Consider the following 230,686-nt stretch of genomic DNA (forward strand, 5'->3'; position numbering starts at 1 on the left):
CGCCAACAAACGACCCAGGAGAAAGGCCCCCCTTTTTCCAGGCGCCGATCTCCAAATCGGCCCAGCGTCTGCTCCATCATGTCCTCCCGCTCTCAAGGACATCGAATCAGACCAAAACCACATGGCAACCACGATGTGTGAATGCTGTAGCCTTGTGGGAGAGGGAGGGGCCCATTGCGCAACAATGGGAGGGTGAGGGGGAGTAGCGGGGCGGTCGTTGCGTTGGGGGTCGCGCCGCGACCCGCTCTGCGGCGAAGGGCCGCAGAGCCCCCTCATCCGGCGCTTCGCGCCACCCGTTTTGTCGCGTGCCGGGTCAATCATGCCCCCGGCATGATTGAGAAATGCTCCGGGGGAGCATTTCGACCCGTCACGCGCCAAAACGCCCACAAGGGGAGAAGGATTTTCCTCCATCCCCCTCCCGATGTCGAAGGGGTAGTGATAAGGACCCGGCCATGCTTGAAATGCGCCCCGACTGCGAACGCTGCGGCGCCGACCTGCCGGCCGATGCCGGCGGCGCGTTCATCTGTTCGTTCGAATGCACCTTCTGCGCCGAATGCGCCGAGGGGTTCGACGATCGCTGCCCCAATTGCGGCGGCGAGCTGACCGACCGCCCGACGCGCGTCGGCAGCGCGCTGCAACGCCACCCCGCTGCGACGGGGCGCAAGTTCGCCAGCTGATGGATACCCCGCGCATCCTGATCATCGCCGGCTCGGATTCGGGCGGCGGCGCCGGCATTCAGGCCGACATCAAAACCGTGACGATGCTCGGCGGCCACGCCATGACCGCGATCACGGCGATCACCGCGCAAAACACGCTCGGCGTGCAGGCGGTAATGCCGGTGCCGGCCGACATGGTCATCGCGCAGATCGATTCGGTGGTGAGCGACATCGGCGTCGACGCGGTCAAGATCGGCATGATCGGCTCGGCGGAAACGGCGCATGCCGTGGCGGAGCGGCTGGAGGGGCTGTCGGTGCCGATCGTGTTCGATCCGGTGATGGTCGCGACGAGTGGCGATGCGCTGGCCGACGCGGCGACGATCGACGCGTTCACGCGGTTGATGAAGCTGGCGACCGTCACAACGCCGAACCCCGACGAACTGGCGGTACTTTCGGGTAGCAGCGACGATTCGGATCTCGGCATATTTGACGCAGCTGGTGAGCTTGCTGAGCGATATCACACGGCGATTCTCGCTACCGGCACGCTAATCGCCGGCGGGACTACATACCAACTGACCCCCGAAGGGCATTCGCCCCAGACATCGACCGATTGCTTTCTTTACGATCGCCTGTTCTGTTTCGACGCGAAAGCCGGATTCTCGCAGTGGGAATGGCCAGGGCGGATCATCGAGACTCGGCATTCGCACGGCACCGGCTGTACGCTCGCTTCGGCGATCGCCACCTATCTCGCACGCGGTGCGTCGCTTGACGCGGCGGTGGTCGGCGCGCGCCAGTTCGTGCGGATGGCGCTCAAGGACGCACCCGGGCTTGGCGGCGGACACGGCCCGATGGGGCACCAGAAGGTCCGGCTCGATCTCGGCCCCGGCGCGCGCTTCAACCAGGTGACGATCGGCATGACCGATTATGCCGCGTCGCGCGATTTCTACGCGCTGCTCGGGCTCAAGCAGATCGTCGGCACCGATGACGCGCATTATGCCCGCTTCGAGGCAGCGGGCGGTGCGACGCTGTCGATCGAACAGGATGCACGGCCGACCCTGTTCTTCGAGTGCGAGGATCTCGACGCGGAGGTCGCGCGGTTGCAGGAAGCGGGCGTGACCTTCACGCAACTTCCGACCGAACAGGAATGGCTGTGGCGCGAGGCACGGCTGAACGATCCCGCCGGCAATGCCATCTGCCTCTACCAGGCCGACGAAAATCGCCGCTTCCCGCCCTGGCGGCTGGCATGACCGGGCCGTCGCTGCGCCACGAAAAGCTCTGCCTCGCCCCCGTCGCCGGGGTCGATGAGGCGGGGCGCGGGCCGCTGGCCGGGCCGGTCGTTGCGGCGGCGGTGATCCTGCCGGCGCGCGGCGTGCCGCGCGGCATCAACGATTCGAAGAAGCTCTCGGCCGCCGAACGGCTGCGCCTGCACGATCGGCTGCGCGACTGTGCGATTATCGGCATCGGCATCGTCGAGGCCGACGAGATCGACCGGCTCAACATCTATTGGGCGACGATGAAGGCGATGGAGCTGGCGGTCGAGGCGCTGGGCTGTGCCCCGGGCCATGTGCTGGTCGACGGCAACCGCCTGCCGCGCTGGGGCCATGCCGCCACTGCGATCGTCAAGGGCGATACGATCAGCCTGTCGATCGCCGCCGCGTCGATCGTCGCCAAGCACACCCGCGACACGATCATGATCGCCCACGCCGAATCACATCCGCATTATGGCTGGCACTCCAACAAGGGCTATGGCGCGCCCGATCATCTGCGTGCGTTGCGCGAATATGGCCCGTGCCCGCTGCACCGCCGATCCTTCGCGCCGGTCGCGCAAGCTTCTCTGCCGTTCTGAGTCTTTTGCGCCACACACCATGTTTGGTGCCTGTGGATAAGTCGGGACTCAACATCTGGGCAGCGTCCTAAAATGTTCCGCTTTGTTAACGATTTCTTAGGGATTCCCGTTAACTAAGTTCTTCTTGACCGGAGTCCGCACATTCTCCTTGGATGCGCATAACGAACGCGGGGACGGGACTGATGGGGCTTATTGAAACGATTTCGCGCGCCGACGCGCCGGTGGCCGAAGCGCCACGGGCGACGTTGCCGCTCGACACGATCATCATGCAGGATTGCATCACCGCGATGCGTTCGCTGCCGGCCAAGTCGGTCGACATGATCTTCGCCGACCCGCCCTACAACCTCCAGCTCGGCGGCGATCTCAGCCGGCCCGACGGCAGCCATGTCGATGCCGTGACCGACGACTGGGACAAGTTCGACAGCCTCGCCATCTACGACGCCTTCACCCGCGCCTGGCTGACCGAGGCGCGCCGCATCCTCAAGGACAATGGCGCGATCTGGGTGATCGGCAGCTATCACAACATCTTCAAGGTCGGCTCGGCGATCCAGGATCTCGGCTACTGGATCCTCAACGACATCGTCTGGCGCAAGGCCAACCCGATGCCCAATTTCAAGGGCACGCGCTTCACCAATGCGCATGAGACGTTGATCTGGGCGTCGATGGGTGAAAAGGCGCGCTACACCTTCAACTATCGCAGCATGAAGACGCTGAACGACGAGCTGCAGATGCGCTCCGACTGGGAATTCCCGATCTGCGGCGGGCAGGAGCGGCTCAAGAAGGACGGCGTGAAGGTCCACCCGACGCAGAAGCCCGAGGCGCTGATCTACCGTATCCTGCTCGCCTGCACCAAGCCGGGCGACGTGGTGCTCGACCCGTTCTTCGGCACCGGCACGACCGGCGCGGTGGCCAAGCGGCTCGGCCGGCGCTGGATCGGCATCGAGCGCGAGCAGGGTTATGTGTCGGCGGCGCGCGAGCGCATCGACGCCGCGCTGCCGCTCGACGAATCCGCGCTGACCACGATGCAGTCGCCCAAGGCCGCGCCGCGCGTCGCCTTCGGCACGATCGTCGAGAACGGCATGTTGGCGGCGGGCGCGGTGCTGACCGACGCCAAGCGCCGCTTTCGCATCACGGTGCGCGCCGACGGTTCGGTGCTCAGCGAATGCGGCCAGACCGGCTCGATCCACAAGCTCGGCTCGGTGCTGCAGAACGCGCCGGCGTGCAACGGCTGGACCTTCTGGCACCATGAGACGCCCGACGGCCTCAAGCCGATCGACACGCTGCGCCAGACCTATCTGCTCGCGACGCAGCCATAAACATTCTACCTTTCCCGACGGAGGCCAGGATCGAGTGACGCATCGATCCTTGATCGAGCGGTTCGCTTCGTTACAGCGGCCGCTCCAACTGGGCCCCGGCCTTCGCCGGGGAAGGGCATAAGGAGTAGCGCCATTGTCCCTCCACCTCCGCCCGATCCAGTTCGTCGACACCCCTGTCGGGCGCGATGGCGCGGTCGCGCGGCTGGCCGGCGGGATGCTGTGGTTCGCCGCCTATGAGGTGATCGAGGGCGATGCGCGCCGCACCGTCGCGATCGCCGATTTCGAACAGGCGCTTGGCGGCAACGCCCGCGCCGCCGCGCTCCACGCCGTGATCACCGCGCCGCGCCCGGCGCTGACGCTCGGCGAGCGCACGCTGCGCTTCGACCAGCCACAGGTCGCCGGCATCCTCAACGTCACCCCCGACAGTTTCTCCGACGGCGGCAAGCTGGAGAACGAGCCCGCCGCCGCGGCCGCGGCCGGCGTGGCGATGGCGGCGGCGGGTGCCGCGCTGATCGATGTCGGCGGTGAATCGACCCGCCCCAATGCGCCTTTGGTGTGGGAAGGCGACGAGGCCAAGCGCGTCGTGCCGGTGATCGAGCGCCTCGCCGCCGCCGGGACCCTGGTCTCGATCGACACGCGCAAGGCGATGGTGATGGAAGCCGCGCTCGGCGCCGGCGCGCGGATCGTCAACGACGTGTCGGCGCTGCTGTGGGACGAGCGCGCGACGGGCGTCGTCGCGCAGGCCGGCTGCCCGGTGATCCTGATGCACTCGCCCGACCCGAAAAAGGGCCCGCATGGCGGGGGTGGTTACGGCCATGTGCTGACCGAGGTGTTCGATTGGCTGGAGGCGCGCATTGCTGCGGCCGTCGCGGCGGGGATCGAGCGGTCGCGGATCATGGTCGATCCCGGCATCGGCTTCGGCAAGTCGCTCGCCGACAATCTCGCGCTGATCAACGGCCTCGCGCTGTTCCATGGTCTCGGCTGCCCGATCATGCTCGGCGCCAGCCGCAAGCGCATGATCGGCGCGCTGTCCAACGAGGCCCCCGCCGCCGCCCGCCTCGGCGGCTCGCTCGCGCTGGCGATGAAGGGCGTCGAGGCCGGCGTGCAACTGCTCCGCGTCCACGACGTGGCCGAGACGGTGCAGGCGATCCATGTCTGGCGCGGCCTGCGCGACCAGGCGCTGGTCGGGCGGTAGCGGGGAGGCGCATGATGATGCGGAAGATACTCACCGGATTTCTGGCGCTGTTCGGATTTGCGGACGGCTCTTCCGCGCAGAAGGTTCAGCTGGTCGATCCGAACACGATTCTGGCGTCGATCTCGACGATTTCGGACGATGCCGCGCCCGTTGTCGAGGCGGGCAAGATCGGGCCGACGGATCTGGTTTTCCATGAAGACGATTGGCGACAGATCGAGTTCTTCCCGGCCAGCCGTCGATCCGAAATCGAAGCGAAGCTGACGGAACTGGTTGCTTTCGAGAAGCAGCACCGCAGCGGCGCCTATTGGGACAAGATTTACGTGCGGAAGCTGCACGCGCAGCCGGTCTTGCCCGGCGCTGGCGCCGTCGGGACGATCGCCGCCGCACTGGGCGTTCAGCCGCACGCGGCACCGGTTTTGTTCTATGAGGAGCATGCGGTTGTCGGCCGCGTCGCGAACGGTTTTTCGCTGCCGCTCGGCCGTAGCGTCGCGCTTTATGGCTTCCATGATTCCACCGGCATCCCTGTGCTTGGTGCGAGCGTACAGGCGGGGTCGGACGACATGGCCCTGTCGCGGGCGTTCGCGAAGCTCAACGCCAGCCACCACCTGATCATGGTCGATTGGCGAGGTCATATGCTGCTGACGGGCGTCGCGCCCGACGGCAATTTCGAGGTCTGGCAGCCATGAGTGGCCGGTTCGGCTGACACCCACGTTCAGGTGCTCGCGGATATGCGGCTACCGGCGAGGCGCCGGCCGCCGCCCGGCTCGGGGGCTCGCTCGCGCTGGCGATGAAGGGTGTCGAGGCGTGTGCAACGGCGCCGCGCCGATGATGTGGCGGAGACGGTGCAAGCGATCCATGTCTGGCGAGGGTTGCGCGACCAGGCGCTCGTGAGGCGATAATCGCCGCGCGACTAGAAAAGTCGGCCAGTTACAGTGTGTAACCGCCGTCGCTGACCAGCACCGTCCCGGTGATCAGCGCCGCTGCCTCCGACAGCAGGAAGGCGATTTGCCCGGCGATTTCCTCGGGCTTGGCGTAGCGGCCGAGCGGGGTCGCCATGGCGGCGAGTTCGGCAAAGGCGGCGTTACGGCCGATCGCCGCGGCGCGCTCGGCGAACATCGGCACCGCGTCCCACACCGGCGTCTCGACGCCGGCCGGGGCGATGGCGTTGACGCGGATCCGGTCCGCCGCGCCTTCCTTCGCCGCGACCTTGACGAGGTGGATCAGCGCCGCCTTCGACGCGCCATAGGCGGCGACGCCCGGTTCGGGCTTGATCCCCGCCGCCGACGACGTCGCGACGATGCTGCCGCCGCGGCCGGCCATGGCGCGCAACGCCGCGCGCATCGTCAGGAAGGCGCCGTCGAGATTGACCGAGAGGATGCGGCGCCACTCGGCAAAGGCGAGCTCCGCGACCGGGCTGGCGCCCGCGACACCGGCATTGATCACGGCATGGTCGAGCCTCGCCAAACGCGGTGCGAGGTCGTCCCACAGCGCCTCGGCGGTGACGTCGCCGGCAATCCGCTCGACCGTGCAGATAAAGGCCAGCGTTTCGAGCGCGGTCGCATCGCGGTCGACCAGCACCAGCCGCCCCGCGCCTTGCGCGTCGAGATGCCGCGCGACCGCCAGGCCGATGCCCGACGCCGCGCCGGTGATCAGGATCGTCTTGCCGGTAAAGTCGCTCATCGCCGCCTGTTAGCGGCCGATGGGCGCAGCGTCACGCTGGCGCGCCGGACCCCTGACAAAATTCGGACGGCTCAGGCCGCGGCGTTGTCGATGCCGAGTTCGCCGAGCTTGCGGTAGAGCGTCGAGCGGCCGATGCCGAGGCGGCGCGCGACTTCGGTCATGCGGCCGCGATAATGGCCGATGGCGAGGCGGATGACGTCGGCCTCGATCTCGTCGAGCGCGCGCAGATTGCCGTCGGCGTGGAACAGCGTGACGCCGCCCGAGGTCGCCATCGGCGTCGGGCCAGGCACGCTGTGGCGCGCGGCGCCGAGCGCGGCGATCTGCGGGAAGTCGGCACTGGTCAGTGCGGCGCCGTCGCACAGCACGGCAGCGCGGAACAGCGCGTTCTGCAGCTGGCGGACATTGCCGGGCCAGTCATATTTGCCGAGCAGCGCCAGCGCGTCGTCGGTGATACCGAGCGGCCGCAGCCCGGGCTGCTGCGCGATCCGGGCGAGCAGATGGCGGGCGAGCGCGGGGATGTCGCCGGCGCGCTCGCGCAAGGGCGGGATCGTCACCTGGACGACGTTGAGGCGGTAATAGAGATCCTCGCGGAAGCGCCCGCCCTCGACCTCGTCGATCAGCCTTTTGTTGGTCGCGGCGATGACGCGGACATCGACCTCGCGGACATGGCGCGCGCCGACCGGCTGAATCTCGCCCGATTGCAGCACGCGCAGCAGTTTGACCTGCGTCTCGAGCGGCATTTCGCCGACCTCGTCGAGGAACAGGGTGCCGCCATCGGCTTCGGCGAAGCGGCCGATCTTGCGCTCGAATGCGCCGGTGAAGGCGCCCTTTTCGTGCCCGAACAGCTCGCTCTCGACGAGATTGGCGGGGATCGCGCCGCAATTGACCGCGATCATCGGCTTCTTGTTGCGCGGGGAAGCGGCATGGATCGCCTCGGCGACGACTTCCTTGCCGACGCCGCTCTCGCCCTCGAGCAGCACGGGGACACGCGCGCGCGCCGCCTTGGCGGCAATCGCCAGCGCCGAGCGGAAATCGGGCGCCGAGCCGACGATCTCGTCGAAGGCGAGCAAGGCGGGGATCTTCTCGGTCAGCGGGCGCAGCTCGCCTGCGGCCTTGCCGGCGACAGCCGCGTCGAGCGCGCCGAGCAGACGTTCGGCGGCGAGCGGCTTGACGAGAAAGTCGGTCGCGCCGGCACGCATCGCGGCGACGGCCTGGGCGACCGAGCCGTTGGCGGTGAGCATCAGCAGCGGCAGCGCCGGGCGGCGCGCGCGAATCTCGTTGATCAGCGGGGTGGCGTCGGCCTCGGGTGCCCAATGGTCGAGCAGGATCGCGTCGAGCTGCATCCCGTCCTGCGTGCCGAGCATGGCGATCGCCATCTCGCCATCGGCGGCGAACACCGATCGCCAGCCGCGCCGTGCGGCGATCGCGGCGACGAGTCGGCGCTGCGCCGGCTCCTCGTCGATCAGCATCAATAGGCGCTGTCCGTTGCGCGTCATGGCGGCGTTTCCCGTCGTCAGATTCAGGTCCAGCGAGTAACCATAGCCATTAGGTGTAAAAGCGGCCTTAAGCGCCCCAACACGGGACGGACGGGACGGGACTTGAAGGAACCGGCCCGACCGGGCTAAGGCCATGGCGGAGCAGGGGCGTATCAAGGGGTTTCACGATGGCCGGCAACGGTGACATGAAAGCACACGAATCGACCTATCATGGCGTGATAGGGTTGCTGAAATATGGCGCGGTCGCCAGTTTCGTGATCGCCTTCGCGGTGATCTGGCTGATATCGCATAAGTAGCGCTGGCATGAAGATCGCCGTCCTCAAGGAACAAGCCGAGGGCGAGCGTCGCGTCGCCGCCACGCCGGAAACGGTCAAGAAGTTCATCGCGCTCGGCGCGACCATGGCTGTCGAGCGCGGCGCCGGGGCAGGCGCGTCCTGCGCCGATGCGGATTATGAAGCCGCCGGTGCCACGCTCGGCACGCGGGCCGAAACGTTGAACGGTGCGGACATCATGCTCGGCGTGCAGGGTCCCGATCCGGCGACCCTGACAGGCATGGTGGCGGGCGCCTGGCTGGTCGCCGGGCTCAATCCGTTCGGCGAGCGCGCGCGCGTCGATGCCTATGCCAAGGCCGGGCTCGAGGCGCTGGCGATGGAATTCATGCCGCGCATCACGCGCGCCCAGTCGATGGACATATTGTCGTCGCAGTCGAACCTCGCCGGCTACAAGGCGGTGCTCGACGCGGCGGCCGAATATGGCCGCGCCTTCCCGATGATGATGACCGCTGCCGGCACCGTCTCGGCGGCGCGGGTGTTCGTGATGGGCGTCGGCGTGGCCGGCCTCCAGGCGATCGCCACCGCGCGACGGCTCGGCGCGCAGGTCTCGGCGACCGATGTGCGCTCGGCCACCAAGGAACAGATCCAATCATTGGGCGCCAAGCCGATCTTCGTCGAGAATGTCGCGGGCATCGAGGGCGAGGGCTCGGGCGGTTATGCCGGCGAGATGAGCCCGGAATATCAGAAGGCACAGGCCGAACTGGTGTCGGGGCATATCGCCAAGCAGGACATCGTTATCACCACCGCGCTGATCCCGGGGCGCCCGGCGCCGCGGCTGATCTCGGCGGCGCAGGTCGCCAGCATGAAACCGGGCAGCGTGATCGTCGATCTCGCGGTCGAGCAGGGCGGCAATGTCGAGGGCGCGGTCGCCGGCGAGGTCGTCACCGTCTCGGGCGTGAAGATCGTCGGCCATCGCAATGTCGCGGGCCGGCTCGCGGCCGATGCGTCGGCGCTGTTCTCGCGCAACCTGTATAATTTCCTGTCGACCTTCTGGGACAAGGAAAGCGGCAAGCCGGTGCTAGACGAAGAGATCGGGGATGCGGTGCGGCTGACCAGGGATGGGGCCGTCGTGAATGCGAGGCTGCTGGGCTGATGCGGCGCCTGGCGCTGCTGCCGCTGCTCCTGGCACTGCTTGGTGCGGCGCCCCCGCTCCGCACGGCGAGCTGGGTTGTGGTTGGCGAGCAGGCGGCACAGACCGAGGGGCGGGTGAAAAGCACTGCGTCGGTCGTCTTCGCGCACCTCGTGCCGAAGACCAGCTATCGCCTATCGGACGATGTCGTCGGCAGCGATGGCGTCGTCGTGGCGCCAAAAGGCAGCTTATTGATCCTGACCGATGGCGATGATCATGCGGCCTGCGTAACGGGCGGCGCCTATCGTGGCAGAAGCGCCTGCTTTATTGATTCGGATGGCGACCATAGCTTCGATCGCTATTTCTACGTTCACACCCAAAGCGCCTATTTCTTTCAGTCATTGGGCGACGAAGGCGCGGTCGCGACGATAGGCGCACCAGCGCGGTATGAGGAAGCCACTTCGGATCAGCCGACACTCGAGGTGCGGTTGCAGGAGATGTCTACCGGCGGTCTGGTCATGCCCGCCCGGTTCGCCCTGTGCTTCGATGGCAGTCCGAGCAAGAATTTTCTCGGGCGCGACACGACACCGACCTTTTGTTCGACACAGGAGATCAGCCTGCGCGCATCGGTGCTCCCGGTTCATGTAGATCTGCATGGCGGCAGCATCACCTTTCTGCGCAAGAGCGGCGGCGCCTATATCGTGCAGGTCGTTTCACCGCCGGCCCGCTCGGTCTTTTAGGTCGGTTTCGGCCTTAACTAGGAAGCAAGCATGGACTTCATCTCGATCCTGTCGATCTTCGTCATGGCCTGCTTCGTGGGCTATTACGTCGTTTGGTCGGTCACGCCGGCGCTGCACACGCCGCTCATGGCGGTGACCAATGCGATCTCGTCGGTGATCATCGTCGGCGCGCTGATCGCTTCGGCGGCGATCGGGCTCGGCGGGACGGGGGCGACCTCGAAATGGCTCGGGCTGCTCGCGGTGGTGCTGGCCAGCGTCAATATCTTCGGCGGCTTCGCGGTGACCGCGCGGATGTTGGCGATGTACAAGAAGAAAGATCGGCCCGCCGCGGCCAAGCATTGATTTCGTCACCCCGGACATGTCCGGGGTCCACGCATCCACTTGCGCTTGTGGCGCGGTGGACCCCGGAACAAGTCCGGGGTGACGGTTGGGGATAAGGTATGGAACATTCGATTGCGGTGAATCCCTGGGCGTCGCTCGCCTATCTTATCGCGGGCGTGTGCTTCATCCTCGCGTTGCGCGGGCTTTCGAGCCCGACATCGAGCCAGCGCGGCAATCGTTTCGGCATGATCGGGATGACCATCGCGGTCGTGACGACGCTGATTACGCATGTCCCGCGCCTCGACCCGTCGACGATCGATACGCTGACGGTGATCGAGATCGTCGTCGCGATCGGCATCGGCGCGGCGATCGGCCTCGTTACCGCGCGGCGCATCGCGATGACCGACATGCCGCAGCTCGTCGCCGCCTTCCACTCGCTGGTCGGCCTCGCGGCGGTGCTGGTGGCGTGCGCCGCGTTCCTCAATCCGGCTGCGTTCGGCATCGTCGACGAAGCGGGTCAGATCCTTACCGTCAGCCGGATCGAGATGGGGCTCGGCGTCGCGATCGGCGCGATCACCTTCTCGGGGTCGGTCATCGCCTTCCTCAAATTGAACGGCAATATGGGCGGCAAGCCGATCATGCTGCCGGGCCGCCACGTGATCAATCTCGCGGTGCTTGCCGGGATTCTCGGCCTGATCGGCTATTTCACCCAGGACCAGGCGCCATGGATCTTCTGGACCGTGACGTTGCTCAGCTTCGCGATCGGCTTCCTGCTGATCATCCCGATCGGCGGGGCGGACATGCCGGTCGTGGTGTCGATGCTCAACAGCTATTCGGGCTGGGCGGCGGCGGCGATGGGCTTCACGCTGCACAACACCGCGATGATCATCACCGGCGCGCTGGTCGGGTCGTCGGGTGCGATCCTGAGCTACATCATGTGCCGCGCGATGAACCGCAGCTTCATCTCGGTGATCGCCGGCGGTTTTGGCGGCGACAGTGCCGGCGGCGCGGCGGCGGCGGCGAGCGACCGGCCGTGGAAGCGCGGCTCGGCCGAGGATGCCGCCTTCCTGATGAGCCAGGCCGAGCAGGTCATCATCGTCCCCGGCTACGGCATGGCGGTCGCCCAGGCGCAGCATGTGCTGCGCGAAATGGCCGACAAGCTCAAGGAACAGGGCGTGAAGGTGAAATACGCCATCCACCCCGTCGCGGGCCGCATGCCGGGGCACATGAACGTGCTGCTCGCCGAAGCCAATGTGCCTTATGACGAGGTGTTCGAGCTCGAGGACATCAACAGCGAATTCGCGCAGACCGATGTCGCCTTCGTCATCGGGGCCAACGACGTGACCAATCCGGCGGCCAAGACCGACAAGTCCTCGCCGATCTACGGCATGCCGATTCTTGACGTCGAAAAGGCCAAGACGGTGCTGTTCGTCAAGCGCAGCATGGGCGGCGTCGGCTATGCCGGCGTCGATAACGACGTGTTCTATATGGACAATACCATGATGCTGCTTGCCGACGCCAAGAAAATGGTGGAAGAGATCGTCAAGTCGCTGGGGTAGCGACGTAAAATGGGGGGCGGCCATGCTAACGTTCGGATCGATCATCAATGGCGCCTTTCGCCATTTTCGCGAGCGGCCGCTGGCGGTGCTCGGCTGGAGCGCCGTCTACACCGTCATCATGTTTGCCTATACGCTGGTCATGATGCCGACCATGGCACGGCAGATGGCCGGCATGCAGAACGGTGCCCCCCCCCCGGGGCTTGGTATGTTGGGCATGCTGCTGCCGTTCTATCTCATCATCCTGGTGATCACGCTGGTACTGATCGCCGCGTCGTTGCGCACCATCCTGCGCCCCGGCGAAGATAGCGTGCTCGGACTGCGCCTCGGCATGGATGAGTTGAGGCTTCTCGGATTGTTCGTCATCCTGGGCATCGGCTTTTTCATCGTTGCGGTGGTTGGCGCCCTGATCGTCGCGGCGATCGGTGGAGTGTTCGCGATGGCGCTCGGCGGTTCGCGCGGCGGCGTCGGATTGGCGGTGGTTCCCCTGCTCATCTTGGCATTTTACTGCGCGCTGGTCTTCCTGATGGTGCGTCTGTCACTGGTCTCCGCGCTGACCATTTCGCGCCGCAAGATCATCATCGGGGAATCCTGGCGGCTGACCAAGGGCCATTTCTGGCGCCTGTTTGGCGCTTATTTCGTGCTCGGCGTGATGCTGTTCATTCTTTATATGGTGGTCCTGACCTTCACCATGGGTCCGGTGTTGGCGCAGGCTTTCTCGCACGGATTCTCGCAGCAGGCGATACAGGCGTTCAGCCAGCTGCAGATGCAGAGTCAGCTCGGCGGGTTGAGCTTGCTGACGATCCTGTCGGCAATCGGCAACGGGCTGCTGGTGGGACTCAGCTATGCGATCTGGGGTGGCGCCGCCGCGACCGCGGCGCAGGATCTGATCGGCACCACCGATGTCGATCTGGTCGAAACCTTCGCCTGATCGCACCCCGCCCTTGCCCCCGGGGCCGCGATTTGGCATCGGCCGTGGCGGAGGGCGCTTAGCTCAGCTGGTAGAGCGGCTCGTTTACACCGAGTAGGCCGGCGGTTCGAACCCGTCAGCGCCCACCATAACCGGCCCGCGCGCCTTGCGCGGCGCCGGGGGTGACGCGGCCCCGGCCGATCGGATAGGAGCGCGCGATGCGCCTCAGCTTCATCAAATGCCACGGGTCGGGCAACGATTTCCCGCTGATCGATGCGCGTGGCCTCGCGGTCGATGCGGGGGACTGGCCGGGGATCGCCCGCGCGCTGGCCGATCGGCGCGGGCCGGTCGGCGGCGATGGCCTGTTGCTGCTGACCGACGGCGACGCGGACTGCGCCTTCGGCATGCGGATGTTCAACAGCGACGGCAGCGAGGCGGAAACCTGCCTCAACGGCCTGCGCTGCGTCGCGCGGCTCGGTTTCGAACGGCTCGGCATCGACGCGGCGATGGTGCGCCTCAGGACGACGCGCGCGGCGGTGACCCGCGACCCGGCGATCGCCCAAGGCGTGGTGACGATCCGCGAAACCGCCGGCCCGGCCGATCTCGATGCCGCGGCATGGATATCCGGCCTCGACGGCACGCAGCTGATCGATCGGCCGCTTGCCGGGCTGCCGACGTCGCGCCGCTTCACCGCTGTCGCCATGCCCAATCCGCACCTCGTGGCGTTCGTCGATCGGATCGACGAGGCCGAACTGGTCGCGATCGGCAAAGTCTGCGAAGCCGCACCGGCATGGTTGCCGGGGCGGGCCAATGTCTCGTTCGTCGAGCGGCGCGGCCCGACCATGCTGTTCGTGCGAACCTTCGAGCGCGGTGTCGGGCTGACCGACAGCTGCGGCAGCGCGATGGCCGCCTCGGCCTATGCCGCGTGCCTAGCGGGACATGTGCCATTCGAGGCGACGCTTACCATCCTCAACAAGGGCGGTCTGGTGCGTGCCGAGGCCGGGCGCGACGGCATGGTCAGCCTGTCGGGCAATGCGACTTTCGAATGGGAGGGCTCGGCCGAGATCGACGCGGCGCGGGGAATCGCCGGCGCGCTGGAGATTGCCAGCCATCACAATGACGAGATTGCCGCCTGGTCCCATCTCGCAGACGCGGCAAGCCAGGGTATCGCGTAGTTCCGCCGAATCGCGGATTGCGACATGGCCGGGGCCGAATCGTCCCATATCGAGGCGCCGGGACACAGCGCGGGCGGCAGGGCGCGGCGCAACCGCCGAATCGTGCTGGTCGCCGCGCCGTTTCACGCGCGCGCTGCATGTCGCCCCGTCCGGATGCGGACACGGCCAATTTGCCGAATTGTGCGCTATCACCCTATCAACAAACCTAATTTGTACCGGCGGATGGCCGGTGGTGGCGCGGGGAGAGCGTCGCAAAACGTCCGCCATGGCGCCGCCTGGGAGCGGAGGGGCCGGCACCGACGGTCGACCGAGAGCGACGGCACCAGGCCATCGGCGATGGCGGCAACCGGTCGGCGTTCGCGAAACGGCTGTTGTCGCGCTGCGGCAAACGCCGGAAATTGCTCAATCTGTTGCGCATCGGCAACAGCCCCGGGAATTTGTGCGCTTGCGCGGAAACCAAGCAGCGGGTAGGGAGTTTGCGCTGTCCGAGTGACAACGACGAAAGGGGAATTTTATGCGGAAGCTTGCGGTTGCTATGGCGCTTGCCTCCACCGCTCTCGCCACACCAGCCCTCGCCCGCGACAACGCGTGGTATGTGGGTGCCGAAGGTGGCGCGATGATTGTGGAAGACATCCACTTCGATATCGGCGCATTGAAAGATGCCGGTGTCGTCGATCACCACTACGGCTACGACGTCGACGGGACGATCGGTTACGATTTCGGCATGTTCCGCCTGGAAGCTGAAGTCGGTTACAAGAGCGCGACGGTCGACGCCTATCGCTCGACCACGACCACGCCGATCAAGCTGTCCAGCGGCGCGAACAACAACCAGGGTCCTGGCACGTTCAGCTATGCTGGCGGTCGCACCACGGCGCTGAGCTTCATGGTCAACGGCCTCGTCGATTTCGGCGATGACAACGGCATCCAGGGTTTCGTCGGCGGTGGTGTCGGTGTCGCCCGGGTGAAGGAGAGCAGGTACGCGCTGAACGCCTTCGGCCCGTTCCTCGACGATTCGGACTCGGTGTTCGCCTATCAGGGCATGGCCGGTGTTCGCGCGCCGCTCAGCGCGCATCTCGATGCAACGCTGAAGTATCGCTTCTTCACCGCACGCAACGTCAAGACGGTGGACGTGTCGGGTCGGACCATCAACGGTCAGTTCCGCACGCACAGCATCCTCGGTGGCCTGACCTACAACTTCGGCGAACCGCCGGCACCGCCGCCGCCGCCGCCGCCGCCGCCGCCGCCTCCCCCGCCGCCCCCGCCTCCGCCGCCGCCGACGCCGGTGGTGCAGTGCACGCCGGGACCGTTCATCGTGTTCTTCGAGTGGGACAAGTCGGACGTCACGCCAGAGGCAGCGTCGATCCTCGACAACGCCGTCGCGCAGTACGCCAATTGCGGCAATGCGCAGGTCATGATCGCCGGCTTCACCGATCGTTCGGGTACGCCGAAGTACAATGTCGGCCTGTCGCAGCGTCGCGCTGACGCCGTGAAGGGCTACCTTGGTGCTCACTCGATCCCCGAGACCGTGATGACCACCCAGGCATTCGGCGAGGACCCCGCTCACCTGCGCGTCCAGACCGCCGATGGCGTTCGCGAAGTGCAGAACCGTCGTGTCGAACTGATGTACGGCCCGGGTTCGGGCAACTAAGTTCGATCCTTCGGGACGAAAAGATCAGGGGGGCCGGTTCGCCGGTCCCCCTTTTCCTTGCCTGCTGCAGACGTGCGAATCGGTCCGCCGAAGGGCTGACAAGCGGCGGCGTGTTCGGTAGAGCGCGGCATCTCCGGCGCGGCACCTCGCTCCGCGCCGCCATCTTCGAGGGTGAAACACCGTTATGCGCATCACGATGATCGGCTCGGGCTATGTCGGCCTGGTATCAGGCGCATGCTTCTCCGATTTCGGCCATGACGTGATCTGCGTCGACAAGGACGAAGGCAAGATCGCCGCACTCGAAGCGGGGCGCATGCCGATCTACGAGCCCGGTCTCGATACGCTGGTCGCGACCAACGTCGCGGCCGGTCGCCTGAAATTCACCACCGACCTGAAGGCCGCGGTTGCCGGGGCCGATGCGGTGTTCATCGCCGTCGGTACGCCGTCGCGGCGCGGCGATGGCCATGCCGATCTGAGCTATGTCTTTGCCGCAACGCGCGAGATCGCCGAGGCGATCGATGGGCCGGTGGTGGTCGTGACAAAGTCCACGGTTCCCGTCGGCACCGGCGACAAGGTCGAGGAGATCCTGAGCGAGCTGGCCGGGGACTTCCCGATCGCGGTCGTCTCCAATCCCGAATTCCTGCGCGAGGGCGCGGCGATCGGCGACTTCAAGCGCCCCGACCGGATCGTCATCGGCACCGAAGATGCGCGCGCCCAGCAGGTGATGCGCGACATCTACCGCCCGCTCTATCTCAACGAGAGTCCGATCCTGTTCACCGGGCGGCGCACGTCGGAACTGATCAAATACGCCGCCAACGCCTTCCTCGCGACCAAGATCACCTTCATCAACGAGATCGCTGATCTGTGTGAGGCGGTCGGCGCGAATGTGCAGGACGTGTCACGCGGCATCGGCCTCGACAACCGTATCGGATCCAAATTCCTCCATGCCGGCCCCGGCTATGGCGGGTCGTGCTTCCCCAAGGACACGCTCGCGCTGCTCAAGACCGCCGAGGATTATGAGACGCCGGTGCGCATCGTCGAGGCGGTGGTTCAGGTCAACGACAACCGCAAGCGCGCCATGGGGCGCAAGGTGATCAAGGCGCTGGGCGGCGATGGTGCCAATGGCGCGAAGGGCAAGACCGTCGCTGTGCTCGGCCTGACCTTCAAGCCCAATACCGACGACATGCGCGACGCGCCGAGCCTCGCGATCATCCAGAGCCTGCTCGACGCCGGCGTCAAGGTGCGCGCGCATGATCCGGAAGGCATGGAGATCGCCCGCGGCATGATGCCCGAGGTGAGCTATTGCCGCGACGCCTATGATGCGGCGGAGGGTGCCGATGCAGTGGCGATCGTCACCGAATGGGATATCTATCGCGCGCTCGACCTCAAGCGGCTGGCGGGCGTGATGACCGGCAACGCGATGATCGATCTGCGCAACGTCTATCCCCCGGCCGACGCGGCGCGCGCCGGCTTCGCCTATTCGTCGATCGGGCGGTGAGGTGAAGCCACCGATGTCCCGGTGGTTTAAGATTATTTGTTCGCGCAGAGGCGCAGAGGAGAAAGTCTCACCTGGCCGGCCTTGCCTTCGCCTAACGAGATTGAGTTCACGCGAAGGCGCGAAGGCGCCGGGATCGGAAGAAGGCGGCCGTGACCGCCAAGCGCTGGCACAGACCTCTTTCTCCGCGCCTCTGCGCCTCTGCGCGAACTATTCTTCTTCCTCAGGCTGAAGCGAGCGCGGCCTCGAGCCAGGCCGGGCGCAGGGCGTCGCCGAGATTCTCGACGCGGCGTAGCTCAACCATGAGGCCGAGATCGGGGTAGCTGATGCGCGTGCGATCGCCAGCGTCACCCAGTGGTGCCACCACCAGCCGCCGGTTGACCTTGGCGCGGTGGTGCATCCGGGCGGTATTCTCCTGCCCGACATAACAACCCTTGGTGAAGCTGACGCCGCCCAGTTCGTCGGCATTGGCTTCGAGCCACAGCGTCTCGCCATCGCCCAGTTCGGCGCGGCCCTCGGTGACGCCGAGCGCGAGGCGATGTTCGCGCCAGCCCGTTGCCGCCTCGCCGGCGTCACCCAGCCAGCGCCGGCCCAGCGCCGGCAATCGCGGATCGGGCAGACCTTCACTGCCATCGGGTGCCCAATGCACGCCACCCGGCACGGCCTCGATCGTGATCGGCCGGCGCAGGCGGTACATCGCCAGGCGTCGCGCCAGCGCCTCGGCTGCTTCGGTCGCGCAGTCGATCAGCAAGGCGTCGCCATCGGGCCAGACGATGAAATCGAACAGCGCCTTGCCCTGCGGGCTGAGCAGCCCGGCCCAGACGGGCAGGGCCCCCCGCATGTCGCTGGTCACCAGCCCCTGGAGGAAGCCGCGCGGATCGTCGCCGGCGATGCGGAGCAGTGTGCGGTCGGAAAGCCATGTACCCATTGCCCCTAGGTAGTGGCGCGCAGCCGCAACGGCAATTAAGGCGGGGCACATGACCGAACGCCTCGTGATCCGCCGCCCCGATGATTGGCACGTCCACCTCCGCGATGGGGCGATGCTGGAGCATGTCGCGGCCTATACCGCGCGCCAGTTCGCGCGCGCGATCGTCATGCCCAACCTCGCGCCGCCGGTGACGACCAGCGCGGCGGCGGCGGCCTATCGCGGCCGGATCATCGCCGCGCTGCCGCCCGGCACCGATTTCACCCCGCTGATGACGCTCTATCTCACCGACGACATCGATCCCGACGAGATCGTGCGCGGCGCGGGCGAGGGCGTGGTGACGGCGTGCAAGCTCTACCCGGCGCACGCCACGACCAATGCCGCGCATGGCGTCACCGACATCGCGCGCATCGCGGCGGCGCTCGAGGCGATGCAGCGGATCGGCATGCCGCTACTGATCCATGGCGAGGTGACCGATCGCGACGTCGACATCTTCGATCGCGAGGCGGTGTTCATCGAACGCGTGCTGGCGCCGCTGACGCGCGATTTTCCGGCGCTGAAAGTGGTGTTCGAACATATCACCACCGCCGAGGCGGCAGCGTTCGTCGCCGAGGGCGGGCCGAACATCGCCGCGACGATTACCCCGCAGCATCTCCAGATCAACCGCAATGCGATGTTCGACGGCGGGCTGCGGCCGCATGCCTATTGTCTGCCCGTCGCCAAGCGCGAGGTGCACCGCCGGGCGGTACGCGCCGCCGCGACCTCGGGATCGCCGCGTTTCTTTCTCGGCACCGACAGCGCGCCGCATAGTGCCGCGCGCAAGGAAGCGGCGTGCGGTTGCGCCGGCATCTTCAATGCGCCGTTCGCGCTGGAGAGCTATGCCGCGGTGTTCGCAGAGGATGGCGTGCTCGACCGGCTCGAAGGCTTTGCGTCCGAGCATGGCCCGCGCTTCTACGGACTGCCGCTCAATGAAGGCACGGTGACGCTCGAGCGGGTGCCGGTCGCGGTGCCCGACCATATTCCCGCGGGCGACGACACGCTGGTGCCGTTCCATGCCGGCGAGCAGCTGGCGTGGCGCATCGCGGGGTAGCGACGGCTCAGTCCTTGTCGGTGAAGCGCTTGACCTTGACGGGCAGGTCCTTGCCCTTGGTGCGGCGCGACGGGATCTGCACCGGGTGCTTCTTCTTCCACGCGGCGAAGGTCATCGGGCCGTCGGGCGTGTCGATCATCAGGTCGTCGGTCGAATCGGACATGGGTCTGGGCTCCTCGGCCGGCCATCATTAAAGCGCGGGCGCCGCAGGCGAAGCCTGCGTCGTCGGTCGCGGCGATGCCGCGCCGGCCGGGCTTGCGCGAATCAGGCGGTCGTGGCCGCCTGCGCGCGGCGCCCTAGAACGGTAGCACCTTGCCCTTGTGGCTGAACTTCATATAGCCGAGATTGACCCCCTGGCGCCAACCCACGCCGAGCCGGATCGGGATCAGCACGATATTGCCGCGCCGCAAATAGGTCGCCGCAAAGCCACCGACGACGTAGAGTCGGCCTTCGCCGGACGGGAAGCGCCGGAACAGCTCCTCGCTGTCGTAGAGATTATAGACCAGCACGAACACCTTGCTGGCGTCGCCGCCCAGGTCGAAGCCGACCGAGGGGCCGGTCCAGTGCACCGGCATCGGGCCTTCGACCTTGTGATACATCGTGCCCGATCCATAGCGCAGCCCCAGCACGATCGCGCCGCCCGCCTCGCGCCCGGCGATATAGGCGTTGGGCTCGCCCTGGTCCTTCAGCGTGCGTTCGAGAATGCCGGCAAGGCCCGCCGCGCCCTTGCCGAACGTGCCTTCGGCGGCGGAGAGAATTTCCTCCCGCTTGAAGGTCGTCGCCGTCGCGGCCTCGCGATTGGCCTCGCTGCGGGCGGTGGGGGCATCGCCCGGTGCGCCGGGCGCGACCTGATCGGCGGGCGGCTGGGACGATAGCGGCTGGCCGGGGTCGGGCTGCGGCGCACTGCTCTGCTCGGGCTGCGCGGGATAGGACGGTGCCGGGGTGGCCGGCGCCGTCTGCGGGCGATTGATGTCGTTGTCGATCGCCTGGTTGGGATCGATCGTGCGGACCTGCGCCACGCCCGGGCCGGCAAGACCGAGCGCCAGTGCGGCGGCCAATAACGTCAATGCCTTGCGCATGATAACCTTCCCCGCCTGCGTCGATAGGCCATCCTAGCGCCGTGCCGGCTTGCCCCGCAATGAACGGCGCGACGAGGCGAGTCGATTGCGCGGCGAAACCATCGCAACAGCGCGGTTGATCGCCGCGACCGCCCCGGCTATAGCCGCACCTCGCTGCAGCCGGAGACGTGGGTGAGTGGCTGAAACCAGCGGTTTGCTAAACCGCCGTAGGGGGATTACTCCTACCGAGGGTTCGAATCCCTCCGTCTCCGCCAGCGGCCGCTTTCGCCGCCCGCCTTTCACGCAGCCGCCAGCCGATAACTGATCGGGCGACGCATGCGCTCGCTCAGCGCGATCCCGGCCTGACATAGGCGTGATAGACCTTGTCGAGCGCGCGGCTGACGATCGCGCGCTCCTCGTCGTCGAGCATGGCAAGGCCGGCTTTCTCGGTCACCGAAAGATGCTCGAACAACCGGTCAAGTTCGATTTTGCCGGCGTCGGTAATGTCGAGATGATTGCGGCGGCGGTCGGTGGTCGAGCGGGTGCGCGTCACCCAGCCGCGTCGTTCGAGATCGTCAACCAGCGGCACGACGGCCGACTTGTCGAGCCCGACTTCCTCGCTCAGCACCGCCTGCGACACGCCGGGGTTGCTGGCGATGATCTCCAGCGCGCTGAACATGCCGGCGCGCATTCCCCAGTCACGCGTCTTGGCGCTGAAATCGCGCGACAGCTGATTCTGCACGCGGCGCAGCCGAAAGCCGAGAAAGCTGCCCAGCCGGCCAAGGGAGATGCCGGTGACGTCGTCGGAAGTTGTGTCGTCCAAGGCCAATCCGTTTGATGTCCGTTCGCAGGTAGGGGCTACAAGAGAAGCGCCGGATCGGCAATTCGTGCGGCCAACAAAATAGTTGATGACACACATCATTATATCTGCAAACTGATTATGCCCATGCAACGGCGTGGGCGGGAGGATCGCTTGGACGACGAACCGCAGGAAGATCGGCGACCCTCAGCGATACGCCGCCTGTTGCTGGCGACGGGATCGGCCGCGCTGCTGCTCGCCATGGCGGCGGACGCGCTGGCGGTGCTCGGGCGCCATGCCGGCTTTGCGGTCAACGGGGCGATTGAAATCTTCCAGGTCTGCGCTGTCGTCGCGCTGTCATCCGCCATCCTCATCGCGACGCTCGATCGCCGCCATGCCGCTGTCGACCTGTTGCTCCTGCGGGCCGCGCCCCACGCCCGGGTCTGGCTCGATCGGCTCGCGGCCGTCGCGAGCGCGATGGCGTTCGGGCTGGTGGCGCTCGGTTCGATCTGGGTCGCGCTCGACCTGTGGTCGACCCATGAGATGACCGAGCAGCTCGGCATCCCGCTGCGTGGTTTCCGGCTTTACTGGATCGCGTGCTGCGTCGTGGTGACGTTGTTCTTCCTGCGCGCGGCGCTCCGCAGGAAGCGCGCATGAGTCCGGCCGAAATCACCGGCATCATCGGTTTCGTGCTGCTGCTGGCGATGCTGCTCGGCGGCATCCCGATCGGCGCGGCGCTGGCGCTGGTCGGCATTGGCGGGCTGGCGATCGTGCTGTCGCCCGAGGCGGCGCTGATCAAATCGGGCGTGATCGCCTTCGACACGCTGTCGCGCTACGAACTCGGCGTGTTGCCGCTGTTCATGCTGATGGCGCAATTGTGCTTCGCCGCCGGCGCGAGCAGCGATTTCTTCGACATGGCGGCGCGTTTCGTCGGTCATCGCCGCGGCGGGCTGGCGATGGCGTCGATCGGCGGCTGTGCCGGCTTCGGGGCGATCAGCGGTTCGAGCCTCGCCACGGTCGCGACGGTCAGTGCCGTGGCGCTGCCCGAGATGCGCCGCCAGGGCTATCATTCCGGTTTCGCGGCGGGCGCGCTCGCCGCCGGCGGCACGCTCGGCTCGCTCACCCCGCCGAGCGGCGCGCTGATCGTCTATGGGATCATCGCCGAGCAATCGATCGGCAAGCTGTTCGGCGCGGCGATCGTGCCCGTCGTCACCCAGGCGCTGCTCTACATCTTCGTCATCTGGGCGATGTGCCGCTGGCGGCCCGAGCTCGGCCCGGCCGGCCCGCGCGTCGGCTGGGGCGAGCGCGTCCGCTCGCTGCGCCATGTCGCCGATCTCGCCTTGCTCATCCTGTTCGTGATCGGCGGGCTGGTGGTCGGCTGGTTCACCCCGACCGAGGCCGCCTCGGTCGGTTGCGTCGGCGCCTTCGCGATCCTGGCCTGGCGGCGGCGGATGACGCGCGCGCGCGTTGCCGGGGCGTTGCTCGAAACGCTCAAGACCACGGGCATGATCTATACGATCGTGATCGGCGCGCTGCTGTTCAGCACCTTCGTCAGCGTCACCGGGATTACCGAGCATCTCAGCGCGCTGGTCCGTGCGGCCGGCGCGGCGCCGGTGCTGGCGGTGGTGATCATGGCGGTCGTGCTGCTCGTGCTGGGCTCGTTTCTCGACGGGCTTGCGCTGATGCTGCTGATGACGCCGATCCTGCTGCCGATCGTCGGCACGCTCGGGCTGAGCCCGGTATGGTTCGGCATCTTCCTGGTCCGAACGATGGAGATCGGTTTCGTGCATCCCCCGCTCGGCTTCAACGTCTATGTCATCCATGCCGGCGCGCGCGACATTCCGGTCGGGCGGATCTTTCGCGGCATCGTGCCGTTCCTCGTCGCCGATTTCTTCCACCTCGCGGTGTTGATCGCCTTTCCGGCGCTCGCGCTGTGGCTGCCGCAATTGCAGGGGCATTGAGATGCGGCTGCTGACCCTGCTCGCCGCGCTCATGCTGCTGTTCGCCGGCGGTTGCGCGCCGGACGCGAAGCCCGGCACGGTGACCTTCACCTATGCCAGCCCTTATCCCGCAACGCATCCGTTCAGCCGCGCCGACATCAGCTGGATGGCGTGGCTCAAACAGCATTCGAACGGGCGCATCCTGATCAAGCCCTATTGGGGCGGTGCGCTGCTCTCGTCGAACGAGAACATGCTCGAGATCCGCCACCGTGTCGCCGATATCGGCATGGTCACGCCGATGTATGCGCGCAGCTCGCATCTCCAGCGCATCCAGCCGAGCTTCTACAGCGGCATCGGCACGATCCGCGACCAGATCGACATCTACAAATGCATGGCGGCGCGCTTTCCGGAAATGGATGCCGACACCCACGGCCTGCACATCCTCGCGGTGCAGGGCGGCAATTTCCCCGGCATCCTGACGCGCAACCGGCCGATCCGCTCGCTTGCCGACATCAAGGGGCTGCGTCTGCGCGCGCAGGAGGATACCGCGGCGGTGCTGCGCCAGCTCGGCGCCGATCCGGTCAACATGTCGATGGCCGAGGTTTACCCGGCAATGGCCAAGGGGGTGATCGACGGTGTCGTCGCGCCGCTCGATGCGCTCAGGGCGGTGCATCTCGCCGATGTCGGCAAATATTATTCGACGCTCAAGATCGCACGCGGCGGCTATCCCGGTCGCGCCATGTCGTCGGCACTGTGGAATTCGCTCAGTCCCGCCGACCGCGCGCTGTTCGACCAGGCGGAGCTGGTGTGGGAACAGGCGATGGTCGAGCAACTCGCCGCCGCGCTCATCGCCGGCAACGATTATTCGCGCAAGGAAGGCATCGTCTTCGTGCCGATGCCGCCGGCCGAACAGGCGCGCTTCGACGCGCTGTACCGCGCCAACACGATGAAGCTGGCGCGCTCGCTCAATGATTACGGCATCGATGGGGTCAAGCTTGCCGATCATGCCGTCGCGCTGATCGCCGCGCGCAATGCCGGCCAACCCCTTTCCTGCGGAGCGACAAAATGAGCCAGGCCCTCGCCGGCGTGAAGATCGCCGATTTCAGCTGGGTCGGGGCGGGGCCGCGCGCGACCAAGGACCTGGCCGATCACGGCGCGACCGTGGTCAAGGTCGAAAGCATCAAGCGGCTAGATCTCGGCCGGGTCAGCCCGCCGTTCAAGGGCGGCAAGCGCGACGTCGACGGCTCGGCCTTTTTTGGCATCACCAACACCGGCAAGCTCGGTGTGACGATCAACCTGTCCGATCCGCGCGGGCAGGCGGTCGCGCGCAAGCTGGTCGCCTGGGCGGACGTGGTGGTCGAGAATTTCGGCAAGGGTTTCATGGAGCGCATCGGGCTGGGATATGCCGATTGCCGCGCGATCCGTCCCGACATCATCATGCTGTCGGTCAGCGTCGCCGGGCGCAGCGGGGCGATGTCGGATCTGCGCGGCTACGGCAATTCCGCCGCCGCACTGTCGGGGCTCGCGTCGCTGTCGGGCTGGGAGGACCGGCCACCGCATATGCCGCCCTTCGCCTATGGTGACGTCGTCGCGCCGATGTTCGCGACGCTTGCCGTGCTCGCCGCGCTCGAACAGCGCCGCGTCACCGGCGAGGGACAGCATCTCGACGTCTCGCAGGTCGAACCGCTGGTGCATGTGCTCGGCGACGTGCTCGCGCGCGGCCAGTTGACGGGCGACTTCACGCGCCTCGCCAATGGCAGCGTGTCGATGGCGCCGCACGGCGTCTACCCGGCGCGCGGTATTGACCAGTGGATCGCGATCGCCGCGCCCGATGATGACGCGTGGCGCGCGCTCGCCGCGCTCGCCGGGCTCGATGCGGAACAATATCCGACGCTTGAACGCCGCATGGTGGCAGCCGGCGAAATCGATGCCGCGCTCGGTGCCTGGACGTCGGGGCAGGACAAGCATGTGCTGGCCGACCTGCTCGCCGCGACGGGGGTCGCTGCCGAGGCGGTCAATGATGGCCGCGACGTGTTTACCGATGCCGAGCTGATCACCAGCGGCCATTTCGTCGCGATCGACCACGAAGTGCTGGGCCACTGCGACATGCCGGCGCCACCGGCGCACTTCTCGCGCTCCGAGATCGTGGTCGGGCCGCCGCCGCGGCTCGGCGAGCATAATCGCACGGTGTTCGTCGAGATGCTCGGCATCGACGCCGCCGAGATCGAAGACCTTGTCGCAACGGGAGCGCTGGCATGACGATGCTCGGCCATATCAAGGTGATCGACCTGACGCGGGATCTCGGCGCCTATGCCGGGGTGTTGCTCGCCGAACTCGGCGCCGATGTCGCCCAGGTCGAGCAGGGCGGCCCGGTCGATCCGGCGGAACTGGTCATGGCGCGGCGCGGCAAGCGTGACGCGGGCTGCGCGATCGACGATCCGGCGCTGCTCGATCTGATCGACCAGGCCGATATCGTGCTGCGCGGTCCCGAACCATTGCCCGCCGCGCTGGCGCCCGCTGCGCTGGCGGCGCGCAATCCGCGTCTGATCGACGTGGCGATCCTGCCCTTCGAGGCCGACGGTCCCAATGCGGCGCGGCCCGCCACCGACCTGACGCTGATGGCGCGGTCCGGGCTGTTGGCGATCTGCGGCGATCCTGATCGCCCGCCGCTCAACATGCCCGGGCGCCAGGCCTGGGCGCTCGCCGGCATCCAGGGCGCGGTCGCCGCGCTGGTCGCGCTCAACGCGCGCGCGGCGGACGGGATGGGGCAGCAGGTCGTCGTCTCGGCCTATCGCTCGGCGGTGCTCGCCAACTATCGTGAGCCGCTGACCTGGGGCTGGACCGGCCGCGTCGGCGTCCGCACCGGCAATCTGCTGGTGCGCGGCAAGTCGGGCGTGCAGCAGGTGTGGCGCTGCGCTGACGGCTTCGTCACCTGGGCGCTGGTCGACAACCAGCCGATGATGCGCTCGACCGTCGCGCGCATGGCCGAGGACGGCATGGCCGGCGCGCTCGCCGAGGTCGACTGGGATGCGATCCTCGTCGCCGACGTCGCGCGCGAGCAACTGGTCACATGGGAAGCGATCGTCGCGGCCTGGCTGATCACCAAGACCCGCGCCGAATTGACTGTGCTGTCCAACCGGCATGGCATGGGCCTGTCGGCGATCGATGCGCCGGCCGATGTGCTGGCCAGCGCGCATCTCGCCGATCGCGGCCTGTGGCGCGACACCGAGATCGATGGCCGGACGGTGCGTGTCCCGGGTGCCTTGTTTGCAAGGAGCGTGGCATGAGCGCGCTGGCCGGCATCCGCGTTATCGACTTCTCGAAATTCCTCCCCGGCCCCTATTGCACCTGGATGCTCGGCGACCTCGGCGCCAATATCGTGCGGATTGAGCATCCGCGCGAACTGGCCAAACAGGCCGCGGTGTTCGGCTGGGACAAGCTGAGCGACGACGAACGCGCGCGTATCCGCGCCGGCGATATTTTCGCGCGCAACAAGCGCAGCCTGATGCTCGATCCCGGCGCCGATGAATCACGCGCCGCGATCGAGGCGCTGATCGCCGGCGCCGATATCCTGGTCGAGGATTACCGCCCGGGCGTGCTCGAGGCGATGGGTTATGGCTATGCCGCGATGGCCGCGCTCAACCCACGGCTGATCTATTGTTCGGTCACGCTGTGCGGGCAGACCGGCCCGCATCGCGACAAGCCGGGCCATGATCCGATCGCGCTGGCGATTTCCGGCGCGCTGTCGCGGATCGGCGACGACCCCGCCCGGCCGCACTCGGCCGGCGTGCCGGTCGCCGACCTGCTGACCGGATCGAACGCCGTGATCGGCATCCTTGCCGCACTGCATGCCCGCGCCGCGACAAGCACCGGGCAGCGTGTCGACATCGCCATGTCGGACAGTGCGATGGCGTTGATCGCGCCGGTCATCTCGCGCAACCCCGATCTGTCGCGCGCGCCGCCGCGCGGCAAGCTGCGCGCCGATTGCGGCATCTACGAAACCGCCGATGGCCGCTTCCTCGCCACGACCGACATGGAGCCGCGTTTCTGGCAGCGCTTTTGCGAGGCGATGGATGTGCCCGAGTTCGCGCCGTTGCAGAACGACGCCGGGGCGCGCGCCACCATCGTCGCCACGCTGGAGGCCGCCTTCCGGCGTGAGCCGCTGGCGCACTGGCTGGCGATGCTCGGCGCGGCCGACACGCAATTCGCCGCGATCAACTCGGTCGCCGAGGCGCTCGACGATCCGCACAATGTCGCGCGCGGCATGGTGCTGACGGTCGACAGCCCCGGCGGTCCCGTTCGCCACATCGGATCGCCGATCAAGCTGTCCGCCACGCCGACCGTCGCACCGCGCGCGGCACGCGTCGCCGGCAGTGATAACCACACCATCCTATCGGAGCTTGGACAGAAATCATGACGGGGGAACAGACCGCAGCCGCGCTGCCACGGCCGCTCGAGGGATTGCGGGTGGTCGACCTGACGCGCGCGCTGGCGGGGCCTTATGCCACGCTGCTGCTCGCCGGGCTCGGCGCCGAGGTGATCAAGGTCGAGGACCCGCGCGGCGGCGATCTCGCGCGCGACAACAGCCCCTATGTCGGGCGCGACGGCGTGGTGATCGAGCGCCAGCATGACGACGACATCTCGATTTCGCACCTGACGCGCGCGCGCGGCAAGCGCGGCGTGTCGCTCAACCTCAAGAGCCCGGGCGCGAAGCAGGTGTTCGCCGATCTCGTCGCGCGCGCCGATATCGTCGTGGAGAATTTCACCGCCGGCACCGCCGACCGGCTCGGCGTCGGTTATGACGCGGCACGCGCGGCCAACCCGGCGGTCATCTATTGCTCGCTGTCGGGTTTCGGCGCCGATTTCCCCGAGGGCGGCAAGGCGATGGACATCGTCATCCAGGCGCTGTCGGGCGCGATGTATACCAGCGGCGAGCATGACCATCCGCCGGTCAGGATCGGCGTGCCGATGGCCGACATGCTCGCGCCGGTTTTCGCGGTGATCGGCATCCTGTCGGCGCTCGAACAGCGCCATCGCACGGGTGTCGGCCAGCATGTCGACATCTCGATGCTCGGCGCGCTGACCTCGTTCGTCGCGATCGAGAACTGGGCGGCGATGCGCGCGGTCGACATGCCGGCGCGCACCGGCCTGACGGTGCAGCGCCTGTCGCCGTTCGGCGTGTTCGAATGCGCCGATGGTTATGTCGCGCTCGTCGCGGTGCACCAGAAGCTCGCTTTGGGGCTGTTCGCGGCGATGGGCGCGCCCGAGCTGATCGACGATCCGCGCTTTGCCACGCGCGACACGCGCGTCGCCAATGCCGTGGCGCTCGAGGCGCGGATCAACGCCTGGTCGCGCACGCTGCCGGTGGCGCAAGTCGTCGCGGCGCTGGAAGAGCGCGGCGTACCGGTCGCGCCGGTGCGCCACCCCGAAGAAGCGCTGGTCGATCCGCGCGTCGTCGCGCGCGAGGAAACCAACGTCGTCGCGCACCCGTCCTATCCGTCGGTCGAGGAACTGCGCACCGCGGGGATCCCGATCAGCTTTTCGGCGTCGCGCTCGGGCTTCGATCCCGTCATCCCGGTCACGATCGGCGAGCATAATGAGGACGTCTATCGCGGCCTGCTCGGTTACGACGAAGCGCAGATCGCAGCGCTGACGCGCGACGGCGTGATCGCGTGACGCCGACCGAGGCGCTCGCCGCGCTCGAAACCGCGGCGCAGGACGCGAGCGGCATTGCGGCGGCCGCGCGCGTCAGGGGCAAGCGCGTCGTGTGGACGCTCGGGGCCGACCTGCCACAGGAAATGGTCCGCGCCTTCGGTTATCAGGCGATCAGGCTGGTGCCCGGCGCTTCCGAGGACCATCCCGAAATCGATGCGCTGATCAGCCGTGAGAGCCTCGGCTCGCGCGGCCGGCGCCTGCTCGGCGCGATCGCCGCCTTGCCGGCGGAAGACGCCTTGCTGATCTCGCATACCGATAACGAACAGCCCCAGCTCTTCGCGACGCTGCGTGAACTGGGCCGCTGCGGCGCGATGGCCTTGCCGCCGGTCGCCTTTGTCGACCTGTTGACGACCGACCGGCCGGCGACCGCACGTTACAATGCGCTACGCATTCGTCAGACGCTCGCCTGGCTCGCCACGCTCGGCGGTGACGAACCGCGGCTGGCTGAAGCGATCGCCGAGGGTGTCGCGCTGCGCGCGGCGCTTGCGCGTGTGATGGCGTTGCGGCCTGCCCGGCTGATCGGCGGCGCCGCGGCACACCGCATCGCCGCCGCGACGGCGATGCTCGATCCCCAGGACGCCGTAAGGCTGCTCGATAACGTAAGCGCGGGCGCTGCGACGTTCGCATCCATCCCCGGAGAGCGGGTGGTGCTGGGCGGCAGCTTGCCCGAGCGGCCCGACTCGATCGCGGCGCTCGAAGCGCGCGGCCCGCTGGTGGTGGGCGAGGACCATGGCTGGGGCGAGGATCGCGCCGCCCGCCGGCTCGACGCGTCGATCGACCCGGTCGACGCGCTGGCGCGGTCGACACTCGCACCCTGGTCGGGGCCCTTTGCCGACATCACCGCGCGCGCCACGCGGCTGGTCGCCCGCGCGCGGGAGCGCGAGGCGCATATCGTCTATGTCATCGGCGAGGGTGACGAGAGCACGCCATGGCAGGCACAGGCGCTGCGCGCCGCCGCTGCGGCGGCGGGTGTGGCGGTCGAGCTGGTCGATCCGGGTCATACGCTCGACGTGCTGCCGCCGAAGGAGGACGCAGCCCCGCGCCCGCCGGCGCCGCGTCGCAGCCGCAAGTCGCTGGCGGCGGTTGCCGATTTCGGCGCCTATCAGCGCGACTGGTTCGCCGGCGTCCGCGCCGCCGTCGCCGAGGGCGCGCCGTTCATGATGGTCAATGCCAATACGCCGCAGGAGTGCCTGCGCGCGATGGGCATCCCGTTCGTGGTCAACCAATGGTGGGCGTCGATCGTCGCCGCCAAGCAGCAGGGCGAGCGTTATGCCGGGCTGCTCGAGGCGCATGGCCTGCCCAGCACGACCGAGGCGTATAGCGCGCAGGGCGTCGCGGCGGTGTTCGATGACGACGACGCGCTGGCGCCATGGGGTGGCGTGCCCCGGCCCGACGCGGTCTCCGCCGTGCTGTCGAGTGATGCCACCCCGGCGCTGTTCCAGGCCTGGGCATCGGCGGCCGGTGCGACGCTGCACACCTTCGAGCGCAGCATCGAGAGCCGCTGGGAAATCCCGATCGACTGGTGGGACGGCCTCGCCGCGCGCTGGGACGAGGTGATCGAGCCCGAACGGCTCGACCTGATGGAAGCCGAGCTGCGTCATTCGATCGCCGAGCTGGAGGCGCAGACCGGGCGCCGCTTCGACGCCGCCGCGTTCGAGGAGATCATGAATCTCGTCAACGAGCAGGAAGACTATTACCGCCGCACGCGCGACCTGATCGCGGTTACCGTGCCGGTCCCGGTTGGGGTGGTCGACACCATGCCCGCGACGATGGTGCCACAATGGCATCGCGGCACGCCTTGGGCGCGCGACGCAGCAAAGGCGTTCCACGACGAGGTCGTGGCGCGCGTGGCGGCGGGCGGGGCGGCCTGTCCGGGCGAGCGCTTGCGCCTGATGTTCGTCGGTCGCGGCCTGTGGAGCGACATGAGCTTCTACCAGCGCTGGGAGGAAAGCCACGGCGCGGTGTTCGTCTGGTCGATGTATCTGGCGCTCGCCGCCGACGGCTATATCCGCCACCATGATCGCGGGCGGGATCCGATGCGCGCGCTAGCCGCGCGCTTCGTCACGATGGGCGACGAGCTGCGCATGCCGACCTGGGCCGGCGCCTGGTACGTCAAGGAAGCGCGGCTGCATCAGGTCGATGGCGTGATGGCCCTGTCCGACGCCGACCCGCTGGTATTGCGCGCGCTGCGCGAGGCGGGCTTTGCCGTGCTCGAACTCGGCATCGACAATTATGTCGCCGATCCGTCCGCCGGCGAAGAACTGGAACGCCGTGCCGCTGCGTTTCTCGACGGGCCGGTTGTCCAGGCGGCCGCACGTCGCGGCGCCGCAAGCTCAGTCGGACATCAGGCCTGAGAGCCACTTCACCTCGGCCCGCGATACGTCCAGCGCCGGAATGTGACTGAGCGTCCGCCACGGCGTGCTCGTATCGTCGAATTCGACGAGCTCATATTGGCGACCGCAGCTTTGCCAACTCGTGCAGGGTGCCATGTTGGGCGCCTGATCCCATGATAGGCTCGCCAGCCGCCGCAACTCAGCCAGCGCCGCTTCCCTGGTGGCGAACTCGGCGACATGTTCGGCATGCAGCTCATCGTAGATAACGAACATGGCGTTGGTTATCGCAGAAGTGTCGCTGGCCTTCCACCAAAGGCTCCCGAAAAAAGAGCGGCGCCGACCCTCCCCGTTGGGAATTGCCGACGCCGCCCTATGCCCCGCTCAGAACTTCTTGCGCAGCGTGATCGCGAATTCGCGGCCGACCGGATTGGCGGCGGTCGCGTCATAGCCGCCGCTGCCGTTCACCGTCGGGGCGAAATCGACATAGGGTGGGTCCTTGTCGAGCAGGTTGAGCACGTCGATGCTCAGCGAGAGCCCGCCGTCGATCAGGTTGGTCGGCTCCGGGTTGCCGATGTTGAAGGTCACGCCGGCATCGACCGTGGTGTAGGCGCCGACCTTCTGGACGGCACCGGCCGGCAGCGTGTTGTTGTCATAGCCGTTGACGTAATTGACGGTCAGGCGGCCGTTGATGACGCGCGACGGATCCCAATAGATGCTCGCCCGGCCCTTGAAGCGCAGCGGATTGAAGATCGTGTTGAGCCGGTTGGTCGGTGTCGCACCGCTGCTGAGCGCGGTCTTGTAGCTGAGGATGTAGGTCGCGTTGGCGTTGATCGCGACATGGCCGAGCGTGCCGGTGTCGAAACCATAGGCCGCGACGAAATCGAGGCCGCTGGTGATCGAGCGGTCGAGATTCTGCGTGCGGCCATCGACGAACAGCGTGACCGGATTGGGTATCACGCCGCGCGCGACGGTGATGCCGGCCGCCTGAAGCTGCGCGACACGCGCCGCGGCATCCGCGCCGCGCAGGATCACGCCGGTGCCGGCGAGCTGCGATTCCTTGCTGAGGATCGCGAGGTCGGCGAGGTAGGTGTTGACCTGCCCCTTATAGTCGACGTGCCAGTAGGTGACGCTGAAGCGCGCGCCGGGCAGCGGGTCCCAGTCGGCACCGAACGAATAGGTCTTGGCCGTTTCCGGCTTCAGCGCGAGGTTGCCGCCCGACAGCGCGACGCCCTGGACGATCGCGCCGCCCTGCGTCGGATCGGAATAGGACTGGACGAAGAAGTTCGAGCTGTTGCCATAGATTTGCGAGAAGAGCGGCGCGCGGAACGACGTGCCATAGCTGCCGCGCAGCACGAGATGCTGCACCGGCGACCAGTTCACCCCGATCTTGGGATTGGTCGTCTTTCCGACGTCGCTATATTTATCGTAGCGGACCGCCGCGCTGAGCTCGAGCCGTTGCAGCCCGGCGGTGGCATTGGCCGCGCCGAACACCGGTACGAGCAGCTCGGCATAGGCCGAATCCACCGCGCGATTGAAGATGCGAAAGGTTGTCGGCGTGGTCGGGCCACCGCGCGCCGAGCCGAGATCGACTCGCTCGTAGAAATGCTCGTAACCCGCGGCGAGCTTCACGCCGCCACCGGGCAGGTGGAACAGCGTGCCGTTGATCGTGGTCTGGACATCGGTCATCCGCGTCAGCGTCGGCGCGAGGAAGATCTGGTCATTGATCGCCGCCAGCGTCGCCGCGCTGGTGCGGTGCAGGCCATAGGGGTCGAATGCGGTCGCCGGGTTGCTGCTGGCAAGGGCTGCGTTCAGGGCAGGGGTATTGATCCCGGTAAAGGTGTTGGATTCGTCGCGACCGCGGCCGTAGCTGATCTGCGTGCCGATCTGCCAGTCGCCCAGTTTGGCGCGCAGGCCGCCGGTCACTTCCCATGTCCGCGTGAAGCCATAGGAAACGCCATTGGGCAGGTCGTCGAACCGAACGCCGACGGTTTCGGTGCCGACGGTACCGGTCGGCCGGACGAAGAACGCGTTGGTGGTCGGCACGGTGACGGTGGTGCCGCTGTAACCGTTGAGGTGGTTGAAGCTGCGCTTCGACCAATAGCCGTCGCCGACGAAATCGAGCCAGTCGGCGATGTGGAGCGTCGCGGTGCCGTTGATGCTGTCATATTTGGTCTGCGGGATCAGGTCCTGGCCGTTGAACCCTTCGCACTTGTTAGCCGGGCCGGCGACGAGCGAACCGATATTGGCAGCGGTAACGCCGCCCGCCGGGATCGGATAGGTCACGCCGCCGACGGTGATCGTGCCCGGGTCGCACAAGGTCGTGCGATAGTCGTGGCCGCCGGACGATGTCTGGTTGGAGCGGAAAAAGGCGCGATCGTCGCCGTTGAGGTTGCTGCGATAGACATGTTCATAGGCCAGCATCACCTGGCCCCAATCGCCCTTCTTGCCCGCGACGACGCCGAACTGCTCCTCGTAGAAATCCTTAGCGATGCCGGCGCGCGCCAGCATCTCGACGCCATTGAGATTGCGGCGCGGGATAAGATTGACCACGCCGGCGACGGCGTCGGAACCATAGACCGCCGAGGCACCGTCGGCGATGACCTCTACGCGCTCCAGGCCGAGCGACGGGATGACCGACGGATCGACCGAGCGGCTGTTGTCGACCGCGCGGTGCCCGTCGATCAGCGTCAGCGTCGCATAGGGCCCGATGCCGCGAATGTTGATCGCGTTGCCGAAGGTGATGTTGTTGCTGCCGCCCGACTGGCCGCGCGAATTTTCCGAGGTGCCGAGATCGAAGACCTGCGGGATTTCCTTGATCAACCGATCGGTGGTGACCGCGCCGGATGCCTCGATCGCCGACCGGTCGATCGCGATGACGCTCGAGCCGACGGGTGCCGCGCCGCGGATGCGGCTGCCCGTGACGACGACATCGCCGCTCGCCGGCGCATCGACCGTGGTCGGTCCGGCAACCGCGGTGTCGGTCGTCGGGGCGGGCTTGTCCTGCGCCATCGCCGCCGATGCGAAGATCAATGCCGTCAGCCCGACGCCGCAGCGCATTGCCGTCCTTGCCGTCAAATAAGTCATTCTAGCCTCCCCTTGGTTGCTTCCGCTTGTGATCAGCGGAACGCCGGTTTCGTGTTGAACGGAATGTCGATGCGCGACGCCGCCGCGCCGCCCTGCGCGATGGTGAATAACGGCGGCGGATCCTGCCTGATCTGCGCCAGGTTGCGCTGGCGCGGGTCGGCGCCGGTCAGCGTGACGCGCAGCCGGTGCCCCGCCGCGAAGCTGTAGGCGCGCGGAGACATCGCCATGGTGAAATCGGCGGGCTTGCCCGGGATCATCGGTGCGACGTCGGCGGCGAGCCCCGAATGATAGGGCAGGCCGAGCCGCCCATAGGGCGGTTTGGCAAGCTTGCGATGCGACGCCGCGAGCCGCGCGAACGACACCATATGCGCCGTGCCGTCCGGCGCGACGTCCTCGAGATAGACGAAGAGGTTGGCGTCGGCGCGGTCGAGCGCGGCGTTGATGCGTGCGACGGGATAACCCGTCATGCCAGCCTCGCGTGCCAGCGGCGCACTGCTATAGGTCAGCCCCTTGCCGTCGAGTACCGGCGGCCAGAAGGCGAAATATTCTCCGGTGCCGACATTATAATCGACCTTGAAAGTGGCGCTCTTCGTCGCGGGCAGGGCGGTCGACAGGCTGCCATTGTCGTACGCGGCCGGCGCGTCGTTCGGCGTCGCCGAGAGGTAGAAAGGGGTCCGCGCCACGCCGACCCCGGGCAATGTCGCCGAGCGCACCATCGTGCCGGTGCCGCCTTGTGCCTCGTGATACCAGGCAAAACGCGGCTCGCGCTCGATCCCGTTGTTTACGCCTTTCAGATAATGATCGAAGAAGCGCCGCTCCTCGCCGGTGATGCTGAACGCAGTCGGCGGGACGCAGTGGCTGCCCGCACCGATGATCAGCTTGGTGTCGAGATTGCCCGCCGCCATGATCATCTGCTCGGTCGGCTCGTCTTCCCAATTGCCCCACAGATACCAGGCGAGCTGCTTGCTGCGCAGCGCCTTGAGGTGGGTGTACGGCCCGACCTCGGCCCAGAAGCGATTGTGCGTCAGCGGCGAGACGCTGTCGCGATACGGCATCGTCGCCCACAGCTTGGCCATCGGGGTATTGCCGGCATGCTGCGCCACCGCCGCCTTGAGCAGGGCGCCGCCGCCGTCGCCATCGACCGGCACGCTGGCAAGGTCGACTTCGGGCGGCTCGTCGGGCCGGGTGTTGAACTGCGCGGTGATGCCGCCCTGGCGAACGAAGCTATATTTGTCGATGTCGGTCGCGCCCGCGAACACCGCGCGCAGCGCCGGCGGCAGCGTGCCGGCAACCAGCATCGCCGAGCCGCCGAGATAGGAACAGCCGACGATCCCGACCTTGCCCGTCGACCATGGCTTGGCCGCGAGCCACTGCACCAGGTCGTAGCCGTCATGCGCCTCGTTCTGGCTGAGGAAACCATGCCGCGCGCCGAACGACGCACCCTTGCCGCGCACATCGGCGGTGGCGACGACATAGCCGGCATGGACGAGATCGCGCAGCCCGAAAACGGGCTGATCGATCATGTCGACGAGATGGCCGTCCTTGTCGACATAGCGCGCGCGATAGGGGGTGAAGGCAAAGACGATCGGGAAACGGCCGTCACGCGCCACGCCGTTTTTGGCGGGCCGATAGACATTGACGGCAAGCCGGGTGCCGTCGCGCACCGCGACGTAACTGGAGCTGCGCACGGTGTCGGGATCGGAAACCTCGGGGCCGGCGATCGCGGCGCTCGCGACGACGCTGATGCCGGCGAGAGCACCGGCGATCCGCGCAGCCCGATGTAATCGCCCAGACGCCATTCGGCCTTCCTCTCCGCTTCCGCGCCGCCTTGGAAAAGGGCGGCTGTCGGGCACCGAAAGGATAAGAACATTATTAGTAGATGATTGCAACGATTATATTAGGCAACATTCCTCGTCGAGGAGGTGGTGCCGGGCGATGACACGCACCAACCCGCCGCACCTTGTCAGGAGCGGCGGGTTGGTGCGCAGGTCGGTTCGTCAGGGTGCCAAGCGCAGCTGGCGGATCACTTGGTTAGCAGCAGCGGATCACGCCGGCAGGTAAAGGAGCCGGCATCGTCGGCATTGCCCGAACCGTCATAAACGGCGCTCTGCGGAAAGGCGCACAGCGCGCGGGTGAAGCGCGGGCGATCCGCGACGATGCGCGTCGCGACGATACGCTCCGGCGCGCGCTGATGCTCGACCCAGTCGATCAGCGCCCACAAAATGTCGTGCGACGGGTCGGAGGGCGCGGCGGCCTGCCCCGAGCCGCCGAAAGTGTCGGCGCCGGGGCCGCCGCGGCAATGATACATGCCGGGCACCATGAACAGGCGCACGGCCTCGGCGAGCTTCTTCTCCCCGCCATTGGCGGTGGCGAGGCGGCGATAATAGTCGATCGTCGGCCCGGCGATGACCGACGGGTCCTGCCAGCCCTGATAGATGATGGCCTTGCCGCCGCGCCGGATGAACGGCGCGACCGCCACCGAATCGGCGCGCAATTGCGGCATGGCGCGATTGACCAGCATCAGGTCGCGGCTGCGCTGAAAGCTGTCTTCGTCCCACTCCGCGTCATGAAACACGGCATCGCCCCACATTGCACGCAGCAGCGGCGAGGGCGGGCCGGGCCGCGTCCGCACTCCGGCGAGCAGCCCCTTGTCCATCGCGCGGCCCCTTTCGTCGGGCATCGCGCCGACGATGCGTTGCAGCATCGCAAGCTTGGGCGCCGACAGGCAATCGCTCGCCCGGCCCGGCGGGCACAGCAACGTCGCGGTCTTGAAGCCGCAGCGGCGCGGATTTTCGATCACGCCGTCCTTCACGCCGTCCAGGCCGTCGCAGTCGGCGACCGTCGCGCGCTCGTACAGCGCCCAGTCGGCATCGCTCAACGCACCCAGCGGATCGTGCTTCTGCAACAGCGAGAGCCACATCATCCGCACCGAGATGAGCGGCATGTTGGGCCCCGGCGCGCCGGCGACCACGCCGTCATAATCGCCCGGATAGACCTGCATTTCCTTGAGCGCCTGACGCCCGCCGCCCGAGCAGCCGAGGAAATAGCTCCGCGCGCTGGGCTTGCCGTAATAGCGCGTTATGAGCCGCTTGGCCGCCAGCGCGGTGAGGTGCACCGCGCGATGTTCGTAATCGGTCCGCGCCTTGGCCTGCATCATCCAGTGCGCCTGGCTTGCCTTGTGCCCGCTGTCGGTGGTCACCGTGGCGAAGCCTTCGCCGATGCGGCGGCTCATATCGCTATAGTTGAACACGCCGGCATCGCCGCCGACCCCCGCGCCGAGCAGACGCCCGTTCCAGCTGTCGCCGGCGGGCAGCCACAGCTCGAAACCGATACTGCCCTCGATCATGCCCTCGACGCGGCAGATCGGCGCGGTGATCGGCAGCGGCTTGTAGAAACTGTCGGTCTTCGGCGCCCAGCCCGACGCGGCGGCCACCGGCGTGGCGGCGGTCACCACCACCGATCCGGCATGGCGGCCGGCCAGCGCGGCGCAGTCCTGCGCCGCCGCCGGGCTCGCCCAGGCAGCAAAAGCTGCCGAGGCGAGCAGGGCGAGCGACGATCGCCGCATCAGAACTTCACGCCCGCGGTCACCGAGATGATGCGCGGCACGGGATTGGCCGACTGCGGATCGTAACCGCGCGTCGTGTCGACGAAGGGCGGCTGGACGTTGAACAGGTTGCGCGTGTCGAGCGAGATCGTGAAGTGCGGGTTGATGTCATAGCCGACGAACAGGTCGACCGTGTTGTACGCCGCGACATGCTGCACCGGCGTCACGGTGTTGTTGCTGTAGCCCGACAGATGGTTGAGCGTGGCGCGCGTGCGCAGGCCGCCCCAAGCCACGCCGAGATCGGCCTGCATGCGGAATTTCTGCGTGAAGCCGATCGTGTTGAGCACATTGGTCAGCGCCGCGCCCGGCACGGCGCGGAACTTGTACTCGGTGAACAGGCTGCCGTTGATGCCGCCGTCGAGCCGGACGTTGCCGAACTGGTGGTTGTAGTTCAGCCCGAAATCGATCCCGCCGACCAGCGAGCTACCGAGATTCTGCCGCCGTCCGTCGGCGATGAACTGCACCACCGCGGTGTTGATCGTGTTGTTGATCGGCAACCCCGAAGTGACCAGCGCGGTGACCTGCGCCGCCGTCGGGCTGAGATTGACGAACGAGGCGTAGAGCGGGTTGGTCAGCAAGCCCGCCGTGCCGCGCAGCGCCTGAATCTGGTTGGTATAGTTGATGTGAAAATAGGTCGCCGTCGCGACGAGCCCGGGGATGAAGGCCGGCTTGATCTCGCCGCCGACCGACCAGGTCTTGGCGGTTTCGGGCTTCAACCCGGGGTTGCCGCCGGCAATGCCGATGCCGGTCAGGTTGCCGCTCGGCCCCGGCAGCGTGTCGTAATAGAGCCCGGCGCCGCCGGCGATGGTCGAGACCTCGGTAAAGGTCGGCGCGCGGAACGACGTGCCATAGCTGCCGCGCAGCGTGAAGCCGTCGATCGGGCGCCAGGTCAGGCCGATCTTGGGGTTGGTCGTGCTGCCGAAATCGCTGTAGCGCTCATAGCGGCCGGCGACCGACAGCGACAATTCCTCCAGCCCCGGCTGCGCATTGCCCGCGCCGAAGAACGGTACGTACAATTCGGCGAACACCGCCTTGACGGAGCGGCTGCCGCCATCGGCGACATGGACCTGCGTCGTGGAATTGCCGGTGGTGAGATCGGTGAAGGTATATTCCTTGCGATATTCGCCGCCGACCGCGACCTTGACGTTGCCGCCCGGCAGTTCGAACAGCGAACCGTTGAGCTGGAGGTTGACGACGTCGAGCCGGGTGGCGCCGGCGATGACGAAATAATTGTCGTTGATCTTCGCCAGCGTCGCGGGATTGTTGGCGCCGCCGAACACGTTGAGCGCGGTCGCCGCATTGGTGTCGGCCAGCGCGGCGTTGAGCGCCGCGGTGTTCACGCCCTTGCGACGATCCGCCACGTCATCCGACTCGCCATGCGCGTAATAGAGCGTCGCGTTCCAGTCGGAGAACAGCCGCGCGTCGATGCCCCCCATCAGGTTCCACGAATTGGAACGATAGGGGTTGCGATCGGGGCCCAGCTCGGGGAGCAGGGTATAGGTCACCGTCTCCGAGGTCGCGCCGGGCACCGGCGAGACGAAGAACGGGTTGGTGCTGCGCACCGTCGCGGTGAAGGTGTCCGACGTGCCGAGGATGATGCCGCTGCGGTGCGAATAGAAGCCATCGGCGAACAGGCGGATCCCGTCGCCGATATGCTGCGACAGCGCACCGACCACGCTGATCCGCTGCTGCTCGGGGATGACCGAATCCTGCCCGTTATAGAAGCATTTGTTCGACGTGCCGGCGACGAGCGTGCCGACATTGGCCGCGGTCACCCCGCCGGCCGGGATGGCATAGCTGTTGCCGCCCGCGGTGATCGTGCCGGGGTTGCAGTTGGTCGTGCGCAGGTCGCGGCCGCCGCGATAGCGATTGTCGTCCTGGTACCAGGGCAGGTCGTAACCGCGCAGCGCCGAGTTGCGGGTATATTCGGCGGAAAGCATCGCCGATCCGCCATCCCATTTGTGCCCGACAATGCCCGACACCTGCTGCTCGTCATAACCGCCATTGGTGGTGAAGCCCGAGCGGGCGCGGAACTCGGCGCCGTTGAAATCCTTGCGCAGGATGAAGTTGACGACGCCGGCAATGGCGTCCGAGCCGTAGATCGCCGAGGCGCCGTCGGCGACGACTTCGACCCGGCCGAGCGCGATCGACGGCAGCACCGAGGGGTCGGTATATTGGCCCTGCGTGCCCTGTGGCGGCATGCGCTTGCCGTCATAGAGCAGCAGCGTGGCGTTGGTGCTGATGCCGCGCAGGTTGATGCCCGCACCGCGCGTGGCGTTCGCCGCGCCGTTCTGTGCCGATCCGCCATTGCGGTTGGCGCCCAGCGAGACAACCTGCGGCACGCGGCGCAGCAGATCGGCGGTCGAGGTGACGGGCTCCTCGGCGATCTTCGCCTGGTCGACCGCGATGATGTTGGAGCCGACCGCGCGCACGCCGCGGATGCGGCTGCCGGTGACGATCACCTCGTTGGGCGCCGCGTCGCTCGACGCGGCTGCCGGATCTGTAGCGGGCTGGTCGGCCGGCTTGGTCGTCTGCGCCCAGGCCGGTGTGGCCAGCGCAATGGCGAGCGCACCGAGCGCCGCCCTGGAGGCGAGCGTGGCGATGCGACGGTCGGGCGATGTGGCGAATATGGTGGTCATGGTCTTCCCCTCTCCTTGATTGGTGCCGCGCGTGCCTCTGCCGGGCCGTAGCGCGTATGCGATTGCGTCAGGGCGCCTCGGCGCGTGCGGCAGTGACGGTTGGTTTCCAGCGCGGCGCGAGCGACAGCAGCACGATCGCGCCGGTCAGAATGGCGGCACCGACGAGCTCGGCCGGCGTCGGCGCCTTGAGGCCCCACAGCCAGGCGAGGATCAGCGCGGCGGCGACCCCGGCGAGCAGGCTCGATGCGCGCTCGAGCGGCACGCAATAGGCATTCTCACGGGCGTCGAGCAGGATGATCACCGAGAAGATCGACACGACCGTCAGCGTCAGCGCGATGACGCCGAGCCACACGATCGCGGGATCGCTCCAGATGCCGATAAAGCCGAACGACAGCTCGCCGGCCTGGCTCCCAAAGCCGGCGGCCGAGATGATCGCGAGGATCGCCACCGAGGCCGGCAGCGCGAAGATCTTTTCCTCGACGAAATAACGCCGTACCGACAGCGGATCGCCATTCTTGGCGACGCGCGTCATGATCGTCAGCCGCAGGAAATATCCCAAAGTGTAGAGTATCACCGTCAGCAGCGCGAGCGGCGGCAGATCGAGGCCGCCGCGCGCACTGAGCGTGACGAGCAGCGCGACCGCGACCATCGCCAGCGCGGCCCAGCTCCACCAGCGCACGCGCCGGCCGAACATCAGGTCGACGAGCGGCGCGATGATCAGGATGTCGCCGCGCATCAGCAGCTGGATGAACGGGATGCTGACGCCCTTGAAGGTGAAGGACAGCGGCACGGTGAAGACGATCAGCGCCGTGCCGATCCCCGACAGCAGGGTATAACGCGTCGGCACCGGCACGCGCAGGTCGAGGATCTTTACCCCATGCGCATCGCGGTGCCAGCCGGACCACCAGATGAACAGATAGGTCAGCAGCGTATTGATGATCAGCGTCGCCGGGAGCGTCTCGAGGCCCGTCAGCGGCCGTCCCAGCGCGCCGTGCGGCAGGCTCGTCACCAGCTTGGTGATGATGACATTGGGCAGGTAGAACAGGAAATAGAGGAAGACATAGGCTTCCAGCGGCAAGGCGCGCCGGGCACTCATGCCGCAGCCGCCAGCTCGACCATGCCGTCAGCGACGCGGTAGCGCGCGTTGAGGCCTGCCTCCTCGGTGATCGCCGCCATATAGTCGACCACCGCGGCATGCTGCTCGCTGCCGCGCGCCACGAAACGGGGCACCGCGTCGCGGTCGATAAAAAGCGGCAGGAAACCCGCCCGGACCAGCTTCCCGCCGGCCACTTCCAGCCGCGCGACCATCGACAGGCGCGCGGTCTTGGGGAAATTGTAGAGGCTCTCGAAATCGGGTTCCCATTCCTCGGCGAGAACGCGGATCTCGTTGAAGCTTTTCGACGCGGCGTGCGCCGCGTCCATGCGCAGGTCGGTGGCGAAATTGCACAACGAGTAGAAGACCGGCTTGCCGTCGATCAGCTCGCAGCCTTTCAGGATATGCGCATGGCCGCCGAGAATTGCGTCGGCGCCGGCGGCGATCGTCGCCCGTGCCACGTCGCGCTGATAATCGGCGATCGTGGCGCGGACGAAGTGGATGCCCCAGTGATGCGACACGATCACCACGTCGTTCTCCGCCTTGGCGGCGCGGATGTCGGCCTCCATCGCCGCGAGATCCTCGCGATGCGGATAACTGTGGATTCGCGCCGGCGTGCCGGGCTGGTCGTGCTCGATCTGCTCGTAAAAGGTGAAGGCGCGCATCGGCGCGCAGCCCGGACGGCGCTCGTCGGCCCAATAGCTGTGCGGCAGAATGCTCGAATAAGCGAGAAAGGCGACGGTCGTCCCGTCGGCCATGGTGAAGCGCACCGGCCGCCGCGCCTCGGCGATGTTGGCGCCGGCACCGACCACCTTCATCCCCGCCGCCTCGAGATTGGCGCGCGTTTCGAAAAACGCCTCATTGCCCCAGTCGAGCACATGGTTGCCGGCCATCGAGATCAGGTCGAACCCGGCGCGACCGAGCGCGGCGGCGCCGTCCGGGCGGGCGAGCACGGCGTGGCGTGCCTGGGGCAGGCGCGTGCCGCGTTCGGCGAAACTCGTTTCGAGCTGGCCGAACACGATATCGGCGGCGCGCAGCGTGTCGGCGGTCGCGACGAAGCTTTCGTCATAATGCTCGCGATCCATCGCGAGATCGCCCGTCGCGAGGATCACCCCGGTCATGCCGCGGTCTCGAACGCCACGGGTACGCTGAGCGCGCCGATTTCGGGGAAACGCGTCGGCGTCGGCTCGGCGGTCAGCGCAAAGCCCTGCGTCGCCGCAAGCAGTTCTTCGACCGCGACGATCAGCTCGATCCGGCCCAGCGCCGCGCCAACGCACATGTGCGGCCCGCGCCCGAAGGCGAGCGAATCTTTCATGTTCGGCCGGTCGATGCGGAAGCTGTCGGGGTCTTCGAATACATCGGCGTCGCGGTTCGCCGAGGCATAGACCAGCGCGATCGGCTCGCCCGCCGGGATTGTGCGCCCGCGAATCGTCACGTCGCGCACCGCGGTCCGCGCAAAGCCGCGATAGGGCGTGTAGAGCCGCAGGAATTCATCGACCGCGGCGGGGACCAGCGACGGATCGTCGCGCAGCGTGCGCTGCAGCTCGCGGTCGCGTGCCAGATGCACCGCGATCGAGCCGATCATCACGGTCGGCGCGATCAGCCCGACGACCAGTACCTGGCGGATCGTGCCGATGATCATTTCCTCGGGCAGCGGCTCGCCATCGACCCGCACCGCGAGCAGCGCGCTCGTCGCGTCCTCGTCGACCGGCAGCGGATTCTCGCGCCGGTCGCGCACCACATCGCGCGCCATCGCATAAAGCAGCAGGCTGGTTTCCTTGGTCGATTCGACGTCGTTCGACTGCACCGCGATGTTGTAGCGCCGCCCGACCTCGGTCAGCGCCGTGATCGCGTCCGCCGGCAGGTTCATCCAATGGGCGAAGACCGCGATCGGCATGTGCGCGGAATAATCCGCACAGATGTCGCCCCCACCGGCCGCCACCATCCTGGTCAGCAGATCGCGGCAGATCTGGCGGATGACGGGTTCGAGGCGATCGATGCGCTTCGGCGACAACAGCGGCGCCAGCGCGCGGCGATAGGGCGTGTGCTCAGGCGGGTCGAGATGCAGCGGCGGGCGCCGTCCGGTAAAGGCGACCTTGGGAATGACATTCTGTTGCGAGGTGATGAAGGTTTCCCAGTCGGCGGCAGCGGCCGCGACATCGTCATGCTTCATCAACGCCCAGAAACCGCCCCAGGCATCGCTGTGCGCGACCGGGCAGGTCGATCGCAAGCGGCCATATTCGGCGTTCGCGCTGTCGAAGGTTTCGGGCGCGAGGGGGTTAAAGTCATGCAACATAGCAATCTTGCTAGCGCGAAATGAAAGCGCTTGCAAGACGCTTTCCTTTGACGGGTGCTTTGCGCATAGTGGTCGGATGAACGGGGTGGCCAAGGCACCGACGCTGGATGACGTCGCGACGCTCGCCGGGGTGTCGCCGGCAACCGTGTCGCGTTTCCTCAACAGTCCGGAGGTCGTCGCCGCCAAGACCGCCGACCGCATCCGCGCGGCGATCGTCGAAACCGGCTATCTGCCCAATCTTACCGCCGGCACGCTGGCGGGCAATCGCTCGCGGCTGATCGCGGCGCTCGTCCCCGAAATCGCCCAGTCGATCTTCAATGACACGGTCGAGGCGATGATCGAGGAACTCTCGGCCGCCGGCAACAGCGTGATGCTCGCGCTTACCGGCGCCGACAACACCAGGTTGATTTCGCAAATCAATGCCGCCCTGTCGCGCCGGGTCGACGCGATCATCCTGACCGGCGTGGTGACCGACGAGGCGACGCGCGCCCGCCTCCGCGCCCATCCGGTGACGGTGATCGAGACCTGGGGCCTGCCCGAGGATCCGATCGACGTGGCGATCGGCTTCTCGCATCGCGCGGCCGGCGAGGAAATGGCGCATTTCCTGCGTGCGCGGGGCTATCGCCGGCCGCATCTCGTCGTGCCGCGCTCGCCGCGGTCTGAGCGGCGCGCGAGCAGCTTCGCGACGCGCTGGATGCAGGAGGGCGGCCCCGAGCCGACGCGGATGGAGGTCAATGTGCCGAGCCATTTCGGCCAGGGCCGGCTGAGCTATCGCGCGCTGGCCGACCTGCCGCACTTGCCCGACGTGGTGGTGTGCGGATCGGACTGGATCGCGCAGGGGTTCATCGTCGAGGCACAGGCAGCGGGGATGCGCGTGCCCGATCAGATCGCCGTCACCGGCTTCGGCAATTTGCGCATGGCGGGCGACATGCGCCCGACCATCACCTCGGTCGATGTCGATGGCGCGCGCGTCGCGCGCGAAATGATCCGCGTGCTGCGCACGCTGTCCGCCGGCGAGACGCTCTCGGAGCGGCGCATCGACGTCGGTTTCCGCATCATCGCGCGCGAGAGCGCGTGAAAATGAAAGGGCTTGCATAAAGCCGCGCCGGCACTTTAGTATTGTTTCATAACAATATGGAGAGCGGTGATGGCGAAGTGGGCGGCAGCGGTCGGTATCGCGGCATTGTGTGTGGCGGGGATCGCCGCTGCGCAGGTCAAGCCGGACCTCGACGCGCAGATGCGCGCTGACGGCGCCGCGCAGCGTATCGCCTTTGCCAAGATGCCCGACACGCCGGGATCGGGCCCCTATCCCGCGATCAAGACGCTCGATGCCGACTTCCCCGGCCATGTCGTCTACCGCCCCGCCAACCTCGCTGCGCTCGGCGCGCGCAAATTGCCCGTGCTCCTGTGGGGCAATGGCGGCTGTTCCGACGACGGCGCCAGCGCCCGGCTGTTCCTGTCTGAGATCGCCTCGCACGGTTATCTTGCCGTCGCGCCCGGCGCGCTGCTGTCGGGGCCGGGCGCCACACCCGCGCCGCCGCCGCCACCCGGCGCGCCGGCCCTGGCGGTGCGGACGACCAGCGACGATATCCGGCGCGGCCTGGATCAGGCGATGGCGGCGAATGCACGAAAGGGCGGCGCTTTGCGCGGCCGGCTCGACCTGTCGCGCGTCGCGGTCGCCGGGCACAGCTGTGGCGGGCTGCAGGCGCTGCAACTCGCCGGCGACCCGCGCATCAAGGCGGTGATGGTGATGCACAGCGGCGTGTTCGCCGATGGCAGCAACCCGATCGCTGGCCTGAAAGTCGACAAGGCCTTGCTCAAAACGCTGCACACCCCGGTGCTCTACGTCCTTGGCGGGCCGCTCGACATTGCCTATCCCAACGGCACTGATGACGTCGCGCGCATCGACCATGTCCCGGTGTTCCTCGCCGACCACCCCGTGCGCCATGGCGGCACCTTCGCCCAGCCCAATGGCGGCGACGAGGCACAGGTCGTGACCGCCTGGCTCGACTGGCAATTGCTGCACAAGCCCGGCGCGGCGCCATGGTTCACCGGCCCGCAGTGTCGCCTCTGCACCGACAGCGAGTGGACGATCACCCGCAAGAAGATCGACTGACACCGCTTCTCGCGGTCGGCGCCGATAAACCCCTCCCGATCAGGGCTGTCGCATTCACAAATTGGAGCGATGTATTCTCCCTCTCCCCTTGTGGGAGAGGGAAGGGGCCCATCGCGAAGCGATGGGAAGGGTGAGGGGGACTGACGCGGACATCGCGTTCGCGACTCCCCCTCATCCGGCGCTTCGCGCCACCCGTTTTGTCGCGTGCCGGGTCAATCATGCCCCCGGCATGATTGAGAAATGCTCCGGGGGAGCATTTCGACCCGTCACGCGCCAAAACGCCCACAAGGGGAGAAGGATTTCGTTGGCATCTCGCGTAATATGTGAATGGGATAGCCCTGAAGGGGAGGGACTGGAGTGTGCCTTGCCGGCGGCGATTGGACATGATTCAACCCAAACCTCGCCCACGATATGCTCGCAGGCATGACAGCACGCACCACCAGCGAAATCGGCGTTCGGGCCGGGAAGACGCGGCTCGCAGCCATACCGCGCCGCGCGGTTGAGCGGGCCACGCTCGACGACGGCACCATGTTGGAGATCGACCCGCTTCACCGCTGCCGGGTGCCAGTGAAGCCACTGAACAGTTCAGGCTATTCGCATAATGCGCAAGTAATCACCGAGTTTTCATATCCCGCATCGACGCGGCGGTCCCGGACCGCGCGCAGTACGCGATGTTGGAATGTGGTCGCTCATAATCGCTGTTACTGCCCCGGTCAGCGCGCCAACCACCCCGAAAACGCTACCCCATCGCCTCGCAAAATACCCCTTATACTTGCCCCGCTGCGCCCCAGCGACTTGCGCAATAGTTGCGCCCGGCACGCACAGCAGGCGCGAACAGGCGTTGATTCAACCTGCCCGCCACCATGCTAGAAACCGCGCCAGAATCTCCCGCTCCCGCTCTTTCCCATCGTCCGATCCACCACCCGCCAGTCGCGCGCCGCGCTGCGTCTTCAGCGACACGCCCCGCCGCGCACGCACGGTCGCAGCATCGGCGGCGGGGTGTAGGCGACGAAGCCGGCCGGCCGCCCCGGCCAGCGACCGCTGTCGAGTTTCGCCACGAGATGGCCGATCGACGCCAGCACGGTCGGCGTGTCGAAGGTGCAATGCCCGGCGCCCGCGACCCACAGGCCGGCGGTGCGGTCCGGCGCGCGTGTTGCCGCGGCATCGAGATAGGCCTGTTGGAGCGAGGCGGAGGTCAGCCCGTCGCCGATATTCTGCACCGCCAGCAGCGGCGCGAGTGGCCGAGCGTTGGGCGTGTAGTGCGCCGTCATGTAGCGCACAGCCCCAGGTGCGGCGGCGATGCGTTGACCGGCATTGAGCGTCGCGAGATCGGCGTCGAGATCGATCCCGGCGTCACGGTATAGGGCGCGCACCATCGCGGTCCGCCCGGACAATGCGAGTTGCCGGCGATAATCGACGCCACTGTTCCACGAGAAGACGCCGCCGCCGCGCCGCTCCTGGTCGACGCGCGGCAGGAACACCCCCATGACGAAGGTCTTCGCCATCTCGGCCTGCTGCGCGGCATCGTCGGTCTCGGCCGGCGCGGGCGTGCCCGGCGTCGTCCAGCCCGGCAGCCCGGCGAGCACCGCCGCCAGCGCGACGCGCGCGCGGCCGGCGGGTGAGCGCTGCGCCTCGGCCAGCGCGTCGGCGACGCGCCGCGCATTAATCCGGTCGTCGTCGACGCCCGTCAGGCGAATTTCCGACGACGGCGCGAGCAGGGTGCGGAAGGCATAGGCGCCGTCGAGCGCCATGTTCATCATGCCGACCGCGCCGCCGATCGACGCGCACATCGCCAGCCCGCCATCGACCCGGCGCGGCGCCCGCTCGACCAGCGCGGCGGTGACCAGCCCACCCATCGACATGCCCCAGGCGATCACGCGCTTCGGCTTGCCGTAGCGCGCGGCAAAGGCATCGATCGTCGCGAGCTGATCGGGCACGGCGGATTCGAGCGCCCAGCCGGCATCGGCATAGCTCGAGCCGGCAAGCGCATAGCCCGCCGCGAGCAAGGCGTCGCGCTGCCGAGCCGGCGCATCCTCCGCCGCCGGCAGGGTTGGGGCATAGCCGTGGCTCCACAGCAGCAACGTCCCGTTCCAGTTGGCCGGCACCGTCGCCTTCCACTGTGCGCCATCGGGTAGCGTCGCCACGGTCTCGGGCGTGCCGGGCGCGGCGGCGCCGAGCAGCGCCGCAATCACCATGGCAATGACGGGTCGGCGCATGTCTCTCTCCCGGGTCGACAGATATATGGCATAGCGATATACCGCCATGAAAGCGCTTGCAAACGGGAACGGGATGGCTCTGTCGGAATCCATTGCGGCGCACATCGCCGGCTTCGCGCCGGAACGCCTGCCCGAGGCTAGCAGCCATGCCACGCGCCGCGCGCTGCTCGATGCGCTGGGCGTGATGCTCGCGGCAAGCGGCCTCAGCGACGAAGCCCGGCCGTTCCGCACGCTCGCCGCGAGCGAGGCGGGGGCGGGGCCGGCACGCCTGCTCGGCGGCGATCTTCGCGTGCCCGTCCAGAGCGCCGCCTTCGCCAATGGCGCGCTGGCGCACGCGGTCGACTTTGGCGACACCTATGACGCCGGCCCGGCGCATCCCGGTGCCGCGCTCGTCCCGGCCTTGCTCGCGCTATGCGATGCCGATCCGTCGATCGACCGGCGGCGGTTGATATCGGCGATGGCGCTGGGCAGCGACCTCACCTGCCGGCTGTCGCACACGCCGGTCGCGCCGATGGAAGCGCGCGGCTGGTATCCGCCGCCGCTGATCGGCACGCTCGGCGCGGCGGCGGGCTGCGCGCATCTGCTTGGCCTCGATGCGCGGCAAACCGCTGATGCGATCGGCCTCGCTTGGTGCCAGGTGACCTTCCCCGCCGCGATCAAATATGACGCATCGTCGCATGTCCGCGCGATCCGCGAGGCCTTCGCCGCGCGCGCCGCGGTGGCCGGCGCGCTGCTCGCGCGAAGCGGCGTGCGCGGTTTCGCCGCGCCGCTGGAGGGGGAGGGTGGTTTCTTCGCCGTCCACGCTGGTGCTTATGACGAAGCGCCGCTGCGCGACGATCTCGGCCGGATCTTTTACGGCGACCGGGTGAGCTTCAAGCCCTGGCCGAGCTGTCGCGGGACGCATGCCTATATCCAGGCCGGGCTGGCGCTCCGGCAGCGCTGCGCGATCGAGCCTGGGATGATCGCCTCGATCGAGGTAATCATCGGCCCGGTGCAGGAAATGCTTGTCGCTCCGCGCGCCACCAAGATCGCACCGCTGACCGCGATCGACGCGAAGTTCAGCATCCCCTTCACGCTGGCGAGCGCGCTGGTCCATGGCGCGGTTGATCTCGATTCCTTCTCGGAGGCGGCACGTGCCGATCCGTTGGTGCTGGCACTCGCCGAAAAGATCGTCCCGCGGCGCCACCCCGACTGGACCCGCGCCCATGCCGCCGCCGGCGGGGTCGTGCTGACCATGGCGGACGGGCGGCGCCACGAGCTGATCGTCGATCAGGCGCGCGGCGATACCGGGCAGCCGATGTCGGACGCCGACCTCGTCGCCAAGTTCGTCGCCTGTGCCGCGCGTGCCGAGCTGCCGCTTGATGCCCATGCCGCGCATATCCTCGCGTCACGCATCCTGACCGGCGATCTCGACGCCAGCGCTACGACCCTGCTGGACTGATCCGTACCTCGACCCGGCGCCGCGACGGTTCGACGAGACCGTCGAACGCCTCGTCGTCGCTGCTACCGTCGGGCCCGACCGCGACGGTGATGCGCTCCGCCGGCACGCCGCGCAGCCGCAGCGCCTGCGCCACCTTTTCGGCGCGTTCGCTTGCCAGCGTCGCCGGTTCGGCCAGTGTTTGCCCCGAGACCGTCGTCGGGCGGCTCGCGGCATAACCCGTCACAACGATCCGCGCCGGCTGGACGTCGAGCGCATAGTTGATCGTCGCGTCGAGATAATAGTCGCTCAGCTGATAGGTCACGAACTGGCTGTCGAAATCGAACGGGATGGTGATCGTCCGCACGGCGAACGGGCGCGCCGGCCTGGCGCGCTCCTCGTAGAGCGGCCGCACATTGCGCTTCGGCAGGGCAAAGCGACGACCCGGATATCCTTCCGACTCGAGCATGAAGCGCGTGCACGGCGCCGCCAGCACCGACACCCGCACCGGATCGAGCGGTTTGCCGCCGCAGCTTTGCGGACCATCGGCCGACGGTCTGCCCTCGACCAGCACGGCATGGTTCCAGTCGGGCTTGGTCGGCGAACGACTGACGTCGTAGCGCGTCCCCGTCGCCGGATCGTCGGCCAGCCAGCAGCCCGACTTGGCGCCCGACTCGGTGTCGCGATAGACCGGGCAGGCGACGAAGTGCACCGCGTCTTCAGCCTGCGCCGCGCTGGCGACGAGCAGCGTCAGGGCGATCGCCGCCTTCACAGCGCGCGCATCAGGTTGACGAGGTCCTGCTTCTCACGCTCGGTATAGCCGATGTGATAGCGCCGCTCGTAAAAGTCGATCACGCCGCGCAGGTCCTTCGCGCTGCCGTTGGAGAAATAGGGCGCCCGCGCCGCCAGCCCGCGCAGCGATTGCAGCGTGATCCGCCCGACATCGGCGCAGCGCCCCGTGGTCAGCGCAAAGCCGGGGTCGCTGGTCAGGATGGTGCGGCCATAATGCGGGTGCGGCTTGTCGAGGCAGGTGATGCGGAACAGCGGCAGCCACGGCATCGGGTCGGCGAAGGGCTGGTTGGTCGTGCCGAGATCGACCTGGCCCGGCGCCACGTCCATGCCCATGAAGCTCATATTGTGGCAGAACACGCAGCTGTTGCGGACCGGATTGCCGAAGCCGACCGGCGAGTTGATCCCGGCCGAATCGCTGATCAGGAAGGTCTTCTCGCGAAAGACATGCGCGCCGCGCGCGACCGAATCGCGAAAGGCAACGACCTCGGCGGGCAATTTGGCGCGTTCGCTGGCCGGCGTCTTTTCCCACGCCTCGAACTCGCTCCACACCGGTTTGCCCTGGCTGCCGAGCCGGCCCGGTGGCGAGACCTGCAAGGTGCGCGGGCCGCCCAAAGCGCCGTCGCCGTCGAGCGCACCGCCCGTCGTGTCGCTTTGCTGCGCGACATAGAGCCGGCGCTCGAAATCGAGGATGCGCGCGATATCGCCGGCACCGAGCTTGTTCGCAAAGGCCAGGTGCGTGCTCGCGGCATCGCGCATCTGCGCGGTCAGGCTCGGCACGCGTCCATCGGCCATCAGATTGCCGCTGACCGGCTTGCCCGTCTCGGGATCGAGCGACAGCGGCATGCCGGCCTTGGGATCATAGGCGAACCCCATCGCCTCGATGAACTTGAAATTGGCGACCGGGCGCGGGCGGCGATAGACCGAAATGCGCGGGTCGGCGCTGGTCAGGCCCCAGCGCGGGTCGGTGTTGCAGCCGGTCGGATCGCGCACCACCGCGATGGTGAAGTCGGGCGTGATCGGATTGCCCGCCAGGTCCTGTGGCGGCCAGTGCCGCGCGACGCGGATCAGCCCATGGTCGAGCAGCAGCGAGTGCGAGGCGCGCTGGTCCTGCGGCAGGCTCGGACAATTGGATCCGTCGCTCGCCGCGAACAGCGGGTCGCGATAGCCTGCGCGATCCCATTGCCGCTGCACATCGGCCACCGCCAGGCTCATCCCGTCGGCCGGCTGGTGGCAGGTGACGCAGGCGCGGCCATTGGGGCCGAGCGCGGCGAAGAACGGGTGCCCCCTGGTCGCAAGCGGGCCGTTGTCGAGCAACAGCCGCACCGTGCCGCTCGGGTCGGGATAGTCGAGTGTCGCCGGGAAAGTCCGGCCCTCGCCCGGCTGCCACCAATGGTCGCGCTTGTCGGCGTCGCCCGCCGTTGCCACGCCGATGCCGAACAGGCCGATCGCGGCGATGAAAACTGCCGCACGACCGGACGAACGCCTTAACATGTGCTTTCGTCCGGTCATGGGCCCCCTTAGAAGGAAAAGCGGATCGATCCGTAGACTTCGCGCGGCGCGCCCGGGATCGCGACATATTCACCCGTTGGCGCCAGCGTGCCCTTGTAATAGGCATGGTTGTTGTTGGTCAGGTTGGTGCCTTCGACCGACAATTCGATGCCATGCGCCCATACCGGCTTGTAGGCGATGCGCGCGCCGAGCAGGGCATATTGCTTCTGGTACGAGGTGGCGTCCGCCGGGGTGAGGAACTGTGCGCCCTTGTAGCTCAGGTCGCCGCGTAGCGACCAGTCGCCGGCGGCCTGGAAACGATATTCGGCACCGGTGTTGATCGACCAGTCGGGGATTTGCGGCACCCGGCTGCCCAGCGTGAAGCCGCTGGCGATCGCGGCGGCGGTCAGGCTGTTGAACTTGGCGTCGACATAACCGACGCCGAGATTGAAGTTCAGCCCCCGCATCGGGGTCGCAGCGGCCTCAATCTCGAAGCCCTTGATGTTGGCGCCGCCGGCATTCTGCGTCGTGCGGATATTGGCGTTGGTGATCGGATCGACGCCCTGCACGGTTAGCTGGATGTTGCGATACTGGCTGTAGAAACCGGCGAGGTTGAGCGTCAGGCGATGGTCGAACCACGCCGTCTTGGCGCCGATCTCATAGCTGGTCAGCCGCTCGGGATCGTAGCGCGGCGTCGGCGTCGAGGCGACGGTCGAGGCACCGAAGCCGCCCGATTTGAAACCCTTCGACCAGCTCGCATAAAGCAGCGTGTCGGGCGTCGGCTTCCAGTCGATGCCGACCTTCGGCGTGAACGAATCCCAGCTCGCCACCGCGCTCGACAGCGGCACCACCGTCGCGCCGTTCTGCGGGCGGATTACCGAGGTGCTGTAGAGCTTGCGATCATGGTTGAAGCGACCGCCGGCGGTCAGCGTCAGCGTATCGGTCAGCTTGAGCGATTCCTGGGTGAAGAAGGCATAGCTGTCGGCGGTCATGCCGAAGGTGGTGAAGGTGTTGCCGACATCGGCCACGGTCGGCACCTGGCCGGCGGCGATCAGCGCCTCGTAAATGCCCTCGAACGAGCGCGTGAAGACCGACGAATTGCCCTTTTCACGGAACACATAGGCGCCGACCAGGAAGTTCAGCCGGTCGCCGAACAGCGTGCCGCCGAGCTGCAGCTCCTCGCTATATTGGTTGTCGTGCAGCTTGGTCAGCGATTGCTGCAGCGGATAGGGGGTCTGGTCGCCATCGACGTTGATCGTCGCGTCGATCGTCCGCCACGCCGAGATCGACTTCAGCGCGACATTGTCGGCAAGGTCGATCGACAGGATCGCCGAGACGCCGCCGATGTTGGAATCGTCCTGCTGCGCGCCTTGCGAATAGATGCGATAGGGACCGGGCGAGACGAAGCGCCCGTCATAGACCGTGCCCGCGGGCAGGCCGAGCAGGGCGTTTTCATAGGGCGCGGCAAACTGGTTGTAGCGAGCGATCTTCGCCACCGTCGAGCCGGCCGGCACGAAAGCGAGGAGATAGCCGGAAGGCGGCAGCTGGCGCTGGCGGGTATAGTCGCCGTTGATCTTGAGCGAGACGCCGCCGCCGCTGTCGAGCTTGATGCCGCCGCGCACGATCAGGCGATTCTCGCTGGCATAATGCGCCCCGTCGGTCAGCCGCCGGCCAAAGCCCGTGTTCGAGACATAGCTGACCGACAGCTTGGCGCCGAGCAGCCCGTCGATCAGCGGGCCATTGATCGTCGCGCCCGCATCGGCGCGGCCATAGCTGCCGAAGCGGCCATGGACATTGCCGGTCGCCGCGCCGGTGGTGAGCGGCTCGGCGGTCACGACGTTGATCGCGCCGCCGATCGTGTTGCGGCCGTAGAGCGTGCCCTGCGGCCCCTTGAGCACTTCGACGCGCGAAATGTCGTCGAGGCTGAGCAGGCCGCCGACCGAGCGCGCGATATAGACGTCGTCGACATAGAGGCCGATGCCGGGGTCGGTCGGGAACTGGAAGTCGCCCGTGCCGACGCCGCGGATATAGCCGGCAAAGGCCGAGCCGCCGCCCGCCGGGCGGTTGGTCGGGTGGAGTTCGAGGTTGGGCGCGAAATTGCTGACATCGGCGAGATTGTCGATGCCGCGCGCCTGCAATGCCGAGGATGACAGCGCGGTGATCGACAGCGGCGTGTCCTGCAGCTTTTCCGAGCGGCGCTGCGCCGTCACGACGATCTCGGGAACGCCGGCTTCGTCGGTTGCCGCCGCCGGGGGACTGGCAGGTGCCCGGGCGATGTCCTGCGCCTGTGCGACGCCAGGGGCGATCATCATTGCCGCCGCGACCGCGATGATCGACGCGCGTCCGGCCAGGCCATCGCGCATCTTCTTACCGGAAACCTTCATGCCATCCTCCCACTGCGTTGCGGCGCCCCAAGCACCTGAAGTCTGCTGCTTCGGCTAAAATCGCTATAACGCAGTACAAATATTGTCAACAATCTGGTCAGCGATCCTGTGAGCGAAGGATCGCGGTGGTGCGCAACGGCAACACCAGCAGCGCGCCCGCCGCCAGCAGCGCGGCAAGAATCAGGATCGGCGCGGTCAGCGACATGCGCGCTATCGCCCAGCCGATCGCCGCCGGCGCGATGGCGCTGCCGAGATTGCCGCACAGGTTGATCAGCGCGATCGATTGCGGCGTGACCTGCGACAGGTACCGCGTCGGCAGGCTCCAGAAGACCGACTGTGCACCTCCGAGCCCGAAGCCACCCACCACCAGCAATGCCAGTGCCGGCGCGCCACCACCGACCAGCGCCGCCCCGCCGACGCCCAGCGCGGCGAGCATCGCGGGGAAGGCGACGTGCCCGAAGCGCTCCCCGGTCCTGTCCGAATGGCGCGCGTTGAGCCACATGCCCGCGCCGATCGCGACCCAGGGCAGCGCGCTCAATATGCCGATGACGAGCGGGTCGTTCTCGCCGGTCATCTTGATCGCCAGCGGGAGCCAGAAGATGATCGCACTCGCGCCGGTGATCAGCGCGAACCAGATCGCCGCAGCATACCACAGCACCGGGTCGCGCAGATTGGTGCGCGGCTCCGCGCCCTTGGCGTCGGCGCGCAGGGGCGCATTGTTGCCGGCGATCCAGGCGCGCTCGTCATCGTCGAGCCAGCGTGCCTGGTGCGGCGCGTCGACGAACCAGCGGAGCGCGACCAGCCCGGCGATGACGGTGACCCCGCCCTCGACCAGGAACATCAGCCGCCAGCCCGACAAGATGCCAAGGTCGAGCTTGAGCAGCGCCCCGCACAGCGGCCCCCCGATCATCACCGACAGCGGGATCGCCAGCAGCGTAAGGCCGATCGAGCGCGTGCGATATTCGGCCGGCAGCCACTGGCTGACATACCAGACGACGCCCGGCGCGAAGCCGCTTTCGAACGCGCCGAGCAGGATACGCAGGGCGAAGAATTCCCACGGCACGGTGACGAACGCCATCGCCACCGCCGTCAGGCCCCAGCCGCCGACGCTGATCGCGATCCAGCGCCGCGCGCCGATCCGCCGCAACAGCGCCGCACTGGGGATCTGGCACAGCAGGTAACCGACGAAGAACAGGCTCGCGCCGAGGCCATAGCCCTTCGCATCGAGCCCGATATCGGCGTTCATGCGGATCGCGGCGAAGCTGACATTCACGCGGTCGATCGAGCTCAGCACGATCAGTCCGGCCAGGACCAGCACCACGCGCCGCATGACCTTGCGATAGGTTCGCGCCGCAACGTTCATTGTCATCCTCTCGCCGCGACGTCGCCGACAGGCTAGCCATCCCGCGAAAATCCTGTCAACGAGATTGTGAACAATCCGGTGTGAGCATCCATGATCGCCCAAGACTATGATCCGCTGGCGGCGGAGTCCTTCGATACGCCGCATGCCGTTTTCGCCGATCTGCGCCGGCGCTGCCCGGTCGCGCATAGCGATGCGTTCGGCGGCTTCTGGATGCTCACGCGCCATGCCGACATCATGCGCGTGCTCGACGATCCGATCGAGTTCACCACGCGCATCCGCAACGTGGTGCCCGGCGCCTCGGCCTCGGGGCGTCGCCCGCCGCTGCACCTCGATCCGCCCGAACACACGCCCTATCGCCGCGCGATCGACCGCGCGCTCGGGCCGAAGCGCGTCGAGGCGATCGTCCCGGTGATCGAGCGGCATGCCCGCGCCTTGCTGCGCGCTTTCGTCGCGCGCGGCGGCGGCGACATTGTCGAGCATTATTCCAGCCCGCTCCCCGCTCTGGTGTTCGCCGACTGGTTCGCGCTCGATGCGGCGCAGACCGACCTTCTCTGGCGCACCGCCCAGGCGTTCGTGAAGGCGTGGGAGGATTTCGACGTCGCGACCGTCAGCAAGACCAGCGAAATCCTCTACGATCTCGCGCGCGACCTGATCGCCGACCGCCGCCTCGCGCCGCTCGATCCGGAGCGCGATCCCGTCAGTTCGCTGCTGCTCGCGGTCGATGCCGCCGGCGCACCGCTGCCCGACGAGATGCTCGTCGGCTGCGTGCGCCAGATCCTCGTCGTCGGGCTGGTCGCGCCGCCGGTGTTCGTCGGCAGCGTCGCGGTCCATCTCGCGCGCGACAAGGCGTTGCAGGCGCAGTTGCGCGCCGACCTCATGCTGATCCCGGCCGCGACCGAGGAATTCCTGCGGCTCTACACCCCCTATCGCGGCTTCGCGCGCACCACGCTGCACGGCGCAACCTTTGGCGGGCGCGACATCCCGCCGGGCGAGCCGATCGCGCTCGCTTATGCCTCGGCCAACCGCGACGAAGCGGTGTTCGACGACCCCGACAGCTTCCGGCTCGACCGCCCCAATGTCCGCGAACATCTCGCCTTCGGGCGTGGGCCGCATCGCTGCGCCGGCATGGCGATGGCGCGGGTCGAATTGCAGATCGCGATCCGCGAACTGCTCGCCGCGACCAGCGTCATCGAGCTCGATGGCGAGGTGCGGATGAGCGGCATGCCCGAGGTCGGCCCGGTCTATGTGCCGCTGCGGGTCGCGGGGTAGGTCGTTGACCCGTAAACGACGGTTATCGGCACAAGGCTGAGTGGCCCGCTTCGGTGAATTCGCGACGGTCCGCTTTCGGGCTAAAGGGTCAGAAAGCGCACACAGCCCAGCACAGGCTAACTCCGAGCTGGCTCGTGATGCTCATCGTCTTCGGGAAAACGACCCCGCTCGTTGAAGAGCGCGAGGACTGTCTGTGCCTCTGGAGCCAAGCGATCTGGCCAACCCGTTGCGATTAGTTCCTCGTCGTCGTGAATGGGGCGAGTTGCGTCGCACGCTATGTTTACCAAGCGACCAAGATTAGCCAATCCTGTTCGCTCCTGATCTGTCATCGCCGAATTGTCATTCGGCACGCCGTCGCGAACCCAGTCATAGAAATATTCAAAATAATCGTCAGCGCCGACCTCACGCACTCCAGCCCGCCCCAGTGCTAGGGTGTCCACCGCCTCCATAATGCGATTTCTGATGCGCTGATCGACAACTCGTTCGGAGGGGATGTCATTCATAATCGTTAAACAACCACGGATTTTCTAGCCGCGCAATCTGCCCCATCAGACGCGGCGACAATCGTGTATGCGTTAAACATTGGGGCGGCCGCCGCCCGGGAGCATTCCATCCGATATCCGGCCCGGCCGCTTTCAGGCGTGCCGATCGCCGCGTGAGAGCGGAACGGCTCGGCCTGGTGGAACGCCGCCGCTCCGCAAGGCACCGTTGCCTTAGATGAGTCCGTCGGGTCCGATCACCTCTGCATCGCCTTGACGAAAGGTGACGCCGTAAAGTGTGATCTCGCCCTCATCAGGAAGCAGCATTGGCCGCGCACGTTTCCCATGGCCAATCGCGTCGAGTGCCTCGCCAATGGTCCGCCCGACCAAGAACCATGCGGGGTGGACATTGCTACACCCGATAACCTGTCCACGACCGCTCAGATATAGCGTGGCATGACCATCGTCTTCTTCCGCAATGCCGACCATATCTGTTCCCAGTGCTGCCGCCCAAGCGAGCATGTCCGATTCCCCGTCGGTCACGTGCCGAAATGCGATTGAGCATATATGAGGCGCTGGCTTCGTAAGCGTGAGCCCTCCAAACTCAGCCAGAAGCGCGTAAGCCGGGTGATCGATCGGCACGGCCGACGCTACATAAACCTGGCGACCGCTGAACCAGCCTGCGGCTTCGAAGCTTTTCATCATGCTGTCGGGAACCGTGCTCATCGGACAGAACTACCTGATCGGTCGCCACGTCACCGTCATGGGACACTTTGGTTGAAAGTCCGCTCATCGGATTTACCTTGATGCAACGGGTACTGAAACGGTCTTAGCCAAGCGCGTAGCAGTAGAGCAAACCCGAGCAAAAAGCAGCCGATCGCAACCCAACCTGCAATGAACGGCAGGTCGGCGACGCAGTAATCGAAACAGTATTCCGATGGAGGCTGAACCCCGAAGAACGTGCTGAAATCGGACCAGTGTCCCATTACAGCAGCATAGATGTATGCGCGAAGGATGCCTGCCTGGATGAGCCAAGCGATGGCGGAACCGGCGAAGAGCGAGATTGCACCTAGCAGTCGCCTGTCTCTAACCACCTGTCCGCTCCTAAACCGCCCTTCTCGTGTGACACTCTACGCGGTGCGGATCAAATCACGCCGTGACGAATGTCCGCTATTGGGGCGGCTGCCGCCCGGCAGCATTTCATCCGATATCCGGCCCGGCCGCTTTCAGGCGAGCTGATCGCCGCGTCGGGAGCGGAACGGCTCGACCTGGTGGGAAGCCGACCGTCAGCTTTCAATCACAGCTAAGGTAGCTAGCGCGGATCCACATACTGTTTCAGGACTTCAATGGGCGCGAAGGGAGCAGGCCACAGAAAAATGCTATACTGATCGTCACCGTCTAACCCGTCCTCGCTAAGGGTATCTAACCCGCCGAAGTATGCTCTCACGCGGTAAGTTCCCGGCGCGACGGGTAGAACATCGATTGAGCCACCCGTGCATTCGTGAATTTCCAATCGACCGGACGGCAACTCGACGCTCGCCTCCGCGACGTGATCCCAGTTGTCGAATGCTAAAGTTGGAGGACCGTCGGACACCTCGACTTCCACAGGAACAGTCATATTACGCGCGGGTTGGATCACTACCACGAATGGAGCCGCCTTGATTCGGCGCTTAGTGTCCTCCTCCGTGTAATCCGTTGGGGCATCAGGCTGTTCGCGCTCGTCCCACAGATAGAACTGAAAATAATCCGCGAAGACCTCATAACGCTTCTTCAGCGCCTGCGGGACTATGTCCGCGTGATCTGGATTACCGGATTGCTCACTGCCCTTTCTTTTTAACCAATCGAACAAGCTCACCTCCCCGCATCTCGGGCTAGGTCTATCAAGTTCGCGAATGACCGCAACTGGGGCGCAAGCGCAATGGCCGCTCTATGCGTCCACGCCCTAACCCGCGATATCCTCCTCGAGCCGGACGGCGAACTCCATCGCTTCCGCGATATGCGTGCGCATCAGCCGCTCGGCCTCGTCGGCCTGACCGGCGAGGATCGCGGCGGTGATGCGGCGATGATCGGCATTGGCGAAGTCGATGCGCTCGGGCTTGTAGAAGGTCGTGAACAACAGGCGGTAGAGTGGCAGGCGCAGCCGCTCGACAAAGGTGCGGACATAGTCGTTGCGCGCGCCCTCGATGATCGCGAGGTGCCAGGTGTCGTTGATCCGCGTGAAGCGCAGATGGTCGCCGGTATGCTCGCAGCTGTTGAGTTCTTCCTGCAGCGCGGCGATCCTCGCAAGGCAGTCGGGGTCCGCCGCGACGGTGCAATCATGCGCCGCAAGCCCCTCCAGCGCCATGCGCGCGCGATAGATTTGCCGTGTCTCGTCGGGCGTGAAACTGCGCACCGAGGCGCCGCGAAATTCCTCGATGACGATCAGGCCTTCGGTCTCGAGTCGCTGCAATGCCTCGCGCACGCGGCCGCGCGACGCGCCGGTATCGCGCACCACATCCGCCTCGATCAGCCGCTGTCCCGGCGCCACGCGACCGAGCCGGATGCGGTCGCGCAGCCAGGCCGCGACATCGGCGCTGGTCACGTCGCGCCGTGTCTCTGATCGGGAAGTGCTTGCGGGGCTCGCCATGCGTCTAGTTCGGCCCGGGACGGCCATTTTGTCAACAATCCGCCGCAACATCGATCTTGCGGCCGGCGCGCTGATAAGTTATCTGGCATAGCAATTAAGGAGAGAACCGAATGGCAACGCATGTTTCGATGCTCGTAGGCGGGCGCCCCCATGAATCCCTGAGCAGCTTCGAGCGGCGCAACCCGGTCACCGGCGAGGTCGCCAGCACCGCCTCCGCCGCGACCGTCGACGATGCCAATGCCGCGGCCAATGCCGCTGCCGCCGCCTTCCCGATTTGGTCGGCAATGGGCCCCAATGCGCGCCGCGCGCTGCTCAACAAGGCCGCCGATGCGCTCGAGGCCAAGGCGTCGGATTTCGTCGCGGCGATGATGGGCGAGATCGGCGCGACCGAGGGCTGGGCACGCTTCAACCTGATGCTCGCCGCCGGCATGGTGCGCGAGGCGGCGGCGCTGACCACCCAGATCAGCGGCGAGGTCATCCCCTCGGACAAGCCGGGTTGCATCGCCATGGCGCTGCGCGAGCCGGTCGGCGTGATCCTCGGCATCGCGCCGTGGAATGCGCCGATCATCCTCGGCGTGCGCGCGATCGCGGTGCCGCTGGCCTGCGGCAACACCGTCGTGCTCAAGGCGTCCGAGCAATGCCCGCGCACCCATGCGCTGATCGTCGAGGCGTTCGCCGAGGCCGGCCTGCCCGAGGGCGCGGTCAATCTCGTCACCAATGCGCCGTCCGATGCCGGCGAGATCGTCGGCGCGCTGATCGACAATCCCAATGTCCGGCGCATCAACTTCACCGGCTCGACCGCGGTCGGGCGGATCATCGCGGTACGCGCCGCGCAGCAGCTCAAGCCGGTGCTGCTCGAGCTCGGCGGCAAGGCGCCGCTGATCGTGCTGGAGGACGCCGATCTTGACGAGGCCGTGAAAGCCGCCGCGTTCGGCGCGTTCCTGAATTCGGGGCAGATCTGCATGTCGACCGAGCGGATCATCGTTGTCGACAGCGTTGCCGATGCCTTCGTCGCGAAGTTCCAGGCCAAGGTCGGCACGATGCCGGTCGGCGATCCGCGCGAGGGCAAGACGCCGCTCGGCGCGGTGGTCGACCAGAAGACGGTCGATCATGTGAAGGGCCTGATCGCGGATGCGATCGACGCCGGCGCGACGCAGGTCAATGGCGGCGCGGCGGACGGCGTGCTGATGCCGGCGCATGTCATCGACAAGGTGACGCCCGCCATGAAGCTGTTCCGCGAGGAAAGCTTTGGCCCGGTCGTGGCGGTGATCCGCGCCAAGGACGAGGCCGAGGCGATCACGCTCGCCAACGACACCGAATATGGCCTGTCGGCGTCGGTCTTCACGCGCGACACCGCACGCGGCCTGCGCGTCGCGCGCCAGATCAAGTCGGGCATCTGCCACGTCAACGGCCCGACCGTGCATGACGAGGCGCAGATGCCGTTCGGCGGCACCAAGGGCTCGGGCTATGGCCGCTTCGGCGGCAAGGCCGGCATCGACAGCTTCACCGAGCTGCGCTGGATCACCATCGAAACCCAGCCCGGCCACTATCCGATCTGACCTTCTTGCCCCTCCCTGGAAGGGAGGGGTCGGGGGTGGGTGTTCACCACAAGCACCACCGCCCGAGGCCAACCCACCCCAACCCCTCCCTGCCAGGGAGGGGCGAAAGAGAGAAAAAAGATGACCGAGACCAGCCCGCAGGGCACCGTAGCCTATGACGTCGTTGACCGTATCGCCTGGGTGAAGTTCAACCGCCCCGACAAGCGCAACTGCATGTCGCCGACGCTCAACCGCGAGATGATGGATGTGCTCAACGCACTCGAATTTCGCGACGATGTCGGCGTGCTGGTGCTGACGGGCGAAGGCACCGCCTGGTCGGCCGGCATGGATCTCAAGGAGTATTTCCGTGAGACCGAGGCCAAAGGGCTTGGCGCGTCGCGCCAGGCGCAGCGCGAGAGCTATGGCTGGTGGCGCCGGCTGCGCTGGTACCAGAAGCCGACCATCGCGATGGTCAATGGCTGGTGCTTCGGCGGTGGTTATGGTCCGCTGTTCGCGTGCGACCTGGCGTTCGCCGCGGATGAAGCGCAATTCGGCCTCAGCGAGATCAACTGGGGCATCCTTCCCGGCGGCGGCGCGACCAAGGTCGCGGTCGAACTGCTGCCGTTCCGCAAGGCGATGTACCATGCGATGATGGGCGAGAATGTCGACGGAAAGACGGCGGCCGAATGGGGCCTGGTCAACGAGGCGCTGCCGCTCGCCGACCTCGAGGCGCGCGTGACTGCGGTCGCCAACGTGCTGCTCAAGAAGAATCCGGTCGCGCTCAAGGCGACCAAGGATGCGGTCCGCCGCGTCGGCGTGCTGAGCTATGACGATGCCGAGGATTATCTGATCCGCGCGCAGGAAGCCGCCAACAGCTACGACAATGAAGGGCGCAAGGAAGGCATCAAGCAGTTCATCGACGACAAGACCTTCAAGCCCGGTCTTGGCGCCTATGATCGGTCGAAGCAGCAGGCCTGAGCCCGACACCATGACCATCGACACGCTCGCCCCGCCGCGCCTGGGCTCGCTCGACCGCTTACTCCGGCCGCGATCGGTGGCGATCGTCGGCGCGTCGGAAAAGCCCGGCGCGCTCGGCAACCAGGTGCTCGCCAATCTCGAGCGCCACGGTTTTGCCGGCGACATCCACCTGATCAACCCGCGGCGCGGGGTGATCGCCGGGCGCCAGTCGCTCGGCTCGGTGGACGAGCTGCCCGAGGGCGTCGATGCGGCGGTGCTGGCGATCCCCGGCGCGGCGGTGCTGGCGACGATCCGAGCGCTGGCGGCGCGCGGCGTCGGCGCAGCGGTGATCTTCTCGGCCGGTTTTGCCGAGGGTGGTGAAGAAGGCCTCGCGGCGCAGCGCGAGGTGGCGCGGATCGCGGCCGAAAGCGGCATGATCGTCGAGGGGCCCAACTGCCTCGGCCTGACCAACTATGTCGATGGCGTGGCGTTGACCTTCGTCGAGACCTCGTCGGAGCGGCTCGGCGACCGGCCGGGCGTCGGCATCGTCTCGCAATCGGGCGCCATGGCGGTGGTGCTCGGCACGACGCTGATGGCGAAGGAGCTGGGCGTTTCGCTGTCGGTGTCGACCGGCAACGAGGCCGCCTCGGGGGTCGAGGACTATGTCGATTATCTGATCGATGATCCGCATACCCATGTCATCGCGATGATCGTCGAACAGTTCCGCAAGCCTGCCCGCTTTCTCGCACTGGCGGAGCGCGCGCGGGTCGCGGGCAAGCCGATCGTCCTGCTCCATCCCGGTACGTCGAGCGCCGCGCGCGAATCCGCCGCGACGCATACCGGCGCGATGGCCGGCGACTGGCAGGTGATGAAGACCAAGGTCGAGCGCGCCGGGGTGATCCTCGCCGACAATCTCGAGGAACTGGGCGACCTGACCGATCTCGCACTGCGCTGCGGCCCGATGCCCGCCGGCGGATGCGCGGTGCTGACCGAATCGGGCGCGTTCAAGGCGCTGACGCTCGATTTGTGCGAGCGCGTCGGCCTCGCCTTGCCCGCCCCGGGCGAGGCGACCGCGGCGCAACTGCGTGCCGCGATCCCCGATTTCATTCCGGTCAGCAACCCGATGGATTTGACCGCGCAGGCGCTGGTCGATCCCGACCTCTACCGCCGCACGCTCGCGCCTTTGCTCGACGACGAGCGCTTCGCCTGCATCGTGCTCGGCATCATCCAGACCGACCAGGCGACCGCGCGATTGAAGTTCGAGCCGATCATCGCCGCGATCGAGGCGTTACGCCCGGCCAAGCCAGTGATCTTCGCCGGGCTCGACGATGGCGCACCGGTGCCGCCGGCCTATGTCACGCGGCTGCGCGGCCAAAGCGTGGCTTATTTCCCGTCGCCCGACCGTGCCTTTCGCGCGCTTGCCGCGCTGTCGCACGCTGCCGCCCGCGACTTCACCCGGGCCACGGTCGCGCCGCTTGTCATCGACCCGATTCCTGCCGGGGTGATCCCGGAATATCGCGCCAAGCAAGTGCTGGCGCCGCTCGGCGTGCCCTTCCCGCGCGGCGGCTTCGCGACCTCGCTCGATGAAGCGCAAAAAGTCGCTGCCGCGATCGGCTATCCGGTCGTCATCAAGGCGCAGGCGGCCGCGCTCAGCCACAAGAGCGACGCCGGCGGCGTGATCCTCAACCTCGCCGACGCGGCTTCACTGGCGCGTGGCTGGGACGAACTGCACGCCAATATCGCGCACCACGCGCCCGGCATGCTGCTTGACGGGGTGCTCGTCGAGGCGATGGGGCAACGCGGTGTCGAGCTCATCGTCGGTGCCCGCAACGACCCGGAATGGGGACCGGTCATCCTGGTCGGCTTTGGCGGCGTGCAGGCCGAGATATTGCAGGATGTCCGCTTGCTGCCGCCCGACCTGACGCACGCGGCGATCGTCGCCGAACTGCGCCAGCTCAGGAGCGGCGCGCTGTTCGCCGGGTGGCGCGGCAGCCCCGCGCTCGACATCGCCGCGGTGGCCGACATCGTCATGGCGCTCGGCCGGCTGCTCGCCGCGGCGCCGTCGATCCGCGAAATCGATCTCAACCCGGTGGTGGTCTATCCGGTCGGGCAGGGCGCGGTCGCGCTCGATGCGCTGATCTACGGCGTGGACGCCTGATACCGGCGATGCGGCGCCGCGCATGCGCGCCGCGCGCGCTCAGCGTTCCTTCGCCTCGATCCGGCTGAGCAGGTCGATCAGCGCGTCCCGCTCGGCGCTGCTCAGGTCGGACATCAGCCGATCCTCATGCGCGCCGATGCGCTTCAGGCAGTCGTCGAACATCGCCTCGCCGGCGGTCGACAGAGATAGAGAGAAGGCGCGCCGGTCATCGGCGGCGATCTTGCGGTCGAGCAGGTCGCGATCGGTCAGTTCGTTGATCAGCGACACCATGTTGGCGCGCTTGATGCCGAGCGCGCGCCCCGCCGCGCCCTGGTTGATTCCGGGGTTGGCCTTGACGATCGACATGATGCCGAACAGCACCTGCCTGATCCCGGTGCCGTCCAACGCGCGCGAAAAGTCGTTGCTGACCACCGCCGAGGCGCGGCGCAGATGGTAACCGACCAGGCGGTCGAGGTTGCCGATCGAGACCTCGTGCTCGGCGCTCGCCGTTGCTGCGCTTGCCACTATCATCCTCCCTGTTTGCGCCATCATGCTGCCATTGCCCGGCGCGCTCAAGTTGCCGTACGCAGCCGCCGGCGCGCGATGAACAAGGTGAACGCCGCGACCAGCGAACCCATCGCCATCAGCACGGCAACAGTTGCCAGGCCATGGCCGGCCACGAACAGGAAACCGGCAAGTGCCGGTGCCAGCGCCGAGCCGCCGCGGCCGACCCCGATGACGAAGCCCGTCGCCGTCGCGCGCAGATGCGTCGGAAAGGCGGCGGCGATCAGCGCATAGAGGCCGACGATACCGGCATTGGTGGCAAAGCCGGCGATCGCGGCGATCAGCGAGAGCGTGCCGAGGTCGGTCTGCCCCTGGCCGAAGGCGATGACGGCGAGCGTCGAGGCCAGCATCGCGGTGATGGTCAGCGTGTAGAGGTGCAGCCGGGTGGTCATCAGCCCGAGCAACAGCGATCCCGAGGCGCCGCCAACGCTCGCCCATACCAGCACGCCGGCGGCGAGCGGCGGCGCGAAGCCCATGTCGACGACGATCTTCGGGATCCATTTGAGCACGAAATAGAAGGTCATGACATGCGCGAGATAGGCGACCGTCAACGCCACCGTCAGCGCGATGTAAGCGGGGACGAAAAGCTCGGTGATGCGGATGCGCCGCGCCTTTGCCGCGATGGCGGGGAGGGCATCGACGGCGGCATGGCCCATGCGTCCCAGCGTCCGATTGATCCGCGCCAGCGCATCGGGGCGACGTTGTTCCATCAGGAAAGCGATCGATTCGGGGGCGAACAGCAGCACCAGCGGAATGAAGCAGGTCGTCGCGATGCCGCCGAAGATGAACACGGCGGGCCAGCCATGATCGGCCAGCAACCGCGCCGAGACCAGTCCGCCGATGATCGTGCCGACGGGATAGCCGCCCGCCATCAGCACGACCGCGAGGTTGCGGCGCCCGGCGTTCGCGGCCTCGGCGACGGCGGCATTGGTCGCCGCGAGCATGCCGCCGATGCCGAGGCCGGTCACCACGCGCCACAGCGACAAGGTCGTCACGTCATGCGCCGTCGCCGCGCCGAACATGCCGAATGCCATGCCGACGAGACAGGCGAGGATCGTCAGCCGTCGGCCGATACGATCCGCCACGCCGCCGAGCAGCAGCGACCCCGCCGCCATGCCGATCAACTCCATCGACAGGACGATGCCGAGCGCGCCGCGATCGATCCCCCAATCCTTGGCGATGCCGGGCGAGGCAAAGCTGATCGACAGCACGTCGAACCCGTCGAGCGCGTTGAGCCCGACCATCACGGCGACGACCGTCCACTGGAATCGCGACATCGGTTCGCGATCGATGATCGCGCGCGGATCGGTTGCCATTTGCCCCTCCTGGTCTGGCCGGGACTGTGGCGCGCATTGCTATGCCACGCAACAAACTATTCGTGGCTTGGCGTTACCCGACCGCGACGACCAGGCTGGTCGGGCTGCGAAAATTGGAAGAGGGCACCCAGGCGAGCTGCTCGTCCACGCGCGTATAATCGGGAACGACGGCGAGCAATTCGCGGTAAGCCAGCTGCGACGCGAGCCGGGCGATCATTGCGCCGAGGCAGGAATGGACTCCGCCGCCAAAACCGAGATGGGCCTTGGGTCGACGCGCGATATCATAGCTGTCTGGATTTTCGAACTTGCGCGGGTCGCGATTGGCCGAGCCGTAGCACAGCATCACGAAGTCGCCGGCGCGCATCGTCTCGCCGTGGAGCGCATGATCCTGGGTGAGGCAGCGTTTGAAGCGCTGCGCGGAGGTATTGTAGCGCAGCGATTCCTCGATCGCATCGGGAATCCGCGTCGGATCGGCGACCAGTGCGCGCCGCGCATCGGGATGGTCGGCGAGATTGAGCCCGAACATCGCCATGAAGCCCGACAGCGATTCGATCCCCGCCATGATCAGCGTGGTCACGGTCAGCTGCACCTCGCGGTCGAGCAGCTTTTCGCCGTCGATCTCGGAGGTGATGAAATTCGACAGCAGGTCGGTGCCGGGATTCTTCTTGCGTTCGGCGACCAGCGACGCGGCGAAATCGGCCATCCAGGCAAAAGCGGAGAGATGCTCCGGCCCCTTTTGCCGCGTGACCGGATCGGTCTGGACCATCAGGAACGCCTTGTCGCGCACCGTATCGCGCATGTCGCGCGGCATGGCGAAAAGATGGAAGAGCAGATCGACCGTGACCTTCGCCGTGTAATCGCCGACCAGATCGAAGCGCTCACGCCCCGCGAGCGCGGCGAGATGGCCGCGACACAGCTCGCGTGTCGGCTCGAGAATATGGTCGAGCGCGCTGCGCGTCACCGCTTTCTGGATCAGGCCGCGCAGGCGATCGTGGCGCGGCGGGTCGGTCGTCCCGAGCGTCGCGCCGGCACGGCCGGGCAGTTCGTCGATCAGATTGCCCTGCGCCGACGAGAATAGCCGCCAGTTGGTCAGCGCGCCGAGGATGTCGTCGTAGCGCGACAACACCCACATGCCGGCCTCTTCGCTCCAGAAGCAGGGATGCTCCTCGCGCAGGGTACGATAGGCGGGGAAGGGGTCCGCATCGGTTTGCGGCGCATAGGGGTCGAAATGAAAGGCGGGTCGGGACCCGTTCATGCGTGCGATTGTCCCCGCGTCCGACATCTCCGCCTCCCTTGGTCTAATTAGTATGTCCTATAACAAATATTGCGGGGGCGACTTTGACCGAAATCAAACCGGGTGCCCGAGCTGTGTAGCGCCACGCGGCAGTATCCGGCACGTACGGTCGGCGGGTTCAGCCGTGACTTTCGCTTCAGCCGTCAGCCGGCGCAGGATGGAACGCCAGCTCGCCCTGCCGGCGCACCGCGATCCGTGCGATCAGCCCGTCGCGCAGCGCATAATCGACAAACACGCGGCCCTCGATCCGGTCGCCCTTTTTCAGCGGGCGGAGGACGAAGCCCGGCGCGTCGGCGATGGCGGTGAAGCACATCGTCGCGTCGAGGGTGATCGCCGTGTCGCTGGCCTCGACCGAATGGATTGCGAGGCGCTCGCGCACCGTCTCGAACATCGGGCCGTAGAAGCCGACAATGGCGTCGGGGCCGCGGAGCGGTGGAATTTGCGGGTTGAGCGTCAGTTCGACATCATCGGCATAGAAACGCCGGAACCGATCGCAATCGGCGTTGCTGAACGCCGCGACATAGGCGTGGAAGGCTGCGATCTGGCTGGGATGCGCGCCGAGCAGCGGGAGCCGGGTGACACCCTTTCCCGGCGGCCAGGTCATCGATTTGAGTTCGGCGACCTTGCCGTCGCGCAGCCGGTAGGTGACGAAGAACTTGACCGTCACGCTGTCGCCGGGGTGGAGATGGCCGAAGGGAAAATCGGCGCGCTCCTTAATCGCGTGGAAATCCATGTCGACCTCGGCGAAGATGTGTTGGGCGTCGCGCAGGACAAGTTGCGGCCGCATCACCTCGCGCACCCCGTCATGCGCCCATGCGAGGAAGGCGAGCAGCTGATCGCTCCCCTGATAGTCGCGCGAGCCGCCCGTGAAGCGCACCTCGTCGCAGAAGAATTGCGCGACCAGCGCTTGATCGTCGCCGGTGTTGAACAGCGCCTCATACGCCGCATAATCCATTTTCGCCTCCCCTTCGCCGGTCTACGCGGCACGCCTTGAGGTGCACGCTAGGGGCGGCAGTCGACGCTCGCCAGCCGGCGGGAGATAGAATTCCGGCTGGCAGAAAACCGGTAAGCAGCCTGTTACAGTTCGCGCAGCGCGTCGGCCGGTTTGGCGCGCAGCGCCGGCAGGCTTCCCGTGACCCCGACGCCGAGCGTGACGAGCACCCCGGCGGCGAGCGTTGCCGCAACGACGATCCAGTCGGGCGCCCAGGGGAGTTCGAATACCTTCACCACGACGAACCAGCCGCCGATCGCGCCGACCGCCAAGGCCACGACGACGACGATCAGCGACAGCAGCGCATATTCCAGCGCCTGTGCCGTCAGCACTTGCCGCGCACTGCCGCCGAGCAGCTTGAGGATCACCGCATCGTAGCGCCGCGCGCGCGACGAGGCGGCGACCGCCCCGACCAGCACGGCGATCCCCGCCGCGACCGTCACCGCCGCGGCGGCGCGGATCGCCAGCGCGATCTGCCCCAGTGCCACGCCGATCTGGCCGAGCAGGTCGCCGACGCGGATCATCGTCACCGAGGGCAGCGCCGTCGCGACGTCGCGCGCCACCGCGCCGTCGCGCGACGGGGTCGAATAGACGCTCGCCAGCAGGCTGTGCGGCGCTTCCTCGATATAACCGGGCGAAAAGACGATCGCGAAATTGAGCCCGAGCGCACCCCAGTCGATCTTGCGCAACGCCGCGATGCGCGCCGGGACATCGACGCCGAGTACCGTGACGGTAATCGTGTCGCCGATCTTCAATCCCAGCGCCGCCGCCGCGCGATCCTCGAGCGAAACCAGCGGCGGCCCGCGATAATCGGCCGGCCACCATCTGCCCGCGATCACGTCGTTGCGCGGCGGCACGCCCGTCGACCAGGTGATCGTCCGGTCGCCGCGCAGCACCCAGGCGGCGTCGGGCAACGTCTTCATGTCGGCGACGCGCACGCCCTTCACCGCGGTAATCGCGCCGCGCAGCGACGGCACCGCCTCGATCCGCGCGCCCGGCGCGGCGGCAGCGACGGCGGCGCGGAACGGCGCCGCATCGTCGGGCTGGAGGTCGATCGCGAAGAAGCGCGGTGCCTTGGCCGGGGCGGCGCCGGCCAGCTCGGCCGACAGGCTGGTGTCGATCACCGCCAGCGCGACGAACAGCGCGAAGCCGAGGCCGAGCGCGACCACCAACCGGTCGGTCTCGGCGCCGGGCCGGTGGAGATTGGCGAGCGCCAGCCGCAGCAGCGGCGTCCGCGCGCGTGGCAGCCGCGCGACACCGCGCCGCACCAGCAGTCCGATCAGCCACAGCAGCAGGATCAGTGCGCCGACCGCGCCGACGAACCCCAGCGCCAGCGACATGTCGGACGCCGTCAGCACGGCGAGCGCGACCAGTGCCGCGACCAGCGCGAGCATCACGCCGATCACCCGCCACGACGGCAACCCGCCCGGCGCCAGCGCGTCGCGCAGCAGCGTCGCCGCCGGCACGTGGCGCGCCCGCGCCAGCGCCGGGAGCGCGAACAGCAGCGCGACGAGCAGCCCCAGCGCCGCCGCCGTCGCCAGCGGCAGCGGATAGAGCGCGAGCCGCGGCGGCACCGGCAGCGCATCACCCGCCACGGCGACAACGATCGCCGGCACCAGCGCGCCCAGCGCCAGACCACCGGTTATCCCCACCGCCGCCACCACACCGAGCTGCGTCAGGAAGATCGCCGCGATCGTGCCCGTCCGCGCGCCGAGCACCTTCAGCGTGGCGATGATCCGTGTCTTGCCGGCGAGATAGGCGGCAACCCCGCTGCCCACACCGACGCCGGCAATGGCCAGCGCGGCGAGGCCGACGAGCAGCAGGAACTGGCCGAGCTGGGCAATGCCGCGCCGCAGCCCGCCGGCGGCGCGGTCGCTGCTCTTCACCGCGAAACCGTCGCGCCCGAAGCGCTTGGCGAGCCTGTCGCTGATCGCCTTGGTCGTCTCGACGCGCGGTAGCACGATCCGGTAGTGGCTCTCGTACAGGCTCCCGGGCTGTACCAGCCGCGTCGCATCGAGCCCCGCCATGTCGACCAGCACCGGCGGGCCGAGCGTGAAGCCCGCGCCGAGTCGGTCGGGCTCGGCCGCGATCAGGCCGATCACCTTGAGCCGCGCCACGCCGAGCCGCAGCGTGTCGCCGACCTTCACGCCAAGCCGATCGGCCAGCGCCGGTGCGATCGCGATCTCGTTGCCGCGCGGCCGGTCGGCGATCGCGCCGGGTGCCAGCCGGAAGGCGCCGACCATCGGCCAGGCGCCGTCGACGCCGCGCAAGTCGACCAGCACCGGCCCGCGCCCGGCATCGGCCATCGCGCGCATCCCGACGGTTTCGGAGACGCGCCCCTCGGCGGCGAAGGCCGCCATTTCCTCGACCGTCGCGCGGCGTTGCGAGACGACCAGTTCGACATCACCGCCCAGCATCTGGCGCCCCTGCGCGTCGAGCGCGGCGATCAGGCTCGCCGACAGGCTGCCGATTCCGGCCAGCGCTGCGGTGCCGAGAAACAGGCACAACACGAGCAGCAACAGCCCGCGCCCGCCGCGCCGCAGGTCGCGCAGCGCCAGCCGCCAGGCGATGCTCATGCCGCGCGCCGGTCGGCGACGATGCGGCCGTCGGCCAGTTCGATCACCCGGGCGCAGCGCGCCGCGAGCGCGGGGTCGTGCGTGATGACGAACAAGGTCGTGCCGCTCGCCGCGTGGCGCGCGAACAGCATGTCCATGATCGTCACGCCCGTCGCGGTGTCGAGATTGCCGGTCGGTTCGTCGGCGAAGACCAGCGCGGGGCGGGCGATCAGTGCGCGCGCGATCGCCACGCGCTGCTGCTCGCCGCCCGACAGCTGTGTCGGATAATGGCCGGTACGATCGGCCAGTCCGACCGCCGCCAGTTCGGTCGCGGCGCGGGCAAAGGCGTCGAGCTCGCCGGCGAGTTCGAGCGGTACCGCGACATTTTCCAGCGCGGTCATCGTCGGCAGCAGGTGAAAGGCCTGCAGCACGATGCCGATCCGCCCGCGCCGCGCGACGGCAAGGCCGTCTTCGCTGAGCGTGGCGAAATCCAGCCCGGCGACCCTGACGGTGCCGCCGCTCGGCCGTTCGAGGCCGGCCAGCACCGCCATCAGCGAGGATTTGCCCGATCCCGACGGGCCGAGCAGCGCGACGCTCTCGCCGGCGACGACATCGAGATCGATGCCGCGCAGGATGTCGACGCGGGCGGGCGGCTTCCCCAGCGATAATGTCACGTTGCGCGCGGCGATCAGCGCGCTATCGGCGGGGGATGATGATGTGGTCACTGTGTCGACGATATGGAGCGCGACGCGCGTTTGTCCATCTCGCCCTGTTGCTGGCGAGCTTTATTGCCGCCCCCGCCATGGCCGAAAAGCGCGCGCCGCTGATCTGGGCGTTCGGCGACAGCCTCGCCGCGGGCTATGGCCTGCCACCGGCGCAAGGTTTCACGACGCGGCTCGAGGCGGCGCTGCGGCGTGCCGGTGTGGCCGCGACGGTACGCAATGGCGGCGTCGCCGGCGATACCGCGGCCCAGGCCCGCGCGCGGCTGCGCTGGGGCCTGCGCGGGCTCGGCGCGACGCCCGACCTGGTGATCGTCGAACTCGGCGCCAACGACATGCTGCGCGGCCTGCCGCCGGCGCAGGCGCGCGCCAACCTCGACGCGATCCTCGTCGAGCTGCAACGCCGCCGCATCCCCGTGCTGCTCGCCGGCATGCGCGCCGCGCCGAATCTCGGTCCCGATTATGTCCGCGCGTTCGAGGCAATGTATCCCGAACTCGCCGCTGCGCACCGCGTGCCGCTCTACCCCTTCTTCCTTGACGGCGTCGCGGCGCAGCGCGACCTGCTGCAGGGCGACGGCCTGCACCCCAATGCGCGCGGCGTCGAGATCATCGTCGCGCGGATCCTGCCGGCGGTGCGCAAGGCGCTGCGCTGATCGGGCAGGACTCGACTTTCCCCGATGGCGATCTTATATACCGACCGTTATGGAAACTTTGGCATGCACCGCGACCAAGGGTCGCCCGCGCGAGTTCTGCCTCGACGCTGCGCTGGCGGCGGCGCTGCGCGTCTTCTGGTCGAAGGGCTATGAAGGCGCGTCGATGGTCGATCTGACCGAGGCGATGGGCATCACCAAACCCAGCCTCTACGCCGCTTTCGGCAACAAGGAAGCGCTGTTTCGCAAGGCGCTCGACCTCTATGAGCGCGAGAAGATGGCCTATGTCGGCCAGGCGCTCGACAAGCCGAGCGCGCGCGAGGTTGCCGAGCATCTGCTGCGTGGCAGCGTCGAGAACCAGACCAGCAGCTGCGAACCGCGTGGTTGCCTGGGCGTGATCAGTTCGGTCGCGTGCGGCTCCGAAGCCGAGTCGATCCGCGAGGAAGTGCTCGAACGCGGCAAGGTCGCCAAGCATGCGCTGATCGACCGCATGGAACGCGCCAAGGTCGAGGGCGACCTGCCCGACCATGTCGATGTCGAGGCGCTGACCGGTTTCCTCTATGCGCTGATGCAGGGCATGGCCGTGCAGGCGGGGGCAGGGGCCAACCGTGCCGAGCTCGACCGCCTGGTCGACACCAGCATGATGATGTGGCCGAGCCGATGGCATCTGGTTGAAGAGCGACGAACCGCTCTGGGCGATGCGACCGCAAAAGCACAAAAATATTTCTAACGACCGGTACGAAATGCTGTTGACGCAGCGCAATACGACTTATATACCGATGAGTATAGAACGTGGGGCTCGTAACGAAGCCCGGGCTGCGAAGGAAGCCGTCATGCGTCAGCATAGTCGCGAGGGGCCCGTTACCGGGTTCTGAGTGCCTACCCGATTGTCGGCAGGTTTCCGGTCGCGCGCCGTTGTGCGCGGCGTGTCGGAATGCGTCCTGCCGCATCGCGTTACCCCATCAGAGAAACACCGCCGGCGACGCGTGTCGCCGGCAGCGGACGCGCATGCCCGCGCCGCAACGCAGGGAGATCACATCATGGCATATCTTGCCTTTGCCGAAACCACCGGTGGCGACGTCGTCGAAACCGCACTGCACCAGTTGCTCCGCCCGCCGGTCGGCGAAAGCCGGCTGAGCGCGCTCGAATGGTCGATCGTCGCGCTCGCCGGGCGCGACACGGTTGCGACGCTGCGCACCCCGGGCCGCATGGCGATCGCCATGGGCGTGCTGTTCGGCGGGCGTCCCAATCCGCGCCTTGCCGACGAGAAGCTCGAGGCGCTGCGCCGCATGGCGGTGCTCGCCTGGCATCACGGCTATGTCGTGCCGTCGTGGGAGATCCGCGCCTTCGTCGCCGCCGGCTACACGATCGAACAATATGAAACGCTCCTGAAGAGCATCAGCGCCGGCCGCGCCGCGCGCCAGCAAAGGATCCGTCGGCGATGACGCGCTCGATCCCGCCGCTCAATGCCGCGGTTGCTTTCGTGGCGTGACTGCGCGCTATGCGGCGGGTGGCAGACTCAGGCGTGACTCAGCGCACTACCAGCCGCGTGTAGAGATGCCAGGTGGCATAGCCGAGCCATGGCAGCACGACGGCCAGGCCGATCGCCAGCGGGATCAGCCCGATCAGTAGCAGCAGCGCGACGCGCACGCCCCAGCCCGCGACCTCGCGCGGGTTGCGGCGCACGGCCTTCCATGACGTGCGCAGCGCCACCCCGGCGTCGACCGGCTTGTCGACCACCATCGGGAACGCCACCACCGCGCAAACCAGGGTGACGACCGCGAACACGCCGCCGGCGAGATTGCCGACGACGATCAGTGACCAGCCTTCGCGCGTGCTGAAGAGCTGGCTGCCGAATTCCACGAAATTCGCCCCCATCTGGCTGCCGAAGCTGGCGTCATAGGCGGTCTGCGCGCCGAAGGTGGCGCCGTAGATCGCATAGGCGACGATCAGCCAGCCGGCGAACAGCGCGAGCAGCCCGACGGTCAGCGTGAGCAGCGCCGTGCGGCTGCGGCCACGCAGCGGATCGAAGAAATGCCACCAGCTCGCATCGCTGCCTTCCTCGCGGCGACGTGCCAGCTCGTAGAAGCCCGCGGCAAGCGCCGGGCCGGCGATCGAAATGCCGGCGACGAGCGGGAAGAACAGCGGCAGCAACGGCGCGTTGAAGGTGACGAGCGCGGCAACGAGGAAAATGACCGGATAGAGCAGCCCGGCGAAGATCAGGTCGCCGCGCTTGGCGATGAAGTCCTTCCACCCCTCGGCCAGCGCCCATCGCAGATCTTCGTTCGAAATACGTCTGACCTCGGGAAGATCAGCATCGACGGACGTAGCTTGGGCGGCAAGGCTGGACATCGCGCTCTCCTGGATCGGTCGGCAGTTCCTTTTGCTCGTCCGTGCAGACTACACCCGTTCGGGCTGGCGCTCAAATCCTATCCGCGCGCAAAGGGCCGGTTGAGGCGCACGATCGTCGCGTTGAGCACCGCCGCAAAGCTGACCCAGGCGAGATAGGGCATGATCATCACGCTGGCGACGTGCGCGATCGGCCATAGCCCGACCACCAGCACGACCAGCGAGACCCACAGGAACACCACCTCGATCAGCGCCCAGTCGGGCCGGCGCAGGCGGAAGAACAGTGGGCTCCACAGGAAATGGCACAGTGCATTCACGCTGAACATGATAATGATGTCGCGCTGCGTGTCGGCGTCGGGCGCCGCGCGCCATGCGATGATCGCCGACCAGGCGGCCAGTCCGAGGATGATCGTCCAGGCCGGGCCGAATGCCCAGTCGGGCGGTTGCCAGCTGGGTTTGCGCAGCTGGCGGTACCACACGCCGATCGGCGTCATCAGGCCGCCCGCAGCGCCGAGGAAAACGGCCACGCCCACGGCAACGATGATCGGCATCCACATCTCAACGGCTCTCCATCGCGTGTCCAGGTCACACTAAACACCCGGCGAACGGATTGGGCCCGAGATAGCGCTAATGCGTGCCGTGGTCGATGGTCGAGTCGGCCGCCCGGTTCAGGCCGCCATGGCGCGGCGCGACAGCGCGCATTGCGACCAGATATCGCTCAGCGCGGTGACCAGCCGGTCGATATCGCCATCGCTGTGCACCGGCGAGGGCGTGATGCGCAGCCGCTCGGTGCCGACCGGCACGGTCGGATAGTTGATCGGCTGGACATAGATGCCGTGATTGTCGAGCAGCCAGTCGCTGATCATCTTGCACTTCTTGGCATCGCCAACCATCACCGGGATGATGTGGCTGGGATTGTCCATCGTCGGGATGCCGATCGCATCGAGCCGGCGGCGGACATAGGCGACGCGCTCCTGGTGGCGCGTGCGTTCGACCTGGCTGGTCTTGAGATGGCGGATGCTCGCCGCGGCCCCGGCGGCGAGTGCGGGGGGCAGGGCAGTGGTGAAGATGAAGCCACTGGCGAAGCTGCGCACGAAATCGACCAACGCGTCGGACGCGGCGATATAGCCGCCCATCACGCCGAACGCCTTGCCCAAAGTCCCCTCGATCACGTCGATCCGGTCCATCAGCCCTTCGCGCTCGGCGATGCCGCCGCCGCGCGGGCCGTACAGCCCGACCGCATGGACCTCGTCGATATACGACAGCGCGCCATGCGCCTCGCACACGTCGAGAATCTCGGCGATCGGCGCGATGTCGCCGTCCATCGAATAGACGCTCTCGAACGCGACCAGCTTGGCGCGGCCCGGCGCGACCGCGGCGAGCCGGCGGTCGAGGTCCTCGGGCGAATTATGCGTGAAGCGCTGGCACTCGGCGCGGCTGTGGCGGATGCCCTCGATCATCGAGGCGTGGTTGAGTGCGTCCGACATCACCACGCAGTCGGGCAGCTTCGCCGCCAGCGTCGACAGCGCCGCCCAGTTCGAGACATAGCCCGAGGTGAACAGCAAAGCGGCATCCTTGCCATGCAGGTCGGCGAGCTCGCGCTCGAGCTCGACATGGGCATGCGTCGTGCCCGAAATGTTGCGCGTGCCGCCGGCCCCCGCGCCGCACTTGTCGAGCGTCGCGTGCATCGCCTCGAGCACCACCGGATGCTGGCCCATGCCGAGATAATCGTTCGAGCACCACACCGTCACGTCGCTCACGCCATCCGCCGTATGGTGGCTGGCGCGCGGAAAGGCCCCCGCCTTGCGCTCCAGCTCGGCGAAGGTCCGATAGCGCCCGTCCTCGCGCAGCGTGTCCAGTTCGCCTGCGAAGAACGCTTCATAGTCCATGATGGGCCTCCCCTGTATAATCCTTGATCGCGGCCTTTGCCGCCCTGTTGTTATCGGCCCAGCGCCACAACGCGCTGTCGCGCACCGGCAGTACCAGGAAGATATGCTCGACGAGCCCCAGCACCGCCAGCCCGGCGAGCAGCGTCGCGGTCGCGGCGGCGCCGCTGTTCTCGGGTGCGGCTTCCGCGGCGGACCATGCCCACCACGCCAGGCCGCCCGCGCCGATCGCTGAGAACGGGAACAGCGCATTCATCGTGCGCTTGCGAAAATAGCTTTTGAGATAGGCGAGGTGCGCGGGAAACACCTCGTCGCTGAGATTGGGCACGCCGAGGAACAGGTTGAACTTGGCGCTCAGCCGCAACACGAACAGCAGCAGGAAGGTCAGCGGTGCCGCCTGGTTGGCGCCGCCCCAGCACAGCGCGAACAGCAGCAGCGCGTTCGAAGCGATGGCCAGCTCGTGATGGATCACGGTCGCGGTCGCCGCCTTGAAGCGGGGCCAGCCCTCGGCACCTTCGGGGCAGGGCTCGCGGCGCGGGCCGGCGATGAAGCCCATCAGGAAGCCCATTTCGTGCCAGCCCCAGATCAGGATCGCCGCGCCGAAGCCGAGATAGGCACCGGTGGTTCCGCTATCGTCGCGGTACAGCCACACCATGACCATCGCCGCCACCGCGACGATGCCGGACAGGCGGTGGCTGGTGCGAAAGGTGCGCATCGGGCGGCTGTCGAGCCACACCACGGCACCGGTGCCGATGAACCACATCAGCAGCGCGAACAGAAGCGGCGGGATCGTCACCAGGCCGGCGCCAGCCGAACGGTGGCGGGCAGGACATTCCTTGGTGCGCGGTGCAAATAGAGCCGCGCAAAGGCGACGCCGGCGGCGGCGATGCCGGCGACGCGTTTCACCCCGCCGACCACGCCACCCTGTGCCTTGCCCGCGCGGATCGTCAGCGTCGCGCGGCGCATCGCCTCCAGCCCGGCGACGAACGCCGGCGCATCGGTGTCGAGCGTGATCGGGAAGACCTGCCGGGTGATCTGCGTGCAGATGCGGAAGACCTTCGCGTCATAATCCGACGGCGACATCTTGATCGCCTCGTAAAAGGCCGGGCGATCGTGATCGCGGACGTACATCGTGGCGTAGACCGCGACGAGGAAGAAACGGATCCACAGCTTGTTGTGCCCGCTGAGCAGCTTCGGGTCGGCGCGCATCAGCAGCGCGAACGCCTCCCCATGCCGGAACTCGTCGTTGCACCACTCCTCGAACCACTGGAAGATCGGGTGGAAGCGCAGCTCGGGATGCTGCGCGAAATGACGGAAGATCGTGATGTAGCGCGCATAGCCGATCTTTTCCGACAGATAGGTCGCGTAGAAGATGAATTTCGGCCGGAAATAGGTGTATTTCTTGGTCTTGGTCAGGAAGCCCAGATCGATGCCGATCCCGGCATCCTTGAGCGTGTCGTTGATGAAGCCGGCATGGCGGCTCTCGTCGCGGCTCATCAGCTTGAACAGTGCCTTGGCGTCGGGATTTGTCACCCGCTTGGCGATTTCGGCATAAAGGATGCAGCCCGAGAATTCCGCCGTCAGCGAGCTGGCGAGAAAGTCGATGAACTCCTCACGCAGGCCATCCGGCAGGTTCTCGATCACGCCGTCGAACGCGGCGGTGCGCTTGAAGTGGCGCTTGTTGGGGTCGGCGACCATCTCGGCGATCAGCGCGTCCCATTCGGCGCGGACCGACGATACGTCGAGCCGGTCCATCGCGGCGAAATCGGTGGTGTAGAAGCGCGGCGACAGCACCGTGTCGGCGCGCGCGATTTCCATGGTGTCGGGAATGGCCGGGGCGGCCTGGATCGGCGTGATCGCGTTCATCGCATCGCTCCTGCACTGAAACTGACTTCGTAAAGTTCGGTCATCTCGAAATGGCCGGCGAGCCTGGTCCACAGCCGGCGCAGCGCGCTGGCGCGTTGCACCGTCGCCATGCGCTCGATCACGCAGGATTGGCCGAACGGGATATGGATCGGCGCGCCATGCACGCGGACCCTGTCGCCGGGCCGGATCTCGACGCCGCCGGCCAGTTCGACATGCGCGGCGAGAAACTCGTCGCTATGCTCGATGGCGATGCGGCAGGGCGTGTCGAAGCGCTCACCCATGATCATTTCGCGGCAACCTCCAGCGGCGCGCCGTTGGCGGGCTTCAGCAGCGCGGCAAAGTCGGCGCGGTTGGTGCCGCCGAACGCGCTCACCTCGAGATCGCGGCCGGTGGCGGTATCGACCAGCGACAATTCGCCGTCCTTCCACAGGGTCAGGACGAAGGGCGGCTGGTCGCCGATCCCGCGCATATGGCGGTCGCGGGCCAGCCCGCGCATCACGCCGCGGATGAAGCCGGACTTGCTGCCCGGTGCGACCATGCCGGCAAACCCGCCATCCTTGACGTCGGTGATCACCACCGCGCCGTCGGCGCGGTCGCTGAAGCGTAGCGTGCGCGACGCGACCGGCGTGACATGTCGGGCAGCGCGCAGCGCCTCGGGCGAGGCCGAGGGCGCGATGTTGCCGACGCGGACGATTGTCGTCACGGCGAGCGAGAACAGCACGAGCGCGCAGGCGGTGACCAGCGCGCCGCGTGGCAGCATATCCTCATGCTTGTGGACGACGGCGGTCATGCCGCCACCGCCGCGTCGGGTGCCGTGCCGCTGCGCGCGGCGTCCAGCTGCACGACATTGCCGGCGGCCTGCGCGGCCTGGCAGGTCTTGACGATCAGCGCCGCGACCTTGGCACCATCGGGAACGGCGCGCAGCATCGGCTGCGGCTCGGCAACGCGCCACGGCCGGGCGTGCGGCCACAGGCTGAGATAGCCCATCTCCTGCCGCGCGACGACCGTCATCGGCAGGTCGGCCGTGCCGTCGCGATTAAGCTTCATGTCGACCGCGCCGATCACCCCGAGCGGGAGGTTGATGCATTTCGGCAGCGCGATGCCGATGCGCATGACGAGGCGCCGGTTGGTCAGCGTGTAGATCGTCGAGCGCGCGGCCAGCAGCGCAAGCCCTTCGAGCAGGCCAACGCCCAGCGCGCCGAGCAGCAGCGTCATCCCGACGCCGACCAGCGACCCGCCATTTATCGCTGCCGAGACCAGCGCAACCGTGGCGAGCCCGCCGAAATACAGCGCGATGTGCCGGGTGTGGAATGCCGTGCGCGCCAGCGTCGCGCGGCGCGGTGCGCCCTGCCACAGGATGCGCTCGCCGCGCGGCAACCGACCCGGCAGACCCGGGATCGGCTCGACCTCATATTCGGTGATCACAGGAACGGCTCCTGGCGGTTGCGGTTGGCATAGAGGTAACCACCGCCGAAATAGCCCTGCACCCGGTCTTCCTCGTACAGCGTGATGCTGTCCTTGGCCTCGATCACCGGCGCGTTGGCGAACTGGGCGGCATTGATCGAGTCGGTGACGACCTGGTGACGGCGGCGGTTGACCTTCGACATGGTCATCGGCAGCAGCACATGCTTGCCGACGATCCCGTCGACCTCGACCTCGATATAGCGGATCAGCCGGTCGGCGCGATCGATCCAGATGTCGGTGACCTTGCCCGCCACCGCGCCATCGGCGCCGATCACGGTCATGCCGCGCGGATCCGGGTCACGACCGACGATGTGGAAATCGCCCGCGACGCTGATCGGCACGATGCGCGCATGACCCTCCCAGTCGAGATCGGGGCGCTTGGCGCGCTCGGCAAAGGCCGCCGGCCCGATGCCGTCGACCAGCGGATCGCCGGTCGGCGCATAGGGCGCGCCGGCAAAGCGATCGGTGCGGCGCGCGGCGATATTCACCGGCTCGCGGCCCTTGGTCGGGGCGGTCACGGTGCCGTGCCCGAACGGCAGCTTGAACGACTTGGTCGGCGCGGTGTGCAACGGGCCGCCGATCGTCTCGACCCGGCCGGTCACTTCGTCTTCGAGCGGATAGCCCTCGCGACGATCCTCACGGCGGAGATAGAAAATCAGGCAGATGAAGAACAGGACGAAGGCCGCGAACACCAATTGCGCGACGTCGATCGTCTGGGTGAGCTGGAGGTGCATCGGTCTTCTCCCTTCAAATCGGAAATTCGCTGAGGCCGAAGCGGGTGGGCTGGTCTTGCGACCCGCGCACGAGCGGCCCCAACGCCACCACGGTGCCGAACAGCAGCACGATTTCTACGCAGTACACAAAGGCATAGCCCGTCTCGGGGCCGGCCAGCGTCGGCCCGAGCTGGCGGGCGATAGCGGCCGAGGAAATGAGGTCGCGTGCAAAGGCGCCGATCGCGATCGCCGCGCCGGCGCAGGTCGCCTGGACCGCGCCCCACGCGCCGAGTGCGAGGCCGGTGCGGCCCTCATCGGCAATGTTCATCGCCGCGGTCAGCGTGCCGACCGAGAATAGTCCGCCGCCGAAACCGATGATCGACGCGCCGATGCCGAGCAGCGGCGCGCTGTGCAGTGGGCCGGCGAAAATGACGCAGAGAAAGGCGGCGACGCCGGCCACGGCACCGAAGCCGGCGAGGCGGTGCGGGTCGGCCTGGCGGCCCAGTTGCTGCGCGGCGATCGCGAAGCCCGTCACCATGCCGACCGCCCACAAGGCGGTGAGCGAGGTGGTCGCGCCGACCGACAGGCCGAGGATCTGCCCGCCATAGGGCTCGAGCAGCACGTCCTGCATCGAGAAAGCGGCGGCGCCGAGCCCGACCGCGACGAGCAGCCGCATCGTGCGCGGTTGCGCAATGAAGATTTTCCACACTTCCCGGAAAGCCGGGCGATCTTCGCTGGCGGTTGCGGCAGTGCTGTTGCGTGCTTCCTGCTTCCACAGCGCGACGATGTTGAGGACCATCGTCAGCGCCCCCGCGCCCTGCACGATCTTGACCAGCTTGGTCGGCGAGAAGTCGGTCAGCAGCCGGCCGATGACGATCGCGCTCAACAGGACGCCAACGAGCAGCATGACGTAGAGCAGCGCGACGACGCGCGGGCGCTTTTCCTCGCTGGCGAGGTCGGTCGCCAGCGCCAGCCCGGCGGTCTGCGTGGTGTGCATGCCCGCGCCGACCATCAGGAAGCCGAGCGCCGCAGCGATATGGCCCAACGTCGCCGCACCGGTCTGGTTGATGGTCATCACCAGCAACGCAAAGGGCAGGATGGCAAAGCCGCCGAACTGCAGCAGCGTGCCGAACCAGATATAGGGTACGCGCTTCCAGCCCAGCACCGAGCTGTGATGGTCCGATTTGAAACCGATCAGTGCGCGCAGCGGCGCGAACAGCAGCGGCAGCGAAACCATGGCGGCGACGAGGCTCGCCGACATGTTGAGCTCGACGATCATCACGCGGTTGAGCGTGCCGGTCAGCAAGACGGCGGCCATGCCGACCGAAACCTGGAACAGCGACAGGCGCAGGATGCGCTTCAGCGGCAATTCGGGCGAAGCCGCATCGGCGAACGGCAGGAACCGCGTCCCCACCTTGTTCCAAAAGGCTTGCCGGCGGCTGCTCATCTCGGGCGCAGCTCCAGTGCCTGGCTGGTATAGAATCCGGCGGAAATCCGCTCGCAACGCCCCATCCGCGTGGTCGGCATCGCGCCGCCGATCAGCGTCCGGAGCAGCCGCTCCTTGACCGGCTCGATCGCTGGCGCGCGGTCGCCGCACGGGAACAAGGCGCCGACCGCGCGGAACATTTCGAGCGCGCGGGTCGACGGTACGAAGGTGAACACCATCGAACCGCTGGTCCGCTCGGTCAGCGCCTGCAGCACGGTCACGATGTCGAAGGCGCGATAGTGGATCAGCGAATCCATCGCCACGACATGGTCGAAGCGGCCGAGCATCGGGTCGAACATGTCGCCGACCCGCCAGTCGATCTTGAGCTCGGCAGGTGCGCGCTGCGCGGCGATCTTCACCAGGCTGCCCGCCACGTCGATCGCCACGACATCGGCGCCGCGCTTCGCCGCCTCGACCGCCAGCGCGCCCGTGCCGCACCCGGCATCGAGCAGGCGCAGGCCGGTCATGTCCTGCGGCAGCCACGACAATAGCGTCGCGCGCATCCGGTCGCGCCCGGCGCGCACCGTCGCGCGCACCCGGCTGACCGGTGCATCGCTGGTCAGTTGTTCCCAGGTCTTGGAAGCGGTGCGATCGAAGTAATTTTCGAGCCGGCCGCGGCGATCGACATAGGTGTTGGCCGGATAGGTCGCGCTGTTCATCATTCGAACCCCAGAAACTCGAAGATCTCGCGATCCTTCATCGGCATCGCGTCGAGCGCGTCGGTCCCGGCCCAGAGCTGCGCGGCGAGGCGCTTATATTCGAGGCAGGCGGCATCGACCTCGGGGGTCGAGTCCATCTCGAACAGCGTGCACTTCTTGAGCCGGCTGCGGCGGATCGCGTCGAGATCGGGGAAATGCGCGAGGCGCTTGAGGCCGGTCGCGGCATTGAAGCGGTCGATCTCGTCGGTCGCCGCCGAGCGGTTGGCGATGACGCCCGCCATGCGCACTTCGTAGTTCTTCGACTTGGCCTTGATCGCGGCGACGATGCGATTCATCGCGAAGATGCTGTCGAAGTCGTTGGCCGCGACGACCACCGCGCGCTCGGCATGCTGCAACGGTGCGGCAAAGCCGCCGCACACCACGTCGCCGAGCACGTCGAAGATCACCACGTCGGTCTCTTCGAGCAGATGATGCTGCTTGAGCAACTTCACCGTCTGGCCGACGACATAACCGCCGCAGCCGGTCCCGGCCGGCGGCCCGCCCGCCTCGACGCACATCACGCCGTTGAACCCCTCGAACATATAATCCTCGGGGCGCAGCTCCTCATGATGGAAGTCGACCGTCTCAAGCACGTCGATCACCGTCGGCATCAGCTTCTTGGTCAGCGTGAAGGTGCTGTCATGCTTCGGGTCGCAGCCGATCTGCAGCACGCGCTTGCCGAGCAACGACAAAGCGGCGGAGAGATTCGACGAGGTGGTCGACTTGCCGATCCCGCCCTTGCCGTAGATCGCGAAGACCTTGGCGTTGCCGATCCGGTCCTTGGGGTCGAGCGCAACCTGAACGCTGCCTTCGCCGTCCTTGATGGGGTCGTGAAGTGCCATGGTCTGTTCCTTCTATGCCGCGACCGCGACGACGCCCTCCAGGGCGTCCTCGATCTCGTCACTGGCGGCGTGGAGTGCGGCGAGCGTCGCCGCGTCGGGGGTCCAGTATTGGCGCTCGCTCGCCTCGATCAGCCGGCCGGCGACGCGGGCGGCGGCGCGCGGGTTGAGCTGCGCGATGCGGTGGCGCATTTCGTCGTCGAGCACATAGGTCTCGCTGATCCGCTGATAGACCCAGGGATCGACCTCGCCGGTCGTCGCCGACCAGCCCATCGTCGTGGTGACATGGCCCTCGATCTGGCGGACGCCCTCATAGCCGTGGCGCAGCTGGCCCTCGGTCCAGAGCGGGTTGAGGATGCGCGTGCGGGTTTCGAGCGCGACCTGCTCCTGCAGGCTGCGCACCTTGCCCGTCCCTTGCGTCTGGTCGCCGATATAGACCGGTGCCGCGACGCCCTTGGCGCGCGTCACCGCGCGGCTGATCCCGCCCAGCGTGTCGACATATTGGTCGATGCTGGTGATGCCGAGCTCGACCGATTCGAGATTCTGATAGGCGCAATCGACCGTCTTGAGCGCCGAGCCGAGGATCGCCGCCTGGCGCACCGGCACGCCCTTGACGCCGTAAGCATAGCCCTTTTGCCGCTCGAAGCTGTCGGCCAGTTCGTTCGGGTCGCTCCAGCTGCCATTGTCGATCATCAGGTTGACGTTGGCGCCATACGCACCCTGTGCGTTGGAAAAGACGCGCAGGCTGGCGGTCTCGATGTCGCAGCCATGCTCGGCCTGGTGTGCCAGGCTGTGCTTGCGGACGAAGTTCATCGTCTCGGGCTCGTCGGCCTGGCTCGCCAGCAGCGCGGCTTCTGCAAGCATGCGCGTCTGCAACGGTAACAGGTCACGGAACACGCCCGACAGCGTCGCGATCACGTCGATGCGCGGCCGGCCGAGTTCCTCGAGCGACATCAGTTCGGCGCCGGCGAGCCGGTTATAGCTGTCGAAGCGCGGCCGCGCGCCCATCAGCGCCAGTGCCTGGGCGATCTGCGCGCCCTCGCTCTTGAGATTGTCGGTGCCCCACAGCACCATCGCCACCGTCTCGGGCAGGTGCCCGGCGTCGGCGATGCCGCGATCAAGCAGCCGCTGCGCCTGCGCCGCGCCGTCCTTGACCGCAAAGGCCGAAGGCAGGCGGAACGGGTCGAAGCCATGGATGTTGCGGCCAGTCGGCAGGATCTCGGGGGTGTGCAGCAGGTCGCCGCCCGACACCGGCCGGATATAACGCCCGGCGAGCGCACGGACGATGCCGTCGAGTTCTTCGTTACCCGACAGCGCGGCGTCGAGCGCGGCGAGGTGCTTGAGCACGGGCGAGTCGGCCTTAATCACACCATCGACCAACGCCTCGATCACGTCGTGCGCGACCTGATCGCCCCGGCTCGACGCGGTCGCGGCGAGCATGTCGATCCGCTCCGCGCGTGTCGCGGCCTGCCCGGCGACGTGCAGCCCTTGCGGGATCAGCGCGCGCTCGATCTCATAGAGCCGCGCGGCGAGGGCGGGGACATCGCTGCCGTCGAGGTCGAGTGCCTCGGCCTGTGCCGCGATCAGTTCGGCAAGCGCCGGCGCCGCGTCATCGCCCGGCTCCAGGCTGCGCCAGCGATCGACCGACGCCTTGAGATCGGCCAGCCCCTTATAGACCCCCGACCGGGTCAGCGCCGGGGTCAGATAGCTGACCAGGGTCGCGCCCGAGCGGCGCTTGGCCAGCACGCCTTCCGAAGGGTTGTTGGCGGCATAGAGATAGATGTTGGGCAGGTCGCCGATCAGCCGGTCGGGCCAGCATTCCGCACTCAATCCGGACTGCTTGCCGGGCATGAATTCCAGGCTGCCATGCGTGCCGAAATGCAGCACGGCATGCGCGCGGAAATCCTCGCGCAGCCAGCGATAGAAAGCGGCAAAGGCGTGCGTCGGGGCGAAGCGGCCCTCGAACAGCAGCCGCATCGGGTCGCCTTCGTAGCCCAGCGCCGGCTGGATGCCGATGAAGACATTGCCGAAGCGCTCGCCGAGGATCTGTACCGCAGTGCCGTCCGATTGCAGCTTGCCAGGTGCGGGGCCCCAGGCGGCTTCGATCTCCTTGAGCCAGGTCTCGCGCGCGACGATCGTGTCGGCGCTGACCCGGGCATGGACATTCGCCTCGCTGCCATAGCGCGCCGCGTTGCCGCCGAGAATGCGCTCGCGCAGCGCGTCGACTGACGCCGGGATCTCGACCTGATAACCCTCGCTGCCGAGCCGCACGAGCGTGGCATGCAGCGATTCGAACACCGCGAGGAACTGCGCCGTGCCCGCCGCGCCGGCATTGGGCGGGAAGTTGAACAGCACGATCCCCACCCGCTTTTCGGCCAGCGCGGCGCGACGCAGCTCGATCAGCTTGATCACCCGCCCGGCAAGCGCCTCGGCGCGTTCGGTGCAGGGCTGCATCGCACGGACATGGCTGGTCGCGGGGAAGGTGCAGCCGCGCTTGCAGCCAGTGCACGCATCGGTCGAACCATCCGAGCGGCCGCCGAACACCATCGGCACGGTGCCGCCGTCGAGCTCGGGGATCGCGACCATCATCGTCGATTCGAGCGGCAACAGGCCCTGGCGATTGGCGCCCCAGCCCTGCAAGGTCTGGAACTCGACCGGGTGCGCCGCGATGTACGGCAGGTCGAGCCTCGCCAGCATTTCCTCGGCGAGCGCGGCGTCGTTATAGGCCGGGCCGCCGACCAGGCTGAACCCGGTAAGGTTGACCACCGCGTCGACTACCGGCTTGCCGTTCCGCAGAAACATCGCTTCGATAGCCGGGCGCCCGTCGAGCCCGCCGGCAAAGGCGGGGATGACGTTGAGGCCGCGTGCCTCCATCGCCGCGATCACGCCGTCATAATGGCCGGCATCCTTGGCCAGCACATAGGAGCGCAGCATCAGCAGCCCGACCGTGCCCTTGGCGCCGCGCTTCATCGGCAGGTCCGCGGCGATCGTCGCGATGCGGTTCTTGAGCGCGGGGTGATAGACCCCGACATCCGGATAATCGCGCGGCGCCTCCGCCCTGGTCGCACCGCGCAAGCCCCGGCGCGGGCCGTCGGCATAGCGGTCGATCAGCGCGCGGATCATGTCGACGACATTGTCGTCCGATCCGGCAAGCCAATATTGCAGCGTGAGGAAATAGGCGCGCACGTCCTGTGCGGTACCGGGCACGAAACGCAGCAGCTTGGGCAGGCGCCGCAGGATCGCCATCTGGCCGGCACCCGAGCTGGCGCCCGCCTTGTTGGTACCGCGCATCTTCTTGATCAGCGCCAGCATGCCCGTGGCGGGCTTATCCATGCGATAATCGCCCATCCGCGTCAGCTTGACGATGTCGGCGGCCGACATCAGCCCGACGATCGCGTCGCAGCTGTCGCGCCGCGCCTGCAGCTGCGGCAACACGGCACGGATATGGTCCTCGAGGAACAGCATCGTGCACAGGATGATGTCGCCGCTTGCGATCGCCGCGCGCGCGGCGTCGAGCGTGCCCGGCTTCTCTTCCCAGTCGGCCGCGGCGTGGAAGCTGATCGTCACGCCCGGGCAGGCGCGGTCGAACTGCTCCTGCGCGCGCTGCACGGCGCCCGACAGATGATTGTCGAGCGTGATGATCACTACCCGGACGGGCACGCTGCCGATCGGCGCGGCGACGGTGCGATCAGCGCGCATAATGGGCCTTCGCGTCATAGAGGGTGTCGAGCGTGATGCTGGCCAGCCCCTGCTCGGCGGCGTATTTCTCGGTGTTGCGCCGTGCCTTGCCGCGCACGAAGAACGGGATCTTTAGCAACTCGCGCTCGGCGTCCTTGCTCCAAAGCTCCTCCCCGGCACGGGGAGGGGGACCAGCCGCAGGCTGGTGGAGGGGGGCCTCCGCGAGCGCTTCGTCCGGGGTTAGCCCCCCTCCACCGCCGGCTTCGCCGGCGGTCCTCCTCCCCGTGCCGGGGAGGTGATGCCCCAAATGGCTCGCCCCGCTTGCATCCGAGAATTCGAAATCGTCGCGGAACATCGTCAGCAGATGCTCCTCCAGCCCCATCACCAGCGGATGGACCCAGCTGTCGAACAGGACGTTCGCGCCCTCGAAGCCCATCTGCGGGCTGAAGCGGGCCGGGAAGTCCTGGACATGCACCGGGGCCGAGATCACCGCGCACGGAACGCGCAGCCGCTTGGCGATGTGGCGCTCCATCTGCGTGCCGAGCACCAGTTCGGGCTGCGCGGCGGCGATCGCCGCCTCGACCTCGAGATAATCGTCGGTGATCAGCGGCTCGACGCCGTACAGCTTGGCGGCATCGCGCACGTCGCGGGCGAATTCGCGATTGTAGCAGCCGAGCCCGACGACCTGGAAACCAAGTTCGTCGCGCGCCACGCGCGCCGCGGCGACGGCATGCGTCGCGTCGCCGAAGATGAAGACGCGCTTGCCGGTGAGATAGGTCGAGTCGACCGAGCGGCTCCACCACGGCATGTTCGAGGTATCGAGCACCGCCGCCGCATCGACCCCCGCCACGGCGGCGACCTCGGTAATGAAATCGCGCGTCGCGCCATGCCCGATCGGCACCGTGCGCACGGTCTTCTGGCCGAAGGTCTTGTCGAGCCAGCGCGCCGTTGTGTCGCCGATTTCCGGATAAAGCAGGATGCTGAAATCGGCCGCGCCGATCGTCCTGATGTCGGCCGGCGACGCGCCGAGCGGGGCGACGAGATGCACATCCACGCCCATCGCGTCGAGCAACCGCGTCACCTCGATCACGTCGTCGCGGTGGCGGAAACCGAGCGCGGTCGGCCCGAGCAGGTTGGCGCGCGGCCGGCGGCCCTCGCGCGGCGCGGGACGCAGCTCCTTGTCGGCAAGCGCGCGGACCAGCTGGTAGAAGGTCTCGCCCGCGCCCCAATTCTCCTTGCGGCTGTAGCTCGGCAGTTCGAGCGCAACGACCGGGATCGGCAGGTGCATCGCATCGCACAGCCCGGCGGGGTCGTCCTGGATCAGCTCGGCGGTGCACGAGGCGCCGACCAGCAGCGCTTGCGGCTTGAAGCGCTCATAGGCGTCGCGCGCCGCCGACTGGAACAGCTCGGCAGTATCCTTGCCGAGGTCGCGCGCCTGGAAGGTGGTGTAGGTCACCGGCGGGCGGGCGCCGCGCCGTTCGATCATCGTGAACAGCAGGTCGGCATAGGTGTCGCCCTGCGGCGCGTGGAGTACGTAATGCACGTCTTTCATCGCCGTCGCGATGCGCATCGCCCCGACATGCGGTGGTCCTTCATAGGTCCAGACGGTCAGCTGCATCGCCTCAGACCCTCAGCACGTCGCGGCGCCGCAACGGCCGCGCGAACAATTCGGCGAGGTCGCCGGCCTGGTCGAAGCCGTGCACCGGCGAGAAGACCAGCTCGATCGCCCATTTGGTCGTCAGCCCCTCGGATTCGAGCGGGTTGGCGAGGCCAAGGCCGCACACCGTGATGTCGGGCCGGGCGGCGCGGACGCGGTCGAGCTGCTTGTCGACGTCCTGCCCCTCGCTGATCACCACGCTTTCGGGCAGCAGCGCGAGTTCCTGCGCCATGTGTCGGCGGTGCAGATAGGGCGTGCCGACCTCGATCGCGTTCATCCCCAATTCGTTGACGAGGAAGCGCGCGAGCGGGATTTCGAGCTGCGAATCGGGCAGGAAGAAAATGCTTTTGCCGGCGAGTCGCGCACGCTGATGTTCGATCGCGCGCTTGGCGCGCTCGCGGCCCGGCGCGACGGTGCGGCGGAAATGCATCTCGTCCACGTCGAATGCCTGTGCGGCGGCGTGCAGCCAGGCGGTCGTGCCCTCGGCGCCGAACGGGAACAGCGCGTCGAGCCGCACCGCGCCGCGATCTTCCAGCGCCTGCGCCGTCGCGCCGAGAAAGGGCTGGGCGAGCAGGAAGCGCGTGTTCGGCCCGACCGGCGGCATCGCCGCCGCGCTGCGCGCCGGCAGCGTGTGGACGCGCGCGATGCCGAGCTCGGCGAACAGCCGCAGGAACTGGTCCTCGACGATGTCGGGCAGCGCGCCGACGATCATCAGGCTCGCTTCGGGCGAGGTGTCGGCGGGAAGATCGGGGACGAGCGCGGCAAGGCACGCATCCTCGCCCTCGGTGAAGGTCGTCTCGATCCCGCTGCCGGAATAGTTGAGGATCTTCACCGCCGGATTGTGCTTGGCCGACAGCCGCTGCGCGGCGCGCGACAGGTCGAGCTTGATCACCTCGGACGGGCATGAGCCGACGAGGAACAGCAATTTGATGTCGGGTCGGCGGTCGAGCAGCCGGTCGACCACGCGGTCGAGCTCCTCGTTGCAATCGGCGAGACCCGCCAGGTCGCGTTCCTCGATGATCGCGGTGCCGAAACGCGGCTCGGCGAAGATCATCACGCCCGCGGCGGACTGCAGCAGATGTGCGCAGGTGCGCGAGCCAACGACGAGGAAGAAGGCGTCCTGCACCTTGCGATGCAGCCAGATGATCCCGGTCAGCCCGCAAAATACCTCGCGCTGGCCGCGTTCGCGCAGGATCGGCCGCACGCCCGATTCGTTCGCCCCGCTGGTGCGCAGCCCCGTGCCGCAATCGCTGCCCGGCAGCATGGCGGGGAGCGCGGGGGTCATCCCGCCACCGCCGCGGTCACCGACATCGACGCCGCCGCGATGGATGGTGCGCCGCTGCCCTGCAACCGCGCGGCGCGCAGCTTGAGCAGGAACTGGGCGGCGTTGATCACGTAACTGGCATAAGCGGCGAGCGCGAGCAGCATGCGGCCACGCTCGCTGCCATAGCCGCCGACCAGCGCGACCAGATAGGCGCTGTGCAGCGCCAGCACGAGCATGCTGAACACATCCTCCCAGAAGAAGGACTCGGCGAACAACCATTTGTCGAACACGACCTTTTCCCAGATCGAGCCCGTGATCATGATCGTGTAGAGCGTCGCGGTCTTGACCACGATCGACAGCGTCGCGGCGCCGGCGCCGTCACCGGTGGCGAGATAGCGCAGCACCAGCGTCAGGCTGATCAGGAAGACGAGGAACTGGACCGGTGCGAGGATGCCCTGGACCAGTGTCCAGCGCGTCGCATCGCGGCACCGGCGTTGTTCCGGGGTATAGAGCGGCGAGGCACCGTAATCGGGCCTGTTCGCATCGGATGGGTCGTGCCGCATCGCTCCCCGCCTGCTGTTTTCCTTGCAAGGAGAGTAGGCTGTCCATTCGCAAAGTGTCAATAAAATTTGACGTAAAGAAAAATGGACAAATGTTGCAGCGCAGAAACTTTCTCATATTGTCAGTTGTTCCAAACAGGCATAGGCTTCGAGTCGTCGGGGCTATCAAAACATTGCCGCTCTGATCGGTAACTCGCGTCGATACCTGGCTTTTTGGGAGAGCCGAGGCATGGGATCGTCACTCGGATACGGGCAGGCCGCGCCCCGAATTTTCCTTCGCGACCCCAATCAAAGGCACCGGTTAGCGCCGGGCAGCCTGACCGCATTGCGCTCGGTATTGGCGCCGCGCGACGATGAAGAACGGTCGCTGAGCAGCCTGATCGAGAGCGAGATCATCCCGCGCCTGATGGTGGCCAGTGGCGGCCTGCGCGACGCGATCGTCGATGCTCCCGTGGCGGGCGAGGGCGCCGCCGAGATCACCGAAGCGGAGGTTGCCGCGCTCGCTCCGCTCGCCTTGCAGATCGAGGCCGACGAGCTGATCGACTATGCCGATCGCATTCTCGGTCGTGGCGTGCCCGTGAGCAATTTGCTGGTCGATCTGCTCGCGCCTGCCGCGCGCCTGCTCGGCGAATATTGGGAACAGGATCGCTGCGATTTCGTCGATGTGACGATGGGTCTGTGGCGTCTGCAGGAAGTCGTCCATGAGGTTGCCGGCCGCGCGAGTTCGGCGCGGCGGCTCGGCTCGGCGGGGCGCCGCGCGCTCTTCGCGGTAATGCCGGGTGACCAGCATAGTTTCGGCACCGTGGTGATCGACGAGGTGTTCAGTCGTAAAGGCTGGATGACGGATCGTCTCGGAGAGGGACCCGCAAGCGACCTGCTCGACCGGGTCGCCGGGACATGGTTCGATCTTGTCGGATTGACGGTGAGTTGCGACTGCCATACGGCGGCGGCGACTTCGATCATTACGGCGCTGCGGAACGTGTCACGTAACCCGCGGGTGCGAGTGATGGTCGGGGGACGGGTCTTTGTCGAACAGCCCGATCTGGCCAGCCAGGTTGGTGCGGACGGCACGGCCCCGGATGCGAAGATCGCGCTGACCGTCGCCGAAGATCTGGTCAGCGCCGTCGAACGTGAGTGCCTGCCCTGCGGTTAGGCGCTTTGGACATGGGAGCGTTGCTGCGCCGCGATGAACAAGCACCACGCGCCTTCCGGGCTTCACGCCTTTACCGCTCCCGACATCAATCCGGGTGCGCTGGCGGCTGACGTTTCGGCAGCGGTGCTCGGCGCGGTCGGCGATGTGACGCTCGTTCTCGACCTGAACGGCAAGATCCTCGACACCGCGATCTCGGAACGCGAACTGGTGGCATTCGGCCTCGGGGGCTGGAACGGCGGCGACTGGATCGATACCGTCACCGTCGAGAGTCGGGGCAAGATCGTCGAGATGATCGAGGAAGCGACCGTCGGCAAGCCGGCACGCTGGCGCCAGGTCACGCACATGACGCCCAATGGCGACGTCCCGATCCGATACCTTGCGCTCCGGCTCGGCGATGGCGACCGGATCATCGCGATCGGTCGCGACATGCGCAGCGCCGCGACCGCGCAACAACGCCTGCTCCAGACGCAACAGTCGCTCGAACGCGATTATATCAAGCTGCGTCAGGCCGAGGCGCGTTATCGTCTGCTGTTCGACATGGCGCGCGAGGCGGTGCTGATCGTCGATGCCGGCAGTCGTCGCATCGTCGAGGCCAATCCCGCGGCCTATCGTCTGCTCGGCGCACGCGATGGCGCGCTCACCAGCCAGCCGGCGACCGCGATGGTCGATGCCGAGGATCGCGAGGCCTTCCTTGCCCATCTCGGCGCGGCCGAGGCGACCGACGACATGACGCCCGTCACGCTGCGTCTGCCGCGCGGGCGCGGCGACATTCGGCTGGTGTCGCGCCTGTTCCGTCAGGCACGCGTCGCATTGCTGCTGGTGCGAATCGAGTCGGCTGCCGAATCGGCGGCCGGCAGCGGCGGCGACAGTCGCCTGGCCGATGTGGTCGAGCGCATGCCCGATGCCTTTGTGCTCGCCGACGGCGCGCTCAACATCCTCACCGCCAACGCCGCCTTTGTCGAACTCGCCGAGGCGCCATCAGCCGATCGTGTGCGCGGCGCGTCACTCGGCACCTGGCTGGGCCGGCCCGGGATCGACCTGGAACTGATCATGGGCCAGCTGCGCGACCATGATTCGGTGCGCAATGTCGCCACCATCCTGCGCGGTTCGACCGGCGGCCAGGAAGAGGTCGAGGTATCCGGCGTCTCGGCGCGCTTTGGCGAGGAAGTCTGTTACGGCTTCACGATCCGCAATGTCGGCCGTCGCCTGCGCTCCGTACCCGATCCCGGTCTCGATCTGCCGCGTTCGGTCGAGCAGCTCACCGAACTGGTCGGGCGCATGTCGCTCAAGGAAATCGTCCGCGAATCGACCGATCTGATCGAGCGGCTCTGCATCGAGGCCGCGCTCACCTATACCGACGACAATCGCGCCTCCGCTGCCGAGATTCTCGGTGTCAGTCGGCAGAGCCTCTATTCGAAGCTCCACCGCCACGGCCTCGGCAGTCTGGTCCCCGGCGAGGAATAGCCTGGGCCGCCGACCGATCGGTCCGCCCGTAGGTCATCACGCAATGTGACACGCGCCGCCCAGTGTTTTGAACTGTCAATTTTGTTTGACGCTTCGAGATGTAAAGCATAGCTTTCCCGGCATGGCGCGTTCCACGATTCCGGCCACTGCGGCGCCGTTTCCGGCACTGCGCGACATTGTCGAACTGTCCAAGCCGATCACTTGGTTTCCGCCGATCTGGGCGTTCCTGTGCGGCGCGGTATCCTCGGGCGCGCCGATCTCCGGGCGGGTTCCGTTCATCATCGCCGGCGTGCTGCTGACCGGGCCACTGGTGTGCGGCACGAGCCAGGCGGTGAACGACTGGTTCGATCGCCATGTCGATGCGATCAACCAGCCCGAGCGGCCGATCCCCTCGGGGCGGATCGGCGGGGCTTGGGGCTTGTGGATCGCCTGTATCGGCACCGCGCTCGCCGCGTTGGTCGGCTGGGTGACTGGTCCTTGGGTGTTCGCCGCGACACTGGTCGGGCTGTTCTTCGCCTGGGCCTATAGCGCGCCGCCCTTGCGGTTGAAGATGAGCGGCATCTGGGGGCCGGGCGTGGTCGGGCTGACCTATGAAGGGCTGACCTGGTTCACCGGCGCCGCGGTGATGGCCGGCGCCCTGCCGCCGACGCCGGTGCTGGTCGTGCTGCTGCTCTACAGCCTCGGCGCGCATGGCATCATGACGCTCAACGATTTCAAGGCGGTCGAGGGCGACCGCGCGATGGGCATTCGTTCGCTGCCGGCGCTCCTCGGCGTGGATCGCGCCGCGCGCATCGCCTGTGTGGTGATGGCCGTGCCGCAGATCGTCGTCGTGGCGCTGTTGTGGCACTGGGGGCATCATGTTTCGGCCGGGATAGTCGCGGCGCTGTTGCTGACACAGTTCGGCTTGATGGCGCGGATGCTCGGCGACCCCCTCGCGCGCACGCCGTGGTACAACGCCACCGGGACCAGCGCCTATGTGCTGGGCATGCTCGCTGCCGCCTGCGGGTTGGGCGGAGTATTCGGGCTGTGACCGGGCGGACGCTCGGCTGGCCGTCGATCGTCCGACTCGGTCTGGTGCAGAGCGCGATCGGCGCGGTGGTGATGCTGGCGACTTCGCTGCTCAACCGCGTGATGGTGGTCGAATATGCCCTGTCTGCAGCGATTCCCGGCGGGCTGGTGGCGTGGCATTATGCCGTACAGCTGTCGCGCCCGATCTGGGGACATGGTTACGACAGCGGCAAGCGTCGCACGCCGTGGATCGTCGGCGGCATGGCGGCGCTGGCGAGCGGCGCGCTGCTCGCCATTGCCGCGCTGCCGCTGCTCGGGGCGCGTCACTGGGCCGGCTTGCCGCTCTCGATCTTCGCCTTCGCGCTGATCGGTGCCGGGGTCGGCGCGGCCGGAACCTCGCTGCTCGCGCTGCTGGCAACGCGCGTGGCGCCCGAACGGCGCGCCGCGGCGGCGGCGATCACCTGGATCATGATGGTCGCCGGCATCGCCATCACCGCCGGCGTTGCCGGCGCGCTGATCGAGCCCTTCACCTTGCCGCGGCTGGTGCGCGTGGCGAGCGGCGTTGCGGTTGGCGCCTTCCTCGTCTCGCTGTTCGCCGTGCTGGGGGTCGAGCGCGGTGCCGCGCCCGAGGTGGCTGCGCCGCGCGCGGCAACCGATTTCGCCGCCGCGCTGCGCGAGCTATGGGCCGACCGCGACGCGCGGCGCTTCACCATCTTCGTGTTCGTGTCGATGCTGGCTTATTCGATGCAGGATCTGATCCTCGAGCCCTTTTCGGGCCTGCTGTTCGGCTTCACCCCCGGAGCATCGACGCAGCTGTCTGGGGTCCAGCATGGCGGCGTGCTGGCCGGGATGATCCTCACCGGCATCGGCGGCAGCGCATTTGCCGGGCGCGGCACGCGCGACCTGCGGCGCTGGATCTTCGGCGGCTGCCTCGGCTCGGGGCTGGCACTCGCCGGCCTCGCCTTTGCCGCGCATGTCGGGCCGGGCTGGCCGCTCAGCGTCAATATCTTCCTGCTCGGTTTCGCCAATGGCGTGTTCGCGGTCGCCGCGATCGGCTCGATGATGCAGCTCGCCGGCGCTGCCGGGCCACGCCGCGAGGGGATACGGATGGGCGTGTGGGGTGCATCGCAGGCCGTCGCCTTCGGTGCCGGCGGGCTGATCGGCGCGGTCGGCGTCGATCTCGGCCGCCACCTGCTCGGCGAGACCGACCGCGCCTTCGCGCTCGTCTTCACCGTCGAGGCGATGCTGTTTCTCGTCGCCGCCGCGCTGGCGGTCGGTGCCGCGCGCGTGACACGATCGGCGCCGGTCGAGGCGACGGCATGACGATCGCCGCGTTCGATGTCGTGGTGGTCGGCGGCGGCCCGGCCGGTGCCACCGCTGCGACCGATCTCGCACGCGCCGGGCGTAGCGTGTTGCTGCTCGATCGGGCCGGGCGCATCAAACCGTGCGGCGGCGCGATTCCGCCGCGCGCGATCGCCGATTTCGCCATCCCCGATCATCTGCTCGTCGGCAAGGCGACCGCCGCGCGGATGGTCGCGCCCTCGGCGCGGCAGGTCGACATGCCGGTCGGCGATGGCTTTGTCGGTCTGGTCGATCGCGACGTGTTCGACGAATGGCTGCGCGCCCGCGCCGCGCTCGCCGGCGCCGAGCGTCGCACCGGGCTGTTCGACCGGATCGAGCGCGACGCGGCGGGTGGCTCGGTGGTGGTGTACAAGGACGGGCGCGGGGGCGGCGAGCATCGTGTCGCCGCGCGCGCGGTGATCGGCGCCGACGGCGCACGCTCGGCGGTGGCGCGGCAGGAGCTGACCGGCGCCGAGCGGGTGCCGTGCGTCTATGCCTATCACGAGGTGATCCGCTCTCCCGCAGCGAGCGACCCGAGCTTCGATCGGTCGCGCTGCGACGTCTATTATCAGGGCCGGATTTCGCCCGATTTCTATGGCTGGGTGTTCCCGCATGGCGACACCGCGAGCATCGGCGTCGGCAGCGCGATCAAGGGCTATGCGCCGCGCGCGGCGGTCGCGGCGCTGCGCACGGCGGCCGGGCTCGACGGTTGCGAGACGCTGCGCCGCGAGGGCGCGCCGATCCCGCTCAAGCCGCTGCGCCGCTGGGACAATGGCCGCGACGTCGTCGTCGCGGGCGATGCCGCCGGCGTGGTCGCGCCGGCCTCGGGCGAGGGCATCTATTATGCGATGGATGCCGGTCGCCATGCCGCGCGTGCGGTCGACACTTTCCTCGCGACGGGCAAGCCCCGGGCGCTGCGCGCCGCGCGCCGGGCCTTCATGCGCGCGCATGGCCGAGTCTTCTGGATCCTCGGCGTGATGCAATATTTCTGGTATGCGAGCGACCGGCGCCGCGAACGCTTCGTGGCGATCTGCGAGGATCCCGACGTTCAGCACCTCACCTGGCAGGCCTATATGAACAAGCGGCTCGTCCTTGCGCGCCCGGTCGCGCATGCCCGCATCTTCCTCAAGGACATGCGGCATCTGCTGGGTTCGGTGGCGTAAGCGCGGTGGGGCGGGCGTGGCTGTTCCCGATGGTCATTGCCGGCGCGGGGGCGATTCTCGTTGCCGCGTTGGGCATGACGATCACCGAGGTCGGGCCATGGTATCATCATCTCATCGAGCCGCGCTGGGCACCGCCCGAGGCGATGTTCGGCGTCGCCTGGACGATCATCTTCGCGCTCACCGCCATCGCCGGCGTGACCGGCTGGCGCGCAATGCCGACGCCGCGCGCGCGTGACCTGCTGATCGGCCTGTTCGCGCTCAACGGCTTCCTCAACATCCTGTGGAGCCTGATCTTCTTTCGCCTGCACCGCCCCGACTGGGCGCTGGTCGAACTGTTGATCCTGTGGCTGTCGGTGCTCGCGCTGGTGCTGGTTACGTGGCGCCACTCGATCGTCGGCGCGGTGCTGTTGCTGCCCTATCTCGGCTGGGTGACCTTTGCCGGCTATCTCGACATGACGATCGTCAGGCTCAACGGACCCTTCCCCTGAACGCGGCGATCGACTGGCTGTTCATCCGCGGCCATGTCGCGGAGCTCGTCCTGCTGGTGATGCTCGGCGAAGGCCTGTGGCTGGTCGGGCGCGGCGGCTGGGGCGTTACGGCGGCGGTGCTGCGGCTGTTGCCCGGCGCGCTGATGATGCTGGCGCTGGGGGCGGCGTTGCGCGGTGCGCCCTGGCCATGGGTCGCGCTGGCGCTGTCGCTGTCCTTCCCCGCGCATCTCGCCGATCTACGGCGGAGATGACGCGAGGTCGGTGACACAGCGGGATGCGAAAAAGTGGGAACCGGTTTTTCGCAACAAATCCCGCGACAACAAGTAGCTTAGTTGGCCTTGAGGTAGGCGATCACATCGGCGCGCTTCTGCGCGTCGGACAGGCCGGCAAAGGTCATCTTGGTGCCGGGCACGATGCGCTGCGGCTTTTCGAGATACTGGAACAGCTTCTCGGGGCTCCAGGTGATGCCGCTGTTCTTGTTCGCGGCGGAGTAGGTGAAGCCGGCGACGGTGCCGGCAGCACGGCCAACCACGCCCTTGAGCATCGGGCCGATCTTGTTCTTGTCGAGCTCATGGCAGGTCTTGCACTGCAGGAAGACGATACCGCCCTTGGTCGCGTCGCCGGTGAAGCTGGCAAGCTTGGTGCCGTCGACGGTGTCGGTGTTGCTCGCCGCCGGTGCGCCGCTCGCCGCGGGCGTCGTTGCAGCGGGTGCCGCAGCGGTTTCGTTGGTGGGGGCGGCGGTGGTGCTTGTCGTCGTCGTGGTGCTCGAGGTCGTGTCGGTGTTCTCGGCCTTTTTGGAACACGCCGCCAGTGCCAGGGCGGAAACCGCAATCGCCAGCGTCAGCCGGCCGTAGCGTATCGCATGCATCCTTTGCTCCTATTACGTGAGTCGTTACTCCCGAGATCGCTATCCCACACCAATCTCCGACGATTGTCCAATTTCTTTGACACTATGTGGGCCGGGAATGCGCAACAACCCTCGATCGACCGTACAAGGCGGGCGTGGCCATCGCCTCGCCCGGTCGAACCGCAGCGCCGGCATTCGTCGGACACGCGTCCACGCGTCACCAGATTGCCGGGGAAGAGGCGCGGCGAAGGGGGGAATGGTGCCCGGGGACGGGGTCGAACCGCCGACACTGCGATTTTCAGTCGCATGCTCTACCAACTGAGCTACCCGGGCATATCCTGGCGAACGCCGGACAAGGCGGGCCTCCTAGCCAGACTCGGCATCGCTGTCCAGCCCGCTTGAATCCCTTTCATCGGCGGCACCTGCGGGCATGCGATATCCCTCGCCCAGCCATTGCAGCAGATCGCGCGCACGGCAGCCGTCGCTGCAGAACGGGGCGAAGGCGGGGACGGGCGGCTTGCCGCATAGCGGGCAGGGTTTCGTTCGGCTCATGATGGCGTGAATGTAAGCGCTGTGCCGGCCCGGCGCGAGGCCTCGGCGACCCATTCGGGATGTTCGGCCAGACAGGCGTGGACGCGCGCGCCGACGCGGTGGCTTTGCGGCACCGGCGGCGGGGTGCGCTCAATCGTGCGCAGCAACGCGCGCGCGGCGGCGCCGGCGGGATCGGCGCGGAGCAGTTCGGGGAGCGACGCGCGGCTGCGGCGGCGGACGATCTGGAGAAAGCCGAAGCCGTTCAGCGCGGTGCGCTCGAACGGCGGCGGCAGCACCGCGTCGATCGCCTCGCCGATCGCCTGCCGCGCCGCCTTGCCGGCGATGGTCGGGAAGTCGATGCCGATCGACCCGCCAATGTCGTGGCGGCGGATCGCGCGAGCGACGGCACTCGCGGCGGCGATGGCGAGCGGCTCGAGCGGTGGCTCGCCATCGACGTCGAACAGCACCATTGCCGGGGTCGGCGTCATGCGCAGCGCACCGCGCGCGAAGACGATCTCGCCGCTTATCGCCTCATCGAGCAGTTCCGACCAGCCGGCCTGCTCCAGTGCATCGGGCTGATGGGCGAGCAAACGGCGCACCGGCACGCCGCTCGCGGTGATCCGCGCGAGCAGGTCGGGGGCATCGGCGGGCGGTTCGTCGGTCGGTACCGCGCGGGGCAGTTTGGCGCGACCGGGTTCGGGAATCGCCTCGCGGACGATCTCGACGGTCAGCGCCGCACCCTGCGTCACGCCGCGCGCCGGGGTATTGAGGACTGCCTCGCCGCCGCGATCGAGCGTCACGCGGCCTTCCCGGGCATCGACAAGCCGTCCGGTCAGGCGGTCGCCGACCCGCGGCGCACCATCATCGAATTCGATCCGCGCTTCGAGGATCTCGCCGTCTTCGACCAGCGCGGCGCGCGCCTCGCCGATCCCGGCCTCGTACAGCCACTCAGCCAAGCGCGATCCCGCTGGCGAGAAGCAGCGCGCGGGTTTCGTAGAGCGGCAGGCCGACCACGCCCGAATGGCTGCCCGACAGCCAGCGGACGAAACCCTCGGCATGGCCCTGGATGGCATAGCCGCCAGCCTTGCCCATGCCCTCGCCGGTCGCGACATAGAAATCGATCTCGGCGGCGCTGAGCGGCTTGAAGATAACGATGGTGTCGGAAACCTTGGTGCGCTGCGTGCCCGTGCCATCGATCGCGCACACCGCCGACAGGCAATGATGGCGCCGGCCCGACAGCAAAGTCAGCATGCGGCGTAGGTCCGCCTCATCCTCGGGCTTGCCGAGAATGCGCCGGCCCACCGCGATCGTCGTGTCGCCGGCGAGGATCACCTCGCCGTCGCCACGCGGCACCGCCTGCGCCTTGGCCTCGGCGATGCGCACGACATAGGAGATCGGCGGTTCCGCCTTGAGCGGCGTCTCGTCGACATCGGGGCTGGCGATGCGCGACGGCACCACGCCGATCCGCGCGAGCAACTCGCGGCGGCGCGGCGACGATGAGGCGAGGACGAGGTTCGTCACCCCGGTGGTTTCAAACTGGATCCCGGCCGGCGCCGGGATGATCCGCATGGCGGATCACTTGAAGCGATAGGTGATGCGGCCCTTGGTCAGGTCGTAGGGCGTCAGCTCGACGAGCACCTCGTCGCCGACCAGCACGCGGATGCGGTTCTTGCGCATCTTGCCCGCGGTGTGGCCGAGGATTTCATGGTCGTTCTCCAGCCGCACGCGAAACATCGCATTGGGGAGAAGCTCGACCACCTGGCCGCGCATTTCGAGAAGTTCTTCTTTTGCCAAACAAGCCTCTGGTGTGTTCCGGGATTTCCGAAAAGGATGCGCGGCCTTAGCGGACGGTGCGGCAAAAGGGAAGACGGGGCGGGAGTGCGCCGTGTCGCACCGCCGTCGTGGTCAGGCGGGATTGTGCTTTGCCAGAAAGGCTTCGACGCGCCGCAGATAGTCCGCCATGTCTTCGGGCTTGGTGAAGCCATGCTCGGCTTCCTTGTAGAACACCGATTCGACATCGGCGTGGCGTTTCGTCAGCGCGTCGACCATTGCATGTCCCTGGCGTGGCGGAACATTGCTGTCCTTCTCGCCCTGCGCGATCAGCACCGGGATCGTCAGCCGCGCCGCCTGCGCCAGCGGCGAGACGGTGTCGAGGTCGATCTTGTCCTCACCGGCGATCTTGGTTCGCCATTGGCGGAAATAGCGCGGTGCGGAAAAGGAGCGACGATCGTAGCGCAGGATCGCATCGATATCGGTCACCCCGGCAAGGCTGATCGCGCAACGATATTTCTCGGGATTGCGGATCGCGCCCCATAAGGCGGCGTAGCCGCCATAGGAGGCGCCCATGATGCAGACGCGCTTCTCATCGACCTTGCCGCTCTTGACCAGCCAGTCGACGCCATCGTCGATATCGTCCTGCATCTTGCGGCCCCATTGGCCATAGCCCTTCTCGACGAACGCCTTGCCATAGCCGGTCGAGCCGCGAAATTCAGGTTGCAGCACGACATAGCCGCGATTGGCGAGGAACTGGACGAAGGGGTCATATTCCCAGTCGTCGCGCGCGAACGGTCCGCCATGCGGCATGACGATCAGCGGCAGGCCCTTGTCGCCACGATGTAGCGGCATGGTCAGATAGGCCGGGATGGTCAGGCCGTCGCGCGCCGCATAGCGGACCGGGGCGACTGGCGCGAGGTGGACACCTTCGAGCTTGTCATAGGGCTGGGCGAACGGCGCCATCCGCCCGGCGGCGAGATCGAAAAGGTAATAGGTCCCCGGGTCGGCAGCGCCGCCCGACCAGACCAGCACGCGCCTGGCGTCATTGCTCTGGCTGACGACGCTGTTCTCCGCGCCCGGCAGCAACCGGTCGATCCGCGCCTGGATCGCCCGCATCTTCGGATCGAGCCACGCCACACGGCGTCGATCGTCCTCATAGTTGACGCCGGACACGACCCCGGTGATCGGATCGAACATGACACTCCCGATATCGACGTCGGGATTTTCGTAGATCGCCTCGCCCACCGTTCCGGTCTTGAAGTCGTAATGATAGGCGGCGAAGCGCCCGGTTCGGCCATTGGTGACGATCAGGCCGGTGCTGTCGCCGGCAAGGAAGCGCAGGCTGTCGACCGAGCCGCTGTCGTCCTTGCCGACCTTTCCCTTGATCGCACGCAGCGGCTCCGTGGCCGTGGCGCGATACCAGATCTTCCAGCGATCATCGTCATAGGCGATGCCGGCGCGCACCACGCCTGCGCCATCGGCATACCAGGACCAGACATCGTCGCGGGCCTTTTCCACCGTCGTTGCCACGCCTGTGGCGAGATCGACGCGCTTGACCGATGGGGTCGAAAAGACGTCGTCCTGGCTCGACACCAGCAACCATGCGCCGGCAGGATCGGTGTAGAGAACATCGCCGCCGAACAAGCCGCGGCTCTTGCGATCGAGCCGGGTGACAGCGCCGGTTGCCGTATCGACCGAAAACAATCGCGCGACCGGCAGCTCCATGCCGTCATAGATCGCCTTGCTGCCAAGCGTCACCAACACCCGGCGCGGCCCGGCCCAGTTGAGGTCGAGCACCTTGTTCTCGCCGGTCGGGATGAATCGCGAGTCGTGCGCCGCATCGGCGGGATCGAAAATGACCAGCCCGGTCTTGTCGGTCTCCAGCGATCGTGCCGCGACATGGGTGCCATCGGGTGAGATGACGGGGGCATCGAGAAACGGCAGTTGCGCAAATGCCTCGATCGGAATGCGTGGCGGCGCGGCGGGGTCAGCCGCGCTACTGCCGGTTGCTGCGAACAGGCACAGCGCCACCGGCCAGATTAGCTGGGCGAGCTTCATGTCATTGCCCTCTGCCCCGCCGCGTGGCGGAGCATGCCCCGCGCGTCGCGGACGGCATCGCCCTGTGAGACCACCCGATCACGCCGGATCGTTTTTGGCGAGAAACGCCTCCAGTTCCTGCAGGAACTGCAAGCGGTCGGCCTGGCGCGAGAAATGATGGTCGCCGAGCGGCTGCTCGACATAGCGATAATCCTTGCCCGCCGCTTTCAGCCGGTCGGCCATCTGGCGCGATTGCTTGACCGGCACACGCCGGTCGGCCTTGCCGTGCATCAGCAGCACGGGCATTGAGAAATCGGCGGCGAAATTGAGCGGCGACACGTCCTTCAAATCGGGTGCCTGTTCGCGCCAATAATCCTTGCTGCTGCCGCCATTGAGGAAGTTGCCGTCGTAGCGCAGCATGCCGGGCATGTCGGCGACCCCGGCAAAGGATACCGCGCAGCGATAGACGCCCTTGTCGCGCTGCGCTGCGCGGAGCGCGGCATAGCCGCCATAGGAGGCGCCGGCGATGCACACCCGGGCGGGATCGGCGATGCCCTGGCCGGCCGCCCATTTGACCGCATCGATCAAATCGTCCTGCATGCCGAGGCCCCATTGGCCCTTGCCCTTGGCGGTAAAGGCCGTGCCATAGCCGGTCGAGCCGCGATAATTGGGCTGCAGCACGGCATAGCCGCGGCTGGCGAGGAACTGCACCCACCAGTCATAGCTTTCGTCGTCGCGCGCATAGGGGCCGCCATGCGGCATCAGGATCAGCGGCAGATTCTTGCCCGGCCGGTTCTTCGGCAGCGTCAGCACCGCCGGAATGTCGAGCCCGTCGCGTGCCTTGTAATGAATCGTCGAGACGGTGCCCCAGGTCTCCTTGCCGAAATGCTCGTCGGCATTGGCGAGCACGTGCATCACGCCCTCGGACGGGCGATAGGTGTAATAGACCGTCGGGCGATCGGTCGATTCGAGCGCGATGATCAGGACCGAGAAGTCCTTGCTCCACGAAATGATGTGCGCGTTGCGCTTGCCGACCGCGCCGTCGAGCTGGCTCTGCACCAGCGCCAGCGCCGGTTCGAACCAATGCGTGCGCGGCTTGGTGTCGGTGTAGCGCACACCGATCATCCTGCTGCGGTCGTCCGAGGCGATCACGCCGCGCAGGTCGTAGCCGGCCACGCCGAACAGCTTGTCGCCGGTCTTCAGCGTTGTGAGGTCGTAATTGTAAAGCGCGTTGAAGCCGTCGGTATCGTCGATCGCGACCGCCTTGCCCGGTTCGCCGAGAAACATCGCCGGCAAGGTGGCCAGCGACGAACCGCGACCCTTCGTCTTGATCACCGTGTGGAACGACTGCCCGTCCTTCTCGCGATACAGCACGCGGTAGCTGCGCGCATCGTCATTATACGCGATGCCGATCCGCACCGCGCCCGCGCCGTCGCTAAACCAGTTCATCACCTGGTCGGTTGACGGCACGATCAGCGTGCTCTTGCCGGTCGTGACATCGAAGTCGCGCACCTCGGGCCAAAAGCCTCCGACATTGCTGTAGATCGAGGTCTGCAGTGCGAGGCGGATGTGCGGGCTGCCGTCATGTGCGATCCACAGCACGTCGTCGGCGCTTTGCGCGGCGCGATCCTGGCCGAGGACCTTCATCTTCTGGCCGTCGACGCCGACCGCGACGGTGCGGGTGAGATACCAGGTGTCGCCCTCGACCGCGCTGGACTGGCCAAGCCTGAGGATGAGCCAGTCGTTATTGACCCAGTCCCAGCCGTTGATGTCGGCCGGGCCCGGGCTGATCAGTCTGATATGTGCGGGATCGCCGAGCGGCGCGATGGCGAAGCGCAATTCGCCGTTGACCGCTAGCCGCGCCGCGATCTTCTTGCCGTCGGGGGAGAGCGTCGGTTGGAGGATGAACGGCAGGCGCGCGAACAGTTCGGCAGGCGGTGGCGCGTTCGCTACCGAGGCGCCGGTCGGTGGCGTCTCCGCTGCCCTGCCCGGGCTCGCCGCCAGCAGTAGTGCCAGCGCCATCGTCACCATTGTTCGCATCGTTCGCCCCCACGCTCGTCGCTTTGGACATGCGACAGCGATGACAGGTTAGGCAACTGTTTTTAAAACTGAAATGGACCTAATTTGTCCGCTCGCCGATCACCCGGACGGCGTCGCGCCGAGACCCTTGGCGGCCGGCGAGACGATCGCCGGCCGCGGTCAGGCTGGTCAGGCCGGGTTGTGCGCCTGGAGGAACTTGCTCACCTCTTGCAGCACCTGGACGCGATCGGGTTCGCGCAGCAGGTTGTGGGTGTTGAGCGGCTGCTCGATATAGACGAAGTCGCGCCCCTCGACCTTGCCGGCGCGCTTCAATCGGGCGACCAGCTCGCGTGACTGCGCCGGCGGAACGCGCACGTCCTTCGCGCCCTGGATGATCAGGATCGGGATCGAGTATTTCTCCGGGTGCAGCCCTGGCGAGGCATCGACCAGGTTAGCGCTGGCTGATCCCATGCCCATCTTCGCACCATAGCGCCCGAGATAATTCTTGTCGTAACGGATCATCGCCGTGAGATCGTGGACGCCCGCCCCGCTGATCGCGCAGCGATATTTGTCGCCGTCGCGCTCGGCGGCGCGGCTCGCCGCATAGCCGCCATAAGACCAGCCGAACATGCAGACGCGCTTGGCGTCGACGGTGCCCTGGCCGGCAAGCCAGGTGATCGCATCGTTCAGGTCGTCTTGCATGCGATAGCCCCAGGCATTCTCCGAAGCCTTCTCCCAGTCTCGGCCATAGCCTGTTGAACCGCGGTAATTGGGCTGGATCACGACATAGCCCTGCTCTGCCAAAGCCTGCGCCCAGCCATAGGGATCCCAGTCTGCACTATCGCGGGCCCACGGACCGCCATGCGGCAATACGACGAGGGGCAGATTCTTCTGCCCGGCGCGGTGCCGGGGCATGGTCAGGATGGCTTCAATCGATTTCCCGTCACTTGCGGGGTAGTGGACCACCGATACGGGGTTGAGCAGGGCGTCCTTGAGCGTGTCATTATCATAAGCGATACGTCCGATGCCGCCCGACACGGTATCGAACACGTACCAGCTTTGCGCCTGCCCCATGGCGGCAACGCGAAACACGATCTTTTCCCGCGGCGCATCGGCGCTGGCGATCTGCACGTTCCCCTTGCCATAGGTTTCCTCGAGCAGGGTCTGGATTTCCTTCAGCCGCGGGTCGAAGAACACGCGGCCCTCGCGGCCTTGGGTAAATGCAACGCCATCGAGATGGGTGCGATCGGGAGACAATTGTGCGCCGTCAATGTCGTATCCCGGGACGCCAAAGACCCGCTTGCCGATCTGCATTGTCGCGAGATCATACTCGTAAAGCGCGCGGAACCCGTCCTTGCGGCTGTAGGCATAGGCTTTGGCGGAGCCGCTGAGGAACATCGCCGGCAGCGGGACGCCATCGTAACGGTCGGGCGCATCGTTTACGATCGTCCGCATCGGCGTGCCCGCGTCTGGCCGGTACAGGACCCGCAGCTTACCTGTGTCGCTATCCTGGCTCGAGCCGAGTCTTACGACGCCATCGGAATCGGCGTCCCACCCGGAAACCAACGGGTTGGGGCGCATGGCGGTCTTGTAAGTACCGCTGTTCATGTCGACGTCGATGACTTCCGGAAAATTAGCGAGCTCGGTGCCATAATCGAGATTGCGCCGCTGCAGCAGCAGATGCGGCGCGCCGGTGTGGGAGGTCCACAGCACCTCGGTTCCGGTAAACGCCTTGTCCCAGCCGAGCGCGGTCACCTTCTTGGTCGCGCGATTGTAAGACGCGTAGCGCATGTTGTCGAACCATTGCCCCGCGTAATTGTCACGCGAAGCGATTGCGATCAGCAAATGGTCTGAATCGACCCAACGATAACTGCTGATCCGCTGTTCGCCTTGTTTGTCGGTACTGAAATCCCCATCGTGCGCGATAATCATCGGCGCCATGCCAGCTTGGCCAACGGCGAGAATGGCCAAAACCTGCTCGCCCCCCGCACGAATCTTGGCCGCGATCCACTTACCGTCGGGGGTGATGCGCGGGTCGTCGATCATCGGAAATTGCGCAAAAACCTCAATCGGCACGACCTTTTGGGCCCATTCTGTCGATGCCTTGACCTGTGCGTCGGCTGGCAATGTCCAAGCGTACGCCGCAGCCAGCAACAACATGACCTTGCGTGATTTCATCAGTCTTCCCCTGCCCGGAATCGTCGCGCGAGGATAGCGCGCGCCGCCGCCCTGACAAGGGTGTCGGCATTGGGGCGCGGAACCCCGCGTAAGTCGCACGGGCAGCGTTGTCGGCAGCCGGGAGAAGCATGGTTGCAAACAAGAAAAGCCCCGCCGCGTGCGACACGCGGCGAGGCTTCGTTCACCCGACGGACGGGAGCGTGGTGGGCTTAGCCGACCACCCCGGCATGGGCCGCGAGTGCTGCGAGCAGCAGCAGCGCGACGATGTTGGTGATCTTGATCATCGGGTTGACCGCAGGACCCGCAGTGTCCTTGTACGGGTCACCGACGGTGTCGCCGGTCACCGCGGCCTTGTGGGCTTCGCTGCCCTTGCCGCCGTGATGGCCGTCTTCGATGTACTTCTTGGCATTGTCCCACGCACCGCCGCCCGAGGTCATCGAGATGGCGACGAACAGGCCCGAGACGATCACGCCGAGCAGCAGCGCGCCGAGCGCGGCGAAGCCGCTCGCCTGGCCGGCCACTGCGGTGATCACGAAATAGACCACGATCGGCGCGAGCACCGGCAGCAGCGACGGGATGATCATTTCCTTGATCGCCGCTTTCGTGACGAGATCGACCGTGCGGGCATAGTTCGGGCGGCTGGTGCCGGCCATGATGCCCGGATCGTCGCGGAACTGCGCCCGGACGTCCTCGACGACCGACCCGGCCGCGCGGCCGACCGCCGTCATGCCGAACGCGCCGAAGCTGAACGGCAGCAGCGCGCCGAGCAGCAGCCCGACGATGACATAGGGGTTGGACAGCGTGAAATCGACCTGCAGGTCGGGGAAGTAGATCCCGAGATCGGTCGTATAGGCGCCGAACAGCACCAGCGCGGCGAGCGCCGCCGAGCCGATCGCATAGCCCTTGGTCACCGCCTTGGTGGTGTTGCCGACCGCGTCGAGCGCGTCGGTGCGCTGGCGCACGTCGTCGGGCAGGCCGGCCATTTCGGCGATACCGCCGGCATTGTCGGTCACCGGACCATAAGCGTCGAGCGCGACGACCATGCCGGCCAGCGCCAGCATCGCGGTCGCGCCGAAGGCGATGCCGATGATCCCGGCGAGCTGGAAGCAGGCGACCACCGCGATCGAGATGACGAGCGTCGGCAAGGCAGGGCTTTCGAGGCTGACCGCGAGACCCTGGATGACGTTGGTGCCGTGGCCGGTTTCCGAGGCCTTGGCGATCGAGCGGACCGGGCGATAGTTGGTGCCGGTATAATATTCGGTGATCCACACCAGCGCGCCGGTCAGCGCGAGGCCGACCATCATGCACCAGAACAGCGCCATGCCGGTGAAGCCGCTGTCCTTCACGGCATTGCCGTCGAGGAACGAGCCGCCGCCGATCTTGCTGTGCATGTCGCCAAGGACATATTGCGTGGCGAGATAGATCGCCGGAATCGACAGGACGACGGTGGTCCAGAAGCCCTTGTAAAGCGCGCCCATGATCGTGCCGCCGCCGAGGCGGACCATATAGGTGCCGATGATCGAGGTGATGATGCACACGCCGCCGACGAGCAACGGCAGCGTCATCAGCGCCATCAGATGGTCGGCATTGGGCAACAACAGCGCGATCGACGCCATCGTCACGCCGATCGTCACGACATAGGTCTCGAACAGATCGGCGGCCATGCCGGCGCAGTCGCCGACATTGTCGCCAACGTTATCGGCGATGGTGGCGGGGTTGCGGGGGTCATCCTCCGGGATGCCGGCCTCGACCTTGCCGACGAGATCGGCGCCGACATCGGCCGCCTTGGTGAAGATGCCGCCGCCGAGCCGCGCGAAGATCGAGATCAGCGAGGCGCCGAAGGCGAGCGCGACGAGCGTGTCGACGATGACGCGACGGTCCGCGCCGACGGTGAGGTCCTTGTGGCCGATCGCGATCAGCCCCCAGAACATGCCGCTGATCGCCAGCAGACCGAGCCCCGCGACCAGCATGCCGGTCACCGCGCCCGAGCGGAACGCCATGGTCAGGCCGCCCTGCAGCGAGGTGCGCGCAGCTTCCGCGGTGCGGACATTGGCCTTGACCGACACGTTCATGCCGATGAAGCCGGTCACGCCCGAGAGGATCGCGCCGAGCGCGAAGCCGCCGGCCGAGATCGGGCCGAGGAAATAGCCCACCAGCACGGCGACGACGATGCCGACGATGGCGATGGTGCGATACTGGCGGCCGAGATAGGCCTGTGCGCCTTCCGCGATGGCGGCGGCAATGTCCTGCATCTTCTCGTTGCCAGGGCTGGCGGCGAGAATCTGTCGACTGGTGATCAGGCCATAAAGCACGGCAATCACGCCGCAAATCATGGCCGCATAGACGATGTTCATATGCGAGCAGTCCTTCCCCTATTATGACGGATCGCGCCGACCCATGGCGCTTCCGACGGTTTGCCGGGCTGTATAGGGCGCAAGGGGGCGAGCGCAAGCCGCTCAGCGTGCGTGTTCGAACCCGAGTCGCGGCGGGAGCGGGACGGCGGCGCCGGCGTCGCGCACCGTGAGGCCGGTGCCGGCGACGAACGCGCCGACACGGGTTGCGGGGGACGGCGGCACGAAAGCGGGGTCGGCCGCGAACAGCAGCTGATAATCGTCCCCGGCGGTAGCGGCGGCGAGCCGTGCTGTCTGGTCGTCGCCGCGAAAGCCGCGATACGTGTCGGACAGCGGAAGCGCGGCGAGATCGATCGCCACCGCCAGCCCGCTCGCAGCGGCCATGCGCGCTGCGTCGATCAGCAAGCCGTCGGACACGTCCATCATGGCATGGACGTGGGGGGCGAGCGCGCGGCCATCGGCGAGGCGCGGCTGCGGGCGGCGATAGGCGGTGAGCAATTCGGTCGGGCCGGCTTCGCCCTGCGCGATGGCGAGGCCGGCGCCGGCATCGCCGATCGTGCCGGTGACCCACAACGCATCGCCGGCGCGCGCGCCCGAGCGCGGCGGAGCGGCGGCGTCGCGGCCGATCGCGGTGAGCGTCAGGACGCGGGGCGCGCCGGCGGGCAGGGTGACGGTGTCGCCGCCGAGCAGCGCGCAACCGAAGTGGCGCAGTGCGGCGTCGAGCCCGGCGAGGAAGGCGCTGTCCCATGGGCCCTCGGACAGCGGATAGTTGAGCAGCACGGCCTCGGGCATTGCGCCCTTGGAGGCGAGGTCCGACAGGTTCACCGCCAGCAGCTTCCACGCCACGTCCTCGGGCGGGTCGCCGGCGAGGAAATGCACCCCTTCCGCGATGGTGTCGGTGGTGATGGTCAGGCCGGCGAGGCTCGCGGTGTCGTCGCGCAGGTCGGCCGCGCCGGGATGGAGCGGCAGCGCGCGGAGCGCGGCGAGGAAGTCGGATTCGGTCACTTCCAAAGCCCCTCCCCTTCAGGGGAGGGGTTGGGGGTGGGGCCTCTCCCCAGACGACGGGGCAGGAGACACTGCCCCACCCCAACCCCTCCCCTGAAGGGGAGGGGCTTATTAATTCCGCACATCCTTGGACACCGCATCGAGCAGGCCGTTGACGAAGCCGGCCTCGCGCTTGTCGAAAAAGGCGTGCGCGACGTCGACATATTCGGTGATCACCGTCGCCGCGGGCACGTCGGGGCGGGCGAGCAGCTCATAGGTGCCGGCGCGCAGGATCGCGCGCATCGCGCGGTCGAGGCGTTCGAGGCTCCAGCCCTTGGCGAGCTTGGCCTTGATGATGCCGTCGATCTCGTCGCGCCGCGCGGCCGCGCCCTTGACGATATCGTCGAAGAACTCGACCTCGGCCTCGGCATATTCCGCATCCTCGATCGTCGCGCCGAGCCGGTGCTGATGGAATTCGTGGAGCAGCTGGAGGACGGGCGTGCCCTCCATCTCGTGCTGATAGAGCGCTTGGGTGGCGGCCAGCCGCGCGGCGGCGCGGGCCTTGGACCTGGTGGCGGTACGTTGGGACATGGCGGTGCCTTTAGGCGAGGAGCGGCCGCGCGTCACCCTCGTTCATCGTCTCACCTGCCGTCCTTCCCCGGCGAAGGCCGGTGCCGAGCTACGGAACGTTGGTTTAACAAGCGCTACGCGTCGTTACCTTGAACTTCCCAACTGGACCCCGGCCTTCGCCGGGGAAGGACTAGAAGGGAAACTAGCGGGAGGTCTGCCCCAGCCGCAACGCCACCGACCTCGCATGCGCCGGCAGCCCTTCGGCCTCAGCCAGCGCCACCGCCGCCGGGCCGATCGCGCCGAGCGCGGCGGCGTCGCATTGCAGGAAGCTGGTGCGTTTCATGAAGTCAAGCACCGACAGCCCGGAGGCGAAGCGCGCGCGCCTGCCGGTCGGCAGGACATGGTTGGGCCCGGCGACATAGTCGCCGACCGCCTCGGGCGTGTGGCGGCCGAGGAACACTGAGCCGGCATGGCGCACGCGATCGAACAGCGCCTGCGGATCGTCGCACGCCAGTTCGAGATGCTCGGGCGCGAGCCGGTCGACCAGCGGCATCGCCTCGAACAGGTCGGCGGTGACGATGATCGCGCCATTGGCGTCCCAGCTGGTGCGCGCGACCTGCGCGGTCGCCAGCGTGCCGATCTGCAGGTCGACCGCCTCGGCGACGGCGCGCGCGAAATCGGCGTCGTCGGTGAACAGGATCGACTGGCTGGTCGGATCGTGCTCGGCCTGGCTGAGCAGGTCGGCGGCGATCCATGCGGGATCGTTCCTGCCGTCCGCCACGACGACGATCTCGCTGGGTCCGGCGACCATGTCGATGCCGACCACGCCGAACAGCTGGCGCTTGGCCTCGGCGACCCAGGCATTGCCGGGGCCGGTGATGACGTCGACCGGGGTGATCCGGCCGGTGCCATAGGCCAGCGCGGCGATCGCCTGTGCACCGCCGACGCGCCAGATCTCATCGACGCCGGCAATCTGCGCGGCGGCGAGCACCAGCGGGTTGATTTCGCCCTTCGGCGTCGGCGTGACCATGACGAGCCGCTCGACGCCGGCGACCTTGGCCGGAATCGCGTTCATCAGCACCGAGGAGGGATAGGCCGCGCGGCCGCCCGGCACATAGACGCCGGCGGCATCGACCCCGCGCCAGCGCGCGCCGAGCCGCACGCCGGCGGCGTCGATCGTGTCGCTGTCGGCGGGGCGCTGCTTTTCATGATAGGCGGTGATGCGCGCGGCGGCGAGGTCGAGCGCGGCGCGCAACTCGGGGGTCAGGCCGTCGAGCGCGGCAAGCCATTCGGCCTTTTCGATCCGCCAGCCGGTCTCGTTCAGATCGTGCCCGTCGAACTTGCGGGTGAAAGCGTGCAGCGCGGCATCGCCCTCATCGCGCACGCTGGCGACGATCGTGCGCACGTCGCGCGCGACATCGGCATCGGCCTCGCGCCGCGCATTGACCAGCGCGGTGAAGGCCTGGGCGAAGCCGGGATCGGCGGTGGAGAGGCGGATCATGCTTCTTCTCCCTTCCCGCTTGCGGGAGGGGGCAGCGGGTTGGCGCCCGCGCGCCGTTGAACGCATCGCCCGAGGAGGGCGGGTGCCCGCCCCTCGGTCCCCTCCCGCGCGCGGGAGGGGAGGAAGAAGGAGGCGCCCATCACGCCAGTGCCCGCCGGAACGCATCCACCAGCGCCACCACGTCCGGCCGCGTCTTGAACGCGGCGCGGTTGACGACCAGGCGGCTGGTCACCTCGGCGATCACCTCGACCTCGACCAGGCCGTTTTCCTTGAGCGTGCGGCCCGAGGATACGAGGTCGACGATGCGCGGCGCAAGCCCGAGCAGCGGGGCAAGTTCCATCGCGCCGTTCAGCTTGACGCATTCGGCCTGCACGCCGCGCGCCTCGAAATGCTTGGCGGTGACGTGCGGATATTTGGTCGCGACGCGGACATGGCTCCAGCCGCGCGGATCGTCGGTCGCGGCGAGCGCGGCGGGTTCGGCGACCGACAGCCGGCAATGGCCGATGCCGAGGTCGATCGGCGCATAGAGCTCGGAATAATCGAACTCGGCGAGCACGTCCGACCCGACGATCCCGGCATGCGCGGCGCCGTGCGCGACGAAGGTCGCGACGTCGAAGGCGCGCACGCGGATCAGGTCGATGCCGGGCTGGTCGGTGGTGAAGCGCAGCGCGCGGCTGTCCTCGTCGCCGAACGCGGCTTCGGGGGTGATGCCGGCGCGCATCAGCAGCGGCACGGCCTCGACGAGGATGCGCCCTTTGGGGACGGCGATGATCAGCGGCTCGGCCATGGTGAGGGGGGCTTTACTGATGGGTGTTCGCAGGCGCAACAGGCGCCACCAAAGGACTCCGAAAGGATATCTTTCGATGGCGAGCGAAGAAGCCAATCGCGGCGGGTTCAAGATTCAGCAGCATTATTGCGGGATCATGGATGCGCCGATCTATGCGCGGCTGTGCGGCGCGATTGCCGCCGGGCTGACGCGCGACAGCGTCGTCGGTCGCCACATCCTCGACTGGCCCGGCGAGCCGACGCGCGATGCCTTGCCGTTGCGCTTCATCGGCGGGCTGCACGCGCTGGTGCTCGCCGGGGCGGACGACGAGCTGGCCGATATCTTTTCGGGCCGGATCGCCGCGCCGGACGCCATCGCGGCGGCGCTCGGCCGCGTTCTGCTGCGCCACGATGCCGCGCTGCTGCCCTGGCTCGACGGCCCGCCGCAGACCAACGAGCCGGGCCGGTCGGCGGCGCTGATGACCGGGCTGCTCGAGATCGCGCGGCGCCACGGCCCGCGCATCGAGATTCGCGAAATCGGGTCGAGCGCCGGGCTCAACCTGCTGATCGATCGCTATCGCTTCGATCTCGGCGGGGTGATGGTCGGGCCGTCCGACGCGCCGGTGACGATCGTGCCCGAATGGCGCGGTCCGCCGCCGCCCGGAGTGCCGATCGAGATCGTGTCGACGCGCGGCTGCGACGTGGCGCCGATGGATGCGACCGATCCTGCGGTCGGCGCGCGGCTCGCCGCCTATGTCTGGGCCGAGACGCCGCTACGGATGGCGCGCCTCAAGGGCGCAATCGCTATGGTGCGCGAAAAGCCCGTCGACCTCGTCCGCGCCGACGCCGCCGACTGGGTCGAGGCGCGGCTCGCCGCGCCGCAGCCCCAGGGCGTGACGCGCGTGCTGATGCATTCGGTGGTGTGGCAATATCTGCCCGCCGCAGTCGCCGAGCGCATCAAGGTCGCGATGTCCGAGGCGGCGGCGCGTGCGACGCCCGAGCGGCCGCTCGGTTGGGTCATCCAGGAGCCCGACCGTGCCGTCGCGCAACAATTCGTCCGCGTGCGCAGCTGGCCGGGCGACGGCGGGTGGCAGGCGGTGGCGACGGTCCATGCCCATGGCGCGTGGGTCGATACCAACCCGATCGCCGATGCGCGCGCTGGGCACGAATTGCCCGAGCCGTCGGTCTAGCGAGGAGTTGGGCGAGGATATGGAGCGGGTAACGGGAATCGAACCCGTGTATTCAGCTTGGAAGGCTGCTGTACTACCATTGTACTATACCCGCATATCAAGGGCTTAGCGGCACCTCGACGAAATTTGGCTCTTTTCTGGCTCCTAAATCTCGGCGGTTCTCATATCCGCTGGCACGTATGTGGCAAGTGATTTCGAGGGAGCCAGACGATTCGCACTCGGGTTAGTCGCCTCTTGGTCTTCAGCGACTGAGAGGCAGCGCCTCGTCCCGAACGCGGCTGAAATCTGTCCGGTAAATTGAGTGCAGGGCAACCCGAGGGCGGCGTCAGTGCGCTGAGCGCTCACCCGAAGTTGTGCCGGCGCGCACTAATTGAAGAAGAAGAACTCCAGCGACCAGCAGCCCCGAAATCGGCAACAAGCCGATCCGTTGCGACGCGCTCGCTTCAGTCGCGATCTGAACCAGCAGCGGCCCCAGCCACATCGTCGCGCTTCCGGCGATGACGAACAAACCGAAGAATACGCCGATCTTGTGCGGCGGCACGACCCGTGTGAGCATCGTTCGGCTCGAGGCATAGGCAGCGGTCACCGTAACCGCGCCAAGCATCCCGCTGATGAGGAGGCCGAGGTCGGGCGCCGTGCGGAAGATCGGGCCATTCCACAGCACAGCATGCGCTGTCGGATCGTAAGGTGCATAGAACAAGCTCGTTCGCGTGTTGCCCAGCATCATGATCTGGGATGCGACCACACCGACGATCTCGATCGTCAGCGCGCGCTTCGGTCCAATTCGGCTGTCGAGCCATCCAGCCAACAGACCACCCCCGACGGCATAGACGCAGAGGATCAGCCCATAGGCCAGCAGCGCCAGGGTCTGCCAGCCCATCGCGCCTGCGGCGTACACGCCCGTAAAGATCAGGATCCCCGTCAGTCCGTCGGTGAACAGCATGCGAGCGGCCAGATACACCAGGCCATCGCGATATCCCCGCGCGTCGACGATCAAGCCCCACAGGTCGCGTACTGCCATCTTCAGCGCTTGTGGCAGCTTTGTCCCCGTCCGCGGCACGTCGGGCGTAAGCCGCAGTAACGGCAGGGTGCCGAGCGTGAGCAGGATCGCGCACAGGACCGGCACGATCCGCTCCTGTTCGTGCGCCACGGCATCCAGCCCGAACAGCGGCTGCGCCGGAACGAGCGCCCATGATACCTTGCCGGGCAGCGAGAAGGCCCAGAGTACGAACGCCAGCATCGCCACCGAGACGAAATTGCCGAACGCGAGGCCGAGGCCGGAGGCGGCGCCGGCCTTGGTCATGCCCGCGGCAGGCACGAGCAGAGCGTTGTGGAGCGTCTCGGTGTACGCGAACAGGGCGCCGAGTGCGGCCAGGATTGCGATCACCATGCCGACACTCAGGCCGGTCGCGCCGGGCTTCGCCCACCACAACAGCACCATCAGCGGAACCATCAGGGCGATGTTCGCGCCCAGCCACGGCTTGCGCGGACCCATCCGGTCCACCACCGCCCCCAGCAGCGGCGCGGTGATCGCGACCAGCCAGCCGGCATATTTGGCTCCGCCCGCAACGATCGACTGGCCGTGGACCGGGTCCGCGATCACGCTCGTCACCAGATAGGGGACGAAGACGTAGATCGTAACCAGGATGATGTACGGGTCGCGCCCGCCCTGGAACATGGCCCAGCACCAGGCGGCTCGACCAAGCTTCAATGATGAGCTTTGCCGGGCGTCCGTGTCCGCTGTCACGGGGTTCCCGACAGCAGCCATGCAATGGCCTCCGCCTCGTCGGTGAACAGGCGTTGGTTGCCGATCGCGATGCGCTCGACCTGGCGTTTGAACAGTGCGCTCGAGACCAATGTCGCCAGACGCCGCGGGGCGAGATCGCCGCCGCCGAGCCGCTCCTTATAGTCCGCGATGACATCCTGGGACTGGGCGCCTTGTTCGCGCGCATCGACCAGCGCGACAAGGCTGCCGCTCTCGCATCCCGCGGCGATCATCGCGTTGACGGCCTCGACCAGAGCGGCCTTGTATTGCGACACCATGGCCACGTCCCAGTGACCACGCATCACGATCCGAAGCAGGCCATGCTCAGACTCTTTTATGATCTCGAACTGCGGTGACGTTGCGGTCACGATCCCCCCAGCACAGCCTGGACGATGCCGGCCGCCTTTTCATAAGGCGCGTAGAATGCGTCGATCATGTCGCCCTGTCCGCGCACCACGACCCCGCGCTGGTTCGAGAATTCACGGAACCCCTCGATGCCGTGATGGCGTCCCATCCCGCTCATGCCGGAGCCGCCAAAGCCCATCGAGGGCAGCGCGCTCTGCACCGCACAGGTGTTGACCGCCGCTCCGCCCGATGTCGTCGCGGCAAGCACATCTTCGGTCACTGCCGCATCGTCTCCGAAGACATAGAGGCCAAGCGGGCGTTCCCCGGCGTTGATGCCCGCGATCGCGTCGTCCAGCGTGTCATAGGGTATGACGGGAAGGATCGGCCCGAAAATCTCCTCCTGCATGATGCGCAGGTCGGGTGCCGGATCCACCACCAGCGACAATGGCATCCGGCGTGTCGCGCGATCGACGACGTCCTCGTCCTGCAGCACGACGATCCTGTTCTGCCGGTCGCGCGCTTCCTGCACCATGGCCAGCGCGCGATCGAGATGGCGCGGCGAAATCATCCCTGTGCATTCGTCGCCGTGCGAATAGTCGGGCGCCGCCCTGGCCATGAACGCTTTGGCTTCGTTCACGAACGCCTCGACCTCGCCGCGCTGGACCAGGCAATAATCGACCGAGACGCACATCTGGCCATTCTTGATGATCTTGGTACCGATCACCGCCTCGACATTGGCTGCGTTCACCGAACCCGGCGTCATCACGGCCGGACACTTGCCGCCGAGTTCGAGGGTGACAGGTGTTAGATTTGCCGCGGCGGCTGCCATGACCTGCCGCCCGACGCCGGGGCTACCGGTGTAGAGCAAATGGTCCCACGGGGTCGCGGAGAAGGCGCGCGCCAGATCAAGGCCGCCGACGGCGACGTGGACAAGGCTGGGATCGAAGGTCGCGGCAACCATCTCCGCCAGAAGCGCGGCGCAGGCGGGGGTGTATTCGGACGGCTTGACGATCACCCGGTTGCCGGCAGCGAGCATCTCGACCATCGGCCCGACGGAAAGATCGAACGGGAAGTTCCACGGCACGATGTTACCGATCACCCCTTTGGGCTGGTAGCGGACATGGGCAGAGGCGGTGCCGAACAGCGCAGGGTCCACATGGCGCGGATCCGGGCGCATCCAGTCCTCCAGATGCTCCAGCACATATTGCGCGCGACCGATCACGCCGAGCACCTCGATCAGTTCGGATGCGGGCACGGGGTGCGCCCCGAAATCGCTGGCGATGGCGGTGCTGATGCGTTCGCGGTTGCCGATCATCATGCCGATCAGCGCCGTCAGCCGCTCCCGACGCTCCTCGATCGACGGATCGCGGTTTGCCGCAAAGGCGGCGCGTTGCGCGTCGAATGCACGCGCCAGACCCGCGACCGCGGCATGGTCGTCACGTCCGGCCAGCAATGGCTCGGGGGCAATTTCGAGGATCGACATCGGAAAAATTCCCTCTCGCTTATTGCGCCATTGCAGCCATCAACGCGGTGCGTTCCTCGCGGACGACCTCTGGCTCGGCCACCACCTGCATGTGGAACGCGCGAAGTTCCTCGGGCACGTACCAGTGCAACTTGTCCTCGTGATAGGCGGCCCATACCGTCTCGGCGACCTCGCGCGGCTTCACCAGCCGCCACATCCCTTCCGCCGGCGCCATCGCGCGCATCGTGCCCGACAGCAGCGGCGTGTCGATCAGGCCGGGGAGCAGGTCGGCGGCACGCACGCCGTAGCGCTTGAGTTCGATCGACAGCGCCTCGGTCAGTCCGCGTACCGCATGCTTGGTCGCCGAATAGATCCCGATCCCCGCCGTCCCGAAGATCGCCGAAGAGGATGACGTGATCAGCGACAGAGACCCCGGTGTCGCCTTCAGGAGCGGAATGCCGGCACGCACACCGATGATCACGCCCATCAGGTTGATGTCGATGATGCGCCGGATGTCGTCCCATGATTGTTCGTCGAGGAACCCGCCGGTGCCGATACCGGCGTTGTTGAACAGCAAGTCGAGCTTGCCGTCGGTTGCCTCCCCGAACGTGGCGATCGCGCTCTCGAACGCCGCCACATCGGTGACGTCGAGCGGGGCGAAAATACCGTTCGCCGCGCCGATCTCTTCGCGCAGCGCATTCAGGCCGCTCGTGTTCACGTCGTAAGCGCCCACGAACCAGCCCTTCTCGGCGAACAGCAACGCGGTCTCGCGGCCCATGCCCGATGCGGCACCGGTGATGAAGATCGAACGGCGCCCGTTGCTGCTGCTCACCGCGACGTCTCCACTTTGGCGCGAGCGTGCGCACCGTTTATTTCAAGGCCGGACAGGTCGCCGTTCTCGCGCCACTCCCGCAAATGTTGAACAAAGGCGACCGGCCCGGCGCCGAACGGCACGTTGCGCGCCGCCGCCTCGGAGATACGGCCTTCATTATTATAATAGCCAGGCGTGCAGCTTTCGACGAACGCGCGCCGCCCCTCGCCGAGCGTTACGATCGTCTCGGTCCAGCGGGCCTCCGCTTCTTCCGTCGGCTCGATGGTGACCCAGCCCTTTTTCCGGCATGCCGACACGATGTGCGCCAGATGCAGCGACTGCTCGCTCAGCATGTGCGGAAAGTTGGGCGACATGCCGGACTGTGCCTGGCTGATGATGAAGCAGTTGGGGAAGCCGCGCGTGTGCATGCCGTGCAGCGTCGCCATGCCGTCCGCCCATTTGTCCGATAGTGACAGTCCATCGACCCCGTGGATCGTCATGCCGGAACGCTTGGCGTAGCTCGTCGCCACCTCGAAGCCGGTCGCGAAGATCAGGCAGTCGAGTGGATATTCGCGGCCAGCGACGACGACTCCGGCGGGCGTGATCCGCTCGACGCCGCGCCCGGCGGTGTCGACCAGCGTGACATTCTCGCGATTGAAAACCGGGAGATACTCGTCGTGGAAGCATGGCCGCTTGCAGTAGAGGCTGAACCACGGCTTCAACGCCTCGGCGGTCGCCTCGTCCTCGACGATGTCGCCAATGCGCGCGCGGATCTGCTCCATCTTCTCGAAATCGGCCTGTTCGAGCAGCGCGCCCGGGTCGAGGCCCAGCGGATTGTTCGCCAGCTTCTCGCGGACCGCGCGGGCGAGCACGGTCCAACCGTCCTGCACCTCGTCATGCGGCGGCAATTGCGCGGTGAATTGCGCGGTGAAGTTTTCCATGCGCCGCTGCTGCCAGCCGGGCTGCAGGCCCGCCGCCCAAACCGGATCGGTCTGCGCATTGTCGCGTGCATCGACCGACGATGGCGTGCGCTGGAAGACGTAGAGATGCCTGGCGGACCGCGCGAGCGGCGGGATGCACTGGATGCCGGTGGCCCCTGTACCGATCACGCCGACGCGTTTGTCACGCAGGCCATCGAGTGGTTCGGTCGCGCTCCCGCCGGTATAGGCGTAGTCCCAGCGGCTGGTGTGGAAGCTGTGACCCGCGAAGGTCTCGATGCCCGGGATGTCGGGTAGTTTGGGGCGATTGAGCGGGCCTGTGGTGAGCACCACGAACCTCGCCCGCATGCGGTCGCCGCGGTCCGTCGCGACGAGCCATTGCGCCGCTGTCGCGTCCCAATCAAGGCTCGTCACCTGGGTCGAGAACAGCGCATTCTCATACAGGCCGTAATGGTTGGCGATCCGCTTGGTATGGGCGCGTATTTCGGCCGCCCTGGAGTAGCGCTCGACCGGCATGTACCCCGTCTCTTCGAGCAGCGGGAAGTAGATGTACGATTCGATGTCACAGGCAGCGCCGGGGTAGCGGTTCCAATACCATGTCCCGCCGACGTCGCTTGCGGCGTCGACGATGCGCACATCCTCGACGCCGGCCTCGCGCAGGCGCGCCGCCGCCATCATGCCCCCGAACCCGGCCCCGATGACGAGTACCTCAACCTCGTCCTGCAACGGCGCGCGCGCGGGGGCAGTGCCGTAGGGATCGGCCAGCAAATGGGCGAACCCCTGCTCCACGTCGCGGTACTGGCGCTCACCCGGGTTGGACGCCGAGCGCCGATCACGCTCGGCGCTGTAGCGTGCCCGCAACGCCTCGAGATCGAGATTTTCCGAACCTTCGGCCAAGTCAGAACCTCTTCGTAAGTGTGGCGCCATAGGTGCGCGGATCGTTGACGTAACCGGTATAGCTGCCGTCCTGCGCCACGGTCGGGAAAGCACCGATCAGGCTGTTGTTCTTGGTCAGGTTGCGGACGAAGAAAAGCAGCTCGAGTTTCTGCGGCGCGAGGGCGAAACCGAGGCTCGCATTCACGTTGTTGAGCCCATAGGTCGACAATTCGGGCGGCGTCGTCTCGGTCAGCTGGACCTTGCTGGCGTAATCATATTCGCCGCGAAGGAACGCGCTGAAGCCACCCGCGAACTCGTGGCTGATCGTCGCCGAGGCCGAAAGGCTCCATGTGGAAATGCCGGCGGGCCGTTGGCCTGAAAGGTCGCGGAATGCCGGGCGCTGCCCCGTGGCGGGGTTCAGCGGACACCGCGCCGTGTCGTAATTGACGCACGGCGCGCGCAGGAAGGAATCGTATTGGGGATCGAGGTAGGTCGCGCTGCCCGTTAACGAAAGCCAGGGCATCGGCCGGTACGCGGCATCGACCTCGAAACCCCTGACCGACTCCTTGCCGGCATTGACCAGGCTGTAGCCGGTGCCGGTATAGGCGTTCGACTGGAAGCCCTTGATCTCCTGCTTGAACACCGCGACGTTGAGAAAGCCGCCGTGGAAAGACGCCTTGGCGCCGGCCTCGTAGAGCGTGACGTTCTCCGGATCCGCTGTACGGCCGACATTGTTGGCATCGGGCGCGCGCGCGTCGGTGGACAGATTATAGGCGCCCGCCTTCCACCCGGTGGAGTAGCTGGCATAGACGTTGATCGCGCCAAAATCATATGTCGCGCGACCGAGATAGGTGACCTTGCTGCCCTTCAGAATGCCGGATTCATTTGCGTTCGGGTAGTTGACCGGGCCGTGGGTCGGCGCGTTGCCGTAGAAGAATTGCAGCGCACCCAGGGCACCGAAGGCGTTGGCCGGTACCCCGATGAGCGGCAGTTGCGGCACGTTCTGGAGGTTGAGCAGCGAGAAGGCGTCGGTCAGCACGACGTTCGAGGTCGATGCCTTGCGATCGTTCAGATAGGAGATGCCGCCCGTGACGGTCAGCCGCGAGGTGATCCTGAAATCCACTTGGCCGAAGATCGAGTAGGAATCCTGCTTTAGCGTGTACGGCGCCGTTACCGCCTGGCCTGCGGCAAAATAAGTCGAGCCGGGACGGATCGAGGGCGTCACCAGGCTCTGCAGATATTCGAGTGCGAAAATATTCGAGCGGCCTGGCAGCGCCGCTGACGGGCCGCTTAGCCCATCGGCATAGGCACGTATCTGGCTGCCAAAGTTGATCGTGCTGCGTGTGTCCAGATTCTCATGGTCGTAGAATCCGCCGACCAGCCAGCTGAGGGGCCCGGCGCCTGTGGAAGCCAGGCGAAATTCCTGGGTGAACGTCTTGGTGCGGGTCCGGTCGGAGCGGTCCGCGAGGTCGGCGCCGGTGAAATCGACATCCTGCGATCCGCTGTCGAGCTGGTCGCGATACGCCGTGATCGACGTTATCCTGGCAAAGCCCGCGTCATAATCGATCTGCCCCGAGACGCCCTTGCCGACGATATGATTCAGCGGCTCGCGGTTGAACACGGTGTTCCGGTCGAACTTCGTTGCCGGGTTGCCTACCGCACCCAGACTGCCGGCGATAAACTGCGTGGCGGGACCATTCAGCAGTTGCACGGTGCCACAACATGTTTCGGTGATCGCGTTATAGTCCGCGATTACCCGAATCGTCAGCTTGCTGGTCGGCTTCCACAGGATGTCGCCTCGCACCGAGCCCCGGTCGCGGTCGTTGACGTCCTGGCCAGTCACCGTGTTGTGATAAAAGCCATTCCGTTGATTGATCGTGCCCGACAGCCGCACAGCCAGGTTATTTGCGATCGGCCCGGTAGCGGTCGCCTTGGCGATCATCTGACCATAATTGCCAACGGTCAGGTCCGCCCGCCCGCCGAAATCAAATTGGGGCCGCCGGGTAACGATGCTGATCGCGCCCGCCGACACATTCTTGCCGAACAGCGTCGACTGAGGCCCGCGCAGCACTTCGATCCGCTCGATCTCGGGCAGATCGTTCAGCGAGGCGGCGCTCCGCGAACGATACACACCGTCGATGAATACGCCGACAGAACCCTCGATCCCGACATTGCCGTTGCCATTGCCAAAGCCCCGGATGATGAAGTTCGTCTGGCCAACTGCGTTAAACTGCGCGACCTTCAGCGACGGCACGACGGATTGAAGGTCGATCAGGTCGCGGATCTGCGCGCGCTGGATCGTCTGCTCACTCGTCACAGAGACCGAAATGGGCACGTCCTGCAGCGTCTGCTCACGCTTGGCGGCAGTCACGACGACATCGTCACTGGATGCCGCAGTGGCGGGCTGCGCGCCGTCAACAGGTGCCTGCGCGAATGCGGGGGCGCTTGCGATGAGCGCAAGGGCCGAAATTCCGAAGCGATGGTGATGATGCATGATTGCCTCTCCTAAACCGCGCCCTCCCGAATTTGCCGGGTTCAGCCACCATCAATCTATTCCATACTCAATAATCTAGTACAAGCTAGATTTTTGACATCAGGATGAAGGTTGCGGTTGCAAGGAGGTCACCCCACACTGCATGTGCGACGGGAGTAGGTGAGGACTTAATGGCATTGACGAACGCAGCCGGGGCCAAACCCAAAGCTCGAGGGCGAAAGTCGGCCGGCAAGCGCGATGCGATCATGCGGGCCGCCGTCGAGGTCATCAACGAACGCAGCTATGCGCAGGCGACGATGACGGAGATCGCCGCCAGCCTCGATCTGCGCGATGCCACGCTCTATTATTATTTTCCGAGCAAGCAGGCGCTGGCGTATGCCTGTCACGTTCGGTCGATGGAGTTGTTCGAGCGGCTTCTCGTAGAGGCGGACCGCAGCAGCGGCACCGGCCTTTCCAAACTCACGCTGTTCATCCGCGGCATGCTCGAAGACGCGGAAAGCAATGGGCCGCAGCTCTACTTCGGCGACTATTCCTACCTGGCCGACGACAATCGCAAACATATCGGGGAGTGGGCGGCGCGCCTCACCACAATGCTCGAGCAGTTCCTTATCGACGGAATTGCCGAAGGGTCCGTCGTCCCGTGCGAGCCTCACGTGGTCGTGCAGCTATTGCTGGGAATGTTGATCTGGCTGGCGAAATGGGTTCCGGCGATCGACGGCATGACGGTTGATCGTCTCATGTCCTCCATCGGCGTGGTTAGCCTTGATGGCCTAGCTGCCAAATGTGTACCTTTCACGTTAAAAGCATAATTCGTGGGGTCCCCTGCCGCCATAATCCAGAGCGTTCCAGAACGCCATGAACGTTAGTTTAATCAGATAGTTATGATACTGATGCGTGCAGGGATGCCCCGGAAATTCTATCAAGATCTCACTCTTCAGGTGGGACGAAACGCGGGTCGAAGAGCTATGGCCGATGGCTAAAAAAGAACGAGAATTGTTTGTGCTAGCCGTATCGAAGTTCCGGGAAGAGGGCGCTTGCAGTAGGCGGTGCGGACGGGCTTCACCTCCGCATTTGTGGCGGTAGCCGCGCGTGGGCCTGCGTGTCCAGATCGGATCAAGGTGAAGTGATCTCGGGCTTGGCGCCTACCCTGAGGTATCTCTTGCCTAGGCGCGTGAGGTTGCCGGGGAATGCACAAGAAGATGCGCGCCGCCATCGATCCGCGTTCGGAGAAACAGGACGCGCGCGCCGCGATAGTCGTCGCGAAGGCGAAGGCAAAGACCTTCGAGGAGTGCTCCAACGCATATATCGAAGTGCAGCGGCCCGGCTGGAAAAGTGAGAAACATGCGCCTATCCTGAAGTCGGCCGAGTTGGATAGGGCGGGCTCAGCCGTTTACTTCGGACTGGGCAAAAGTTTCCGAACTGCGTCGACGCATCTATTCCGCCGGCGGCTGGCGGTAACCGTCCCTATCGCGCCTTCGTCCGACCCCGATGCGCCGCAGCCCACCCCGCCCGTCAAACCACTCATGCTTGAACGCTCCGAGTAAATGCAGCGCGAGCAATAGCATCATCAGGTAACCGCCCAGCGCATGCACACTCACGAGCCGCCCGTGCAGCGCGCGCTGTCGCGGCTTGCCGTCACGTTCCAGCGCGATGGCCTGGATCGACTTGATCGGGATCAGCGGTACCAAGCCCCAAATCATGATGCGTTTTGGTTTAGCAGCCGGCGCTGTTCCTATAGCCACCCGGGCGGAAACCACCTGCGGCGGGTTTGCGGAAATGATGGCCCATCCCAGTAGCGGCATTGCAACCATTGCGACATAGAGTGTCCCGTGCACCGCTTTCGCGGCCACCTGTTCCCACCACGACAGCCTTGGGTCGAGCCGCGGTGGCCGATGGAACACACGCCATACGATCCGCACCACCGTGAGCAGCAGAATGGTGATGCCGGACGACTCATGTAGGCGTGCCAGCGTCGTACGACAGGGCTCGGCAAAGCTCTCCATAAAAGGACCGATAGCGAGGTTGAGCAGGATTAATGACGCAGCCACCCAATGCAGCGCTATAGCTATGCGAGTGTACCGCGCATCGGCTTCCGGCAAATCCTCGGTCGTTGTCATCCTCCCGACCTCTAAAGCTTGAAGCGCAAGCCGACCCGATAAACGCGGCCGAGCACATCATAGATGTTGCCGTTGGTCCGCGGCGAGAAGAACTGGTTTGAGTTGGGCACCTGCGCGGGATCCTTATTGGTCAGATTGCGCACATTGAAAAACGCCTCAACTTGGGTGTGACCTGAGACCGTGAAGCCGTAGCTGAGCGAGGCATCGAGATAGAACGTTCCCGGCAGGCGGTTGTAATTATAGGTCGGGTTTGCCGTGGTCGAAGTCGGGCATGCCGAGTTGCACTCGATGCCGTTAGGGTTGAAGGGCCCGCCGCTCGAAGTGCGCGCGGTCAGCGCTCCACGAAAGGTATTCAGCTGATACGCGAACGTCGTCGTCGTAACCCAGTTGCGGGGCAGGAGACCGAGCGAGCTGCTGATCGTGACCGGGGTCAGGCCATTGTTGGTGCGGTTCTCGAGATAATGCGTGATGTTGGTATGGAGCGAGATCGACCCGGGCAGAGATCGAGCGATAGCCGAGAGAGGCGTGCGGTAGCTGGCCTCAAAATCGATGCCGCGCGCGTCTTGGCGTGCCTGGTTGAACGAACCGCCGGTGACGAAGGTGATCACGCCATTCGTGCGCTGGATCTGATTACAATAAGTCTGATTGCCGAGGAAGCATTGGTTGATCACATCGGCTGCCGTGGCATTGCCGATGCCGTCCTTGATCGCCACCGTCCAGTAATCGACCGAGGCGCTGAACCCAGGCAGGAAGTCGGGCTGGAGCACCACGCCGAAGGTGTTACCATCGGCCTTTTCCGGTTTTAGCAACGGGTTGCCGACGATCGTCGAGCGGATTGACGGCGAGGTGTTGGTAAATGGATCGAAGAAATTGCCCGCCGACACCGAACCCTGAGCGTAAAGCTCGTTGAGATATGGCGCGCGGATGTCGCGAGAATGGGTGGCGCGAAAACGAAGGCCCTTGAGCGGTTCCCACACGCCCCCGACCTTCCAGGTCGTCGCGCGTCCGGAGGTTGAATAGTCGGTCACCCGAACGGCCGCGCTGAGATCTAGGCTATGCGCCCAGCTTGCGTTGCGTGCCAGCGGCACCACCGTTTCCAGTGCGCCCTCTGTCACCTGATAGCGCCCGTCGATATTGGAGAAATTGCCCGCCAGCCAGCCTGCGGCAAGTGCGATCGGGTCAGCGACGCCGCTGATCGATTCTGCACGATGCTCCAGCGAAAGAGCGACAGATACCGGGCCCGCCCAGGTTGAGAATGGCTCACCAGTGATGCTTCCCGACCAGACCTGCTGCTGCTGGCGCAGCGTCTGGCTCGAGCTGCCCTGAACATATGCCAGGGCCGCCGGACTGTTCACGCCGATCCCCATGGCATTATACGGCACGCAGCCATCGGTCGGCGCGGCCAGGGTCGAGCGGCATACGATGCTGCCGGCAGTAATGCCGGAGATACCGGCCGGTGCGAACACCGCATCGGTCGCCTGCTTGTATTTGGCGCGGTTGAGGTTGCCGATCGTCAGGCTGTCATTGGTCGAGATACCGAGCTGGTAATAGACATCCCATTTCCAGTCGGTGCCAAGCGCACCGAATTTGCCGTTCGCGCCGACCACGTAGCGCTGCACGGTTCGAACATTGTCTGCATAAATCGAACCCATATCAAGGTTCAGTGTGCCGATCTGGAGGGTCTGAGTTGGCGTCAGCTGCGCGCGGATCGAGGCGGGGAGAAAAGCATTGTCGGCCTTGATCAGGGGCCCCGCGGTTGTCGGCAGGAATACGTTCGAGCCCTTGCCTAGGATGTGCGCCCGCGCCCATGACACCTGGGCATAGACGTTGAAATTGTCGCTCACGTCGAAGGACAATCTGCCAAAGGCGTTGTTGCGGACTTCGCGCGGCGCCAGCGATATTAGATTGGTCAGCTGCACCTCGTTGGCCTGCCAGTCGCCGCCCCGCATGAACGGATAGGATACGATATCGCCATAGGTGAGCTGATAGGGCGTGCCGCCATGGCCGAACGCAGTGCCCGTCAACGGACCGGATACGACGATGCCACCAAAGGTCGCGCTCGCCATGCCGACATTGTTGAGCAGCAGATGCTGCGGCTGGCCATTGGTCGCGGTGTAGGCCGGGTTGATGATGTCCTGATAACCGGTGCGGTTCCATTTCCGGTCGCCGACCCCATTGAGCACGCCGGGATCGTAAACGTGGGATCCCGACAGCAGCAGGTGTCCGCGACCTTGGGCGAATTTCAGGCCCGCGGAAATGTCGATCTTCCAGTTGCGATCGTCCCCATAGCTTGTTTCGCCGCCCGAGATCTCGGCCTTCAGCCCGGAAAACTTGTGGTCGAGGATGAAGTTGACGACGCCTGCCACGGCGTCCGAACCATAGACCGATGAGGCGCCGCCGGTCACGATATCGACGCGCTGGATAAGCTGCTGCGGGAAGCTGTCGATATCGACGCCGCCGGTGATTAGCGACGCGACCGAACGCTGGCCATCGAGCAGCACCAAGGTACGCTGCGTGCCGAGGTTGCGCAGGTTAAGGACGTTCGCGCCTGACAAGCCGATCCCGACGCCGGTCTGGCCGCTCTGCGCCTGGATACTACCGGCGAGAACAGGCAGCGTGGTGAGGAATTGCGCGACATTAGGGCTGGCCGTGCCCCCGATTGCCTCGGCCGAAGCGACGGTCAACGGTGTGGGCGCCTGATAGCCCTCACGCACGATACGCGAACCCGTGACTACGACTTCACCCGCTTCCGGAGCAGGTGCCTCTGCCTGCAAAGCGACCGGAGTGGGCAGCGTCTGCGCGTGCGCGGTCACCGGCATTGCGACGAGCGCACCAAGGCTCGATCCTAACAGCAGCGCGGTCGTCAGTTTGATCGAAGTCATTTGTTTAGTCCCCCAAATATCTGCCGCCATTCGATCGGCGCACGTGTCGGTATTGGTGTTTCGGATTGACCGATGAGCGGTCAGCGCCGCATCGATTGCTCATAGACAACGCGGCCATCGACGATCGTCAGGGCTGCCCTGGTCGTCCGGATCCGGTCTTCGGGCACGGTGAAATAGTCGCGGTCCAGCACGACAATATCGCCGAAGCCGTGCAGCTTGATCGTGCCGATCTTGTCGTCCTGCATGAACCAACCGCTGTTCACGGTATAAAGCCGTAGCGCCTGCACCCGGGTCAGCGTCTGGTCCGGCTGAATCACCTGACGCCCCAGACTGTCCTTGCCCGTGACCATCAGCGCGATGTGCACCCAAGGGTCGACCGGCATATAATTGGGTCCGTCGGAGATGCCGGCGACTGGGATTCCCGAGCCGATGATCATGCGATAGGCCATCGCGGTCTTTGGACCCATCTTCAGATCGGCATAGAGGACCGGTCCGACGTTCACCCCGGCCCCGAGAGCGCGCAGGCGTGTGAGCGAGTCGCTATCAATGTCCCACACATGCGCCAGTCGCCAGTGCCGGACCTTCAGCGAGTATCTTGCGTTGATGCGCTCCCAGACGTCTACGAAGCTGCGGATGTTGGCGGTCCCGGTCGTGTGTTGCTCGTGGCACCAGCCGCCGCGCGCGGCGACAGCGGAGGCGGCCTCCTTATATTTGGCTGGCGTCGTCGAAATGAACTCGCCGAGGCATAACGTCTTGAACATGTCGCTTCCGAACAGCGGAAACTGGTATTTCAGGCGTTCGGGCGTGTGCTCCGGACCATCTGGCACGTCGAGCATGCTGATCCGTACGCGCGTGGAAAGGCGATCGGCCTGTGCCAACGCGAATATAGGGTCATAAGCGGTAAAGACGTCGACATGGCCAGAATGCCATGAGCGCTCCGCTGGGCGCGTGCCGGCCGGTGCCGCATTCACCCCGGCATCGGCCGCAGTGGTGATACCGACCGAGGCGAGTTGCGTCATTGCCTCCAGCGTGCCGCGCTCGGCATTGGTTTCCTGATGGGCGAGGGTCGAATAGGCAACTGCCGCCATCCCGCCGGCCGGCGTGATCGTGCCGTCACTGGCGACCGTCAGGCCCTTGGCCTCGAAGAACGCGCGGCCTCGAGTGTTGGTCACTGCAGCCATTCCGTCGCGTTCCCAGAAGAACACCGGATTGCGCGGTGCTGCCTCGTCGAGTTCGGCCAGCGTCGGCAGCCGGTCCTCACGCAACTGCGTATGATACCACCCGCCTACGGCTGTGACCCACTCGCCCGGCGCCATCCCTGCGGCGCGCTCAGCGACAATCTTTTGGACGTCGGCGATAGAGGTTGCGAGGTCCAGCCGCACATCGCGACCGGGTCGAAACCCCCATGTTACAAGATGGATATGTGCATCGGTCAACCCGGGGATAGCAGTGCGCCCCTTTAGATTGATCACGCGGGTACAAGGCGTGAAATATCGCTGACTGCCGGAGCCGAGATGAACGACACGCCCATCGCGGATCACTATCTCCGATACCGTCGCTGGGGAGGACATGGTCACGATCCGGCCGTTGCGCAGCGCGATGTCGCGCGCGCCAGCGCATTCCGCGCGCCGCGTTGGTGATGTCGTAGACTTTGCGGCGTTCGCTGTAGGGCTGGCGACGGCCACTGCTGCTGAAAATGCCGGTACCAGTGCCGCACAGAAGGAGAATGAGGAAAGCTGGTGCTTCCAGCGCAATGTGCGAGAAACGATCATATCCCTCCCTCGGTGGCGCGCTTCCGCGCTTATAGTTTTCGTGCTGTCGGTGATTTCCGGTCAGCTATCGCAAGCACGCCGTTGAGGCATTCCCGGGCTGGCCCTTTGCCGAGCTTGCCGCCGCTCAATGGTTGAGACGAGACGCGGCCATAAGATGGCATTTTGGTGGAGGTGTTACCCAAACGATATAGGTTCGTGGTGCTGGTCTGGTGGGCTGATTGCCTGGAACCTGTCTTGCTTCGCCGATGAAACCGGCGCGCCCGGGCCGCAACTGTGCTCGTTGCCGTTGTCCTTGGGATGCTCTTCACGCGCCCGGCGGGCCGCTTGCACGCGCGGCGCTAGAAAGCTTCGGGTTTTATATGAAGCACTTACGCATTGACGTCCGCGGGTTATCTTTTCGTGCCGGCCATAGCGGCCCGCGGGGCTAGCTGCTGGCTCCTGCAAAAAGGCGGCAGTTCGGCCCCTGTTCTCAAGCAATAAGGAGGAGATTGCGGCAATGTGAGCCCATATGCCGACCAGAATTTCCATTTCCGCAAGAGCCTTTGTCCGGACCATCGCGTATCTGGCGCCAGTCGGGCGCGCTACCTTCGCCCCAGTTCATTCGGCCGCAAGTCAGCTGCTGGACACATGACGCGAAGGAGAGGTTCGATGATTCTACCTGAGCGCGCCGCATCGTCCCGCCTTCGAGATTATGGTCACCCCGAAATTCGCGTTACGTTGGCTGGGCATCGTCACGAGCGGACGAGGCACGCAGCGTGGCAATCTTGGCGGTCTCGGTGACCAGGAGATTTGCCTCGCCTGGTCCCTCTGCGAGCCACGCCTCGCTCGTTACACGCAGACACGTTCTACCCCCGCCGGCGCGGCTTTCGCCGCCCCACATCAAACGATCCCCTCGGATGCAGCCGCAGTCTATTCTCCGGAGTTGAAGATGATGACACCGACCATTCTACTCCCGACGTCGCTGGTGGGATCCTACGCGCAGCCCGATTGGCTGATTGACCGACCGCGCTTGCAAGAGCGTTTTCCGCCCCGCGTGCGCGCACTTGAACTTTGGCGTCCGGCGCCAGAGTTTCTTGAGGAAGCCCAGGACGATGCGACGATATGGGCCGTGCACGAACAGGAGCGAGCCGGTCTCGATATTATTACGGATGGCGAGATGAGGCGGGAGAGTTACTCCAATCGCTTTGCCACCGCGCTTGATGGCGTCGACATGGACAATCACGGTATCGCCCTCGACCGCTCAGGCCACCCAAATCCTGTGCCGCGGGTTGTAGGTCCGATTTCGCGGCGCCACTCGGTTCAGGTGCGCGACGTGGAATTCCTGCGGCAACATACAAACAAGCCGATCAAGATCACCGTCCCTGGCCCATTCACGATGAGCCAACAGGCTCAGGACGATCATTATTTCGACCCTGAGGCGCTCGCGATGGGATATGCCGCCGCCGTCAACGACGAGGTCAAGGACATGTTCGCGGCCGGCGCTGACTATGTTCAGCTGGACGAGCCGTACATGCAGGCAAGACCTGACGCAGCCCGGCTATATGGTCGCCAAGCGCTGGAGCGCGCGCTGGACGGCGTTGTTGGGAACACGGCGCTCCATATCTGCTTTGGCTATGCGGCGATCATCCATGAACGCCCGAGCGGCTACAGCTTCTTGACCGAACTCGAGGATACGTCTGTGCAGGCGATTTCCATCGAGACGGCGCAGCAAAAGCTCGACACATCGATCCTCAAGGGCTTGCCGGGGAAAACCATCATCCTCGGCGTCATCGATCTCTCGACCGATTTTGCTGAAAGTGCGGAAACCGTTGCGGACCGGATTCGGCGAGGCCTCGTGCACGTCGCCCCGGAGCGCGTCATCGTCGCGCCTGATTGCGGCATGAAGTACCTTCCACGCAATCTCGCTTATGCCAAGATGAAGGCGATGGTCGAGGGGGCCGCGATCGTGCGCGCGGAAATCACATCACAGGCCTAGGTTAGGCGCTCGCACGGGTTTATGCGGTGGGCGTGGCCTAGCGATCGTCGTTACTCCCGTTCCAGAAGCGCGCGTAGTCCGGCGGTCGTTTTTCGACAAAGGCCGTCGTGCCCTCGCGCCACTCTTCTGAATCCATGTCGCCAAGTATCGACCGAATTGTAGCCCAATCCGGCCCCCGGCGCAGGCTTCGCTTGGCGGCGGCAAACGCTGTCGGCGGAACCTTGTCGATAATATCGTTTGCCGTCGCCACCGCCCGATCGACCGCGCTCAGATCGGTTACCAATTCAGTGATCAGGCCTAGCCTAAATGCTTCGGCCGCATCGATCCGCTGCCGGGTCATGATCAAACGTGCCGCCGCGCGGGCGCCGACAAGATAAGGCAGCCGGGCGAGTGCGGTGTTGGGCAGAACGCCGAGGCCAAGTTCGGGAAGCATGAACGTGGATGTCGGCGTCGCGATGACCAGGTCACAAGCAAGACAAAGTTCCACACCGCCACCAAAGGTTGCTCCGTCCACCGCAGCCAAGATCGGCCGTCTATCGGTCTCGATAGCTTCGAAAAGATCGGGAGGCGTAAGTCCGGCCGCTCCGGATCGAGCCTCGAGCCAGCCACTGTCGAGCATGTCACGGATATCAGCCCCTGCACAAAAAGCCTTTTCCCGCGACGCGATGACGACCGCATCTGCGCCATCCGCGCTACTCGAAGCCAGGGCACCCAGCAATTCAGTCACTAACTTCACGGACAGGGCATTGCGACGCGCAGAATCCGTCATCCAGATTACGGCAACGCGCCCCCGGCGTTCTACCTCGATGAGTGACAAAGCACGCTCAGTCATGCGGCGAGCAGCGCCCGCGCGATCTGGATGCGTTGCATTTCCGACGTGCCCTCGCCGATGCGGAAGGCGCGCGCGTCGCGGTACATTCGTTCGATCGGGAGGTCGCACATATAGCCGGATCCGCCAAAAATCTGCAGCACACGATCGGCAACCCGGCCAACCATCTCGCTGGCATATAATTTGGCGCGCGAGCCTGCGATGCGAGATGCTGGGTCCCCCCGGTCGGCCAGATCGGCTGCCTGATATGCAAGAAGTCGGGAGGCCTGAAGCTCGCAGTCCGAGTCTGCCAGCATCGTCTGGATCATCTGGTGCGACCCAAGCGGCGTGCCGAAGGTCTTGCGGGTATTGCAATGCTCGATCGCCAGCCGCATCAATTCTTCCGCCATGCCGACATAGCGACCGGCATATTCAATACGCGTCGTGTTGATTGTGGCCATCATGCCGCCGAACCCGCCGCCGACTTCGCCCAGGACGTGGCTATCCTCGATCACACAATCCTCGAGCGAAAAGGCGCCGAGCTGGTAGCCGCGCCAGCCCATCTTCTTCATTGTGCCAAGATAGTGGAAACCCGGATTGGTCCTCTCCACCAGGAACAGCGTCTGGCGCGTTCTAAGCGAGGCATCCGGCTCCGTATTCACGAGGAGAATGATGAAATCGGCATAGTCGGCGCCGGAAATGAATTGCTTGCCGCCGTTCAGAACCCACTTGCCGCCTTGTCGCGTAGCGCGGGTTCGGATGCCGCTCAGGTCCGACCCCGCATCGGGTTCGGTCAGCGCATAGGCGACGGTCTTGTCCCCACTGACAACGGGATCGATAAACCAGTCGCGCTGCGCATTCGACGCGAGCGTCATCGTCGCGGGCAGGAAGCCGATCGCGTCGGCGAGAGGCATCGAGGTCCTGCCGATCTCTTCGCCAATGACCACCTGAGACATGACATCGAGGCCACCGCCTCCGAGGCTTTCGGGCAGATTGTGCGCGTAGAGGCCGAGTTTGACCGCCTCCATTCTGAGGCCGCGGAACACATCGTCATCGAGATGATCGGCTGCTTCGACATGCTTTTCCAGCGGCTTCAGGAAGGTCTCGACATATCCGCGCGCAGTGGCCCGCACCATGTCCGTCTCGGGCGAGAAGGTAAAATCCATTTAATTGCTCCGGTCCGATGTCACGCCAGGTCGTCGGCGCCCTGATAGGGGATCTCATGTTCGGCAAATGCCCAGATCGCGCGTGCCGCGTGGGTACGATGTTCCTCCACGACATGGCCAATCAGGCCGCTCGCGCGTGACACCACGGCAAGTCCGCGCATCACCCCCGGTTCCAGGCCAATTTCGAGCAGGAGCGCGCCAATTGCGCCGGTCGCGTTGATTGTGATGTGTTTGCCGAAGGTTGCATCGACCGCGCGTCCGAGGCGGTGGAGCAGATCGACATAAGGGCCATCAACACCAGCGTCGCGCGCGACCGCGAGCAGCCGCGCAGTGCGCGGATCGTCAGGCTTGTGCAGCGGATGGCCGAAGCCGGGAATAGCGGCACGCCGGCTACGGAGGTTCCGAATTGTCTCTTCGCAAAACAGGTCGGGATCAGACGCGGCGACGCCCGCCTGTAGAAGTCGAGCGCACGCTTCTGACGTGCCCGCATAGATCGGGCCGAGCGATAGGAGCCCGGCTGCGATGGCCACCTGCGAGTCTTCGGGCACGCTGTCCGCCATGATCCGCGCGATGATCGACGATGGCGTCCAGCCATGCTCCATTAGCGTGACAAGGCAGGCGTCAAGCATGCGTGTCTGCGCCTCGGTAGGAAGGATCCCGGCACAGAGGAAATAGGTCATTTCGGTGAAGCTGAGCTTGCCGATGATGTCATCGACCAGATCCAGCCCGCGGATCGTCACGCCTTCTGGCCGTGCCGCTGCGATGGCCGTTGTTACGTTGCTCATGCGATCGCTTTCTCAATTTTGATTTCATCGATATGCGATCCGAGCGCTCCACGTGCGCCAAACATCGAGAGCAGTTCGGCGCGCCTGGTGGCGGCTGTGTCCATGTTCCGCTCCTTCACGTGACCGTAGCCGCGGATGGTGTCCGGCAACTCAGCGAGAGCGACGGCAGCATCGAGCTGAGCCGTGTCGAGGCTCACGAGCAAAGCACGAATGTCGCTCTCATACTCATCAATAAGGCCCCGTTCGCGGCACCTTTCTGCCAAATATCCAAAGGGATCGAAGCGAGTGGCCCGTAACCACTTCAACCGAGCGAGGACCTTGAAAGCGGTGAAGATCCATGGGCCAAACGCTCGCTTGCGCAGGTGGCCCGTCATCGGGTCCCGTCGAGCGAACAAGGGCGGCGCAAGATAAATTTGCCGCCGACCGCCGCCTTCAAGTCGAGCGGCGAGCTTCTGTTCGAACTCACCGTCGGTGTATAGGCGGGCGACTTCATACTCATCCTTGTACGCCATCAGCTTGTACATGTTGCGCGCGACCGCGAGCGAAAGCCGGTCGGTGGGGCGGTCAAGGCGATGCTCGGCATCTTGCACTTCCGATACCAGGCGATCGTAGCGCGCCGCGTAAGTTTCGTTTTGATAAAAGGTCAGCCGCCGACGGCGGTCGGCAATCACGTCAACAAGAGCCTCTTGCATCGATGTCGGGGTGCCGAGCTCGCGATCGAACGCTGAAGGATCGACGGCGGCAAGCCGACCAAAAGCAAAAGCCCGCTTGTTGGCGGCAACAGCAGTGCCGTTGAGCTCGATCGCTCGCATGAGCGCAGGAAAGCCTAAGGGGACGAGCCCCCTTTGCCACGCAAAGCCGAGTAGCAGGAGGTTCGCATAGATCGAATCACCCATCACGCGAGTGGCGATGCGGCTGGCGTTGATCTTGTTGATGCTTGAAGCAATGATCGCACCGATCGCCGACATGCTCGGGCGATCGGACAAGTCGATCTCCGTGTTCAGGACAAAGGCGCCGGGCGGCTGAACATGGGTGTTGGCAACGACGCGCGTCCGCTTGTGTCCCATGCGCGACAGCGCGTTTGCGCTGCCCGCCACGACGACATCGCAGGCGAGAACCAGGTCGGCGCTACCGGCGTCCATTCGCGTCGGCCCGAGTAACGCATTGTCCATCGCGATGCGGATGTGGCTGGTGACCGCGCCGTTCTTCTGGGCAAGGCCAGTAAAGTCGAGTGTCGTAACTGCTTTGCCCTCAAGATGCGCTGCCATGCCGAGCAGCGCGCCGACCGTGATCACCCCCGTGCCGCCGACGCCGGTGGTGAGGATATTATAGGCGCCGGCCAAGGATCGGATGGTAGGCTGGGGCAGGGTCAGAACGGCGGCGTCGAGATGGTCGGCGTCTGCCGTTTCCTTCCGCGGAACGGCCCCTTCCACTGTTACAAAACTCGGGCAAAAGCCCTCGATGCAGGAATAGTCTGCATTGCAGCTCGACTGGTCGATCGCGCGCTTGCGGCCAAGCGACGTTTCTACTGGACCGACAGAGATGCAGTTCGATTTCGCCGAACAGTCGCCGCAGGCCTCGCATACGGCTTCATTGATGAACACGCGTCTGGGCGGTTTGGGATACAGTGCGCGCTTGCGCCGCCGCCGCTTTTCCGCGGCACAGACTTGATCAAACACGATCACGGTGAGGCCGGGCATCTCGCGCATCTCGCGCTGGATGCGATCGAGCTCGCGACGATCCAGGATTTCGGTGCCCGCCGGAAAGTTGGCGCGATCGTGACGGCCGGGTTGCTCGGCCAGCACCACCACACGTGTGGCGCCTTCGGCTTTGACCTGATGGACGATGCGCGGGACCGTTAGATGAGCATCATTCTCCTGCCCCCCGGTCATCGCGACAGCGTCGTTAAAAAGGATCTTGTAGGTCGCGTTAACGCCGGCAGCCGCGGCCGCCCGTACAGCAAGCAGGCCGCTGTGCGAGAAGGTGCCGTCCCCGAGATTCACAAACACATGGTTCTCGGCGACGAAGGGCGACTGCCCGATCCAATTTACGCCCTCGCCGCCCATTTGGGTCAGGAAAGCCGCATTGCGCTCGGGGATGTACATCGCCATCGAATGGCAACCGGTGCCGGCCAGCGCGCGGCTTCCCCCAGGCACTTTGGTGGAACTGTTGTGGGGGCAACCCGAGCAGAAAAACGGTGTGCGCGCCAGCGACACAGGTATCACGGGAGCTGCGGCTTCTAGCATTGCTGCCAGTCGAGCATCGAACATTACCATGTCCTCACCGAGGCCGCGCAAGCGCGCGACGATTGCTCGTGCGACGATAAACGGCGTAAACTCACCAATGCTGGGGAGGAGATCGGCGCCTGCATGGTCTCTCTTGCCCGACACACGCGGCGCGCCTTCGACCGCCTGCAGCGCTGACAGGATTTGCGGCTCGATGAAGGCACGCTTCTCTTCGATGACGAGAATTTCCTCCAGTCCCGTCGCGAACCGGCACAGTCCCTCCACCTCGATGGGCCAGGTCATGCCAAGCTTGTAGAGTCGCAAGCCGAACCTCTCGGCCTCGATCGGCCCGATGCCTAGCTCCGCGAGTGCTTGGTGCACATCGCTATAAGCCTTACCGGCGGTCGCGATCCCCAGGCGGGCAGGGCCGTTCGTGAGTTCCTGCCGATCAATCGGGTTGGCTCGCGCGAACGCAGCGACCGCCTCCAACCGGGATCCGAGCATGCGGCGTTCCTGATCGACCGCAGTGTCCGGGTAACGAATTCCAAGCCCCGCTGCCGGCATATTGAAGTCGCTCGGCATTACGGGGAGGGGCGGATCGAGGGCAGCAATCGAGGCGCTGCTCTCTACGAGCTCCGTGGTCGCCTTCAGTCCAACCCAGCAGCCGGCGTATCGCGATAGTTCGACGCCGTGCAGCCCAAAGGTTACATGCTCTGCTACGCTCGACGGGTTCAGAACGGGAATTGCTGCGGCCTCGAACATCTGCTCGCTCTGGTGGAGCATAGTCGAGGATTGGGCTCCGTGATCGTCGCCAAACACCGCGAGCACACCGCCCTGCGTGGATGTCCCCGCCGAATTGGCGTGCTTCACTGCGTCCATCGCCCGGTCGACGCCGGGGCCTTTGGCATACCAGATGGCAAACACGCCATCGACGGTTGCACCAGGCAGAAGCGCGACCTGCTGGGTGCCCCATACCGAGGTGGCTGCCAGCTCCTCGTTGAGTCCAGGCTGGAATACGACGCCTGCCGCATCGAGTTCCTTCCTGGCAGCCCACAACGCCGTGTCGTAACCGGCGAGCGGCGAGCCGCGGTAACCGGAGATGAAACCCGCCGTGTTGAGACCACGCTCCGCGTCGCGCAGGCGTTGCAGGATCGGCAGGCGCACCAATGCCTGCGTGCCTGACAGAAACACCCGGCCATCGCGCCGGGCATATTTGTCTGCAAGCGTGATGGTCTCATCAATGACGGGCGCGTCGAACATGCTCAGGAGCTCTGTTCGTCCGCGGCGACGACGTTGCGCAAAAGGCCGATGCCCGGAACTTCGGTCTCGACGATGTCGCCGACCTGTAGAAAGGATTTCGGATCCATCGCGAACCCGACACCGGCCGGCGTGCCGACCGAGATGATATCGCCGGGTGAAAGGGCGTCGACGCGGCTCCAATAGGAGATGAGAGTGGGGATGTCGAAGATCAGATCCGAGATGGGTGCCGACTGGCGCTGCTCGCCGTTCACGCGCCCGGTCAACTGTAGGCTGGCGGGATCGCTGATCTCGTCGGCGGTAACTATCCAGGGGCCCATGGCGCCGCTGCGATAGAAGTTTTTGCCCGCGACCAGCGAATGCCCGAACTGGACCTCGCGCACCGTCCCATCCATCAGCAACGTATAGCCGAAAACATGGTCCATAGCGTCTGCCAGCGCAATGTGGCGACCGCCTTTTCCGATCACGACCGCGAACTCGCACTCATAGTCGAACGAATCGGACCAGGTCGGACGGAGAATCGGCTGTTCATGCGCGACGAAGGTGCTGGCCGATCGAAGGAACAGGGAAGGATGTGCCGGAGCATCCTGGTGCCCGCCCTCCAGCGCGTGCGCCTTAAAGTTGAGGCCAGCGCATATGAAACGGTCGGCATCGGGTACAGGAATGGTCAACTCCAAATCCGAAATCGCCCGAATTGGAGCACTTTCGGCAGCGGTGTGAAGCGCGGCGGCCGACGCCACGGCGACCGCGGCTTTGAGTGACGGCCAGTGAGCAGTCAGATCTGCAACTTGTTGGCCATCCTGCGAAAGCACACCGAAACCGGTTTTTCCGTTCAGAATAAAGCTGACGATTTTCACTAGGCTCTCCCGCTTGATCGATCATCCGCGGCCCCCGGTTGTCACCGGGCGATCGGAACATCTTTTCATCGCTGGGTGGGATGCATCGCGGGGTGCCGTTTGAAAAGAGCGGCAGGAAGCAGTAGGTTCATGCCGAAATGGAAAAGGTAGCCAACCCGACCGGATCCGAAGGCCGCGCCGCCGGCGCGAGCGAAATCACGTCTTTCCCGCTCGACAACCTCGCTCTCCTTCGTGCTTTTGTCGCTGTCGTCGAACTTCAAAGTTTTACCGCGGCCGGAAAGCGCCTGAACGTTGTTCCGTCGACCGTGTCGAAGCACATAGCGGCGCTTGAACAAACCTTGTCTTGCCAGCTCGTCGTGCGAACCACCAAGACGCTGTCGATCACTGAACTCGGCACGCGTTTTTACCGCCGTTGCCTCGTCATCCTGCATGAAGTCGATGAGGCTGAGATCGAGGTGAGCGACTATAAGTCGGCTCCACAGGGCTTGCTGCGGGTATCCGCTCCCGTCACGCTGGCGACCCACGTGCTCGCGCCAATCTTCTTCCGGTTTAAGCGGCTATATCCGAAGGTGACCCTGGAACTGTCCCTGACGCCGGCCAGTCGCGATCTGGTCGCATCTGGAACCGATGTCGCGATCCGCATCAGCAGCGGCCTCGACCCGAACCTCATCGCGCTCAAGCTTGCGCCGAACATGCGCCTATATTGTGCCTCACCGGCCTATCTCGAAGCGCGCGGCATGCCGGCTACGCCGGTTGATCTTCACGAGCATGACTGCGTTGTGGTTCGCAGCATTCAGCAGTCATCGAGTTGGCCTTTTCAGACTGCAGATGGGCGCGTGGAGCACGTAGTGGTGTCAGGCGGCCTGTCGGCTGACAATGTAGAACTGGTTGCGCAGGCGGTGCGAGCTGGGCTCGGCGTCGGGCATCTCTCACGCTTTCTGGTCGAAGACGATATCGCGAACGGACGACTGGTCGAGCTGTTTCCCGGGAACCGGGTCGTCGAAAGCCATATCTATGCTGTATATCCGGAGCGCCGGAACCTGGCATTGAAAACGCGCGCCTTTGTCGATCATCTGCGCGAAGAATTTCGGAACCCTCCTCCATGGGCCCTGTGATCTAGGCAAATTGGAGGTGGAAAATCTGGCGCTTTGGAGCGCCACCTTCTCGACGTGATCCTTCGTGATTCGGCACAAACCTTGTGCCGGTACGCGATATTGCTGTTGTGACATGATCTCCGCATGACCCTGTCTCGCAACCGCTGGCCGCTCGGTACCGGACACTATCCGGATCGCCGGTTCATCGCACCGTTCCGGAGGGGGTCACGACATGTCGCCACTACGCAGTCTTCACCGCATCGCTGTAAAATCATCAGTCAGCGCGTTCGCTTTGACCATGCCGCTACTGTCAGCTCAAGCTCAGATGCGCGCGCCCGGCCCCGTACCCAGCGACCCGCAGCAGGTGGCTCCGGAACCCGCGTCGACCGGCCTTGATATTGTCGTTACCGCACAGAAGAAGTCGGAATTCCGGCGCGACGTTCCAGTCTCAATAACCGCTGTCTCCGGCTCTGAATTGACACGGAGCAACATCGCGCGGCTGACCGACCTGCCCGCGATCGTCCCCAATTTCACCCTGTCACTTGCAGCGCTGCAGCCGGTTACATTCGTGCGCGGCTTCGGCACCACCGGGAGCTTTTCCTTTGAGCAAGCCGTCGGCAAGTTCGTCGACAATGTGTCGTACGGTCGGGATTTTGACGGCCGCTACCCGCTTTACGATCTAGATCAACTCGAGGTTCTCAAGGGCCCTCAGGTGCTCCTATATGGCAACAGCGCAACTGCCGGCGCGATCAACATCACGACGAAGAAGCCTGGCAGGCGACTGGCGGCGGATGGGTCCGTCGCCTATGAATTCGGCGGCGACGAGATATTGGCGCAGGGCGGCGTAACGGTGCCGATCTCAGAAGGGATGAGCCTGCGTGTCGCCGGCCTCTACCAGCGCCTGAACAAGGGTTGGATCCACAATACGCTCAGCGGCGCCAACGAGCCGAGCTACCGAAATTACGGTGGGCGCGCGACCTTGCGGATCACGCCAAGCCACGACGTGGACATCGTGCTGAAGGCGGAGATCGACCGTACGCGCCAGCTCGGTTCTACCGCCCAGCCGATCGCCCAGGGCGTGCTTCCGACCGCGCAGTTTACGGACGCGGTGCTCGATGATCTCCGAGCCGTGGATTATGATGGCGCTCCCTTCTTCACACACGACCAGAACGCTATCAATTTTGAAACCTATCAGGGGGACATCAACTGGACCTTCGGCCCAGGTACGCTCACCTCGACCACCGCCTATCGTAAGGTTCGTAGCGGCAACACAGAGACCGGCGCCTTTCAGCGTCCGCTGTTGACGATAAGCAGCGGCCAACAATACAGGCAGTTCAGCGAGGAGTTGCGCTTTGCAGGGAGCGTCGGCGCGCTGGACTTCCTCGCCGGGGGGTATTTCGAGCGCAACAATGCGCACATCTTCGGCCTGACGAACCTCAACTTTGCCGCGATCAGCGTGCCAGTGCCTTTGCTGGCGCGCGTGACCACCTACGATCAACGGGTCAGCACCTACTCTCCCTTCGCCCAGTTGACCTATCATCTGACATCCGCGCTGCGGATCTCCGCCGGCGCACGCTATTCGATCATCAGGAAGACGACTGACCAGGCGATGTTTGGCGCTACCTTCGTGCCCAACGCGTCGTTCGAGACGTCACGCGCGCAGGTCGACGGTGCCAACAATCCCGCACTGACGCCGCTGATCCGAAACGTCCTGGGCGGCACGGTCCACGCGTTTACTGGTGTTCAGACCCGGGAAGAACATTTTCAGCCGCAGGTCGTGGCGCAATATGACGTCGCACCGAAGAACATGCTGTTCCTCAAATATGTGAAGGGGGACAAAGCTGGCGGTGTGGATGCCACCTACACCGGCAGCGCGGCCGCGGCGAGCCCGTCCGAGGCACAATTTGCGCCAGAAGAGGCAGAGTCCTTCGAAGGAGGCCTGAAAGGATTGTTGCTTTCGGGTCGCCTGGAATATTCGCTGACGGCCTATAGCACGACCTTCACCAACCTGCAGACGTCCGCCTTTGTCGGAACCGTGTTGTTCGTCACCAATGTCGGGCGTGCAAGGACGCGCGGTATCGAGGCGGAGATACATGCACGGCCGGTTTCCGGGCTGCGCATCAACGCCGCTGCCAATCTTCAGGATGCGAAATATCTGAGCTTCCCCAACGCTCCTTGCACCGTCGCGCAAACGCCGCTCCCGCCAGCGGCCGCGACGCCCTGCTCGCAGGATCTCTCGGGAGCTATGACGCCGTTCAATTCGAGATTTTCAGGGTCATTCGGCACCGACTATGAAATACCCATCGCCGAGTACAGGCTTCTGGGCGGTTGGAATCTTGTCTATCGCTCGCGGTACAACAGTTCGACGAACAACGATCCGTTGGGGGATCAGAAGGCGCTGTTCACGCTGGACGCACATCTCGACGTCAAGCCTGTGCAGGGGTGGTGGACGCTCTCGTTATTCACCCGCAATCTCACCGACGAGAAATACAAGGAATACAGCGTTGCCGCACCGCTCGTGCGCGGCGGGTTCAATACATACCTTTCTCGCGGCCGTCAGATCGGCCTGCGGTTCGGCGCGACGCTGTAACAATCACGCGAAGACATAAGGATTGATGATGAGCAGAAGCGAAGATGATGCAGCTTGCCGCGACCTGGTGGTCCGAGCGCTGCGCGCGCTGGATGAGCGGGATTATAATGGTGTGGCGGGGCGCTTCGCCACAGACGGTGTATGGGAGCGAGGCGGCACCGAGCTGCTCGGACCGCAGGCTGTGCTCGCGGCGCTGGAAAAGCGGCCCGCGGATTTGGAAACGCGGCATCTCACCGCGAATATGATCGTGGACTTCGAGTCCGACCAGGCCGCGACGGTGCGCTACAATCTGCTTGCCTACGCCCAGACCGCAACGCAGGCTTCCCACCTTCACGCCATCTTCGACGCCACAGACACGGTCGTGCGTGAGGGTGAGGGCTGGCGTTTCGCGCGCCGTGCCGTCGCCGCTTCCTTCGCAGTCCGGGACTGACCGGTTATGCCGGCCGAAAAGCCTGTTCCAGTCCGGAGCCAGCGTGCCGAGGTGCCATCCGCGGACGAGTTCCGGTTCTGGCTGCCAGCTCGCACCCGCAACCGTGACACGGATCAGTTCGGCCATGTAAATCACGCCGCAATGGCGACACTGCTGGAGGAAAGCCGCATAGCATTGATCTTTGCGCCCGAACTCGAAGTTGAGACGCAGGGCATCGATCTTCTCGTGGCAAGCCTTTCCATGCATTTTCACAAGGAGTTGCGGGCACCCGGAGACATTCGGATCGGCGCGCGCGTGACCCGGATCGGGTCTAGCTCGCTCGATATCCGCCAGGCGATCTTCGCTGGGGCGACATGTTTTGCCTCGGCGGAAGCCGTCTGCGTGTTCCTCGGGCACGAGACTCGGCTGCCGGCGCCGGTGAGCGACACCGTGCGCAAGCACCTTCTGGGAACCAGCTGACCCAGTAACGACGCATCTGTTCCGTTTCGGCTAAACGGTTTGTCCGGCGGCTCGCCTATGCCGAATGACCATGTGCGCTTATCGTGACTGGCACTTGCACGGCGCCTCCAGTCACAAACAATTACGGGCGCCTTTTGGGAGAGTGGGCGTGGCGACGATCGCAAGCGAATTGAAGGCGGCTCCATTCGCTGAATTGTCAGCCGATATCGCACCGGCTTATCCTACACCGTGGCCGGCGCTGATCGTAACGCGTGCAGAGATACAGGCGGAAGTTGAGCGTCTTCTCGAACTTGACCGCGGTCCCGGTCAGCAGCGGGCGTCGGAGGTTGTCCACCCTAGCTCGATAGACACGGGGCATGCGGTCACGCCGGGCCTTGCGATCGCGATCAACGTGCTTCGGCCGGGGGAGGAAATCGAAATGTTCCGGGACAACGCGACCCGGGTAGAATTCATCCTACGGGGCGAAGGCTCCGTGACTGTCGGGGCGAGCAGCTTAGCCCTCGCCAAATGGAGTGTTGTTTCTCACCCCTCCATGTTGAGGCGCGCGTACCGCAACCATGGACGTGAGCCATTGGTTTGGCTCAGCTACTCCAACACTGCCTTGCTCAAGCGACTAGGCAATTACTATTCGGATGACAGAATGTCTGTCCCGAGACCGCCACGGTCCGAGCGAAGCGAGATTGAGCAGCGCTACGTTGCCAAGAACGCGCCGGATTTCGCCATTTTAAGCGACGGCGCGCGCCTGCGCGGCTATGAGTTCGTGACCGACATTGAAGTGGTAGAAAACAAGCCACTGATCTGGCCGTGGAGCGAAACGTCGCCGCATCTCGCGGCCGAGAATGGCGACGGCAAGCGAAACCTTCTCTTGTTGGTCAACCCTGCCACCGGTCGCCGCCAAGGGACGACACACAGCTTCTTCGCTGCGCTGTCGCGCATCCCCGGCGGTATCAATCGTCCGGTGCCGCCTCGTGGCCACAAGCACAGTTCGTTTGCGGTAAATTACCATTTCGAAGGCGCGGGCGAGAGCATCGTCGACGGCAAGCATTATGAGTGGGAGGCCGGCGACCTCATGCTGTCGGCGCCGGCATGGGGGGAGCATGCGCACGGCATGAAAATGACCGGTGCTTCGGTTCTGACGGTGCAGGATCATCCCTTTCATATGGCGATCGGATCGCTGATCTGGCAGGAAGAGATGGACGGCCCCATTCTCACGCTTGGCTCCGAAGAGGGGCAGACTGGTTATGTCGGACCGCGCCAGATCGGCGACTGACTCTGATTCATAGTCGACGAACTTCAGCGCTATGAGCTGCCTTCGCGGCGGCCGCGCGCGCATATTCCGTCGACGTACGCGATGCCCGTTTCAAAAGGGATGACGCCCCAATGGACGGCCTGATGCAAGCGTGGTCGCTCACGCTTGACAAGATATTGACGAATGCCGCTCGGGTCTCGGGCGATCGTGCGATCGTCTGGCGCGATGCCGACGGCGAGGTCAAGACCAGCACCTATCGTGAAGCACTCGTGGGTGCGCATGGCTTTAGCGCAGCGTTGTTGGCGCACGGCGTCGTGTCGGGCGACCGGGTCGCAACGATGATGTGGAACAACTACGACCACCTCGTGGCGTGGTATGGGGTCATGGGTATTGGCGCTATCGTACACACGCTCAATCCACGCCTCCATCCCGACCAGATTGCGTGGATCGCTCGGCATGGTGGCGCCCGCGTCCTGGTGGTCGAGAAAGAGTTTCTCGGATTGTTGGGAGCGATCGCTGATCGCTTGCCGGATCTGGAACTTGTCGTAGTGTCCGACGGTCCGGGGTCCGCCACCAGGATCGGGGCTGCCTCATGCATTGGATATGAAGAATTCGCATCGCAAACTGCGTCGGTGCTGTGGGGCGATTTCAACGAGGAAGCCGCTGCTGGGCTTTGCTATACCTCCGGCACTACCGGTGATCCAAAGGGCGTGCTCTACAGCCACCGCTCGAACTTCATCCACGCAATGTCAGTTAACCAGCCCAATGGCTTGGCAATCGCTGCCAAGGACGTCGTCCTTCCCGTCGTTCCAATGTTCCACGCCAATGCGTGGGCCCTTGCTTTTGTTGCGCCTATGGCCGGGGCTGAACTCGTCCTGCCCGGACGGCAGCTCGACGGCGCGTCCCTCGTCGAATTGATCAATGCGCGCGGCGTCACCATCGCGGTGGGCGTACCCACCGTCTGGGAAGGGTTACTCAGCTGTCTTCGCGAGACCGGGAAACGCGTCCCATCGTTGCGCCGGATTGTGGTCGGCGGGTCCGCTGTATCGGCCGGCATCGTCCAGGAATTTGGCGATAGTCACGGGGTCGAGGTGGTCCACGCCTGGGGCATGACCGAGATGTCGCCGCTTGGTACGATCACCAGCGCGGTTCCAAGCGCACCCCAGTTGCCCCCATCCGAACGGCTGGCGCGAGCCCTTCGACAGGGAGGTGCCCTGTTCCCCGTCGAAGTCGAGATATTCGACGAAAATGGTGAACCTTGCCTGCACAATGACCAGAGCGCCGGCGCGCTAAAGGTAAGAGGTCCAACCGTCGCCCGCGCATATTTTGGGGCCGCCGCAACAATCCTCGACGGAGCTGGATGGTTCGACACGGGCGACATCGCCGCCATTGATGGTTCGGGCTCGGTGCGCTTGGTCGACCGAGCCAAGGACGTGATCAAGTCGGGCGGTGAATGGATTTCATCGATCGAGCTGGAAAACCTCGCCATGACTTGCCCGGGCGTTCGCCGCGCCGCTGTCGTTGCAATCGAGGATGAACGATGGGGCGAGCGCCCGTTACTCGTGATCGAAACTGATGGCGAGCTCGGGCCAACCCCAATCCTGATTGTTGAACATCTGCGCGACTGCGTGCCGAAATGGTGGCTGCCCTCGCATTTCGCCTATTGCGAAATCCCGATCGGCGCGACCGGTAAGATGGACAAGAAGGCTTTGAGACAATGCCTGGCCTCCCCGGATGCCCCGGAAATTGTACTCATCTGACCGACCTCTCAGCATATCGAACTGTGGCTTGTAACGGCTAGAGCGAGCGCGCCACTTCGTCGAATTCGAGCCTCGGCAAACGTTCAAAGACCATCGCCGGGTCGCCTTTCCCGATACTGCAGATGAAATTCGTCCGCCAAGAAGATCCTTCAAAGAACTCAGCGTCGACCTTGCCAGCGTCAAAACCGGACATCGGGCCGATATCGAGCCCGACGGCGCGCAGCGCGAGCATGAAGTAGGCGCCTTGCAGCGTGCTATTCCGTAGAGCCGTCGATTCACTCACAGCGGGATTGCCGGCGAATCTCCCCTGCGCGTCCGGGTTGTGGGGAAAAGTCCTCGGCAGCTCGGTGTAGAATGTCGTATCATAGGCGATAATTGCCACCACCGGCGCGGACATGACTTTACCGACGTTGCCCGGCGCGAGTGCTGGCCTTAGCCGCTCTTTCGCTTCCACGGATCGGAGCAGCACAAGTCGCATGGGCTGAGTATTCATCGAGGTCGGGCCCCATTTCGCGATATCGTACGCCGCGCGTATTTCCTCCTCGCGGACCGGACCGTCGCGCCAGCCATTTTGCGAGCGCGCGTCGTTGAACAGTCGTGCCAGCATGGCTTCATCCGCGCGCATTGGCATATTCCCTTCTGGTCGAATTTGCTCTGGTTGCGAGACGGGCATCGCCTTGCGGTCGCCCCGGGCTACGGAGGTCAGGCCGCGAAGGCCTCCGCCGGTACCGAGTACAACACCCCCGCCGACGCCGTCGCCGCTGCCTTGAGGCCGAGCGCCTCGGGCACGATCTGCGCGACGTAGAAAGCCGCTGCCGCACGCTTCATCGCGGCGAACGCATCGTCCCCCGTCGCAGCCCGGCCCTGACGCTCCATCAACCAGCCGCAGGTCGCGACCGACAGCATGGTCAGGAAGGGATAGCTCGCCGCAAGCTTGTCGTCAGCGTCCGCCGTGGCCAGCGTGTGACCGATCGCGTCGCAGACATCGATCAGATCGCGCAGGCCCGCATCCGTCACCTCGGCGCGCATGTCGGCGATCAGCGCCGCAAAGGCCCCGCCATTATCCAGCCCCAGCTTGCGCCCGACCAGATCCGCGGCCTGAATGCCGTTGGTGCCCTCATAGATCGGCGTGATGCGCGCATCGCGGTAGAACTGCGCCGCGCCGGTCTCCTCGATATAACCCATGCCGCCATGGACCTGCACGCCGATCGAGGCGACCTCGCAGCCGATATCGGTGCCATGCGCCTTGGCCAAAGGCGTAACCAGTTCGAGCCGCATATTGGCCGCCGTGTCACCCAGACCCGCGCGATCGACCTGCCCCGCGGCGTAATAGACCAAGGCCCGCGCCGCCTGGGTCTGTGCCTTCATGCGCAGCAGCATGCGGCGGACATCGGGATGCTCGATGATCGCGACCGGCGTGCGGGCGGGCGAGCCGGCGCGCGCCGACTGGATGCGATCGCGGGCATAGTCGACCGCCTTCTGCGTCGCGGCTTCCGCTACCTGCACGCCCTGCAGGCCGACATTCAATCGGGCATTGTTCATCATCGTGAACATCGCGCGCATGCCGCCATTCACCGGACCGATCAGCTCGCCGATGCAATCGTCATTGTCGCCGAAGCTCAGTACGCAGGTCGGCGAGGCGTGCAGGCCCATCTTGTGCTCGATCGACACCACGCGAACATCGTTGAAGTCGCCCGGCGAACCTTCCGCATCGAGGCGGTATTTCGGCACCAGGAACAACGAGATGCCGCGCGTGCCGGCTGGCGCATCGGGCGTGCGGGCAAGAACGAGATGAACGATGTTGGGCGCCATGTCGTGGTCGCCGAACGAGATGAAGATCTTGGTGCCCTTCACCTTCCACGTCCCGTCGCCGACTGGTGTCGCCTGCGAACGCAGCGCACCGACGTCGGAGCCGGCCTGCGGCTCGGTCAGGTTCATCGTGCCGGTCCATGCGCCGGTGGCGAGATGCGGCAGGTATAGCGCCTGCTGCTCCGGCGTGCCGTGATGGATCAGCGATTCGATCGCGCCGACGGTCAGCGTCGGGGCGAGCGCGAAGCCCATATTCGCCGCGCCGAGCGTGTCGAGCACCGCCGTCTGCAACGCAAAGGGCAGCCCCTGGCCCCCAAATTCTTCCGGCACGCCGATCGTGCCCCAGCCGCCCTCGACATAATCATGATAGGCCTTGATGAAGCTGGCCGGCATCTTCACCCCCTCGGGGGTCCATTTCGGCCCGGCGGTATCGCCCTCACGCAGCAATGGCGCCCATTCGCCCGCCGCCAGCGCGCCCGCACCCTCCAGCACGGCGTCGACCACATCGGAGGATGCGGCGGCGAAGCGTTCGGTTTCGGCGAGCGCGGCGATGTCGACGACATGGTCGAGCACGAAGCGCTGATCGGCAGTTGGCGGCACAAAGGGCATTAAGGGGTTCTCACGAAGGTTCATTGGCTGGCGGTAGATTAGAACGCGACGCGATCACTGCCCTTCAGCTCGAGGATCACTCGAGCTTCGGCCGGGGTTGCGACCTCAAGGCCCAGCCCCTCAATGATCTTGCGCACCTGCGTCACCTGCGCCGCATTGGTCTCGGCAAGCCTGCCAGCGCCGAGCCAGAGAGAATCCTCCAGCCCGACCCGGACGTTGCCACCCATCGCTGCGGCCATCGCTGCGATTGGCATCTGGCTGCGACCGGCGCCAAGCACCGACCAGCGATAGTTGTCACCGAAGAGGCGGTCCGCTGTGCGTTTCATGTGCATCACTTCGTCAGGGTGCGAACCGATCCCCCCGAGCAGGCCGAACACGGTTTGGATGAACAGCGGCGCCTTCACCAAACCCTCCATGTAGAAATAGTGCAGGTTGTGCAGATGGCTCGTGTCGTAGCATTCGAATTCATAGCGAGCGCCAGTCTCGTTCAGCGTCTCTAGTGCATATTGGATGTCGGCAAAGCTGTTCTTGAAGATCACGTCGCGGGTGCTTTCCAGCATGGCTGGTTCCCAATCGTGGCTGAATTCCTTGAAGCGCTTGAGCATGGGAAAAAGCGCGAAATTCATTGTGCCCATGTTGAGGCTCGCGACCTCCGGTTTCCACACTGACGCCGGGCGCAGCCGCTCTTCGCGCGTCATTCCCGGCGCACCTCCGGTGGTGAGGTTGCACACCACGTCGGAGCGCTGCTTGATGCTGCGCAGGAAAGGCTCGAATGCCTCGGCCGACTGGTCAGGCCGTCCATCGAGCGGGTTTCGCGCATGGAGATGCACGATTGCGGCACCGGCCTCCGCTGCGCCGACAGCGGCATCGGCAATCTGCTCCGCCGTGATCGGCAGATGGGGGGACATTGACGGCGTATGAATCCCGCCCGTGATGGCGCAGGTGATGATGACTTTGCGAGCGGGCAAGTTCTTGCTCCTGTAAACGGCGGCTATGGCCGACCGCTATCGTGCGATTGATGCCTGAAGGTTCCGATCAGCACGGCCGCGACGAGGGGGCCGATTGCGAAGAACAACGAGACTTCGGCACGCGTCATGCCATGCTTGAACATCACACCGGCAAGCGCTGGCCCGGCCGCGCTGCAGATCCGCGCTGCGCCCATCACCAAGCCGATACCGGACGCGCGCAGCGCAGGCGGGAAGGTGTCAGCCATGATCGAGTAGAGCATGCCCGTTGTGCCGGCGAGGCAGAAGCTCAGCGCACCTGCCGACACGACGAAAAGCGCTATCGTTGGCGGCGCGAGGCCTACCGCCGCCAGCGAAACAGTGGCGCCGGCCATGGCGGTCGCGGCCACTTTGGTCGGCGCGAAGCGAGACGCAAATATTGCAAAGCCAACGCCCCCGAGCAGGCCGAGCACGCCCGCCAGCGCCGAAACGAGGCTACCCTGAGAAGGGGTGAACCCTGCATCGACCACCAACTGCGGAAGCCAGTTGAGAATATAATAGGAAGCGGTCGCGATGAGGATTGTTGTCGCCATCAGGCGCAGAACGATGTTGATGATGCCGGTGGCGAATAGCGAGCGATAGCCGGTAGCCGTCTGGTCGGTCGCGGCTGGCAGCTCGGTCATTGCCGGTTGACCGAGCCCGGCCAACACACGGTTTACCCGCGCCAGAGCGTCTGGTCCGCGACGCGCGACGATGAAAGCGGGAGATTCCGGAAGGGCAATCGCGACCAGCGCGAAGAGCGCCACACCGGACAAAGAGGCGCTGAGGAAAACCCAATGCCACGTCGCGCTTTTGAGAATTGCGGCGGCGCCCAGGCCCCCCAACACGCCCCCCAGTGGAAATCCGAGCGTCGCAACCGCAGCAACCGCGACCGAGCGCCTGCGAACGTTGGTAAACTCCGCCGAGATCAACGTCGTCATTGCCACCATGACGCCAATCCCGATCCCAGTCAGCAGACGCGTCGCAATGAGCAGCGGTACCGAAGTCGCTGCCGCCGAGAAACCGGCACCCGCCGTGAGCAGCAGGATCGCACCAAGCACGACCTTTTTTCGGCCGAGCCTGTCTGCGAGGGGAGACAGCAGGATCGCACCCACCGCCATGCCGGCCAGACTGCTCGCGAGCAGCAGGCCAATCACATCCTTGCCGAGGTGCCATTCCCGGGCCAGGGAGGGAGCTACGAACGACATCGACATGGCGTCGAAGCCATCCAGTCCGGCCAGCAATACCGCCGTAATCAGGACCAATATCTGCCGCGCGCGGATCGGTGCCTCATCGAGCGGGTTCGCGCGATGCTCAGCCAACGGCGTTGCTTTCATGCCAGTTCCCTTTGGAAGCCGAGCCTTGGACCAGCATTTCCGGCACGACGTCGACCAACGCCGCGCCCAGCTGTTCGCAGATCCGGCCTCATGCTGCCTTGACGCGGTTTTCGATCGCGCCAATCCCCTCGACCTCACAGCGAACGACGTCGCCGGGCTGAAGGAATTGCGGTGGCTGCATACCCACGCCGACGCCCGATGGCGTTCCAGTGGCGATCAGGTCGCCCGCGTCGAGCGTGAACGCCGTGGAGAGATAGGCGATCTGCTGCCATATATTATAGACGAGTTCGCTGGTGTCGCTGTCCTGGCGTACCTCGCCGTTCACCAGACAGCGCAGTTTGAGCGCGTGCGGATCGGCGATCTCGTCTGCCGTGACGATCCAGGGGCCGATGGGGCCGTGCGTGTCGAACGATTTGCCCATGGTGAAGGTTGGAGAGTGCCTCTGCCAGTCGCGAGCCGATACATCGTCAGCGACGACGTAGCCGAATACGTGATCCTTCGCCTGTGCCTCGCTCACAGCCTTTGCAGGGCGGCCGATCACGACGCCAAGTTCCACTTCATAATCGAGTTGCTCGGAAACACCCGGGTCGATGTCGTCGAACGGGCCCGCGAGGCAACTGGTCTGCTTGTTGAACCAGAACTGGTTGGTCGGAGTCGGCACGCCTAAACGCTTCGCCTCCGCGATATGCTTGGCGTAGTTCATGCCGATGGCGAGATACTTTCCGGGCCGCTCGATCGGCGCGAGCAAGCGGATATCGGCAAGGTTGAATGCGTCCGCGCCCTCGTCGGCGAGTGACTGGACCTTCTCGAGCGCTGACGCGCCGCCGGTGATGATCGAGAGCATGGTCGGAAACTCGTTCGACAGCGACAAGAGCGGAACGACCCGGTCTTCGCGACCGCTTTGCAGCACGCCGAGTCTGGCAGTGTCACCATCAGCGTAACGAAGCAGCTTCATTCAGATTTCCTTGTTCGCGTGGCGAGGAGCCGCGCAGGGGACGGGTCTCGTTGTCCTGCGCGGCCAGCCGGTCAAAATCGCGTTGAGATGCGTGCGCCATAGGTGCGCGGCGGCGCGATGATCGAGACGATCAGATTGGAGCCAGGGACAGGGGTTCCATAGACCTGGGACTGATTGTTGCCGATGTTCCGGATGAAGGCGCCGATAACATATTTGCCGTCCTTCGCGCCGAACGAAATCGAGGCGTTCGAGACCCAACTATGATCGACATATTCCTGCGGGATATAGTCGAAGCCCGAGTAGCGCCCGGAGCGGTACTGCGTGTCTGCGCTCAGCACGAACTGGTTGTCGCCCATCGGAATTGTCTGCTGCGCGCCGAGGTTGACCGTCCATTTTGGCGAGTTGATCCCGGTTTTGCCGGAGCAGTCGACCGTGAACAAGGCGCCCGATGGCGTCTGCGTGCACCCCGTGAATACCGGAGCCGGCGAGGCATAGGTAAAGCTGTTATATTTGGCGTCCAGATATTGCACGTTCGCGCTGAGGATCGTGTTGCGCGTGAGCTGGCCGCGCACTTCGAGTTCGGCACCCTTGATGGTGGAGCGCCCGACATTGGCCGTGATGATGCCGAGCCGGCCTGTCGGGTCAATGCCGAAATAGGTCAGCTGCTGGTCGCGATACTTCCAGTAAAAGGCTTCAGCGTTGATCTGAAGGCGATTGTCGAAAAACCGGTTTTTCGAACCCAGCGTAAAGGCAGTGATATTTTCGGGATTATAGGTGTTGAAGGCATTGAACCCGCCAGCGCGATACCCGGTCTCGACGCTTGCATAGAGTAGCGAGCGAGGGCCCACATCGAGCTCGATTGCGCCGCGATAGGTTACTTTGCTGGTATTGAGTCGGCCGCCGGGGAAGGTATCTGAGCGCGCCACCAGAACACCGGGGGCAGCCACGACTGTGCCACCGCTTGTCGCGGGCGCGAACGGCTGTTGCGCGAGCGTTGCGGTGAACGGAAGAAGCGGGGCCGTGGGGCATGCAGCGGGCACGGCGCAAACCACAGCAAGTGCTGTATTCTGCGCGTTGGAATAGCTCTTGTGATCTTCAGTGTAGCGCGCGCCACCCGTGAAGCGCAGCCAATCGGCCGCATGGATTGTCAGCCGTCCATAGCCGGAAGGCGAGTGGGTAGTGAAGCGACCATAATTGAAGTTTGCAATCGAGCCGGCCGAGTTGTGGACGTCGTCGTCGATCTGCTCGCTGAAATAATAAGCGCCGACGATATAGTCGAGCCACTTGCCGCCATTGCTAACGAGACGCGCCTCTACCGAATACTGGTTGGCATCCTGCGTATTTGCGATTTCCTGCGCAGATTCCGTGCTGAGATTCTGCTTTCGGGCATGACGCCAAGCGGGGATCACGCTGAAAGTGCCGATCGAGGTTTGCCAATCGACATGATAGGCGATCCCATAAACGTCGTTGCGCTGGAATGGCCGCACGGCAAGGACGTCGAGGTTACGACCGGCGAGCCTTCCGGCGGTTCCGTTGGCGGTTCGATACGCCTGTGCAGCTGCCGTAAAGAGGCCTTCATTGACGGGAAGCCCGGCGGGCGTGACGACGAACTGCCCAGTGGCCGGGTTGAAGGCATATTTGCCGACATAGTTCGATCCGCCACCCTGACCGCGCTGCTGTGCATAATCGCCTTCGATCCGTACGGTCAGTGTCGGGGTCAGCTTCACTTTCAATTGGGCCCGGAAGCCGGCAGAATCGTCCGTCTGCGTCCCATCGCGAAGGTAGCCGTCATGTCGGGTGTAGGTTCCCGAAAGCCTGAAACCAGCCTTGTCGCCCAGTCCGATATTGATCGCACCCTCGGCCTGGACCTCATTATAGTTGCCATAGCTCGCCGAGGCATAGCCCGACGTTTCACCGACGTGCGGCTGGACCGGCAGAATATTGATCGCGCCCGCCGTTGCGTTGCGGCCATACAAGGTTCCCTGGGGGCCCTTCAGCACTTCAACGCGCTCCAGGTCGTAAAAGGTACCGAAGGTCGCGCTCGAACGACCGACATAGACGCCGTCATAGTTGTAAGCGGCGGCCGGGTCGCTGCTCGCGACGAAGGAGAAATTACCGACCCCGCGGATGAAGATGAGGTTGCCCTGACCGCTGCCCGCGACGATGAGGGAGGGCACCAGCTTGCCGAGACTGTCGATCCCGCGAACACCCGAATTGATCAGATCCGCGCCCGATACCACGGCAACCGGCACGGCGGCTTTCTGAAGGTTTTCGCCGCGCTGCTGCGCCGTGACGATGATATCCTGCAAGCCGCTTCCATTAGCGGCGGGTTCGGACGCTTCTGCCTGGCCCACCTGCGCGGGCCCCTGTGGCGACGTCGTCGAGGCGGCGGTACCGGATTGCGCCTGCGCGACGGCGGCGGTCGGCGACACCAGGGCAGCCGCTGAAAGCATCAGCCAGGTCTTGCGAGAAATCGACATATCCCCTCCTTCTGCGCCGCCTTATTAGCGGCTTTGTCCGATCGATCGCTCCGTGTTGGGCGAGTCTTGTCCGGCGCCGGCTGACGGACCTGTGATCCGCGCGGTCGATGCTGGTCGATGAACCCGCCATGCAATTGACCGCCGACAGCCGATAGATGGCATTTAACCGAGGTTGTTACCTGATCGGTATCGGCGTGCCTCTCGGCAGAGTTTTCGTCTGATGCGGCAAAGAGGCACGCTACCGGCTCAGATAATGATTTAACGTTGGCCGAAGTGACGGCTTCAAGCGCTGCCGCGAAGTTTGTGGACGTAGGTCGATGCGGCCCGCTTGGCGAGATCATCCAGAAACTCGGCTGCCGGCGTGAGCGGGATATTCGCGCGGCGCACAGAGCAGATCGTCGGCGCCTTCGAGACTTCGCTGACCGCAATGCGTTCCATCAGCCCAGTCGCGCGGATGATTTCCATCCATTGTTGCGGGACGGGCGCGAGAAGATCCGAGGTTGCTACGATCACGGCAAGATTCATTGCTGAGGACGCCTGCATCACGATGCGGGGAGGCGGAAGACCCGCCGCAACGAACACGCTGTTCACCTCGTTATCGCTGTCGATCGCCATCGGGGTTGTCACCCAGGAAGCGCCTACCAGTTCAGCGAGGGAGGTAGCCGAACGTAGAGGATGACCCCGTCGCGCAATGATCATCCGCTCGTTTTCGAAGAGGGTCTCGATCAAGAGTGCGGGATCGGCAAAGCCAGGTGAGACAGGCCCATAATAGAGCTCGACCAGGCCGTCGCGGATCTCGGTTTCCAACATCGGGAGTGATCCCTCGACGAGTTTGATCCGGATATTGGGAAATCGCACGTGAAAGCGGTTTACGATCGTTGGCACCATCGCGATGAGAGCGGCGCTGGAGCATCCGACCGTGATGATGCCGCGATCCTCACCCTTCAGATGCTCCATTTCCTCAAGCGTGCGGGCGAATTCGGCCTGAATCGCCTTTGCGCGTCGGACAAACACCTCTCCCGCGCGCGTGAGTGTCATACCGAACTTGTTGCGCTCGAACAGAACCACGCCCAGTTCCTGCTCAAGCTCCTTGATGCTCCTGGACACGGCCGGCTGCGCGAGCCCGAGATGCCGGGCGCCGGCACGCAAACTTCCACGCTCGACGACGGCGACGACATTGCGCAGATGATGCAGTTTCATGACCGTTCCATAACTACGCTTGACGGGAGCATAAGCCCTATACCTCGTTGGTAACAACCTCGTCTAATTCGCATCTCCTAGCAAGCCAGTCCCTCCGCTAGGACCGCACGAGGCAAGCGGTATCGATATGGGTCGAAATGGCCACTCGCATGCACGCCGTCGCCAAGGGAGGATGACCGAACATGTTGCACGGTAGCGGAGCAGGTGAATCCGGCAGTCGCCAGAGTTCTGCCGAGAGCATCAGCGACCGATCCGAGATTCGCGACCTCCTTGAAAATTGGGTGATCTGGCGCGACGCGGGTGATTGGGAACGGTTCGCCACCGTGTGGCATGAGGACGGTCGCATGGTCGCGACGTGGTTCCGAGCGAGCGCTGCGGACTTCATCGCCGGGTGTCGCAAGGGGTTTGAAGCGGGAATGGTAGGCCTTCATTCGCTCGGCGGAACCAGCATCGACGTGCAAGGGACACGTGCTGTGGCGCAGTCGAAAATGCAGATTGTGCAGCGGGGAACGTTCGATGAACTCGAAGTCGATGTGACCTGCCTGGGCAGGTTCGTGGACGCGTTGGAGAAGCGCGACGGACGCTGGGGCATGGTGCTCAGGCAGCCTGTTTATGAACTGGATCGCATGACGCCGGTGGATCCAGCCGCCAAATTCACGCTGGACGCCGAGTTGCTCGCTTCTTTCCCCCGCGGTTACCAGCACTTGGGCTACCTCCAGACAAAGCTCGGCGTCACGGTTGACAGGAATCTCCCCGGCACGAGAGGTCCTGAGATCGAGGCATTGTGCGCGCGCATGAAACTCTGGCTGGGCGGCGCCAGCAACGATTGTCTCGCATCATGAGCACGCTTTGCAGCCAGGCTCCAATATGCGCGTCCGGCCGAGGGAATGCGACATGGGGCTGAAGCGCCTTACTAACGAAGTGTCGCTGATTCCCGGCTTGGTGAACATCTATGTTCTGGAGACCGTCGACGGGCTGGCGATCTTCGACACGGGGTTCCCCGGAGCACTATGCAAAATCCTCCGCGGCGTGAACGCACTCGGCAAAAAGCCGAGCGACATACGCCACATCATTCTGAGCCATTGCCACCCGGATCACATCGGCAGCGCTGCAGCGTTGAAACGGGAGACGGGCGCAACCGTCTGGGCGCATCCCATCGACGCGCCGATGATCGAGGCTGGCACCACCATGCGGCCGCCGATGACACCCTCACCCGGACTGCGGAACAAGATCGTCGCCAAGTCAATCGCGGGACGCGTGAAACAGGTTGAGCCGACCAAGGTCGATCGGCTGCTCGAAGATGGAGACAGCCCATTCTTCGCCCCGGACATGAAGGCAATCCACGTGCCCGGCCACTGCGCGGGGCAGATCGCGTTCCTGTGGCAGAGAAATGGGGGCATGCTGTTTACGGCTGACGCCTGCATCAACCGCGGGGGCCTAAAGCTCGCAATCGCGACCGAGGACCCGCAGCTTGCGCTCGCCAGTCTCGACAAGCTCGCCAGGTTCGATTTCGAGAAAATCTTCGTCATGCACGGCAAACCGATCATGGCGGGTGCGGATGAGGAACTTCGCCGAACCGAATTCGACACCTTCCCAAAGAATCGAAAGGCATAAGTAATGGCTTGTATCTCAACCGCGCTCGTTGTTGGCGGCAGCATCGCCGGGATGAACGCCGCGATCGCGCTGGCGCGGCAGGGCGTCAAAGTTGACCTTATAGAGCTTGCGGAACAGCCGCTCGGGGCGTCGCTGGCTTTTGCCGGTCGTGCCGCCGAAACGCTGGTTGAGCTTGGGATCTATGACGAGGTCCATGCTACGGGCACGCCATTCGGGCCTGATTCAACAGCGGCCTCGATGCACGATGCCACGGGCAGGATGGTCAGTGCTGGCCCTAAGCGGCCGACATGGGAGGGTGCGGTGGACGCGGTCGCTGTGTATCGACCGGTGTTTCTGGACGTCGCCGGGCGCGAGGCCGGACGGCTCGGCGTCCGTATCCGCAAGGGCGTGACCCACCAGACGATCGACGACGGCGAAGATGCGGTCACTGTTACGTTCACCGATGGCGAAACCGGTCGTTACGATTTGCTCGTCGCAGCTGATGGCATCAGTTCGAAAATCCGCGGCCTGATCTTCCCCGAAGCGCCGAAGCCGCAATTTTCCGGACAGCTCAGCATTCGCTGGATGGCGCCTGGGCCCCCCATCGAGGGCGAGGGATGGTATCTCTCGCCGGTCGGCAGGCTGGGCTTTTATCGCCTACCGCAGAATTTCGTGTACGTGCCCGCCGTCATCGCCATGCCTGAGTGGCGCTGGCTGACCGACGATGACGTTCGCACGATCTTCCTCGACCTGCTCGACTCAATGACCGCGCCGGCGATCAGGGAGCTACGCAGTCGTGTTACCGACGAATCGGAATTCATCGGCCGCCCGTTCGAATGGATCATGGTACCGGGCTCCTGGTTCAAGGGAAGGGTTCTACTGATCGGCGACGCGGCGCACGCGACCAGCGCCCATATGGGCATGGGCGGCGGCATGGCGCTTGAGGACGCCGTAGTGCTGGGCCAAACGATCGGCGCGGCGGCGACGCTTCCTGCAGCCCTCGACGCGTTTATGGCGCGTCGTTTCGAGCGCGTGAAGCTGGTCGTCGAGACCAGCGTGAAGCTCGGCCAGCTCGAGCAGCAAGGCGCACCTCCCTCCGAGAACATGGCCCTCCTCACCAAGGCCTTTGCGATGCTCGGTGAGCCTTATTGATGACAAACCCGCTCGAAACCGAGGTTCTTGTCGTCGGGGCGGGCCCGGTTGGACTCGCCGCGGCGATCGAGCTTGGTATGCGCGGCGTTCGCGTGCTGCTGGTGGAGCGAAATGCGCGGGTGGGCTTTGCCCCCCGTGCCAAGACCACAAATGTACGGACTAGAACGCATCTGCGTCGCTGGGGCATTGCAGATCGGCTTGCGGCGAAAGCGCCGTTCGGAATCGATTACCCGAACGACATGGTCTTCGTAACGCGACTGTCGGGGCAGGAGCTCGCTCGCTTCCCCGACGCGTTCAACGCTTCGCCGGTGCGCTCGCCGCTTTATCCGGAACACGCGCAGTGGATACCGCAATACACGCTTGAGAAGGTAATGCTGGAGAAGGCGCATTCGCTGCCCGGCGTCCAGATTATGTTCAACACCAGTTTCGATACCGCTGAGCAGGATAATGGGCAGGTCGCCGCCACCTTGCAATCACCGGGCGGCGCGCTTCGGATCGTCTCTCGCTATCTGATCGGGGCTGACGGCGCGCGTAGCAAGGTGCGAGACCTGATCGGGGCCAGGCTTGAGGGACGCCACGGTCTTTCACACCACTATAATATCATTTTCCGAGCGCCGGGCCTCGCCGAGGCACACGATCACGGCCCTGCGGTCATCTACTGGCAGATCGGTAAGGACGGGTTCAGCGCGATCGGCCCGATGGACAAAGGAGACATCTGGGCCTTCATGCCGGGCGGCGCGAAGGCCGGCGAAACGCTGTCGGACGAAGAAGCTGCGGCGCTGATCCGCGAGCGGACCGGAATTGACCTCCCTTTCGAGATCCTCAGCGCGGACTCATGGTCGGCAAGCGAATTGATAGCCGATCGCTATGCCGACCGGCGAATCATCCTAGCCGGCGATGCTTGCCATCTGCATCCACCGGCCGGCGGATATGGTATGAATATGGGCGTTGGCGACGGCGTCGATCTGGGCTGGAAGATTGCCGCGACCCTTCAAGGCTGGGGCGGAACTGCACTTATCGAAAGTTACGAGGCCGAGCGTCGGCCTGTCCACCGTGCAGTGATCGACGAGGCGATGGCGAACTATGCGATCTACGTCGCACCGCCACCACCCGAGATCGAGGACGACACGCTCCAGGGAGAAGCAATCCGCGCCAAGGCCGGAGCGGCCATCCAGGCATCCAAGGGACGCGAGTTCAATACGCTAGGGACGGTGCTGGGCCTTTGCTACACGGGCTCGCCGATTATCGAGAGCGAGCACACACCCGCCCTCGTGCACGATAGCCAGATCTATACACCGGAGGCCCGCCCCGGATGTCTGGCACCCCATGCCTGGCTTGCCGATGGGCGCTCGCTATACGACCTGTTCGGTGAGGGCTTTGCGCTGGTCGTCGCTGACGATGCCGAGCTGACCGAGATCGAGAAAGCAGTCGCCGACGCGCGCGATTTCGGCGTCCCGCTGGCAGTCGTTCGGCCAGCAGGCGTGCCTATCGCGTCCCTTTACGGTGCGCGCCTTACTTTGGTTCGGCCGGATCAGCATGTCGCTTGGCGCGGCGATGATTGGACGGGGGCACTGAAGTGCGCGACCGGGCAGAATGCGCCCGTGGTGTCAATATGATCTGCCTGGCCGAAGAAGCTGGGCCGTGGATTCCTGTGATGCCACAGCACAGCCGCCTCGTGGCTGGTTTACCGGGCGCGGGAAGGGGATGGCACGCCGGCGTCCACCTCGAGCATATCGAGACGAACGTTTTCCTGGAAGCGCTCGCGGAGAGCCGTGTGACGATTGCTACAGGCGTGCCCCCGTATGGGCCAAATCGCGGGCTGCTTGGCTTTACCGAGCTTTCCGGTGGCCTCGATCGACTGCCGCGCTGGAGCTGATGACCTGCGCATCCACGACAAGTTGCAAACGAACATCAAGGAGGGACATCTCATGGCAGGAACAGACAGCCGATCGCCGATCACGAGGGCCATCGACTTGGAGTCGGTGCGGTTCTCCGCCCCCGATCTCGACAAGATGCGTGAATTCCTGACCGACTTCGGCATGATTGAAGTCGCAGGTAGTGACGATGTGCTGCGGATGAGGGGGACGGGGGACGTCCCGTTTGTGCATGAGACAGTGCGCGGCGACGCTGGCTTTGCTCGCCTCAGCCTGCGTGTGCCAGGGCTCGCCGATCTCGAGGCTCTCGCCAAAGTCGAAGGGGTCGCTATCGAAGATGCTGAGGGCGTTGGCGGCGGCCACCGCGTCCTGCTGCGCGATCCCGACGGTTTCGAGGTGGAAGCCATTGCGGGTAGGAAGCGTGCGGAAGTCTTGCCGGACATGCCTACCTCGCCGTGGAATGTTGCTGCCCGCCGCGAGCGGCATGGCGTGGCCAAACGGATTCCCGCACGCGCCGCGCAAGTTGTCCGGCTTGGTCACGTCGTGCTGGGCGTGTCGGACATGACGAAGACCTGGGCATGGTGGCAAAGCCGCTTTGGCCTGCTCGTCTCCGACGCGGTTCGCGCCCCAAATGGCGATCTCGCTGCCCTGTTCATCCGATGTGACCGCGGCTCGGAACCGGTAGATCATCACACGCTGAATTTTGCTTCGGTCCCCGGGATGCCGCCGAAATTCCATCATGCGGCGTTCGAAGTCGCGGATTTCGACGACCTGATGGTCGGAAGCCAATATCTCGAAACGAAGGGCTATCGGCATGATTGGGGCGTCGGACGGCACATCCTTGGCAGTCAGGTGTTCGACTATTGGCGTGACCCCTGGGGGCACCGCGTCGAACATTGGACGGATGGCGACCTGTTCGATGCCAGCGTGCCTGCCAACGTTACGGATCTGCCGACGATGCTGGGTCACCAATGGGGGCCGGCAGCTCCCGCGGATTTTGTTTCTTAGCAGCGCAGCCTCTTGGGAGGCGCGCCTCGTCCCCGAACCTGGCCGCATCTCTTCAGCAAAATAACTACCGGCGCGCGCCAACGCCACATTTGTGCCGAAGCGCTCATACCTCGAGCGCGTGCCTACACGCAGGAGTTGGATGAGAAAAACGCCCGCCAGTAGCAGTACCGAAATCGGCAAGCCTATCCGTTGTGAGGCGAAGTGGGCCTCGATCGAGAAGGAGCGGGGCTGAGGGCGTGCGCTGCCAACACAGGCTTATGGCAGAGTCCGGCGCTTGACGAAGAGGGCCCCGCGGGCTCGCCGACGCCGGCAGGCGACGCCGGAGAACCCGTTCTTGTGAGCGCGCCTGTGGGCGCGGTCGTTGCCGCCGCGCTCGTCGCGCAGCGAGGTCTTGGCCGCTATAGCTAGCGGCCCTCTTCCGCTGAATAGAACATCGGATTGCGCAACCAAGCCTCGACCGCAAACTCGCTCCAGCCGACGCACCGATCCGAGATCTTGATCTGCTTGGGGAACGTGCCGTTCTCGACCTTGCGGTACATGGTCGAGCGGCTGAGGCCGGTCCGTTTCAGTACAGCCTTGAGCCGAATGATGCAGTCTTTGGGTTCGTCAGACATGGGGTAGGTCTCGCATTTCGCTGGTCGTTTTGCGCCCCTGTTGAGTAACTTGAGACAGGATTCCGCGCTGATCAAGAGGGCCGGAATCAGTGCCGGCGCGCCTTGGCGGGGCCTGGCGCAACATGGCGTTTCAGGGCGCTTGTCCGGCGGCGAAAAATAATTTTCGCGGGCCCGCTCGGACGCGCCGGGCGCGCTTGCCTGCCCGAACAGGGTCATGGCTGTCGCGCCGGAAGCAGTGAGAGGAAGAGCTTCGCCTTGCGGCTTCGTGACGGGCTGAGCGCCGGGAGAGAGGCTCCTGGCCGGCCGGTCACGGAGACCAGCAATGAACCTCGTTTCTTCTCCCGCCGGCCCACGCCACGATCCCACGCCTGTGCGCGGCGCCTACAAGGTGGATATCTCGCGCGGCCATATCAGCCGCGTCTCGTCGGAGTGGTTCTCGCGGCCCGACGACGAGCGCTTTCTGTCGCTGACCGCGCTCTACGATGCTGTCCGCGCTCGTGCCGAGAACGCGGTTGCCCGCACAGTTGAGTCTCGCGCGGTGCGCGTCGAAGCCAGCCGCGACGACGCCGAGCGCCTCGAGTTTATCGTCCCCGGCCGCGACCTGCCGATCGCCCCGACCCACTGGTCGTTCGGCCAACTCGCTGGCCTGGTCGGCGCGCCGTCGGGCTATCTGCGCCAGCTCCCCGCGCCGCTGGCCGGCATCAACCTGCAGCATGGCCTGCTCAAGCACCGTGCCGAGCTGGTGAAGACGCTCGAGACCGGTGACGGTCGTATCGAGCTGCGCGCGGTGACCGGTCCGGACTATGGCCGGATCTGGGATCATGAGCTGGTCGAGGCGGTGATGAAGATCGCCGGCAACGGCACCGGCGACACGCGCTGGAAGGTGCCAGGCGTGCTCGACTGGTCGAGCATGACCCATAATCCGTTCGTCGAGATCACCAAAGACACCACCACTCTCTATGCGAGCGACCGCGATGTGTTCCTGTTCCTGGTCGACGATGCCCATCCGATCGAGGCGGGGCGGCTGCCGAACGGCGATCCGGATCTGTATTTCCGGGGGTTCTATTGCTGGAACAGCGAGGTCGGATCGCGCTCGCTCGGCATAGCTTCCTTCTATCTTCGCGCGGTGTGCATGAACCGCAACATCTGGGGCGCCGAAGGCTTCGAGCAGATCAGCATCCGCCACAGCAAGTTTGCGACCAACCGCTTCGCGCACCAGGCGGCACCATCATTGGAGCGGTTTGCTGACTCCTCGGCATCCGCGTTCGTCAGCGGCATCCGCAGCGCGCAAGCGCAGATTGTCGCGCGCAGTGACGAGGACCGCGAGACGTTCCTGCGCAAGCGCGGGTTCACCCGGCCCGAGACCGACAAGATCATCGCCACCGTCTTGGCCGAGGAAGGCCGTCCGCCGGAATCGATCTTCGACTTCGTGCAGGGGATCACCGCGCTGGCGCGCGGCAAGTCGCATCAGGATGCGCGGCTCGATCTCGAACAGCGAGCGGGCAAGCTGCTGGCAGGCGTTCGCTAGCCGCGCGGGGCAGTCTGTCACCACGATTGCCGGAGATGGCGCAGCCTTTCGAGTGAGAGGGCTGCGCCATTTTTTCATGACGGGTTGAGTGGCTGGAGAGAGTCTTCTGCCTGCCCGTCATGGAGAAGTCTCATGGCAAGCAAGTCCCCATCCGCGCCCAAGCTCGTGCTGAGTTCATCGCGCGATATCCCGTTCAACAAGCTGTTGCTCAGCCAGTCCAACGTCCGGCGGATCAAGGCTGGCGTCTCGATCGAGGAGCTGGCCGAGGATATTGCCCGGCGCACGCTCTTACAGAGCATCACCGTGCGCCCGGTGCTCGATGCGGACGGCGCCGAGACCGGCATGTTCGAAATCCCCGCCGGTGGCCGGCGGTTCCGCGCGCTCGAGCTGCTGGTCAAGCAGAAGCACCTGGCGCGTACCGCGCCGGTGCCCTGCGTCGTGCGCCACGGCGGCATCGCGGAAGAAGACAGCCTTGCCGAGAATGTCCATCGTGCGCCGCTTCATCCCCTCGACCAGTTCCGCGCGTTCCTGGCCATGCGCGAGAAGGGGCAGAGCGAGGAGGAGATCGCCGCCGCGTTCTTCGCACCCGTGTCGGTGGTCAAACAGCGGCTGCGGCTGGCCTCGGTCTCGCCGCGCCTGCTGGAGGTCTATGCCGAAGATGGCATGACCCTCGACCAACTCATGGCCTTTACCGTGAACAGTGATCATGCGCGGCAGGAACAAGCGTTCGAGCAGATCGCGAACTCACACTACAAGGAGCCGCACGTCATCCGCCGCATGCTGACCGAAGGCGCGGTGCGTGCTTCGGACAAGCGTGCGCAGCTCATCGGCGCGGACGCCTATATCGCGGCGGGTGGTACGATCCTGCGTGACCTGTTCCAGGGTGATGATGGCGGCTGGTTCCAGGATGCAGCCTTGCTCGACCTGCTGGTCACCGAGCGGCTGCGCGACGAAGCGCTGGCGCTGAAAGCCGAAGGCTGGCTATGGATCGATGCCGCGCCCGACTTCCCGTTCGGTCATACCTATGGCCTTCGCCAGCTGCGCGGCGAACAGCCGACGCTGACCGACGAGCAGCAGGCGGCATGGGATGCGCTGACTGCCGAAAATGATCGGCTCGAACAACAATATGCCGACGCTGACGAACTGCCCGAGGAGGTCGATCACCGGCTCGGTGAGATCGAGACCGCGATCGGCGCGATCGCTGACCGTCCGATCCTGTTCGATGCCGCGGACGTGGTGCGCGCCGGCGCGTTCGTCAGCATCGACGGGTCGGGCAATTTGCGCATCGAGCGCGGCTATGTCCGGGCCGAGGACGAGGAGCCGGTCGAACCCGCGGGCGGCGCGGCGAACGACAATATCCTCCCCGCCGATGTCGATCGTGATGGCGGCGATCAGCAACAGGACGATGGCCGTCCTGTCCCGCCCCCTAGCGAGCCCGAAGAGGATGACGGCATCAAGCCGTTGCCCGACTCCCTGCTGAGCGAACTGACCGCGCATCGCACGCTCGCGCTGCGGTTCGAGCTTGGCGAGGTCCCCGACATCGCGTTCGTCGCCGGCCTCCACGCGCTCTGCCTGCGGGCATTCTACCGGTTCGCCCAGGACAGCTGTCTCGAACTCGACCTCAAGCACAGCATGTTCGCAGCCCAGCCGCCGGGGCTCGCCGACAGCGACCTCGCTCAGGCGTTCGACGCGCGGCATCAGGCGTGGAGCGCGGCCCTGCCCGAGCAGCCGGTCGATTTGTGGGATGTGCTGCTCGCGTTCGGTGAAGAGGAGCAGCGCGCCTTGTTTGCGCACTGCGTCTCGCTGTCGCTGAACGCGGTGCACGAGGCCTATAATCGCCGGCCGCGTGCCATCGCGCATGCCGACCGCCTCGCCGAGGATATCGATCTCGACATGGTCGCCGCCGGCTGGGAACCGATGGTTGGCAACTATCTCGGCCGCGTGACCAAGGCGCGCATCCTGTTGGCGGTGCGGGAGGGGAAGGGCGAGCAGGCCGCGGAAGCTATCGCGCACCTCAAGAAGATCCCGATGGCCGAGAAGGCGCAGGAACTGCTCGCCGGGTCGGGCTGGGTGCCGGAGCCGCTGCGCATGCGTGGTCACAGTTTGTCCCGTGCCGAGGGCGCCGCTGACGATGCTTCGTCCGCTACCGCCGAGGTCGGAAACGAAGAATTGGCGATGAACGGCGGCGAACGTCACGGTGACGCTGATCCGGAACCCGCCGACAATGACAATGCGGACGACGGCGAGCCGATCGCCGCGGAATAGCGATCCCCTCCTCACCTTGCAGGGCTCGCCGGCGACGGCGGGCCCTTTTTTCTTGAAGGACCTTCTCAGATGCCGAGCGACTTTGCCGATCTGGCCCGACAGCTTGCTGAGCGCGCCGAGGCCGTCTGCCGCCACTATCTGTCGAACGGCGAGCGGCATGGTCGCTACTGGGTGGTCGGCAACGCTTACAACTCACCTGGCAGGTCGATGTTCGTGCGCCTGATCGCCCGCGATGGCGACAAGGGGCGCGCCGGGAAATGGACCGACGCCGCAACGGCTGAGCATGGCGACCTGCTCGATATCATCGCCCTGTCGCTCGGACACGTCCGCAAGCGCGACACGCTCGTCGAAGCGCGCCGCTTCCTCAGTATTGCACCGTCGCCGGTTGAGAACGATGCCAGGTTACGGTCGTCGCGGTCTTCTAAGCCGACCGGCACGCCCGAGGCGGCGCGGCGCCTGTTCGCTGCTGCGCGCGCGATCGAGGGCACGGCAGCTGAGCGGTACCTCGCGACCCGTTCGATCGTTCGAGGCCGATCATCGTCGGCACTAAGGTTCCATCCCGGCTGCTATTACCGGCCCTCCAAAGACGACTTGCCGGGCACAAGGGCAGCCTGGCCCGCGTTGATCGCAGCGGTCACCGATATGCGCGGCACGATCACGGGTGTGCAGCGCACCTGGATCGATCCGGTGACGTTCGCCAAGGCACCGATCGCGACCCCGAGGCGCGCCATCGGCAATCTCCTGGGGCACGGTGTCCGGTTCGGTTCGGCCGGCACGGTGATGGCGGTAGGGGAGGGCGTCGAGACCATGTTGTCCGTTCGCGCCGCTCTGCCGGATATGCCGATGATCGCGGCGCTGTCCTCGGCTCACCTCGCTGCACTGGAGTTCCCGCCGCAGCTGCGCAGGCTCTATGTCGCGCACGACAATGATATAGCGGGGGAGGGTGCCCTGGCGCGGCTGCAGGAACGAGCCGGCGCGGCAGGGATATGCGTCGTGCCACTCACACCTGAGCTCGATGACTTCAACGACGATCACCGGTTGCTGGATTCTGACACCGTTAGGCGTCGTATGCGGCCGCAGCTGCATCCGGAAGATGCCGAGCGGTTCTTGGATGAGGGGTTCCTGATTTAGGGACTGATCTGGGCGTTGCCGCACTGCCTCTCGTGGTGCAGCGCCTTCGGCCTTCTCAAGAGGGCGACAGAACGCCGCGTGCCGCGGCCCCGCAATGGCGGGCGGTCACTATTTTCCGCCGGCGGGCGCGCCCACCTTTGCATCGCGAGCTCAAAATAGCGCCCGACCGCCATCCTCCACTGCGCTGCGGCCCCAAGGGGGTGCGGACCCACGCTCGCGCGGCGTCTTTCGTCGCCTGCGAAGGCCGCGAGAGGCGCGGGACCTCGACGACAGGAGTCCAGCATGGCGATCGAACATCACCAATCCGAGTACGAACCCGATCATCTTCAATCGCCGACCGGTGCCATCCTGCAGGAACTGGCACTCTACGCCCACCGGCCCTTTGCCGATGAGCCCGATCCGCGACCGCTGCCCGAAGGCCGCATGGTCGCCGGCGCTGTGGCGGACATCTTCGACGCGTTCGTCGCCACGCTGCAGGACACGAGGCTCGAGCCCGATCTTGAGGATCTGCTCTGGGGCACGACCAACCTGTTCCACCGTGCCGCCGAGCGGGTCGAGCGCGAGCTCGACGACAATGAACAGGCGCAAAAGCGCAGCCAGCGCGAGCAAGATGGCTCCGAGGTCAAATCGGTCGAGCTGGAGCAGCTGTTGAGCGAGGGTCTCACGCTCCTCGAACGGCGCGACGCGATGGAGCTGTTCCGTGACTGCGCCACCGAGCAGTTCCGGTTGCACATCCGCAAACCCTGGGCGCCCCGTTCAGGCTCGGTCGCCAATCGCCGCATGCTGACCGCATCGATGATCGACAGCCGCGACTTTCTCAACGAGCGCCGCCGCGCCGAGCGTGAGGTGCTCATTCCCGCAGGGCCGAAGATCGCGTTCACCTCCGGCCAGGACTACAACGACCACCGCCTCATCTGGGAGGTGCTCGACCGGGTGCATGCCAAGCATCCCGACATGGTCCTGCTTCACGGTGGATCGACCAATGGCGGCGAGCGCATCGCCGCATGCTGGGCGGACGCACGCAAGGTCACCCAGATCATGTTCAAGCCCGACTGGGCAAAGCACCGCAAGGCCGCACCGTTCAAGCGCAATGACGCGATGCTGGCGGTTCTGCCGATCGGTGTGATCATCTTCCCCGGCACCGGCATCCAGGACAACCTTGCCGACAAGGCCAAGGCGATGGGAATCCGGCCGATGGATTTCCGAACGAAAGGCGGAGGCTGACGGGCAGGGGCACCTGTCGGGAAACAAGGCCCATCCCCGCTCTTGAGGCGCAATCCTTGGTCCAACGCCGGGCCTAATGCCTTCAACCCATGAAGGGTCCGCTTAGCTTACGCTGCGGCCGCGCCGGCTTCGCCGGCGCGGTGACGGCGGCCCTGCGCCAGACACTTCGGGCGCCTGTCGAGCGGGGATGGTCCTCGCTCCCCGACAGGAGCCTCACCAATGTCGCTGCGCACCGCACAGTTTCGCGCCTGGAACCTCTCTCGCACCCTGATGGTCGCAATCGTGTTGTTTCGGATCGACGGGCGGGAGTTCGGGGTGACCGAGGCTTGCGAATATGACGGTGATCCCGAGGCGATCGTGCGGACATACGATCCGTTTGAATGACGTTCATCTGAGTCGAACGGCTGGTTCCAGGTGCAATAAAGTAACAAGCCATATTTTTATTGATCCGGGGGAGGTTACAAAAATCCGATGTTGAGCACGCCACTTGACAGCGAGCCCATATCACCCTCGTTGAAGACAACCGTTCCACCACCCATCCGTTTCGCCAGCTTGACCATGCGCTCGTTCAACGTCTCGGTTGAAATGGGTTCGGATGATATGCCTTGCGCCAGAAGCACCGGATCGCCGAACACGAAGGTGTAGCGATCGTCTTCCTCCTCCTGCTTAAGGCATGGACGCCTGCAGACGACCCAATAGGTATTTGCTCCGATCTGCGCGCGGTCAAAGCCGAGCAGGTTTTTTGCGGTTGGCATTTCGGCCAGCATTTCCGTGGCCGCGAATTTAAGGGTCGCTTCGCCATCGTCTAGGCAGGCAGAAAGCGAGAAAATTCCGTCATCGGCGTCGATCAACTCTTGAATCGTGACGACCGGATCGTCATTCGCCTGGCACACCTTCAACAAGCTATCGACCGCCTCATCGAGCCAATCGAACCACTGATCATGAAGGTTCATGACGGCGGGCGCACTTGTCTCGATCGAAATGCGGCCCGCTACTGCCAATGATGCGGCCATCGGTGATTGCGCCGCTTGGAAGAAGGAGGCGACCTCCTTCAGAGCCCGAAGGGATATCGCCGCCCTCGACTCAATTTCATAGCTGATCTCGAATTCACCGTTGCCCTTTAGTACCGCGGAAACGCAGGCCGAGGTAAAGGCCATGCGGGCCATCTCTATCGGAAGGCCTGGGAACCCGAATGATCTCACTTCGCCGTGCAAGTTTGCGATGCGCCCATTTTCGCCGACGATGGTGAGGGTCGCGGCCTCGGGATTGACGCTAATGCGCGCTTCGTCCGGCTTGTCATCGAATAGCGGCGTTTTCGCGGGGATGTCGAAGCGCCGATTATGGATTGTCACATGGTCGATTGGAGCGACCGGAGCCAAACCAACTGAGTGATCGATGAGCGTTTGCAGCTGGTCGTAGGGGACAGTGAAATTGCCCGAATATTGGACCCCGTCATTACCAAGGCTATCCCGCAACGCCTTCTTGTCGCCGGCGTAGCTCTCGGGCTGCTGGTCGCAAAAGCTCTGAATCCATGCCACCAGATCGCCGGTGTGATCATCGGCGTCGGTAAATGGGATCGGCAGCAAAATGCGGTTCAGCGCCGTGATCCCATCGCGGTCCGCTTCCCTGGCGCGCTTGAGGGTGGCTTCCATAAGCTGAGAGTGAAAGTGACGCGCGTAGATGCGCTCTGTCTCGCCGTCGCTGGAGAACCAGAACAGCACCACGAAACAGATGTCTGGCTCGCGGGTAAAGCGCAGTGCGTTCGTCAGCTTGAACGACGTACGCGGCTTGCCGCCGACCTTCGACTTGACCTGCACGCGAGCCGTGCTCGAGCCGGGTTGCTGATCGTGCGGCAGCCCGGCAATGCTCGGCCGATCGAATTCGATCAGATAGTCCCAGCCGGTCCGATCGTCGGTCGATTTATGCCGGGTGAGATCCACATCGTCGCACAGCAGCTGGAAGCGCGTTTCCGCACGTTTGGGGTAGTTTGGCTTCTTGGGTTTGGTCATGGGTGACCATTGAACGCCGGGGCCGGATTCCCGTCAAGCACGCGATCATCTCACCGATGCCGGTACCGAAATTAACGCGGGGTGCTTCGATCGAGATTACAGCGACATCACCCTTCGCGAGGGTTACAACGCGGCAACGGAGGCGGCGGCTGTCGACTTCTAAATGCATTGGTCAAACGGAACGGTTGAGCGAACTTGAACTGGCTTCGCAAACATCCGTTTATCGTCAGCGGCCTTGTGGGCCTCGCCGTGATTTTTGGGCTTGGTCGGTTGGTGTCCCTTGTCACTGGACCACCGCATTGCCGTGATGGATGGCAGTCACCCTCAATCGGGAGCCGTGGTGCCTGCTCATGGCACCACGGCGTATCGCACGACGGCGAGGCGTTGGGCTTCTTTGTGCTCATCATCGGTGGCATCGCTGGGTGGATGACGTTCACAAGGCTGGTTGAAATAACGCCGGCGACGCCCGCTGATCCGGCGGCCTTCAAGCGCTGTCCGAAATGCCATGGCAAAATGGATCATGCGCCTCACCATGAGCGCCAGCTTCGCTGCCATCGTTTCCCGCTCTGCGAAGGCTATATCGACCTCAGTGCATCGCCAGCGCCTGTCATTCGGCCGCCTTATATCCCGCGAGCGACGACGGCACGAACATACTCGCCGCGATCTCCGCCGAACCCCCCCCCTGGCACGAGCTGCCCGCTTTGTTCAGCGACGATGGTTATTCGGAAAGCACGTCATGGCCGATTTCGGGGCAGGCAGTTCTACGGTTGCTCGCAATATCCTGCCTGCCTAGGCACACGGCCCAAGGGCTAAAGCCGCGAAACCGAGACGACGATGCCTGTCGGGCAGCATAGTGGGTGCGAGCGCACAGGTTGTTGGGGTGGACGGCCTCCGACGGCATCGCAATGTGCCATATTGAGGTTGTTAGATCTCAATGGAGGAGACCGCCCATGGACGAGATTATTCGTATCGGGATGGATACGTCAAAGCATGTGTTTCAACTTCACGGCGTGAACGCAGCCGAGGAGCCGGTGCTGCGCAAGGCGTTTCGGCGCAGGGACATGATCGCGTTTTTCGAGACGCTGCCGCCAACGGTAATAGCGATCGAGGCGTGCGGGGCGTCGCACCATTGGGCACGACTGTTGGGCGCGTTGGGCCATGAGGTGAAGCTGATCCCACCGCAATATGTGAAGCCCTATGTGAAGCGCGGCAAGAACGACGCGGCCGATGCCGAGGCGCTGTGCGAGGCGATGAGCCGGCGGACGATGCGCTTCGTGCCGGCCAAGAGCGCCGAACAGCAGGCCGGGTTGATGCTGATGGGGATGCGTGACCGGTTAGTCCGCAACCGCACGCAGCTTGCCAACGCGGTCCGCGGCCATGCTGCGGAGTTCGGGCTGACCGCGGCGAAGGGGATGGCGCATGTGATGCCGTTGCTCGAACGGATCGCGGGCGACGAGGCGCTGCCGGCGCTTGTTCGCGAGCTGTTCGCCCTCAAGCATGATGAGCTTGTGCGGCTCGAGGCCGAGATCGACACGCTCGATGCCAGGTTGATGGCGTGGCACCGCGCTGATGAGTGCGGTCGCCGGCTGGCCGAGATTCCCACCATCGGCCCGATCATCGCATCGATGCTGACGATGAAGACGCCGGCGCCCGAACTGTTCTGCTCCGGCCGCGACTTCGCCGCCTGGATCGGCCTAACGCCCAGGGATCATTCCACCGCCGGCAAGAACCGGCTCGGTGTCATCACTCGCGCCGGCGACGAGGCACTGCGCAGCGCGCTGGTGGTCGGCGCGACAGCCCTGCTCCAGCAGGTCAGGATAGGGCGCAGCCGACACGCGTCGCCCTGGCTACTCGATCTCCTCAAGCGCAAGCCACCGAAGCTCGTCGCCATCGCGCTCGCCAACAAAACCGCGCGCATCGCCTGGAAGCTTATGGTCACCGGCGAACGATATCGGCCTCGATCCGCACCCGTGCCGATCGCCAACGCCGCATGAAGCTCAGCCAGCACGGGGAGCAAATCTGATGCAACCGTGCTGAGATGAGGCCGGAACTTGCAAGACGAACAGCAGATGGAGTGATCGATCGATCCGGTACGAGGGACAATCCGTTTGAATCAATGACCGTTACAGGTCGCCAGGTTGTTTGGAACCCTCGTCGCGGATGCCATCTTGGCCAGCGGTCATGCGCGACCGCCTCAACAGGCCGGACATATGATCGCAAGCGATCCCTTCGCTTTTATCTGCCGCAACTCTTGTAAGCGGAAGCCGTCCACATATGATTCAACCGTACCGAGATCGTCGGCATTTGTGAGGCTCACTATCGCTGGAGCCCGACCAAGATCGTTCTTGATGCCGCTGCTGTTCGCCATTGCCGCCGTAATATCCAGCGTGTGCGGTTTCATATGGTCGGTGCGTCGCCGACGGTGAATGTCGTGTCGATCGGCGTTGCGATGCAGGAACTGCTACGGCCCCCACTGCCTGCTGATTATTGAGCGCAAGGCTAGCCCGGAAGACGGCACCACCTTTTTTCAGGCCAGTCGCCAGGGATGTCCCTTCTTGATCTGGCCGCCTGAGTGGCCTCTCGATTGGCTGAGCTAAACGAAGGACGGCTGCGCCTCGATCGCCTTGGCACAACCGCAGGCCAAGCACTTTCTTCCCCTGGGCTTCGCCCATTCCTCGCGAGGCAAGAAAGCGCTTGCCCTGCGGTCCTCCGCTTTCGCTGCGGGCATAGCTGCGCCGGCGACACGCCTCCGCTCTTTCGCACGCCATCGAGACCGCATCGGGCGGCTCGAAGACGAAGGAGAATGAACATGGCGAACATCGGCAGCTTCAAGAAGGTCGGCGTTGAATATCACGGCGAAATCCTCACCCTCAGCGTCCAGGCAAAGAACGTCCGGATCGTGCCCGAAGAGGGCAGCACCAACGACGCCGCACCCAGCCACCGCATCTTTGTCGGCCGCGCCGAAATCGGTGCCGCCTGGCCGAAGAAGTCCGGCGAAGGTCGCGAGTATCTCTCGGTCAAGATCGACGATCCGAGCTTCAACGCTCCGATCTTCGCCAACCTGTTCGACGACGATGGCGCTGACACCAGCACCCTCATCTGGTCGCGTCCGCGCCGCGGCAACGACTGACCGATCAGCGCCCCGCCCGGTGAACCGGGCGGGGCGCCCATCCCCTCACTGGAGTGCCAGATATGAGCGAGGAACTATCAGATGCCGCCATCCTCGAACGGCTTGCCGCAGGACTGAAATCCATGCCGCCTTATCCGAAGGCAGTGTTCGTCCGGCACCGGTTCGACGATGCGAGCTACGCCGAGATCGCGGCCGAACTTCGGATTACGACTGCAGAGGTCGAAGGCCATATCGCAGCTGCAGTCTTGCACCTCCACAAGGCGGTGTGGACCTGATCATCGGGAGCTCGATCTCTCGACCCTACCGACAATAGGTTCGAAGTGAATGTGGATTTTCCGCGGCTACCGGCTTTCTCGCTGGCGAGCGCGGGACCGTTCCGACTAGGATGAATTACCATGCGCGATACGCTCGATCACCTGCCGTCCTCAAAACAACGCGAGCTCGCCCATGTCGTGCGCGTATTGTTCGAGGAGTTCGCCGAGGCGACCGCGCGTGCGACGCAGCCGTGGAAGAAGAAGGGCCGCATCCTCAAGGTCGTTCTCTACGGCTCTTATGCGCGCGGGGACTGGGTCGACGATCCAGTTGGTGGCTATCAGTCGGACTATGACATCCTCGTTATCGTCACCGACGATCGGCTCACTGACGTGGTCGATTATTGGTCCGCCGCCGACGACCGGCTGATGCGCGACATGACCATCAACAATGCGCTCTCCGCGCCGGTCAATTTCATCGTCCACAGCCTGAACGATGTGAACAAGCAGCTTGAGCAAGGCCGGCCGTTCTTCATCGATATCGTCGAGCAGGGCGTCGCTTTGTACGAGGCGGAGGGGTTCCCATTCGCTGCGCCGATCAAGCCACCGCGCGCCAAGGCCCGCGCCGAGGCGCAAAAGCACTATGACGAGTGGTTCAATAGCGCCGTCGGCTTTGAACAACAGGCAATCTTCGCCTCGCAAAATGGCCGCGAGAAGATTGCCGCCTTTGAATTTCATCAGGCCGCGGAACGCTTTTACCACTGCACACTTTTGGTGCTGACCCTGTACAGCCCGAAGTCGCACAAGCTCAATTTCCTTCGATCACATTGCGAAGAAATCGCACCGGAGCTGATCGCCGCCTGGCCGCGCGACGACAAGTTTAGCCGGCGTTGTTTCGAACTCCTGCGCCAGGCCTATGTCAACGCGCGCTACTCGCCGCACTTCAAGGTCAGCGATGAAGAGCTGGGCTGGCTTGGCGAGCATGTCGCCAAGCTTCAGGAGCTGGTCAAATCGGTCTGCGAGCGGCGCCTCGCCGAACCCGCCTAGCCGGCAACAGGTCGCGCGGCCGGGGCAGCGAAGTGCTGCCTCGGCCGCGCGAAATAGATCAGGCGGTCGCCTTCTTGGCGCGCGGCTCGCGCGCAGGCTTGACTGGCTCGGCGGCTACCGCCGCGCGCGCAGCGCGGCCCTTTTGGCCAAGGCCGATCTTGTGCGCCATCGCGCGGCGGCTTTCCGAATAGGTCTCGGCGACCATCGGATAAGCGGCCTTGAGGTTGTAGCGCTCGCGGTATTGCTCGGGCGTCAAGCCGTGTGTCGAGAGATGGCGGCGCAGCGTCTTGTAGGGCTTGCCGTCGATCATCGAGATGATGTGATCCTTCGACGCCAGCGACTTGCGCGCCGTCACCGCCGGCGTGAACGTCGGTGCTTCTTCAGTGCCGGTCGCGGTGGCCGGCATGCCGCCGGCGAGCTCCGTCACGGTCGCATGCATTGTGCGCAGGAAAGCTGGCACATCTTCCGCCGTCACTCGGTTGTTCTGGTTGCCGAGCCAGGCGATGGTGAGTTCGGTCGCCAGTTCGACGGCGTTCAGCGTGGTTTCGTCAGTCATGAGTTCGCAAATCCTGTCTGGGTGCCTGCGCGCAAGTGGAGGGGCAGGCGGATGCCTGGCGCCATAGACTAACCCTGGCCCACGTCCAGATGACGATGTGGTGAACATTGTTCACACCGCATCCTCCGGCGCAAATCCACGCCTGCCGCGACGCTGCCACAGAAGTAGGTGCTGGTCGCGATCTTCGCTGCGCAGGCGAGCAGCGATGTCGAGCAGTGCGCCATAGATAATCGCGCGATCGTCACTGGTGAGTTCGATGATCCCAGCCTTTGCGACCAGACCGCCAAGCTCGATCAGCTGGCGGGTGCGTTCGCGACGTTTCATGACCCAGGCGCGTGTGTCAGTTCTGGCGCGACTGGCTTCCAGCCGGTTGCGTGCGGCTGTCACTCGCCGCAGCTGTTGAAGCGTTTGTACGAGTGTTGTCTTGTTCGGCCTTTCGCTGAAACATTGCCGCGCCCGCTTTTCGCCACGCCTCCTTCGTCGAGGCATCCTTACTCGACGCCGCGGCGAGCAAGGCGCCGGCGAGCATATCGATCGGTAGCGCGTCAGCCCGGCATGCAATCACAAGCTCGCCCAGTTGCATTATCTTGCGTTGACGCAAGGTGCGTGTCTTTTGATCAAGCGCTTCGATCTCGGCGTCAAAATCACGGGGCTTGCGCATTAAAGCATCCTTGGTTCTACTGGCAACGTTGACCAGTTATCGCTTCGTTCGATCAGTCGCAATGCAACGAAATCTCTTGGGACTGTCCCGTCCCGAGATTGATGAAATCTTTCGAGGGCGCGCTTATACGTCGTGCCGACGTCGCTTTAGAAGTGTAGATGGATCGTCGTCATGGCGATCTATCATTTCTCGGCGAAGATGATCTCCCGCGCTGCCGGGTCGAGCGCGCTGGCCTCTGCTGCCTATCGTTCGGCTTCCCGGCTTCACGACGAGCGGCTCGACCGGCACCACGACTTCTCGAACAAGGCAGGCGTCGAGCATTCCGAGGTGATGCTGCCGAAGGGTGCGCCCGAACGACTGTCCGACCGCGAAACCCTGTGGAATGAGGTCGAGGCGGTCGAGCTACGCAAGGATGCGCAGCTGGCGCGCGAGATCGAGTTCGCCATTCCGCGTGAGATGACGAAGGAGCAGGGCATCGAGCTGGCGCGCGACTTTGTCCGCGAGGAGTTCGTGTCGCGCGGCATGATCGCGGATCTGAACGTGCATTGGGATATCGGCGCTGACGGTCTGGCAAAGCCCCATGCGCATGTGATGCTTACTACCCGGGAGGTCAGTGATGAGGGGTTCGGTCCCAAGAACCGAGACTGGAACGCTACCTCCCTGCTGGACAAGTGGCGCGAGCGCTGGGCTGAGCATGTTAACGAGCGCCTGGCCGCGCTCGATATCGATGCGCGCATCGATCATCGCTCGCTTGAGGCGCAGGGGATCGACCTAGAGCCGCAGCACAAGATCGGGCCGGCAGCGGCGCGGATGGCGGGGCCGGGGCTCGCCTCGGAACGGCTCGAAGAGCATGTCGAAATCGCGCGTTCCAATGGCGCAAAGATCATCGCCAATCCGCAGATCGCGCTCGACGCGATCACGCGGCAGCAGGCCACGTTCACCAACCGCGACCTGGCCATGTTCGTGCACCGGCACAGCGACGGCAAGGAGCAGTTCGATCAGGTGATGGGGGCGGTCCGCGGGTCGCCGGAGCTGGTGGCGCTCGGCAAGGACGGCCGCGGCGACCAGCGATTCACCAGCCGTGACATGATCGAGACCGAGCAGCGGCTGGAACGCGCGACCGATCGCCTCGCCGGGCGGTCGCGGCATGGTCTTTCGGCGGCGGCCTGGGGGGGCCATATGGCCGCCGCCGAAAGTCGCGGTCTCCTGCTCGGGGGCGAGCAGAAGGCCGCGCTCGAGCATATATTGAAGGGCGGCGACCTTGGCATTGTCATAGGTTATGCCGGCACCGGAAAATCCATGATGCTCGGCGTCGCGCGTGAGGCTTGGGAGAACGCTGGCTATAGCATCAAGGGCATCGCTCTGTCCGGCATCGCCGCGGAAAATCTCGAAAGCGGTTCGGGCATTGCGTCGCGCACCATTGCTAGTCTCGAACATCAATGGGGGCAGGGGCGGGAGCTGCTCGATCAACGCTCGATTCTGGTCATCGATGAGGCCGGGATGGTCGGGACCCGGCAGCTGGAACGCGTCGTCAGCGAGGCCGAAAAGCGCGGCGCCAAGGTGGTGCTGGTTGGCGATCCCGAACAGCTCCAGGCGATCGAGGCTGGCGCCGCGTTCCGCTCTACCGCAGAGCGGCACGGCAGCGTCGAGATCACCGAGATCCGCCGTCAGCGTGACGACTGGCAGCGCGATGCGACGCGCTACCTAGCGACTGGCCGCACGGGCGAGGCGGTCGCCGCCTATGACGAACATGGGCGGGTGCATGTCGCAGATACGCGCGAGCAGGCGCGAAGCGAGCTGATCGATCGGTGGGACCGCGATCGGGCGTCATCGCCGGGGGCGAGCCAGTTCATTCTCACGCACACCAATGACGAGGTGCGCGAACTCAACATCGCCGCGCGCGATCGGCTGCGCGCCGGCGGGCATCTTGGCCAGGATCTCACGATCCAGGTTGAGCGCGGTGAGCGGTCATTCGCTACCGGCGACCGGGTGATGTTCCTCAAGAATGAGCGGGAGCTTGGGGTCAAGAACGGCACGCTTGGCCAGGTGCAGTCGGTCACGGCTACGCGCATGGCTGTGATGTTGGATGACGGTCGGTCGGTCGCGTTCGACGTGAAGGATTATGCCAATATCGATCATGGCTATGCCGCGACTGTGCACAAGTCGCAGGGCGTGACGGTCGACCGCGTGCATGTGCTGGCGACGCCAGGTCTTGATCGGCACGCCGCCTATGTTGCGCTGTCGCGGCACCGTGACAGTGTCGACCTTCATTATGGCAGTGACGACTTTGCTGGTTCAAGCAAGCTGGTTCGCGCGCTGTCGCGGGAGCGCGGCAAGGATATGGCGAGTGACTATGCGCCGGCGCAGGAGCCGGCTCGTGCCGCGCCGGCGGCACCGAAGCGTAACCCGTTCGCAGGCCTGAAGCTGAGCAGCGCGGCCACGGTTGAGCCAGCGCGCTCGCCGCTCGACAAGGCGGTTGAGCGCTATGCGCGCACGGCATCCGATATCGTGCGCATGCGGCGGGAAGGTCTTGAGGCGCTGCCACATCAGCGCGCGGCGTTCGCCGAGGCCGGGGCGGCGTTGAATGTCATTCGTCCGGAGGGCGCCCGTGATTTGCGTAACGCGCTGAACGCGGAACCGGCGCTCATCGATCAGGCAGCGAGCGGCAAGACGGCTGCCGCCATCCGCGCGATGGCGCTCGAAAGCGAAGTGCGCATCGACACGTCGCAGCGCGCTGATCGGTTCGTGAGCGACTGGCAGCGCAAGACAAAGGTGCTCGACCGACTCAATCGGGTCGGGGATTACGACCAGATCGACCGGGCGCGGCAGGATCTGACGAGCATGGCAAAGAGCTTGCACCGCGATCCGCAACTCGAGTCGCTGCTGCGAAATCGCCACAAGGATTTAGGCATCGGCGACCTTCGGGAAAAATCATTGTCCCAGGGTCTCCTCGAACTGCCCGGCCTCTCACGTAGTCGCGGACTCGGACTCTAAGTCGTACCTATGGAACAAATGCAACCGCAAAACGATGTCGATCAACGACACGTTCCAGGAATTCCGGCCGCCGCCTGATGAAGCAGGTCTGGCCCGATCGGCGGTCGCGAGTCTCGGCGCGGGGCAAGTAAATTTTCCCGGCTATTGTCTCGCGGTGACGGCATTAACCAGGAGCTTGGAACAAGCCTCCGCTGCGAACCGAGCCCGCTAGGTCTCATCGCGCTCGAGTCCCGGGTGCCGTAGCGCTTCCAAATGTTCGATTGATTTGGCTTCGACGCCCGCGACTTCGTTTCTTGCTCCATCCATCGCAATCACCAGTTCGTCCATTTTAAGATGTAGCGCCCGCTCGCTTCTTCGTTGTCCATTAAGAACCATTTGGGTCAGCGTAATAGAGCCGACGGATAAAATCAGGGTCAAAGTGTTTTCGCCTGCCGCGCCGGCTTTTAGAAACCACCCTGCACAAAATAGCGCCACTAGTAGGATGGACAGCGGTGCGCCGGCCAGGTCGGCCGTTCGTCCTGATACGCGGCTCCCGAATTCGTTCAGTCGCTTAAACATGCAGTGTCACCTCCCCGAAATCGCCCGGTGGACCTCAGATGGACGAAGGGGCCACTAGGATGGCGCCGCCTTCCCAGCGGACAGTCGATGGAGAGCCCGCTTTGGCCTCATTGTCTCCTGAATTTTTTATCATCTTTGCTGGCAAGCCAGATCGGTTAGGCCGCGCTGCGGCGCATGCGCTGCCACGCTTAGGCAAACGACGTCTCGGCCAGGATAACCTCAGCTTAGTTTTTGCGGCGACCGGGCTGCTGATGGGTGACGGCGTGCGATCGCCTTATTCGCTATGGTGAAACAACCGGCAGGTTTGTAATTTGTCATGGGTCCGTCGCAATTTCGTCATTTCCATTAGCCGAGTCTGATCCGTGACGGGCACGTCCTCAGAGCGGGGGATGTGGGTCGATCGCGTGACGGAGTTGATCATGAAAAGAGTCGCAATCTTGGCCGCAATATTGGTGACGGTGTCACCGACCATCGTAAGCGCGAAACATCATTTGAAAGGTGCGATCGCTGGCGCCGCCGCAGGACATATGGTGGGGCACGGGCATGCCGTCGCCGGTGCCGCTGCAGGGGCAATGATCCAGCATCATCATGCAAAGGTAAAAGCGCGTAAAAGCAGGTAATGAGGCTTTAGCCTCGGTTACGCTGCATCTCTTAAAATTGCGGCGGGATCCGTGTCTACGTTCGGAAAAAATACCCCGGCGATAAGGCCGGGGTAGGTCTCCAGTCATCGGAGAGAGGAACCACGTAAACGGGTGAATCCCGAATTCGATCCTAATAATCTCGCGGCGGAGGCAAAAAGCCGTCGAGCGGACTAGCGATCGACCACAATTTCGGAACGCATACGAGTTCTGCTAGTGCGTGCGGTACATGAGGGTCCACATCGGGGCGACGATGTTGCCGCATTGGCAAATGTGCAGACCGACGGTGACCGGTCAGGACCTTGCGTACAAGCCGATAAGCGCCCGTCGTAACATGCGATCCTCGAGCGAATAATAAAGCGCGATACGGTCGTCTTCGATCACCGTCGAGGCGGCGAATGCGATGTCTGTTGAGGTGCGGTCGGTGGCTGGCGGCGGCATGAGCAAGGGTTCGAGCCCGCGGCCAGTGACATGAGTGAAATCCGTGTCGAAAGTGATCCAGCCGATGCGCCAGAGCGCATCATGCGTCGCGCCGTTGTAGAACATCACCGGATCATGCCCCGGCAATTGTACTATCGGGCCGGTCGACAGATGCCAATTGTCCCAGCTGTCATCGCGAACGCCGAAGGGATCGGGCAAATTGCTCCAGGGGCCCTCGGGCGAGGGTCCTCCGGCTACCCCGATACGCGAGGCTTCGTTGGCGGCATATTCGTACAACAGGCGCCAGTCCCCTTGGGATGTCTGGAACAGGGTTGCTTCCTTGATATTCCCTTCGCCCGGTGGGGCCTTGAGCACCAATTGCTTCTCCTCGAGCCGTTCCAGGGTCGGACCCCCGACGAGGATCATCGAACCCTGGGTGCGCGCCGCGTCGACGCCGGTATAGTAGACCAGGTAGCTGCCGTCCGGTTTGACAAGTACTGTCGGGTCCTCGCAACCGCCGGCATCATCAGGTCCGGGACCGGGGACGAGGGCCAGATCGTTGTCCATCGCAAAAGCCAGGCCATCAGTGCCGCTGCCGGCAACAACCAGCCCCGTCGGATCCGTCGGCGCCAGCGGATAGGGTACACCCCGAACCATGATGCGATAGGCAGCGCCCTCCCGCCACACAAAGGGGCTCATCAAATCCGTCGTGGCGCCCAATGGGCCGCCTGTCAGCACGACGGCATCGAGTTGCTCGACGGCATAGGTGATCATCGATCAGGCCCCGAGCGCGACGGTGAGCGACAGCGCCCCGTCAATCGTGACGGTGGTGCCGGTGATGTAGTCTGCGGCCGGTGAGAGCAGGAACATCACCAGCGAGGCGACTTCATCAGGCCGACCTGCGCGACCCCAAGGAATTGCGGCCTCCTTGGCGGCGAGCTCTGCCGGATGGTCGAGCGCCGACTGATTCATCGGCGTGAGGATCATGCCCGGGGCCACGCCGTTGACCGCGATACCTTTGGGGGCAAGTTCCAGGGCCAGCGTTGCGGTCAGTTGTGACAGGCCGCCCTTGGCAGAGTCGTAATCGACGCCGCCGGCACGTGGCGCGCGCTCATGGATCGATGAGATGTTGACGATACGCCCCTTCGTCTCTGTCGCCTCCAGACCGCGGACAAGGCGCCGGCAGGTGAGAAAGGGGCCATAGAGATCGGAACGGATGACGCGGTCGAACTGGACAAGCTCCATCTCCGCGATCAGCACCCCGCTCATATTGAGGCCAGCGGAATTGACCAATAGACTGACGGTGCCGAACTTTGCTTCCGCCGCAGCAAACAGGCGTTCCACGGCCGCTTCGTCCCCGACGTCGGCCTGGATCGCGATGGCCCGGTCACCACCCCCGATCGAGGCGCATACCGCCTGCGCTTCGGCCTCGTCCTTGAAGAACGTGATCACCACGTTCGCACCGGCATCGCCGAGCGCCCTGGCGCAGGCAGCGCCGATGCCGGACTCGCCGCCGGTGACGATTGCTACGCGATTCTCGAACATCTGAATTCCTTACGGCGACTAGGCAGGTAACGGCGCGACAAGCGAGATGCTCATCGCCATCGAGCGGCTCTGACCGGCAGCAACCTCGAAGATTCCCGGCTTGTCTCGAATGTCGCCGGTGAAACCGACAGGGTCGGACAAGCCGTGCCACGGCTCGATACACAGGAACCCAGCCCCGGGCTTGGTCCACACGCTTAGTGTCGGGAAATCGTCAAAGGCGATCTGGAGCTGAGGCGCAGTAGCGGCGCCGTAGCGTACAGTGCGGCTCGAGAGAGCATCGAAGATCAGAGCGTCTTTGACGAACAGTCCATCATGAAGGTGCAGGACGCCTCCGACGACGGGCGTAGGCTGCGGCGCGGGGAGCAGGAACCCTTCGGAGCTGATGCGGCGGACTGGTTCGGGTTCATTCTGGCCAAAGACGAGGCGATAGGCACCCCGAGCTTCGCCATAGGGTAACGGCCAGCGAAACGCCGGGTGGAAGCCGAAACTTGCCGGCATTGGTTCGCTACCGTGATTGGCGATCGAGGCGCCGACAGTCAGCGTCGCGTCGGCAACTGCGAAAGAGATGTCCAGCGTAAACTCGAACGGGTAAATGAGACGCGTTTGTGGTGTCGCCCGCAGTTGGAAGGTCGCACTGGCGGTGTCCCGCGTGGTGAGTTGGAATCGCGCGTGCCGGGCGAAGCCGTGCTTGGGCATTGCATAATTCTTGCCGTCGAGACGATATTCTCCGCCCTCCAGCAGGCCGATCACGGGAAACAGGATCGGCGCCCGTCCGCTCCACACTGCCGGGTCTCCGTTCCACTGCAGCGAGTTTCCCTGCTTATCGGTCAGCGACTGAAGCTCGGCACCTAGTGAGGAGATCCTGGCCACCAGGCCGAGGGACGATATTTCTGTGAGGTTGCCGTTGCCCATCGCAACGAGCTTGGCACCCAGCACGCTAAACTGCTCGTGACAAATACGTCATCGGTGCCAGTCGCCGCGCGCCCAATTTCTCGGATCTTCGAATTCGGGGCGTCGGCCGTTTTCGATGTCGGTGACCAGCTCGCTTGCGGTTGAGCGGTGGAGTATCAGTGACTTTGGGCCCATGGCTCGGTATCCGTGCCGAGCGGCTTTATGCCGTCGATACGCGCAAGCTCAGCGCTGACGAGAGTAACAGTTAGGTCGAGCCAAAGCTGAGCTGCTGCCTCTCGGCAAATCCGTCAGGCCCACGCGCGCGTGAATGACATATGTTCGCGCGGCAGGACGTGGCCAGCAGGGCGAAAAGCCTGCGCCGCGACCCGCAACTCGAGTCGTTTGATACGAAATAGCCATAAGGATCTTGGTATCGGCGACCTTCGCGAAAAATCTTTGTCCCAAGGCCTCCTGGAACTACCCGGCCTCTCGCGTGGGCGCGGGCTTGGTCTCTAAGCCGCGCACATGGAACAGAACGCTCCCCAATCCGATACCGTCGACGACACTGCCCAGGCATTCGAGGCGTTGCGCCAGGAGGTCAGCCTGGCGCGCTCGGCGGTCGCAGGCCTTACCGCCGCGCGTGAGAATGTGCCCGATTATAGTCTGACGCTTGCGGAGATATCCGACAGTCTGAAGGCTGCGTCAGCTGCCATCAATCGTATTGAGAAAAGTCCGGTGGCGCGGCTTTCGCCGGTCTCCTTTGCAGCTGAGATCAACAAAGCCGCAAGTGATGCGCGCGCTGAGGATCGCGCGATCCTGCAGCAATATCGTGACACCATGTCGAATTCGATCGGGCGGCTCGATGGCCTGGTCAAGCGCGGGCAAACGACGGACCAGCAATTGCGCCGAGTGATCTGGAGCGGAGCGGGTAGCTTTGCCGCGGGCATCTTGCTTTGGTCGATCCTGCCAGGCGCCGTCGCGAGGTCATTGCCCGCGAGCTGGCATGTCCCGGAATGGATGGCCGCGCGTACGATGGGGATGGATGCCCAGCACGCTGCGGCGCGATTGGTAGAAATTTCACGCACGTCACCTGGCGCGAATGAGTCGGCTACGTCCGGAACGATTGACGAGCACGCCGATCGAGATCGTCGTGAAAGGCGGTAGTAGGCCCGCTTCCGGTCGTTCTGCCGCGAGAGCGGAATGATTGTTAGTGCGCATTCATCGCGTAGATAATAGCTTTATACGCCAGAGTAGTAGGACGGCAGCATGACGATAGATAACCGGCTCGAGCTCGGCCGCACCTACCTGAGGCTGCTCCGTCGGACGCTTCTCCGCATTGATCGGCTGAGTGGCGACCTGATTGGGCCGCACGGGTTAACCAACCAGCAGTTCCTCGCGCTGTTTCTGATCCGTGACCAAGAGGGACTGACCCAGGTGGAGCTGACCGCGCAGCTCGACTCCGACCAGAACACAGTGTCGGCGATGGTCAGACGGTTGGCGTCACGCGGGCTGGTCATGCGTGAGCCTCACCCGTCCGACGGGCGCGCGGTCCGGCTGATCGCGACGGCCGCAGGCAGCGATTGCGTCAAGCACGCCCTTCCCGACGTCGACCGGCTCTCGCTCAAGCTCGCGGCGCTCATGCCCGCCAAGCATGAAAAGGCGATCGTCGGCTGGCTTGAGAAGGTCGCCAGCCTCGAGGAGTTGGATTAGCTTGTATACTACGTAAACGTAGTATATTGACCGCGCCTTCCCCGGGAACTGGAGTCGCGTGCAGCGACCCGGCTCCCCTCAAGGAGAGGCACGGCCATGAAGATCTTCACCACGGGTAACCCGTTCGCACCGGGCATTCCGACGCAGGCCGCGCTCAAACAGCGTGCCGGGGAATGGGAAGCGTCGGAGGCTATCGACATGGTCCTGGTGGGCTATTCGGCACTCTGGCCGCAGAACATGATCACGGCATCCATGATGGCCAGCGTTACCGAGCGCCTCGGTCTTATCGTCGCGCACCGGCCCGGCGTAATGCACCCTGCCCATGCGGCTCGAGCATTCGGCAGCCTTGACTTCCTGTCTGGCGGAAATCGCCTCGCGCTAAACATTGTGAGCGGCTCTTCCGACAAGGATCTCGCGCGGGAGGGCGATTACACGCCCAAGCCCGAGCGATATGCGCGGGCAACCGATTATGTCGAGTTCATGAAACAGGCGTGGATGAAGGACGCGCCGTTCGACTGGGACACACCATATGCGAAGGCCGAAGGAGTCCGCGTGCTGATGAAGCCCGTTGGCAATCATGTGCCGATCTACATGGGCGGCGAAAGCGACGACGCGATCGACTTCGGCGCCAAGCACGCCGATACCTACATGCTTTGGGGCGAGCCGATCGAGGGGACGAAAGAGCGCATCGAGCGCGTCCGCCGCATCGCCAGGGAGAAATACGGCCGCGAAATCCAGTTCTCGGTGTCGCTACGCCTCTTCCTGGGCGACACCGACGAGGCGGCTTGGACAGAGGCGCGCCGCGTCGAGCAGGTGATCCTCGACGCGCAGGGCTCCAACCGCTTCCTGCGTTCCACCGCGACCGACAAGTCGGTCGGCCGCGAACGCCAGCTGGCGACGACCCAGCAGGACACGCACGATGATGGCGTGTTCTGGACAGGGCTCGTCAAGCTGCTCGGCGGATTTGCCAACTCAGCTGCATTGGTCGGCACGCCCGACCGGGTGTTTGAGGCGCTGCGCTGCTATCGCGATCTCGGCATTTCCGCGTTCCTGCTCACCACGGGTGAAGAGGGCTTCTGGGAGCCGAGCCTCGAGGCGTTCGCGCTCCGCGTAAAGCGCGAGTTGTGAGCGCCGTGCTGATCCGCGACATTGCGCCGCGGCTCGCCTTCCAGGCGCACCCCGTCGAGACAACGGTCAAGGTTGAACTAGTCGATCGGTTAACCGCGGCGGGCATCCGCGCGGTGGAGGTGTCTTCATTTGTCAGCCCGAAGCTGGTCCCGGGCGTTGCCGATGCCGCCGACGTGTTCGCGCGCGTAAAGCGGCCGGCGGGCAGCAGTATGGAATGCTGTGTTGCGAACATGAAGGGCCTGGAGCGCGCGATCGACGCGGGCGCCGATGTGGCGTGGTTCCTGTTGGCGGTCGATGACGGGTTTTCGCGGCTGAACACCGGTCGAGGGATCGAGGAATCGCTCGTCGAACTTGAGCGGATGCGCGCTGTCGCCCAAAGGTCGGCGACAAAGCTCGGGAGCTATTTCATTCACGCATTCGGTGGCCCCGTCGGGCTGGCGCGGGTGCCTTCCGACTTGCAGTCGCTGGCAGAGCGCCTGCTTGCGATCGACGTGCGCGACTGGATACTGGCGGACTCAAACGGGTACGCGGGACCCTCGCAGATGCGCTCCACCGTCGAATGGGCTTCCGGGCTGGTCGGCACCGAGCGGCTGAAAGTACAGGTCCACGACAGTCGGGGCATGGGTCTGGCGAACGTGGCGGAGCTCGCGCGCATGGGGTTCGCAGGTATCGACTTGGCGCTTGCAGGTTCAGGCGGTCACCCGGCCGCGCCCCACGCGCTGGTCGGCGGCACCTGCACTGAGGACGCCGTACAGATGCTCGAATTGATGGGCGTCGAGACAGGTGTCGACCTGCCGGCGCTCGTCGACGCGGCAAACTGGCTCGCCGGGGTGCTTGGCGGCGCGATGGGGTTCGTCCGCCACACCAAGCCTGTCCCCATGTCCAAAAACACCGCGACCAGCACTGCTCCGGCCGCCTGGGCCCGGACGGGAGAGACCGCATGAACGAGACCGATCTTCGCGATCTGGGCGGCGGCACGTTGAGCGGCCTCATCGCGGCGCGCGCGCGCCAGGCTCCTGACAATGTGGCGCTGGTGTTCGAAGGCGCGGACTACAGCTATGCCGACATCGATCGGGAGACTAGCCGCGTCGCCGCCGGCTTCCTCGCGCTCGGCCTCGCGCCCGACACTGTCGTTGCGACGTTCCTCTCCAACCGGCCCGAGCACTTCTTTACCAGTTGGGGCATCACCCGCGCCGGGCTGATCGGCACCGCCGTCAACACAGGGTTCAAGGCGTCCTTTCTGCTGGCGCCGATCGAGCGGGCGGAGGCGGCGGTGCTCGTCACTGAGCGTCGGCTCGGCGAGGCGCTGATGACGGTTGATGCATATCCAGCGTCGCTCAGGGTAATCGTGTTCCTCGACGGCGTGCCCGACACGGTGCCTGCCGGGGTCGAGGCGATCGGCTGGGACGAGTTCGTGGCCGCGGGCAATCCCGATGCCGTGTTCCCGGCGCGTGGGCCTGACGACATCGCCGCGATCAGCTTCACGTCGGGCACCACCGGCCGCAGCAAGGGCGTGGTCTCGCCCAGCCTTATGGGGTTGGTCATGGGCAAAGAAGCGGCCGCCGCATTCGGGCTGACGCCCGCCGACCGGCTCTACACCTCAATGCCGCTGTTCCATGGAATGGCCCAGGTCACCACCGGCATCGCCGCGCTCTATGCCGGCGCGACCATCATCTTGGCGCGCGGGTTCAGCGCGTCGGGCTGGTGGGCGGACATACGCCGGAGCGGTGCCACACAGGCGAGCGCGCTCGGCTCGATGCTCCACATGGTGTCCGCGCAGCCGCCGTCCGAGCATGATCGCGATCACTGCGTAACCCGCATCTTCTCCGCGCCCGCGCCTCCCGACATTCTCTACCGGTTCGAACGGCGCTTTGGCGTCCATCTGATCGAGGGCTATGGCTCGACCGAGATCAAGAACGTTCTCTACAACCCGATCGGAAGCCGCAAGATCGGTTCGATGGGCAGGCCGACCGCGAGCTCCGTGATCGAGATCCACGACACAAACGGTTATCGCTGCGCGCCGGGGCAGGTCGGTGAGCTCGTCTACCGGCCGCGCATGCCCCACATCATGCTCAAGGAGTATTACCGCGAGCCCGAGAAGACGCTCCAGGCCATGCGCGGGCTGTGGTGGCACACCGGCGACATGGCGACTGAAGACGCTGACGGCTTCTTCTGGTTCTACGACCGCACATCCGACCGGTTGCGCCGCCGCGGCGAAAACATCTCGTCGATGGAGCTGGAGGGCGTCGTGACCGCGTTTCCGGGGATCACAGAGACGGCCGCCGTGGCAGTCCAGTCGGATGTCGGCGAGGACGAAGTGCTCGCGATCGTGGAGACGCGGGGCGCGGAGATCGCCTGGCCGGCGCTCGTCGCGCACTGTGCCGCTAACATGCCGCGGTTCATGGTACCCCGCTACTATCGTGCTGTGCCGGTGCTGCCACGCACGCCGACCGGCAAGGTGCAGAAGAACGATTTGCGCGGCGTCGGCCTTACTGACGACACGTTCGACCATGTCGCGGCCGGCATTACCATCGAGCGCCAAGCCTGAAGGAGAGACTATCATGAAAATCGGATGCGTCGGCGCGGGCTTTATCGGCCGCGCCGTGGCCAAGTTGGCAGGCCAGCACGGGCACCAGGTGATGCTCAGCAATTCGCGTAGCCCCAAGACGCTCACGAGCACGGCGATCTCCGTTCGGGCCGGGATCGGTACTGTCCCCGATGCGGTCGCGTTTGGCGACGTCGTGCTGCTCGCCATCCCCTTCTATGCGATCGCCGGCCTCGATCCGGCCCCGTTTGCGGGCAAGATCGTGATGGACGCGTGCAACTATTATCCCGGCCGCGACGATCCGGTGCCGTCGCTCGACGATGGCAGCGACACGACCAGCGCCATCGTCCAGCGCCATCTCCCCGACGCCAAGGTCGTCAAGGCGTGGAATGCCATCCTGGAGCGCGACATCGAGAAGGACGCCCTGCCCGCGGGTGCGCTGGACCGCCGCGCCCTTCCGATCGCCGGCGACGACGCCGAGGCGAAGGCTAAGGTCGCGGCGTTGTTCGACGATCTTGGCTATGACGTTGTCGATGCCGGCTCGCTCAGCGAAGGCTGGCGGTTCGAGCGCGCTCGCCCCGCTTATTGCGTACCGCTCGACCGACCGGCGCTGAAAGCAAAGCTGGCTGAGGCCGGCTCTGGCCGTCAGGCCGAGGGGGCATGGCGCGGATGACGCGCCTCGCTATCGATGACGCGCGCGCGCTCTGTGTCCAGGCCATGGTTGCGATCGGCCATGCGCCGAACGAAGCCGCGATCATCGCCAACCACCTGATCGACTGCGAGCTGCGCGGCCTGTCGTTCGGCGGCCTCGCCCGCGCATTGTCGATCGCGGATCGGGTGCGGCAATACGGGCTCAGCGCCAAGCCGATCAGCGTTGTCCAAGAGACGCCCATATCGGCGAACCTCGATGGCGGCGACCAGGTCGGCTATCTGGTCGGCCAGCGCGTGACCGACCTCGCCATTGACAAGGCGCGGAGCAGTGGTGTCGCGCTCATCGGCGCGAACGAGACTTGGTATACGGGAATGTTTTCCTACTATCTCGAGCAGGTCACCAAGGCCGGGTTTGCAGGAATGGTAGCCGGCAGCGGGGGCCAGTTTGTGGCGCCTGCAGGCGGCAGCGAGGGACGGTTCGGTACCAACCCCATCGCGTTCGGGTTCCCCACAACAGCAACGCCGATCATCTGGGACATCGGTACGTCGGGCATCATGCTAGGCGAGGTCATATTGGCGATGCGAGAAGATCGACAGCTTGGCGAAGGGCTCGCTTATGATAGCGCCGGTGATCCGACGCGCGACCCCGTTGCCGCGCTCAACGGCGGGGCGGTGGGCGTGTGGGGCGGCCACAAAGGCTCCGGCCTGGCGATGGTGGTCCAGCTGCTCGGGATGATGTGTGGCGCCGCCGCGGCGCCAGCAGGGCTGCGCGATTGCGGGTTCTTCCTGCTCGTGGTGAACCCGGGGCTGATTGATCCGGTCGGCGACTTTGCCCAACGAGCCGCCGGCTACGCCGACACCCTACGCGCGACCCGACCGGTCGATCCGGCCGCACCGGTGCGTGTGCCGTTCGAGCGCTCGGCAGCCCTGCGTGCCGAGCGACTGGTGGCGGGCTTTATCGACGTGTCGGATGGCGTCCACACAGCGTTGACCCAAGTCGCCGCGGCGGTTGCATGACCGCGTTCAGCGTCGGCATCGGCGACACCACGAGCCTCGCATCATCCACGGAAAGCACTTTGCTGACTGCACTACGGGCAGCTGACGCCAATGGTGCGCGCACGCGCCTGTTCGGATGCGAGCCACTCTCGGCGCTGCCCAACTATCCGATCAAGGCTTGCAACGGCGCCGATGTCGCCTGCGATATGGTCGCTACGGCTCGCACTGCGGACGGCCTGATCATTTCGACCAGACGCAGCGATGAAGATCAGCGTGTAGGTGGGCCGCGTCTCGCCGACGCACGATGACCGGTGTGCGGCGCGAGGGTTTGAGCGGATGCGCCCTCGCCGCCGCTCTCCAAGCCGTCGGAGAGCGTTGGAGCATGATGATATTACAAGCCGTGTTCGATGATCTTCATCATTACGAGGAGTTCCACGCAGAACTTGGCATTGCCCGAAACATTTTAGCCGATCGGCTTGTCCGCCTGGTCCGGTGTGGGGTCCTTACGCGCGAAGGGCTGCCGGAAAATCGCCGCAAAATCCGCTATGCGCTGACACCCAAGGGAGAGGCACTTCTGCCGGTAATGCTGGCCTTGCGTCAGTGGGGTGAAGCTTGGGGGACCGGCAGCACCAGCGCCAGCCCTTCGCCTGCAAGGTCCCGTGCAGACGAGCGGTCACCACCCGGGCCGACAGCACTACCCAGCACTTTCATGTAGACGCTTGGATGGTGAGTCAGCGGCGAGCCTCGCATTTTGAGTACATAGAGAAATTGCCGCCTATTCGACTCCGCTATTCCAAGCAATTTGACTTTTTGGCGTGCGGATAACGCCCTTACCGCTGTGCAGGACCTGAGTAAGATCTGCCAGCCACCCATGGGAAACAACGGATGCTTTACGAGGTTACAACATTAGGCGGCTCGGTTTTCGCCAGGAGGGCTTTGGCGGGGGCACGCGACTGGATGAACAATGCCACATCCGGCAGACTACTTGGCATCTGGCACACCGATATCGGCAAGATCGGAGAGGTGCTCATTTTACGTGTTTTTGACAGTGAAGTTGAGCTGCGGGCAGAGCGGCATAGAGCGTTAATGAGCGAGGATCCGTTCGGCAGCGCCTCGGCGAAGGTGACGCTTACGATGGAAAGCTATGCGCTCTTCCCGTTCCTTCCTGATCCCGGCCCTCGCGCCTACGGCGGCACATTCGAGATCCGCACCTATCACCTGACGCCAGGCGGACTGCCGGGGACAATTGACGGTTGGCACGCAGCGATCGGACCGGCGCATGCCTATACCGACCACCTTGTCGCGACCCTTTACGCGCTCGATGGCTTGCCGCGGATCACGCACATCTGGGGGTTCGAAAGCGTCGAAGAGCGTAACCGATTGCGCCGTGAGCACTATGCGGCAGGCCTATGGCCGCCGGCGGGCGGCCCCGAGCGGATCGAGTATGCCACGTCAGTGATTGCGACTGCCGAGCCGGGCTTGCCTATTTGTTAACGTGAGCTGCTAGCCTGGTTCGTTGCTTATGTGATTTGTCCCAGCCGTTTCGCTCGCCTCTTGCTTGTGGACAACGAAAGTCTGCGAACTGCTGAGCGCCCGCGGCGGCCAGATCGAAACGGTCGTCGACCTTGGAAGCGGGGCAACGGGTTTCCATCCCGACGGCTCGTACATGCGGTGGATCGCAAACGATGGGGACGGCCCGGCGGCCGGGCTTGCTGGGACGGGATTTGCTCCGGTCAGACGGGACAGGAATGCCTCATAGAGCGCCAACGCGTCGCGCTTTTCGTCGAGGCGGTCATACCGGTCATAGATTTCGTCGAGCACTTTGGGCGCGTGATTAATTAACACCTCGCACGTGTCCCTCGACACTCGAAGCCGCGCCATGTTCGAGCGGAACGTGCGGCGAAGGTCATGAATCGTCCAACCGGATGTGCCCGAGCGCTCTTTCACCTCCCTCTGCGCTTTGGAAAGGCCCTCAACGGAAAGATGCGTGTCGCCCCATCGCGATCGCAGGAAGTAGCGTTCCTGCGCCGGCATTCCGTCAAGAAGGGCCTTGGCGATGGGGAGCAGGGGGATCGCATGATCACGCCCGTTCTTCGTGGCCGATCCCGGTATCGTCAGCACATCGTCGATGACCCACGAGCGTTCGATTACGCTGGTTTCCCCCCTCCGTGTTCCCCACAAGATGATAAGGCGAAGCACATTATTGGGGTAGGTATCGGCCGCCTGCCAAACCGCTTTTAGCTCATGGTCAGTAAGAAACCGTGTTCCCTTGCGGTCCTTGCCGGGCGGGGGATAGCCCTCCATTGGTGAGTGCTTGATGAACCGCTGCGGCGGTCTCACACACCATCGCATGAAACACCGAAGCCCACGGAACGCATGCAATTGCTCCGACGGGGTACGGTGAAGCGCATCAAGACACGACTTAATATCATAGTCCTCGATCTCATCGAGTTTGTGATGCTCAAGCGCTTTGAAATGCCTCATGAGGTGGCTCGTCATCTGCGACTTCCAGCGCGGCGATTTGTCTCGGAAATATTCTTCGAGGAACTGGTCACGCGCTTCTTTGAAGGTCTTCTGTTTGGGCTTCGGCGGCGCCTTATCGGCTCCAAGTATCTGCATCGCCTTCTTGCGCGCGTCAGCCAATGAGAGCTCGGGATAGGAGCCCAAGCGGACGCGCTCACGCTCCCGGCCACGCATCACGATCCAGGTCCGACTGCGCTTTCCTACCCTGATGCCAAAGCCGGGAGTGATATCCGAAAAATAGGTCACGTACTTTTCGGAGGGCTTGAGCGATTTTACGCTCACGTCGGTCAGGTGGACAGTTGGCACAATCTGGCTCCTTTCTGGCTCACAATCGAGCGAGATAGAGCCAGATTTTATAGTACCAAATGAGATACCGATTTAAAGTAAGCGACTGTAAAAGCTTACTATTGGCACGCTACGGGAAGTCTTGAAATGCGGGATTCTGGGATTGGAAGGCTGCTGTACTACCATTGTACTATACCCGCGTCGCCCGACGGCGCGGGCGCCAATTGCCACGAGCAGTGGCGGCTGGTCAACATCCGCGCGCACCGCCGCATCGCGCGCCGGCTCAATAAGGCGGCGTGACGCGCGCGCGCTGCGCCCGCGCCGCTTCGGTCCACCAGGCCAGATCATCGGCGAAGCGCGGAAAGGCGCGCGTCAACGCCGTGCCGCTGTCGCCCTGCGGCGCGCCGTCCGCGTCGAACGCGCTGCCGATCCCGCCGACCGACAATGTGCTGGAAATCACCACCATGCCCATCTCGGCCAGCGTCGGATGCCATGCGCTCGCCGCGCGCACGCCGGCGAGCCGCCCGGCCGAATAGCTGGCGATCGCCGCCGGCCGCCAGAACCACTCGGGCAGGAAATGGTCGGTCAGGTTCTTGAGCCCGGGCTGGACGCCCCAATTATATTCGCCGGTGACGAACAGGAAGGCGTCTGCGGTCTTGATCTTCTGCGCCAGCGCCTCGAGTGCGTCGGGTGCGGTGCCGGGTTTATATTCGCGGTACATGCGGTCGAGCATCGGCAGGCCGACCGCCTTGGCGTCGATCAGCTCGGGGCTGGCGCCGCGCGCGGCGAAGGCGTCGACCAGATAATGCGCCAGCTTGATGCCCTGGCGGTCGGATCGGTAGGAGCCGTAGAAGATCAGGACCCGGTCGCTCATGTTGGCCTCCCAGCGTCTGTTCCATCCAGCGCGCGACGGCGCGCGACATACCCAAGCACGCCGCGCGCCGCCTTGTCGACTCTCGCTCCCGTGCGCTGGCGCCGCCGCCGTGGGTGCACTGAAGCGACGCCTGACAGCGCCATGCGGCGGCGGCTTGGTGCCCATCGCCACGGGCCATGTCCGAAATTGTCGGATCAACGTCTTTTGCGGCATGATCGTCACGGCCTATGGCCGCGGACGAGGACGATAGATGACGGGATTGCCCATAAGGATCGGTCTGCTCGGCTATGACGGCGTCCAGACGCTTGATCTGACCGGCCCGCTCGACGCGTTCGGCGCGGCGAACCAGGCGCAGCCGCACGCCTATGCGATGCTGGTACTCAGCCCGGATGGTGCGCCCTTCACCAGCGAAGCCGGGCTGCGCATCGTTCCCGACGCGGCGCTGGACGACGCGCCGCCGCTCGACACGCTGATCGTCGCGGGCGGCGAGGGGCTGCGGCGCGGCGACCTGGCCGATCGCGTCGCGGCGGCGATCGTCGATCGCGCCAACACCCTGCGCCGCATCGTCTCGGTCTGCACCGGCATTTACGGCCTCGCGCCGACCGGGCTGCTCGACGGTCGCCGTGCCACGACGCACTGGTACCATGCGCGCGATGTCGCCGGGCGCTTTCCCGCCATCCGGCTCGATCCCGACGCGATCTTCATCAGGGACGGGCGCTTCTACACCTCGGCCGGCATCACCGCGGCGATCGATCTGTCGCTTGCCCTGATCGAGGAAGACCATGGTCCGGCACTCGCCGTCACGGTGGCGCGCGAGCTGGTCGTCTATCTCCGGCGATCGGGCGGGCAGCAGCAATATTCCGAGCCGTTGCGGTTTCAGGCCGGCGCGGGGAATCGCTTTGCCGATCTTGCCGGCTGGATGCTCGCTCATCTCGACGGCGACCTGTCGGTCGAGGCGCTGGCTGATCGCGTGGCGCTAAGCCCGCGCCAGTTCAGCCGCGCCTTTCAGGCGAGTTTCGGCACGACGCCCGCCGCCTATGTCGAGATGCTGCGGCTCGATGCGGCGCGCCAGCGCCTCGTCGCGACCAATGCCGCGATCAAACAGGTCGCCGCCGCCAGCGGCTATGCCAGCGATGACAGTTTCTGCCGTGCGTTCGATCGCCGCTTCGGCCTGCCGCCCAGCGACCATCGCCGCCGTTTCACGCCCCTTCCCGAACCCGCACTTTGAGGATCGACCATGAAAATCGCCAAAACCGCCATGCTGTCCAGGGCCGGCCTGTTGATTGTCCCGGCCTTGCTGCTGTTCGGCGCGGCGCGGGGATCGACCGCGCCCGAGCCGGCGCCCGCCGCGCAATATAATGCCGCGGGCGAGTTGATCCTGCCCGCCGATTATCGCGAATGGGTGTTTCTGACCTCCGGCCTCAACATGAACTACAGCGATGGGCCGCTCGGCATGGACCATGAAATGGTCGACAATGTCTTCGTCGATCCCGTCTCGTGGAAGGCTTTCAAGGCGACCGGGCGCTGGCCCGATGGCACCGTCATGGTCAAGGAGCCGCGCATCGGCTCCAGCAAGGGCTCGATCAACAAATCGGGCATTTTCCAGACCGAGCAGCGCTTCGACCTCGAGGTGCATGTCCGCGATTCCCGGCGGTTCAAGGGCGGCTGGGCGTTCTTCGTCAATGTCGGCGACAAGCCCGCCAAGGCGATTCCCGCCAGCGCCAGCTGCTACTCCTGTCACGGTCAACATGGCGCGGTCGATACGACCTTCGTGCAATTCTACCCGACCGCCAAACCCATCGCGGTCAAGGCAGGAACCTTCGTGACCGGGAAATAGCGGCGGCAACACCCCGAAAGACATGATGGATTGACTTGCGCGACGGCCTCGTGATGTTGTGCGCGAAAGGTGACGCTGCTTTTCGGGCAACGTCGCCTGTTCCATGGAACGCTGGTCGTGCGTCGCTCATCGGGCAAGGAATTTTCCAGGTTCCGGGCTGAGTGACATGCGATGCGGCGCATGACTTCGGGCTGATGCAATGAGCTTCCGCAATATTTCCGCCTGGTCGATCCGCAATCCGGTCCCCAGCATCGTCCTGTTCTTCATGCTGACCGCCGCCGGGATCGTCAGCTTCATGCGGATGGACGTCAACAACCAGCCCGATATCGACTTTCCGGTGGTGATCGTATCGATCAGCCAGCCCGGCGCCGCCCCGACCGAGCTCGAAAACCAGGTCACGACCAAGGTCGAGGCGGCGGTGCGCAGCCTGCAGGGCATCGACGAGATCGATTCGACCGTCCAGGAAGGCAGCTCGACCACGGTGGTGCAGCTCGCGCTGGGCACGCCGATCGATCGCGCGGTCGAGGATGTGCGCTCGGCCGTGCAGCAGATCCGCAGCGACCTGCCCGACGGCATCCTCGAGCCGCAGGTCAGCCGCGCCAACACGACAGGCCAGGATCTGGCGAGCTACGCCGCGATCTCGACCGACATGACGATAGAGCAGCTCAGCTGGTATATCGACAATACCGTGGCCAAGGAGCTGCTGTCGGTCCCCGGCATGGCGCAGGTCGATCGCAACGGCGGCGTCAGCCGCGAGATCCGCGTCATCCTCGATCCGCTCAAGTTGCAGGCGCAGGGCGTGACCGCCAGCCAGGTCAATCAGCAGCTGCGCCAGGTCAATCTCAACGCCGCCGGCGGCCGCGCGGAAATCGCCGGGTCGGAACAGTCGGTGCGCGTGCTCGGCAATGCCAGCACCGCCTATACGCTCGGCCAGGTGCAGATCAGCATGGGCAACGGGCGCACCGTGCGCATCGCCGATCTCGGCCAGGTGCGCGATCTCTATGCCGAGCAGCGCAGCGCCTCGGCGCTCGACGGTCGCCAGGTGCTGAGCTTCGACTTCCAGCGCGCCAAGGGCGGTTCCGACGTCACGGTGTTCCAGGTCGCGCAGGAAAAGCTCGCCGCGCTCGAAAAGCGCAACCCGCAAGTCCATTTCCAGATGATCTCGAACAGCGTCAAATATACCAAGGCGCAATATGACGCTGCGATGGAGGCGATGGTCGAGGGCGCGATCCTCGCGGTGATCGTGGTGTTCCTGTTCCTGCGCGACTGGCGCTCGACGATCATCTCGGCGCTGGCCATCCCGCTCTCGGCGATCCCGAGCTTCTGGTTCATGGACCTGCTCGGCTTCACGCTCAACAACATGACGCTGATGGCGCTGAGCCTCGTCGCCGGTGTGCTGGTCGATGACGCGATCGTCGAGATCGAGAATATCGTGCGGCACATGCGGATGGGCAAATCCGCCTACCAGGCATCGATCGACGCCGCCGACGAGATCGGCCTCGCCGTGCTCGCCACCACCATGTCGATCGTCGCGGTGTTCCTGCCGGTCGGCCTGATGCCCGGCGTGTCGGGGCAGTTCTTCAAGAATTTCGGCCTCACCGTCGTCGTGTCGGTGCTGATCAGCCTCGCCGTCGCGCGGCTCATCACGCCGATGCTCGCGGCCTATTTCCTCAAGGCCAAGGGCCATCAGTCGCACGGCGAAGGCCGGTTGATGGACGTCTATATGAGCGTGCTGCGCTGGACGCTCCGGCACCGCTGGTCGGCGGTGGTCGCGGGCACCGTGTCCCTCGCGCTGACCATCGGGCTGTTCGTCTACATGCCCAAGACCTTCCAGCCCGATCGCGACCTCGATTCGTCGACCGCGCAGATCACCATGGTCCCCGGCACCACACTGGCGCAGACCCAGGCGGTGGTGAACGAGGTGGCCGCCCTGTTCCAGGCGCAGCCCGATGTCGGCCATGTCTATGCCCGCGCCTCGGTCGGCAGCGGCCGGGTGACCGCGCTCTACCGCCCGGGCAAGAAGCTGACGAGCGCGCAGTTCGAGCAGCAAATGGCGCCGCAACTGGCGACGGTCGCCGATGCCCGCGTCGCCTTCCGCTCGCAGGGTGGCTGGGGCGGCAGCGCACGCCAGCTGTCGATAGTGCTCGGCGGCGATGATCCCAAGCAACTGACCGCCACCGCGATCCAGCTGGTCGACCAGATGGCGAAGCTGCCCGACATCGTCGCGCCGCGCATCGAGGGCAATCTGCTGCGCCCCGAAATCGTCATCACCCCGCGGCTCGATCTCGCCGCCAATCTCGGCGTGACGACGCAGGCGCTGTCCTCGGCGATCCGCATCGCGACGCTCGGCGACATCGACCAGAACAGCGCGAAATTCTCGCTCACCGATCGCCAGGTGCCGATCCGCGTCGCGCTCGACCAGAATGCGCGCCAGCGGCTGTCGACGATCAGCAACCTGCCCGTGGCGACCTCGACCGGTGCCTCGGTCCCGCTCAGCCTCGTCGCCGAGGTCAGTCTCGGTGCCGGCCCGACGCAGATCCAGCGCGTCGCGCAGAAGCGCCAGCTGACGATCGGCGCCGATCTTGCGCGCGGCGTTGTCAGCGGCACCGCCCAGGCCGAAATCCACAAGCTGCCCATCATGCAGAACCTGCCGATGGGTGTCGGCGAACTCGTCGTCGGTCAGGACAAGTGGATGGCTGAGATGCTGACCAACTTCATCATCGCGCTGCTGTCGGGCTGCTTCCTGGTGTTTGCGGTGCTCGTGCTGCTCTATCGCCGCGTGCTGCCACCGCTGGTCAATATGGGCTCGCTGCTGCTCGCGCCGCTCGGCGGTCTGATCGGCCTGTTGATCACCGGCACGCCGATCTCGATGCCGGTCTATATCGGTATCATCATGCTGTTCGGCATCGTCGCCAAGAACTCGATCCTGCTGATCGATTTCGCGCTCGAGGAGATGAACAAGGGCGTGCCGGTGTTCGAGGCGATCATCGATGCCGGGCATAAACGCGCCCAGCCGATCGTCATGACGACGGTGGCGATGGTCGCCGGCATGATGCCGACCGCGCTGGCGCTCAACGGCGACGGTTCGTCGCGCGTGCCGATGGGCATCACCGTGATCGGCGGCCTGTCGCTCTCGACCCTGCTGACGCTGGTGATCGTGCCGGCGAGCTTCAGCCTCGCGGTCGGGGTCGAGCGCTGGATCGGGCCGCGGCTCGGCCGCCGCCTGCTGACCTATCGCCCCGGCGATGACGGCAGCACGGTGATCGGCCATGATCCGGCGGCGGGCCGGATCGGCGGGCCGACCGGCGCGATCGGCCATCACGGCGAGGCGCCGCAGCCGGCCGAGTAACACGCGCGCGGGGCGGTGTCGGGCAATCGCCGCTTCCCTTCGTCCCGGTACAGGCTAGGCGAGGACGATGAGCACCATGCCCTTGCCCGATCCGCGATCCGCGACGCCGTCACGCAGCGTGAAGGTCTATTTCGACGGCGGTTGCCGCCCCAATCCCGGCGCGATGGAGGTCGCCGCGGTGGTGCGGGGGGCGGCGCACGTGCTGCCGGCGATCGGGCATGGCTCGAGCTTCGATGCCGAATGGCGCGCGCTGATCCATGCCGCCGAGGTCGCGCGGTCGCTCGGATTGGCCGATTTCGTGCTGTTGGGCGATGCCGCCTCGGTGGTGGCGCAGGCCAATGGTTCGGCGCCGTGCCGCGGTGCCGCGCTGGCCTATCGCGCGGCGTTGCTCGCGCTGTTGCCGCCGGGTCCCCGCCCGCGCGTGCGCTACATAAAGCGCGCGCAGAATCTCGCCGGCATCGCGCTGGCGCGGCTGCATGACCGCTGACACGGTACCCATTCTCTACAGTTTCCGGCGCTGCCCCTATGCGATGCGCGCGCGGATGGCGTTGCTCGCCGCCGGTGTTACGGTCGAATTGCGCGAGATCGTGCTGCGCAGCAAACCTGCAGCAATGCTCGCCGCCTCGCCCAAGGCGACCGTGCCCGTGCTGGTGCTCGCCGACGGCAGCGTGATCGACGAGAGCCTCGCCATCATGCGCTGGGCGCTGGCACGGAACGACCCCGAAGGCTGGCGCGCCGGCGACGACGCAGCGCTGATCGCCGGTTTCGATGGCGCCTTCAAGCAGCATCTCGACCGATACAAATATCCCGAGCGCCACGCCGCCGAGCCGGTCGCGCACCGCGATGCCGGGCTGGCGCTGCTCGAGACGCTCGAAGGGCGGCTTGCGGTGCACGCCAATCTGAGCCGGGACACGCCTGCGCTGAGCGATATCGCGATCATGCCGTTCGTGCGCCAATTCGCCGCGGTCGATCGCGTCTGGTTCGACGCGCAACCTGTGCCGCACGTCAGGGCGTGGCTGGCGCGTCACGTCGCCTCGCCCTTGTTCGACCGTGCGATGCTCAGGGTCGCGGCATGGCATCCCGGTGACGCGCCGGTGATGCTGGCCTAGCGATCCGCACCCTGCCTGCCGTTACGCTACCGTCGGTGCGTTGCGGGTGCCGCCATTTCGTCTGGCGTCGCGCGCCATCAGCAAACACTATATCAATCACCGTCTTGCGCTTCTATCCCACCTGTCAGGCCGGTCATGTTGGATCCGCCGTCCTCGGCAGCGTTGTCGTAAGAAGGTTCAGCGACTGCCCCGACACTGACCAATAAAGGCGGCGCGGAAGATGGATTGGAACGCTCAGTTCGAGATGTTCATGCCCCACGGCATGTGCCTGATGTGGCGCCCCGGGCTCATGTCGCTCCACGTCATTTCGGATGGGCTGATCGCGCTTGCCTATTTCACCATCCCCTTCGCGCTGTGGCGCTTCGTCCGCGGCCGCAACGATCTCGAACAGCGGCACAAGGCGCTGGCGCTGCTGTTCTCCGCCTTCATCGCTTTTTGCGGCCTGACGCACATCGCCAGCATCGTCGTGCTGTGGCTGCCGATGTATGTCGCCGAAGGCTGGCTCAAGGCGGCCACGGCGATCGTTTCGATGGCGACAGCCGGCTTCCTGATTGCGCTCATCCCGCAGGCGCTCAAGCTTCCCTCGCTCCAGTCGCTGCAGCGCGAGATCGCGGCGCACCGCCAGACCATGGCCGAACTCGATGCGGCGCGCGCGGCGCTGTCTGCCCGGGTCGATCGCACCGAGGGCGAACTGCGCGTGGCGGAGCAGCACCGCCATTGCTCGCTCGCGCTGCTCAGCACCCTGGTCGAGACCATGCCGGGCCCGATCTACGCCAAGGATCGTTCCGGCCGGCTGCTGCTCGCCAACAAGGCCACGCTCGATCTGATCGGCAAGGAGTGGCCCGCCGTCGAAGGCAGGCGCGACGACGACTTTCTCGCCGATCCGCGCCAGGCCGAGCTGGTGATGGCGAACGATCGTCTCGTGATGGAATCGGGCGCGGCGCGCGAGCTTGAGGAGGTGGTCCATCACCCCGACCGGGGCGCGCGCGTCTATCTGTCGACCAAGGTCCCGTTCCGCGATGTCGATGACGGGATTGCCGGCATGGTCGGCGTGTCGATCGACATCACCGAGCGCAAACAGCTCGCCAAGGAACTGCTCCATGTCTCGCGGCGCTCGGCGATGGGCGAAATGGCGACGGCGATCGCGCATGAGATCAACCAGCCGCTCGCCGCGATCGCATTGTATCTCGACGGCAGCACGGCGCTGCTCGCACAGGATCGTTACGACGGGCCGGTGACGCGCTCGCTCGGGTTGGCGAAGGACCAGTGCCTGCGCGCCGGCGATATCATCCGTCGGTTGCGCTCCTTCGTGTCGGGCGGCGATGCGGTCAGGCAGCCCGAAAACCTGCCGCGGCTGGTCGATGAGGCGTGCAACCTTGCGCTGCTCGGCGCGCGCGAGGCGGGTATCGCGACGTCGATCGTGCATGACGCGCATGATCTTCCGGTGCTGGTCGATGCGGTGCAGATCGAACAGGTCATCGTCAACCTCGTGCGCAATGCGATGGATGCGACGGCCGACAGGGTGGGCGCGACGCTGGACGTCACGACTGGTCCGGGCGCGGAGGGCATGGTGATGGTGTCCGTCGCCGACAACGGCCCGGGGATCGGCGCGGCGGTGGCGGGGCGCCTGTTCGAGCCCTTTATCAGCACCAAGGGACTGAAGGGCATGGGCGTCGGCCTGTCGATCTGTCGCACCATCGTCGAAGGTCATGGCGGCAAGATCTGGGTCGATCCCGATGCGGCGCCGGGCGCGACCTTCCGCTTCACCTTGCCCTTGTCGGCCCGGCAGGCCACGGCATGACGATGGCGTGGACGGTACATGTGGTTGACGATGACGCGGCGGTGCGGACCGCACTGCTCTTTGCGCTGGAGGTGAAGGGCTTTCGCGTCGCGGACTATGTCGATGCCGCCGATTTCCTGGCGCGCGGGCGCGGGCAACCCGGTGTCCTGATCTGCGACGTCCGCATGCCCGGCATGGACGGCATCGAACTGACCCGCCTGCTCACCCGGGAGGCGACGGCGATGCCGATCGTCCTGATCACGGGCCATGCCAACCCGGCACTCAAGGCCGCGGCGATCGCTGCCGGCGCCCTGTCGGTGCTGGAAAAGCCGGTCGACCTGGCGGTGCTGCTGGCGCAGATAACGGGCGCGACGGCGGGCTGGGAATAGCAGGCTGATTTTCCATGGCAATTAATGTATGTGGCGTCCGCGGCCGGTTGGGCATTTCTGAGCCATCACGCCGCACGACAAGGGGGCTGCCTGTGCTGAAAGCTCTTTTCATCGCCGTCCTGCCGATCGGCATGGTCGTCGCCGTGGCGGCGACCTGGGCACAGAATGCGCCCGCCACGCAGGCTCACATTGTCGGCGCCGCCCAAGACTCTCGTCAGCAAGCGGCGGGGTCCGACTGCGTCCTGCCGGCGAGTTGGGCGCAGGTCGAGCGCCGCAAGCCGCGCTATGTGGTCTTCGGGGAAATGCACGGATCGACGGAATCACCCGCCTTTGTCGGTACGATCGCCTGTGCGCTGGCGGCGCGCGGCGAAAGGCTTCTCGTCGCGGTCGAGCATGGTTCGACCAACGACGCCGCCTTCCAGGCAGCGTGGCATTTGCCGCACGAACAGTTTGCCGCCGCGCTGCAAAAGGCGGGCTGGGCGGGGCGCAATGACGGCGTCGCCAGCACGGCGATGCTCGCGCTGCTGGTGCGCCTGCACGCGCTGAAGGAACAGGGCGGCGCGATCCGGATCGTCGCCTTCAACGGTGCGCGCGACGATGCGCAACGTGCGCGATTTGGCGCGCTGCCGGGGCAGGGGCCGCATGAGGCGGCGCAAGCCGAAAACATTCGCGACGCGGCGAGCGCCCAACCCTATGATCATATTCTCGTTCTGGTCGGCAACCTCCACGCCCGCAAGCGACCGGTCGATCGCGGGGGCGTCACCTTCAGCCCGATGGTCATGCAGCTCGCGCCGCCCGAGGCGGTGGTCTCGCTCAACATGCGGAGTGCCGGAGGGACGCTGTGGAATTGCCAGCTGAAGCAGGGTGTGGCGCTGGAAGCCGGCAAGCCGATTCCTGGCGATGCCATCGAGTGTGGCAATCACCCGACGCGGGATCTGACCGATCTGCACAGGGCGCCGTTCGTCTCGCTGCGCACCTTTCCGCACGAGAAGCCGGACATGGACTATGACGGTTTCTTCTGGACTGGAAAGGTCACCGCGTCACCACCCGCCGTGCCGGATCATTGAGGCAGCGGCGTCGCTGCTCTACCGCTCGCGCCGCCGCCGACGCCGTTCGACAAGCGCGCGCTCAGCCCGAGTGCGCGCGCGCCGTACCCCGCAGCAGCAGCGCGGTCGCCACCAGCGGCAACAACCACGCGGCCCAGGCATCGGCGGCATAAAAACGCTCGAACCAGCGCGCCGTGCCCAACATCGCCCACAACGCCAGAAAAATGCGGAAGAACACCGCGCCGGATGTGGTGGCAACCATCAGCAGCATGCAAGCCCGGTGCGCCGCGACCCGGCCGTGGCGGATATTGTGAATGCCCAACGCCAGCAGCGCGAGCCACGTCACCGCCTGTGCGGTGAAGCCCGCCGCCGACCACAAGGTGACCGGCGCCACCCATGCCACCGGAAAGGCCGTCGCCCCGGCGACCAGCACATCGAGCGCCGCGATCCGCCCGACACGTCGGTGCCAGCGCGGCCACCGCCGCAGCGCGATGACCAACGGAAGCAGCAGCAGCGCGAGCGCGCCGGTGATCATGTGGAGCGGAAAGACCAGCGGCAGCAGCTCGACCTTGACCGCCAGACCTTCGGGAAAATCGTCATGCGCAAAGGCCGCCGCCATGCCCCGCGCTGCGGTGTACGTTACAAACGCCAGAACGGCTGTTAAGGCCAGCGCAACGATAACAAGCCTGACCGGGTCGTTGGCGCCAACCGTTTCCCGCGAGGAGAATAACATGCCGGCCTTTTCCCACGCCTGCGTCCGCTTGTCGATGTTCCTGCTGGTCGTGCTGGGCGCGGCGGCGTTGTCCGGCCCGGCGCGCGGCGACGCGGCACCCGCAGCGGCGTCGCCTTATTTCGGACGCTGGACCGTCGCGGAAGACCGCCCCGTCTTCACCGTGCGCGGCCGCCTCTACAAGACGATCGACATCGCATCGTGCGGCCGAGATTTCTGTGGGGTCAGCGTGGACGATCGCGGCAATTGCGGCAGCGTGCTGTTCCGCTTCCTCGCCCGCCATGCCGGCGGTGACGATACGCTGCGCGGCCATGGCAAATGGGGCGACGCGCAGAAGAACATCGAAATCTACAACGACCTGCTGACCGAAGACGCCGCCCCCAGCTTCGAATTATGGCTCGGTGACGGGCATGATTTCGGCGGGCGATCGGAAAGCATGCCGAAATTCCACGCTGCCTATCGCCGCCTCGGCAATGCGCGCTGCCGGGTACGGTGAGCGGGCAGGCGGTAATGGGCTAGGGCCGCGGTGAGAGGTTACCGCCACGCCGGCCATGCACCGTCCGATAACTGCTCGCGCTAAGCCCGAGTTCGCGCGCGAAGGCGGCTGACAAGCGCGCGGCATTGGCAAAGCCGGTCAGCCCCGCCACCTGCTTCAGCGATCGCCCTTCCTCGAGCAGCGCCCGCGCGCGGTCGATCCGCGCGCGGTTGATGAAGCGCGCCGGCGTGTCGCCCGTCGCCGCCGTGAAGTTGCGGTGGAAGCTGCGCAACGTCTCGCCGGCGCGCGCGGCGAGGCTGTCGACCGGCAGCGGCTGGTCGAGCTGCGCGGCGATCCATGCGATCAGGTCGGCATAGCGGTCGTCGCGGCTGGCCTGCGCCGCCAGCATCGGGCTGAACTGCGATTGCCAGCCAGGGCGGCGCACGCTGAGCACGAGCCGCTGCGCCACCGCGCGCGCTACGCCTGCGCCATGGTCGCGCTCGACCATCGCCAGCGTCATGTCGATCCCCGTCGTCACCCCGGCCGAAGTCCACAGCGCCCCGTCCTCGACGAAGATCGCCTCGCTATCGAGCGCGAGCGCGGGCCATTGTCGGCGCAGATGTGGCACCGCGCCCCAATGCGTCGCGACGCGGCGCGTGCCGATCAGCCTCCATTCGGCCAGCAACAGGCTGCCCGAACAGATCGATCCCATGCGGCGCGCGGTGCCATTCACCGCCCGCGTCCAGTCGCGCAGCGCCGCGTCCTCGCCGGCGCGCAGCAGCCCCCCGGCCTCGCCGCCGACGACGAACAGGCTGTCGAGGCTGGTCGGGTCGAGATCGCCGATCGCCGTCGTGATCACCGCCACGCCGCAACTGCTCGTCACCGGCCCGCCACGCGTCGCGGCCATCACCACTTCATAAGCGGCATCGCCCCGTACCGCCGTGCCGGCATCGTAGACGCCGGTGAGCGCATCGTTGGCGCTGCCATAGACGCTCGCCGGCCCCGTCGCATCGAGCAGTTGAAACCCGTCGAATACGGCAAAAGCGACGCGGTGTGTCATGGCAGAAATATACACTAATTTTACATTTATGCCAAGCCCCCGACGCCTTATCGGTGGCTCATCGCTTCTTCAAAGGACCCGCCATGACCCGGATCGCCTTCCTGCTCTTCCCCGGACTCACCCAGCTCGACCTGACCGGCCCCGCCCAGTTCCTCTCGCGCATGCCCGGCGCGACGATGGATCTGGTGTGGAAGGACCGTCAGCCCGTGCCGACCGACGCCGGCTTCGCGATCGTCCCCACCGCGACCTTCGACGCGGTCGAGGCCGCCGACATCCTGTGCATCCCCGGCGGTATCGGCGTGTCGGACGTGATGGACGACGCCGTCGCCATGGCCTGGGTGCGGCGCATCGGCGCCGACGCGGCCTGGGTGACGAGCGTGTGCACCGGCTCGCTGATCCTCGGCGCCGCCGGCCTGCTCAAGGGTTATCGCGCGACAACGCACTGGGCGTGGCACCATCATCTCGCCTTGTTCGGCGCCGAGCCGGTCAAGGCGCGCACCGTGGTCGATCGCAACCGCGTCACCGGCGGCGGCGTCACCGCCGGCATCGATTTCGCGCTCACGCTGATCGCCGCCGCCAGCGGTGAGGGCGTCGCCCGCACGCTCCAGCTCGGCCTCGAATATGATCCCCAGCCGCCCTTTGCTGGCGGCACGCCCGACAAGGCCGGTGCCGAGATCGTCGCGGCCTATCATGCCGCCGTGGCGGGAATCATGCCGCAGCGCGAGGCGGCGCTGGTCGCAGCGGCGGCGCGGCTCGGCTTTCCTCAGGCCGGCTGAGCTACGGCAGCGGTTCGCGCCGCCACCGCATCGTCGAGCAACGCCACTCCGCGACGCTCGGCGATGTGGCGCGCGATGCGCACCTGGATCGCCGGCACGACCAGCGCGAGCGCCCCGACGACCAGCGCATCGCATGCCAGCATCGCGCCTTGCAGCGCCAGCGAATGCCCGGGCGCCCAGCGGTTGAACCCATTGTGCAGCAACGCGACCGGCATGCGCGTCACGAAGATCAGCAGCAACGCGAAAGGGTAGAACCAGCGCACCGTCCGGGCCGAGGCGAGCGGGCCATAGCTCGTCATGCCCATCGCCGCATTGACGAACCACAGCAGCAGCAGCGGCTCGAGCAGCAACTGGCTGAGCCCACACACCGCGCGGATCGTCGCTACCGCGTCAGGTCCACGCCCCAGCCATGCGGCGATCGGCCCGGCATAGATCGTCCCCACCGCCGGGATCAGCTGGAACAGCACGACCCCGAGGTAGCGCCGCAGCGCCATCCCCGACGGGCGCAGCGCCGTCCGCGCATCGCGCGTGACGAACCAGCGCGTCGCGACGAAGCCGACGGCATAGAGAATGAGCATCTTGGGCCAGCCGAACGCCATCCGCACCGGTTGCAGCGACGCCGCCTTGCGCACCGCCGCATCGGGCGAGAAAAAGCCGAGCTGCAGCTCGACGACATGCTGCGCGCCCTCGATGCCGATCATCAGCACCAGCAGGATCGGCAGCGCGCGCGCCGCGCCCCAGCTATCGCGAAACGCGCCGGCCCAGTTGCTGAAGAACGCCTTGATCACGCGCTTTCCCCTTCGTCGGTAAAGGTCAGGATGTCGCCCGGCTGGCAGTCGAGCACGCGACACAGCGCCTCGAGCGTCGAGAAGCGGATCGCGCGCGCCTTGCCGGTCTTGAGGATCGACAGATTGGCCATGGTGATGTCCACCGCCTGCGACAATTCGGTCAGCGTCATGCCGCGTGCCGCCAGCACGCCGTCGAGCGTTACGGTTACGGGCATCAGACGGTCATCGCCAGATCGTCGCGCATCGCCGCGCCGACGCGGAACACGCGGGCGAGCACGAACATCATCACCACCGCGATCCACCCGGCCAGCGACGGCATCCATGTCGCATGGTCCGCGCCCAGCCGGTCGAGCACCAGCGCCACCGCGCCCAGCGCGAGATCGATCAGTTGCAGCGCCAGCAGCGCCCAGCCGATCCGCTGCAGCCGGTCGGCATTGGCCGCGACGAACGGGTCGCCCGCCTGCACCGTCGCGACGATCGCCAGCAGCCGCGTGAACAGCTGGCGCAGCGCGATCGCGGCGACGATGCCCAGCACCGCCATGATACGCAGCACCAGCATCGTCTCGGCCACGTTGCGCCCATGATATTTGAACGAAAGCTGCGCCGCGAGCGCTTCGCCGAACACGAACGACAGGGGGATCGCGACGACGAAGCCGACCCCTGCCAGCCAGTTCAACGCATTGGCGGCGCGCACCAATCCATTGGCGAATCCCAGTACCCGATCCTGCATGCGACCCTCATTTATCGATAAACGATATGTATCGTTTATCGATATGAGTCAAGGCGGATGCTTCGGCCTGGCGTGCTTGCGGCGGCCTCGCGCGGCGAATATCCTGGCGGGGCGCCTTCGGGAAAAGGGCGCGGTGCGATGCAATGCCGCCGGGAGAAATTGCCGCGAAGCCAGGCACGACGTGCGCAGTGCTGCTCGCGCTCCTCTCGCCGGCCTCTTACGCGCCGAGACGGCCGAGGTCGCGCACGGCCGCCATAGCCGCTTTGCACCGCCTCCCGAGGAAGCCACCGCGCCGATCATCGCCGAAAAACAGGCGCGGCATCCGGTGCGGCGAACCTACTGGTTCCAGTTCCTGAAGGGAGCGGGGGGCGTGCCGATGCGGCTGCTCGAGGCCAAGGCGCCAAGGTTGGGCTGGGCCGGTGCTTCGGATGTTTCCGCGGGCAACACGCCCAGCAATGAATCGCCCGGCGCCGGCTTGCTTTGTACCGCGACGCGGTCACTTCTCGTCGCCAAATTCTGCGCGTCGTGAAGAATGGCATAGTCCCCATAGAGATGGGACAGCGTCTGTCGCAGCGCTTTCATATAATCGGACGCTTCACGGTCCGCGATGAGCGCCTCGTCTTGTGCGCGAAGCCGAAGATAGTCCGACACCCGTGACATATGGTCAATAATCCCCGATCCGGGCGAATATTTCCTCCGCCAATTCGATAAAACCTTCGCGCTCAAGTTCCAAGGCCCAAATCCTTAGCTGTGTTATGGTGATGATGCCCCGTATTGCCTCGCTCATCACCTGGTTGATCGTTGTCGACCCAGCGATATGATCCGCAATGGGATCGGTTAGATCGACATATATGCTCTCAATGCGAGTCTTCGGACTCTCACTATTTTTTTTGGTTGTTTGAGACACAATGCGACCTTTCCCCTAACCTGGGCGTGTGCTGCCAAAAATTTACGGTTGACGGCAATTAAGTATTATCACCGAAGCGGCGCGGTCATTCGTGACCATCCGATCGGCTTTTGGAATGTCCGGGGTCGGAGGGTCGGTGCGCAACGATCTGTCATTGGCGGGCATTTTCGGTTGCGCTGGCCGCGCCACCCGGCGCGAACGCGGGATGGTGCACCGCCTCGCAATTTCTGGCGACAGGTGCCACAGTCCTCGAAAAGGATCATGGCAGATGGCATGTTCTGGTTATCGGCCCGGCGTGACGGGGAAAAGATCTTGCAGCCCTGCCAAGGCAGGCAGACCCGCTGGCGTGTCGGTGTCGCTCCTGCTGCTATGCCCGCTTGGGGCCTGTCAGAGTATTGCCCCGTCAGCCACCATCGCGCCGGCTGATCGCTATATCGGCAGCGCGACGATCGACGCGGCTGGCGTGCTTACCCTCGTGCTGGAGAGCCGCGACGGCGGTCGTTTCGCGCGCGGGATCAAGCGATACGCGCCCGCCGATCCTCATTATGCGCAAGTGCTCGCCCATGTCGGGCCAATTCAACCGGGTGAGACGAAGCCTGTTCGGCCATGGCCTGACGCTGCGAAATAACGGGGCTGGTGCCGCATATCGGGCGATGGAGCGGATCGGCCACCCGTTGCGGCGCTGACGAGAGCGGGATGTGAAAAAGTGTGAACCGGTTTTTCGCAACAAATCCCGCGACAACAAAAGATTTTAGAGCAGGATATGATTCAAACTAGTCACATCCTGCTTTAGCCGCGCCGACGCTCGCTCACCGCCGCCATGGTCGGGGAAAATCGCGCCGCGCGGGCTCGCCGATCAGCCCGCCGGCCTTCGACAATCTCACGGCGCGCGCATCAGCGCCGTCAGTTCGGTGTCGCTGAACGCGATGTTTGGCGCGGCACCGGTGTCGGCGAGGATCTTGCGCGCGATCAGCGCCGTCCCCGGTGCCAGCACGCTGAAATGGCTCGCGCCGGGGATCAGCTGGAAGTGCGCCAGCGGATTGGACGACAATCGGCGCAGCTGGTCGACGACGTCGGCGTTCGACGGCCGCTCCGTGCCCTCCAGCACGAAGACCGGCGTGTGGATCGACGACAGCCAATAGGCCGGCGAACGCAGCCGCAATTCGGTTGGGTCTTTCAGCCCCTCGGGCAGGAAGTCACCGCCATATTGGCGCGCATCGGCCACCGGGCCGAAGCTGAATACCGCCCGAAAGCGCGGCGCATATTCCGCGACGAGCAGGGTCAGCGTGCCGCCGGTGCTGTGGCCGCCCAGATAGATGCGGTTCGGGTCGACCCAGGGCAGCTGCGCCAGATAGTCGGCCGCCGCCAATATGTCGTTGACCTCGCCGTAGAAACCTTCGCGGTGGCCGGGATTGTCGTTGCCGCCGCGCAGCGACGGGTACATCGTCACGATGCCCGCCGCGCGGAATGCCCGTGCCGACTGATCATTGTCCGCCGGTCTGGGTCGCCACACATCGCCGATGCTCGCGCTGTCGCCACCGGTGATCCAGATGATCGCCGGATGCCGCCGTCCATCGCCAGGGTCGGGCGTCACATAGGCCGCCATGGCGCCCAGCGGTGCCGCATATTTGACGAGGTTGAGCACCCCCGCCGGCGGCTTTTCGGCCGGGCCGTCGCGCGTGTCCGTCTCGGCGGCATGGGCAACGACGCCCGCCCGTGCCTGCGCCAGGGTTCGGTCGGGCGCGGCACAGGCTGACTGACAGGCCAGTGCCACCAGCCCCAGTGACGACAAGATCAACCATCGTTTCATCCCCACGCGCTCCCCCGATCGATGGACGGTCGTCAATGCCGACCGTCTCCAACATCATCGCAAAATTCCTGCCTTCGCCACTGCTCAGGTCAACATCGCCTCGATACGTCGGCCGATGTCCCGAAAGGTCGCGTTATGGAACGGCGAATCTGCCTTCACCGCCTGCCGCATCGCGCTCAGCCGCGAGCGGGCCGTTTCGGCATCGCCTTCGCGCGCGGCCACCGCCGCTTCCGCCGCCATCACCATCGCGCGCAATTCCTCGGTGCGCGGTCCGCACCACAAGGCGGCGCGCGCCCGCGTCGGGTCGGCTTCCCAGGTGGCGGCGCAAAAGGCATCGACCGAGTTCAGCCACTCGGAAGCGCCGTAGCGCGCGCGATAGGCGTCGATCATCCGTCGCGCCTGCCCGACATCGTCCGACGCCGCATCGAGTTCGATGCCGATCTCGAGCGACGCCAGCGCTCTCGCCGTCTCGTCCATCGCGTCGTCATTCGGCGGCAAGGTGCTGTGCGCGGCGTCGAGCATCCACGGGGGCAGGTCGCGCAACCGAATACGGTAAAGCAGCATCGCCCCAATCCACCGCAGTGCCCGGCCGCCGAACCAACTTCCGTCATCCCGACGCAGTTGCCACAGCTTCTGGCCATCGCTCGATCCACCGGCTTTGTGGCTCGGCAGCAGCGTGAAGATGCCGCCATGAAGCGACTGAAGCGCAAACGCGATCGCGATCAGGTTCGCGGGGGATTCCGCCCCGCCATGTTGATTGCGCCAGTCGACCGACACCGACCCGACCACCGCAGCGAGCAACAGGCTGGCAACCGGTCCGCCGGCGACGTACAGCGCTTCCCGGCCCCGCGTCGCGACCGACCGCCGCCCCGGCACGCTCAAAACCCATCCGCCGTACCCGACACCCATCTTTCGTCGCACGATCACGATGTCGCGATGGGGGAGGTGCAGGCCGAAGGGGCGCGCGATGAAGACGATGGTGCGCCAGCCACAGGCCCGCGCCGCGAGCGCATGGCCAGCTTCATGAAATATCGTCGTGAGCCAATTGCCGGCATACCATATTGGGAACCCCGCCAGCGGACCAAGGGCGACGCAATACAGCGCCAACGCGTACAGCGTCAGGATCAGCGAGCCCATCTGGATGGCAAACCGGCCGATCCTTCGTGCCGCGGCTGTCACCGGCGCGCCGGGGCAGGGGATAGGGAAATTTCTCGTCGCACGATAAGATGTTGGCGGGCACCGACGGCAGCGTCAAGTTGGCGCCGACACGCGCCCATTATTGCTCCGGTCGTCACAGCCGCCCCACCGGGGCGGCAATTGCACCCTCTAACCGAGAGATAGGTTTCAGATGACCTGGCCGCCATCTTGCCGCCATCTTAGAGCCGTAACGGCCCTCCCCCCTTAACTGCGACCCCGCTTCTTGCGCGCTCATCCTTGACCATCTGAACGGCTTTTGGGACGGTCCTTAGCGGGAGGGTGGCCGTGCTCAACGATCCGTCATTGGAAGGTGTCTTTGGTTATGCGGGCCGTGCGACGCGGCGCGAATTCGGTGTGGTGGCCCTCGCCACGCTCGTCGTACTGGTCGTGTCGGCGGCGTTGTTCCTTATTGGGTGGAACATCTGGATCGGTGACGCGGCTTTCTCGAACGACTTGACCGAGGCACTTCTCGCCCGGTCCATCATTCTGCTCGATCTGATACCGGTCGGTGCGTGCCTCGCGACCGCATCCCGTCGATTGCACGACACGGGCAGGACAGCCAGCTGGTTGATGGCCATCCTTGTTCCGATCATCGGTTTCGTCCTTGTCCTGATATACCTGTCATTGCCGGGTCAGCGTGGCGGAAACGCTTATGGCCCGGATCCGCGCTCACCCAATGCAGCCTGGCTTCGACGCATCTTTTCCTGATCGGCTGATCGGATTCCGAGCGTATCGGGTTTACTTTCCGGCCTGTTGTGACCTGGGTCATCGCCCGGCACCGCGCGCCCTGATTCACCCCTAGGCCACCCCCTGCTACCAGCCGCCACCCGCGCCCCGGCGCGCCGCTCCTTCTCATCGTCCGTCATGCGAAAATCGCCGCCCGAGCATCGTGGCGACGCCGCGCCTGCTCGCGCCTGCTATCGCCCGAAACAGGACCTGTTCCCGCCTGCTGCGCTACCTGCTCCGCACCAGTTAAGTTGGAGATACGTCGCCAACACGCCCCCACACCATGTCGTTGCAATGACACGAAAATGCCCCGCGCCATCGCCAACCGAATGGCCACGAAAAAAGTACGAGCAGGAAAAGCAGGTCGAGCAGGTGGAAACCCACGCCGCCCCCGGGCCGCGTCACGCCGCCGGGCGCACCGCGTCCCCCAGGCTCAGCGCCACGGCTTCCGCCACCTTGATCCCGTCGACCGCCGCCGACAGGATGCCGCCGGCATAGCCCGCGCCCTCGCCGGCCGGGAACAGCCCGGTCGTGTTGAGGCTCTGGAAATCCTCGCCGCGCGTGAAGCGCACCGGTGATGAGGTGCGTGTCTCGACGCCGGTCATCACTACGTCGGGATGGTCGTAACCGGGGATCTGCCGCCCGAACACCGGCAACGCCTCGCGCATCGCCGCCACCGCGAACTCCGGCAGGCATATGGCGAGGTCGGTCGGCTGCACGCCGGGGCGATAGGAGGGGATGACACTGCCCAGCGTTGCCGAGGGTTGCCCGGCGAGGAAGTCGCCCAGCCGCTGCGCCGGCGCGCGATAGCTCGATCCGCCCGCGACATAGGCCTGCGATTCCCAGTGGCGCTGGAAGGCGATGCCGGCGAGCGGGTCGCCGGGATAATCGCGCGCCGGGTCGATCGCCACGACCAGCCCCGAATTGGCGTTGCGCTCGTTGCGCGAATATTGGCTCATCCCGTTGGTCGCGACGCGGCCCTCTTCGGATGTCGCCGCGACCACCGTGCCGCCGGGGCACATGCAGAAGCTGTAGACCGTCCGCCCATTCGAGCAGTGGTGCGAGATATGATATTCCGCTGCGCCGAGAATCTCGTTGCCGGCATCGGCGCCGAACCGCGCCTGGTCGATCCAGCTCTGCGGATGCTCGATCCTGACGCCGATCGAAAAGGGCTTGGCCTCGACATAAACGCCCGCTTCGTGAAGCATCGAAAAGGTATCGCGCGCGCTATGGCCGATCGCCAGCACGACGCGGTCGGCCTCGATATAGCCGCCGCCATTGAGGTGCAGCCCGCGCATCCGCCGCGCGCCGCTGGCGTCGGCCGTGATGTCGACGCCATCGACGCGCGTGCCGAAGCGATACTCGCCGCCCAGCTCCTCGATCGTCGCGCGGATGCTCTCGACCATCGTCACCAGCCGGAAGGTGCCGATATGCGGATGCGCCTCGGTCAGGATCTCCTCCGGCGCGCCGGCCTTGACGAACTCGGTCAGCACCTTGCGGTCGAGATGGCGCAGATCCTTGATCCGGCTGTAGAGCTTGCCGTCGGAAAAGGTCCCCGCGCCACCCTCGCCGAACTGCGCATTGCTCTCGGGGTTGAGTATGCTGCGCCGCCACAGCCCCCAGGTGTCCTTGGTCCGCTCGCGCACCACCTTGCCGCGATCGAGGATGATCGGGCGATAGCCCATCTGCGCGAGGATCAGCCCGGCAAACAGCCCGCACGGCCCGGTACCGACCACCACGGGGCGCAGGCCGCTGCGCCCCTCGGGCGCCTTGCCGACGAAGCGGTAACGCGTGTCGGGCGTGCGCTGCACGCGCTGGTCCTTGCGGCACCGCGCCAGCACCGCCGCCTCGTCCTTCACATTGACGTCGACCGAATAGACCAGCTGGATATCGGCCTTGTCGCGCGCATCATGCGCCCGCCGGGAGATGACATGCTTGACCAGCTCGCGCGGGGTGATGCGCAACCGCTTGCAGATCGCCGCCGGCAGCGCCTCGGGCGGGTGGTGGAGCGGCAGGGTCAGTTCGGTCAAACGCAACATGGGGTGGCTCTACCGAAGCGCGGCGGGATTCGCCATGGATTGGGTTGGGGGGCGCCTTCTTCTAAGCCCCTCCCCTTCAGGGGAGGGGTTGGGGTGGGGCCTATCCCAGAACGCGCGCTCGCGGCACTGCCCCACCCCCAGCCCCTCCCCTGAAGGGGAGGGGAGTAGGCTCACCCAACCTGCACCGCCCCCGCCGCAACGAACGCCGCGATCTCCTCCGCACCATACCCAAGCCCGGCCAGGATAGCCGCGCTATGCTCCCCCACCAGCGGCGCCCGCCGCATCGGCTCGCGCGGAGCATCGCTCAGCGATATCGGCGCGCCGACGATCGGGGCGGGGCCGGGGGTGCCGGGATAGTCGACCTGCTCGACATACCCCATCGCCTGGACCTGCGGGTGCGCCATCACCTGGCCGGGCGCGAGCATCTCGCCCGCCGGCACACGCGCTTCGCCCAGCGCCGCCATCGCTTCGGCGGTAGTCCGCGTCGCGCACCACGCCGCCATCACTTCGCTCAGCGCGTCGCCATTGTCGCCGCGCCTGATGTCGTCGGCGAAGCGGGGGTCGTCGATCAGTTCCGGCGCGCCGACCAGTCGTGCCCAGCGGACGAAGATCGGGTTGCCGACCACCTGCGTCATGATCCAGCCGTCGGCAGTGCGGAACAGGTCGGTCGGCGACGAGCCGAAGCTGCGGTTGCCGAGCGGGCGGCGCGCGATCCCGGTCAGCGCATGGTCGATGCTCAGCACGTTGGCCATGGCGGTCGCGCTGCCGAGCAGCGAGCCCGACACCTGCTGCCCGCGCCCGGTGCGGTCGCGCTCGCGTAGCGCTACCATCGCGCCGAACGCGCCGTGCAGCGCGGTGGCAAAGTCGACATAGTTGACCTGCGCGCGGTACGGCTGCTCTTCGGTGCCGGTCAGCGCGACTACCCCCGACATCGCCTGCGCCACCGCGTCGAAGCCGACGCTGTGCGCCATCGGCCCCGCGTCACCGAACGCCGAGGCGGTGACGAGGATGATGTCGGGCCTGATCGCGGCGAGCGAGGTTAGGTCGAGCCCGGCCTTGGCCAGCGCGTCGGCCGGCATGTTGGCGACGACGATGTCGGCGGTCGCGACCAGCCGCCGGACGATCTCGCGCCCGCCCTCGCTGCCCAGCGCCAGCGCGGGCGACTGCTTGTTGCGGTTGAGCTGGAGAAAGGCCGCGCCCGATCCGTCCTCGGCGACCGGCACGATGAAGCGGTCCTCATTGCCGCCGATCCGCTCGACCCGGATCACCTCGGCGCCGTAATCGCCGAGCAACGCGGCGCAGTACGGCCCGGCAATGTAGCGCCCGAAGTCGAGCACGCGGATCCCGCTGAGTGGTTGCATGTCGCCCGCGCTCCCCTGCCCGTGTCGGGTTGCGGTCTGCGGCGCGCGGCGCGCTTTGACAAGCCGGCCGCCGTGGCGACCGGCCCATCCCGCGCCCTACTTCTTCGCGTCGAGGAAGCCGCGCACCATCTTCACCGTCGCTGTGGGCTGTTCCTCCATCAGCCAGTGGCCGGCATCGGGGATCACGCCCTCGCTCACGTCGCTCGCCGCGAAGCGCATCACCGCCGCCATGGTCGGGCCGAACGACTTGGCGCCGCCGATCGCCAGCACCGGCATGCTGAGCTTGCCCGTAGCGAGGAAGACCTTGTTGTCGATCGCGTCCTGGTCGAACGCGGCGAACTGCGCGAAGCCGGCATGCATCGCGCCGGGCCGGGCATAGAGCGCGGCATAATGCTCGCGCGACGCCTCGCTGAACCGCGCCGGGGTGGCCGAGAACTCGTTCCAGAAGCGGTCGAGATAGATCCGCTCGCGCCCCGCGACGAGCCGCTCCATGTCGGGCCCGCCGAAGCGGAAGTGCCACAGCAGCGGGTTCTTGAGGATTTCCTCCCACGGCCCGATGCCGGGCAGCGGCGCGTCCATCAGCACGAAGCGCGTCACGCGGTCGCGGTGCTCGGCGGCGAAGGCATAGCCGACCATGTTGCCGATATCGTGGGTGATCAGGTCGGTCTTGCCGATCTTGAGCGCGTCGAGCACGCCGGCAATGTCCTGCCCTTGCGTCTTCTTGTCGTAACCGCCGGCCGGCTTGGTCGACAGCCCCATGCCGCGCAGGTCGGGCACGACGACGCGGTGGTCACGCGCCAGGTCGGCGGCTAGCGGCGCCCACATGTCGCCGGTCTCGCCATAGCCGTGGAGCAGGATGACCGCCGGCCCGCTGCCGCCGACGCGAACATGGATGGTGGTGCCGTTGGTGGCGATGTCCTGTTCGACGAAGGCGGGCGGGAAGGGCTCGACCTGGGCGAGCGCGGGGGCGGCAGTCAGCATCCCCAGCAAGGCGGCAACGATCGGACGAAGCATGGTGTAACTCCCTGTTATCGGCATCGGAAAGGCGATGGCGTCTGGACAGGAAGATGCGGCGGCGGCATCGTTCACACTAGCCGGCAAGGGCCGAAACTGGTTTCCGGGATATCCGAACGATGTTCAAGCTCGACGGTGTTGCCGCCTTCGTCGCCACCGCCGAGGCAGGGTCGATCAGCGCGGCGGCGCGGCGGCTCGGCCTCGCCAAGTCGGTGGTCAGCGAACGCCTTGCCGAGCTCGAGCGGGCGCTTGGCACGCGGCTGGTCCAGCGCACGACGCGCAAGCTGTCGCTGACCGAGGACGGCCACACCTTCCTCGCCCGCGCGCAGCGCATCCTGTTCGAGGCGGGCGCGGCGACCGCCGAGATGGCCGAGCGGCGCGGCACTTTGGTCGGGCCGCTCCGCATCTCGGCGCCGGTCGGCTTCGGTCTGCTCCATCTCGGCCCGGCGCTCTACCGCTTCCTCGCCGACCATCCCGACATCGACCTCGCGCTCGAGCTCGACGATCGTTTCGTCGATGCCGCCGCCGACGGCTTCGACGCGGTGCTGCGCCATGGCCCGGTCGGCGACAACCGCCTCGTCGCCAAGCGGCTCTCGACCAGCCGCCGCCTGCTCGTCGCATCGCCGGGCTACCTCGCGCGGCGCGGTGTGCCCGCGACGCTGGCCGATCTGGCGGGCCATGACGGCATCCTCTACGCCAACCGTGACGCCGACTGGCGCTTCGCCGGGCCGGAAGGGTGGGACGTGGTGCGGCCGCGCGCGGTGCTGCGCGTCAAAAACGGCCTGATGATGCGCGACGCCGCGCTCGCCGGGCTCGGCATCACGCTGTTGCCGACCTTCTTCGTCCATGATGCGCTCGGCGCGGGCACGCTGGTGGCGGTCGATATCAGATGCGCGGCGGAAGGGGCGGAGCTGCACATCGCCTACCCGCGCGACCGCAGCGCCTCGGCCAAGGTGCTCGCGCTGACCGCGAGCCTCAGGGCGTCGTTCGGCGACCCGCCTTACTGGGACCGCTGAACCTCAGGCCGGCCGCCACCACAGGTCGTCCGCCGCCGGGGCATCGGCGCGCATGATGCGCACCGCATCGGCGGGTTCGTCGAGCGGGCCCGCGGAGTCACCGCCGGGCAGCAGCAGGTCGAACGCGCCGGGTGTCGCACGCAACACCAGCCCGACCGCGCCGATGCTTTCGGACCAGCAGATGTCGCCCGCCGCCGCTTCCGCCCCGTCGCCGGGTTCGTGCGCGTTATGCGCCCGCAGCCACGCCGCCAGGGTGGCGCCGTCGGCATCGCGCTCGAGCCCGGCGAGATCGATCGTGACGCCCTTTTGCCGCGCCAGTTCGGCGAGCAAGGCCCCGGGCAGCGCGAGCGACCGCTGGCCGGCCCGCGTCTCGCCCCACAGCCCGACGAGCGCCGACAGGATCGCTGCCGGTGCCGCACCGAGCGCCGGCGATGCCGGTCGCTCGGGCGTCGTCCAGGCGCGGGGCTGCGGGTCGGGCACCCAGCGCAGGACCAGCGCCTCGCCGTCGTCGGGCGCCGCGCCGATCAGCCGCGTCGCCTTGCCGTCCTTGTCGACCGACTGGACGAGCCACATCGTCAGCGCGTCGCCGATGACGAGATCGCCCGGCGCGCAGGCGGCATCGCGGTCATGCGCGACCAGCCCGGCGCCGTGGCGTTCGAACGCGACGAGCATCGCGAAGGCGCGGGCATGCGCGTCCGGCGCATCCTCGTCGTCCGCCGGGCGGTCGAACGGTATCGCGAGCTGCGAGACGATCCGTGCCGCCCGCTCGACGATCGCCGCGCCGTCGGCCTGCTCGGGCACGGACATCATGCCGAGCACGTCGTTCATGTCGGCGGCCTGCTGCCGCGCCGCCTTCACCGCGTCGCCGATGTCGCTCACAGCGCGGCCTCCCTCACAGCTGCACGGTCCATTGATCGAGATGGTGATCCTTGTCGCTGCCCTGCCAGAAGCGCCCGACCTCGATCTCCGGCAAGGTCCCGTCGGGGAACAGGCCCTGATCGACGAAGAATTTGTGCTTGGCGCGGAGCTTGGGATGGTCGGGCGGCAGCGTCACATATTCGCCCTCGCGGATCAGCTGCGCGCGGTTGAACAGCAGATAGACCGCGGTTTCCGGGATCTCCTCGATCGGGTCGGTGGCGGCGTAGGTCGACACGATGCCGTCGGCGACGAGCGCCGGTTCCAGCGCGGCCTTACTCGCGAGATAGACCGTGCGCGCGGCGTCCCATTCCTTCTGTCGCGCGGCCGCGTCGGCCGGCAGCGCCTTGTTCGCCGCGTCATATTTGGCCTGCAGGTCGGTCGACGCCGCGGTGAACGGCGCGAGCAGCGGCCAGACCGTGCCGCCCTCGATGTGCAGGCCCAACCAACCCGCCAGCGGCTGAAAGCCCGTAACGAGGTTGGGACGGATCGGGTTCTTCTGCAGCAGTCCCTCGCCCGGTACGCGCCACAGATAGTTGCCGATGTCCCAGATCACCTTGCCGGTCGCTACATCGCCGGCCGCGATGATCGACGCCGCGACGGGGCCGAGTTCCCAGCCGGTGATCGCCGACCATTCGCCGATCAGGTCGTCGGGCATCAACAGCTTGCGGATCGCCGTCATGGTGAACACCATGCCGATCGCGACGCCTGCCACGACCTGATAATAGGTCGATTCCTTGCGCATGTCGCGCCGCGTCTGGACGATCAGCTGGTGCGCGTTCCACAATGCCTTGCGGTAGGTGGCGGCATGGACGAGCTCGTGCAGCACGACCTTGACGAACTCGATGTCGGCCGTCTGCAGGTCGCCGGCGGCGCTGCCGGCCGGGAAGACGGCGAGCTGTTGCACCAGCGCATCGGCGATGAAGACGGCATCCTGGAAGATCGGCACGGTCTTGCCGCGCACCGTGCCGCGTGCGCCGGAATCATCCTTGGTCCGCACGATCGGCATCGACCCTGCCGCCACACGCAGCTCCTCGGGCATCTGGCCGATCAGTTCGTGCATCAGCGCGATCGCCCGCTGGCCCGCGGCATCGCTATCCCAGTGCACCTCGTAATTGGCGGGATAGGGATACATCGCCCTGGCATAGCCGCCCCATTGGTCGGCAAAGCGCACCGTCGCGCCGAGCGTGGTGGTGAGGACCCCGCTCTTGGTCTTGATCGTTACCTTGACGCTGACATGAATCAGCGAATGCGTCGGCGTGTCGCCCGGCAGGAAACGGATCGCGCTGCCATCGCTGTCGATCTCGATGCGCACGCCGTCATAGCGCGACTTGGCGTTCAGCCCGACCAGCCTGACCGGCAAGGGCGCCTTGTCGCCATTGGTCACCGTCCAGCTGGCGCCGCGCAATTCCTCATCGTCGGCAAGCTCGACGATGATCGGCTGGATCATGCCCGAGCCGAGCAGCAGCAGCAGGTTGTCGGTCGAGAGCTTCGCCATCGTCTAGCGCCGCCGGCCGTGCGGCGCGTGCTGCCGGTGCGACCGGAACCGCTGTGGTTCCGGCGAGATTGCGTGGACCATGCTGCCCCCTTGCGTTGCAGCCAGCATAGCATGGCGGAAGGATGGCGTAAGCCAGACTTCGCTCGCGTTTCGGTTCTATTCCGGCCCGGAATTGCCAGCGTTACCAATAACGTGCAGGTATCGGTCGGACATCACTCAGTCGCCCGCGCTACACGCCGCCACGGTGCGAGCGGCGTGACGATCGCCGCCTCGGTCGGGCCGTGCCGCTCGATCGCGATCAGCGAGCGGCCGGCGAGGTGGCGCAGCGCATCCTGCACCGCGCGCTTCGACAGGCCGGTGCGCTCGGCCATTGCGGCATGGCTTAGCGCCGCGCGTCCGGCGGCATGTTCGGCGCACAAGGCGAGATAGACGAGATAGGCCGCGGGGCGCCGGTCATGCCCGACCAGGTCGCGCATCAGCGTGTCCAGCACATAGGCATCGAGCGCGACGGGTGGCAGCATCTGCTATAGCAATGGCTGCATACCTTCCGCGCGGCAAGGCCGCTTCGTAGCAAGGGGCTCGAGAGGAGACGCAGCCATGATCAGGCAGCTCAAGTTCGTCGGCATCCCGACCACCGACCAGGACCGCGCACTAGCCTTCTGGACCGAGAAGATGGGCTTCCGCGTGATGACCGACCAGCCGCTCGGCGCGCAGCGCTGGATCGAGCTCGGCATCCCCGGCGCGCAGACCGGAATCGTGCTGTTCACCCCCGAGGGGCATGAGGACCGGGTCGGCACCTTCTTCAACGGCTCGTTCGCCTGCGACGATGTCGAGCACAGCTATCGCCAGCTCGCGGCGCGCGGGGTCGAATTCACCGGCCCGCCCGAGAAGCAGCCCTGGGGCACCTTCGCACGCTTCCGCGATGCCGACGGCAACACCTTCATTCTGTCGAGCCGGTGAGGCGGCCGGCGTGGCGCTGGAGCGAGATGGCCTCCGCCTGAATCGCCCTCAGTCCGTTCGTTTCGAGCGAAGTCGAGAAACCTGGCGTAGCGCCTGTGGCCGTTTCTCGACTTCGCTCGAAACGAACGGGTTAAGGTAATAACATCCCGCTTCAGGCCGCAGCGGCACGCGCCCGCGCGGCGTCGATCGTCTCGCGCACCCGGGCATGCACGGTCTCCAGCGGCGCGGTTTCGCCGAGCAGGCCGAAGGTGCCGTTCAAGGTGAAGAAGCAGTGGCCGTGCACCGTGGCGAGCAGCGAGCGGGTCAGCGCGTCGGTGTCGGCGTCGCTCTCTTCGGGCAGCACGGCGGCGATCTCGTCGCGGACGATGCCGGTCAGCGCGCGGATGCGGTCGCGGTAATAGTCCGGCACGCCGACATCGGCGGGCATGCGATGGTCGTACAGCGCGGTCCAGGCGTGGCGGTGGATGATGGCGAATTCGAAATAGGCCTCGATCAGCACGCGCAGCCGATCGCCCTCCGCACCGGCGAGGCGGTGCGCGAGATGCGCCTGCCACAGCGCCAGCGTCTGCTCGTTGATCGCCAGCACGAGCTGATCGTGCGAGCCGAACACATTGTACAGCGTGCCGATCGAATAGCCGATCCGCTTGGCCACCTCGCGCGCCGAGAAGCGCGCGAAGCCGACCTCGGACATCTGGCGATGCCCCTCGCTGACGATCATCGCGCGCAGTTCCTCGCGGGTGTGGTCGGAGCGTCTCGCCATTAATTGAACACCGTTTACTTTTAATTAGACAGCGTATAATAATCCTGCGACTCGCCAAAGGCAAGGAACTAAACCTCCGTGCGTGCGGCATTTCTTAACCGGCGCTGCGGCATGGCCGCGCCGGGCTTGAACGGGAGAAGAGCCAATGTCTGCGCCGGATCTGTCGCTGCTCGGCAAACGCCGCTTCGCGCCCTTGTTCGTCGTCCAGTTCCTCGGGGCGTTCAACGACAATGTGCTCAAGTTCGCGATGCTGCTGCTCGCGACCTACACCATCTACAAGGACGCGCCGCACAGCGCCGAACAGCTGACGACGATCGCGACGGGGCTGTTCATCCTGCCCTATTTCCTGTTCTCGGCGATGGCCGGGCAGATCGCCGATGCGTGGGACAAGGCCAAGCTGGTGCGCGTCATCAAGGCGGCGGAGATCGGCATCATGGGCCTCGGCCTGCTCGGCTTCTGGGCGGAATCGATCCCGCTGCTGCTCGGCGCGCTGTTCATGATGGGCATGCACTCGACCTTTTTCGGACCCGTCAAATATTCGTTGATGCCGCAGCACCTGCACGCCAACGAGATCATGGGCGGCACCGGGCTGATCGAGGCCGGGACCTTCCTCGCGATTCTCGGCGGGCAGCTGCTCGGCAGCAAGCTCGCGCCGTGGGAAGCGGGGATGACGGCGTGCGCGCTGGCGGTGCTCGGTTTCGCGGTGAGCTGGGCGATCCCCGCCGCGCCACCGGCCGCGCCAGGTATGCGGATCGACCGCAACCCGTTCCGCAGTACCTGGCACGTGCTCAAGACCGCGCATGACGGCGAGGGCGTGTGGCTGTCGATCCTCGGGATCAGCTGGTTCTTCGCGGTCGGCGCGATCCTGCTCGGTTATTTCGTGCCGCTGGTGGCGACCGTGCTGGGCGGCACGCGCGACGTGGTGATCCTGTTCCTGGTGGTCTTCTCGGTCGCGATCGCGCTCGGCTCGCTGCTCGTCAACCGGTTGCTCGGCGGCAAGGTGTCGGCGAAATATGTCCCGGTCTCGGCGCTGGTGATGGCCGCCGGCATGATCGACCTGTGGCTGTCGACGCACCATTATGTCCCGCTGGTCAGGAATGTCGGCCCGCTCGCCTTCGTCGCCGACAGCGGCAACTGGCGCATCCTGATCGACCTGATTGCCATCTCGCTGTCGGGCGGCATGTTCATCGTGCCGCTGTACGCGATCCTGCAGACCGCGACGCCGCCGAACGAGCGCTCGCGCATCATCGCCGCCAACAACATCGTCAACTCGGCGGTGACGGTGGTGGTCGTCGCGATCGTCACCTTCATGATGGCGTCGGGCGTGTCGGTGCAGGGCGTGATCGGCGCGATGGGTTTCTCGACGCTGGCGGTCGCGCTGATCGCCTGCTGGCTGCTGCCGGAAACGGTGTTCAAGGCGCTGATCCGCACCGCGCTGCGGCTGGTTTACCGCATCGAGCTGACCGGCGCGGAGAACATGCCGGCGCCCGGCGCGCGCGCGGTGGTGGTGGTCAACCATGTCTCGTTCATCGACGGGCTGCTGCTCGCCGCCTTCCTGCCCGGCAAGCCGACCTTTGCGGTGCACACCGCGATCTGCCAGCGCTGGTGGATCAAGCCGCTGCTCAAGCTGTTCCACGCCTTTCCGGTCGACCCGGCGAACCCGATGTCGGCCAAGCGCATGGTCAAGGCGGTGCGCGAGGGGCGCACTTTGGTGATCTTCCCCGAGGGCCGCATCACCGTGACCGGCGCGCTGATGAAGGTGTTCGATGGCCCCGGCATGGTCGCCGACAAGGCCGATGCGCCGATCATCCCGGTGCGCATCGACGGCGCGCAATACACGCCCTTCTCCTATCTGCGCGGCAAGGTGCGGCTGCGCACCTTCCCCAAGATCCACCTGACGATCCTGCCGCCGCGCCGCTTCGTCATCGAGGGCGAGATGTCGGCGCGCGCGCGCCGCGCGATCGCCGGGCGGCGGCTGTATGACGAGATGAGCGAGATGATCTTCGCCACCTCGGACATCGACCGCTCGCTGTTCGGCGCGCTGATCGACGCGCGCACCATCCATGGCGGCAAGGCCAGGGTGGTCGAGGACATCAAGCGCGTGCCGCTGAACTACAACAAGCTGATCACCGGCAGCCTCGCGCTGGCGCGGCCGCTGGGCGCGGCGAGTGCGCCGGGCGAGGCGGTCGGCGTGCTGCTGCCCAATGTCGCGGGCGTGGTGGTGAGCTTCTTCGCGCTGCAGGCGATTGGCCGCGTGCCGGCGATGCTCAACTATACCGCTGGCCTCGCCAATCTGAAGGCGGCGTGCACCGCGGCCGAGGTGCGCACGATCGTCACCGCGCGCGCCTTTGTCGAGCAGGCCAAGCTCGGCGACGTTCTGGCCGGGCTGGTCGCCGATGGGCGGCGCGTGCTGTACCTGGAAGACATCGCCGCCGGCATCGGCGCCGGGGCGAAGCTGCGCGCGCTGCTCGCCGCGCGCTTTGCCGAGCGCAACCATCGCCGCCTGGCGATCGACCCCAACGCGCCGGCGGTGATCCTGTTCACCAGCGGCTCGGAAGGGCTGCCCAAGGGCGTCGCGCTGAGCCACCGCAACCTGCTCGCCAATTGCCAGCAGCTCGCCGCGCGGATCGACTTCAGCAGCGCCGACGTCGTGCTCAACGCGCTGCCGGTGTTCCACAGCTTCGGGTTGACCGGGGGCACGCTGCTGCCGGTGCTGAGTGGCATCAAGACGTTGCTCTATCCCAGCCCGCTGCATTACCGCATCGTGCCGGCGCTGGCCTATGACAGCAACGCGACGATCATGTTCGGCACCGACACCTTCCTCGCCGGCTATGCGCGGATGGCGCACAGTTACGATTTCTACGCGCTGCGCTACATCTTCGCCGGGGCCGAGCGGGTGCGCGACGAGACGCGCAAGGTCTATGCCGAGAAGTTCGGGCTGCGCATCCTCGAAGGTTATGGCGCGACCGAGGCCGGGCCGGTGATCGCGGTCAACACGCCGATGCATTTCCGCGCCGGCACGGTCGGCCGGCTGCTCCCCGGCATCACCGCGCGGCTTGAGCAAGTGCCGGGCATCGAGGAAGGCGGGCGGCTGTCGATCAGCGGGCCCAACATCATGGCGGGTTATTACAAGGCCGATGCGCCCGGCCTGCTGCAACCGCCCGAGGGCGGGTGGCACGACACCGGCGACATCGTCGCGATCGACGCGGACGGTTATGTCGCGATCAGGGGCCGCGCCAAGCGCTTCGCCAAGATCGGCGGCGAGATGATCTCGCTGCCGGCGGTGGAAAGCTATGCCGCCGCGCTGTGGCCCTGCTTCGACCATGCTGTCGTCACCCGCCCCGATCCGCGCAAGGGCGAGCAGCTCGTGCTGTTCACCACCGCACCCGACGCGAAGTTTGCCGCGCTGTCGAGCTGGGCCAAGGCCAATGGCGTCGCCGAAATCGCCATCCCGCGCGACATCCGCGCGGTCGAGGCGCTGCCGGTGCTGGGCACGGGCAAGCTCGATTATGTGACGATGGGGGAGATGGTGGGGTGAGGGGGCGGCGGCAGTTGCCGTTGCAGCCGACGCCGCTGAGCGTGATAAACGTCCAGACGCATAAACACACAGGTGATGGATGAGCGACCGCGCATGCTGGAGTCTCAAGGTCTCGCGCGACACCGACATTGCGCTCCGCACGCTGCTGGCGACGCGTGGTGGGCGCAAGGGAGACCTCTCGCGTTTCGTCGAAGAAGCGGTCAATCGTGAGGTGATGCGCGAAACGATCAAGGAGGTTCAGGCGCGTAACCACGACCTGGCCGCCGACGTCGTCGAAAGGATGATCGAGGAAGAGGTCGGAGAGGCATGTAAGGTGATCTGGTCAACGCCGCGCCGCTGAAGGTGCGCGTTATCCTTGAGACCAACATGCTGCTTAGCGGGCTCCTGTCGGCCGGCGTCGTGCCGGCCCGGCTGGTCGAGGCGTGGCTCGATCACCGCTTCATCCTTGTCAGCCACGCGATCCAGCTCGATGAGCTGCGCGAGGTCACGCGCCGGGACAAGATCCGTGCGCGCCTCAAGCCCGCCGAGGCGGGGCGTCTGATCAACCAGATCAAGGCCATCGCCGAGATGGTCGATCGGCTGCCGCCGGTCGAGCGATCGCGCGATCCGCGCGACGATTTCCTGCTGCCGCTGTGCGAAGCGGGAAAGGCGGACCTGTTGGTCACCGGCGACAAGGACGACCTGCTGTCGCTTGAGCGGCATGGTGGCACCGCCATTGTGACGGCGGTCAGTTTTGCGGAAACGCTGCGGTTGTGATCGGCATATCGATGTCGATGGGTAACATCTCGAACCAAGTACCGTTCGCTCTGTTTGGCGCGCTCCCATAACCAATCCCGCGCATGACGGACAATTCACCGGCAGGCCATTGGGTTGCCGCCATTCCCGCGATATCGTCCGCCGCTAACAGGAGGGCAGGGTGGCATGACGCTCGAAACCGTACGCAGCGAGATCCGCGAGGGCGAGACGAAGCTGCTCGCCGAACTGCGCCGCCTGCGCCGCATCGCGCGCACCGATCAGGGCGCCGCCGCACCGCCGGCGATCCCGCTGACCGCCGGACAGCGCATCGCCGACACCGTCGCGGCGACGATGGGTTCGTGGAAATTCATCATCATCCAGACGACGATCCTGGTCTTCTGGATCGCGCTCAACATCACCGCCTGGATCCAGCATTGGGATCCCTATCCCTTCATCCTGCTCAATCTCGCTTTGTCGTTCCAGGCGGCGTACGCCGCGCCGTTCATCATGATGAGCCAGAACCGCCAGCAGGACATCGACCGGCTGGCGGCCGAGCATGACTATCAGATCAACATCAAGGCCGAGCTCGAGATCGAGTCGCTGCACCAGAAGCTCGACCTGCTGCGCGAGAACGAGGTGCTCGCCCTCAGCAAGGCGGTGCAGGAGCTGACCGAATTGCTCAACCGCTCGGGGCTGTGTGATCCGCCGGCGAACGATGGGGCGGCGGCGCCTGCGGGTTGATAGTCGCGTCGGGTGATCCCCCGGGTCAGGGTAATGTCGTCCCGCCCTACCGTTCGTGCTGAGCTTGTCGAAGCACTGTTCTGCTTTCTACCGTTGAAAAGAAGAACAGCCCTTCGACAAGCTCAGGGCGAACGGAAATAATAGGCGATCCAGACTCAACGCACGAAGCCCTCAATGCGCCTCCGCCGGCGGCGCGCTCGCGCCAGCTTTGGGTGGCGTACAGAACGGCACCAGCACCAGCGCGGCGAGGAACAGATAGGCCATCAGCCGGAACACGTCGTCGAACGCCAGCGTCAGCGCCTCGCGGCCGACGATGCGCGTCATCACCGCATCGGCCATCGTCGCGGCGCGGACCGGGTCGGGGGTGACTTGCCCCATATAGCGGGTCAGCGCGGCGAACGCCTCGCCGGCGGCGCGCGGCATCGCGCCGAGCGCCTCGTTCAGCCGCAGCGCGTGCCAGCGCGTCATGTCGCCGAGCCAGGTGTTGACGACCGCGATGCCGATCGCCCCGCCAAGGTTGCGCATCAGGTTGAACAGCCCCGAGGCGTAACGCAGTTCGGGTCCGTCGAAATGGCCCAGCGCCAGCCCGACCGAGGGCACGATGCACAGCATGATCGCAAAGCTGCGCACGACCTGCGGCCAGAACAGGGCGGCGAAACCCCAGTCTGGGGTCATCGCGCTGAACAGCCATAGTCCGAAGGCGAACAAGGTCAGCCCGGCGGTGATGACGATGCGCTGGTCGACGCGCTGCGACAGGCCGGCGGCGATCGGCACGCCGAGCAGCTGCGCGATGCCGGAGATGAACACCGTCGTGCCGATCTCCGACGCGTTATAGCCGCGCACCCGGCCGAGAAACACCGGCACGAGATAGGTGCCCGCATAAATGCCGAAGCCGATCACCAGATTGAACAGGCAGGCAAAGGCGAAGGTCGGCTTGCGGAACGGCGTCAGCTTCACGATCGGCCCCGACGAGCGGAACGAGCGTTCGAGGAACAGCAGGAAGGCGACCGCCGAGACCCACGCCGCGCAGAGAATATTGGTGTCGCCGAACCAGTCGTTCTTCGGCCCTTCCTCGAGGACATATTCGAGGCCGGCGAGCGCGGTCGCCATCGACGCGAGATGGACCCAGTCGATCCGCCTGAGCATCGCGAGATTGGGCGCGTCGACGCGGACCAGCGCCAGCGTCAGCAGCGTGACGATCGCGCCCGGCACGACGTTGATGTAGAAGATCCAGCGCCAGCCCAGCGCATCGGTGATCCACCCGCCGACCGTGGGCCCAAGCGTTGGCGCGAGCACCGAGACCATGCCGAGGATCGCCGGGATCATCGCGCGCTGCTTGCCGGTGAACAGCACATAGCCCGTCGCGAACACCGTCGGCACCATCGCCCCGCCGACGAAACCCTGCACCGCGCGGAACAGGATCATCGATTCGATGCTCCATGCCGCGCCGCACAGCACGCTCGACAGCGTGAACAGCCCGGCCGACAGCGCGAACAGCCAGCGCGTCGACAGTGCCTGGGTGAGGAAGGCCGAGAAGGGGATCATCACCAGCTCGGCCATCAGATAGGCGGTCTGCACCCAGCTGATCTCGTCCGGACCGGCCGACAGCCCGGCCTGCACCTCGTTCAATGAGGCGGCGACGATCTGGATGTCGATCAGCGCCATGAACTGGCCGAACGCCATCACCGCGAAGATGGCATATTTCTGCGCATTGCCGAGCGCCGCCGGGTCGAAGGGCGCGCGCGGGCTCAGGAAAATCGCACTCGTCGCCACCGCTCTTGTCTCCGTCCGCGATTATATTATATGCGTCATATAAAGGGAGTCGGCAAGTGCGCTATGCGAACGAACACAAGGCGGAGACCCGGGCGCGGGTGCTGAAGGAGGCGGCGCGCGAGATCCGCGCCAAGGGGCCGGACGGGGTCGGCGTGGCGGGCGTGATGGCGCGCGCCGGGCTGACGCATGGCGGCTTCTACGCCCATTTTCCGTCGAAGGATGCGCTGGTCGTCGAGGCGATCGGCGAGATGTTCGACAGCGCGCGGCGCCGCGCCGCGCCGCTCGCGGCGAGCGACGATCCGCGCGGTGCGCTGCGTGCCTATGTCGATTTCTATTTGTCGGCGGCGCACCGCGATGCGCGCGAACGGGGTTGCCCCTTGCCGGCGCTGTCGGGCGATTTCGCGCGCGCCGGGGCGCCGATGCGCGAGCGTTTCGGTGCCGGCATCGCGTCGCTCAATGGCCGCATCGCGACGGTGCTCGACGCAATCGGCGTGGCCGAGCCCGAAAGCGAGGCGACCGCGCTGATGGCGCAACTGGTCGGCGCGGTGGCGCTGGCGCGCAGCGTCGGCGCGGGCGCGCAGTCGGACGCGATCCTCGCCCGGACACGCGCCGCGATCATGGCGCATTACGGGCTGGAGGCGGCGGCATGAGTGACGGCGCCGATGCACCCAATGGTCTGGCGCAGGTCCGCGCCATGCTCGCCGGCGGCGGCCAGCCGCCGATCGGCCGCACGCTCGACTTCGCGCTGGTCGAGGTCGAGAGGGCCGCGCGGTGTTCGAGGGCGTGCCTGGCGAACATGCCTATAACCCGATGGGGCAGGTGCATGGCGGCTATGCCGCGACTTTGCTCGATTCGGCCTGCGGCATCGCGACCTATGCCAAGCTCGCGGCGGGGCAGGGTTTCACCACGCTCGAATTGAAGGTCGCCTATCACCGCGCGATGACCGCCGACACCGGCACGGTCCGCGCCGAGGGGATCGTCACCGTGTTCGGCCGACGCATCGCCTATGCCGAAGCGAAACTGACCGATGCGTCGGGGCGGCTGCTGGCCTCGGCCACCTCGACCTTGCTGGTGCTGAGCCAGTGAACGCGCCGCTCGCCGCCGACAGCCTTGCGGTTGCCGCGCCGCTGCGCCGGCGCTTCGCCGTGCCGCGCAACGCGCTGGTCATGGGTCTGCTGGCGGTGGTCATCGCGGTTGCCGGCCTGTTGTGGCTGACCGCGCCGCGCAGCAGCGAAAGCACCGACAACGCCTATATCCATGCCGATTCGAGCGCGGTCGCGCCACGCGTCGGCGGTCTGGTCGCGGCGGTGCTGGTCGAGGACAACCAGGCGGTGCGCGCCGGCCAACCGCTGCTGCGGCTCGACGGGCAAGATTATGCCGCGCGCGTCCGCGCCGCCGAGGCGGCGGTGGCCGATGCCGATGCCGGCGTCGCCAGCGCACGCGCTGCGCTCGCCGCGCTGTCGGCCGATGAGGGGTTGGCGGCGGCACAACGCCGCGCCGCCGGGACGACGATCGCCGCGGCCGATGCCGAATATGCCCGCGCCGCGGCCGATCGGACGCGCTTCGAAGCGCTGATCGCGCAGGGTTTCGCGACGCGCCGCGACGCCGAACGCATCGCGGCGACGGCGATC

General features: G+C 65.7%; 206 protein-coding genes, 4 tRNA genes and 3 pseudogenes (1 of these 213 cut by a window edge). 104 read left to right on the forward strand and 109 right to left on the reverse strand.

The genetic code is table 11. From position 1 onward, the window contains the following. Positions 1–452: 452 nt before the first annotated feature. The 7 genes and pseudogenes from U1839_RS00005 to U1839_RS00035 all read left to right on the forward strand — a co-directional run. Positions 453–677, forward strand: coding sequence for a DUF1272 domain-containing protein (locus U1839_RS00005; protein ID WP_332801620.1), 225 nt, complete (start codon positions 453–455; stop codon positions 675–677). Next, positions 677–1,903, forward strand: coding sequence for a bifunctional hydroxymethylpyrimidine kinase/phosphomethylpyrimidine kinase (gene thiD / locus U1839_RS00010; RefSeq protein WP_332801621.1), 1,227 nt, complete (start codon positions 677–679; stop codon positions 1,901–1,903). Before U1839_RS00005 ends, thiD begins: the two co-directional genes overlap by 1 nt. Further along, entirely contained in the window at positions 1,900–2,502 is a 603-nt protein-coding gene (gene rnhB, locus U1839_RS00015; protein ID WP_332801622.1) for a ribonuclease HII, read from the forward strand. The genes thiD and rnhB overlap by 4 nt, the downstream gene beginning before the upstream one ends. A gap of 182 nt (positions 2,503–2,684) precedes the next feature. Beyond that, positions 2,685–3,818, forward strand: a complete 1,134-nt coding sequence (locus U1839_RS00020) for a site-specific DNA-methyltransferase (RefSeq protein WP_332801623.1) — start codon at positions 2,685–2,687, stop codon at positions 3,816–3,818. A gap of 133 nt (positions 3,819–3,951) precedes the next feature. Next, positions 3,952–5,013: a dihydropteroate synthase gene (gene folP / locus U1839_RS00025; protein ID WP_332801624.1), complete on the forward strand. Its 1,062-nt coding sequence runs from the start codon at positions 3,952–3,954 to the stop codon at positions 5,011–5,013. Between the two features lie 11 nt (positions 5,014–5,024). Beyond that, positions 5,025–5,699, forward strand: a complete 675-nt coding sequence (locus U1839_RS00030) for a hypothetical protein (RefSeq protein WP_332801625.1) — start codon at positions 5,025–5,027, stop codon at positions 5,697–5,699. A 44-nt stretch (positions 5,700–5,743) separates the two neighbouring features. After that, positions 5,744–5,912 (forward strand): annotated as a pseudogene (locus tag U1839_RS00035) (dihydropteroate synthase); the annotation flags it as partial. A gap of 28 nt (positions 5,913–5,940) precedes the next feature. On the opposite strand, the gene U1839_RS00040 reads toward U1839_RS00035, so the two are convergent. Beyond that, on the reverse strand, positions 5,941–6,693 hold the full coding sequence (locus U1839_RS00040; RefSeq protein ID WP_332801626.1) for an SDR family NAD(P)-dependent oxidoreductase: 753 nt from the start codon (positions 6,691–6,693) through the stop codon (positions 5,941–5,943). Between the two features lie 71 nt (positions 6,694–6,764). Further along, positions 6,765–8,189 carry a sigma-54-dependent transcriptional regulator gene (locus tag U1839_RS00045; protein ID WP_332801627.1) on the reverse strand — a complete coding sequence of 475 codons (1,425 nt, stop codon included), beginning with the start codon at positions 8,187–8,189 and terminating at the stop codon, positions 6,765–6,767. 167 nt (positions 8,190–8,356) lie between these two features. On the opposite strand from U1839_RS00045, the gene U1839_RS00050 reads away from it, so the two are divergent. From U1839_RS00050 to U1839_RS00095, 10 genes are all read left to right on the forward strand, one after another. Further along, positions 8,357–8,485, forward strand: coding sequence for an aa3-type cytochrome c oxidase subunit IV (locus U1839_RS00050; RefSeq protein ID WP_332801628.1), 129 nt, complete (start codon positions 8,357–8,359; stop codon positions 8,483–8,485). A 7-nt stretch (positions 8,486–8,492) separates the two neighbouring features. Continuing rightward, positions 8,493–9,614, forward strand: coding sequence for an NAD(P) transhydrogenase subunit alpha (locus tag U1839_RS00055; protein WP_332801629.1), 1,122 nt, complete (start codon positions 8,493–8,495; stop codon positions 9,612–9,614). After that, positions 9,614–10,330, forward strand: a complete 717-nt coding sequence (locus tag U1839_RS00060) for a hypothetical protein (protein ID WP_332801630.1) — start codon at positions 9,614–9,616, stop codon at positions 10,328–10,330. The genes U1839_RS00055 and U1839_RS00060 overlap by 1 nt, the downstream gene beginning before the upstream one ends. Positions 10,331–10,360: 30 nt before the next feature. Then, entirely contained in the window at positions 10,361–10,672 is a 312-nt protein-coding gene (locus U1839_RS00065; RefSeq protein WP_332801631.1) for a proton-translocating transhydrogenase family protein, read from the forward strand. 98 nt (positions 10,673–10,770) lie between these two features. Further along, the gene (locus tag U1839_RS00070; protein WP_332801632.1) at positions 10,771–12,210 is read left to right on the forward strand and encodes an NAD(P)(+) transhydrogenase (Re/Si-specific) subunit beta; all 1,440 of its coding nucleotides are present in this window, start codon (positions 10,771–10,773) and stop codon (positions 12,208–12,210) included. Positions 12,211–12,232: 22 nt separating this feature from the next. Then, positions 12,233–13,138 carry a hypothetical protein gene (locus U1839_RS00075; RefSeq protein ID WP_332801633.1) on the forward strand — a complete coding sequence of 302 codons (906 nt, stop codon included), beginning with the start codon at positions 12,233–12,235 and terminating at the stop codon, positions 13,136–13,138. A gap of 52 nt (positions 13,139–13,190) precedes the next feature. Then, a tRNA-Val gene (locus U1839_RS00080) sits at positions 13,191–13,266 on the forward strand. Positions 13,267–13,335: 69 nt separating this feature from the next. Beyond that, positions 13,336–14,292: a diaminopimelate epimerase gene (dapF, locus tag U1839_RS00085; protein WP_332801634.1), complete on the forward strand. Its 957-nt coding sequence runs from the start codon at positions 13,336–13,338 to the stop codon at positions 14,290–14,292. A gap of 514 nt (positions 14,293–14,806) precedes the next feature. Further along, positions 14,807–15,940 carry an OmpA family protein gene (locus U1839_RS00090; protein ID WP_332801635.1) on the forward strand — a complete coding sequence of 378 codons (1,134 nt, stop codon included), beginning with the start codon at positions 14,807–14,809 and terminating at the stop codon, positions 15,938–15,940. 184 nt (positions 15,941–16,124) lie between these two features. Continuing rightward, positions 16,125–17,438 carry a UDP-glucose dehydrogenase family protein gene (locus U1839_RS00095; protein WP_332801636.1) on the forward strand — a complete coding sequence of 438 codons (1,314 nt, stop codon included), beginning with the start codon at positions 16,125–16,127 and terminating at the stop codon, positions 17,436–17,438. A 220-nt stretch (positions 17,439–17,658) separates the two neighbouring features. Here the strand turns inward: U1839_RS00095 and ygfZ are convergent, their stop codons facing one another. Then, positions 17,659–18,363, reverse strand: coding sequence for a CAF17-like 4Fe-4S cluster assembly/insertion protein YgfZ (gene ygfZ, locus U1839_RS00100; protein ID WP_332801637.1), 705 nt, complete (start codon positions 18,361–18,363; stop codon positions 17,659–17,661). A gap of 49 nt (positions 18,364–18,412) precedes the next feature. Between ygfZ and pyrC the strand changes: the two genes are divergently transcribed. Then, the gene (pyrC, locus tag U1839_RS00105; protein ID WP_332801638.1) at positions 18,413–19,450 is read left to right on the forward strand and encodes a dihydroorotase; all 1,038 of its coding nucleotides are present in this window, start codon (positions 18,413–18,415) and stop codon (positions 19,448–19,450) included. 7 nt (positions 19,451–19,457) lie between these two features. Here pyrC and U1839_RS00110 read toward each other — a convergent pair whose 3' ends face one another. Both U1839_RS00110 and U1839_RS00115 read right to left on the reverse strand, forming a co-directional pair. Further along, complete coding sequence (locus tag U1839_RS00110) at positions 19,458–19,613, reverse strand: hypothetical protein (RefSeq protein ID WP_332801639.1); 156 nt, start codon at positions 19,611–19,613, stop codon at positions 19,458–19,460. A 133-nt stretch (positions 19,614–19,746) separates the two neighbouring features. Beyond that, entirely contained in the window at positions 19,747–20,529 is a 783-nt protein-coding gene (locus U1839_RS00115; RefSeq protein ID WP_332801640.1) for a DUF1134 domain-containing protein, read from the reverse strand. Between the two features lie 161 nt (positions 20,530–20,690). Here U1839_RS00115 and U1839_RS00120 point away from each other — a divergent pair. After that, a tRNA-Ser gene (locus U1839_RS00120) sits at positions 20,691–20,783 on the forward strand. 71 nt (positions 20,784–20,854) lie between these two features. Here the strand turns inward: U1839_RS00120 and U1839_RS00125 are convergent. Then, the gene (locus U1839_RS00125) at positions 20,855–21,331 is read right to left on the reverse strand and encodes a MarR family winged helix-turn-helix transcriptional regulator (protein ID WP_281128218.1); all 477 of its coding nucleotides are present in this window, start codon (positions 21,329–21,331) and stop codon (positions 20,855–20,857) included. Between the two features lie 150 nt (positions 21,332–21,481). Between U1839_RS00125 and U1839_RS00130 the strand changes: the two genes are divergently transcribed. The 8 genes from U1839_RS00130 to U1839_RS00165 are packed head-to-tail and all read left to right on the forward strand — an operon-like array spanning position 21,482 to position 31,316. Continuing rightward, positions 21,482–21,964, forward strand: coding sequence for a TRAP transporter small permease (locus tag U1839_RS00130; RefSeq protein ID WP_332801641.1), 483 nt, complete (start codon positions 21,482–21,484; stop codon positions 21,962–21,964). Then, positions 21,961–23,268 carry a TRAP transporter large permease gene (locus tag U1839_RS00135; protein ID WP_332801642.1) on the forward strand — a complete coding sequence of 436 codons (1,308 nt, stop codon included), beginning with the start codon at positions 21,961–21,963 and terminating at the stop codon, positions 23,266–23,268. Before U1839_RS00130 ends, U1839_RS00135 begins: the two co-directional genes overlap by 4 nt. Before the next feature lies 1 nt (position 23,269). Further along, the gene (gene dctP / locus U1839_RS00140) at positions 23,270–24,316 is read left to right on the forward strand and encodes a TRAP transporter substrate-binding protein DctP (RefSeq protein ID WP_332801643.1); all 1,047 of its coding nucleotides are present in this window, start codon (positions 23,270–23,272) and stop codon (positions 24,314–24,316) included. Continuing rightward, complete coding sequence (locus tag U1839_RS00145) at positions 24,313–25,506, forward strand: CaiB/BaiF CoA transferase family protein (RefSeq protein WP_332801644.1); 1,194 nt, start codon at positions 24,313–24,315, stop codon at positions 25,504–25,506. The genes dctP and U1839_RS00145 overlap by 4 nt, the downstream gene beginning before the upstream one ends. Next, positions 25,503–26,534: a CoA transferase gene (locus tag U1839_RS00150; RefSeq protein ID WP_332801645.1), complete on the forward strand. Its 1,032-nt coding sequence runs from the start codon at positions 25,503–25,505 to the stop codon at positions 26,532–26,534. The genes U1839_RS00145 and U1839_RS00150 overlap by 4 nt, the downstream gene beginning before the upstream one ends. Beyond that, complete coding sequence (locus U1839_RS00155; RefSeq protein WP_332801646.1) at positions 26,531–27,664, forward strand: CaiB/BaiF CoA transferase family protein; 1,134 nt, start codon at positions 26,531–26,533, stop codon at positions 27,662–27,664. The genes U1839_RS00150 and U1839_RS00155 overlap by 4 nt, the downstream gene beginning before the upstream one ends. Then, positions 27,661–28,923 carry a CaiB/BaiF CoA transferase family protein gene (locus tag U1839_RS00160; protein WP_332801647.1) on the forward strand — a complete coding sequence of 421 codons (1,263 nt, stop codon included), beginning with the start codon at positions 27,661–27,663 and terminating at the stop codon, positions 28,921–28,923. Before U1839_RS00155 ends, U1839_RS00160 begins: the two co-directional genes overlap by 4 nt. Then, positions 28,920–31,316: a 2-hydroxyacyl-CoA dehydratase gene (locus tag U1839_RS00165; protein ID WP_332801648.1), complete on the forward strand. Its 2,397-nt coding sequence runs from the start codon at positions 28,920–28,922 to the stop codon at positions 31,314–31,316. The genes U1839_RS00160 and U1839_RS00165 overlap by 4 nt, the downstream gene beginning before the upstream one ends. On the opposite strand, the gene U1839_RS00170 is transcribed toward U1839_RS00165, so the two are convergent. The 8 genes from U1839_RS00170 to U1839_RS00205 all read right to left on the reverse strand — a co-directional run bounded on the left by U1839_RS00170 (position 31,296) and on the right by U1839_RS00205 (position 44,011). Further along, positions 31,296–31,568 carry a hypothetical protein gene (locus tag U1839_RS00170; RefSeq protein ID WP_332801649.1) on the reverse strand — a complete coding sequence of 91 codons (273 nt, stop codon included), beginning with the start codon at positions 31,566–31,568 and terminating at the stop codon, positions 31,296–31,298. The genes U1839_RS00165 and U1839_RS00170 overlap by 21 nt on opposite strands. Before the next feature lie 108 nt (positions 31,569–31,676). Continuing rightward, positions 31,677–34,379: a TonB-dependent receptor domain-containing protein gene (locus U1839_RS00175; RefSeq protein ID WP_332801650.1), complete on the reverse strand. Its 2,703-nt coding sequence runs from the start codon at positions 34,377–34,379 to the stop codon at positions 31,677–31,679. 32 nt (positions 34,380–34,411) lie between these two features. Then, positions 34,412–36,178, reverse strand: coding sequence for a CocE/NonD family hydrolase (locus U1839_RS00180; protein ID WP_332801651.1), 1,767 nt, complete (start codon positions 36,176–36,178; stop codon positions 34,412–34,414). A gap of 224 nt (positions 36,179–36,402) precedes the next feature. Further along, positions 36,403–37,944 carry a tannase/feruloyl esterase family alpha/beta hydrolase gene (locus tag U1839_RS00185; protein WP_332801652.1) on the reverse strand — a complete coding sequence of 514 codons (1,542 nt, stop codon included), beginning with the start codon at positions 37,942–37,944 and terminating at the stop codon, positions 36,403–36,405. Next, entirely contained in the window at positions 37,944–40,622 is a 2,679-nt protein-coding gene (locus U1839_RS00190) for a TonB-dependent receptor plug domain-containing protein (RefSeq protein WP_332801653.1), read from the reverse strand. The genes U1839_RS00185 and U1839_RS00190 overlap by 1 nt, the downstream gene beginning before the upstream one ends. 67 nt (positions 40,623–40,689) lie before the next feature. Further along, positions 40,690–41,718 (reverse strand): hypothetical protein, encoded by a 1,029-nt coding sequence (locus U1839_RS00195; RefSeq protein ID WP_332801654.1) that lies wholly within the window; start codon positions 41,716–41,718, stop codon positions 40,690–40,692. Further along, positions 41,715–42,836, reverse strand: coding sequence for a CapA family protein (locus U1839_RS00200; protein ID WP_332801655.1), 1,122 nt, complete (start codon positions 42,834–42,836; stop codon positions 41,715–41,717). Before U1839_RS00200 ends, U1839_RS00195 begins: the two co-directional genes overlap by 4 nt. Further along, positions 42,833–44,011: a cytochrome P450 gene (locus tag U1839_RS00205; protein ID WP_332801656.1), complete on the reverse strand. Its 1,179-nt coding sequence runs from the start codon at positions 44,009–44,011 to the stop codon at positions 42,833–42,835. Before U1839_RS00205 ends, U1839_RS00200 begins: the two co-directional genes overlap by 4 nt. Before the next feature lie 76 nt (positions 44,012–44,087). Here U1839_RS00205 and U1839_RS00210 point away from each other — a divergent pair, with 76 nt between their 5' ends. Both U1839_RS00210 and U1839_RS00215 read left to right on the forward strand, forming a co-directional pair. Continuing rightward, entirely contained in the window at positions 44,088–45,089 is a 1,002-nt protein-coding gene (locus U1839_RS00210) for a LacI family DNA-binding transcriptional regulator (RefSeq protein ID WP_332801657.1), read from the forward strand. Positions 45,090–45,158: 69 nt separating this feature from the next. Further along, positions 45,159–46,127, forward strand: coding sequence for an alpha/beta hydrolase (locus U1839_RS00215; RefSeq protein WP_332801658.1), 969 nt, complete (start codon positions 45,159–45,161; stop codon positions 46,125–46,127). A gap of 950 nt (positions 46,128–47,077) precedes the next feature. Here the strand turns inward: U1839_RS00215 and U1839_RS00220 are convergent. Next, positions 47,078–48,343, reverse strand: a complete 1,266-nt coding sequence (locus U1839_RS00220; protein WP_332801659.1) for an alpha/beta hydrolase family protein — start codon at positions 48,341–48,343, stop codon at positions 47,078–47,080. A 73-nt stretch (positions 48,344–48,416) separates the two neighbouring features. On the opposite strand from U1839_RS00220, the gene U1839_RS00225 reads away from it, so the two are divergent. Further along, a complete protein-coding gene (locus U1839_RS00225) occupies positions 48,417–49,784 on the forward strand; it encodes an MmgE/PrpD family protein (protein WP_332801660.1) in 1,368 nt (455 codons plus the stop codon). On the opposite strand, the gene U1839_RS00230 is transcribed toward U1839_RS00225, so the two are convergent. The 4 genes from U1839_RS00230 to U1839_RS00245 all read right to left on the reverse strand — a co-directional run bounded on the left by U1839_RS00230 (position 49,765) and on the right by U1839_RS00245 (position 55,793). Further along, positions 49,765–50,532, reverse strand: a complete 768-nt coding sequence (locus tag U1839_RS00230; RefSeq protein ID WP_332801661.1) for an OmpA family protein — start codon at positions 50,530–50,532, stop codon at positions 49,765–49,767. The two genes, U1839_RS00225 and U1839_RS00230, sit on opposite strands and share 20 nt — an antisense overlap. After that, positions 50,529–52,061 (reverse strand): hypothetical protein, encoded by a 1,533-nt coding sequence (locus U1839_RS00235; RefSeq protein ID WP_332801662.1) that lies wholly within the window; start codon positions 52,059–52,061, stop codon positions 50,529–50,531. Before U1839_RS00235 ends, U1839_RS00230 begins: the two co-directional genes overlap by 4 nt. 8 nt (positions 52,062–52,069) lie before the next feature. Further along, positions 52,070–54,424: a TonB-dependent receptor gene (locus tag U1839_RS00240; protein WP_332801663.1), complete on the reverse strand. Its 2,355-nt coding sequence runs from the start codon at positions 54,422–54,424 to the stop codon at positions 52,070–52,072. A gap of 97 nt (positions 54,425–54,521) precedes the next feature. Further along, the gene (locus U1839_RS00245; protein ID WP_332801664.1) at positions 54,522–55,793 is read right to left on the reverse strand and encodes an MFS transporter; all 1,272 of its coding nucleotides are present in this window, start codon (positions 55,791–55,793) and stop codon (positions 54,522–54,524) included. Between the two features lie 84 nt (positions 55,794–55,877). Here U1839_RS00245 and U1839_RS00250 point away from each other — a divergent pair, with 84 nt between their 5' ends. Next, positions 55,878–57,056 carry a cytochrome P450 gene (locus U1839_RS00250; protein WP_332801665.1) on the forward strand — a complete coding sequence of 393 codons (1,179 nt, stop codon included), beginning with the start codon at positions 55,878–55,880 and terminating at the stop codon, positions 57,054–57,056. A 116-nt stretch (positions 57,057–57,172) separates the two neighbouring features. Here the strand turns inward: U1839_RS00250 and U1839_RS00255 are convergent, their stop codons facing one another. From U1839_RS00255 to U1839_RS00270, 4 genes are all read right to left on the reverse strand, one after another. Beyond that, positions 57,173–57,559: a hypothetical protein gene (locus U1839_RS00255; RefSeq protein ID WP_332801666.1), complete on the reverse strand. Its 387-nt coding sequence runs from the start codon at positions 57,557–57,559 to the stop codon at positions 57,173–57,175. Between the two features lie 210 nt (positions 57,560–57,769). Beyond that, a complete protein-coding gene (locus tag U1839_RS00260) occupies positions 57,770–58,261 on the reverse strand; it encodes an SUKH-3 domain-containing protein (protein WP_332801667.1) in 492 nt (163 codons plus the stop codon). A 586-nt stretch (positions 58,262–58,847) separates the two neighbouring features. Next, entirely contained in the window at positions 58,848–59,390 is a 543-nt protein-coding gene (locus tag U1839_RS00265) for a hypothetical protein (protein WP_332801668.1), read from the reverse strand. A gap of 87 nt (positions 59,391–59,477) precedes the next feature. Then, positions 59,478–60,161 carry a GntR family transcriptional regulator gene (locus U1839_RS00270; RefSeq protein ID WP_332801669.1) on the reverse strand — a complete coding sequence of 228 codons (684 nt, stop codon included), beginning with the start codon at positions 60,159–60,161 and terminating at the stop codon, positions 59,478–59,480. A gap of 110 nt (positions 60,162–60,271) precedes the next feature. On the opposite strand from U1839_RS00270, the gene U1839_RS00275 reads away from it, so the two are divergent. From U1839_RS00275 to U1839_RS00285, 3 genes are all read left to right on the forward strand, one after another. Further along, the gene (locus tag U1839_RS00275; protein ID WP_332801670.1) at positions 60,272–61,720 is read left to right on the forward strand and encodes an aldehyde dehydrogenase; all 1,449 of its coding nucleotides are present in this window, start codon (positions 60,272–60,274) and stop codon (positions 61,718–61,720) included. A gap of 120 nt (positions 61,721–61,840) precedes the next feature. Next, positions 61,841–62,677 carry a p-hydroxycinnamoyl CoA hydratase/lyase gene (locus tag U1839_RS00280; protein WP_332801671.1) on the forward strand — a complete coding sequence of 279 codons (837 nt, stop codon included), beginning with the start codon at positions 61,841–61,843 and terminating at the stop codon, positions 62,675–62,677. A 10-nt stretch (positions 62,678–62,687) separates the two neighbouring features. Beyond that, complete coding sequence (locus U1839_RS00285) at positions 62,688–64,814, forward strand: acetate--CoA ligase family protein (protein ID WP_332801672.1); 2,127 nt, start codon at positions 62,688–62,690, stop codon at positions 64,812–64,814. Positions 64,815–64,853: 39 nt separating this feature from the next. Here U1839_RS00285 and U1839_RS00290 read toward each other — a convergent pair whose 3' ends face one another. The 6 genes from U1839_RS00290 to U1839_RS00315 form a co-directional block, all read right to left on the reverse strand. Next, positions 64,854–65,318 carry a MarR family winged helix-turn-helix transcriptional regulator gene (locus U1839_RS00290; RefSeq protein WP_332801673.1) on the reverse strand — a complete coding sequence of 155 codons (465 nt, stop codon included), beginning with the start codon at positions 65,316–65,318 and terminating at the stop codon, positions 64,854–64,856. Between the two features lie 47 nt (positions 65,319–65,365). Beyond that, positions 65,366–66,673, reverse strand: coding sequence for an MFS transporter (locus U1839_RS00295; protein WP_332801674.1), 1,308 nt, complete (start codon positions 66,671–66,673; stop codon positions 65,366–65,368). 73 nt (positions 66,674–66,746) lie between these two features. Further along, positions 66,747–67,928 (reverse strand): cytochrome P450, encoded by a 1,182-nt coding sequence (locus tag U1839_RS00300; protein ID WP_332801675.1) that lies wholly within the window; start codon positions 67,926–67,928, stop codon positions 66,747–66,749. Between the two features lie 175 nt (positions 67,929–68,103). Further along, positions 68,104–68,922, reverse strand: coding sequence for a nuclear transport factor 2 family protein (locus U1839_RS00305; protein WP_332801676.1), 819 nt, complete (start codon positions 68,920–68,922; stop codon positions 68,104–68,106). A gap of 122 nt (positions 68,923–69,044) precedes the next feature. Next, the gene (locus U1839_RS00310; protein WP_332801677.1) at positions 69,045–71,534 is read right to left on the reverse strand and encodes an ABC transporter permease; all 2,490 of its coding nucleotides are present in this window, start codon (positions 71,532–71,534) and stop codon (positions 69,045–69,047) included. Continuing rightward, complete coding sequence (locus U1839_RS00315; RefSeq protein ID WP_332801678.1) at positions 71,531–72,238, reverse strand: ABC transporter ATP-binding protein; 708 nt, start codon at positions 72,236–72,238, stop codon at positions 71,531–71,533. Before U1839_RS00315 ends, U1839_RS00310 begins: the two co-directional genes overlap by 4 nt. Positions 72,239–72,315: 77 nt before the next feature. Here U1839_RS00315 and U1839_RS00320 point away from each other — a divergent pair, with 77 nt between their 5' ends. From U1839_RS00320 to U1839_RS00330, 3 genes are all read left to right on the forward strand, one after another. Continuing rightward, positions 72,316–72,885, forward strand: a complete 570-nt coding sequence (locus U1839_RS00320; protein ID WP_332801679.1) for an arylesterase — start codon at positions 72,316–72,318, stop codon at positions 72,883–72,885. A 49-nt stretch (positions 72,886–72,934) separates the two neighbouring features. Further along, positions 72,935–73,612, forward strand: a complete 678-nt coding sequence (locus U1839_RS00325) for a TetR/AcrR family transcriptional regulator (protein ID WP_332801680.1) — start codon at positions 72,935–72,937, stop codon at positions 73,610–73,612. Positions 73,613–73,922: 310 nt separating this feature from the next. Then, a complete protein-coding gene (locus U1839_RS00330; RefSeq protein ID WP_332801681.1) occupies positions 73,923–74,327 on the forward strand; it encodes a hypothetical protein in 405 nt (134 codons plus the stop codon). Between the two features lie 85 nt (positions 74,328–74,412). Here the strand turns inward: U1839_RS00330 and U1839_RS00335 are convergent, their stop codons facing one another. The 16 genes from U1839_RS00335 to bchF all read right to left on the reverse strand — a co-directional run bounded on the left by U1839_RS00335 (position 74,413) and on the right by bchF (position 91,345). Further along, on the reverse strand, positions 74,413–75,234 hold the full coding sequence (locus tag U1839_RS00335) for a DUF2189 domain-containing protein (RefSeq protein WP_332801682.1): 822 nt from the start codon (positions 75,232–75,234) through the stop codon (positions 74,413–74,415). A 77-nt stretch (positions 75,235–75,311) separates the two neighbouring features. Further along, complete coding sequence (locus U1839_RS00340) at positions 75,312–75,758, reverse strand: TspO/MBR family protein (protein WP_443030551.1); 447 nt, start codon at positions 75,756–75,758, stop codon at positions 75,312–75,314. A 141-nt stretch (positions 75,759–75,899) separates the two neighbouring features. After that, positions 75,900–77,120 (reverse strand): 5-aminolevulinate synthase, encoded by a 1,221-nt coding sequence (gene hemA / locus U1839_RS00345; protein ID WP_332801684.1) that lies wholly within the window; start codon positions 77,118–77,120, stop codon positions 75,900–75,902. Continuing rightward, complete coding sequence (gene puhE, locus U1839_RS00350; RefSeq protein WP_332801685.1) at positions 77,110–77,913, reverse strand: putative photosynthetic complex assembly protein PuhE; 804 nt, start codon at positions 77,911–77,913, stop codon at positions 77,110–77,112. Before puhE ends, hemA begins: the two co-directional genes overlap by 11 nt. Beyond that, the gene (gene acsF, locus U1839_RS00355) at positions 77,910–78,983 is read right to left on the reverse strand and encodes a magnesium-protoporphyrin IX monomethyl ester (oxidative) cyclase (protein WP_332801686.1); all 1,074 of its coding nucleotides are present in this window, start codon (positions 78,981–78,983) and stop codon (positions 77,910–77,912) included. Before acsF ends, puhE begins: the two co-directional genes overlap by 4 nt. Next, positions 78,980–79,270 (reverse strand): O2-dependent cyclase accessory protein, encoded by a 291-nt coding sequence (locus tag U1839_RS00360; protein ID WP_332801687.1) that lies wholly within the window; start codon positions 79,268–79,270, stop codon positions 78,980–78,982. Before U1839_RS00360 ends, acsF begins: the two co-directional genes overlap by 4 nt. Beyond that, positions 79,267–79,773, reverse strand: a complete 507-nt coding sequence (gene puhC, locus U1839_RS00365) for a photosynthetic complex assembly protein PuhC (RefSeq protein WP_332801688.1) — start codon at positions 79,771–79,773, stop codon at positions 79,267–79,269. The genes U1839_RS00360 and puhC overlap by 4 nt, the downstream gene beginning before the upstream one ends. Next, on the reverse strand, positions 79,770–80,408 hold the full coding sequence (gene puhB, locus U1839_RS00370) for a photosynthetic complex putative assembly protein PuhB (protein WP_332801689.1): 639 nt from the start codon (positions 80,406–80,408) through the stop codon (positions 79,770–79,772). The genes puhC and puhB overlap by 4 nt, the downstream gene beginning before the upstream one ends. Continuing rightward, positions 80,405–81,181: a photosynthetic reaction center subunit H gene (gene puhA / locus U1839_RS00375; RefSeq protein WP_332801690.1), complete on the reverse strand. Its 777-nt coding sequence runs from the start codon at positions 81,179–81,181 to the stop codon at positions 80,405–80,407. Before puhA ends, puhB begins: the two co-directional genes overlap by 4 nt. Positions 81,182–81,194: 13 nt before the next feature. Continuing rightward, a complete protein-coding gene (locus tag U1839_RS00380; RefSeq protein ID WP_332801691.1) occupies positions 81,195–82,607 on the reverse strand; it encodes a BCD family MFS transporter in 1,413 nt (470 codons plus the stop codon). Further along, positions 82,604–83,305, reverse strand: a complete 702-nt coding sequence (gene bchM / locus U1839_RS00385; protein ID WP_332801692.1) for a magnesium protoporphyrin IX methyltransferase — start codon at positions 83,303–83,305, stop codon at positions 82,604–82,606. The genes U1839_RS00380 and bchM overlap by 4 nt, the downstream gene beginning before the upstream one ends. Next, positions 83,305–84,186, reverse strand: a complete 882-nt coding sequence (bchL, locus tag U1839_RS00390; protein WP_332801693.1) for a ferredoxin:protochlorophyllide reductase (ATP-dependent) iron-sulfur ATP-binding protein — start codon at positions 84,184–84,186, stop codon at positions 83,305–83,307. The genes bchM and bchL overlap by 1 nt, the downstream gene beginning before the upstream one ends. A 12-nt stretch (positions 84,187–84,198) precedes the next feature. After that, complete coding sequence (locus tag U1839_RS00395; protein ID WP_332801694.1) at positions 84,199–87,882, reverse strand: magnesium chelatase subunit H; 3,684 nt, start codon at positions 87,880–87,882, stop codon at positions 84,199–84,201. Further along, positions 87,872–89,479: a ferredoxin:protochlorophyllide reductase (ATP-dependent) subunit B gene (gene bchB, locus U1839_RS00400; protein ID WP_332801695.1), complete on the reverse strand. Its 1,608-nt coding sequence runs from the start codon at positions 89,477–89,479 to the stop codon at positions 87,872–87,874. The genes U1839_RS00395 and bchB overlap by 11 nt, the downstream gene beginning before the upstream one ends. A 4-nt stretch (positions 89,480–89,483) precedes the next feature. Further along, the gene (locus U1839_RS00405; RefSeq protein ID WP_332801696.1) at positions 89,484–90,803 is read right to left on the reverse strand and encodes a ferredoxin:protochlorophyllide reductase (ATP-dependent) subunit N; all 1,320 of its coding nucleotides are present in this window, start codon (positions 90,801–90,803) and stop codon (positions 89,484–89,486) included. Continuing rightward, positions 90,800–91,345, reverse strand: coding sequence for a 2-vinyl bacteriochlorophyllide hydratase (bchF, locus tag U1839_RS00410; RefSeq protein WP_332801697.1), 546 nt, complete (start codon positions 91,343–91,345; stop codon positions 90,800–90,802). The genes U1839_RS00405 and bchF overlap by 4 nt, the downstream gene beginning before the upstream one ends. Before the next feature lie 334 nt (positions 91,346–91,679). On the opposite strand from bchF, the gene U1839_RS00415 reads away from it, so the two are divergent. The 7 genes from U1839_RS00415 to U1839_RS00445 all read left to right on the forward strand — a co-directional run bounded on the left by U1839_RS00415 (position 91,680) and on the right by U1839_RS00445 (position 98,210). After that, positions 91,680–92,495 carry a cobalamin B12-binding domain-containing protein gene (locus tag U1839_RS00415; protein ID WP_332801698.1) on the forward strand — a complete coding sequence of 272 codons (816 nt, stop codon included), beginning with the start codon at positions 91,680–91,682 and terminating at the stop codon, positions 92,493–92,495. Positions 92,496–92,528: 33 nt separating this feature from the next. After that, positions 92,529–93,959: a transcriptional regulator PpsR gene (gene ppsR, locus U1839_RS00420; protein ID WP_332801699.1), complete on the forward strand. Its 1,431-nt coding sequence runs from the start codon at positions 92,529–92,531 to the stop codon at positions 93,957–93,959. A gap of 121 nt (positions 93,960–94,080) precedes the next feature. Continuing rightward, the gene (gene chlG / locus U1839_RS00425; RefSeq protein WP_332801700.1) at positions 94,081–94,989 is read left to right on the forward strand and encodes a chlorophyll synthase ChlG; all 909 of its coding nucleotides are present in this window, start codon (positions 94,081–94,083) and stop codon (positions 94,987–94,989) included. Further along, complete coding sequence (locus U1839_RS00430) at positions 94,986–96,290, forward strand: BCD family MFS transporter (RefSeq protein ID WP_332801701.1); 1,305 nt, start codon at positions 94,986–94,988, stop codon at positions 96,288–96,290. The genes chlG and U1839_RS00430 overlap by 4 nt, the downstream gene beginning before the upstream one ends. Then, positions 96,287–97,471 carry a geranylgeranyl diphosphate reductase gene (locus U1839_RS00435; RefSeq protein WP_332801702.1) on the forward strand — a complete coding sequence of 395 codons (1,185 nt, stop codon included), beginning with the start codon at positions 96,287–96,289 and terminating at the stop codon, positions 97,469–97,471. The genes U1839_RS00430 and U1839_RS00435 overlap by 4 nt, the downstream gene beginning before the upstream one ends. Positions 97,472–97,500: 29 nt before the next feature. Beyond that, on the forward strand, positions 97,501–97,959 hold the full coding sequence (locus U1839_RS00440; protein WP_332802080.1) for a TspO/MBR family protein: 459 nt from the start codon (positions 97,501–97,503) through the stop codon (positions 97,957–97,959). 59 nt (positions 97,960–98,018) lie between these two features. After that, positions 98,019–98,210 (forward strand): hypothetical protein, encoded by a 192-nt coding sequence (locus U1839_RS00445; protein WP_332802081.1) that lies wholly within the window; start codon positions 98,019–98,021, stop codon positions 98,208–98,210. Between the two features lie 77 nt (positions 98,211–98,287). Here U1839_RS00445 and U1839_RS00450 read toward each other — a convergent pair whose 3' ends face one another. The 14 genes from U1839_RS00450 to hisG form a co-directional block, all read right to left on the reverse strand. Beyond that, on the reverse strand, positions 98,288–98,827 hold the full coding sequence (locus U1839_RS00450; RefSeq protein ID WP_332801703.1) for a c-type cytochrome: 540 nt from the start codon (positions 98,825–98,827) through the stop codon (positions 98,288–98,290). Between the two features lie 236 nt (positions 98,828–99,063). Beyond that, positions 99,064–99,139: transfer RNA gene (locus U1839_RS00455), tRNA-Phe, on the reverse strand. 33 nt (positions 99,140–99,172) lie between these two features. After that, on the reverse strand, positions 99,173–99,358 hold the full coding sequence (locus U1839_RS00460) for a DNA gyrase inhibitor YacG (protein WP_332801704.1): 186 nt from the start codon (positions 99,356–99,358) through the stop codon (positions 99,173–99,175). Beyond that, positions 99,355–100,293 (reverse strand): ribonuclease, encoded by a 939-nt coding sequence (locus U1839_RS00465; RefSeq protein ID WP_332801705.1) that lies wholly within the window; start codon positions 100,291–100,293, stop codon positions 99,355–99,357. Before U1839_RS00465 ends, U1839_RS00460 begins: the two co-directional genes overlap by 4 nt. Next, positions 100,286–100,906, reverse strand: a complete 621-nt coding sequence (locus tag U1839_RS00470; protein WP_332801706.1) for a Maf family protein — start codon at positions 100,904–100,906, stop codon at positions 100,286–100,288. The genes U1839_RS00465 and U1839_RS00470 overlap by 8 nt, the downstream gene beginning before the upstream one ends. 6 nt (positions 100,907–100,912) lie before the next feature. Beyond that, the gene (infA, locus tag U1839_RS00475) at positions 100,913–101,131 is read right to left on the reverse strand and encodes a translation initiation factor IF-1 (protein WP_003049127.1); all 219 of its coding nucleotides are present in this window, start codon (positions 101,129–101,131) and stop codon (positions 100,913–100,915) included. 111 nt (positions 101,132–101,242) lie between these two features. Beyond that, a complete protein-coding gene (locus U1839_RS00480; RefSeq protein ID WP_332801707.1) occupies positions 101,243–103,168 on the reverse strand; it encodes an alpha/beta hydrolase family protein in 1,926 nt (641 codons plus the stop codon). A gap of 78 nt (positions 103,169–103,246) precedes the next feature. Further along, complete coding sequence (locus U1839_RS00485) at positions 103,247–105,187, reverse strand: alpha/beta hydrolase family protein (RefSeq protein WP_332801708.1); 1,941 nt, start codon at positions 105,185–105,187, stop codon at positions 103,247–103,249. Between the two features lie 168 nt (positions 105,188–105,355). Continuing rightward, positions 105,356–107,344: a S9 family peptidase gene (locus U1839_RS00490; RefSeq protein ID WP_332801709.1), complete on the reverse strand. Its 1,989-nt coding sequence runs from the start codon at positions 107,342–107,344 to the stop codon at positions 105,356–105,358. A gap of 209 nt (positions 107,345–107,553) precedes the next feature. Beyond that, the gene (locus tag U1839_RS00495; RefSeq protein ID WP_332801710.1) at positions 107,554–109,698 is read right to left on the reverse strand and encodes a sodium-translocating pyrophosphatase; all 2,145 of its coding nucleotides are present in this window, start codon (positions 109,696–109,698) and stop codon (positions 107,554–107,556) included. 102 nt (positions 109,699–109,800) lie between these two features. Continuing rightward, a complete protein-coding gene (gene thiL, locus U1839_RS00500) occupies positions 109,801–110,700 on the reverse strand; it encodes a thiamine-phosphate kinase (RefSeq protein WP_332801711.1) in 900 nt (299 codons plus the stop codon). A gap of 111 nt (positions 110,701–110,811) precedes the next feature. Further along, complete coding sequence (gene nusB / locus U1839_RS00505; RefSeq protein ID WP_332801712.1) at positions 110,812–111,270, reverse strand: transcription antitermination factor NusB; 459 nt, start codon at positions 111,268–111,270, stop codon at positions 110,812–110,814. 181 nt (positions 111,271–111,451) lie between these two features. After that, entirely contained in the window at positions 111,452–112,750 is a 1,299-nt protein-coding gene (gene hisD / locus U1839_RS00510) for a histidinol dehydrogenase (RefSeq protein WP_332801713.1), read from the reverse strand. A 139-nt stretch (positions 112,751–112,889) separates the two neighbouring features. Next, the gene (hisG, locus tag U1839_RS00515; RefSeq protein ID WP_332801714.1) at positions 112,890–113,537 is read right to left on the reverse strand and encodes an ATP phosphoribosyltransferase; all 648 of its coding nucleotides are present in this window, start codon (positions 113,535–113,537) and stop codon (positions 112,890–112,892) included. Between the two features lie 76 nt (positions 113,538–113,613). Between hisG and U1839_RS00520 the strand changes: the two genes are divergently transcribed. Beyond that, positions 113,614–114,705 carry a DUF2332 domain-containing protein gene (locus U1839_RS00520; protein ID WP_332801715.1) on the forward strand — a complete coding sequence of 364 codons (1,092 nt, stop codon included), beginning with the start codon at positions 113,614–113,616 and terminating at the stop codon, positions 114,703–114,705. 20 nt (positions 114,706–114,725) lie between these two features. On the opposite strand, the gene U1839_RS00525 is transcribed toward U1839_RS00520, so the two are convergent. From U1839_RS00525 to U1839_RS00555, 7 genes are all read right to left on the reverse strand, one after another. Further along, positions 114,726–114,799 (reverse strand) — tRNA-Gly (locus U1839_RS00525). 231 nt (positions 114,800–115,030) lie between these two features. After that, a complete protein-coding gene (locus tag U1839_RS00530; protein ID WP_332801716.1) occupies positions 115,031–116,383 on the reverse strand; it encodes an MFS transporter in 1,353 nt (450 codons plus the stop codon). Positions 116,384–116,448: 65 nt separating this feature from the next. After that, positions 116,449–116,838 carry a hypothetical protein gene (locus U1839_RS00535; RefSeq protein WP_332801717.1) on the reverse strand — a complete coding sequence of 130 codons (390 nt, stop codon included), beginning with the start codon at positions 116,836–116,838 and terminating at the stop codon, positions 116,449–116,451. Then, positions 116,835–118,298: an aldehyde dehydrogenase family protein gene (locus U1839_RS00540; protein ID WP_332801718.1), complete on the reverse strand. Its 1,464-nt coding sequence runs from the start codon at positions 118,296–118,298 to the stop codon at positions 116,835–116,837. The genes U1839_RS00535 and U1839_RS00540 overlap by 4 nt, the downstream gene beginning before the upstream one ends. Positions 118,299–118,317: 19 nt before the next feature. Continuing rightward, on the reverse strand, positions 118,318–119,109 hold the full coding sequence (locus U1839_RS00545; protein WP_332801719.1) for an SDR family oxidoreductase: 792 nt from the start codon (positions 119,107–119,109) through the stop codon (positions 118,318–118,320). Further along, the gene (locus U1839_RS00550) at positions 119,106–120,923 is read right to left on the reverse strand and encodes a flavin-containing monooxygenase (RefSeq protein WP_332801720.1); all 1,818 of its coding nucleotides are present in this window, start codon (positions 120,921–120,923) and stop codon (positions 119,106–119,108) included. The genes U1839_RS00545 and U1839_RS00550 overlap by 4 nt, the downstream gene beginning before the upstream one ends. Position 120,924: 1 nt before the next feature. Next, the gene (locus U1839_RS00555; RefSeq protein ID WP_332801721.1) at positions 120,925–123,396 is read right to left on the reverse strand and encodes a TonB-dependent receptor; all 2,472 of its coding nucleotides are present in this window, start codon (positions 123,394–123,396) and stop codon (positions 120,925–120,927) included. A 170-nt stretch (positions 123,397–123,566) separates the two neighbouring features. Here U1839_RS00555 and U1839_RS00560 point away from each other — a divergent pair, with 170 nt between their 5' ends. After that, positions 123,567–124,205: a TetR/AcrR family transcriptional regulator gene (locus U1839_RS00560; RefSeq protein WP_332801722.1), complete on the forward strand. Its 639-nt coding sequence runs from the start codon at positions 123,567–123,569 to the stop codon at positions 124,203–124,205. 624 nt (positions 124,206–124,829) lie between these two features. Here the strand turns inward: U1839_RS00560 and U1839_RS00565 are convergent. Genes U1839_RS00565 through U1839_RS00575 form a run of 3 tightly spaced genes read right to left on the reverse strand, consistent with a single transcriptional unit; the run spans position 124,830 to position 130,167 of the window. Further along, positions 124,830–125,513, reverse strand: a complete 684-nt coding sequence (locus U1839_RS00565; RefSeq protein ID WP_332801723.1) for a cytochrome b — start codon at positions 125,511–125,513, stop codon at positions 124,830–124,832. Positions 125,514–125,524: 11 nt separating this feature from the next. Next, on the reverse strand, positions 125,525–128,425 hold the full coding sequence (locus tag U1839_RS00570; RefSeq protein WP_332801724.1) for a TonB-dependent receptor domain-containing protein: 2,901 nt from the start codon (positions 128,423–128,425) through the stop codon (positions 125,525–125,527). A gap of 50 nt (positions 128,426–128,475) precedes the next feature. Continuing rightward, the gene (locus U1839_RS00575) at positions 128,476–130,167 is read right to left on the reverse strand and encodes an amidohydrolase (protein ID WP_332801725.1); all 1,692 of its coding nucleotides are present in this window, start codon (positions 130,165–130,167) and stop codon (positions 128,476–128,478) included. A 928-nt stretch (positions 130,168–131,095) separates the two neighbouring features. Between U1839_RS00575 and U1839_RS00580 the strand changes: the two genes are divergently transcribed. Beyond that, complete coding sequence (locus U1839_RS00580) at positions 131,096–132,142, forward strand: 5-methyltetrahydropteroyltriglutamate--homocysteine methyltransferase (protein ID WP_332801726.1); 1,047 nt, start codon at positions 131,096–131,098, stop codon at positions 132,140–132,142. 37 nt (positions 132,143–132,179) lie between these two features. Here the strand turns inward: U1839_RS00580 and U1839_RS00585 are convergent, their stop codons facing one another. The 5 genes from U1839_RS00585 to U1839_RS00605 are packed head-to-tail and all read right to left on the reverse strand — an operon-like array spanning position 132,180 to position 139,240. After that, on the reverse strand, positions 132,180–132,974 hold the full coding sequence (locus U1839_RS00585) for an enoyl-CoA hydratase/isomerase family protein (protein ID WP_332801727.1): 795 nt from the start codon (positions 132,972–132,974) through the stop codon (positions 132,180–132,182). After that, positions 132,971–134,116, reverse strand: a complete 1,146-nt coding sequence (locus U1839_RS00590; RefSeq protein WP_332801728.1) for an acyl-CoA dehydrogenase family protein — start codon at positions 134,114–134,116, stop codon at positions 132,971–132,973. Before U1839_RS00590 ends, U1839_RS00585 begins: the two co-directional genes overlap by 4 nt. Before the next feature lie 20 nt (positions 134,117–134,136). After that, positions 134,137–134,901 carry a citryl-CoA lyase gene (locus U1839_RS00595; RefSeq protein ID WP_332801729.1) on the reverse strand — a complete coding sequence of 255 codons (765 nt, stop codon included), beginning with the start codon at positions 134,899–134,901 and terminating at the stop codon, positions 134,137–134,139. After that, positions 134,898–138,386, reverse strand: coding sequence for an indolepyruvate ferredoxin oxidoreductase family protein (locus U1839_RS00600; protein ID WP_332801730.1), 3,489 nt, complete (start codon positions 138,384–138,386; stop codon positions 134,898–134,900). Before U1839_RS00600 ends, U1839_RS00595 begins: the two co-directional genes overlap by 4 nt. A 2-nt stretch (positions 138,387–138,388) precedes the next feature. Next, the gene (locus tag U1839_RS00605; RefSeq protein WP_332801731.1) at positions 138,389–139,240 is read right to left on the reverse strand and encodes a fumarylacetoacetate hydrolase family protein; all 852 of its coding nucleotides are present in this window, start codon (positions 139,238–139,240) and stop codon (positions 138,389–138,391) included. A gap of 137 nt (positions 139,241–139,377) precedes the next feature. On the opposite strand from U1839_RS00605, the gene U1839_RS00610 reads away from it, so the two are divergent. The 6 genes from U1839_RS00610 to U1839_RS00635 all read left to right on the forward strand — a co-directional run bounded on the left by U1839_RS00610 (position 139,378) and on the right by U1839_RS00635 (position 146,822). Beyond that, complete coding sequence (locus U1839_RS00610; protein ID WP_332801732.1) at positions 139,378–140,355, forward strand: LysR family transcriptional regulator; 978 nt, start codon at positions 139,378–139,380, stop codon at positions 140,353–140,355. Between the two features lie 211 nt (positions 140,356–140,566). Next, on the forward strand, positions 140,567–142,924 hold the full coding sequence (locus U1839_RS00615) for a TonB-dependent receptor (RefSeq protein ID WP_332801733.1): 2,358 nt from the start codon (positions 140,567–140,569) through the stop codon (positions 142,922–142,924). 28 nt (positions 142,925–142,952) lie between these two features. Next, complete coding sequence (locus U1839_RS00620) at positions 142,953–143,354, forward strand: nuclear transport factor 2 family protein (RefSeq protein WP_332801734.1); 402 nt, start codon at positions 142,953–142,955, stop codon at positions 143,352–143,354. A 6-nt stretch (positions 143,355–143,360) separates the two neighbouring features. Beyond that, positions 143,361–143,813, forward strand: coding sequence for an acyl-CoA thioesterase (locus U1839_RS00625; protein WP_332801735.1), 453 nt, complete (start codon positions 143,361–143,363; stop codon positions 143,811–143,813). 148 nt (positions 143,814–143,961) lie between these two features. Next, positions 143,962–145,083, forward strand: coding sequence for a cupin domain-containing protein (locus tag U1839_RS00630; protein ID WP_332801736.1), 1,122 nt, complete (start codon positions 143,962–143,964; stop codon positions 145,081–145,083). 110 nt (positions 145,084–145,193) lie between these two features. Continuing rightward, entirely contained in the window at positions 145,194–146,822 is a 1,629-nt protein-coding gene (locus U1839_RS00635) for a long-chain-fatty-acid--CoA ligase (RefSeq protein ID WP_332801737.1), read from the forward strand. Positions 146,823–146,859: 37 nt separating this feature from the next. On the opposite strand, the gene U1839_RS00640 is transcribed toward U1839_RS00635, so the two are convergent. The 7 genes from U1839_RS00640 to U1839_RS00670 all read right to left on the reverse strand — a co-directional run bounded on the left by U1839_RS00640 (position 146,860) and on the right by U1839_RS00670 (position 156,195). Next, positions 146,860–147,447, reverse strand: a complete 588-nt coding sequence (locus tag U1839_RS00640) for a malonic semialdehyde reductase (RefSeq protein WP_332801738.1) — start codon at positions 147,445–147,447, stop codon at positions 146,860–146,862. Positions 147,448–147,524: 77 nt separating this feature from the next. Further along, entirely contained in the window at positions 147,525–149,240 is a 1,716-nt protein-coding gene (locus U1839_RS00645) for an acyl-CoA dehydrogenase family protein (protein ID WP_332801739.1), read from the reverse strand. Positions 149,241–149,278: 38 nt separating this feature from the next. Continuing rightward, positions 149,279–150,208, reverse strand: a complete 930-nt coding sequence (gene kce / locus U1839_RS00650) for a 3,5-dioxohexanoate:acetyl-CoA acetone transferase (RefSeq protein ID WP_332801740.1) — start codon at positions 150,206–150,208, stop codon at positions 149,279–149,281. Between the two features lie 23 nt (positions 150,209–150,231). After that, positions 150,232–151,560, reverse strand: coding sequence for an MFS transporter (locus U1839_RS00655; RefSeq protein ID WP_332801741.1), 1,329 nt, complete (start codon positions 151,558–151,560; stop codon positions 150,232–150,234). Between the two features lie 88 nt (positions 151,561–151,648). Further along, a complete protein-coding gene (locus U1839_RS00660; protein WP_332801742.1) occupies positions 151,649–152,515 on the reverse strand; it encodes a fumarylacetoacetate hydrolase family protein in 867 nt (288 codons plus the stop codon). A 71-nt stretch (positions 152,516–152,586) separates the two neighbouring features. Next, positions 152,587–154,995, reverse strand: coding sequence for a TonB-dependent receptor (locus U1839_RS00665; RefSeq protein ID WP_332801743.1), 2,409 nt, complete (start codon positions 154,993–154,995; stop codon positions 152,587–152,589). A gap of 282 nt (positions 154,996–155,277) precedes the next feature. Beyond that, positions 155,278–156,195: a LysR substrate-binding domain-containing protein gene (locus tag U1839_RS00670; RefSeq protein ID WP_332801744.1), complete on the reverse strand. Its 918-nt coding sequence runs from the start codon at positions 156,193–156,195 to the stop codon at positions 155,278–155,280. Positions 156,196–156,377: 182 nt separating this feature from the next. Between U1839_RS00670 and U1839_RS00675 the strand changes: the two genes are divergently transcribed. Genes U1839_RS00675 through U1839_RS00700 form a run of 6 tightly spaced genes read left to right on the forward strand, consistent with a single transcriptional unit; the run spans position 156,378 to position 161,822 of the window. Next, entirely contained in the window at positions 156,378–157,037 is a 660-nt protein-coding gene (locus U1839_RS00675; RefSeq protein ID WP_332801745.1) for a nuclear transport factor 2 family protein, read from the forward strand. A gap of 52 nt (positions 157,038–157,089) precedes the next feature. After that, a complete protein-coding gene (locus tag U1839_RS00680) occupies positions 157,090–157,809 on the forward strand; it encodes an MBL fold metallo-hydrolase (protein WP_332801746.1) in 720 nt (239 codons plus the stop codon). Positions 157,810–157,860: 51 nt separating this feature from the next. Next, complete coding sequence (locus U1839_RS00685) at positions 157,861–158,940, forward strand: FAD-dependent monooxygenase (protein WP_332801747.1); 1,080 nt, start codon at positions 157,861–157,863, stop codon at positions 158,938–158,940. Continuing rightward, positions 158,940–160,556 (forward strand): FAD-dependent monooxygenase, encoded by a 1,617-nt coding sequence (locus U1839_RS00690; RefSeq protein WP_332801748.1) that lies wholly within the window; start codon positions 158,940–158,942, stop codon positions 160,554–160,556. The genes U1839_RS00685 and U1839_RS00690 overlap by 1 nt, the downstream gene beginning before the upstream one ends. Continuing rightward, positions 160,553–160,816 carry a hypothetical protein gene (locus U1839_RS00695; RefSeq protein WP_332801749.1) on the forward strand — a complete coding sequence of 88 codons (264 nt, stop codon included), beginning with the start codon at positions 160,553–160,555 and terminating at the stop codon, positions 160,814–160,816. Before U1839_RS00690 ends, U1839_RS00695 begins: the two co-directional genes overlap by 4 nt. Then, positions 160,785–161,822, forward strand: a complete 1,038-nt coding sequence (locus tag U1839_RS00700) for a VOC family protein (RefSeq protein ID WP_332801750.1) — start codon at positions 160,785–160,787, stop codon at positions 161,820–161,822. Before U1839_RS00695 ends, U1839_RS00700 begins: the two co-directional genes overlap by 32 nt. 404 nt (positions 161,823–162,226) lie before the next feature. On the opposite strand, the gene U1839_RS00705 is transcribed toward U1839_RS00700, so the two are convergent. Beyond that, entirely contained in the window at positions 162,227–162,652 is a 426-nt protein-coding gene (locus U1839_RS00705; protein WP_332801751.1) for a helix-turn-helix transcriptional regulator, read from the reverse strand. 106 nt (positions 162,653–162,758) lie between these two features. Here U1839_RS00705 and U1839_RS00710 point away from each other — a divergent pair, with 106 nt between their 5' ends. From U1839_RS00710 to U1839_RS00730, 5 genes are all read left to right on the forward strand, one after another. Then, positions 162,759–163,964, forward strand: a complete 1,206-nt coding sequence (locus U1839_RS00710) for a DUF932 domain-containing protein (RefSeq protein WP_332801752.1) — start codon at positions 162,759–162,761, stop codon at positions 163,962–163,964. A 132-nt stretch (positions 163,965–164,096) separates the two neighbouring features. Beyond that, complete coding sequence (locus tag U1839_RS00715; protein WP_332801753.1) at positions 164,097–166,229, forward strand: ParB/RepB/Spo0J family partition protein; 2,133 nt, start codon at positions 164,097–164,099, stop codon at positions 166,227–166,229. 69 nt (positions 166,230–166,298) lie between these two features. After that, positions 166,299–167,360 carry a DUF7146 domain-containing protein gene (locus U1839_RS00720; RefSeq protein WP_332801754.1) on the forward strand — a complete coding sequence of 354 codons (1,062 nt, stop codon included), beginning with the start codon at positions 166,299–166,301 and terminating at the stop codon, positions 167,358–167,360. Positions 167,361–167,642: 282 nt separating this feature from the next. Then, positions 167,643–168,584 carry a DUF2493 domain-containing protein gene (locus tag U1839_RS00725; RefSeq protein WP_332801755.1) on the forward strand — a complete coding sequence of 314 codons (942 nt, stop codon included), beginning with the start codon at positions 167,643–167,645 and terminating at the stop codon, positions 168,582–168,584. A gap of 219 nt (positions 168,585–168,803) precedes the next feature. Continuing rightward, a complete protein-coding gene (locus U1839_RS00730) occupies positions 168,804–168,968 on the forward strand; it encodes a hypothetical protein (RefSeq protein WP_332801756.1) in 165 nt (54 codons plus the stop codon). A gap of 74 nt (positions 168,969–169,042) precedes the next feature. Here U1839_RS00730 and U1839_RS00735 read toward each other — a convergent pair whose 3' ends face one another. Further along, a complete protein-coding gene (locus U1839_RS00735; protein WP_332801757.1) occupies positions 169,043–170,593 on the reverse strand; it encodes a hypothetical protein in 1,551 nt (516 codons plus the stop codon). Positions 170,594–170,866: 273 nt separating this feature from the next. Here U1839_RS00735 and U1839_RS26880 point away from each other — a divergent pair. Further along, positions 170,867–170,929, forward strand: a pseudogene (locus U1839_RS26880) (hypothetical protein); the annotation flags it as partial. A gap of 12 nt (positions 170,930–170,941) precedes the next feature. Here the strand turns inward: U1839_RS26880 and U1839_RS00740 are convergent. Next, entirely contained in the window at positions 170,942–171,148 is a 207-nt protein-coding gene (locus tag U1839_RS00740; RefSeq protein WP_332801758.1) for a hypothetical protein, read from the reverse strand. Between the two features lie 144 nt (positions 171,149–171,292). On the opposite strand from U1839_RS00740, the pseudogene U1839_RS26885 reads away from it, so the two are divergent. Both U1839_RS26885 and U1839_RS00745 read left to right on the forward strand, forming a co-directional pair. After that, positions 171,293–171,406, forward strand: a pseudogene (locus tag U1839_RS26885) (topoisomerase DNA-binding C4 zinc finger domain-containing protein); the annotation flags it as partial. Positions 171,407–171,543: 137 nt separating this feature from the next. Next, positions 171,544–172,587, forward strand: a complete 1,044-nt coding sequence (locus U1839_RS00745; protein WP_332801759.1) for an IS110 family RNA-guided transposase — start codon at positions 171,544–171,546, stop codon at positions 172,585–172,587. A gap of 200 nt (positions 172,588–172,787) precedes the next feature. On the opposite strand, the gene U1839_RS00750 is transcribed toward U1839_RS00745, so the two are convergent. After that, a complete protein-coding gene (locus U1839_RS00750) occupies positions 172,788–172,994 on the reverse strand; it encodes a hypothetical protein (protein ID WP_332801760.1) in 207 nt (68 codons plus the stop codon). A 408-nt stretch (positions 172,995–173,402) separates the two neighbouring features. On the opposite strand from U1839_RS00750, the gene U1839_RS00755 reads away from it, so the two are divergent. The 3 genes from U1839_RS00755 (at position 173,403) to U1839_RS00765 (ending at position 175,021) form a co-directional block, all read left to right on the forward strand. Next, entirely contained in the window at positions 173,403–173,723 is a 321-nt protein-coding gene (locus tag U1839_RS00755) for a DUF736 domain-containing protein (protein ID WP_332801761.1), read from the forward strand. A gap of 62 nt (positions 173,724–173,785) precedes the next feature. Next, a complete protein-coding gene (locus tag U1839_RS00760; protein WP_332801762.1) occupies positions 173,786–173,998 on the forward strand; it encodes a sigma factor-like helix-turn-helix DNA-binding protein in 213 nt (70 codons plus the stop codon). Between the two features lie 120 nt (positions 173,999–174,118). After that, complete coding sequence (locus tag U1839_RS00765; protein WP_332801763.1) at positions 174,119–175,021, forward strand: HEPN domain-containing protein; 903 nt, start codon at positions 174,119–174,121, stop codon at positions 175,019–175,021. A 58-nt stretch (positions 175,022–175,079) separates the two neighbouring features. On the opposite strand, the gene U1839_RS00770 is transcribed toward U1839_RS00765, so the two are convergent. From U1839_RS00770 to traD, 3 genes are all read right to left on the reverse strand, one after another. After that, complete coding sequence (locus U1839_RS00770) at positions 175,080–175,577, reverse strand: Ros/MucR family transcriptional regulator (RefSeq protein WP_332801764.1); 498 nt, start codon at positions 175,575–175,577, stop codon at positions 175,080–175,082. A gap of 111 nt (positions 175,578–175,688) precedes the next feature. After that, positions 175,689–175,901, reverse strand: coding sequence for a conjugal transfer protein TraD (locus U1839_RS00775; protein ID WP_332801765.1), 213 nt, complete (start codon positions 175,899–175,901; stop codon positions 175,689–175,691). A gap of 16 nt (positions 175,902–175,917) precedes the next feature. Beyond that, positions 175,918–176,238: a conjugal transfer protein TraD gene (gene traD, locus U1839_RS00780; protein ID WP_332801766.1), complete on the reverse strand. Its 321-nt coding sequence runs from the start codon at positions 176,236–176,238 to the stop codon at positions 175,918–175,920. 171 nt (positions 176,239–176,409) lie between these two features. Here traD and traA point away from each other — a divergent pair, with 171 nt between their 5' ends. Then, complete coding sequence (traA, locus tag U1839_RS00785) at positions 176,410–179,232, forward strand: Ti-type conjugative transfer relaxase TraA (protein WP_332801767.1); 2,823 nt, start codon at positions 176,410–176,412, stop codon at positions 179,230–179,232. Positions 179,233–179,439: 207 nt separating this feature from the next. Here the strand turns inward: traA and U1839_RS00790 are convergent, their stop codons facing one another. Next, positions 179,440–179,790, reverse strand: coding sequence for a low affinity iron permease family protein (locus U1839_RS00790; protein WP_332801768.1), 351 nt, complete (start codon positions 179,788–179,790; stop codon positions 179,440–179,442). A gap of 419 nt (positions 179,791–180,209) precedes the next feature. On the opposite strand from U1839_RS00790, the gene U1839_RS00795 reads away from it, so the two are divergent. Further along, positions 180,210–180,410 (forward strand): hypothetical protein, encoded by a 201-nt coding sequence (locus tag U1839_RS00795; RefSeq protein WP_332801769.1) that lies wholly within the window; start codon positions 180,210–180,212, stop codon positions 180,408–180,410. A 312-nt stretch (positions 180,411–180,722) separates the two neighbouring features. Here the strand turns inward: U1839_RS00795 and U1839_RS00800 are convergent, their stop codons facing one another. Genes U1839_RS00800 through U1839_RS00810 form a run of 3 tightly spaced genes read right to left on the reverse strand, consistent with a single transcriptional unit; the run spans position 180,723 to position 183,329 of the window. Continuing rightward, positions 180,723–181,622: a glycoside hydrolase family protein gene (locus U1839_RS00800; protein ID WP_332801770.1), complete on the reverse strand. Its 900-nt coding sequence runs from the start codon at positions 181,620–181,622 to the stop codon at positions 180,723–180,725. 3 nt (positions 181,623–181,625) lie between these two features. Further along, on the reverse strand, positions 181,626–182,393 hold the full coding sequence (locus U1839_RS00805; protein WP_332801771.1) for an SDR family NAD(P)-dependent oxidoreductase: 768 nt from the start codon (positions 182,391–182,393) through the stop codon (positions 181,626–181,628). Between the two features lie 18 nt (positions 182,394–182,411). Further along, positions 182,412–183,329, reverse strand: coding sequence for an aldose 1-epimerase family protein (locus U1839_RS00810; protein ID WP_332801772.1), 918 nt, complete (start codon positions 183,327–183,329; stop codon positions 182,412–182,414). Between the two features lie 480 nt (positions 183,330–183,809). On the opposite strand from U1839_RS00810, the gene U1839_RS00815 reads away from it, so the two are divergent. The 10 genes from U1839_RS00815 (at position 183,810) to U1839_RS00860 (ending at position 191,808) form a co-directional block, all read left to right on the forward strand. Further along, a complete protein-coding gene (locus tag U1839_RS00815; RefSeq protein WP_332801773.1) occupies positions 183,810–184,448 on the forward strand; it encodes a hypothetical protein in 639 nt (212 codons plus the stop codon). A gap of 102 nt (positions 184,449–184,550) precedes the next feature. Further along, the gene (locus tag U1839_RS00820; RefSeq protein WP_332801774.1) at positions 184,551–184,994 is read left to right on the forward strand and encodes a MarR family winged helix-turn-helix transcriptional regulator; all 444 of its coding nucleotides are present in this window, start codon (positions 184,551–184,553) and stop codon (positions 184,992–184,994) included. Positions 184,995–185,090: 96 nt separating this feature from the next. Beyond that, positions 185,091–186,122, forward strand: a complete 1,032-nt coding sequence (locus U1839_RS00825; protein ID WP_332801775.1) for an LLM class flavin-dependent oxidoreductase — start codon at positions 185,091–185,093, stop codon at positions 186,120–186,122. Continuing rightward, a complete protein-coding gene (locus tag U1839_RS00830) occupies positions 186,119–187,066 on the forward strand; it encodes a hydroxymethylglutaryl-CoA lyase-like TIM-barrel protein (protein WP_332801776.1) in 948 nt (315 codons plus the stop codon). Before U1839_RS00825 ends, U1839_RS00830 begins: the two co-directional genes overlap by 4 nt. Next, positions 187,063–188,670, forward strand: a complete 1,608-nt coding sequence (locus tag U1839_RS00835; protein ID WP_332801777.1) for an AMP-binding protein — start codon at positions 187,063–187,065, stop codon at positions 188,668–188,670. Before U1839_RS00830 ends, U1839_RS00835 begins: the two co-directional genes overlap by 4 nt. Before the next feature lie 13 nt (positions 188,671–188,683). Next, a complete protein-coding gene (locus tag U1839_RS00840) occupies positions 188,684–189,340 on the forward strand; it encodes an NADPH-dependent F420 reductase (RefSeq protein WP_332801778.1) in 657 nt (218 codons plus the stop codon). Beyond that, complete coding sequence (locus U1839_RS00845; RefSeq protein ID WP_332801779.1) at positions 189,328–190,335, forward strand: Ldh family oxidoreductase; 1,008 nt, start codon at positions 189,328–189,330, stop codon at positions 190,333–190,335. The genes U1839_RS00840 and U1839_RS00845 overlap by 13 nt, the downstream gene beginning before the upstream one ends. Next, complete coding sequence (locus U1839_RS00850) at positions 190,332–190,622, forward strand: hypothetical protein (protein ID WP_332801780.1); 291 nt, start codon at positions 190,332–190,334, stop codon at positions 190,620–190,622. The genes U1839_RS00845 and U1839_RS00850 overlap by 4 nt, the downstream gene beginning before the upstream one ends. After that, complete coding sequence (locus tag U1839_RS00855; RefSeq protein ID WP_443030552.1) at positions 190,619–191,029, forward strand: winged helix-turn-helix transcriptional regulator; 411 nt, start codon at positions 190,619–190,621, stop codon at positions 191,027–191,029. Before U1839_RS00850 ends, U1839_RS00855 begins: the two co-directional genes overlap by 4 nt. Positions 191,030–191,199: 170 nt before the next feature. Then, complete coding sequence (locus tag U1839_RS00860; RefSeq protein WP_332801781.1) at positions 191,200–191,808, forward strand: NIPSNAP family protein; 609 nt, start codon at positions 191,200–191,202, stop codon at positions 191,806–191,808. A 9-nt stretch (positions 191,809–191,817) separates the two neighbouring features. Here U1839_RS00860 and U1839_RS00865 read toward each other — a convergent pair whose 3' ends face one another. Beyond that, complete coding sequence (locus U1839_RS00865) at positions 191,818–193,143, reverse strand: tyrosine-type recombinase/integrase (protein WP_332801782.1); 1,326 nt, start codon at positions 193,141–193,143, stop codon at positions 191,818–191,820. A gap of 262 nt (positions 193,144–193,405) precedes the next feature. After that, positions 193,406–193,996 (reverse strand): NADPH-dependent FMN reductase, encoded by a 591-nt coding sequence (locus U1839_RS00870; RefSeq protein ID WP_332801783.1) that lies wholly within the window; start codon positions 193,994–193,996, stop codon positions 193,406–193,408. A 250-nt stretch (positions 193,997–194,246) separates the two neighbouring features. On the opposite strand from U1839_RS00870, the gene U1839_RS00875 reads away from it, so the two are divergent. From U1839_RS00875 to U1839_RS00910, 8 genes are all read left to right on the forward strand, one after another. Further along, a complete protein-coding gene (locus U1839_RS00875; RefSeq protein WP_332801784.1) occupies positions 194,247–195,224 on the forward strand; it encodes a GlxA family transcriptional regulator in 978 nt (325 codons plus the stop codon). Positions 195,225–195,233: 9 nt separating this feature from the next. After that, complete coding sequence (locus U1839_RS00880) at positions 195,234–195,833, forward strand: cytochrome P460 family protein (RefSeq protein WP_332801785.1); 600 nt, start codon at positions 195,234–195,236, stop codon at positions 195,831–195,833. 199 nt (positions 195,834–196,032) lie between these two features. Further along, the gene (locus U1839_RS00885) at positions 196,033–199,182 is read left to right on the forward strand and encodes an efflux RND transporter permease subunit (RefSeq protein WP_332801786.1); all 3,150 of its coding nucleotides are present in this window, start codon (positions 196,033–196,035) and stop codon (positions 199,180–199,182) included. 67 nt (positions 199,183–199,249) lie between these two features. After that, complete coding sequence (locus U1839_RS00890; RefSeq protein WP_332801787.1) at positions 199,250–199,669, forward strand: ribonuclease HI; 420 nt, start codon at positions 199,250–199,252, stop codon at positions 199,667–199,669. Further along, entirely contained in the window at positions 199,659–200,291 is a 633-nt protein-coding gene (locus tag U1839_RS00895) for a glutathione S-transferase (RefSeq protein WP_332801788.1), read from the forward strand. Before U1839_RS00890 ends, U1839_RS00895 begins: the two co-directional genes overlap by 11 nt. 220 nt (positions 200,292–200,511) lie before the next feature. Then, positions 200,512–202,092, forward strand: a complete 1,581-nt coding sequence (locus U1839_RS00900) for a sensor histidine kinase (protein WP_332801789.1) — start codon at positions 200,512–200,514, stop codon at positions 202,090–202,092. 2 nt (positions 202,093–202,094) lie between these two features. Further along, positions 202,095–202,460, forward strand: coding sequence for a response regulator transcription factor (locus U1839_RS00905; RefSeq protein ID WP_332801790.1), 366 nt, complete (start codon positions 202,095–202,097; stop codon positions 202,458–202,460). A 92-nt stretch (positions 202,461–202,552) separates the two neighbouring features. Beyond that, entirely contained in the window at positions 202,553–203,527 is a 975-nt protein-coding gene (locus U1839_RS00910) for a hypothetical protein (RefSeq protein ID WP_332801791.1), read from the forward strand. 61 nt (positions 203,528–203,588) lie between these two features. Here the strand turns inward: U1839_RS00910 and U1839_RS00915 are convergent, their stop codons facing one another. Further along, on the reverse strand, positions 203,589–204,125 hold the full coding sequence (locus tag U1839_RS00915) for a DUF2306 domain-containing protein (RefSeq protein WP_332801792.1): 537 nt from the start codon (positions 204,123–204,125) through the stop codon (positions 203,589–203,591). Between the two features lie 112 nt (positions 204,126–204,237). On the opposite strand from U1839_RS00915, the gene U1839_RS00920 reads away from it, so the two are divergent. Beyond that, positions 204,238–204,732 carry a hypothetical protein gene (locus U1839_RS00920; RefSeq protein WP_332801793.1) on the forward strand — a complete coding sequence of 165 codons (495 nt, stop codon included), beginning with the start codon at positions 204,238–204,240 and terminating at the stop codon, positions 204,730–204,732. Positions 204,733–204,751: 19 nt separating this feature from the next. Here U1839_RS00920 and U1839_RS00925 read toward each other — a convergent pair whose 3' ends face one another. Next, complete coding sequence (locus U1839_RS00925) at positions 204,752–205,771, reverse strand: GlxA family transcriptional regulator (RefSeq protein WP_332801794.1); 1,020 nt, start codon at positions 205,769–205,771, stop codon at positions 204,752–204,754. An 83-nt stretch (positions 205,772–205,854) separates the two neighbouring features. On the opposite strand from U1839_RS00925, the gene U1839_RS00930 reads away from it, so the two are divergent. Continuing rightward, positions 205,855–206,547 carry a DJ-1/PfpI family protein gene (locus tag U1839_RS00930; RefSeq protein WP_332801795.1) on the forward strand — a complete coding sequence of 231 codons (693 nt, stop codon included), beginning with the start codon at positions 205,855–205,857 and terminating at the stop codon, positions 206,545–206,547. Here the strand turns inward: U1839_RS00930 and U1839_RS00935 are convergent. The 3 genes from U1839_RS00935 to U1839_RS00945 are packed head-to-tail and all read right to left on the reverse strand — an operon-like array spanning position 206,535 to position 208,065. Beyond that, on the reverse strand, positions 206,535–207,335 hold the full coding sequence (locus tag U1839_RS00935) for a hypothetical protein (RefSeq protein WP_332801796.1): 801 nt from the start codon (positions 207,333–207,335) through the stop codon (positions 206,535–206,537). The two genes, U1839_RS00930 and U1839_RS00935, sit on opposite strands and share 13 nt — an antisense overlap. After that, complete coding sequence (locus U1839_RS00940; protein WP_281128317.1) at positions 207,332–207,550, reverse strand: helix-turn-helix domain-containing protein; 219 nt, start codon at positions 207,548–207,550, stop codon at positions 207,332–207,334. The genes U1839_RS00935 and U1839_RS00940 overlap by 4 nt, the downstream gene beginning before the upstream one ends. Beyond that, positions 207,550–208,065, reverse strand: a complete 516-nt coding sequence (locus U1839_RS00945; protein WP_332801797.1) for a DUF2975 domain-containing protein — start codon at positions 208,063–208,065, stop codon at positions 207,550–207,552. Before U1839_RS00945 ends, U1839_RS00940 begins: the two co-directional genes overlap by 1 nt. 181 nt (positions 208,066–208,246) lie before the next feature. Here U1839_RS00945 and U1839_RS00950 point away from each other — a divergent pair, with 181 nt between their 5' ends. Both U1839_RS00950 and U1839_RS00955 read left to right on the forward strand, forming a co-directional pair. After that, the gene (locus U1839_RS00950) at positions 208,247–208,594 is read left to right on the forward strand and encodes a hypothetical protein (protein ID WP_332801798.1); all 348 of its coding nucleotides are present in this window, start codon (positions 208,247–208,249) and stop codon (positions 208,592–208,594) included. 724 nt (positions 208,595–209,318) lie between these two features. Next, positions 209,319–209,600 (forward strand): hypothetical protein, encoded by a 282-nt coding sequence (locus tag U1839_RS00955; protein ID WP_332801799.1) that lies wholly within the window; start codon positions 209,319–209,321, stop codon positions 209,598–209,600. 252 nt (positions 209,601–209,852) lie between these two features. Here the strand turns inward: U1839_RS00955 and U1839_RS00960 are convergent, their stop codons facing one another. Next, positions 209,853–210,782, reverse strand: a complete 930-nt coding sequence (locus U1839_RS00960; protein WP_332801800.1) for an alpha/beta hydrolase family protein — start codon at positions 210,780–210,782, stop codon at positions 209,853–209,855. An 84-nt stretch (positions 210,783–210,866) separates the two neighbouring features. Further along, the gene (locus U1839_RS00965; protein WP_332801801.1) at positions 210,867–211,919 is read right to left on the reverse strand and encodes a M50 family metallopeptidase; all 1,053 of its coding nucleotides are present in this window, start codon (positions 211,917–211,919) and stop codon (positions 210,867–210,869) included. 345 nt (positions 211,920–212,264) lie between these two features. On the opposite strand from U1839_RS00965, the gene U1839_RS00970 reads away from it, so the two are divergent. Then, positions 212,265–212,687, forward strand: coding sequence for a DUF805 domain-containing protein (locus U1839_RS00970; RefSeq protein ID WP_332801802.1), 423 nt, complete (start codon positions 212,265–212,267; stop codon positions 212,685–212,687). Positions 212,688–213,106: 419 nt separating this feature from the next. Here the strand turns inward: U1839_RS00970 and U1839_RS00975 are convergent, their stop codons facing one another. The 3 genes from U1839_RS00975 to U1839_RS00985 form a co-directional block, all read right to left on the reverse strand. After that, entirely contained in the window at positions 213,107–214,744 is a 1,638-nt protein-coding gene (locus U1839_RS00975; RefSeq protein WP_332801803.1) for an NAD(P)/FAD-dependent oxidoreductase, read from the reverse strand. Between the two features lie 170 nt (positions 214,745–214,914). Continuing rightward, entirely contained in the window at positions 214,915–216,105 is a 1,191-nt protein-coding gene (locus U1839_RS00980; RefSeq protein ID WP_332801804.1) for a CaiB/BaiF CoA transferase family protein, read from the reverse strand. Between the two features lie 96 nt (positions 216,106–216,201). After that, positions 216,202–217,119 (reverse strand): alpha/beta fold hydrolase, encoded by a 918-nt coding sequence (locus U1839_RS00985; protein ID WP_332801805.1) that lies wholly within the window; start codon positions 217,117–217,119, stop codon positions 216,202–216,204. A 119-nt stretch (positions 217,120–217,238) separates the two neighbouring features. On the opposite strand from U1839_RS00985, the gene U1839_RS00990 reads away from it, so the two are divergent. Beyond that, entirely contained in the window at positions 217,239–218,135 is an 897-nt protein-coding gene (locus U1839_RS00990; RefSeq protein WP_332801806.1) for a LysR family transcriptional regulator, read from the forward strand. 3 nt (positions 218,136–218,138) lie between these two features. On the opposite strand, the gene U1839_RS00995 is transcribed toward U1839_RS00990, so the two are convergent. From U1839_RS00995 to U1839_RS01005, 3 genes are all read right to left on the reverse strand, one after another. Then, positions 218,139–219,014, reverse strand: coding sequence for a BRCT domain-containing protein (locus tag U1839_RS00995; RefSeq protein ID WP_332801807.1), 876 nt, complete (start codon positions 219,012–219,014; stop codon positions 218,139–218,141). Between the two features lie 13 nt (positions 219,015–219,027). After that, entirely contained in the window at positions 219,028–220,548 is a 1,521-nt protein-coding gene (locus tag U1839_RS01000; RefSeq protein WP_332801808.1) for a hypothetical protein, read from the reverse strand. A 212-nt stretch (positions 220,549–220,760) separates the two neighbouring features. Beyond that, positions 220,761–221,069 (reverse strand): hypothetical protein, encoded by a 309-nt coding sequence (locus U1839_RS01005; RefSeq protein WP_332801809.1) that lies wholly within the window; start codon positions 221,067–221,069, stop codon positions 220,761–220,763. A 76-nt stretch (positions 221,070–221,145) separates the two neighbouring features. Here U1839_RS01005 and U1839_RS01010 point away from each other — a divergent pair, with 76 nt between their 5' ends. Further along, on the forward strand, positions 221,146–221,508 hold the full coding sequence (locus U1839_RS01010; protein WP_332801810.1) for a VOC family protein: 363 nt from the start codon (positions 221,146–221,148) through the stop codon (positions 221,506–221,508). 151 nt (positions 221,509–221,659) lie between these two features. Here the strand turns inward: U1839_RS01010 and U1839_RS01015 are convergent, their stop codons facing one another. Next, complete coding sequence (locus tag U1839_RS01015) at positions 221,660–222,268, reverse strand: TetR/AcrR family transcriptional regulator (protein ID WP_332801811.1); 609 nt, start codon at positions 222,266–222,268, stop codon at positions 221,660–221,662. 145 nt (positions 222,269–222,413) lie between these two features. Here U1839_RS01015 and U1839_RS01020 point away from each other — a divergent pair, with 145 nt between their 5' ends. From U1839_RS01020 to U1839_RS01035, 4 genes are all read left to right on the forward strand, one after another. Continuing rightward, complete coding sequence (locus tag U1839_RS01020) at positions 222,414–225,806, forward strand: acyl-[ACP]--phospholipid O-acyltransferase (RefSeq protein WP_332801812.1); 3,393 nt, start codon at positions 222,414–222,416, stop codon at positions 225,804–225,806. A gap of 79 nt (positions 225,807–225,885) precedes the next feature. Then, entirely contained in the window at positions 225,886–226,146 is a 261-nt protein-coding gene (locus U1839_RS01025) for a ribbon-helix-helix domain-containing protein (RefSeq protein ID WP_332801813.1), read from the forward strand. A gap of 2 nt (positions 226,147–226,148) precedes the next feature. Further along, positions 226,149–226,562 carry a putative toxin-antitoxin system toxin component, PIN family gene (locus U1839_RS01030; protein ID WP_332801814.1) on the forward strand — a complete coding sequence of 138 codons (414 nt, stop codon included), beginning with the start codon at positions 226,149–226,151 and terminating at the stop codon, positions 226,560–226,562. Positions 226,563–226,727: 165 nt separating this feature from the next. Next, positions 226,728–227,282 (forward strand): DUF1003 domain-containing protein, encoded by a 555-nt coding sequence (locus U1839_RS01035; protein WP_332801815.1) that lies wholly within the window; start codon positions 226,728–226,730, stop codon positions 227,280–227,282. Between the two features lie 171 nt (positions 227,283–227,453). Here U1839_RS01035 and U1839_RS01040 read toward each other — a convergent pair whose 3' ends face one another. Next, on the reverse strand, positions 227,454–229,055 hold the full coding sequence (locus U1839_RS01040; RefSeq protein WP_332801816.1) for a DHA2 family efflux MFS transporter permease subunit: 1,602 nt from the start codon (positions 229,053–229,055) through the stop codon (positions 227,454–227,456). A 56-nt stretch (positions 229,056–229,111) separates the two neighbouring features. On the opposite strand from U1839_RS01040, the gene U1839_RS01045 reads away from it, so the two are divergent. The 3 genes from U1839_RS01045 to U1839_RS01055 all read left to right on the forward strand — a co-directional run. Then, complete coding sequence (locus tag U1839_RS01045) at positions 229,112–229,705, forward strand: TetR/AcrR family transcriptional regulator (protein WP_332801817.1); 594 nt, start codon at positions 229,112–229,114, stop codon at positions 229,703–229,705. Positions 229,706–229,826: 121 nt separating this feature from the next. Further along, a complete protein-coding gene (locus tag U1839_RS01050; RefSeq protein WP_332801818.1) occupies positions 229,827–230,141 on the forward strand; it encodes a PaaI family thioesterase in 315 nt (104 codons plus the stop codon). Further along, positions 230,138–230,686 carry the 5' portion of an HlyD family secretion protein gene (locus U1839_RS01055; RefSeq protein ID WP_332801819.1) on the forward strand. The gene runs 573 nt beyond the window's last position, so the window shows 549 of its 1,122 coding nt (coding positions 1–549); the start codon lies at positions 230,138–230,140; the stop codon falls past the right edge of the window. Before U1839_RS01050 ends, U1839_RS01055 begins: the two co-directional genes overlap by 4 nt.

It is taken from the genome of Parasphingomonas halimpatiens, assembly GCF_036663795.1.
In the GTDB taxonomy this organism is placed as follows: Bacteria; Pseudomonadota; Alphaproteobacteria; order Sphingomonadales; family Sphingomonadaceae; genus Sphingomonas.

Bases quoted from the DNA above. Each gene is read 5' to 3' on its own strand.
- U1839_RS00005 (WP_332801620.1), top strand. From the start codon at position 453: ATGCTTGAAATGCGCCCCGACTGCGAACGCTGCGGCGCCGACCTGCCG.
- thiD (WP_332801621.1), top strand. From the start codon at position 677: ATGGATACCCCGCGCATCCTGATCATCGCCGGCTCGGATTCGGGCGGC.
- rnhB (WP_332801622.1), top strand. From the start codon at position 1,900: ATGACCGGGCCGTCGCTGCGCCACGAAAAGCTCTGCCTCGCCCCCGTC.
- U1839_RS00020 (WP_332801623.1), top strand. From the start codon at position 2,685: ATGGGGCTTATTGAAACGATTTCGCGCGCCGACGCGCCGGTGGCCGAA.
- U1839_RS00030 (WP_332801625.1), top strand. From the start codon at position 5,025: ATGATGATGCGGAAGATACTCACCGGATTTCTGGCGCTGTTCGGATTT.
- U1839_RS00040 (WP_332801626.1), bottom strand. From the start codon at position 6,693: ATGAGCGACTTTACCGGCAAGACGATCCTGATCACCGGCGCGGCGTCG.
- U1839_RS00045 (WP_332801627.1), bottom strand. From the start codon at position 8,189: ATGACGCGCAACGGACAGCGCCTATTGATGCTGATCGACGAGGAGCCG.
- U1839_RS00050 (WP_332801628.1), top strand. From the start codon at position 8,357: ATGGCCGGCAACGGTGACATGAAAGCACACGAATCGACCTATCATGGC.
- U1839_RS00055 (WP_332801629.1), top strand. From the start codon at position 8,493: ATGAAGATCGCCGTCCTCAAGGAACAAGCCGAGGGCGAGCGTCGCGTC.
- U1839_RS00060 (WP_332801630.1), top strand. From the start codon at position 9,614: ATGCGGCGCCTGGCGCTGCTGCCGCTGCTCCTGGCACTGCTTGGTGCG.
- U1839_RS00065 (WP_332801631.1), top strand. From the start codon at position 10,361: ATGGACTTCATCTCGATCCTGTCGATCTTCGTCATGGCCTGCTTCGTG.
- U1839_RS00070 (WP_332801632.1), top strand. From the start codon at position 10,771: ATGGAACATTCGATTGCGGTGAATCCCTGGGCGTCGCTCGCCTATCTT.
- U1839_RS00075 (WP_332801633.1), top strand. From the start codon at position 12,233: ATGCTAACGTTCGGATCGATCATCAATGGCGCCTTTCGCCATTTTCGC.
- dapF (WP_332801634.1), top strand. From the start codon at position 13,336: ATGCGCCTCAGCTTCATCAAATGCCACGGGTCGGGCAACGATTTCCCG.
- U1839_RS00090 (WP_332801635.1), top strand. From the start codon at position 14,807: ATGCGGAAGCTTGCGGTTGCTATGGCGCTTGCCTCCACCGCTCTCGCC.
- U1839_RS00095 (WP_332801636.1), top strand. From the start codon at position 16,125: ATGCGCATCACGATGATCGGCTCGGGCTATGTCGGCCTGGTATCAGGC.
- ygfZ (WP_332801637.1), bottom strand. From the start codon at position 18,363: ATGGGTACATGGCTTTCCGACCGCACACTGCTCCGCATCGCCGGCGAC.
- pyrC (WP_332801638.1), top strand. From the start codon at position 18,413: ATGACCGAACGCCTCGTGATCCGCCGCCCCGATGATTGGCACGTCCAC.
- U1839_RS00110 (WP_332801639.1), bottom strand. From the start codon at position 19,613: ATGTCCGATTCGACCGACGACCTGATGATCGACACGCCCGACGGCCCG.
- U1839_RS00115 (WP_332801640.1), bottom strand. From the start codon at position 20,529: ATGCGCAAGGCATTGACGTTATTGGCCGCCGCACTGGCGCTCGGTCTT.
- U1839_RS00135 (WP_332801642.1), top strand. From the start codon at position 21,961: ATGAGTCCGGCCGAAATCACCGGCATCATCGGTTTCGTGCTGCTGCTG.
- dctP (WP_332801643.1), top strand. From the start codon at position 23,270: ATGCGGCTGCTGACCCTGCTCGCCGCGCTCATGCTGCTGTTCGCCGGC.
- U1839_RS00145 (WP_332801644.1), top strand. From the start codon at position 24,313: ATGAGCCAGGCCCTCGCCGGCGTGAAGATCGCCGATTTCAGCTGGGTC.
- U1839_RS00150 (WP_332801645.1), top strand. From the start codon at position 25,503: ATGACGATGCTCGGCCATATCAAGGTGATCGACCTGACGCGGGATCTC.
- U1839_RS00155 (WP_332801646.1), top strand. From the start codon at position 26,531: ATGAGCGCGCTGGCCGGCATCCGCGTTATCGACTTCTCGAAATTCCTC.
- U1839_RS00160 (WP_332801647.1), top strand. From the start codon at position 27,661: ATGACGGGGGAACAGACCGCAGCCGCGCTGCCACGGCCGCTCGAGGGA.
- U1839_RS00170 (WP_332801649.1), bottom strand. From the start codon at position 31,568: ATGTTCGTTATCTACGATGAGCTGCATGCCGAACATGTCGCCGAGTTC.
- U1839_RS00175 (WP_332801650.1), bottom strand. From the start codon at position 34,379: ATGACTTATTTGACGGCAAGGACGGCAATGCGCTGCGGCGTCGGGCTG.
- U1839_RS00180 (WP_332801651.1), bottom strand. From the start codon at position 36,178: ATGGCGTCTGGGCGATTACATCGGGCTGCGCGGATCGCCGGTGCTCTC.
- U1839_RS00185 (WP_332801652.1), bottom strand. From the start codon at position 37,944: ATGCGGCGATCGTCGCTCGCCCTGCTCGCCTCGGCAGCTTTTGCTGCC.
- U1839_RS00190 (WP_332801653.1), bottom strand. From the start codon at position 40,622: ATGACCACCATATTCGCCACATCGCCCGACCGTCGCATCGCCACGCTC.
- U1839_RS00195 (WP_332801654.1), bottom strand. From the start codon at position 41,718: ATGAGTGCCCGGCGCGCCTTGCCGCTGGAAGCCTATGTCTTCCTCTAT.
- U1839_RS00200 (WP_332801655.1), bottom strand. From the start codon at position 42,836: ATGACCGGGGTGATCCTCGCGACGGGCGATCTCGCGATGGATCGCGAG.
- U1839_RS00205 (WP_332801656.1), bottom strand. From the start codon at position 44,011: ATGTTGCATGACTTTAACCCCCTCGCGCCCGAAACCTTCGACAGCGCG.
- U1839_RS00210 (WP_332801657.1), top strand. From the start codon at position 44,088: ATGAACGGGGTGGCCAAGGCACCGACGCTGGATGACGTCGCGACGCTC.
- U1839_RS00215 (WP_332801658.1), top strand. From the start codon at position 45,159: ATGGCGAAGTGGGCGGCAGCGGTCGGTATCGCGGCATTGTGTGTGGCG.
- U1839_RS00220 (WP_332801659.1), bottom strand. From the start codon at position 48,343: ATGCGCCGACCCGTCATTGCCATGGTGATTGCGGCGCTGCTCGGCGCC.
- U1839_RS00225 (WP_332801660.1), top strand. From the start codon at position 48,417: ATGGCTCTGTCGGAATCCATTGCGGCGCACATCGCCGGCTTCGCGCCG.
- U1839_RS00235 (WP_332801662.1), bottom strand. From the start codon at position 52,061: ATGACCGGACGAAAGCACATGTTAAGGCGTTCGTCCGGTCGTGCGGCA.
- U1839_RS00240 (WP_332801663.1), bottom strand. From the start codon at position 54,424: ATGAAGGTTTCCGGTAAGAAGATGCGCGATGGCCTGGCCGGACGCGCG.
- U1839_RS00245 (WP_332801664.1), bottom strand. From the start codon at position 55,793: ATGACAATGAACGTTGCGGCGCGAACCTATCGCAAGGTCATGCGGCGC.
- U1839_RS00250 (WP_332801665.1), top strand. From the start codon at position 55,878: ATGATCGCCCAAGACTATGATCCGCTGGCGGCGGAGTCCTTCGATACG.
- U1839_RS00255 (WP_332801666.1), bottom strand. From the start codon at position 57,559: ATGAATGACATCCCCTCCGAACGAGTTGTCGATCAGCGCATCAGAAAT.
- U1839_RS00260 (WP_332801667.1), bottom strand. From the start codon at position 58,261: ATGAGCACGGTTCCCGACAGCATGATGAAAAGCTTCGAAGCCGCAGGC.
- U1839_RS00270 (WP_332801669.1), bottom strand. From the start codon at position 60,161: ATGGCGAGCCCCGCAAGCACTTCCCGATCAGAGACACGGCGCGACGTG.
- U1839_RS00275 (WP_332801670.1), top strand. From the start codon at position 60,272: ATGGCAACGCATGTTTCGATGCTCGTAGGCGGGCGCCCCCATGAATCC.
- U1839_RS00280 (WP_332801671.1), top strand. From the start codon at position 61,841: ATGACCGAGACCAGCCCGCAGGGCACCGTAGCCTATGACGTCGTTGAC.
- U1839_RS00285 (WP_332801672.1), top strand. From the start codon at position 62,688: ATGACCATCGACACGCTCGCCCCGCCGCGCCTGGGCTCGCTCGACCGC.
- U1839_RS00295 (WP_332801674.1), bottom strand. From the start codon at position 66,673: ATGGCAACCGATCCGCGCGCGATCATCGATCGCGAACCGATGTCGCGA.
- U1839_RS00300 (WP_332801675.1), bottom strand. From the start codon at position 67,928: ATGAACGGGTCCCGACCCGCCTTTCATTTCGACCCCTATGCGCCGCAA.
- U1839_RS00305 (WP_332801676.1), bottom strand. From the start codon at position 68,922: ATGGATTATGCGGCGTATGAGGCGCTGTTCAACACCGGCGACGATCAA.
- U1839_RS00310 (WP_332801677.1), bottom strand. From the start codon at position 71,534: ATGAGCATCGCCTGGCGGCTGGCGCTGCGCGACCTGCGGCGCGGCGGG.
- U1839_RS00320 (WP_332801679.1), top strand. From the start codon at position 72,316: ATGGCCGAAAAGCGCGCGCCGCTGATCTGGGCGTTCGGCGACAGCCTC.
- U1839_RS00325 (WP_332801680.1), top strand. From the start codon at position 72,935: ATGGAAACTTTGGCATGCACCGCGACCAAGGGTCGCCCGCGCGAGTTC.
- U1839_RS00330 (WP_332801681.1), top strand. From the start codon at position 73,923: ATGGCATATCTTGCCTTTGCCGAAACCACCGGTGGCGACGTCGTCGAA.
- U1839_RS00335 (WP_332801682.1), bottom strand. From the start codon at position 75,234: ATGTCCAGCCTTGCCGCCCAAGCTACGTCCGTCGATGCTGATCTTCCC.
- hemA (WP_332801684.1), bottom strand. From the start codon at position 77,120: ATGGACTATGAAGCGTTCTTCGCAGGCGAACTGGACACGCTGCGCGAG.
- acsF (WP_332801686.1), bottom strand. From the start codon at position 78,983: ATGAACGCGATCACGCCGATCCAGGCCGCCCCGGCCATTCCCGACACC.
- U1839_RS00360 (WP_332801687.1), bottom strand. From the start codon at position 79,270: ATGATCATGGGTGAGCGCTTCGACACGCCCTGCCGCATCGCCATCGAG.
- puhC (WP_332801688.1), bottom strand. From the start codon at position 79,773: ATGACCGCCGTCGTCCACAAGCATGAGGATATGCTGCCACGCGGCGCG.
- puhA (WP_332801690.1), bottom strand. From the start codon at position 81,181: ATGCACCTCCAGCTCACCCAGACGATCGACGTCGCGCAATTGGTGTTC.
- U1839_RS00380 (WP_332801691.1), bottom strand. From the start codon at position 82,607: ATGAGCAGCCGCCGGCAAGCCTTTTGGAACAAGGTGGGGACGCGGTTC.
- bchM (WP_332801692.1), bottom strand. From the start codon at position 83,305: ATGAACAGCGCGACCTATCCGGCCAACACCTATGTCGATCGCCGCGGC.
- bchL (WP_332801693.1), bottom strand. From the start codon at position 84,186: ATGGCACTTCACGACCCCATCAAGGACGGCGAAGGCAGCGTTCAGGTT.
- U1839_RS00395 (WP_332801694.1), bottom strand. From the start codon at position 87,882: ATGCGCGCTGATCGCACCGTCGCCGCGCCGATCGGCAGCGTGCCCGTC.
- bchB (WP_332801695.1), bottom strand. From the start codon at position 89,479: ATGCAGCTGACCGTCTGGACCTATGAAGGACCACCGCATGTCGGGGCG.
- U1839_RS00405 (WP_332801696.1), bottom strand. From the start codon at position 90,803: ATGACCCCCGCGCTCCCCGCCATGCTGCCGGGCAGCGATTGCGGCACG.
- bchF (WP_332801697.1), bottom strand. From the start codon at position 91,345: ATGCGGCACGACCCATCCGATGCGAACAGGCCCGATTACGGTGCCTCG.
- ppsR (WP_332801699.1), top strand. From the start codon at position 92,529: ATGAACAAGCACCACGCGCCTTCCGGGCTTCACGCCTTTACCGCTCCC.
- chlG (WP_332801700.1), top strand. From the start codon at position 94,081: ATGGCGCGTTCCACGATTCCGGCCACTGCGGCGCCGTTTCCGGCACTG.
- U1839_RS00435 (WP_332801702.1), top strand. From the start codon at position 96,287: ATGACGATCGCCGCGTTCGATGTCGTGGTGGTCGGCGGCGGCCCGGCC.
- U1839_RS00440 (WP_332802080.1), top strand. From the start codon at position 97,501: ATGGTCATTGCCGGCGCGGGGGCGATTCTCGTTGCCGCGTTGGGCATG.
- U1839_RS00445 (WP_332802081.1), top strand. From the start codon at position 98,019: ATGCTCGGCGAAGGCCTGTGGCTGGTCGGGCGCGGCGGCTGGGGCGTT.
- U1839_RS00450 (WP_332801703.1), bottom strand. From the start codon at position 98,827: ATGCATGCGATACGCTACGGCCGGCTGACGCTGGCGATTGCGGTTTCC.
- U1839_RS00460 (WP_332801704.1), bottom strand. From the start codon at position 99,358: ATGAGCCGAACGAAACCCTGCCCGCTATGCGGCAAGCCGCCCGTCCCC.
- U1839_RS00470 (WP_332801706.1), bottom strand. From the start codon at position 100,906: ATGCGGATCATCCCGGCGCCGGCCGGGATCCAGTTTGAAACCACCGGG.
- U1839_RS00480 (WP_332801707.1), bottom strand. From the start codon at position 103,168: ATGAAGCTCGCCCAGCTAATCTGGCCGGTGGCGCTGTGCCTGTTCGCA.
- U1839_RS00485 (WP_332801708.1), bottom strand. From the start codon at position 105,187: ATGCGAACAATGGTGACGATGGCGCTGGCACTACTGCTGGCGGCGAGC.
- U1839_RS00490 (WP_332801709.1), bottom strand. From the start codon at position 107,344: ATGAAATCACGCAAGGTCATGTTGTTGCTGGCTGCGGCGTACGCTTGG.
- U1839_RS00495 (WP_332801710.1), bottom strand. From the start codon at position 109,698: ATGAACATCGTCTATGCGGCCATGATTTGCGGCGTGATTGCCGTGCTT.
- nusB (WP_332801712.1), bottom strand. From the start codon at position 111,270: ATGTCCCAACGTACCGCCACCAGGTCCAAGGCCCGCGCCGCCGCGCGG.
- hisD (WP_332801713.1), bottom strand. From the start codon at position 112,750: ATGATCCGCCTCTCCACCGCCGATCCCGGCTTCGCCCAGGCCTTCACC.
- hisG (WP_332801714.1), bottom strand. From the start codon at position 113,537: ATGGCCGAGCCGCTGATCATCGCCGTCCCCAAAGGGCGCATCCTCGTC.
- U1839_RS00520 (WP_332801715.1), top strand. From the start codon at position 113,614: ATGGCGAGCGAAGAAGCCAATCGCGGCGGGTTCAAGATTCAGCAGCAT.
- U1839_RS00530 (WP_332801716.1), bottom strand. From the start codon at position 116,383: ATGTTCCAGGGCGGGCGCGACCCGTACATCATCCTGGTTACGATCTAC.
- U1839_RS00540 (WP_332801718.1), bottom strand. From the start codon at position 118,298: ATGTCGATCCTCGAAATTGCCCCCGAGCCATTGCTGGCCGGACGTGAC.
- U1839_RS00555 (WP_332801721.1), bottom strand. From the start codon at position 123,396: ATGCATCATCACCATCGCTTCGGAATTTCGGCCCTTGCGCTCATCGCA.
- U1839_RS00560 (WP_332801722.1), top strand. From the start codon at position 123,567: ATGGCATTGACGAACGCAGCCGGGGCCAAACCCAAAGCTCGAGGGCGA.
- U1839_RS00565 (WP_332801723.1), bottom strand. From the start codon at position 125,513: ATGACAACGACCGAGGATTTGCCGGAAGCCGATGCGCGGTACACTCGC.
- U1839_RS00570 (WP_332801724.1), bottom strand. From the start codon at position 128,425: ATGGCGGCAGATATTTGGGGGACTAAACAAATGACTTCGATCAAACTG.
- U1839_RS00575 (WP_332801725.1), bottom strand. From the start codon at position 130,167: ATGATCGTTTCTCGCACATTGCGCTGGAAGCACCAGCTTTCCTCATTC.
- U1839_RS00580 (WP_332801726.1), top strand. From the start codon at position 131,096: ATGATGACACCGACCATTCTACTCCCGACGTCGCTGGTGGGATCCTAC.
- U1839_RS00585 (WP_332801727.1), bottom strand. From the start codon at position 132,974: ATGACTGAGCGTGCTTTGTCACTCATCGAGGTAGAACGCCGGGGGCGC.
- U1839_RS00590 (WP_332801728.1), bottom strand. From the start codon at position 134,116: ATGGATTTTACCTTCTCGCCCGAGACGGACATGGTGCGGGCCACTGCG.
- U1839_RS00595 (WP_332801729.1), bottom strand. From the start codon at position 134,901: ATGAGCAACGTAACAACGGCCATCGCAGCGGCACGGCCAGAAGGCGTG.
- U1839_RS00600 (WP_332801730.1), bottom strand. From the start codon at position 138,386: ATGTTCGACGCGCCCGTCATTGATGAGACCATCACGCTTGCAGACAAA.
- U1839_RS00610 (WP_332801732.1), top strand. From the start codon at position 139,378: ATGGAAAAGGTAGCCAACCCGACCGGATCCGAAGGCCGCGCCGCCGGC.
- U1839_RS00615 (WP_332801733.1), top strand. From the start codon at position 140,567: ATGTCGCCACTACGCAGTCTTCACCGCATCGCTGTAAAATCATCAGTC.
- U1839_RS00620 (WP_332801734.1), top strand. From the start codon at position 142,953: ATGAGCAGAAGCGAAGATGATGCAGCTTGCCGCGACCTGGTGGTCCGA.
- U1839_RS00625 (WP_332801735.1), top strand. From the start codon at position 143,361: ATGCCGGCCGAAAAGCCTGTTCCAGTCCGGAGCCAGCGTGCCGAGGTG.
- U1839_RS00635 (WP_332801737.1), top strand. From the start codon at position 145,194: ATGGACGGCCTGATGCAAGCGTGGTCGCTCACGCTTGACAAGATATTG.
- U1839_RS00640 (WP_332801738.1), bottom strand. From the start codon at position 147,447: ATGCGCGCGGATGAAGCCATGCTGGCACGACTGTTCAACGACGCGCGC.
- U1839_RS00645 (WP_332801739.1), bottom strand. From the start codon at position 149,240: ATGCCCTTTGTGCCGCCAACTGCCGATCAGCGCTTCGTGCTCGACCAT.
- U1839_RS00655 (WP_332801741.1), bottom strand. From the start codon at position 151,560: ATGAAAGCAACGCCGTTGGCTGAGCATCGCGCGAACCCGCTCGATGAG.
- U1839_RS00660 (WP_332801742.1), bottom strand. From the start codon at position 152,515: ATGAAGCTGCTTCGTTACGCTGATGGTGACACTGCCAGACTCGGCGTG.
- U1839_RS00665 (WP_332801743.1), bottom strand. From the start codon at position 154,995: ATGTCGATTTCTCGCAAGACCTGGCTGATGCTTTCAGCGGCTGCCCTG.
- U1839_RS00670 (WP_332801744.1), bottom strand. From the start codon at position 156,195: ATGAAACTGCATCATCTGCGCAATGTCGTCGCCGTCGTCGAGCGTGGA.
- U1839_RS00675 (WP_332801745.1), top strand. From the start codon at position 156,378: ATGTTGCACGGTAGCGGAGCAGGTGAATCCGGCAGTCGCCAGAGTTCT.
- U1839_RS00680 (WP_332801746.1), top strand. From the start codon at position 157,090: ATGGGGCTGAAGCGCCTTACTAACGAAGTGTCGCTGATTCCCGGCTTG.
- U1839_RS00685 (WP_332801747.1), top strand. From the start codon at position 157,861: ATGAACGCCGCGATCGCGCTGGCGCGGCAGGGCGTCAAAGTTGACCTT.
- U1839_RS00690 (WP_332801748.1), top strand. From the start codon at position 158,940: ATGACAAACCCGCTCGAAACCGAGGTTCTTGTCGTCGGGGCGGGCCCG.
- U1839_RS00695 (WP_332801749.1), top strand. From the start codon at position 160,553: ATGATCTGCCTGGCCGAAGAAGCTGGGCCGTGGATTCCTGTGATGCCA.
- U1839_RS00705 (WP_332801751.1), bottom strand. From the start codon at position 162,652: ATGACCCTGTTCGGGCAGGCAAGCGCGCCCGGCGCGTCCGAGCGGGCC.
- U1839_RS00710 (WP_332801752.1), top strand. From the start codon at position 162,759: ATGAACCTCGTTTCTTCTCCCGCCGGCCCACGCCACGATCCCACGCCT.
- U1839_RS00715 (WP_332801753.1), top strand. From the start codon at position 164,097: ATGGCAAGCAAGTCCCCATCCGCGCCCAAGCTCGTGCTGAGTTCATCG.
- U1839_RS00720 (WP_332801754.1), top strand. From the start codon at position 166,299: ATGCCGAGCGACTTTGCCGATCTGGCCCGACAGCTTGCTGAGCGCGCC.
- U1839_RS00725 (WP_332801755.1), top strand. From the start codon at position 167,643: ATGGCGATCGAACATCACCAATCCGAGTACGAACCCGATCATCTTCAA.
- U1839_RS00730 (WP_332801756.1), top strand. From the start codon at position 168,804: ATGTCGCTGCGCACCGCACAGTTTCGCGCCTGGAACCTCTCTCGCACC.
- U1839_RS00735 (WP_332801757.1), bottom strand. From the start codon at position 170,593: ATGACCAAACCCAAGAAGCCAAACTACCCCAAACGTGCGGAAACGCGC.
- U1839_RS00740 (WP_332801758.1), bottom strand. From the start codon at position 171,148: ATGGCAGCGAAGCTGGCGCTCATGGTGAGGCGCATGATCCATTTTGCC.
- U1839_RS00745 (WP_332801759.1), top strand. From the start codon at position 171,544: ATGGACGAGATTATTCGTATCGGGATGGATACGTCAAAGCATGTGTTT.
- U1839_RS00750 (WP_332801760.1), bottom strand. From the start codon at position 172,994: ATGAAACCGCACACGCTGGATATTACGGCGGCAATGGCGAACAGCAGC.
- U1839_RS00755 (WP_332801761.1), top strand. From the start codon at position 173,403: ATGGCGAACATCGGCAGCTTCAAGAAGGTCGGCGTTGAATATCACGGC.
- U1839_RS00760 (WP_332801762.1), top strand. From the start codon at position 173,786: ATGAGCGAGGAACTATCAGATGCCGCCATCCTCGAACGGCTTGCCGCA.
- U1839_RS00765 (WP_332801763.1), top strand. From the start codon at position 174,119: ATGCGCGATACGCTCGATCACCTGCCGTCCTCAAAACAACGCGAGCTC.
- U1839_RS00770 (WP_332801764.1), bottom strand. From the start codon at position 175,577: ATGACTGACGAAACCACGCTGAACGCCGTCGAACTGGCGACCGAACTC.
- U1839_RS00775 (WP_332801765.1), bottom strand. From the start codon at position 175,901: ATGAAACGTCGCGAACGCACCCGCCAGCTGATCGAGCTTGGCGGTCTG.
- traD (WP_332801766.1), bottom strand. From the start codon at position 176,238: ATGCGCAAGCCCCGTGATTTTGACGCCGAGATCGAAGCGCTTGATCAA.
- traA (WP_332801767.1), top strand. From the start codon at position 176,410: ATGGCGATCTATCATTTCTCGGCGAAGATGATCTCCCGCGCTGCCGGG.
- U1839_RS00790 (WP_332801768.1), bottom strand. From the start codon at position 179,790: ATGTTTAAGCGACTGAACGAATTCGGGAGCCGCGTATCAGGACGAACG.
- U1839_RS00795 (WP_332801769.1), top strand. From the start codon at position 180,210: ATGAAAAGAGTCGCAATCTTGGCCGCAATATTGGTGACGGTGTCACCG.
- U1839_RS00800 (WP_332801770.1), bottom strand. From the start codon at position 181,622: ATGATCACCTATGCCGTCGAGCAACTCGATGCCGTCGTGCTGACAGGC.
- U1839_RS00805 (WP_332801771.1), bottom strand. From the start codon at position 182,393: ATGTTCGAGAATCGCGTAGCAATCGTCACCGGCGGCGAGTCCGGCATC.
- U1839_RS00815 (WP_332801773.1), top strand. From the start codon at position 183,810: ATGGAACAGAACGCTCCCCAATCCGATACCGTCGACGACACTGCCCAG.
- U1839_RS00820 (WP_332801774.1), top strand. From the start codon at position 184,551: ATGACGATAGATAACCGGCTCGAGCTCGGCCGCACCTACCTGAGGCTG.
- U1839_RS00825 (WP_332801775.1), top strand. From the start codon at position 185,091: ATGAAGATCTTCACCACGGGTAACCCGTTCGCACCGGGCATTCCGACG.
- U1839_RS00835 (WP_332801777.1), top strand. From the start codon at position 187,063: ATGAACGAGACCGATCTTCGCGATCTGGGCGGCGGCACGTTGAGCGGC.
- U1839_RS00840 (WP_332801778.1), top strand. From the start codon at position 188,684: ATGAAAATCGGATGCGTCGGCGCGGGCTTTATCGGCCGCGCCGTGGCC.
- U1839_RS00845 (WP_332801779.1), top strand. From the start codon at position 189,328: ATGGCGCGGATGACGCGCCTCGCTATCGATGACGCGCGCGCGCTCTGT.
- U1839_RS00850 (WP_332801780.1), top strand. From the start codon at position 190,332: ATGACCGCGTTCAGCGTCGGCATCGGCGACACCACGAGCCTCGCATCA.
- U1839_RS00855 (WP_443030552.1), top strand. From the start codon at position 190,619: ATGACCGGTGTGCGGCGCGAGGGTTTGAGCGGATGCGCCCTCGCCGCC.
- U1839_RS00860 (WP_332801781.1), top strand. From the start codon at position 191,200: ATGCTTTACGAGGTTACAACATTAGGCGGCTCGGTTTTCGCCAGGAGG.
- U1839_RS00870 (WP_332801783.1), bottom strand. From the start codon at position 193,996: ATGAGCGACCGGGTCCTGATCTTCTACGGCTCCTACCGATCCGACCGC.
- U1839_RS00875 (WP_332801784.1), top strand. From the start codon at position 194,247: ATGACGGGATTGCCCATAAGGATCGGTCTGCTCGGCTATGACGGCGTC.
- U1839_RS00880 (WP_332801785.1), top strand. From the start codon at position 195,234: ATGAAAATCGCCAAAACCGCCATGCTGTCCAGGGCCGGCCTGTTGATT.
- U1839_RS00885 (WP_332801786.1), top strand. From the start codon at position 196,033: ATGAGCTTCCGCAATATTTCCGCCTGGTCGATCCGCAATCCGGTCCCC.
- U1839_RS00890 (WP_332801787.1), top strand. From the start codon at position 199,250: ATGAGCACCATGCCCTTGCCCGATCCGCGATCCGCGACGCCGTCACGC.
- U1839_RS00895 (WP_332801788.1), top strand. From the start codon at position 199,659: ATGACCGCTGACACGGTACCCATTCTCTACAGTTTCCGGCGCTGCCCC.
- U1839_RS00900 (WP_332801789.1), top strand. From the start codon at position 200,512: ATGGATTGGAACGCTCAGTTCGAGATGTTCATGCCCCACGGCATGTGC.
- U1839_RS00905 (WP_332801790.1), top strand. From the start codon at position 202,095: ATGGCGTGGACGGTACATGTGGTTGACGATGACGCGGCGGTGCGGACC.
- U1839_RS00915 (WP_332801792.1), bottom strand. From the start codon at position 204,125: ATGGCGGCGGCCTTTGCGCATGACGATTTTCCCGAAGGTCTGGCGGTC.
- U1839_RS00920 (WP_332801793.1), top strand. From the start codon at position 204,238: ATGCCGGCCTTTTCCCACGCCTGCGTCCGCTTGTCGATGTTCCTGCTG.
- U1839_RS00925 (WP_332801794.1), bottom strand. From the start codon at position 205,771: ATGACACACCGCGTCGCTTTTGCCGTATTCGACGGGTTTCAACTGCTC.
- U1839_RS00930 (WP_332801795.1), top strand. From the start codon at position 205,855: ATGACCCGGATCGCCTTCCTGCTCTTCCCCGGACTCACCCAGCTCGAC.
- U1839_RS00940 (WP_281128317.1), bottom strand. From the start codon at position 207,550: ATGCCCGTAACCGTAACGCTCGACGGCGTGCTGGCGGCACGCGGCATG.
- U1839_RS00945 (WP_332801797.1), bottom strand. From the start codon at position 208,065: ATGCAGGATCGGGTACTGGGATTCGCCAATGGATTGGTGCGCGCCGCC.
- U1839_RS00960 (WP_332801800.1), bottom strand. From the start codon at position 210,782: ATGAAACGATGGTTGATCTTGTCGTCACTGGGGCTGGTGGCACTGGCC.
- U1839_RS00965 (WP_332801801.1), bottom strand. From the start codon at position 211,919: ATGGGCTCGCTGATCCTGACGCTGTACGCGTTGGCGCTGTATTGCGTC.
- U1839_RS00975 (WP_332801803.1), bottom strand. From the start codon at position 214,744: ATGTTGCGTTTGACCGAACTGACCCTGCCGCTCCACCACCCGCCCGAG.
- U1839_RS00980 (WP_332801804.1), bottom strand. From the start codon at position 216,105: ATGCAACCACTCAGCGGGATCCGCGTGCTCGACTTCGGGCGCTACATT.
- U1839_RS00985 (WP_332801805.1), bottom strand. From the start codon at position 217,119: ATGCTTCGTCCGATCGTTGCCGCCTTGCTGGGGATGCTGACTGCCGCC.
- U1839_RS00990 (WP_332801806.1), top strand. From the start codon at position 217,239: ATGTTCAAGCTCGACGGTGTTGCCGCCTTCGTCGCCACCGCCGAGGCA.
- U1839_RS01000 (WP_332801808.1), bottom strand. From the start codon at position 220,548: ATGGCGAAGCTCTCGACCGACAACCTGCTGCTGCTGCTCGGCTCGGGC.
- U1839_RS01005 (WP_332801809.1), bottom strand. From the start codon at position 221,069: ATGCTGCCACCCGTCGCGCTCGATGCCTATGTGCTGGACACGCTGATG.
- U1839_RS01010 (WP_332801810.1), top strand. From the start codon at position 221,146: ATGATCAGGCAGCTCAAGTTCGTCGGCATCCCGACCACCGACCAGGAC.
- U1839_RS01015 (WP_332801811.1), bottom strand. From the start codon at position 222,268: ATGGCGAGACGCTCCGACCACACCCGCGAGGAACTGCGCGCGATGATC.
- U1839_RS01020 (WP_332801812.1), top strand. From the start codon at position 222,414: ATGTCTGCGCCGGATCTGTCGCTGCTCGGCAAACGCCGCTTCGCGCCC.
- U1839_RS01025 (WP_332801813.1), top strand. From the start codon at position 225,886: ATGAGCGACCGCGCATGCTGGAGTCTCAAGGTCTCGCGCGACACCGAC.
- U1839_RS01035 (WP_332801815.1), top strand. From the start codon at position 226,728: ATGACGCTCGAAACCGTACGCAGCGAGATCCGCGAGGGCGAGACGAAG.